Raw genomic sequence first — 230686 nt, 5'->3', positions numbered from 1 at the left:
CCTCCAACCTGCTCAAGCCCATGCTGGCCAACGGCGATCTGCGCTGCATCGGCTCCACGACCTATGAAGAGTTTCGCAACCATTTTGAAAAAGACCGTGCCCTGGCCCGGCGGTTCCAGCGCATAGACCTTACGGAACCGAACATTGAGGAATGCCTCGCCATCCTTCAGGGGCTTGAAAAGCGCTATGCCGACTTCCATAAGGTCAAGTACAGTCCGACGGCCATCAAGGCCATGGTAGATCTGACGGCCCGGCATGTGCGCGATCGCCTGCTGCCTGACAAGGCCATTGACGTGCTGGACGAATCCGGCGCTGCCGTCCGTCTTGGGCGTGGCGTACAGACCGGCGCTCGCAAACAGCCTGCGAGCGGCAAATCCGCTGCGGGCGGCAAAACGGCGCGCCCCACGGTGGGCGTGGCCGACGTGGAACGCATTGTGGCGCGTATGGCGGGCATTCCCGTGCGTACCGTATCCGGCACGGAACGCAACCGTCTTGCGTCGCTTGAAAAAGACCTCAAGGAGCTTGTGTTCGGTCAGGATCCGGCCATCGAGCTTACGGTGCGGGCCATTCTGCGCGCCCGTGCAGGTCTTGGGCAGGAGCAGCGCCCGGCAGGAGCCTTTTTGTTCTACGGCCCCACTGGCGTGGGCAAGACGGAAGTGGCCCGCAGCCTTGCCAAGCTCATGGGCGTGGAATTTTTGCGCTATGACATGAGCGAATATATGGAAAAGCATTCGGTGTCGCGTCTTATCGGCGCGCCTCCAGGCTATGTGGGCTTTGACCAGGGCGGCCTGCTCACCGAGGCCGTGCGCAAGGCTCCGTATTCCGTAGTGTTGCTGGACGAAGTGGAAAAGGCGCACCCCGACATCTTCAACGTGCTGCTGCAGGTGATGGATTACGCCACCCTGACCGACAATACGGGCAGAAAAACGGATTTCTCGCACGTGATCCTGATCATGACCTCCAATGCCGGGGCCTTCGACATGTCGCGTCCGGCCATGGGGTTCGGCGGCGCGTCGCGGCAGGATGCGGCCCACAAGGGCCTCAAGGCTGTGGAAAATACCTTCAGCCCCGAATTCCGCAACAGGCTCGACGCCCTCGTGCCTTTTGGCAGCCTGACCGAGGACATGATGCTGCGCATCGTGGACAAGTTTGTTGGGGAGATCACCCACAGCCTTGAACAGCGGAACGTGCAGCTTGATCTGAGCACGAGCGCCCGGCAATGGCTGGCCCGCAAGGGCTTTGACCCCACCATGGGCGCAAGGCCGCTGCGGCGTCTGCTGCGCACGGAGCTGGAAGACAAACTGGCTCACGAACTGCTGTTCGGTTCGCTCGCCAAGGGGGGCAGCGCGCGGCTTGATGTTGTGAATGACGCGCTTGTGCTCGAAGCGATTGGTGCGGCAGCAAAGACGCCCGCCAGGGCGGCCACTGCCAAAAAGGCCAAAAGCGCCAAATCCGCCGCTGCCGGCACGACTGAAAAGTCCGTCAGCGCCAAGGGCACGACTGGCACATCCGGTAAATCAGGTTTGTCGGCCAAATCGGGACAGTCCGGTAAGCCCGGCAACGCCAAGGGCAAGGCTGGCAAGCCCGGTAAATCCGGCGGCAAGTCCCGCGCCAGGAGTAAAGCAGGCTCTTCGACCACGACGGAAACCCAGGGCAAGACTGAAACCCAGGGCAAGGCTGGCGCTGCAAAAAGTGAAAAAGCAGCCAAAAAGCCGCCCAAGAGCAAGGTTTGATAAGGGGGCGGCCGGCTGTGGAGACCATCTTCGCGGCACTGGCCGCCCAGTTTCCTCCGCTTGAAGCGGCCCGTGAAGACGGCCTGCTCTGCTTTGGGGGCGATCTGCGGCCTGAGCGCTTGCTGGCGGCCTACAGCCGGGGGATTTTTCCCTGGTACGAGACCGGGCAGCCCATACTCTGGTGGTCGCCAAATCCGCGATGCGTGCTGCCGCTGGAGGATTTTCGCCTTCCTGCCCGCAGTGCCCGCGCCTTACGGCAAAAGCCCTTTGAACTCACCCTTGACGCGGCCTTTGGCAGGGTCATACGGGCCTGCGCCCAGGCGCGCACGCCCCACGGCGGCACATGGCTCACGCCTGCCATGATTGAGGCCTATGACCGCCTGCACGCCTTGGGTTTTGCCCACAGCGTGGAGGCCTGGCGCGATGGAGAACTGGCCGGTGGCCTGTACGGCGTGGGCTTTGGCAGGGTGTTTTTTGGCGAATCCATGTTTCATGTTGTTTCCGAGGCCTCGCGCGCGGCCCTGGGCGGTCTTGTGGGCCTGCTGCGCCTGCGCGGCGTGACCTTGCTGGATTGCCAGCAGGAAACCCCGCACATCATGAAGATGGGCGGGGTTCTTCTGCCTCGAGAGGTCTTTATGCAAAGGCTGCGGCAAGCTCTGGCGCCCCCTGCGGATGCGGAACCCGGCGTCGGACTGCCCTCAACGGAGCATGTCATCTGCGGGGATGCACTCCACAAGGTGACTGACGAGCAGGTCTGGCAGCCCTGGCGTGAACGCTATGACTATTCGCTGTCCAGCGGAGCGTGGGCTTCCAGATCGTAATACCCGTGCGCCACGAAGGGCAGAGGGTAGTCGCGCACGGTTTCAAAACGGATGAAGCCCGTGCTCTTGCCTTCGGTAATGCCCGCCAGGGGCGCTACGCCCATGGGAACGGGTATGTCCATCGGACAGACGGTGATTTTTTCGATATGATCGGCGTAGCGCTGCTCAAGGTAGTCCGCCAGGGCGCGGCTTTCTTCGGCAGTGAAGGCTTCGAGAATACAGCGCAGGGCGGCTTCTTCCGTAGCGCCCTGAAGCACTTCGGCCGGAATGGACGGGTCGGGGGGAGCCACCAGGCCAAGGCCGCGCAGGGCTTCCATCTCTTCATCACTGCCGTTGGGCCGAAAAACCTGCACGTCCACATGACGGCGGCCCTTGAAGGTATTAAGCGTAACAGCCACAATGTAGAATCTGTCCAGCGGCAGGTCATACTGCGTGGGCACGATGATCTTTTCCATAGCACTTCCCGTGGTTAGCGTATTATTTCACACCCTCTTACCCCAAAACAGAACATGATGGAAGACAAGTCCTCAACCCCTTTCAGCCTGGAAACATCCTATGTTCCCACAGGCGACCAGCCCACGGCCATTGACGAACTGGTGAGCAATATTCAGGCAGGGGTGCCCGCGCAGGTGCTTCTGGGCGTCACGGGCTCCGGCAAGACCTTTACCATGGCCAATGTCATTGCCCGCTGCAATCGTCCGGCCCTGGTGCTTGCGCCCAACAAGACCCTGGCCGCCCAGCTGTACGGCGAATTCCGCGCGCTTTTTCCGCGCAATGCCGTGGAGTACTTTGTCAGCTATTACGACTATTACCAGCCAGAAGCCTATGTGCCTGCCTCTGACACCTATATTGAAAAAGACTCTGCCATCAACGACAACATCGACAAGCTGCGCCACGCCGCCACCCACGCCCTGCTCACGCGGCGCGACGTCATCATCGTGGCCTCTGTCTCGTGCATCTACGGCCTTGGCTCGCCCGAATACTACGCCAAGATGGTCATTCCCGTTGAGGTGGGCCAGCATTTTCCCATGGACAAACTCATCTCGCGCCTTGTGGAAGTGCATTACGAGCGCAATGACTACGACTTCCACCGCGGCACCTTCCGCGTGCGCGGCGACGCCCTTGAAATCATCCCGGCCTACCATCACGAACGCGCCCTGCGGCTGGATTTTTTTGGTGACGATATCGACGCCATGCGCGAAATTGACCCGCTCACTGGCGAAGTGCTGGCGGATGTGTCCAAAACGGTGCTGTACCCGGCCAGCCACTTTGTGTCCGCGCAGGACAACCTCAAGCGCGCCGCCAGCGACATCCGCGACGAACTGGCGGAGCGGCTTATTCTGTTCAAAGAGCAGGGCAAGCTTGTGGAGGCCCAGCGCCTTGAACAGCGCACCCAGCTTGACCTTGAAATGATTGAAGAGCTTGGCTACTGCAACGGCATCGAAAACTATACACGCCACCTTGACGGCCGTGTGGCGGGCGAACCGCCCTCATGCCTGCTCAACTACTTTCCCAAGGATTTTCTTCTGTTCGTGGACGAGTCGCACATTACCGTCCCGCAGGTGGGGGCCATGTACAAGGGCGACCGCTCGCGCAAGACCACCCTTGTGGACTACGGCTTTCGCCTGCCATCGGCCCTGGACAACAGACCATTGCAGTTCAACGAGTTCACGGCCCTGCTCAATCAGGTGGTCTATGTGTCGGCCACGCCGAGCAAGTACGAACGCGATCAGGCGCAGGGCATTGTGGCCGAGCAGATCATCCGGCCCACAGGGCTTGTTGACCCCGTGGTGGAGGTGCGTCCCACCAAGGGCCAGATGGAAAACCTGCTGGGAGAGTGCCGTGGCTGCGTCAGCCGGGGCGAGCGGGTGCTAGTGACCACCCTGACCAAACGCATGGCCGAAGACCTGACGGAATACTGCTGCAATATGGGGGTGCGCGCGCGCTATCTCCACTCCGACATCGACACCCTCGAGCGCATGCAGATTATCCGCGCCCTGCGCATGGGCGAGTTTGACGTGCTGGTGGGCATCAACCTTTTGCGCGAGGGCCTGGACATCCCCGAAGTGTCTCTGGTCTGCATTCTGGATGCCGACAAGGAAGGCTTTTTGCGTTCCACAGGTTCGCTTATCCAGACATTTGGCCGCGCCGCGCGTAATGCTCAGGGCCGGGTCATTCTGTACGCCGACAAGATGACGGATTCCATGAAGGCCGCCATGGACGAAACAGCGCGCCGCCGCGCCAGACAGACGGCGCATAACGAAGAACACGGCATCACGCCGACCAGCACACGGAAAAGCCTTGAATCTCCGCTGGATAGTTTGTATGTGGAAGATGGCGCTTCACGCGGGCGCGGCAAGGGCCGTGGCAAGGGCAAAGGGCAGGAACCGGACGCCGTTCCTCTTACCGCCGAGGATACGGCCCTGCTGGTGGCCAGGCTTGAAAAAGAAATGCGCCAGGCCGCACGTGACCTGGAGTTTGAGCAGGCCGCCCAGCTGCGTGACCGCATCCGGGTGTTGCGGGCGCGCTTGATTGCTTTGCCCGATTAGAGCATTTAAGAAAACACTAATTAAAGAGCCTTTTGGAAACGCGCAGTTGTTTCGTTTGGCAAGGCGCGAACTTTTTTTGAAGCAGGAGTGGACTCTTCCGTCCTCGACTGTTTTAAAAAAAGTGAAGCAACACAGCCAAACGGAATAAATCAGCGTTTCCTTTGAAATGCTTTGTGGGGGAGGGCCCCTTTTGAAAAAGGGTCTCCTCCCCCACGCCCCCACCCCCTAAAACTTTTACTGGTTTTGGGTTTTAGGCGGTTGGACAGGGCATACGCGTCAGTCAGGCCGTAAATCGCCTGTAATAACGGCGGGGCGCGATGCCCACCGCTTTTCCCCCGTTTATTATGGAACCGCGCGAGCGCTGACGGCGCGGACAAAAAGGCTCTCGCAGCATCAGGCTTGCCAGCAGCCGCACAGGGTTTTTCATGTCGCAGCATACCAACGATCAGGGCGGGCAGTCCCAATACAGCCTCTTTTCCACCGGCCCCACAGCCGAAGAGCGCCGCCGCGTCCAATGGCTCACGGCGGAGCTTGAACGGCACAACTATCTCTATCATACTAAGGACAAACCCGAAATCAGCGACGATCAGTTCGACGCCCTGTTTCGCGAACTGCAGGCCCTGGAAGACCGCTGGCCCGAACTGCGCTCGCCCCATTCGCCCACCTTGCGCGTGGGCGGCAAGCTCATCGACGGGCTTGCCAAAAAGGCGCACAGCCGCCAGATGTACGGTCTGGACAACGTGTTCTCCCTGGAGCAGTGGCAGGATTTTGCCGAGCGCATGCGCCGCGCCTGGGATGCAGATAGTAACGGCCCCCTGCCGTCAGGCTTCTGGTGCGACCCCAAGCTTGATGGGCTGGCTCTGGAAATCATCTACGTTGACGGCACCATGCAGGAGGCCCTCACCCGAGGTGACGGCGAGATAGGCGAAGTGGTCACCGAGGCCGTGCGCACCATCCGCACCGTGCCCCTGCGCCTTGCGGGGCCTGGGCCTTTTCCTTCCCGGCTGGAGGTGCGTGGCGAAGTTGTCATGTACAAAAAGGATTTTGCCGCTCTCAACGAAAAGCAGGAGGCCCTGGGACTGAAAACCTTTGCCAACCCCCGCAATGCCGCCGCCGGAACCCTGCGCCAGCTTGACATTTCCATCACCGCTTCACGGCCCCTGCGCTTTCTGGCGTACAGCCTTGGCGAGGCGAGGTGGCAGCCTGCCCCGGCCTGTACGCTGCAATCTGAAGCCATGGCTCGGCTCAGGGAATACGGGTTTCTTACACCGCCCGACGGCAAATTGTGCGAGAGCGTCCAGGCTGTGGAAGACTATGCCCAATGGGTCAGGGAGCACAGGCCGCAGTTCAGGATGGAGATTGACGGCGCAGTGGCAAAGCTGGACAATCTTGAGGCCCAGCAGGCTCTTGGCTTCACGGCGCGCGCGCCGCGTTTTGCCGTTGCCTTCAAGTTTCCCGCCGAGCAGGCGCAGACCCTTTTGAAGGATATTGAAATCCAGGTGGGCCGCACAGGCGTGCTGACGCCTGTGGCTGTGCTTGAGCCCATAGCCGTGGGCGGCGTTATGGTCTCCCGTGCGACCCTGCACAATGAGGACGAAATACGCAGCCGTGATGTGCGCGTGGGCGATACAGTCATGGTGCGCCGCGCTGGCGACGTGATCCCCGAAGTGGTGGGCCCTGTGCTTGATAAACGCCCGCAAGGCACGGAAGAATATGCCTTCCCGCACAGTTGCCCTGCCTGCGGGCAGCCCGCCTACCGTGAGGAAGGCGAAGCCGCCTGGCGTTGCGAAAATATGGCCTGTCCCGCCATCCGCCTGCGGGCCATCAGCCATTTTGTCTCCAAGGCAGGGCTTGATATTTCCGGCGTCGGGCAAAAGTGGATAGAACAGCTGGTCACCAGCGGTCGCGTAAAATCCCCGGCGGATCTTTTCACCCTGACGGTTGAAGAACTGCTGGGTTTTGAGCGCATGGGCGAGGTGCTGGCGCAAAAATTTGTGGGCGCGCTAGAGGAGGCCAGGCATACCGCCACCTTGCCGCGTCTGATCAGCGCCCTGGGCATCCGCCATGTGGGAGAACAGACCGCCCGCACGCTGGCTGTGCATTTTCACAGTCTGGACGAACTGGAAAAGGCCAATGCCGAGGCATTGCAGGGCCTGCCTGATGTGGGGCCGGAGGTGGCGTCCTCCATCCGCAATTTCTTCGACAGTCCCGCCAACAGGGAGCAACTCGCCCGCTTCAAGGCCCTCGGCCTGTGGCCGCTGGGCGCCCGCGCGGGAATAAACGGCGGGCACGAGGCAGAGGGCGGGGCAGCCGGAGAGGGAGCATCCGTATCTGGCCCGCTGGCCGGAAAAACCGTACTTTTTACCGGGAGCCTGAGCGTGCCGCGCAGCCAGGCCGAAAAGCTCGCCGAGGCTGCCGGGGCCACGCCCCTTGGCGGGGTCAGCAAAAAGCTCAACTATCTTGTGGCTGGCGAAAAAGCTGGCAGTAAACTTGAAAAAGCGCAAACATTGGGCGTAACCGTACTCGATGAAACGGAGTTTATGGGCATGTTGCGTGAAGCCGGTGTGATTTTTGAATAATTTGAATGCAAAGTGAGTGAAGCATGAGCACATCCATCATCGTGGTAGGGGCTAACGGACGCATGGGCAGAACCATCAGCCAACTCGTAGACGCAGAACCGGCGTTCAACCTTGCCGGTATGGTGGACAGCAAAGAGCATGTGGGAAAGCTCGCTGGATCGCCGTGCCCCGTGGGGGACAGCCTGGCGGCCGTGCTGCCTCAGGCTCCGGGGGCGGTAACCATCGACTTTACCGCGCCAGCCGTGAGCCTGCAGTCGGCGCGCACCGTGGCTGAAAGCGGCCGCGCCCTCGTTATCGGCACCACGGGCTTTACGGATGCAGAAAAGGACGAACTGCGGGAACTGGCAAAGCGCGCGCCCATTTTCTGGTCGTCCAACATGAGCATCGGCATTAACGTGCTCTACAAGATTCTGCCGGAACTGACCCGCGCCCTGGGCGATACGTACGACATTGAAATGGTGGAACTGCACCACAACCACAAAAAGGACAGCCCCAGCGGCACGGCTCTGACTCTGGGCGAATGCCTGGCCGACGCGCGCGGCTGGAAGCTTAACGATGTGCGCTGCTCATCCCGCGACGGCATCATCGGCGAAAGGCCCAAGGCGCAGATAGGTATTCAGGCCATTCGCGGCGGTGATGTGGTGGGCGTGCACACAGTGTATTTTATGGGGCCTGGCGAACGCATTGAAGTCACCCATCAGGCCCATTCGCGTGAAAATTTCGCGCAGGGCGCGCTGCGTGCCGCCGCATGGCTGGCCGGGCAAAAGCCGGGGAAACTGTACAGCATGCAGGACACGTTTTAGGGAAACGCTGATGTATTCCGTTTGGCAGCGTTGCTTCATTTTTTTGAAACAGTCGGGGGCGGAAGAGCTTACTTCTGCTTCAAAAAAAGATCCCGCCTTGCCAAGCGAAATACCAGCGCGTTTTCCGGAGGCTCTTTACTCCGCGCTTACCTGGAATTGATCTGTCTGGCGGCCATTGGCGGTTTTTGCAATACGGTTTTGCCAAATGAAAAAGCCCGGCGGGAATATCCGCCGGGCTTTTGTGCGTTGCATGCCGCTGAATCCTGGCTGTCAGCGCCTGTTCAGCACCAGAACCGAGCCAAGAATAAGCACGCCACCCACGATGATGCGCGGGCCGGGCACGTCGCCAAGCACAATCCATGCGGCCACAATGGCGTACACAGGTTCCAGGGTAATGATGAGCGCTGCCTGCCGCGCCTTGAGCACCGTGAGGCTGCCGATAAAAAGAACATAGGCCAATGCGGAACACAAAAGGCCCAGGCAGGCGATCCACAACCAGTCCAGGGCCCGTACCTCGGCGAACTGCCACCATGTGAAAGGCAAAAGAAAAACAACAGTGACCACATTTTGCCACCATGTGGTTTGCAGGCTGGGCAAATGCGCGGCAAAACGGCGGTTGGCAATGGTCACAAGCGCGTAGGCAAGCCCGGACATCACCCCCAGCAAGAGGCCAGCCGTGCCGTCATGGGCCAGGGAAAAAGAGGGCGCGGTACACACAAGCCCCAGTGTAACAAGGGCCAGACATTGCAGTTCCCTTCTGCTCGGGCGCTCCCTGAACGCCATGGACTCAAAAAGCATGGTAAATGCGGGAAAGCAGGCGAAGCCCAAGGTGCCCACCGCGACCCCGCCGACCTGAATGCCCATAAAAAACGTCACATAATGGGCGGCAAGCAGCACACCGGTTATCATGAGGCCCAGCAGTTCGCTTGTATTGAGACCGTGCCAGGGTATCTGCCCTTTTTTCACGCCCACCAGGGCAAGGGCAGCCACGGCAAAACCAGCTCTGCCGCACACGAGCACTGATGCCGAACATTGGCATAACCTGCCAAACAGGCCGGATACGCCAAAAAGCAGCGTGGCCGCATGGGCGCGGAACAGCGCGCGGTGCAAGGCATTGCCGGGCTCTGCTGTTGGTTGTGAAACTGCTGGTAGTGCCTCGGGCGCGGCAGCCTTCTGCGATGTACGTTCTTGAACAGGGGGAGGTGCCATTATTTGTCCTTGCGGATGGGTGTACTCAGGTTGCCTTTACGCCAGTGCAGGCAGATGCGCAAGTTGACTGTCAATAAAGGAAATTGCCTACTCAGGAATACGAATCGGGGGATCGTATTGAACTGCTTGAAAATATTTTTGAAAAATAAGTCTAGATTTTATCTTGAAACTTTGCTGTAACTAGTGTAGCGCAGTAGAGAAGATGGCGTAACACGATGTCCGGCAGCCTGTAGCCGGGCGCATTGCAACAGCACAGCTATTTTCCCGGGGGCATCATGCCGCAGGTCGCAGCACGAATTAATGACGAACAAGAACGTTGGCTCAAAGACTATTTTCGCACAAAAAGTGCCGGAGCGGAGTTTATTCTGCCCTGGGCTGTAGATACGTTTTTTCGGGCTATTACAAGCATTAAGCACATGTTCAGCGGTCCGGAACTCAAGACCATTGTTGAAGCCCACAAGGACATGAAGCTCATGCCCGATCACACGCGGCTTTCCTATCTTATGTTGCGGGTTTCTGACGCCTGCGACGTGGGCGGCGTGCATCTGCGCCATGGGGCCAGCAAGTCGAGCCTTGAGTCCAAGATAAAAAGTCTGGACGATACGCAGGCAACGGCCCTTATGGTTTGGGCTTCGGCCTTTTGGGTCAGCCGCAATTGCTCGGCGGAAAACCTGGATGAGTACATCAAGGCATATTGATCTTTTGGTGTGAAGTTCGTAATTTTCAGGCCGCTTGTGCGGCCTTTTTTATTGGGATAATGCCGACCGCCGCCAAGGCTTCTGTAAGCAGCCCGGCCTGTTTGCGGCCTGCTCACCTTGGCTTGCAGGCAAAAGATCATTGGCGCAGTTTACGAATGGAGTGAGTTGACTGCGCTGCAAGATTTTCCTGAAAATCCTTGCCACGAAATGCGCGCAGGCAGGCTTTTGCCAGCCGCACACGAGCATTTCAGGTGGTAAATGCTCCAGTCGCCGTCGTTGAACGGGGGAAAGAAACATGCTCAAGATTCTACGCGCCAAGCTGCACGGCATTCGGGTTACCCAATGCGCGCTCGACTATCACGGCTCCATTACCCTTGATCCCGAGGTGTGCAAGCTGGCGGGCATCATGCCGCTTGAATTTGTGTACATATGGAACAAAAACAGCGGGCAGCGCATATCCACCTATGTTATTTACGGCGAGGCCGGGTCGCGCTGCTGCATCCTCAACGGCGCCGCAGCCCGCACCTGCCAGATAGGGGATGAGGTCATCATCGGCGCATTCGAGTACGTGGCCGGCCCGCAGGACATCTGCCAGCGCGAACCCATTGTGCTGACCTTTGATGCCCAGAACAATATTGAAGAGCGGCTGCGCTATGTGGTTGCGCAGGATGGCGATGATATGGCCTTCAGCATTGTGCCTGACCCCTTGTAATGGTTTACGACAATTTTATTTTGCAATGCTTTGTGGGGGAAGGACCTTTTTGTAAAAGGATCCTTCCCCACACCCCCTCCCCCTAAAACGTTTATTGTGTTGTGCTAATCGGGGATGGGCAGAGACGGTTTTTTGCGGGCATCACACTTTCTCAGTTTTATCTTTTCCAGCCCGTGCTGAACAAAAGACCCGGCAATGCCGGGTCTTTTGTTTTATGGTTGTGCAACAGGGGTTACTTTATGCCATTACCGCTTGCTGACGTGGTTCTTGTGGCTCATGAAGTAGCCAATGCCAAGAATAATGAACCAAATGGGCGTGGTGAACATGGCCATGCGGGTGTCGGCCTCAAATGTCAGCAGCACGAGCACCACAGCAAAGAATATCCAGCATATCCAGCAGGAGAAGACTCCGCCGGGGAGCTTGAACTTTGAGGTCTCATGACGTTCGGGGTGACGCTTGCGGTACACCACGTAGGAATACAGAATCATGGACCACACGAATATGAAGCAGACCGACGAGATGGTCGTCATGACGGTAAAGGCCGCCATGATGGTGGGCATGATAATGAGCATGGACGCGCCGATCAGCAGGCAGAGGCAGGAGAACAGCAGGCCGTTGGCCGGCACCCTGCTTGAAGAGAGCCGCCCGAAGGCCTTGGGAGCAACGCCCACCAGCGAGAGGCCGTAGAGCATGCGGCTTGTGGAGTAAATGCCGCTGTTGGCCGAGGACGCCGCCGATGTCAGCACCACAAAGTTGACGATGCTCGCCGCAGCAGGAATGCCCACTGCCACAAAGGTGTGCACAAAGGGGCTGGTTTCGGGGTTAATGTCCGACCACGGCGTGATGCACATGATGGCCACCAGGGCGAACACGTAAAAGAACACGATACGGAAGGGGATGGTGTTGATGGCCTTGGGCAGGTTGACTTCGGGGTCTTTGGCCTCGGCGGCCGTGGTACCGATAAGCTCAATGCCCACAAAGGCGAACATTGCTATCTGGAAGCCCGCAAAGAAGCCGAAAGCCCCCTTGGGGAACCATCCTCCATATTCCCAAAGGTTGGACACAGAAGCCGCGTGTCCCGACACCGAGGATGTGAAGCCCGTCATCACCATTGCGATTCCGGCAAGAATGATGGCTACGATGGCCACAATCTTGATGGAAGCGAACCAGAACTCCATTTCGCCGAACAGATTCACCGAAACAAGGTTAAGAATCATGATCAGCAATACAAAGAGGATGGAAGGAATCCATACGGATAGGGTCGGGAACCAGAAATGAAAGTACGAGGCAATGGCGATAACGTCCGCCGTACCTGTGACAATCCAGCAGAACCAGTATGTCCAGCCGACAAAAAATCCTGCCCAGGGGCCTACGATATCCTCCGCCATGTCGGTAAAGGATTTGTATTTAAGGTTGGAGAGTAGCAGTTCGCCCATGGCCCGCATAACGAGATACAGGAATGCCCCGATAATGGCATAGACGAAAATGATTGATGGGCCGGCAAGGTTGATGGTTTTGCCGGAGCCCATGAACAGACCCGTACCAATGGCGCCGCCAATGGCTATGAGCTGAATGTGCCTTTGACTTAGTCCACGCTTGAGAGTGTGCGATTCTTCTTGTCCCACGGGGGGTGTGGGGATCTCGCTCATGATACGTCTCCCTGTTTTGGTTTTAGAGCAATTTCAAGGTGAAATTGCTCTGGCGACTGTGTGAGCAGAAGCCCGCCGTGAAGGTGTAAGCGCAATTTACTTGCGCTGTTAAGCACCGAAGCGAGCGTATCTTTAACTTTGAGAATGTACATTCTCAAAGTTAATCTGCCCTAGTGCGCCGATTTTCGTGACATCAGGCAAGGTTGCTTCACAGGCAGAAGCTTGCCGCTTCAGGCAGAGGTTTCTGCAGTGTCATTGCAAAAGTTCTCCTCCTTGTGCTTCAATGTGTTAATAAACGGCGCTGACAGCCTCATTACGGCCAGTACTGACACAGTAAAGAACAGACTGCTGGCTGTCCGTTTGAGGTGGAACGGCCAGAAAGTCTGTTGCGGCAGGTGAATTATAAAAGATCTTCAACGCGTGACCCACCCGTGCAAAGGGTGGAATGCGCACCAGGGACGTCTCATGCTGCAATGTCGGTGCAGGGGCGAAGCTGGTTCGCCTTGCGGACATTTCACGACGCGTATTTTTATAAAATAACGCGCAGAGCGGATGCCCCTTTATAAGGATAATCCGCGTCAGAAGATGGCGTCCAAGGCCACAAAGCCAATGGCTGAAGCAGGCTGGGCAAGAAGAGAGGTGATGCCAGATTTTGTCGGTACGGCTGGCCGCCCGCAGAACCTGCGGGCGCGATCCGACTTGTGGTCAGTGATGGGTATTGTACCTTAGAGAAGCCACGCACCGAGGCGGAGCCATAGAATAGAACAACGCCATGACAAGTCATCCCGTCAAGAGAGTTAACTTCTGTCATTAGCGTTCGCCAACTTCAGAGTGCGTCCGACCATGATCCTTTTGCCTGAGAGTTTCGATTGCTCTTGCCCCTTCGGCGTGCTGTCAAGCAGCAAGCTCTCTCATGGTCGTCATTCGCGTTGGGCTGGATATTTGCAACATTGTTGCAAACTCTTGTGAATATAATTTCATGCTAATACAAACATGTCAACCAGGTTTTATGATTGACAATGATTATAGCCAAGCCGTTTGGGGCAAAAGAGCGGCGCACTGCATGTAGGATGCGGAATTGTAGAAGAGGGGCGAAAGTTGCCTTGCGGCAAGAGCAAAATAAAAGATAAAAAGCCGGGCAGCGTGAAATCTCACGGCCTGACTGCGTATGACGCTATTCAGTATACAGCGTCAGGTAAAGGTCGCCTTGCCATGGCCCCACGCGCTTGCCCAGACCGCGCAGGCGAACGGGCCTGCCCACAGAAAAATCCGGCGGCAGGGTTATTTCAACAGTTTTGAGCTCTGCCTGGAGCCCCTGGCGGATCTGCAGGCGCACACGGCAACCCGGCGCAAGATTGCTTGCGGGCAGGGTAAGGCTTTGTTCCTCGTCAATCTGGCGGCGCAGCCAGTCCTTGACCATGCCGGTGACGCCACGGGCCATTTCAGAAGACCATGTGGCGGTGCTCCCGGCCAGATTCTCTTTATGCAGCGCGGCGTTTTTCTTTACTTTTGCCGCCTTGGGCTTTGCGCGATTTTGCGGGGCGGATTCCGCCTCCTGCTGTCGCGGTTCTTCCTGCTGCGCTTTCTCTGCCTGCTGCTTGTTCAGTTCGCTGTAAATATCTTCAAAAACACGGCGGGCAAAAGGATCATTGAGCAGATCGCGCAGCACGTCCTGCTCGGCATATGCCGTTCCCGCAGTGTCGGCGCGGGAATTTTCGGCCTGCTCCCCGGCAGCGGCTTTACCCTCTGCGCCGTTCTGACCGCCTTGCGCCGTGTCTGCCTGCCCGGTGTCTTGCTTCTTTTCCTGGCTTCCAGGGGCTTTTGCGGTTTCTTCGCCGGAGGGCGGGGGCTGGGACGTACCTTTGTTTTCCTGTTTGGCATCGGCCGGGTCAGAGTCTTTGGTGCCCGCGCTTTCCTTTTTGTTTTTGCGCGCTTCCTGGCGAGCTTCTTGCCGCGCTTCCTGGCGCGCTTCGCTCTTTTTTCTTACCTCATCCTCATGTGTGAGAATGCCGGAAAGAGCGACATAGGCCTCGTTAAGCAACTGAAAATCCCGGCTGGCCTCGGCGTTTCCGGGGTTCAGGTCGGGGTGCAGTTCAAAGGCGCGCCTGCGGTAAGCCCTTTTTACAGCAGCAAGGTCGGCGTTTTTCTCAAGTTTGAGAATGGCGTAGCATTCCTTGAGCGATATCTGGCGGGTGCGGCGTCGCATGACTTACTTGAGGATAAGGGCGTTGGCTTCGCAACTGCTGTCATTGGCCAGCAGGCCATTTTGCAGCAGATAGTCGCGCCCGGCCTGGGCAAAGTCGGCGTGCCGGGTTTCCGGGCGGATGCCGGGGCAGAACTCCTTGGCCATGGAAAGACTCGCGGAATCTTCAATGTTGCCGCGAAAGAAAGGCCATGCGCGGCATATGGCGGGTTTGCCCCCGTGTACGCCGCAGCCTTGCCCCTGTTTGAAAAAGACGCAGTAGCCGTCGGAACCGCTGCGTATCTTCAGCTTGCCCCCGACATGGTAGCAGTAACGCTCAACAACGCTTTCCGGGCTCTGGCCCATGTGGGCAGCCAGGCGCGCAAGGTCGGTGGGGCTGACCACAATACCGCCGCGGCCTTCGCAGCAATGGCCGCACATGCGGCAATCGAAAACAGTCTCCGGTGCAACAGGCATGAGTTTATCCTTGAGTCTTGGCAGCGTTGGGCAGCAGGCGGGCGTGTTCCACCATGATGCAGGCGTCTTCAACCACGGTGATGTCTGTGGAGTTCAGCAGCGCGCGTGCTTCGGGCGACCGTATGCCCAGTTGCATCCAGAAAAGTGAAGGCCGCCAGGGTAAGGCCAGTACTTCGCGGGCGTGACCCGGGCAATACTCTGGAGCGCGAAAAAGGTTGATGATGTCCACGGGGCAGGGCAGGGCCGCAAGATTGGGGTAGGCCGTGAGGCCCCATACCGTCGCGCGCACGGGGTGCACAGGGTAGACCTCGTAGCCCGCGTCCAGAAGGTAGCGGCCCACGCGGTCAACGGCCTGGCCAGGTTTGTCCTTGGCGCCCACTATGGCAATGCGCCGCGCCTGCTCAAGCAGCCTGCGCAATTCAGTATGATCCTGCATATGGCCCTCAAAAAAAAGATGTCAGACCGCCTGCCCCGTTGCAAAAGGTGGTCTGATATCCTAGACGGCTACGGAAAAATGCGCAAGCTTTCCTGATAAAAGGAATTGAGCCGCTCAAAGTGCCGGTTGGATATGTTCCTTGCCACTGCCCTTGCCTTTTGCCGACGGCCGCACCGGGCCGGAAAACAGCGGCGTGATGGCGATGATCTTGTCCGTTTTGCCAAAAAGGTAAACAACGTCGCCAGGTTCAAACACGTCGTCCGCTCCGGGGGAGGCATGGGTGATCCCTTCGCGCAGGATGGCGATGACCGTGACCGCATGGCGGCGGCGCAACTCGCTCTGGGCAAGGCTCTGCCCGCACAGGGGCGAGGCCGCCCCAAGACGCACGGCCTGCACGCCCATGTCCGGCAGGCGGTTTATGGTGCTGCTCAGCGAGTCTTCAGGGGAGCTCATGCGGCGGATCATACGGTAGTTTTCCTGACGTATGCGGGCCGCAAACGTATCAATATCCTGTCGGGGCACAAGATACTGGGTGAGAACACGGGTGAAAATCTCGATGGAGGTTTCAAATTCTTCGGCAATGACTTCGTCTGCGCCCAGTTGCCGCAATGCCGCCACCTCGGTCACAAACCGCGTGCGGGCAATGATGTGCAGGTTGGGGTTGAAGCGGCGGGCCTCAATGGTAATGGCTCTCACGGCCGAGGGATCGGAAATGACGATCACAAGCACCCGCGCCCTGGTGACGCCAAGGTGTTCCAGCACCACGGGCTGCGAGGCGTCGCCGTGGGCAATGGGTTCTTTGTTGCGGTAGCGGCTGACGGTTTCGGGGTTCATTTCCAGAATGGTGTATTCAATGCCCGATTCCTTGGCCACGTGGGCCAGATGCTTGCCGCTGATGCCGAAGCCCACGATGATAAGGTGATCTTTCAGATGACTCTTGCCGTCGTCGGCTTCCGCCGTCTGCGCGGACGCGCTCTGCTGTCCGGCCAGTTTGTCGGCCAGGCGCGGGGCAATGAGCATGAGGCCTGGGGTAAGCATCATGGTCAGCACGCTGACATCCAGAAAGTTCTGATAGGCCTCCATGTCGAAAAGCCCTGCGGCCAGGCCCGATGCCGCCAGAACAAAGCCAAATTCACCCACCTGCGCCAGCGAAAGAGAGGTAATGATGGCCGCGCGCAGGGGATAGCCCTGCACCAGAACGGCGGGCAGGGTGAGCAGGCTTTTGACCACGATGAACAGAGCCGTGAGCCCGATGATGGAAAAGAAGTGCTGGCCGAAAAAATCCACGTTGAGCATCATGCCCACGGAGATGAAAAAAAGGCTCATGAAAACGTCGCGGTAGGGCAGAATGCCCGAAATGACGCTCATGCTGTATTCGGATCTGGCCAGCAGAAGGCCAGCCATAAACGCGCCCAGCGACAGCGAAAGGCCCAGCGTGTTTGTCAGCAGGGCCATGCCGAGGCACAGGCCCAGGGTGGTGAGCAGCAGGATTTCTCTGGTGCGGGTTCGCACCACCGCTTCCATAAGGCGGTCAAGGCCGAAGCGCGCGAAAAGCAGCACGCCACCCAGCGCCAGAACCACCCACAGGGTGGAAAAAAGGGCGTCTTTGAGCGAGAGGTCGAGGGTGCCGGAAAGCAGGGGCACACACAGCAGCATGGGAGCCACCATGATGTCCTGAAAAACCAGAATGGCGAGAGACAGGCGGCCCGTCGGCGTATTGGTTGAACCGCGCTCCTGCATGATGCGCAGCACAATGGCCGAGGACGAAAGCGCGACCAGGCACCCCATAAAGATGCCCTGCTGATAGGTATAGCCGCCAAAAAGGGCAAGGCCCATGACGGCCAGAACCGTAAGCCCGATTTGCAGGCTGCCGCCCAGAAAAACAGGCCGTTTCAGCCGGTTGAGGGCCTCGCCTGAAAGCTCCATGCCTATGGTGAACAGCAGCATGGCCACGCCGATTTCGGCCACATGGTCAATGGCGTCACGGTCGCTGACTATGCCGAGCAGCGAAGGGCCGCACAAAACGCCCGTAAGCAGAAAACCCACCGTGGCGGGCAGCTTGATTTTATTGCAGGTAACGGTGACGAAGATAGAGAGCAGAAAAATGGTGACTATTTCATAAAGTAAGGGCACGTCCATGGGGCCTCCGTGGCCGAAAAATAGCATTGCACCCACTGGCGTGCAAGTCTCTTCAATGAATACAGCTAAGTAGCTTATTTTTAAAAGGGCAGAGCCTGAGAGGGAGGGCGGTTTCAGATGCGAAAAGCAGAAATTATGGCCCGTGTGCAGGTCTTGCCGCACCTGTCGTGCGCGGGGAATCGGCGTCACAAACAAGCAACCGGGATGCAGCAAATGGTGAGCAGAAACTGGAGCGTCCTAGAATGAAATACGGGAGGGCACCTCTAGCGCGGGTTGAAGCATAATAACTTTGGGCTGGTGTGCTGGAAGGGCCGTCTCTGGTCTCTAGAGCATTTAACACTTGAAATACTCGCGTACGGCAGGCAAAAGCCCGCCTGCTCGCATTTCGTGGCAAGGATTTTTCAGAAAAATCCTTGCAGAGCATTTAACTCATTTCATTCGTAAACTGCTCTAGCTTCGGTACAGAGAACACCTTGCGAGACAAAAAAGAGCGACAGGAGTTTTGGGGGGTGGGGGTGTGGGGGAGGAGACCCTTTTGCAAAAGGGTCCCTCCCCCACAAAGCGTTTCAACGTTAATCTGCTCTGACGCGCTAAATTTTTACAAGATCGTATTTGCGGCTGCCGAGGCCGATTTCTTCGCCGTACTTGAGCTGTACCGGGCCAAGGGTGTGGGGCCAGCGTGCCGTGAATTTGTCCTGCTTGCCTTTTTTATCGCAGCATTCGCCGCTCAGGCTGGGGGCCTTGTTCACGAGGTCGAAGCAGGCCTGATCCAGGGCGACGGGGTCGGTGGAGGCCAGTATGCCGATATTGGGCACCATGGGCATGTCGCTCCAGCCCACGCAGTCACAGTCCGGCGTGACATTGAGTACAAAGTTGATGTAGCAGATGCGCTTTTTTCTGCCCTTGACCACGCCATAGGCGTACTCGGTCAAGCGCTCCATGAAGGGTTCCACTTCCGTATCCCAGTCAACGCTGATGGCAGCGGCGGGACAGACCGTCATGCATTCAAAGCAACCCACGCAACGGGATATGTCCACCTTGCTTTTTTTCTTTTGCATGCTCAGGGCGTCCTGAGGACAGGCGCGCACGCACTTGCCGCAGCCGATACAGGTGTCTTCGTTCACGCTCACATGGGTGGCGTGCTGTTCCCTCTTGCCGCGTACCGAAGCGCCGCCCATGGCAAGATTTTTGATGGCGCCGCCGAATCCGGCCATCTGATGGCCCTTGAAATGGCTCAGCACGACCAGGGCCGGAGCCTTGTTGATTTCGGTAGCGATGTGGACTTCTTTGAAATGCTTGCAGTTGATGCGCACCGGCACGTCGTTGTCGCCAAACAGCCCGTCTGCGATAACCACAGGAGCGGCCACCACGGATGGGGCAAATCCTTGCAGATATGCGGTTTGCAGATGGTCAACCGCATTGTGCCTGCTGCCGGAGTACAGTGTTGTGGTGTCTGTAAGAAAAGGCTTGCCGCCAGCGGCGGTGATTTTGTTGATAACCTGGCGCACCAGGGTGGGGTTCAGGTGCGTATCGTTGCCGTATTCGCCAAAATGCAATTTTACAGCAGTTAACTCATTTTTTTTGATGAACTTTTTGAAGTTAAGGGCATCGCACAGACGAGCCACTTTGGCGAGATTGCTTTCTTCATGGGAGCGGGATTGGCTGTCTGTATAAAAAACTTTGGCGGGCATGGGGTTCCTCCGAATAATTTGCGTTTAGGAAACGCTGATTTATTTTGTTTGGCGGTGTTGCTTCACTTTTTTTGAAACAGTCGAGGACGGAAGAGTCCACTCCTGCTTCAAAAAAAGATCGCGCCTTGCCAAACGAAATAACTGCGCGTTTCCAGAATACTCTTTAATCAGTGCTTTCTTTAACATATTTTGTCACCATCTGCCGCCACACGCAAGAGGAAGTAAACGGCAAGAGGAGCATGGCCTATGGGCACGCATATTGCTTGACAAGCGGCCGTCTCAAGAATAACCTTATTCAGTTTTATATCTCAATAAAACAGCACGTTAGCCAATGCCCATAAGGAGGCTCCATGGCAGTTTATGTTGTAGATCATCCTCTTGTTCGCCACAAGATTGGTATTTTGCGTATGGAGTCCACCTCCACCAGCGAATTTCGCAGCGTATCCAATGAAGTGGCAGGTCTGCTTATTTATGAAGCCACCAAGGGTTTTCGCACTGAAAAGCACACGGTGCAAGGGTGGGCCGGGCCTGTTGAAATTGAGGCCATTTCCGGCAAAAAGGTCACTGTTGTGCCCATCCTGCGCGCGGGTATAGGCCTTATGGACGGCGTGCTGGACATGATTCCCGGCGCCAAGATCAGCGTTGTGGGCCTGTACCGCAATGAAGAAACCCTGCAGCCGGTTGAATACTACGTCAAGCTCGCCAGCGACATGGATCAGCGCCTTGCCATTATTCTTGACCCCATGCTGGCCACGGGCGGCTCACTCATCGCCACCATAGAACTCTTGAAGCGCCACGGGTGCCGCAACATATGCAGCCTCAACCTGGTCTGCGCGCCGGAAGGCATAGCCAAAGTGCAGGCGGCGCACCCTGATGTGGATATCTATACCGCCGCCATTGACGACCACCTCAATGAAAACGGCTATATCATCCCTGGTCTCGGCGATGCCGGGGACCGTATTTTCGGTACCAAGTAAGTCCGCATCCACCCTGTAAAACCATCGAGGCCGCATATGAGCTCAGCCAGCCCACGGCGGGAATATCTGCCCACCGACTATAACCTGCGCTTCAGGGACTGCCTGATCGGCGCGCAGATGCTTTTTGTGGCCTTTGGCGCATTGGTGCTGGTGCCCATTCTTACCGGCCTGGACAGCAATGTGGCCCTGTTTACCGCTGGCGTCGGCACGTTGCTGTTCCAGGTATGCACAAGGGGCAAGGTGCCCATCTTTCTTGCGTCGTCCTTTGCCTTTATTGCGCCCATCATTTACGGGGTACAGACCTGGGGCATGGCCCAGACCCTCGGCGGCCTGGTTTTTTCGGGTTTTGTCTACTTTATCCTGAGCGGCCTCATCCGCTGGCGCGGCATTGATGTGGTGCTGCGCGTGCTGCCGCCAGTGGTTACCGGGCCTGTCATCATGGTTATCGGGCTGATTCTGGCCCCGGTAGCGGTGCACATGGCTCTCGGCAAGACCGGCGACGGCGCGGTGCAGCTTGTGCCCGAAGAAACGGCTCTGTGGGTATCAATGACATCCCTGCTGGTCACGGTGCTGGTGTCCTTGCTGGGCAAGGGCTTTTTGCGCCTCATGCCCATACTGTGCGGCATTGCGGCCGGTTTTGCGGTTTCACTGTATCTTGGCCTCGGCGACTGGACAAAGGTGGCCGCCACCCCGTGGATGAGCCTGCCGCATTTTACCTTTCCCGAATTTGCCTGGGAACCCATCCTTTTCATCATGCCCATAACCCTGGCCCCGGCCATTGAGCATTTTGGCGACGTTGTGGCCATCAGCTCCATTACCGGCAAGGATTACCTCAAGGATCCCGGCGTACACACCACCATGTTTGGCGACGGCGTCGCCACCATGGTAGCGGGCATGGTGGGCGGGCCGCCCTGCACCACCTATGCTGAAGTTATCGGCGCTGTGAGCCTGACCAGGGTGTTCAACCCCGCGGTCATGACCTGGGCGGCGCTGACGGCCATTCTGCTCTCCTTTGTGTCCAAGATCGGCGCGTTTCTGTCGTCCATACCCGTACCGGTCATGGGGGGCATCATGATCTTGCTCTTCGGGGCCATCATGGTGGTGGGCCTGAACACCCTTGTGCGCGCCGGAAAAGACCTGATGGAGCCAAGAAACATGATCATCGTGGCCCTCATCATCATCTTTGGCGTTGGCGGCATGCAGTTCAGCATCGGCAGTTTCAAGCTGGGCGGTATAGGCCTTGCGGCTGTGACGGGCGTGGTGCTCAACCTCTTTTTGCCGCGCAGCCGGTCCTAGAGCATTTTGCTTTTGAAACACTCCTTGTTTCAACGCATCATTCTGGCGAAAAACGTGGTTTGCGCCAGAATCCACGCCACTTCGTGGCGGCTGCCGCCTTCGCGTCAGCAGAGCAATTTCAAAGAGAAATTGCTCTAGACCAGATTACCTTTGAAATGCTTCACATTTCAAAGGTCTCATTCAGCCGTAAATGCGATTTGCGACTGAATCCACGCCACGTTGTGGCGCGCTGCACTTTCGTGCAGCGCTAGAGCATGTATACTTTTTCAAAGTTAAAATGCTCTAGCCAGTACCGGATCGCTTACATCAGCCCGCCCGATGGCTTTTGGCCGTCAGGCGGGCTGTATCTTTTGCAGCAAGTATGGTAGTCTGAATTACCAGTAAGCCGAAAAAGGAGGACTCCTATGGCTGAGAAAAAAAAGACCGACGATTACACCACCTGTCCCGCCTGCTCCGGCACGGGAAAAAATCAGGATAATACCACCTGCTTTGAGTGCAACGGAACCGGCAAACGTCAGGAAGCATGCACCGTGCCCGCCGGGGCGGAGCATGACGGAGTATGCGACTAGAGCATAAGAGCCTGTTGAAAACGCGCAGTTGTTTCGTTTGGCAAGGCGCGATCTTTTTTGAAGCAGGAGTGGACTCTTCCGTCCTCGACTGTTTCAAAAAAAAGTGGAGCAAGTCCGCCAAACGGAATAAATCAGCGTTTCCCCAAGTTTCCCGTTCACTGACAGAAAAACCCCGGCCATGGCCGGGGTTTTTCTTTTGCGCATGAACTTTCGTATTCTGCTACAGATTGCGCTCTTCCAGGCCGCCCTTTACGGGGCCTTTTTTGGGAGGTTCGGTGACGGGCTGCAAACCGGGCACCACATCATGCACCTCGGTGGGCGGCACAAGCGGATTGGACGCCGTGCGCTCAATGATCTTGCTGTCGCGGACAAAGATCGTGCAGGACAGGCCAAAGCATTCATTGATGGCGGCCACGGTGCCCTTGAGTACTTCGCTGCTGTTCTGCGGCGGCGGCACGAGCAGGTAGTAGGTGCGTGTTTTTCCGCCCATGCGTGGTTCCACCAGGCAGGAAACTATCCATTCATCCTGTCCGTCATTATTCCAGTCGGCAATGGCCACCATGTTGACGGTTATGGTCTGCGTGGCGTGCCTGATGCTAAAACCATTGTCCCAGTGCTTGACGCGGCTGTCAGGAAGTATGGTTGCGGCAAAGGTGGCGCCCAGGTACACATCGTGCGCGGTCTCGCCAAACATGAATGAAGGCGAAAGCCGCTGGAAGAGCACATCGCCATAGCTTTTATAGCCTGAAAACGACATGGGGGCTACATAGGAACCCTGGTCGTCAAGCAGGTTGCGAGCCTTGAGTTCCTTGGGCATGGCCCTGGCCATGCGGATAAACTGATCTTTTTCTACCACAACAACGGGGCGGGTGGAGCAGCCAAAAAGCAGGCCGCCCAGACAAAGCAGAACGCAAAAACGCGCGATGGACATGACGGTGTGTTCTCCTGGCGGAGTTTTGACATTGAAGCCGGGAAATGCGGCGTTGCAGCCTTTGTATGCGTAGGCACCGTCCTTGTAAAGTGCGTTTTCCATAAACATGCTGTAAAATCTGGTACGGTATCTGCATATATTTTCTAGGGTCAAATGCCACGCTTCAAGCCAAGGAATCGTCATGTCCGAAGCCCTTTATATCGAAATGCCCGCCCGTAAAAAGGGCAGCCCACGGCCTTTGTGGCTGCGCCTCATTCCTTTGTGGGCGCTTTTATTGTTGCTCGCGGCAGGCGTGCTCTGGTGGCTGGCCCAGGGGCGTGTGGCCAGCGAGCGGGCCATGCTGGACGCCATGGTGCATGTGGTCGCACCGGAATTTTCCGCCCCGGTGGAGGCTTTTTATGTCAAGGAAGGGGACAGGGTGCGGCGCGGGCAGCCCTTGCTGCGCATGAACGCCAGGGCCTATCAGGGCAGACTTGGCGAGGCGGGGCGGGAAGCCGCAGCCTTGCGCGGCATGGCCGGGCCGCCCACCATGGAAGAAACCGCCGCCAGACTGAAAGCCGCGCAGGATGCGGAACAGGATATGGTGCGCCGCCTGGCTCAGGCCAGAAATGAAGAAGACGTCAAGCAGCAGTTGCGTCAGGAGCGCGTGGCCACGCACGTACGGCTGCAATTGCATCTGCGCTCCATTGACAGTCAGGGCGGTGAACGCTCCGTCGGCAAGAGCAGATATGCCGAGGCCAGTCAGGCCGAGGCGCAGGCGCGCAGACATATGGAACAGGCCAAGGTGGAGTTTGAAGAAGCCAGCCGTATGCGCGCCGCCATGGAGCAGGAGCTTGGCCGCATCCGGCAGGAGATGCTGCGCTTCAAGCAGATGGCGTCGCAGCAGCGGTACGCGCCCGTGCCTTCACGTGCCCAGGCGACGCCGCCTGTGGTGGTGGACGCCAATCTGTACGCGCCCGTTGACAGCCGTGTGCTGCGGGTTTTGGGCGTTGCCGGTCAGCCGGCGCAGCGTGGCGAAGCCCTGGTTCTGCTTTTGCCCGAAGGGGCTTCGGTAACGGAAAATTACTGGGTTCAGGCATATTTTATGGGCGAAGGTGCGGATTTCATCCAGCCCGGACAGCCCTGCCGTGTTGAACTTGAGGATGGGCAGAACCTGCGCGGCGTGGTGCAGGATGTTCTAGCGCCGCAGGCGCTCCCCACTGGCCAGCAAGGCGCGCAGGGCTTCAAGCCTGCAGATGGTACGGCCAAGCCCGCAATGTACGTTCCGGTGCGCATCAGCGTTGAGCCTGGGGCCAACCCCTTGCCCGCGCCAGGCACGTCGGCCCGCTGCGTGGTGCTGACGCGCAGTATACTGGGATTTTACGGTTTTTAAGGAAACGCTGATTTATTTGGTTTGGCGGCGTTGCTTCATTTTTTTTGAAACAGTCGAGGACGGAAGAGTCCACTCCTGTTTCAAAAAAAATTCGCGCCTTGCCAAACGAAATAACTGCGCGTTTCCAAGAGGCTCTTTACTCAGTGCTTCCTAAAGGCAGATTGTTGAAGATATGTATCTGCCTGACTAATCTCCTCCCCCACGCTCCCACCCCCTGAAACTTTTATTGTATCTGGGTAGTAGGCGGCGTGCTTTCTGGACTGAAGAAGGGGCAAAAGCAGCGTTTTTTCGGCAGCACGCCAGCGTAACGCCTGCCTGGTTTGGACAGACGGCGGCATGGATTACATACAACGAACAGCGGCGCGGATGTTTAATAATCCGCGCCGCTGTTTTGCTGGCAGAGCATAAAGTTTTTCGGTGGGTATTGAATGAAGCATACTAAAAGTTTTAGGGGGAGGGGGTGTGGGGGAGGAGACCCTTTTTCAAAAGGGTCCCTCCCCCACAAAGCATTCCACGGTGAAATAACTCCAGCTGTGTCAGCCGGGTTATCCCTCCAGCTGGGCCAGATGCTGCCGGGCAAAATCCAGACCGGGATCAAGCTCCAGCGCCGCGGTCAGATGCCGCCGGGCCTCTTCATTCTTGCCCATGAATTTTTCGCACAGGCCAAGGTTGGCAAGATCCATTGCAGAGCCCTTGTCTACGCGCAGCACGGCGGCAAAAGCCTCGGCAGCACTGGCGTAGTTGCCGGTCTTGAAATGGGCCACGCCCAGAAGGTTTCCGTATTCCTTCATTTCCGGGCACAGTTCCACAGCCTTGGCCAGCGCGGGAATGGCTTCGGCCCACTGCCCCTGAAGGGTGTCGGTATAGCCCTGATAAAAGGCCGCAAGAGCCTGGGCGTCCGCATCGGGTTGCAGGGGCATGGCCTCGGCGAACAGATCGCGGGCACCGGCCCAGTCCTCGGCGCGCAGGGCCAGCATTCCCCTGAAAAAGGGCAGAAAATGCGCCTTGGGGTAGCATTCTTCAAGAACCTTGAGGCCGTCCAGGGCGGTGGCGGCATCGGCCTCTTCCACCAGCTTGCGGCCCACAAAAAGGCCCAGGCTCTGATTGCGGTCACGCTCCCTGAAGGCCATGCCGGGCACGATGGTATAATGCGTGGGAATGCCAAGGCGTTGATGGGTCGTTTCCACCGCGTACATGGTCATGGGGCGCAGGCCGTCGAGAGCCGTAAGCAGTTCCTGCCGGATGTCGCTGTCTTCCACCGTGGGCAGGCTGTCCAGGCTGACGGAGGGGCCTTCGAACAGCCACGCAGCCTCCTCAAGGGTGTTGAACTTGGACAGGCCGGACGCCTCGTAGCAGGCATTGGTGCAAAAATCTCCCGCAAGCTGGGCAACTTCGGTGACGGCGCGGATGGCCGCCTTGGCCGGAGAGGCCGCCGTGCCCGCAGTGAACACGATTTCCGAATTCTGACCCAGTGTGGAGGGATCCCAGGCAATGGCCGCCACCGTGGGCAGGGGCATGTTCAGGGAAAAATCCTTGAGCATGATGTGCACGCCTTCTCTGGCAAAAGCTTCGAGCAGCTGGCAGAGCACGGGATCCTGGCAGGTGGCGGGGTCGATAGTGGGGGTGGCGAGGCGTTCTCTGTCCACCAGGCAGCAGACATGGCGCTCGATCAGTTCGCTGAGGCCCTGAAGCAGGGATTCCTCCGCGCTGTTGCCCGCCGAGGTGCCGTTGAATTCGCCCAGCAGCTTGAACCAGTCAAGGGGCAGCCATACCGTGCTTTCATCGGGCAGGCGCGTGGCCGGGTAGAAGTTCCAGCTGATAAGGTCCAGCACCCTGCGCGCTTTTGTGGCGTCCAGCTGTTCGTTGACAGAGCGCAGCATTTCGTCCAGCGGCAGCAGGGCCTCGCCGAAGCGGGCTTCAGCCTCGCTCCACGTGGCGCGCACCATGTGCGGGCGAGCCTGCCAGAAGCTGAAAAAGGCAAAGCGTTCCATCAGTTCCATAAGAGCTGATGCTTCGGCCTGCTCCGGGGATGAACCCTTGCCCATCTGTTTGCGGGTGGGCATGACGCGCCGGGCATCCGCGCCGCACACGCTCAAAAATACGGGAATGCCCAGCCGGTTCACGTCCACCCTTGTGGTACGGGCCAGAATGTCCAGGTCGGCCTCGGCCAGACGCTGCTTCACGCGCGCAATGGTCTGCGGCGGGCTCATGGTCTTGTCGAGGTCGCGGGTATAACCCTTGGGGCAGGGGGCCAGATGAATACAAGGCAGGTGGCTTTTCATGGGCGCTCCAGAATCAGGATGCTGTAAATACGGCGTTGTTCCTCGCCGTTATCATCGTGAGTTTTAACGCCGATGCGGCCTTCGGTCACCTTGAAAGTCTTCGCGGCCAGCTTGGCGAAGTGGGGTTTGGCGCGGGCCATGTCTGTGCAGAACAGGGCCTTGCCGCCTGGGGCCAGATGGCGGTCAACAAACTTTACCAGCGGTCTGTGCAGTTCTTCAAGGTAAAGAATTTCCGAAGCGGCCATGATGTCAAATCCCTGGCTGAAACGCGGGTCGCGGCCGGGGGCGGTCACATCCACGCGAGCGACTTCCACGATGTCCTGAAGGTCGTTGCGCAACACGTTGGCGCGGGCAAAGCGCAGGGCCTCCTCAACCACGTCGCTGAGCACAATGCGGCTGAAGCCGTAGCGGGCCGCCACAAGGCTGAGCACGCCGCAGCCAGCGCCCAGTTCCAGCAGGCTTTTGCCCTGCGGTTCGTATTTGCGCAGCAGGCGACCCAGCACAAAGGAGCCGGGCCAGACCTTGGCCCAGAGGGGCAGGTCTTTCAGTGGATCGCGAATGGCGCGTTTTTGCAGCAGTTTGTCCAGGTGGGACTGCATGTTATGGATGGACAGAATTTGCAGGGGATTTTCATCAACCTGCATGGGCTCGAAATCCACATCAAAATCGGCGCGGATCACGGCGAGAAGGTTTTCCAGTTCTTCCGTGCTTGTGGGCATGTGCTTTCCTTGGAGCAGAGTACCTTTGAAAACGTATATTCCCAAAGTTTTTGACACGCCGCCTCGGCGCGTAACAGCGCAAACAAATAGCGCTTGCGCCTTGCGGCGAGCGCCTGCTCCCGCAGTGTGAGAGCCGTTTCAAGGTGAAATGGCTCCAGAAAAAAAGCGGATTACAGCGGGCTTGCAATCCATTTTTTTACTCGGAATCGCCCTGCATGGCAATACGCCATGTGATTCAACGACAACCAGCCATGCGCGGCCAGAAATGGGGCCAGGAACAGGGCCATGCATTGGGCCATGCATTGGGCCAGCCATGCGCGGCCAGAAATGGGGCCATGCATCAGGCAGGGCGCGTCGCCCGGATTGCGGGCCGCACCGAAAGGACGCACTCGACCGCAAAGGCAAAATCTGGCATGCTAAAAAGGATTTTCGACCTGTCACAGCAAAACAGAGATGGAGCATGAACACTATTTTTCAGCTTGAGATAATTGTGGGCGAAGATGCCTATGACCTTGCCGTGGGCCTTCTGACCCTTGAAGTTTCTTTCGGGTGGGAAGAAGAAAGCCTGCCCACGGGCGAAAGCCGTTTTCGCGTGCATTGCGAGAATGCCGACTTTATTGAGGGCTTGCGCAATGTCATTGAAGGGCGCATTCCCGGCGCAAAATGTACTGTACACAAGCTTGAAGCGCAGGACTGGCTGGCGGCATGGCGGCAGTTTTTCACGCCCGTGCCCTGCGGCAGGCGCTTTGTAGTCTTGCCCCCCTGGCTGGCCGACAGTGAGGAATTTCCTGACCGCACCAAGGTGCTTATTGAGCCCAAAAGCGCTTTCGGGACGGGGCATCATGCGACCACGGCCCTGTGCCTCATGGTGCTGAGCGACCTCATCGATGCCGGGCGCGTGTCACCGGGCGAGACCTTTCTGGACCTGGGCACAGGCTCCGGCGTGCTTGGCATCGCCTGCTGCAAAAGCGGACTCAAGGGCGAAGGGCTCGACATCGATGTTCTCGCGGTAGAAAACGCCCTGGAAAATCGCGTGCTCAACCATGTGGAGGACTTTGAAGTGCGGCAGGGCAGCATAGATGCCGTGCCGGGCAAGACCTATGATCTCGTGCTGGCCAATATTCTGGCCCGGCCGCTGATCGAGCTTGCGCCGCTGATCGTGCGCGCCTGCAAGCCCGGCGCATGCCTTATTCTTTCAGGGTTGCTGGAAATTCAGGCCGACAGCGTGGAAGAAGCCTATACGTCCCAATGCCTGCCCAAGCCCCGTCGCGTTCTGGACGGGGAATGGTGCGCCCTGGTGTGGGAATAATCCATGCCTGTCAGCCCTGTAATGGCGGGTGCCGCTGAAAAACTGCTTCATGGCTGCGGCCAGGGCGCTTCGGCCGCAGGGCAGATTCTGACGGATCAACCTCTGGTTTACTGCGTGATTCCAGATGACGCTTTTTTATGGTCCTGGGGCCTGATGCTGGTTTTTGGAATTGGCGTTCAGGCCCTGGGCCTGTATTTTCGGCGCAGACTTCTTATGGCGGCGGGGGCGGCGCTTGTTTGCGGAGCAGCCGTTATGGACCGTGATCCCACCTTATTTGCGGGGCAGATGTTGCTCACGCTCGGTCTGGCAGTGATGATCGCCCGCAGGCAAAAAACGCAAAGCCCGGGCGCAGCCCGAAAACGGAGCAGAAAAAATACCCGGGCATAGTGCGCCGGGCCGAATTGCTCTGGGCGGAATTGCGCAGACCGCATAACGCCGGACTGAATTGCGCCGGGCCAATTGCTCTGGGCTTAATTGCGCAGACCGAATAGCACCAGGCCGTAATCCCACAGGCAACAAGCGGTTACACAAATGGCTGTCAGCGCCGTTCCTTCCAGAGGGGGATGGGCGGCGGAGTAAAATCTTCAAGCGCCTTGAGATCCTTGAGGCTGCGACCCGCCCGCGCCGGACGGCCGTCAGGCCCCCGCGTCACAGGGCCGCAAGTCTGCGGCGTGAGTTGCTCCGGTATGTCTTCCGGGGCCGGGCGCAAAAGGTCTTCGCCCCTGCTCAGAAAGGGCAGGGGGTCCACAAGCTTGCCCGAAGCGTCCCGCAGGCCGAAGTGCAGGTGAGCGCCGGTTGTGCGGCCTGTGCAGCCCACCAGTCCCACGGGCGTCCCCTGCGTTACCTCCTGCCCCTTGCGCACCAGCGCTTTTCCCATATGGGCGTAACGCGCGGTCATGCCGTCATCCTGGCGGATGTCCACCACAATGCCCCACATTCCCTCATTGCCCGCGAGGATGACCGTGCCGCTGCGAAAGGCCACCACCGGCCAGTTCTGGTGGGCGCGCAGGTCGATGCCTGTGTGATCCCGCACCACCATGCCACGGCGGCTCAGCCATGTGGGCATGCGGCGCGGGCCAAAGCCAGAAGTTATCATTTCTTTGAGCGGCGGCAGTTCTCGCGGGCGCAGCGTGGACGGCAGGGCCTCGGTGGGTGTCTCTGGCGGCGTGGCGCTCTTTGTGCTGTTTGTATCGGCGCCCTCGCTGCTGCCCCCCGCCTGCTCCTGAAGCGTTTTTTCGGCCTGTTCTTCAGCCTGCTTTTCAGTGGAGGCCGGTTCGGATCCGGACGGCGTGGCAAGGGGTTTTGCGGCGGTTTCGGCTGGCGCGTCAGCTTGCTGTTGATCGGGCGTGGAGTGGTTGTCTGCGGCATTATTCGCCGATCCCGTCACGGGGCAGAAAATGGCGAACACGAGCAGCAGAACCGGGAGTGAAAAAGGGGTAGGCATATTTTTGGGCTGGCGATGAACGCCGGGTAGATATTTCAGGAAACGCTGATTTATTCCGTTTGGCGGACTTGCTTCACTTTTTTTGAAACAGTCGAGGACAGAAGAGTCCACTCCTGCTTCAAAAAAAGATCGCGCCTTGCCAAACGTAATACCAGCGCGTTTCCAGGAGGTTCTTTAGTCTGTGCTTCCTTAAGGTTCAGGGCACATGCGTGGCGAAAGCGCCCGCAGCTGCGTGAGCAGGCATTGTCGTGGAGGCCCAGGCGCGGACTGATTGTGCTGTTGCGCTCCATAAGGGGCTGCATAAGCTTTGCGAATATGCTTTTCAAAGACTGATCTGCTCAGGACGCCTGTAAAAGCTATTTTGCGACACAATGCACTGCGGGTGGTTGCCCCCGTCGCTGTTTTCTGCTTTGCTGAAAAAGAGAAGCTGGGCTTGCAGGCCATAAAGGCGGAAGCGTGCCTTTTCAGGTACAGCATTCCATCAGTATCGGCAAGCTTTTCACATCCGCGCAAGCCTGCCCAAAGGAGTTATTATGAAAAAACGATCCATTGCCGAGCTGGTCACGGGCCGAAAGGCCATTGACGGCGCAGGCGTACATTTGGTGCGCGTACTTGGTTCACCCACAGTACGCAAGTTTGATCCTTTTCTTATGCTGGATGCCTTTGATTCTGAAAATCCTGACGATTACACCAAGGGCTTTCCCACCCATCCGCACCGGGGCATTGAAACCTTTACCTACCTCATGCGGGGCCGCATAGACCACGAAGACAGCCTCGGCAATGCCGGAAGCATTGTGGACGGCGGCTGCCAGTGGATGACGGCGGGCAGCGGCATTCTGCACCAGGAAATGCCCCAGGCATCACGCCGCATGCTGGGCCTGCAACTCTGGATAAACCTGCCGCGCGCCCGCAAGATGGTTGATCCCGAATACAGGGACATCCGGTCTGAAATGGTTCCCAGAGTGGAAGACGGCGGGGCGCTGGTGACTGTGGTGGCCGGAGACTATAATGGCGTTGCCGGAGCCACCAGGGGCGATTACGTCGATATAATCTTTCTGGACGTGACGTTGAGACCCGGCGCGCTCTGGAACATAGCCACCAGACCGCAGGATACTGTCTTTGCCTATATGGTTGAAGGGGAATGCGAGCTTGCTGGTGGCGGCGAGATTCCCCATCGCAATGCCTGCCTGTTTACGCCGGGGGACAGCCTGAGCCTTGTGGGCGGGCCTGAAGGCGCGCGTTTTGTCCTGGTTTCCGGTGCGCCCCTGCATGAGCCGGTGGCCTGGGGCGGGCCCATTGTCATGAACACGGATGAAGAGCTGAGACAGGCCTTCTTTGAACTGGAGGACGGCACATTCATTCGCCACGCGCCCCGGGGAAAAGCGGGATAGAGCCGTGTTGCTTTGAAAAGGCCCTGGCGTCTGCCGGAGCAGGCTTTCGCTGTGAGAACCTAACCGCAGTTGATCTGCGCTGTCGCGGGCCGAGGCGGGCGCGTCAATACCTTTGGAATGTATATTCTTCAAGGAAATGCTGATTTATTCCGTTTGCCGGACTTGCTTCACTTTTTTTGAAACAGTTAAGGACGGAAGAGTCCACTCCTGCTTCAATAAAAGATCGCGCCTTGCCAAACGAAATAACTGCGCGTTTCCAGGAGGCTCTTTAATCAGTGCTTCCTTAAGGTAATCTGCGTGTGCGCATTGATTCATGCCGGATATGACGGGAGGCCGCTCTGGAGGGGCTTTCCGTCATGCCTCTGTTTGTCGCTATGCCAGATTTGGCGGCCTTGACAGGGCCATAGTGGAAGCATAACCAAGAATGCTGACTTGGTGAAATGGAGTAATACCATGAAAAAAAAGATATTTACGCTTTTTCGATTCAGTGCTGTCGCCATCGTGATGGCAGCCTGCCTCGCCAGTGCCGGTCTGGTTCTGCCGCAGGCCGCTTCGGCAGCGGCAGGCCAGGGCAAATTGCGCATTCTTGCAACAACATATCCCGTATACCTTCTGGCGCGTAATGTGGTTCAGTCCAATCCCGGCGCGCAGGTTGATCTGCTTATCCCGGCCCAGACAGGCTGCCCGCACGACTACGCCCTGACCCCCAAGGACATGCAGAAGCTGGCCCAGGCAGATGTGCTGCTGCTCAATGGTCTCGGTCTGGACGATTTTATGCTCAAAGCCTTGCCCAACGCCAAACCGGGCCTTGTTGTGGTGGACAGCAGCGCGGGCATCACCCCCCTCAAGGAAGGCAATGCCCACGAGGACGGGGATGCGGATCACGACGGGCACGATCATGCCGCACGGCACGGGCATGAAGAAAGCGCCCACGGCCATGACGGGCATGACGGACATGAACACGGCCACCACCACGACCACGGCGGCGTCAACCCCCATGCCTTTGCAAGCCCCCGTCTGGCGGCCGTTATGGTGAAAAACATGGCTCAGGGCCTGGCCAAGGCCGACCCGCAGAACGCCGCGTCGTATGAATCCAACGCCAGCGCGTACGAAAAGGTGCTGTCAGGCCTGAGCGAACGTCTTGCCACTATGGGCGCCAAGGCCCCCAACAAGGGCATAGCGCTTATGCACGACGCCCTGTCCTATATGGCGAGTGACGGCGGCCTTGAAGTGGTTGCCGTTATTCAGGAGGACGAGGAGGCTCAGCCTTCGGCAGGACGCCTCATCACGGTGGCCAAGATACTGCGGGAGCACAAACCCGCCCTCATAGCCAGCGAACCGCAATACTCGGACAAGGCCGTGCAGACGCTGGCCCGCGAGGTGGGCATACCTGCGGCCCAACTGGATTCCCTGGCTTCTGGCCCGACCAGTCCTTCGCTGGATCACTATGAAAAGACCATGAATAACAACATCAACATTCTTGAGAAGTATTTTGAGCCGCGCTGACACTACCGCTCCTGACCTTGTTTTTGACCATGTCTGCGTGTGCCGTGGTGGAAGGCTCATCCTTGAGGATGTGTGCGCCACGGTGCCCGCAGGCAGCAGCACCGTGCTTGTGGGCCCCAACGGCGCTGGCAAGACCACGCTGCTGCTCTGTCTTATTGGCGAGATGAGCTATTCGGGCCGTATTGAGGCGGCAGGCCAGTCCGGCCTGCCGCGCACGGCCTATGTGCCGCAGTATCTTCATATGGACGCCAGCCTGCCCCTGCGCGTGGGAGAGTTTTTGGCGCTCAACCGCCAGCGCCGCCCCCTGTGGTTCGGCCTCAGCCATTCTGTGCGCGCAGAGGCGCGCAGACTGTTACACATGGTGCAGGCCGAACAGCTTGAGGACAGGCGGGTGAGCGATCTTTCTGGCGGTGAAATGCGCCGGGTGCTGCTGGCTGCGGCCCTTGGCCGCGAACCCCGGCTGCTGGTGCTCGACGAGCCTGCCGCCGGAGTCGATGTGCAGGGTGAACGGCTGTTCTGGGAAGTGCTGGACAAAGTCCGCATGGAGCAGGGCTTTACCCAGATAATTGTCAGCCATAACCTGTCCCTGGCAGCCCACTATGCGACCCACGTCATATGCCTCAACAAGAAGGTCTGCGCCGAGGGCGCGCCCCATGAGGCCCTTAACGCGTCTATTCTCATGCAGCTTTTTGGCGTGCCCATCCATCTGTATCCCGATCAGTGCGACCCTGCTGATCCTGCCTGCCCCCAGTGCGGAGCCGTGTGCGCGCCGGAACGCCTGCTGCCTGCCTATGCCAGCATACAGCGCCGTGGCGGCGTGAAGGCGGCGGCGGAAGGTTTGTTGGCGCAGAAGGGTGGCCCGGACGGGCACGCGGGCAAGGGCACGGGCAAAGGCGCGGGTGACGGTTCAGCCGCCGGGGAGGCCGGGCATGCCTGATCTGACCTTAATCTATGATCTTTTGGGCCGCCTGCCGCTGGACTGCCTGCAAATGCGCTTTATGCAGCAGGCCATGTTAGGCCTGCTTTTGCTGGCCCCCATGGCATCGGTGCTCGGTGTGGAGGTCATCAGCTTTCGCATGGCCTTTTTTTCCGACGCCATCGGGCATTCTGCCTTCGCCGGGGTGGCCCTTGGCCTTATTCTGGCCATAAACCCGCGTATTTCCATGCCGATATTCGGCGTGCTGGTGGGGCTGGGCATCATGGCCGTGCGGCGGCGCAGCAACCTTTCCGGCGACACGGTCATAGGCATTGTGTTTTCTGCTGTGGTGGCCTTTGGTCTGGCTGTGGTCAGCCGTGCCCCAGGAGTGGGGCGCGACATGCAGCGCTTTTTGTACGGCGATATTCTCACCATTACTGAAGGCGAGACGGGCTTTCTGCTGCTGCTCTTTTTCGCCATGCTGCTTTTTCAGGTAGTGGGCTACAACAGGCTGCTGTATATTGCCCTGAACCCCGTCATGGCCCGCGTGCACGGCGTGCGCGTTGCTTTGTGGCAGTATGTTTTTGCGGCGCTGCTGGCCCTTGTGGTCATGTTTTCCGTATGGGCGGTGGGGGTGCTGCTTGTGACGGCCCTGCTCATCGTGCCAGCGGCCACGGCCAGAAATCTGGCCTCCACGGCTGGCGGCATGTTTTGGTGGGCGCTGGTTGTGGGGCTGAGTTCGGCCTTTGTCGGCCTTGTGCTTTCAGCGCAGGAATGGATGTCCACGGCCAGCGGGGCCACCGTGATTCTCGTGTCGTGCTGCTGGTTTGGCGTGAGCGCCCTGGTGGCCGGCCTGCGCGGAGGTCGAAAAAGCGCCTGACGCGGCGGATGCTACGCGCGGCCAAGAGTGTGTTTGCAAGAAAGCCTCCCTGTCACGACAGGGAGGCTTTCACTATGCGCTGGCAAGGAAGGGCAGTGTGCCCGCGCAGTTATGCAAGTTTTTTCACGGCAGCCAGGGCCGCGTCATAATCCGGCTCACTGGCAACTTCAGGAACAAGCTGGGTATAGGCAACCGTGCCGTCAGGGGCCACAACCACGATGGCGCGGGCCAGCAGGCGCAGTTCGTCAATAAGCAGGCCATAGTCCTTGCCGAAGCTTCTTTCTTTGTAGTCAGAGAGGGTTTCGACAGACTGAACGCCCGCAGCGCCGCACCAGCGGGCCTGGGCAAAGGGCAGGTCGCAGCTTACGGCCACGATGCGCACCTTGTCGGAAAGGGCGGCGGCTTCCTTGTTGAAGCGGCGCACTTCCATATCGCATGTAGGAGTATCAAGGGAGGGCACGCTTACCAGCACCAGCACCTTGCCCGCATAGTCCTTGAGGCTGCGGGGGCTGAGGTCGTTGGCGGCCAGGGTAAAGTCCGGGGCTTTTTGCCCGACCGCAGGCCGGTTGCCCATGAGATGGAGAGGTGTGCCCTTGAAAGTGACTGTATTCATACGGAACTCCTTGTGCCTTTGTTTGTGGAACCAGTGTGCTACAAGTGCCCTGGATAGTCAATAATTGTTATCAACAAGTGCGTGCCAAGCCATGCTTCACCAAGGAGACGCCGCCCTTCAGAACTGCATCATTGCAAATACGTGGCATACCGTCGAGGGAATAATGGCGACATTTTTGTGTCATGCGGCAGGCCCGGCCGCGCAAAATTTGCAGTGCACCATTGCCAGATCGGTTGCAGTGCCTATATGGACAGATAGAGCAAACTTATCAGGAGCAATTGATGAGCACCTTGACCCCCCGTGAGATCGTGTCCGAGCTGAATAAATTTGTTGTGGGCCAGGAACAGGCCAAGCGTATGGTTGCCGTAGCCGTGCGCAACCGCTGGCGCAGGCAGCATCTGCCGCTTGACCTGCGCGACGAGGTTTCGCCCAAGAACATCATTATGATGGGGCCGACCGGCGTGGGCAAAACCGAAATAGCGCGCCGCCTGGCCAAACTTTCGGGCGCGCCCTTTATCAAGGTGGAGGCCACCAAGTTCACAGAAGTGGGCTACGTGGGGCGGGATGTGGAATCCATGGTGCGCGATCTGATGGAGATCGGCATAAACCTTGTGCGCGACGAGGAAAACGCCCGCGTGCGCAAAGCCGCCGAAGCCGCTGCGGAATCGCGCCTGATGGATCTTTTGCTGCCCAGCTCCTTTGGTTTGGAAGACCGCTCCTCCACGCGCGAAAAACTGTTGCAGCAGTTCCGCCTCGGTTTTCTGGATACGCGCGAAGTTGAAATGGAAGTGACGGAGATGGGCGGCGGGGTGGATATTTTTGCCATCCCCGGCATGGAGCAGATGGGGGGCCAGGTCAAGGACATGTTCAGCAAGGCCTTTCCGCCCAAGCGCAGCCGCCGCAAGATGAAGGTTCGCGACGCCTTCAACGTGCTTGTGCAGGAAGAGTCCGGCAAGCTGGTTGATCAGGACGCCCTGGTCGAACGCGCCAAGGAAAGGGTGGAGCAGACCGGCATCATCTTTATCGACGAAATAGACAAGATCGCCAGTTCATCACAAAACCGTACCTCGGATATTTCGCGCGAAGGCGTGCAGCGTGACCTGCTGCCCATTGTGGAGGGCAGCTCCGTGAATACCAAGTACGGCATGATCCGCACGGATCATGTGCTGTTTATTGCCGCGGGCGCGTTCCACTTCAGCAAACCCTCGGATATGATTCCTGAATTACAGGGGCGTTTTCCCTTGCGTGTGGAGCTTCAGGCCCTGGGTCGCGAAGAGTTTTTGCGCATTCTTACCGAGCCGGACAACGCCCTTACCAAGCAGTATGAAGCCCTGCTGGGCACAGAGCAGATCCGCTTGAGCTTTACCGAGGACGGCCTGGAAGAAGTTGCCGCCTTTGCTGAAGACATCAATTCCCGCACGGAAAATATCGGCGCGCGCCGTCTGTACACCATCATGGAAAAAATACTGTCCGACATTTCCTTTGACGCCCCGGACATGCCGGGCGCGCAAGTCGTGGTCAACAAAGCCTATGTGGCCGAGCACCTCAAGGACGTGCGCAACGATCAGGACCTGACGCAGTACATCCTTTAGAGCCATTTTACTGGCGATGCTGTCGCCAGCCGTAAGGCTTCCTCGTCGTCTGACGGCTGCCGCCTGAAATTGCTCTGGCGGCAGCAGGAGCGGGCGCAGGCAGGAAAGCCCGCACATTCGTAACCATCTCAATCAGGTGAGCCTCTCTGTTAGAGCATTTAACACTTGAAATGCTCGCGTACGGCGGGCAAAAGCCCGCCTACTCGCATTTCGTGGCAAGGATTTTCAGAAAAAATCCTTGCAGAGCATTTAACTCATTTCATTCGTAAACTGCTCTAGCGGAGAGGCTCATTTTTTTGTGCCATCGCTTTTTTGTAACAAGCCCGGCATGCCGGGCAGTTGTTATTGGGGCACTGCGCTGGTGGTCTGTCTGTCTGTCTGTCTGTCGAGGCAGCAGGCTCTGAAACTGAAGGTTCCGGTTGCCCGTATGGCGCTGGCAGGCATGTAATCAGTGGGGGCGCTCCGCGCAGGGCTCTGGCAGCCATAAAAATACGGTTTTTCGGGACGCCGCCGCGCCGTAAGACGCGGACGTAAAGGAAAGATGGACTTGCTTTTCCAGTAGGGATAAAATCTCACTAATGCTGAGATGCTTAACGTTTTCCCTCTGGGGTCACATGCTGTCTGTTGTTTGTGGGATCGTTCGTGTACTAACGACGGGCAGTACGCTTGTGTCCTGTCGCTACCGTATGTCTGCCAGAAGCAAAAAAACAGCTCCGGTACAGTCTGCGCGTATGCAGCAGTACTGTGGCAGCGTTGTTGCATATGTGGCTTTTGACGCAAGCGTGTCGTATATGGTCGCGGCATGCGCTTATGCGCTGCGTTGCGTCCTTGCAGGTGTTGCGATGCTGTATTGCAAATACAAAAAAAGGTTCGTGGCTTGTAACCACGAACCTTTGATTTTTCTGGTGGGCCATCAGGGACTCGAACCCCGAACCAACTGATTAAGAGTCAGCTGCTCTACCAATTGAGCTAATGACCCGCATTGCGTGAAAAGGGGTTTACGCTGATGGGTACCCACTGTCAAGCGAGTTTGAATAAAAAATTGGAAAGAAAGAGCTAATATAGTGAAAAATAACAATATTTTTTTAAAAAAGCTTTTTAACCCAAAAAACGTCCCCTTGGCCCTGTGGCTGATGCCACTGTGTATGGCCTTGTGTCTTCTTGTTTTTTCAGGTCATGCAAGCGCCAACCCGCTGGGAGCGCGCCTTGAAACGGCTCTGGACGGTGATGCCGTTGTCGGCGCCCTGCGCCTTACGTTGCCCAAGGATGTGCACGCCTACGCCCACGACCCCGGCGACGCGGGACGTCCCACCACCCTGCGCTTCAATGTCGCCGATGGGACGCCGCAGTCCGTGTGGTATCCGCAAGGGGCGGTGCAGCGCGACTTTTATGATCCCTCGGCCACCATTTTCGTTTATGAAGGCGAGGTGACCCTCTATGTGCTTTTGTCCCGTGAGGACCAGGGCAAGCCCTATACGGCGGACATAAGCATGCTTCTGTGTTCCACGCGCAACTGTATGCCCGTCAGCCAGCAGGTGAAGGATGTGGTGCCCCAGGCAACGCAGCCTCTTGAGTCCATGCCCTGGGCAGCCCAATGGCGCAGCCTGAAAAAGCAGCCGCCCCGGTCTGTTGCGGACGACGCGGCCGAGGGCGTGCAGCTTTTTGGCGGGGCTCCGGCCGTAGCTGATACGCAAGACGCAACGGAGGGCGATCCGGGGGCTGGCAAGTCTGCAGGCATAGCCCGCTGGCTTGATGCATCGCAGGGAGAGACTGCGGGGTCTGGTAATGAACCGGCCGTGGCGGAAGGAGGGCAGGTGCAAAAGCCCTTGCCCCCCATGGATGATTTTGTGAACCTGACGCCACGGTATGTAAATGAATCCATGGAGATAACCAGTCTTGGAAAGGCGCTGCTCTTTGGCATACTGGCAGGCTTGCTGCTCAATGCCATGCCCTGCGTACTGCCTGTACTGACATTCAAGGTCAGCGGCCTGCTTATGGTGGGCGGCTGCGGCAAGGAGGGCCTCAGGCATTTCAGGCAGCATAACCTCTGCTTTGCGGCGGGCGTTATGACCCTTTTCAGCGCTCTTGCCCTTGTTCTCGGCCTTGCAGACCTCATGTGGGGGCAATTGTACCAGAATCAGGCCGTGCTGCTGGTCATGCTGCTGCTCGTGTTTTTGATGGGGCTGTCCATGCTTGGAGTTTTCACCCTGCCCGTCATTGACCTCAAAACAGGAGCACACACGAAAAATCCCTGTCTTCAGGCGTATTTTACCGGGCTTGTGTCCACGTTTCTGGCAACGCCCTGCAGTGGGCCGCTCCTGGGCGGCGTGCTTGGCTGGGCCTTTACCCAGCCCCTCATGGTGGTCATGGTCGTTTTTTGGGCCGTGGGACTCGGGATGGCCCTGCCGTACGTGCTTTTCAGCATCTGGCCCGCCCTGGCGAACATCTTGCCCAAACCGGGAGCCTGGATGCACATTTTTGAGCGCGTCGTGGGCTTTTTTCTCATGGGCACGGCGCTGTACCTGCTTTCCATCCTGCCGGTGGAAAAACACATGCAGGTGTTAAGCGTACTGCTGGTTGTGGCCTTGTGCGCCTGGCTCTGGGGGCAGTACTGCGGCATATCCGCACCGCCTTTGCGCCGCAGGCTTGTGGGGTTTGCCTGTCTGGGACTTTTGCTGGCTTCTTTCATGTGGGTGTTGCGCCCTGTGGCCCCCCTGCCGCAATGGCGCGAGTTCAACCCGCAGACCTTTGAGGCCAGCCTGGGCAAAAAACCCATGCTGCTGGAATTCACCGCCGACTGGTGCCCCAACTGCAAATTTATGGAGGCTACCGTTCTGACGGACGAGCGCCTGCGGCGCTTGCAGGCCCGTTACAATATGGAGCTTGTTCGCGTTGACCTCACCAATGCCAATGCCTATGCCGTGCGTCTGCTGGAGGCCCTGGGCAGCAAGAGTATTCCTCTCACGGCGCTTTTTCCGGCTGGCGACATGGCCACAGCCCCTCTGGTGCTGCGTGATGTCTACGGCAGCGAAAGTCTGGAACAGTCCATGCACGACGCATTTGGCAGATAGCGATTTTTTTGGCAGACCTATGGAGCTTTACCAATTTGCCGATAAGCTCTATAGTAAACATCGGCAGGCCCAAGGCTGATGATGCCAGCGGCCCTTACAGGTTGAGCGGCTGGTTGCAACAAGGAGCGCACATGGATGTAAATCAGAGAAAACAGGAAGACGAACTTCTGCAACTGGTGACTTTCAGCATCGGTGAGGAGGAGTTCGGGGTCAATATTCTGAAAGTGCAGGAAATTATCCGCACTATGGAGATCACCAGGGTACCCCGCGCTCCCGAATTTGTTGAAGGTGTCATCAACTTGCGCGGAAAGGTGATCCCCATCATTGATCTGCGCCGCCGCTTTGGCCTTGTGTCAAAAACGCACGACAAGAACACGCGGATCATTGTCATCGAGATCAACAATATCATTGTAGGCTTTGTGGTTGACGCGGTTTCCGAAGTGCTGCGCATTCCCGCCAGCACGGTTGAGCCGCCGCCGCCCGTGGTGGCCGGAGTGGATTCGGACTACATCAGCGGCGTTGGCAAGCTTCAGGATCGCCTGCTCATCATGCTTGATCTGGACAAGCTGCTTTCCAACGACGATATGGAAATGCTCGGCGGCATATAACCGCACCGGGACAACAGGTTTTTCAGGGCGAAGGCTATGAGCTTTCGCCCTTTTTGTATGTAGAAAATCCCCCGCTAGTGCTGTGACCCTCATCATGTTTTCAAAGTTCAAGCCTGGTGGGGCTTTTTTGCTTTGTCTACCTGATGGGGGGCATGGCACTATGCCAGGGGATATTTTTGCAAGACATGATCTATCTGCAAAAGAAGCTGTGAGCTTATTTTTTTGCCATGCCTGCCCGGATTTTCCGGCAGGCCCCGCCTACTTGGCTTCGGGCCGGGTATTTATGCGGCGGCTGGAACGCAGGGTCAATTCTTCCACAATGACTTTCTCATAGTCTGGCGCCAGAGAAAAATCGGCATGCAGTTCCGCACAAATCATGTTTTCGATTTGCTGAGTTTCTTCCCATATTTCAAGCAGTTCGTCATCAGCCAGAGTTTTGACGCGCTGCGCAAAGGGTTCTTCGTCAGCAAAGGGTATACAGGAAGCCATATGTTTTCTCCCGTGGGCAAAGACAAAAAGCCTATATAATGAGCCAGAGGACGTTGGTGTCCCCAAGAGGGGCCGTTCCTATGGATACAGTTTTTCGTCGGCGAATATCTGCGCAGTTTTCACCAGTTTCAGCCTGGGCCGCAAAGTATCAGGCATTCCCACAGGCTGCAATATGGCCATGACGAAAAGCAGGGGCGACAGATAACCACTACTCCAGTCAGCTACAAATGTCACGGCCTCAGGGGCATTTTCGTGCTGCTCTGGCGCAAGGGGTTCCCATTGCCGCAACATGGCCCTGATATTGGCGGTACGGGGGCCTTTTTTGGTGTCGCGCGTAAAATTCAGTTCGGGCAGTGCTGCAAAATCCTCAAAACACTGGACAACCTGCCTGTTTTCTTCAGGGGTTGGCAGAGACAGGCAAAAAGCCTCGGCAATGGCCTGCTCGGTGCGGTGGCTTTTGTCCACGAACTCAACACGCACGACTTCCATGCCCAGCGGCAGAAGAGGGTTCAGGCGGTCGGCGATTTCCTGCGGCGGCAGAACCTTGTGCAGGGTCAGGGCAAACCATTCCGCCCGGCTTTCCACGCCAACCGGCAAGGCCCGGCCAAAGGACATGAGCGGCATGGGGTGGAAACCCTGAGAAAAAGCCATGGGCAGACCGGCCCGGCGCAGGGCGCGGTCAAGGACGGCTTGCAGTTCCAGCTGGCTCAGGTAGGCGCAGCCGCCAGCCTTGCTGTGCCAGATGCGGTATTGCGCCGCCTTGACGGTCAGTTCTGCGGTTATTTTGGGGGGGCGGCTGGCGGGCGGGCGGCACACCAGGCGGCCTTCTTCATCCCGGCTGGGCTGATGGGCGCGCTGGTCGCGCTGCGAAAAAATAAGCCTGTTGCGGTGCTGGTGGCTGTCCGGCAGGGGCGTGTCTTGCAGGGCACTGGCCGACGCGGACTGTTCTTGCGCGTTGTGCGCAAGGGGGCCGCAGTCTGTGGTGGTAGCGATCTGCGCGTCCACCGGAGCCTCGTTGGCGCTGGCCGCGCCATTTGGAGATCCGCTGTGGGGGGCCGCGTCATTTGAAGATTCCATGTGGGGGGCTGCTTCACCCAGAGACCCGTTCAGAGGGGCGATGCAGCCAGGCGAGGGCGTGTGCGGCATGCGCGACGGCCCGGCCTTGGTGTCGCAGGCTCCACATTGGCGGCAGGCCCCGTAGCGGCAGTCGTCGGTAATTTTTTCCCCAAGGGCGCGCTGCCATTCACGCAGCAAAAATTCCTCGGAAATGCCCGCCTCAAGATGTCCCCAGGGCAGGGGGCTGCCCGGTTGGCGTTCCCCCGTGCATTCCTGCGCGCTCAAGCCGCATTCTTCCAGCGCTTCCAGCCAGGGAGCAAGCGCAAAGTGTTCCATCCAGCTGGTGAAGATGGAACCCTTGCGGTAGGCCTTTTCCACCACATCGGCCATGCGGCGGTCCGCGCGGGACAAAATGCCTTCAAGATGGCTCATGGCGGGTTCGTGCCAGCGCAATTTAAGGAATTTTACCCCCTTGAACTGCTGTCGCACAAAATGGACCCGCCGCTGGATCTCTTCCTGGCTGATCTGGGGCACCCACTGAAAGGGCGTAAAGGGTTTGGGCACAAAGGGCGAAAGGGCCGCCGTGACTTGCAGGCGCGGGCTGCCGCGTCCGGCGGCGTCACGAACCTTGAGGCACGTTTCGGTAATGGCGGCCAGGTCTTCGTCCGTTTCGGTAGGCAGGCCGATCATGAAATAGAGCTTCACCTGACGCCAGCCGTGCTCAAGCAGCTTCTGGGCATGCAGCAGCAGGTCTTCTTCAGTGACGCCCTTGTTGATGACGTCGCGCAGGCGCTGGCTGCCGGCCTCAGGGGCCAGCGTGCAGCCGGTGCGGCGCAGATCGGCCATGCGCTCGATGATTTCGTCGTCAATGGAGCCCACCCGCAGCGACGGCAGGGAAAGGCCGATCTGTTCACGGGCGCAACGGTCCAGCGCGTTGAAGCACAGGGTCTTCAGGGCTGAAAAATCGCCTGTGCTGAGCGACAGAAAAGAAATTTCGTCAAAGCCGGTTTCGCTGAGGCAATTGTCCATCAGGGTCTGGATGGTCTCTAGCGAACGCTCGCGCACCGGGCGGTAGACCATGCCCGCGTGGCAAAAGCGGCAGCCGCGCGTACAGCCGCGCGCGATTTCCAGTGACAGCCTGTTGTGAACGGCCCCCACGGGCACCACCTGCTTGGCGGGATAGGGGGTGTTGTTGATATCCGCCACGATGCGGCGGGCGGGCCGCGTATAGTCGTCCATCAGGGGCACGGGCGGGGCGGTGGGGGCTTCAGGCCGGGCAGTGAAGAGAGAGGGCACGTATACGCCAGGAATATGCCTGGCCTCAAGCAGCAGGCGTTCACGAGTCCAGCCGGAATCCAGCGCTTTTTCAAGCAGTTCAAGAACGTCAGGCAGACTTTCTTCGCCATCGCCCAGCACCATGATGTCAATAAAGGGCGTCAGGGGTTCCGCGCTGAGCAGGGCGCCGCCGCCTGCAATAACAAGAGGACAGGCCGTAAGATCCTGCGGCCGGTCAGCCGTGCGCAGGGGAATGCCAGCCAGATCAAGCATGTAGAGGACGTTGGTATAACAAAGCTCATGCGTGATGGAAAAACTCAGGCAATGGGTCTGCCCCAGTGGGGTGTCAGATTCCAGCGTGGCCAGGGGCGTATTGTGGGCGCGCAGGATATCGCCTGCCTCGCGTTCCGGAGCCATGACCCGTTCAGCCCACCAGTGGGGTCGGCTGTTGACGATATTGTACAGAATTTTTTGCCCCAGATAGGACATGCCGACGTCATAGGTATCAGGAAAGGCCAGAGCCACACGCAAACGCACGTTTTGCGGGTCTTTTCGGCAGACGTTGTCTTCAATGCCGGCATAACGGCTGGGTTTGGGCAAAAGCGGCAGAAGGGAACGCATGGTCTTCCTTATGGGGGGCAAAAGGCGGCGGGTACGAAAAGGGCGGCCTTGCGCGCCGCCCTTGAAAAAAGCCAGAAAAGGAAACGGACTTACTTGATCAGGCCGCTGCCGGAACCGCCGAGCGGATCGGAGCTGAACTGCATCCTGCCCAGGCCGCCAGCCACAGTGAGGTTGGTGCAGGCTTCGATGTACTTGTCCTGAAGTTCCTTGGGGGTGCTGGCGTAGCGGTAGAGGAAATTTTTTCCTTCAAGGCTGCCGCTGAACTCGGGTTCAAAGGGGTATCCGTAAGGCAACATCATCATCTGCACGCCCTGTTGCGTGGGAATGCTCTGGATGGCGGCCACATCATTGAGGCAATCTTTTTCGGCATCGTACTTGCCAATGACAAGTTCGCCCGTTACCAGCTTCATCAAACGAATATCGTAAGCCATGCTTTGCTCCTGAGTGTTGATGGCTTTAGGTAGGCACTGGAGCAGCACATGTCAAGGCATTTTCTGTTGCCTTGGCTGTCGAAAACGCTAAAATAACGCCATGCAGAATTTTGACGTTACACCAGAAAAAACTTCGGATACGGCCTTTGAACTTGTCAAAAAACGGCTTGGGCACAGTTTTGCCCGGCGGGAACTGCTGGACCTGGCCCTGACGCACAGTTCGTGGGCCAATGAGTACTCTTGTGGTCAGGAGCACAATGAGCGGCAGGAATTTCTCGGCGATGCTGTGCTGGAACTTTGCGTCTCGTGGGAGATCTACAAGCGCTTTCCCACCGCGCGTGAAGGCGAACTCACCAAGATGCGCTCAAATCTTGTGAGCGCCGTGAGCCTTGCTGAAAGAGCCCGCGACCTTGGCCTTGATGTCCTTCTCAAACTGGGCAGAGGAGAAGAAAATCAGGGAGGGCGCAAGCGCGACGCTGTACTCAGCGATGCCCTGGAGGCTGTATTGGCGGCTGTTTATGAAGATGGCGGCTTTGCGGCGGCCCAAAAAGCCGTGGCGCGTATATTCGCCGGGCAGTGGCCCGACAGGGCCGGGGACGGAAAAGCCTCAAAAGACTATAAAACCCGACTGCAGGAAGCCTCGCAGCAGCGTTTTGGCCAGGCGCCACTGTATACGCGCTTGGCCAGTCACGGCCCCGAGCACTCCAAGGTTTTTGAAGTTTCTCTTCGTCTGCCTGATGGCAGCCAGTTTGTCGCCAGCGGCAGCAGTTGCAAAAAAGCTGAACAGCAAGCTGCACGCGACGCATTGAAAACGCTCGGGCACTCGGAATAAGCCCTGCGGCGGCTGTGTGGGCAAAATCTCTGATTTGGTGGGAGAGCCAGTTATTTGGCCTAGTCCGGGGGCACGGCCCCCGGACTTCCCATATCTTTGGTCTTCCACAACCTAGAGCACTATACCCTAGCCGCCGATGAGCTTCATGGCCATCTGTGGCAGCGAGTTCGCCTGCGAGAGCATGGCCACCGCAGACTGGCTCAGGATCTGGTTGCGCACGAACTGCGTCATTTCGGTGGCGACGTCCACGTCTGAAATGCGCGATTCGGCAGCCTGCAGATTTTCTGCCTGAGTATTCAGGTTGGTAATGGTATTTTCCAGACGGTTCTGCATGGCGCCCAGGTGAGCGCGTATCTTGTCCTTGGAAATAATGGCATTGGTAATGGCGTCCAAGGCCTTCTGTGCGGCCTCCTGCGTGGAGACTGTGCCGCCAGCGCGCAGGTTGCCGCTTTCATCAAGGGCCTGATTGCCGACGCCAAGGGCCGAGGCCGTGCTGGTGCCTATCTTGATGTAGTAATAGTCTTCGGCAGAGTCGTTGCCCGTGCCAAAGTGGATCTTCATCTTGCCCGAGGCACTCATGCCGCTGCCGTCATGCGTGTCGCTGGACAGAGAGCCGTTGAGCAGATGTATGCCGTTAAAGTCAGTGGCATTGGCGATACGGGTAATTTCCGAAGCCATGGCCTGATATTCGGATTCGATCATCAGGCGCTGGGTGGAATCGTACGTGCCCGTGGCCGCCTGTTCGGCCAGTTCCTTCATACGGGTGAGCTTTTCGTCAATAACGCCCAGAGCGCCGTCGGCGGTCTGAATCATTGAGATGGCGTCATTGGCGTTGCGCGCGCCCTGTTGCAAGGTGGCGATGTCGGCCCGTTGCAGTTCGCGAATGGCCAGACCTGCGGCGTCGTCCGCAGCGCTGTTCACGCGCAAACCTGTTGAAAGGCGCTGTACCGACTTGCTCAACTGAGAATAGTGAGCATTCAAATTTCTGGCCGTGTTTGCGGCCATCATGTTGTGGTTGATAACCAAAGACATGGGGCACCTCCTGGTGGTTGCTAAGCTGTTGGGCATTTTGCAATCTGTGTGCCACAAAAAAATATCATTTTATATTAGTGTGTTGTGAGCCTGTTTTGCCCCTGGGAATTTTTTTCCGACCTGCGGTGCGAAAATTTTGACGCTCTGAAGCAGAAAATGTGGCGTCAAAAGGGCAGACTTTGACCGGTGCCAGACTTCCCCTGCCATACGACCCCTTCATCAGTGCAGTCGCGCGACACGGCTGCGGCGGCAAGGTCTCGTGATTCGGCGTTGCCGAATCATGGCTCGACCGTGCATCGGGTGCGGGCCAGCCCGGTCGTGATGGTGGGCAGGCCGGGCAGCAGGAGGCAGTGCATCGGCCACCTGAGCAGCGCGCCATTCTCTGCGCAGTTTGGCCAGGGCAATTTCTCTTTGGAATTGCCCTGCTGGCGCGAAAGCGGCAGTCGCCACGAAGCGGCGTGGATTCTGGCGAAAACCACGTTTTTCGCCAGAAGGATGCGTTGAAACAAGGAGTGTTTCAAAAGCAAAATGCTCTAGGTGTTGCTTGTGAAATTGTTTCTCAGCCAACCCGGTAGCCTGCCAGCACGGCAGTGATTAAGTGCGTCGTGCAGGCCGGGCGCAGAGCGCTTCATCACCCAGGGCGGCAGAATCGCGCAATGCTTCACAATGACAAACGCAGTGCCACCCGTGCCATCGTTACAAGCGGCATGGTGCTAACGACGCAGGCGGGTTGCGCACGCAGGGTTTATACATAAATTGATTTTTAAAAACACGTAGTTAATCTGCATTCGTGCCTTTGTTTCATGTGCTTGCTGTTTGCAGGCGGAAACAACTGGCTGTAATTCTTGTACAAGACAAATGTGTGCAGGGCCGGCATATTCATGCAGGTGAATCTCGCCAAAAGCGGGGAATTTCAGAGTATACTACTGACAGCGTTTGTCAGGTTGCGTGCAAAAAAAATGGATAGCTGCCGCCTTTGCAGCTTTGTAACAGCGAAAGTAAGTTTTGAGCACGAATGCCCCCATAAAATGTACTAAGCTGGTATTGTTTGATGTGTCCCAATACGCATATGTTCTTTTTTGCGCATACGACGCAATTTTGTGGCACCCTGTCCAAGTCTTTTTATGTCTTCAATTGAATTGGATAATTGCCGCAACTTTGTAAAATACACAATTTTGCTTTCAGAATGACAGTTGCATAAAGCCGAAATACATAGAGATTTGGCTATAAGTACGCATTGTTAAACTTTGAACTAAGGCTTGACAATCGCGACCAGACGGGTAACTTAACTCACGGTGTCGCAGGTTTTTTGTAAGGCGGCACCTTTTGGTATTGGTATTCCTCATCCGATGCTACGGCAAATTTTGCCTTTTTTGCGCGATAGTGCCAATTAGCACAAGCTCGCGAAAGGGCATTAGGCATCGGTGGGGAAGGTGTGTCAGTGATTACTTGCATCATTCGCATGGAGGACTATGGGTATGGCATCACCAAAGGCAGCATTTAACGAGGATAAAGTAGCTCTGCTTATAGGCTGCCTTGTCTTCGTTTTAGCGCTCGGAAAAATGGTTGGCCTGGATATCATGGGCTGGGTCGTGGGCGTCGGCATGTGGGTCGACAACCCGCTTAACGCCTGGAAAGCTGCAACTTGGAAGTGGCTGCCCGGTTGGGCCTCGCTGCTGGTAAGCTATGCGGTTATTACAGCCCTGATGGCTATGGGCATCAAGCTTATCAAGGGCAATGTGGCCAACTTCGTGCGTGGCTTCACCATCATTTTCTTTATCGCCATCGCTTGCTATACGCTTGGGGCCAACGCCTATATTGCGGCCAACCCCACGCAGCTTGCCAAGTTGGGCATTCCCTGGGCACTGGGCCTCAGCACTGAGGCTGGCCTTATCGTGGCTCTTGTTGTGGGCATTCTTGTGGGTAACATTACCCCCCAGTTTGCCGAGAGCCTGCGCGAAGCCTGCCGCCCCGAACTTTTCGTTAAAATCGCCATCGTCATCATGGGCGCCGAACTGGGCGTGAAAGCCGCTGATGCCGCCGGTTTTGCCGGTCACATCATTTTCCGCGGTCTTTGCGCCATTGTTGAAGCGTATCTGCTTTACTGGTGCGTTGTTTACTACGTTGCCCGCAGATACTTCAAGTTCAATAAAGAGTGGGCCGCTCCTCTTGCCTCCGGTATCTCCATCTGCGGCGTTTCCGCTGCCATCGCCACGGGCGGCGCTATCCGCGCCCGGCCTGTGGTGCCCATCATGGTTTCTTCGCTGGTCGTGGTGTTCACCTGCATCGAAATGCTCGTGCTGCCTTTCGTGGCGCAGCACTTCCTTTCCAGCGAGCCCCTGGTGGCCGGCGCCTGGATGGGCCTTGCCGTCAAGTCTGACGGCGGCGCCATCGCCAGCGGCGCCATCACCGAATCCCTCATTCTCGCCAAGATGGCCGGTCAGGGCATCAACTGGGAACCGGGCTGGATCGTGATGGTTACCACCACCGTCAAAATCTTCATTGACGTGTTCATCGGCGTGTGGGCCCTGGTGCTCGCTTACGTGTGGACCGCCAAGTTCGACAAGACGCGCGGCGAACGCACCATGACCTGGGGCGACGTTATGGATCGCTTCCCCCGCTTCGTGCTGGGGTACATCGCCACCTTCCTGATCCTGCTGCTCATGTGCCTGTCCTCGCCCGAACTGCACAAGCTCGGCAAGGGGCTGTCCGGCACCATCAACGGATTCCGCGTGCTGTTCTTCCTCATGACCTTCTTCACCATTGGTGTTGTGTCCAACTTCCGCAAGCTGCGTGAAGAAGGCATCGGTCGTCTGGCTGTTGTGTATGTGGTGTGCCTGTTCGGCTTCATCATCTGGGTGGGCCTGTTCATTTCCTACGCCTTCTTCCACGGCATGACCCCGCCTGTTATCGGCGGCTAGCATATACGGAGTGAGATATGGAAAATAGCAATGAAGTAAAACTCCATGAAGAAATTGAAAAAATGGAGTATGAACCCCTGGATCCCGTGGAAATGAAGCTCATCAAGGGCGGCGTGGGTCTTGGCATCTTTCTGCTGGTGGTTCTGTTCCTCGTCAGCAAGTTTGTAATGACCACGCACTAGGCACTGCCATCGCGTAATAGACAACACACCGGGAAGAGCCAGCTCTTCCCGGTGTTCGCGTTAATAAGGATCTGCTATGCCGCGCTATCATCTGCGCTTTATGAAGGGCCCCAACTACACGCTCAATCTCGAATATGAAGCTGTGGTTGAAGCGCCTTCCTTTGAACAGGCACTGGCCCCGCATACTGACTGGCCCATAACTGAAAGTTACGACCACGCCACGGCCACTGCCTGGAATCCCGGTACCTGCGTGTATTATCAGGAAATGTGGGAAGCTGCGCTCTTGCCGGAGAACACGTCGGAATGACGCGACCACGCTATATTGTCAGCGCCTGCCTGGCTGGCATTGCCTGCCGGTATGACGGGCGCGCCAACACGTGTGCCGCTGTTGTGCAACTGGTGGCAGAGGGCAGGGCGGTTGCGGCCTGTCCCGAGTGCCTTGGCGGATTGCCGACCCCCCGCACGCCGAGCGAGATCGTGCACGGCAAGGTTTTGACCAGGGACGGGCATGATGTGACCCGGCATTTCGAGCTTGGGGCACAGGCGGCCACCGAGCTTGCCAGGCAAGAGGGCTGTACGGCGGCCATACTGAAAAGCCGTTCCCCCTCCTGCGGATTAGGGCAGGTTTATGACGGCACCTTCAGCAAATGCCTGTGTGAAGGGGACGGCATGTGGGCGGCGCAGTTGCGTCAGGCGGGGTTTGCCCTGTTCAGCGAAGAGTGTTTGCCGGAAGAGTAAGGTGAAGGAACAACTGAATCCAGAAACTGTGCAGGTACATCAGCATTCCTGACTGGTGACGAAACAGCAGTTTTTTTATGAATAAAAGCCCGGATCAGCGTGAGTCGCCGATCCGGGCTTTTTTGTAAAAATGGGCCAATCGTCAGATTTTTTCAGCGCAAATGCCCTGAAGAGCCAGCTCTGCTACAACTTTTTCACAGAATTCCGGCAGTTTGGCCTGAATTTCGGCAGTGAGGTTCAAGTCCATACTTTTGTAGTCGAGAGGCTGAATGCCAAAGACCACGGCGGCGGGGCGATGGCCCGCCAGTTCGCAGGTCGCCAGGGTGTCAAGCAGGTCGGTCTGGTGCATCGAGTCTCTGAAGCTCAGGCTCTGCCGCAAATTTTCGCCTTCAAGCCTGTAGATGGTGCCTGGCTCCTTGGGGCCGAGCACGACATCCAGCACGACCAGAAAATCGCAGTCCATCAGCTCGCTCATGAGCATGAGACCCTGCGTGCCGCCATCCATAAGGGTCACGTTGTCAGGCCAGTGATAGTGCTCTTCAAGATATGCTGCGGCGCGTACGCCGAAGCCTTCGTCGGTCAACAGGATATTGCCTACCCCAAGGATAAGCACTTTCTGATCGCTCATGTGTCAGCTCTTTTGCTTGAAGAGAAAAAGGGCGGGGGATTTGGCCCCCGCCCTTTTGCGTCATGCTTATTGTATCTTACAGGACCTTGAATTCATTGACTTCGTTGGTTTCGCCGTCAATGACGTGCACCGAACAGGCGATGCAGGGGTCAAAGGAATGGATGGTGCGCAGAATTTCCACCGGGCGCTTGGGGTCGGCCACAGGCGTTCCCACAAGAGCTGCTTCGGCGGCGCTGGGCACGTCCTTGTCATCCCGCGGTCCCAGGTTCCAGGTGGTGGGAACCACAAGCTGGAAGTTGTCGATCTTGCTGTCCTTGATGGTCATCCAATGCGACAGACCGCCACGGGGCGCGTCCACAAAGCCCACGCCACGGCCGGTGACCGGCACGGTGTAATTTTCAACGATCTGCTTGTCCTTGCCGATGTTGTTTTCATACTCGTTGAGCCAGTTTTCCATCTGCTGGGCGATAACCAGGGTCTGGATACCACGGGCGGCAGTACGGCCAAGGGTGGAGAACAGGGCTTCGGGGCCCACGTTCAGCTTGCCGAGCACGGCATCAATGGTAGGCTTGATGGTCTTGTGGTTGTGACCATAGGCCACGAGCATCTGGGCAAGGGGGCCGGTTTCCACGGCATGGTTGTCGTAGCGCGGAGCCTTGTTCCAGGAGTACTTGGCCTTGTCGCCCATGAAGGTGAAGTGAGGATTGGTTTCGCCGTTATAGGGCTCACGGGTCTGGCCTTCGTACCAGCTGTGCTTGACGTGCTCGTTGATCTTGTTGGGATCAAAGGGCTGCACGGAACCGACCTTGCGGTCATAGATGACGCCGGGCTTGTACCAGCGGCTGTTGAGGTCGCGTTCGCCGCCGACAGCGGGGAATTCGCCGAAAGCCATGAAGTTGCTGGTGCCGCCGATGCCGGCCCAATCCTTGTAGTAGCTGGCCACAAGCAGCAGGTCAGGAATGTACACTTCTTCAATGAACGCGCGGGACTTGGCGTAAATGTCGCGGAATTCCTTGATGCGTTTGGGGGTCAGGGCATCGTAGCAGGTCACGCCGCCAGCCACAGTGAACTGGGTGTGCGGGTTTTTGGCGCCGAAAACTGCCATGCCCTTGGCCACTTCAACCTGCGCGCGCAGAGCTTGCAGATAGTGGGCCGTGCATACGAGGTTGGCTTCGGGGTCCATATAGTAACCCTGATGCCCGCCAAGGAAGTAGGCGTTGGTGAAGGGGCCCAGCTGGCCGCTGTTCACGAAGGTCTTCAGTTTGGCCTGCACGGCGGCAAAGTCTTCAGCAGTGGCCTTGCGGGGCGAAATGGAAGAAGCCAGTTTGGCGGCCTTGGCCGGGTCGGCCTGAAGGGCGTTGGCTACATCCACAAAGTCCAGGGCATGCAGGTGATAGAAATGCACCAGATGGTCATGCATGAACTGGTTGGCAAGCACGAGGTTGCGGATATAGGTGGCGTTGGCCGGAATGGGCTTGTTGATGGCGTCTTCAAGGCAGCGCGTGGAGGCCAGGGCGTGGGTGTAGGTACAGACGCCACAGGTGCGCTGGGTGAAATGCTGCGCGTCGCGCGGATCGCGTCCCTTGAGGATGGTTTCAAGACCACGGAAAAGGGTGGCGCTGCTGCGGGCTTCCTTGATCTTGCCGCCTTCAACTTCAACTTCAATGCGCAGATGCCCTTCGATACGGGTCAACGGGTCCACAACAATGGGGCCAGTGTAGCTGCTCTGGGGCGTTTTGGTGACTTGGCTCATTTTTTATCCCCTTAGTTCTGGTAGAACGGCGTCATATCGTCCCAGAAATTGGGCTCACTGCAACCAATGCAGGGGTGCCCCGCGCCAACAGGCCAGTTGGTCTCGTTGAAAAGAACCTTGGGACAGTTGTTGTAGGTCTCCGGTCCTTTGCAGCCCACATCGTACAGGCACCAGCCCTTGCGTGCTTCTTCCGAATTGAAGGAAGGCGCAAATTCGCCAGCGTCGAAGTGTTTGCGGCGTTCGCAAAGGTCATGCACGGTCTGGCCGAAGAACATGACGGGACGGCCCACTTCATCAAGCTCGATCTTCTGACCCTTCAGGAAGGCCACAAGCGCTCCAACCATGTTGATGGGGTTGGGGGGACAGCCAGGCACGTTGATGGCTTTGATGCCGATGTTGCCGTAGCAGTCGTTGACGCCCTTGGCGCCGGTGGGATTGGGCTTGGCGGCCTGGATGCCGCCGTAGCAGGCACAGGTGCCCACGCTGACCACAGCCTTGGCCTTGGGCAGAATGTCCTTGCAGATGTCATACATGGTGTGGCCGGCAATGTAGCCGTACTTGCCGTCCATGCCGGTGGGAATGGCCCCTTCGACAATACAGACAAAACCTTCGGGGCTGTTGACGGCGGCATGAAGCGCTTCTTCAGCGGCTTCACCGGCGGCGGCCATAATGGTTTCGTGGTAGTCGAGAGAAATGGTGTCGAGAATGAGAGTATCGATGAAGGGTTGATAGGTGCGCAGCAGCGCTTCAGAACAGCCCGTGCATTCTGCGGCGTGCAGATAGACCACCGAGGGACGACGCCCGGTAAGCGCGGCTGCCACCTCGGAGGCGAAAGCCGGGCCCATGCCCATGGCTACGGCCACTGCTGTGCAGAATTTCATGAAATCGCGGCGGCTGATGCCCTGGCGCTCCAAACGCTCCAAACGCTCTTCTCCGCCTTCTTTGCCCAGACCCACGGCAATACGCATAATAGCCTCCTGGCAAGAGTGAATGAACAACTGCGGTGCAGTCCCCCTGCCACCGGGGCCTGCTGTGCGGCGCGAAAAAAATCACGCCGTTCCGTGTCAGGACAGCGGCGTAGCAACGTCCGGCTCAAGGCCGTGCGCCCGGCGGCGCTGTCAGTGAATAATTCAGGAATAAACTTGATGCGGGAGACCGTTGACCTTGGCATGTGCGACATTCATGCCCCTCATGTTTTCGCACAATCAACTGGTCATCATTTGCAAAAAATTATACGCCGTAACCTGTGCGCGGTCAATAGGGTTATGGTTTTTTGCGTGCGCATGACCGAGCGACAGCCATGCGAAATATGGTGGGATTTTCTCCCATGCCGCAGCCTGAAAGCACTTGCGGGCTGCGGCCCTTCGCTGCTCGCCTCAATAATAAATTGGCATACGCACAAGGTGCAGCAGATAGTATATACTGAAGAACTGAAAATTGTTGGTTCAATAGAGCATTTTCGCATTGAGAATATCTATTCTCGCGGTAGCCGTTGCCCGCTCCGGCGGGCTTGCCTGAACCGTTGGCGGGAACCGCCTTGCGGGGCAGGACAGCATCGCTATGGATAGCGACAGTGGTTCTTCCACTTAGATGTCTCGTAACCAATTACTGTCTTCAGGCGTATTTTCCTGCGTCACAACGCCTGAAGCAATGCTTCCAGGACGCTCGCTCCGGCGTTTAACCGCGCAGATAAACAGCGCTTACGCCTCCGCAGCGGGCGTCTGCTCCCGCATCCGGCAGAGCAATTTCAAAAAAAATTGCTCTGGATAAACGGCGCAGCGATCCTGCAAAAAGTGCGGTTGCCAGCAGCAAGGGCATGCGCTATTTTTCGAAACCGCGTGGCCTCAGGCCCAGGTAAAACACCTTCTTTACCACCGCATACTTCGAGGATGGCATGAAAACGGAATCCCTTTGTCTGCACGCAGGGTATGAGCCCAAAAACGGCGAACCCCGCGTTGTACCCATAGCACAGAGCACCACATTCAGATACGAATCCACGGCGGCCGTCGCGAGACTTTTTGATCTTGAGGACGCGGGTTTTTTCTATACCCGCCTTGGCAACCCCACCGTGGACGCGGTGGAACGCAAGATTGCTGCTCTTGAAGGCGGGGTAGGCGCGCTGTGCACGTCATCCGGCCAGGCCGCCAGCATGCTCTCCCTGCTCAATGTCGCGCAAAGCGGCGAGCATGTGGTCAGCGCGTCCAGCATCTACGGGGGCACCTTCAATCTTTTTGCCGTCACGCTGAAAAAACTGGGCATTGAAGTCACCTTTGTGGACCAGAACGCCTCGGACGCGGAGCTTGAAAAGGCTTTTCGGCCCAATACCCGTGCGGTTTTTGGCGAAACGCTGACCAATCCGTCCATGGACGTGCTGGATATCGAACGCTTCGCGCGGCTGGCGCACAGCCATCGCCTGCCGCTGATCATCGACAGCACCTTTGCCACGCCCATTTTATGCCGTCCTTTTGAGTACGGAGCGGACATTGTTGTGCATTCCACCACAAAGTATATGGATGGGCACGCCCTGCAGATGGGCGGGGTTATTGTGGACAGCGGCAATTTTGACTGGACCAGCGGCAAATTCCCCGAATTTACCGAGCCAGACCCCTCGTATCACGGGCTTGTGTATACCAAAACCTTTGGAAAAGCGGCCTATATCGTCAAGGCCAGGGTGCAGCTCATGCGCGACATGGGGTGCTGCCAAAGCCCGCAGGGTGCTTTTTACATCAACCAGGGGCTTGAAACACTGCCGCTGCGTATGGAGCGGCACTGCCGCAATGCCGAAAAGGTGGCCGTCTTTCTTCAGGGACACGACAAGGTGGAATCTGTCAATTATCCGCGCCTGCCGGGCAATGCCAACAAGGCGCTGGCCGACAAGTATCTGCCCGAAGGGTGCAGCGGCGTCATTTCCTTTGCGCTCAAGGGCGGGCGGGATACTGGCGCGCGTTTTATCGACAGTCTGAAGATGATTTCTCTTGAGGTGCATGTGGCGGATATCCGTTCCTGCGTGCTGCATCCGGCCAGTTCCACGCACCGGCAGCTGAGCGACGAGCAGTTGCACGATGCCGGCATAGCCCCCGGCACCATCCGTCTGTCAGTGGGGCTTGAGCATGTGGACGACATCCTTGCCGACCTTGCCCAGGCTCTGGAACAGGCATAGCCCAAGGCAAAAATAGGGTTTGAGAACAGACATCCTTGAAGTTAAAAAGACGCCCGCTTCGGCGTTTGACTGCGCTGACAGCGCCTGTGTCTTTATGGCGCGCCCCGTTCATGCAGTCGTCAGCGTCATTGCGTTTTGAAACGGCCCTTGCGCTTGGGCAGAGTAACGCTGAAAAAATGTACATGCTCAACTGTGCTGTTTGCCAAAAAGTAAAGGCGGCGGAAGAAATTCCGCCGCCTTTTATGGTGATGTGGGGTCTGCGTCAGCGCCTTCTTTTGCCCGCAAAAATCTGCTGAACCTTCTGTGGGGACGTGGGATACCGGAATCCGACCTCAATGAGCCTGCGCGCCGCGTTGTCGCGTCCCACCCTGCTGGTGCCGCCCATAACCACGGCCAGCATGCGGGTTTTCCCTCTTTGGGCCGTCACGATAAGATTGTAGCCCGAGGCCACGGTCCATCCTGTTTTGAGTCCGTTGACGCCAGGAACCTGCCCCAGCAAGGCGTTGGTATTGCGCGTCATTCTGCCTCGGTAGGTGAACAGGGGCACGTTGTGATAGCGCAGGGCGGAGGGATGCGCGCGAAGATAGGCGCGCGCCATGGTGGACATGTCCCTGGCCGTGGTTTTTTGACCGGCGGCGGGCAGACCTGTGGGATTTTTGAATGTGGTGCGCTGCATGCCGACGGCCTTGGCCTTTTCATTCATGGCCCGGACAAACTGGCGCTCATTGCCGCCCACACGGCGGCTCACGGCCGTGGCCGCGTCATTGCCCGAAACAACGGCCATGCCGGTAAGCAATTGCGACATTGGCACCCGTTCGCCTGCGCGCAAATACATGGATGAACCGCCAACAGAGGCCATTTCAGGCGTAATCCTGATTTTTTCCTCAACCTTGATTTTTCCGGCCCGTATTTGATCCATGGCAAGGAACATGCTCATGACTTTGGTGAGCGACGCAGGCGGTATGGCCATGTCCGCATTTTTGGCATAGAGCACAGCGCCCGTGTCCATATTGATAAGTATGGCGGCCCGGACGGGCATGGCCGCCAGAGATCGGCAGGGCAGGACACAAAGCAAAATGAAGCAGACCAGAACTGCGCTGGTCATGCGTAAAAAGCTGCGTCGCTGCGTGGCGGAGTCGTGTCCCCCGTCGTCTGTAACATGCCTGATGTCCCGACGAAGCGTGGCGGCAATCGTGGGGATGGCGCAAGAGTCTGTTTTAAACATTATACCTGTATGCGCGGTTGGCTTCCTCCACCGCCTGCATGGCAAAAGCCAGCAACACAGGGCCGACGATAAGTCCCACTGGCCCAAAGCTGGAAAGTCCACAGAGGATGGAGATAATCAGTACAAAGAACGGGGCCTTGATGCCCTGCCGCAAAAACAGCGGGCGCAGTACGTTGTCCACGCCAGCAACAGCCAGTAAGCCCCACAGCGCCAGGGCGACAGCAGCCATGGTCTTGCCTGTGAACCAGAGTGAAATGCAAAGGGGAACCCACACAAGCGCCGTGCCCACCATGGGGATGGGAGCCACAAGAGTGGCAAGCAATCCCCAGAACGCGGGCTGGTTGACGCCAGCCACGGCAAAGGCGATGCCGCACATAAGCCCCTGGGCAAGAGCCACCAGAACAATGCCGAGCATGATGCCGCGCAGCGCTCTGTGAATGGCGGCAATAAAGCGCCGGAGCAGGGGCTGGGAAATGTGGAGAGTCCTGCCGGTAATCTTGCGGATGTGGCGGGAATAAACCGTGAAGATCACAGTGAGGCTTATGAAAAGAAAGCTGGTCCAGAGCACGGTCATGGTGCCGCCCAGAAAATCCACGCCGCGCGACAGCAGCACGCTCATGGCGCTGTCAAAAAAACTGTCCAGTTTCAGCAGCAGGTCGTTGAAAATGCGCTCCAGGCGGGGATATTCCGTCAGGCTTTGCCGCCACTCCTGTATGTAGGCTACCCATTCCAGCGGCAACTGAAAGTTGTTGGCCTGCAGTTCACGCAGGCGCGTAAACCCGGCCGCCGCCTGAGGCGACACCAGAAGTACCAGTACGGCCACAGGCACCACCAGTGACGCCACCAGCATGCTGATATATGCGTACAGCGGCGTGGAGTGCGAAAGGGCAAGCAAGGTGCGACGTTTGCGGGAGTCTGGCGTGTTTCTTTCAATCTGCATGCGCCAGTACCGCGCTTTTTGGCGAAGTCTGTGGTACTGCGGCAGGGTCAGGCAGGACAGGCAGGCAGCCATGAAAATAGTGACGGGATTGGGCATCAGCAACAGATAGCAGGCCAGTACAGCTAGCAGATAGAGCAAACGGGGCAGTGTCTGTGTCATGCAATAAGCCTTGAGTTGCGTGCGCCATGGCAGATATGGCCGAAAACTGGCCAAGCGGCGTAAGCCTAGCAAATAGATGTAGGGTCTGCCAAGTCTTGCTGGCAAATAAAAGCGTCCCGGTTGTTGCATTGCGCCGCTTGAGGGGCTGGTATATAGACAAAACATGTCTAGCCCTCCTTCAGATCGTCCATGGTTGACCGTGCTTCTAACCTGCCTGCCGGAATTTTCGGCCCGGCCCGCTCTGGATGCCCTGATCAGATCTGGCGGTCGGGGGCAGGTGGTTTTGCTGCTTTGCGAAGAAGCCGAGCGCGAGTCAATGACCGCCCTGGGGCGGGATATGGTGCGTTGTGGCAATCTGCGCGCCTTTCGCTGCCAGTGTCCGCAGGCTGGCCAGAATCTTTGGCATGTGCGCAATGCCGCGTCAGCCCTGGTTCGTACGCCATGGCTCCTGCTGCTTTCATCTTCGGTTCTGCTGCAAGAAAATGCCTTGCCGCCACTACGGCGCGCGCTGGAAACCCACAGGGATCTGGCAGGCGTTAATCCCTTTTTTCTGTATCCTGCCGGAACTGGCCAGCCGCCTGCGGGATCGGACAAACCTCTCCATATCGGGGCCGCAGTGCCGCGAATTGCCCACATGGGCACAGTGGTCGATTACCTTGGCCAGATGCACTATCTGTATGAAGGGCTGCCCCTGGGCCATACGCTTGCGCGGCGTGAGCGGCGGTTCCAGCTGGCGCATACGGCGGCGCTGCTGTTGCGCACGGCCGATGTGGCGGCTGCTGGCGGTTTCAATCCATCTCTGGACAGCCTTGCCGATGCGGACTTTTGTCTGCGCCTTGGGGCCTTGTTGCACCAAACGGCTGGAGGCGGCGCGGCGGGCGCTTTTGGCAGTATCCCCGGATCGGTGGCCCGCCTGGGGCATTATTTCGATTCATGGCAAACCTGCGGCCTGTGGAACAGCCTGCTCCAGCGGGAGCGCATCGAGCCGGGTGTGCTGCACCCGGACTATGCGGCCCATGTGGCGGCCGACGGGCTGGACTATGGCTGCACTGACTGGCTCTGGCAGGGGCCATGTCCGCAACCGGGAGCGTGGCTTGACGGAGGGAAGGAGCCGGAGTCGAGCGAAGCAGGGGAGCGGGATACGGATTTTCCGCTTGAGGCATGGCTCCGCTGGCGGTGGCGGCCACAGCCCGACACCCTCCTGGGTTTTTTACACGCCCTGACGCCCCATCGGCGCGTCCAGGCCGTGCAGATGTGCCGCGATCTGCCGGTGAGCCTGCCCTACGCGCATTCCTGGTATGTCTCCACGGCCAGAAATCTTCTGAATTGCGGCCGCCGCGATAAAGTGTCTCCGCTGGTACGGGATGCAAGGCGGTGGCTGGACTTGGCGGAAGGGTTTCAGCGTAAGCATCTGCAGCCGGGCATGCGGGCATTGCAGGCGGAGGGCATTTACGACAGCGGCCTCGATGACTGCCCGGCCTCTTTTGACGCCTGGGTGGAACTGGCTGAACCCGCACTGCAAAAAGGACAGGACTGCACGCCCGACGGCACCCAGTTCGATCGGCTGCACGCGGGAGCCGACTGGCCCGCCATAGCTGTGGTCATGCCTGTTTATAATCCCCGGCCAGAACACCTGCGCGCGGCTTTGGACTCGGTGCTGGCGCAGGAATATCCTCACTGGCACCTCTGCATTGCTGATGATGCTTCTACCAAAAGTGAAATTCCTGAAATTTTGCGTAGCTACGCTGCTGATGACAAAAGGCTGCGCCTCGTGCTGCGGGAAAAAAACGGGCACATCTCCCGTGCCTCCAATTCCGCACTGGAACTGGTTGATGCCCCCTGGACCGGCTTTCTTGACCATGATGATCTGCTGACGAGCCACGCCTTGAGCGAGGTGGCGTCGCTTGTACGGCAAAGGCCTGATCTGGGGCTGATGTATTCTGACGAAGACAAGCTGGACAGCCGTGGGGTTCGCCGCACGCCGGTCTTTCGTGCGGATTTTGATCCCTGGACCTGTTTTACAGGGCATTTTTCCGTTTACGCCACAAAGGAACTGCGGGCGGCGGGGGGCTTCAGGACAGGTTTTGAGGGATCGCAGGACTTTGACCTCAGCCTGCGCGTCATCGAAAGACTGGCTCCTGGGCGCATCGCCCACATACCGCGTATTCTCTATCATTGGCGCGTACATGACGGAAGCACCAGCGGTTCGCTCGGGGCCAAGCCCTATGTGCTGGAGGTCACTCGCAAAGCCCTTGAAGAAAGCGCGCGTCGCCGGGGCTTCAAGGCTGTGGCCGAGGCAACGGCGCTCAACAATTTTTTTGTGCTGCGGCATGAGATTGATCCCGGCATGCGGTGCAGCGTGGTACTTCTGGCTGGGGACGCCACGCCTGTGCCAGCGCCCCTGTGGGATGATCTGCTGCGGTTGTCGCGCCTGGTTTGCCTGGAGGTTCTCTGTCAGCCCCTGAACGTGGCGGCAGCCGAAGCTTTTAAATATTCATCCCCGCCCCCTTCCCTGAACGCGCGCCTTCTGCTTCCTCCAGGGGGAAAGGAAGAAGGGGACTGGCATGCAGCCAGCAATGCGGCCGCCAGGGCTGCTTCAGGGCAGGTGCTGCTGTTTCTTGATGCGCGCCTGTTCCCTCTGCCGGGCAACCAGCCCGAACAGCTTGCCGTTCTGGCACGGCTGGAAAATGTGGGCGCTGTGGGCGGAACCCTGTGGCGCGGCAACCGCCTCTGGCACGCCGGGCTTATGCCGGATGTCACAGGGCTGCCTTTTGCCCTGCACAGGGGTGCCGACAAAGATCTGTTTTCGTCCATTTGCTGGGGACAGCTTTTGCTGACACGGCGTGCGCTGGCCGCGTCGGAGCAGGCCATGGCCGTGCGGCGTGCCGTTTTTCTTGAGCATGGGGGGTATGATACTGCCATGGGGCCCTGGGCCGGAGCCGACCTGGGGTTGCGGCTGGCCGCAGCAGGAATGCATTGCCTGAGTTGCCCGTGGGGACAATGGCATGTTCCGTCAAAGCCAGGGCGCGCCCTTGAAAATGTGGTGTGCGCGGAAGACGTGCTTTGGCAGCAACGCAGTACGCCCCAGACGCGGGAAAGTTTCCTCGCGCGCTGGGGCGGGATTGTGCGCGGGAGCGGCCTGCGCAATGCGCTGGTGCATGCGGCCCCCGATCAGGGCTGGGCCCTGATGCTGAAAAGAAATTTCTAGGGAAGCAAAAAGCCTCCTGGAAACGCGCCGTTATTTCGCTTGGCAAGGCGCGATCTTTTTTTGAAGCAGGAGTGGACTCTTCCGTCCTCGACTGCTTCGAAAAAGTGAAGCAAAACCGCCAAACGGAATAAATCAGCGTTTCCCCAGCTCGATGGCTATTTGAGGGCCTTGCTGCCTTTAAAGGTGATGCCAGTGATTTCATAGGTGACGCGACCGCGCGGAATTTCCACGGAAACTTCATCGCCCACTTCCCTGCTCAGCAGGGCTTGCCCCACAGGCGAAAGAAAAGAGATGGAACCCTTGGTGGGGTCGGCCTCGTCGGGGCCCAGAATGGTGTAGGTCTTGGTTTCGCCGTTGTCCACATTTTCCATTTCAACGGTTGCGCCAAAAATGACCTTGTCGCCACGAAGCGTGTCGAGGTCGATAACCTGGTAGAGAGCCATGCGCGATTCAATGTACTTGATGCGCGCTTCGGCCATGCCCTGGCGCTCGCGCGCGGCGTCATAGCCGGCGTTTTCGCGCAGGTCGCCTTCTTCTCTGGCTTCTTTGATGGCCTGAATAATGGCCGGGCGCTCGCTCTTCAGGCGGGCCAGTTCGTCTTCCAGAGCCTTGTAGCCTTGTACGGAAATGGGGATGCTAGTCATGATGAACCTCACAACGCAAAAAAAGCGCCGCTGCCCAGGCAGCGGAGCATGCGTTATCCAAAAAGTGTTTTTTACGAGTAAAATCTGGCTGCCCGGCAAAAACCCAGCTGTGCCCGCAGGAACGTCTAGAGCGCTTGAGCTGCCGCCTTGAGGCAAAATATCTGGCCTTGCGACAATCTCGCGGCGTGAATTTTGCCGGAAAATACACGCCGAGCAGCTACCGTATATAGCGAAACCACTCTGGCCAAGGCTGGAAGGGAGTAAAATCCCTTACCAGGCTTCCACATTACCCTCTGCTCAGATTTCGGTCAAGCCCTGCAAAAAAATTCCAGCCCTGTAAGTAAGATAACGATGTTAATGGGATGCAGTTGACACTTGCGTGGTGCTGGCACAGCGTATATGGTTAAAAAATGTTTTCAGAACGCTCCGGGCATCAGCCGCATTTATGCAATAGCAGGTTATGAAAAAATACTTACGATATATCGGGCCGTTATTGATCTCCGCCGTTTTTCTGCTGGCGGTATATCTTTTGTATCACAAGCTCAAGAGTTACAGCGTCGCCCAGATCCGCGAAAGTCTCAACCAGATATCCAGTGGGCGCATCGCCCTGTCGCTGGCGCTGATGGTGGTAAACTACATAATTCTGGTGGGATATGACTGGCTGGCCCTCAAGGCCATCCACAAAAGTCTGCCCCTGCCGCGCGTGGGCCTTGTGTCCTTTGTGGGGCAGGCCGTGAGCTACAACTTTGGCGCCCTGTTGGGCGGCACCAGCGTGCGCTACCGGTTTTATTCGGCATGGGGCTTTTCGCTGTCGGATATTGTGCGCCTTGTGCTCATGCTGGCCGTGACATTCTGGGTAGGGGCGCTGGGGCTGTGCGGCGTCATCTTTATGGTTTCGCCCCCCATTATCCCCGATGAACTGCTGGTCAGGATGCCCCTGAAAGACGTGCGCATCCTGGGCGTGATTCTTTTTGCCTTTGCCTGTTCCTATCTGGCCCTCTGTTTCTTCATCCGCAAGCCTGTGCATATTTTCGGCAAGGAATTCGTTTTTCCGCAGCCACGCATAGCCATTGCGCAGGCTCTGGTGGCCGGCGTTGACATTGTGGCAGCCGCCGCCTGCATGTATGTGCTTTTGCCCAGCGATATGGGCATAAGCTTTATAGACTTTTTGCCAAGCTATCTCATGGCGCAGGTGGCTGTGGTGCTGACGCACATTCCTGGCGGGGTGGGCGTTTTTGAACTGGTTATCCTGCATCTTACCCACACATCGCACGAGCAGATGGTTTTTGCCGCCGTGCTGCTGTTCCGGCTCATTTATTTCATCATTCCCCTGCTGGCAGCGGCCCTGCTGCTGGCTGTCTACGAAGTGCGCCAGCGGCGCGACATGCTGCGCAGCACGGGGCGCTGGCTTTCGCTGCTTTCACACACCATTTCTGCCTATATGTGTTTTTCGGCAGGTGTCATTCTGCTCATATCGTCCACATTGCCCCTGGGGCGTCATGCCCTTGCCATGCTGCATATGATGGGCCCCTATCATGTGACGACCATAGGACATTTTGTCAGTTGTCTGTCGGGCGCGGCTCTGCTGTTCGTCTCCTACGGACTGGAACGCAGACAGGCGCGTGCTTTTCGCATGGCTGTAGTCTTTTTGTGCCTGGGTATTGTGGGCGCGTTGCTCAACGGTTTTTCCTGGCTGACGGCCTCAATGGTGTGCGTGGTTCTGTTGGCACTGTGCGTGGCCAAGAGGCGCTTTTACAGGACGTCCTTTTTCTGGCAGGAACCCATCCCCCTGTTCTGGCTGGGAGGAGCTTTTGCCGTACTTGTTCTGGTTGGCGCTCTGGGGTGGACCTTATACCATACGGCATGGAGCCATTCGGCCAACTGGTGGGCCAATGCCGCTCCCAACGCCACGCGCAACACCTATGCCTTTATTGGCATTGCGGTGGGGCTGGTGCTTTCATGGATGTGGCGCTCGGCTTTACGCGCTCGCGCGCGGCGGCATAAAAAAACGTGATCAGCAGGCGTCTTGGTTGAGTGATACGAAAAGGCCCGTGGCTGTTGCCACGGGCCTTTTCGTTTTTATGATGGGGGCTGGAGCAAATAGGCTCGAGATGGTGTGATGCCCGGAAGTCGCGGCCTCTGGAACCTCCGCTCCAATTCAGAAGGCCTTAGAGCATTCACCGCTTGAAATGCGCGCGTAGAGCGGGAAAAAGCCTGCCTGCCCGCATTTCGTGGCAAGGATTTCCAGGAAAATCCTTGCAGAGCAGTTAAATCATTTCATTCGTAAACTGCTCTAGTGTGATGCGTAGATACACTAAGATTTTTAGGGGGTGGGGGTGTGGGGGAGGAGACCCTTTTGCAAAAGGGTCCCTCCCCCACAAAGTATTTCACAGTAAAATTAGGCTATTGCGTCACCGATGGAGCCGCTGGCGCGTCATTCTTCCCTGGCGTCGCCATCTGAGCCGGAAGCATTGACGCAGAGCAGCCTGGCTCCAACCTGCGCAAAAGGCTGACAAAGATCTTCATCCGCGTCCGTGACAAGGGTCCAGTCCAGCGGCAGTTGCGCCCAGATCGGCTGCGACGCGCAGCCCAGTTTGGAGGAGTCAACCAAGACGAATGTTTCCTTGGCCTGACGCATCATGAGAAGCTTGAGCGATATTTGTTCCAGCGTGGCTTCACACAGGCCACGGTCGGCGACGAGGCCATTGCCGCTGGTAAAAGCCCTGTCGGCCGTAAGGCAGCGCAGGGCGCTTTCGGCAAAAGGCCCGTACGCGCTCATGCTGATTGGCCTGATGGAGCCGCCCAGAAAGATGGTTTTTATGTTGGGCGCATCCGCAAGAATGGCAGTGAGCTTAATATTGTTGGTAATGACGGTAAGCTCTTTGTCATACAGAAAGCGGGCCATGGAGGTAATGGTGGAACCACCGTCCAGGATGATGGTTTCTCCGTCCCCAACTTGAGCCGCCGCAGCCTCGGCAATGGTCTGTTTAGCCGCGCGGTGCTGCCATTCGCGGACGGGATAGTTTTCTTCCTGAATACAAGGCGCAAGCATTGCGCCGCCATAGGTACGGGCCACGGCTTTTTCTTTGGAGAGCCTTTGCAAATCGCGCCGTACAGTGGAAAATGAAACTCCAAATTTTTCAGCCAATAATTTTATGTCGTTGGCTCCACTCGCGATGGCTTCGAGCATGGCCGTACGCCGTTCTCTGCTTCGCCGCATAGTTATCCTTCCTGTACGTGGTTATATCAAAACATACCTTGAAGCGGGAATAAATGTAAGACTTCCAGAAGTAAATAATATGCGTGAATTGCGCAAAAAAGTAATTAAAAAGTGTGTCATTCCACGGAAAATAAAAATTCTTGCGCATTCTGCTTAATCTGCTATGAATTTTTGTGGGGGCCAGAAAACCGCATGCTTCGCGTTTTCTGCGTGTTCCGTTTGGTTTTTTGTGTCGTTTTATTGCGCAGATCAATCATTTTTTTTCTTCCCCCGATATGCGGGATGCGGTGACGCAGCTGGAGGGTTCAGTCATGCAGATCAAAAAGACTATGGAACGGGTTCCTGGTGGGCTTATGGTCATTCCGCTGTTGCTTGGCGCGCTTTGCAACACCTTTTTTCCCAATACGCCCAAAATCTTTGGTTCTTTTACTGGCGGCCTTTTTACCGGAGCCACAAGTATTCTGGCCGTTTACTATGTCTGCATGGGTGCGACCATCAGTTTTAAAACAACCCCCTACATTATCAAGAAGGGGGGAGTTCTCTTTATGGCCAAGGTGGGCGTGGCCGCGATCATCGGCATTGTCGTTGGGCAGTTTCTTGGCGAGGCCCCGGTGGAAGAAGGCTTTTTTGCGGGCATTTCCACTCTGGCCATAGTGGCCGCCCTTAATGACACCAACGGCGGGCTGTATATGGCCCTCATGGGGCAATACGGCAGACCCAAGGATGTTGCCGCATACTCCATCATGTGTCTTGAGTCCGGCCCATTTCTTACCATGGTAACACTGGGCGTAGCCGGGCTTTCGGCCTTTCCCTGGCAGATGATGGTTGGCGCTATCTTCCCCCTGGTTCTGGGCATGATTCTTGGCAACCTTGACAAGGACATGAGGGATTTTCTCAAAGCTGCTCCTGCGGTGCTCATCCCGTTTTTCGCCTTTGCGCTCGGCACCGGGCTTGATCTTTCCAAGGTCTGGAATGCGGGTCTGCTTGGCATTGGCCTTGGCGTCTGCGTTGTGCTGCTCACCGGCATAGTTCTTTTTATCGGGGATCGCCTGACCGGAGGCACTGGTGTTGCCGGACTGGCCGCCTCCTCAACCGCTGGCAACGCCGCTGCCGTGCCTATGATCATTGCCCAGGCCAATCCCGTCTATGCGCCTGCCGCGCAGCAGGCGACAGTGCTTGTGGCGTCCTGCGTGGTGGTCACGGCCATTCTCACCCCCATTGTCACCGCGTGGGGAGTCAAAGTTTTTGGAGCTCCCAAGGATTTGCCGGATGAAAATGAGGCTTAGCCGAGGATGCCTGCGAGCGGTCGCAAGGGCGCATCCGTCGCAGGTTCGTAACAGGGGAACGCTATGAATCCATCTTGGTTTATTGTCGCGGATGATCTCACAGGCGCGGCAGATTGCGCCATCGCCTTTGCCAAAAGCGGCATGCCCGCGTCAGTGATTTTTGAGGGCGGCGAGGCTGCGGACGTGCCCGGCGGAGTCGTGGCCGTGGATGTGGCAAGCCGGGCCCTTTCGGCCGCGCAGGCGGCAAAGGCGCATGTTTGCCTGCTGGAAAAGCGGTTTGTCCGGCCCATGCGGCTTTACAAAAAGCTCGATTCCCTCATGCGCGGGCAGCCCATGGCGGAAACCGCAGCCACCATTGAAGTGCTGCGCAAGCTCGGCGGCCCTGCGTTTCTGATTATGGCTCCCGCCTTTCCGGCCACGGGCAGAACAACGGTCAATGGCTGCGTTCTGGTCAACGGCGAGCCCCTTGAAGCCACTGAGGTTTGGGCAAGAGATCACACCTACCCCAGCGGCAATCTGGTGGAAAACCTTGGTGCGGTCGGCGTAAAAACGTATGGCATTACCCTGGATGTGGTGCGGAGCGGCGCTGACGGAATCATGAATCTGGTGCGTGACTGCATGGATAAAGGCTTTGACGGCGTTGTTTGTGATGCGCAAACGCCCGATGATCTTGCAATCATTGCCGAGGCTACCTATCCTTTGGCAGAGAGGGTTTTCTTCGCGGGAACAGGGGGCCTTGCCGTGCCGCTGGCGCGTATGTCCGCTCCGGGTCGGGGTGGCGTGACCATTTCCGTTCCACCAACGGAGCGCGGCATCCTTATGGTGGTGGGCAGTCTGGTAAAGGTTTCGCGCCAGGCCTTGCGGTTTGTGCTGGATACGAAACCCGCGCTCCACGTGCCCTTTACGCCCGCCGAACTGGCAACCGCCAGTGATGCGGCACTTGAAGCGCGCGGGCAGGTAATCCGGGAGGCATTGCTTGCTGGTCGTGACGTTGTGGCGGAAATTGTCGAGGTTGACGATCCTGACCTCTCCAAGGGCGGCGGCCTCGCCAGCCGTCTTGCGGCAGCCCTGCATGGCGTTCTTGAGGCTTCAGGCGGTCTTGTGGCCACCGGAGGCGAAACGGCCGCCATGCTCATGGCCCGCGCCGGCATTCACGGCATACAGCTTGTGACCGAGGTTGAAAGCGGCGTGCCCGTTGGTCTGACCCTGGGCAGGCACGCCTTGCCCGTTATCACCAAGGCCGGTTCGTTCGGTTCCGAGCATACCCTGGCCAGATGCCTGGAATATATACGCGCTGCTAATTATAAAGGAGAACTGGCTTGAATCTTCCAATTGTGGCCATTACCATGGGCGACGCCTCCGGTATCGGGCCTGAAATCATAGTCAAGGCCATGACCCGGCCCGAGATGGCCGCATGGACCAGGATACTTGTGGTTGGCGACGCGGAACGACTGCGTGAAGCTGCGGAAATCACGGGCAGCGCGGTTACTGTCAATGCGCTTGCCGACCCGGATGCGGCGCGGTATGTCGCTGGCGTCATTGATTGTATTGATGTGCCGGTTATTCCCAAGGGGCATCCTTTCGGCGTGGTGTCGCCCATATCCGGCGAAGGAGCCTACCAGTTCATCAAGAAGGCGGTGGAACTTGTGCAGGCGGGCAAGGCCCAGGCCATCTGCACCGCCCCCTTGAACAAGGAAGCCCTGCACGCGGCAGGGCGCATGTTTCCTGGGCATACGGAAATGCTGGCCCACCTGACGGGCACGCCCGAAGTCTCGATGATGCTCATGACGCCCACGTTGCGGGTCGTGCACGTGACCACCCATCTGGGGCTCATTGACGCCATCAACAAGATAGAGCCCGCCCTTGTGGAGCGTACCATAGCAAGGGCGCACGACACGCTTGTGCGTACGGGTATTGCCAATCCGCGTATCGCGGTTTGCGCCATTAATCCCCATGCCGGAGAAAACGGCCTGTTTGGCAATGGCGAAGAAGAAACAAAGATCCTTCCTGCTGTGAAAGCCACGCAGGCCAAGGGCTGGGATGTGGAAGGCCCGCTGCCGTCGGATACGCTCTTCTTCCGAGCCGGAAGAGGCGATTTTGACATTGTCATTGCCATGTACCACGATCAGGGCCACGGGCCCATCAAGGTGATGGGCATTGCCGATGGCGTGAACATCACCATAGGCCTTCCCGTGATCCGGACTTCCGTGGACCACGGAACTGCCTTTGACATTGCCGGAAAGGGCATAGCCAGTGAAGACAGCCTCATTGAGGCCGTGCGCCAGGCGGCCTTGCTGAGCGCCAGGTAAAAGCCGCCGCCCGCCATGACGGCAGGCGAAATAATACCCCGATTTCGGCCAGCGCCGGATTCGGGGTATTATTTTGTATGGAGGTGTCTGTTGCCGCAGACCTCAGGCAAGTTGACGTTAAAACTTCTTCAGCCCGTAAGAAGCGCCTGCACCGGGCGGATGCCTTCATCTGCCGTAATGCCAAGCTTTTTGTTGCATGCGGGGTCAAAGACAAAATGAACGGGCTTGTCCCATGTCTGGTCGCAATAGAGGTACAGCGCTTTGACGAAAAGCTTGTCGGCCCCGCAACGGGCCTCCACCCATTGTCCGCACGTAAAGAGCGTTGCTTCATCAGCCGGGGGAACAAATTCGTCCGTTGTGCCCAGAAGGTGGCTGGTGGCATCATTGTACGGAAGAATGTTTTCTTCTGTCCACAGCGCGCGCCTGTCCAGCGTTACATGACCGTTGCGCTCGGCATGCGAATAAAATGTTGCTGTCCACGGTTCGGTCTTGGCAGGGCGTACCAGCACCTTGTTGAAAGGCTTCAGCTTCATCATCGTGCCCTTTGTCAAAAGAGTGTCTGTGGGCAATCCATCGCGCATGCAACCGCAAAAGCGGACTGTCGTTAAGAATGGACATGCACGACGGTTTTGACAGGCCCGCTTGAGCGCATAAGTGCTCAGATGCCTGCGCTTCGCCTTCACGGCGAAGCCCTTTGCGAACGTCTTTCGCGCAGTGGCCAGAGCATTTTTACGGTGAGAGTGCTCAGGTGCGCAAAGAATCTGCCCGGTTATGAGCAGTCGCGTCAAAAAAAGCAGCCAATTGTGCGCAGCTTCATCAAAAGCCCTGCCCATGTTCTCGCAACAACGCTGGTTAACGATAGCTTTCTTGCAAAGTTGTGGCAGTGGCTGCAACTGTGATGCTTTCTATCAGGCCGCAAAAAAACATACAACTGATTAGCATTATTTATAAACGATTCGAAGATGTGATGCTGGCCCAGCAATTTGGGGAGTGACAATCCGTAACACTTGGTGGCCATGCCAACGGGGCGAACCGGATGTTTGGCACATTGCATTGCCGATCAACAAGCGCAGTGGTCACAGTGTGGGCATTGAACGAGCCGCACAGAGCGCAAAAAGTCCTTGGCCGCATGAACCTGAGAACAACGGAAATATCCCTTCACAACCTTGGGGTTGATACCGAAGCCGTGGTTCTTTTTGAGTCTATCACACAAGAAATCACACATAGTGACGCGCATGGCCAAAAAGAAAAGGGCTACTGTTTCCAGTAGCCCTTGAAATCTGGCGGAGAGGGAGAGATTCGAACTCTCGGTACGCGATTAACGTACACACGATTTCCAATCGTGCTCCTTAGACCAGCTCGGACACCTCTCCGCATTGCTTCGTCGTGCAAAGCCGAACCTGTATATGGCATATGCACAAAGAAGGCAAGAAAAAAATGCTAAAAATTATGGGCTACTGCCGTTCAACCCTATGCCAGCCGCCTAGGGTTTGTTCTCGGGCGGCGTTTTTTCGCTCTCAGGCTTTTTGTCGCTTTCAGCCGTTTTTTCATCCCTCCGCCGGAGGGGTGGCGGGCGAAATCCCATTCAGCAGAGGCCGCCGCCAGTCTTGGTCAGCATCCAGAACAGGCCCCCCACAATGGCCACAGTAAGCAGAATTTTTATAAACATTGCTTACTCCAGCCCCGGAGTCTTTTTCTTTTTGCGTTCTTCATCCGCCCGTTTTTTTTCAATCTTGGCCGAGCGGTAGAAAACCCACAGCGCCAGGGCAGACAGCAGCGTAATGGCTAAGGCGTTGAGCGTCAGAGTGCCCATAGTCTTTATCCTCAGGCGGTCGCGCCCACCTTGCTGAAGCCGCTGTCCACGTAAATGACCTGCCCCGTAACGGCATGGGCCAGGTCTGAAGCCAGAAAAGCCGCCACACCGCCCACATCGGCGGTAGTCACATTGCGGCGCAGGGGGGAGTTGCTCTCCACCATGTTGAAAATATCCTTGAGACTGGACACGGCCGAAGCGGCCAGCGTCTTGATGGGCCCGGCGCTGATGGCGTTGACGCGCACGCCCTTGGGGCCGAGATCATACGCCAGATAGCGCACGGATGCCTCAAGAGCGGCCTTGGCGACGCCCATGACGTTGTAGCCGGGGATGACCTGTGTGGACCCGTGGTAGGTCATGCTGAGCACAGAGGCGTTTTCAGTCAGGAGCGGTTCAAAAGCACGGCAAAGCGCGGTAAGGGAATAGGCCGAAACTTCGAGCGCAAGTTTGAAACCGTCACGCGACGTGTCCACAAAGCGGCCGCTGAGGTCTTCCCGGTTGGCAAAAGCCACGGAATGCACCAAAATGTCCAGATCGCCCCATTTCTCTTTTACAATGGCCGCAGCTTCGTCGATTTGCGTATCGTCGCACACGTCACACTGGAAGGTAAATTCGCCTCCCAATTCTTCACTCAGAGGTTCCACACGCTTTTTAATGGCGTCGCCCACATAGTTGAAAGCAAGGCGCGCGCCCTGAGCCTTGAGGGCGGCGGCGATGCCGTATGCGATGCTTCTATTGTTGGCCAGTCCCAGTATAAGGGCTTTCTTTCCTTGCAGCAGCATGAGTCCTCCTAAGAGAATACAGTCCGGCCATGGCCGGCAATGGTTGTTTTCACCGCCTGCCATCTGTCACGGCGCGGCTGTAATAAAAATCTGTCGGAAGCGCCAGCGGCGCTGTTGTCCGCTACGCCCCACGTGGGACGGCCTGGCCTGCCCATGGCAAACCGCTACGGCGGGCCTGAAGGGCCTGATACGGCACAGGCACGCCTGAAGCGTGTCTGCGCAGGATCGTGTTACGGCAAGAGCCGACGTGTACTCCCGGTTTTTGCCCGTGCTCGATGCAATATGCAGGTGCACACAGGCAAAGGCCGGGTCAGCCAATGCGCCGCAACAGGGCGGCGCGTTGGCTGAAGGAATTATTTTGTAAGAATTTCGTAAGCTTCTTTGTACTTATTGGCAGTAGCCGTAATGACTTCTTCAGGCAGCGGCGGCGGCGGCGGCTGCATGTTCCAGGGCTGCTTTTTCAGCCAGTCGCGCAGGTACTGCTTGTCAAAACTGGGCTGCCCCTGTCCGGGCTTGTACTGGTCAGCGGGCCAGAAGCGCGAAGAGTCGGGCGTGAGCACTTCATCAATAAGATGCAGCTTGCCGTCAATCATGCCGAATTCAAATTTGGTGTCAGCCACGATGATTCCACGGCCAGCGGCATACGCGCGGCCTGCCTCATAGATGGCCAAGGATGTTTTTTCAACCTGGCGGGCCAGGTCTTCACCCAGAAGCTGCGCAGCCTGGGCCACGCTGATGTTTTCGTCATGCTGCCCCAGTTCCGCCTTGGTGGAAGGGGTGAAGACGGCGGACTCCAGCTTGTCGGATTCGCGCAGGTTGGCAGGCTGGGCGTGCCCGCACAAAGAGCCGGTGGCCTGGTAATCCTTCCAGCCGGACCCGGTGATGTAGCCCCGCACGATACACTCCACGGGCAATGGGCTGGCTTTGCGCACCAGCACCGAGCGGCCTTCAAGCTCGTCTTTCCACGGGGCCAGTTCCGCCGGGAAGCGGTTGACGTCGCTTTCAAGCAGGTGGTTGGGGATGATGTGCTTGAATTTTTCCATCCAGAACAGGGTAATCTGATTCAGGATCACGCCCTTGTACGGGATGGGCTCGTTCATGATCACGTCAAAGGCCGACATGCGGTCTGTGGTGACGATGAGCAGGGTTTTTTCGTCCACGTTGTAGATATCGCGAACCTTCCCACGGGAGAGCAGGGGATAGGCGCTGATGTTTGTCTTGACAACAACTTTCATGAGGGCTCCTGATACTTGTCAGCCGGATTATTTTTTTGCGCGCGCTTCCACGCTGCGGGCGTGCGCTTCAAGCCCTTCCATGCGGGCGAGAGCGGCGATGGCCTGCATATTTTGCTGAATAAATGTCGATGACGTGGCCACGATGCTGGTCTTTTTGCAGAATGTCTGCACCGAAAGGGCAGAAGAAAAGCGTGCCGTGCCCAGGGTGGGCAGCACGTGGTTGGGCCCTGCAAAGTAGTCGCCCACGGCTTCGGGGCTGTGCTGTCCCATAAAGACGGCCCCTGCATGGCGGATATGCGGCAACACGCCCCAGGGGTCGCGCGTGCATATTTCCAGATGTTCCGGTGCCACCATATTGGCAACAGCCACGGCCACGCTCAGATTGGGCGTAACCACAATGGCTCCCCATTCTTCAAGCGACCGGGCGGCGGTGGTGGCTCTGGGCAGGGCCATGCACTGCTTGTCCAGTTCCAGCCGGATGCTTTCGGCCAGACGCGGGTCGTCAGTGACGCAGATGGCGGAGGCAAGGGCGTCGTGCTCTGCCTGCGAAAGCATGTCCGCCGCCACCCATGCAGGATTGGCGGAGGAATCTGCCAAAATGAGAACCTCGCTCGGGCCAGCTATCATGTCGATGCCGACCATGCCCTGCACCAGGCGCTTGGCTGTGGTGACAAAAATATTGCCCGGCCCGGCAATGACGTCAACGGGCGCGATGCTTTCCGTGCCGTAGGCCAGGGCCGCAATGGACCACGCCCCGCCCACGCGGTAGACTTCTTCAATATCCAGTAAATGGGCGGCGGCGAGAATGTGCGGGTTGACGCTGCCGTCTTTGCGCGGCGGCGTGCAGATGGCAAGGCGCGGAACCCCGGCCACCTGCGCGGGGATGGCGCACATGAGCAGACTGGACACAAGCGGCGTATTGCCGCCCTGTCCGCCGGGCACGTAAAGCCCTGCGGCGTCCATAGGCAAAACGTGCTGCCCGAGAATGCTGCCGTCAGGCCGCGTGGTAAACCACGATTTTTCCAGCTGTGCTTCGTGAAAAGCACGGATGTGGATGGCAGCCTGACTGATGACTTCCCTGTCTTCGGCAGGAACGGCAGCGGCGGCGCGCGCTATTTCCTGCTCGCTCACACGAAGCGGCGGTGCGAAATCCGGGCAATCAAAGTTGCGGGTATATTCCACCAGCGCTTCATCGCCTTTTGCGCGTACCGTCGCGACAATATCACGTACGGCGCTTTCCACCCCGTCACCGGGGTTGTGACGCCCTTGCAGCCATTGGGCGAGCTTGGGCCATTCCTGCTCGCTATGCAGTGTCAATGTCCGGCATGTCATAAGTATTTTCCTCACCTCAGTTGGGGGGAATATACAGAAGGGCCGGAGGAATGTCGAGGCTCCCCTGATCCGGCGCAGCAGCGACAGAGCGGGGTCGGTGGGCGAGCGAAAACGGGTGAGGGCCTGCGCGCAGGGGCAGACTGTCGGCTATCTGCTTATGGAAGAAGCGGGTGTGGCGAATCGAGACATGCCTGTGGTGGTGACGTATCCGTCATGGGGGGCGCCTTTTCCGATGGGGGGGTCCGGCAGGGTGGCAAGGTAGTCAAGGGCTGTAAGGCATCGCTCACGCAAGCGGGCCGTGAGCACGCCCCTGCGGGATCGCTCGGCGGCCATGTCCGTTTCTTTACGCTTCTGGAAGTTCCGCAGCCATGCAACGGCGCGGATGGTGGCCTCAGATTGATCCTGAACATCAAGCTTGCGTAATCCTTTGGCAAATTTTGCTATCTGGCTAAACTGCTTTTCTGTGTTGCTCAATGGGGAATGTGGGGGCATGAGCACGTACCGGGCATACCCAAGCACATCGTCAAGGGTTACAGGTTTAACGGTGGGCAGGGGCCTGCCGACCAGCAAAAGCCCGTTGTCCGACTCTTCAAGGGCACGGCCAATCTGTGTGTACATGTAGGCTTCTTTCAGGCGGGCCTGGGCATCTTCCGAAGCAAGTATCTCATACGTGGCGTCGCCGAAGGCGCGGGCATATCCTTGGTTCATGGCAATGACGAGGTACTTGTGTGCCAGGGCCTGGTCAGGAGAATTGGGCAGGGCATAACCGCACCTTTCTCCCCCAAAGCGGTACCAGCGCGATATTTCATGCGCGGCAGGGGCATAGCCGGCATCGGCCGCCAAAAGCAGCCATTGCAGGTTTGACCCCGTGTTCCAGCGCGTCGCGTAAGCGTGCATGGATTTGGGATCGCCAAGAAAGGCTCCCTTGGTAAAGGCGCTGCGTGTATGGCCGATGCCTTCGTCATACAGAGCCAGTCGCGTGTAGACCCAGCCTGGCGAAGTATATTGGGCAGCCCAGTCAAGCCAGAAAGCCGTGGAATGCATGAAGTCGGGAATGTTGGGATAGGTAAGGGACAGGGCGGACGATGTGCACTGTATGCGTATGATGAGGTCAGCCATGGCAACAGGATTGCCCTGCAAGGCTTCCTTGAGAACGAAAAGGTACTGTGCTTCCGCCCAGCAGCCCACATAGCGGGGTTTGAGTTTGTTGCTGCCTGGAGGCGCAACATACCAGTCCGGGTCTTCAAGAACGGGCGCAGTTACCTGAAGCGGTTGCGTCAAGGTCTGTTCGCAGCACTTGGAATTTTTGTCTACACAAATGAGCTCGGGAAGAAATTGAATTCCAATTTTTGGTGTGAACCCAGGCTCTTCAGCCTGGGCGGGTAGAGAGAACAGTAGAAAACAGAAAGTACAAATGTTGCGCCACGACATAATATTAGCCTCCAGGGGCAGAAGAAAGACAGATTTTGGAGTGTGCTAACTCAGGAACATGTCGGCACTGAATTTTCAATAGTAACTAATAGCATGGCAAGGAGCGACATTGCGTAGCTGAGGGGTAAAATCAAGCAGCAGGCTTGGTACAGAATTGGCGTGAAGGTGGTCGCGAATTTATTGATCTTTTAAATAACAAAACATCTATCTATTATCTTATATTTTAAAATGCAAAAAGGTCAAGTGCCTTTGCAGCCTTGACAGCCAGGGAGGGGGAACTTAGTTACATCTGATGAACGCGCCGCTGCTGGCGGAGCGACTTTGGGAGGAATCATGCAGCGTCACAAAATGCAGAAACCCTATGGAGAGACAGTGCCGACAGAAGACCAGTTTTCTGAGGACTGCCTGAACGTTAACAATCCTGGAGAATTTCAGGATCTGGATGGCGTGGTGGAGCCTGTCTCGCTGGACGATATGCCTGAGGTCCATTTTGGCCAGTCAGCCGAGCCTTCCGCCGCTGAAATAGAAGCGCGTTGCAAGGCTGAACAGGAAGAAATGCGCTTGCGCATGGCCGCTGAAATGGACAATTATCAAAAGCGCCTCAAGCGGGAACATGAAGAACAGGTGCGCTACGCCTCTGAAAGCGTTTTGAGCGATCTGCTGCCGAGCCTTGATAATCTCGATCTGGCGTTGCAGTATGGCAGCACCAATGAGGTCTGTAAGGATATGATGCAGGGTATTGCCATGACGCGCAAGCTCCTGCTTGAAGCCACAGGCAAGCATGGCCTGTGCCCCACAGGCCAAGAAGGGGAGGAGTTCAACCCTGCCCTGCACGAAGCCGTGGGGTTTGACGCGCGGCCCGACCTGGCCCCCGGCTCTGTCACACGTGTGTTGCAGCGCGGGTATAAATTGGGCGATCGCTTGCTGCGCCCGGCAAAGGTTATGGTCAATCCCTGACCTCACTGAACTGCGCGCGTTTTTTCGCATGTAATCCGCAGGTTGCGCAGATTTTTTTGTAGGGCAGGCATGCCCGTTCAGATGCAGACAGACATAAAATGTGCCCGCCGGACATATCCGGCGGGCATTTTTTATGTACTGCTGAAGCGAACCCGTTCAGTTTTGCACTGCCTGCAAGACTCTGTCTTCTTTGAAACCCCCGCTCCAGATCGGAAAAATCTTTAGTGTTGGCCAGATCAGACTACCGTTGAAATGCTGCACATTTCATCGGTAACATGCTCTCGACACCGCAAAAGTTTTAGGGGGTGGGGGCGTGGGGGAGGAGACCCTTTTTAGAGCATGTACCTTTGAAAAAAAGGTACATGCTCTAACGCAGCACGAGAGTGCAGCGCGCCACAGCGTGGCGTGGATTCAGCAGAAAATCGCATTTTCGGCTGAATGATAACTTTGGAATGTAAAACATTTCAAAGTTGATCTGGTCTAAAGAGGGTCCCTCCCCCACAAAGCACTTCAACGCGACATTCCCCTAATCGCTGTACCGTTCGGCAATGGCCTTGAATTCATCCTGAATTGCCAGAAACGCTTCCACCACTTCAGGGTCGAACTGTGTTCCCTTGCCGTCAAGAATGATATAGGCCGAAGTTTCGTGCGGCATGGCGGGCTTGTATACCCGCTGGCTGCGCAGGGCGTCGTAGACGTCGGCCAGGCTCATGAGCCGGGCCGACAAGGGGATGTCATCTTTCCCGAGGCCACGGGGGTAGCCCCGTCCGTCCCACCGTTCGTGGTGGCAGTAGGCAATGTCGCTGGCGACCTTCAAAAAGGAGTCTTCGCCCAAAAATTTGTCCGCGGCGGCAAGAACGGCCCTACCATAGGTGGTATGCTCCTTCATTGCGTCGTATTCTTCTTCGGTCAGCGGCCCGGGTTTGTGCAAAACCGTGTCGGCGATGGCGACCTTGCCCACGTCGTGCAGCGGAGCGGAAAGGTACAGCCATGAAATGACGTCGGCATTCAGCGTTTCGCGGTACTGGGGCAGGTTGGCCATGTGCAGGGCAAGCGCCTTGACGTAGTTTTGGGTACGTTTGATGTGCGCCCCGGTTTCAGTGTCGCGCCATTCCGCCAGTGTGGCCATGGCGTGAATGGTGGCTTCCTGCGTAAGGACAAGCTGGCGGGTGCGTTCGTGTACCAGATCGTTGAGGTGGTCGCGGTAGCGCTTGTACGTGAGCTGGTTTGCGACGCGGTTGCGAACAAGGGATACGCGGAAGGGTTTGACGATATAATCCTGCGCCCCGAGTGAGAGTCCGGTGGCCTCGTCTGTCTCTTCATTCTGCGCTGTAATGAACATGACGGGAATGTCGCGCGTGGACGGATCTTCCTTGAGGCGGCGGCAGACTTCATAGCCATCCATGCCGGGCATGATGACGTCCAGCAGGATGAGGTCGGGCTGCGGCGTGCCGATGGCCAGACGCAAAGCGTCCGGGCCGTTTTTGGCAAACATGATGGTATAGTCCGCGCGCAGGCTTTCGCTCAGGATGCGCAGATTCTCCGGCGCATCGTCAACCAGCAGTATGCGGCTGCGGTGTGCTGCCGCAGACATGTTCATCGTTTGCCGCCCGTGAGGGCGGGAAGCCGTCCGGCCAGGTGTTCAGCCATTTTCTGCACCAGGCGGCTCTCTGTGGCGGTCAACACGTCATAGCTCTTGCCAGCCACAGGCTCCTGGTCAACAAAAATGCCGCGCGCCAGCACGTCATTGAATTTGTTGCGCAGTGTCCAGCGCACGTCCAGCACGGCTTGTTGGTCAAAATTGCCGTCAAGGCGCTGCACATCAAGGTACAGAACATAGTCGGCGGTGGATTCGTCACCGGTGGGCAAAACATTGATTCCGGCTTCCAGCATGGGCCTGGTCAGCACTTCGCGTGTAACGCGGCGTATGCCGTGGCTCAGGGGTTCGCCCCAGTTGTGAAACTGGGCCACGATAAGCTGTGTTGACTCGCCCACCCGGCTCACTATGCCCTCGCGCTCCAGATACTCCGGTACGCTCACAGCGGCCACGCGCAGGCTTTTGGCGGGCAGGCTGTCTGTGGAGACGGGAGTGAGGCGACTTTCGAGCAGGTAAAAGTTGGTGGGCGTGCTGCGCGCGCAAGCGGCCAGCAAAACCGTGAGCGCCAGAAAAATAAACAGGGCTTGGCGTTGCATCAGCGTTTTCCTTGTCTGCCCATGAGCAGGGCTTCAGGGTTGCGTTCAAGCATTTGCGAAACATTGCGGATGGCCCGCAAGGTTTCTATGCTGTCCTTGATCAGCCGGCGAACGTCGTTGACGGTGGGTGAATCCCGGCCGAGCAGGCCCTGGGCCGAGGCCGTGACCACGCGCAACTGGTCCGCCGCAAGGCTCATGCTTTCAAGGGCGGAACGCAGCGTGGCAAGGGTAGCGGGCAGTTGACTGTCCACAGTGCCCACAGTCTTGTTAAGCTTTTTCAGAATGGTCTCGGCATTTTGGCGCAGTTCACTGTTCTTGAGAATATTGTCAAGTTCTTCAAACGACTGCGTAAAGGCTCTGAGCCCCCGGCCAAGACTGTCGTCGGCAAGGCCCTGAACCAGATTTTGCAGAATTTTGTCGAGGGATCTGACCATGGACTCCAGCGGCAACTGCGCGAGCGTGGTCTGCAAGGTGTCGATGGGGGAAGGTATGGTGGGAATTTCCGAATCCGGCGTACCGGAACGGAAGACCGCCGGAGTGCCGGGGAAAAAGTCCAGCTCGATGCGGTACTGCCCCGTGATAAGACTTTGCAGTTGCAGGCGGGCGCGCAGGCCGCGCTGCACCATCCTGCGCACGATTTCTTCGCGCACGGATTCTGAAATGGGGGCCGAGCCCCTGGCGCGCACAAAGCTTTGCTCGTCAATGCGGATATAGACGGGGATGGTGACGTTGGAATCACGCGTGTTGGCCACAAGGTTGATGCGTGTCACGCTGCCCATGGGAACCCCGCGAAACACCACCGGAGCGCCTGTGGAAAGACCGCTCACAGAGCCGTCGAAGTAGAGCACGTACTGCATGTCGTTGCTGAACAGACGGCCTCCGCCCAGCACGATGAATCCCAGTGCCAGAAGGGCCAGTCCTCCCAGCACAAAGGCGCCAACCGTGGTTTTGTATTTTTGAGAACTCATAGGGCCGTTCCTTTGCCCGGCTCGGAGTCGCCGGAGGTTTCCGTCTGATCGGTTTCGGCGTGACTGCGCTCGCCCCTGGTCAGAAAAAGCATGGCGCTGGGCGCTGTGCCGGGGTCGTGCAGCAACTGGTGCGGATTACCGCAGGCACCCACCTGGCGGGTCTGGGCATCCAGAAAGATAAGATTGCTGGCAATGGCGTAAATGCTGGCCAGTTCGTGTGAAACAATAACAAAGGTCGTGCCGAGGCTTGCGCGCAGTTCAAGGATGAGATCGTCCAGAAGACGTGAACTGACGGGGTCAAGCCCGGCCGAGGGTTCGTCAAGAAAAAGAATCTTGGGGTCAAGGGCCAGAGCGCGTGCCAGTCCGGCGCGTTTGCACATGCCGCCGCTGATTTCAGACGGGTAGTAGTCTTCAAAACCGGCAAGGCCAGCCAGAGCCAGCTTGAGTTTGGCCTGTTCGCGTATGGCCTCGTCGTTGAGGTCGGTATACTGCTGCAGGGGCAGGCCCACGTTTTCCGCCAGGGTCATTGAACTCCACAGCGCGCCGCTTTGAAAAAGTACGCCTGTTTCACGCACCAACTGGTGGCGCTCATCTTCATTGCTGCCCCAGAAGTCGGTTTTGCCGTACAGCACGTTGCCGGACTGCGGCGGCTTCAGGCCCATGAGTACGCGCAAAAGCGTACTTTTGCCGCATCCGGAGCCGCCCGTGATAAAAAAGATGTCTCCTGCATGCACGTCAAATGTCACATCGTGCATGAGAACGTAGGAACCATAGCCGACCTGCAACTGGTTTACGCTGATGCGCACTTCCCCCTGATTTCCCTGATTTGGCTGCCCAGGCTGCCCGGCCTGCCCTTGTTCCGCGTCCGGGGCGGAGCGGGCTTTTTCGGCAATCCCGGCTGGCAGGGGGGATGAGGATGATGTAATGGAGGTGCTGCTGGGCATGTCAGATGTCCATCACGTTGCAGATGACGGTTATTATGGCTGTGGACACGATAATGCCCACAATGGCCTGCACCACGGCAGTGGTGGTGGCCTGTCCCACAGCCTGGGCGCTGCGCCCGCAGCGCATGCCCTGAAAGCAGCCCGTCAAGGCGATGATAACGCCGAAAACCGTGCCATAGGTGAGGCCGATGAAGACGTGCTTGTAGGGAACCATCTGCATGGTGGCGTTGACGTATTCCATAGGATTGATTTTCAGCATGGTGATGGCCACAACATAGCCGCCGATAACGCCCATAAGGTCGGCGTACAACGTCAGCAGGGGGATCATGGCCGTCAGCGCCACCACACGGGGCAGCACCAGAAAATCGACGGGAGAAATGCCCAATGTGGCCAGGGCGTCCACTTCTTCATTAACCTGCATGGTGCCGATGAGGGCGGCATAGGCGGCACCGACCCTGCCCGCCATGACCACGCCCACCATGATGGCGCCCATAACACGCAGCATGCCAATGCCCACAAGCCCCGCCACATAGATTTGCGCGCCGAACTGCGTGAGCTGCACCGCGCCCACAAAGGCCAGAATAAGGCCAAAAAGCATGCTGGTTATGGAGATGATGGGCAGCGCCTGCACGCCGCATTCCTGCATGGCTGCCAGCAGGTCTTGCGGGCGCATCTGCGACCGGCCCACTATAAGACGGCCCACAGACAGCGTCACCTCACCCACAAAGCTCACAAAATCGGTTATGCGCGGCGGCAGGTCCAGGGTGGCCTGGCCCACACGCTGCACGAAACTGAGGCTTTCTTTTTTGCGGTCAGACCCTGCCTTGGCAGGCACGGCAAAAGCCAGTTTGAGAAGACGCTCAAGACCTTCGGGCAAATGGTTCTGGATGCGCAGTTTGCGATCCTCGGCCGCCTTGGTAAGCTGCACAAGAAAGACCAGCAGGCTGCTGTCCCAGGCTTTGAGACCATCGCTCTCCAGGCAAAGTTCGTGAATGCTCTGATTGGCCAGAGCCTTGAGGGCGGCTTCGGCTTCAGGGGGCCAGGCCGTATCTATATTCCAGCCGCCCCCCACGCTCACGTGCAGGAGCGGACCCTGAATGGAAGCTGTCACTTGCGGACTTGTTTCCATCACTATAGTATACGCATGGCTTGATTTATCTGCAAGGGCCGCGTGCGCAAAAAGCGTGCGGGCTTTTTCTCACCTTCAACCCACGGTCTGTCATGTCTTTAAAAAATCGCCTTGACCTTGCCGCCGACCCCGTTTTTCTGATGGATGGCTCCGCCTTTATTTACCGGGGATTTTTCGCCAACAGAAACATGCAGCGTTCCGACGGTTTTCCCACCAACGCCCTGGTGGTGGTGACCCGTGTGCTTCTGCGTATTCTGCGTGAAGAAAGGCCGCAGTATTTTTTGTTCGTCAAGGATGGCAGGGGCAAGAACTTCCGGCATGACATCTATCCCCTGTACAAGGCCAACCGTGACGCCACCCCCGAAGACCTGATCCGGCAGATGGAACCCATCGAACGCATGGTCACTGCCCTTGGCATGAGCCTTGAGGTTTCCGACGGCTGCGAGGCCGACGATTGCATAGCCTCCCTGGCAGCGCGCCTCTCAAAAGAGCGCCCCGTGGTCATTGTCAGCGGCGACAAGGACCTCAAGCAATGCCTTGGCCCCAATATTTTCATGTGGGACCCAGCTTTCAAGGAAGAAAAACTGCTTACTTCCGAACAGTTTACAAAAGAAAGCGGCCTGACCCCTGCCCAATGGGCCGATGTGCAGGCCCTTGTGGGCGACACCAGCGACAACATTCCCGGCGTGCCCGGCATTGGCCCCAAAACCGCCGCCAAGATTTTTGAGATATGCCCAACCCTTGAGGATATCCGCGACCATTTCGCCCTGCTGCCCCCCAAACTTCAGGACAAACTGCGCGACCATCTGGACGACATGTTCACCTGGCGCAGGCTGACCAGACTGTCGCTGGATGTCTGCACCGGCCTTGAACTGAGCGACCTTCAGGTGCGTCCCATCGACGCGGCCCATTGCGCGGCCCTGGCCGAAGAATTCGAACTGCACGCCCTGCGCCGCGAAATGGCGTCGCTGGAGCGCATGCAGCTTTCCGGACAGTCCGGCGCTGCCGCAGAAGGGGCAAAGCCCCGCACGCAAAACGGCGCTTCATCCGCGCCATCTGGCGCGTCCGCCGTATCCGCTGCATCCATTGCATCGGGCGCGTCCGCCACGCTTTTGGCAGAAAAAAACAACGGGGCCGACCCTGCCCCCGCGCGGCAGGGGTCGCAGTCCCAGCCGCCCAAGGGTGCTGGCGCGCAGATGAGTCTTCTTGAAGTGGCCGAAGAAAAGGCGGCCCCGCAAGTGCTTATTGCCGCAGATCTGCCAAACTGCAGTGGCCTTGACCTGGCCCTGGTATGGCCCAGAGGCGCGAGCGCCGCGCCCCATGCCGCTGTGACGGGCGGCGAGGATGTCTGCTGGATGGGCGGCGCGGACGAGCTTTGCGCCTGGGCCTCCCACGCGCGGCGTATCATTACGCCTGACCTCAAAGTCTTGCTGACCGCGGCTCCTTGCTGGCGAGAACTGGCGCGAAAAAAATCCCCGGATTTTTTTATGGATCTTGGCCTGGCCGCCTACCTTATAAATCCTGAAGAAAGTGATTACGGCTGGCCGCGCCTTGCCGTGCACTGGGGCGCGCCCCTGCGCGACGACGGCCCCGGCCCGGCGCTGCTGGCCCTGCGCATGGCGGCGGTGCTTGAAGCACGCATGCAGCAGGATGATCTGTTGCGGCTCTATAATGATCTTGAGCTGCCCCTCACCCCGGTGCTGGCGGATATGGAAGGCCGAGGCATAGCCATTGACGTTCCCGCGTTCGAGGCCTTTCTTGCCGATGTGCAGGCCGAACTCGACAAACTGACGGCCGCAGTTTACGCGGCGGCGGGCAAGGAATTCAATATCCGCTCGGCCCAGCAGCTTGGCGACGTGCTTTTCAGCACCCTTGACCTTCCCTCGCCGCGCAAAACCAGGGGCGGGCAGGCCTCCACCAGTCAGGAAACCCTTGAAAAACTGGCAAGCCGCCATCCTGTGGTGGAAAGTATCCTTCAATTCCGCAAGCTTGAAAAGATGCGCTCCACCTATCTTGATCCCCTGCCGCGCCTGATGGACAGCCAGGGCCGCGTCCACACGACCTTTAACCAGAAGGCCACCGCCACAGGACGCCTTTCATCCAGCAACCCTAATTTGCAGAATATTCCCGTGCGTGGCGAACTCGGCAAGCGCATGCGCTCCTGCTTCATCGCCAGGGCCGATCACTCCCTGGTATCCGCCGACTACTCGCAGGTGGAACTGCGCGTTCTGGCCCACATGTCGCAAGATGCCGCCCTGCTTGAAGCTTTTCGTAATGGCGAGGACATCCACGCCCGCACTGCCGCCCTGGTCTATGACCTGCCCCCTGACCAGGTGAGCCCCGACCAGCGCCGGAATGCCAAGACCATCAACTTTGGCCTCATTTACGGGATGGGCGCGCAAAAACTGGCCCAGGAACTTAAAATCACCACCAATGAAGCCAAAGAGTTCATTGCCCGCTACTTCGCGCGCCTCACGGGCCTCAAGGAATTTTACGAATCAATTGAAGCCACGGCCAAGCGCCAGGGCTACGTGGTCACGCTTGGCGGCCGCCGCCGCCTTCTGCCCGACATCCATTCGGCCAACGGACAGGCCTATGCCCTGGCCAGACGTCAGGCCATCAACACTGTGATTCAAGGCTCAGCCGCCGACATCATCAAGCTGGCCATGCTGGCCGTGGCCCGGGATGCGCAACTGCGGGACTGCAAAGCCAGCCTGCTGCTTCAGGTGCACGACGAACTGCTGCTGGAAGTGCCGCAGGACGCCGCCAAGGCCGCCGGGGCGCGCGTGGCCGAGCTTATGAGCGCGGTCATGCCCGGCAACGAACCCCTCTCCGTACCGCTGGTGGTCGACTGGGGCGTGGGCAATGACTGGGGTTCCGCGCATTAGTTTGGTGGGAAGAAAGGTTTTGTGGGGAGAAATGATCTGTGGGGGAAAAGGCTTTGTGGGGGAGGGACCCTTTTGAAAAAGGGTCTCCTCCCCCACGCCCCCACCCCCTAAAACTTTTATTGTGGGTTAACAGGGTGCTTAGGGTGTTTTGGCCCGAAGCGGGGTTCCTGAGAGAGTATCTTCAGGCGTCGCACCAACTTAAAGGTAGTCTGCCTACAGTGCCACAATTTGTGTTGAAGTAGCCGTTTCCGACTTTTCGGCTGCGGGGTCGCGCTTTTCTGCTATTTGGCACAGCCGTTTCGGGCGTCAGCGTCTGACCGCAAGCGTCCGCAATGGACGTTGGAGCTTGACGGGGCGTTTCAGCAAAAAATTGGTCAGTTTTTCTTTATTGTTGGTGCAATCATGCCGCATGAATCCCATTCTGCCGTACAGACGTTTGCCGCTCCGCAAGCCTTGCCCTTTGTGGAGGTGCGGACAACCCTGGACAGCGTGCAACCCTACGCAGAACACTTTCATTCCAGCTGGTCACTTGGGGCCATTCTTGAAGGGCGCACTCGGTTTCGGCTCCACGGCCACACCCACGGCCAGACCCACGGCCAGATGCACGGCCAGATGTACGAGGCGCAGAAGGGCGACCTTGTGCTTATCGGGCCGGGCGTCGCCCATAGCTGCAACCCCGTGGACGGGCAGTCCAGAAGTTACCACATGGCGCACGTGGATTGCCGCTGGTTCGCGCAGCGCGTCTGCCCGGTTTTGGGCCTGCCGGAAAACTGCGTGGCGGTGCTTCCCCTGATTCGGGACAACGCGCTCTATGCGAGTGCCCTTGAAGTCATACAGGCAATGCTGGCTGGTCAGGCAGGCAGCGAGCAGGCGCTGCTTGATCTGCTGGTTCAGTTGCAGCGTGGCTATGGCTGCTTCAGGCCCGCCGACGAGGACTGCGACAGCGCCGTGCGGTTTTTGCCAGCCGGGGAGGAGGGCAGCCTGTGCACGGAGCGTCACGCGGTGTCCCAACTGGCGGAAATATCCGGTCTGCGCCGCGAAAGCTATTCCCGCGCCTTCAGGCGTGGCACCGGGCTGCCCCCGGCAAGCTATCTGCACTGCCTGCGCCTTGAAAAGGCCCGCCGTTTGCTGCGCCAGGGCAAAAGCATCGCGGAAGCCGCCGCTGCTGCCGGGTACGCGGATCAGAGCCACCTGCACCGCATGTTTGTGAAGTTCTATTCTGTGACGCCAGGCTGCTATCGCAAGGGCGCGTCACATTCGTACAAGAAATAATCCGGCAGGGGGGTAGGGTCTGTGCAGGAGGCATCATCTCATGACACAGATTCTCGCGGAGTTCATAGCACCCACATTTCCCGCACTGGCGCTGGCGCACTTCATGGCTTTGCTCAGTCCCGGCCCGGATTTTTTTCTGGTAGTAGGGCACGCGGCACGGCGTGGTTTGCGCGGGGCCGCGTTCATCTGTCTTGGCATCGCGCTGGGCAATGCCCTGTATATTGCCCTGGCTGTTTCGGGCTGGTCGTTCATCCGGCAGTGGCCGTGGCTTTATCGCTGTATGGAACTGGCGGGCGCGGGGTATCTGCTGTGGGTGGGCTGGGCGCTTGTGCGTTCAGGGCGGCAGCCGGCGAATTTTCACCTTAATGCAGCCACACCTCTTGCGGCGGGCAAGCAGTTGCTTACCGGGCTGGCGTCGGCCCTGCTCAATCCCAAGAATGCCATTTTCTATCTCACGCTCATGACCACCATAATGGGATCAGCCGCCAGCCTGAAACAGCAGCTTTTTGCGGGCGCGTGGATGGCGGGACTCGTTTTTGCGTGGGACGCCGGGCTGGCCGCCGCCACTGGGCATCCGGCGGTGCGGAGCCTTTTGAGCAGGCGTCTTACGCTCATTGAAACCCTGGCCGGGGCCTGCCTCATGGGCATGGCGGGTCTGCTTGTGGCCGTGCCCCTGCTGTGAACGGACGTATGCTTGAAAGCTCTGGCAACCATGCCAATCAGGCATGCGCTTGTAGTAGGGACTCCACCACGCCATATGACGATAGCCCGCGTAGAACGGTATGACGCATGAGTCAGGAAGGGGAATCTATGCTGGTCAGGGCGGCAAGCGCGAGAGCAGATAATTTTGAGATGGTGTGATGTCAGAAAGACGTTATTTCTGAAACCCCTGCTCCAGATCAGAAAACCCTTGGCGCGTCACGTAATTACACCAAGAGTTTTAGGGGGTGGGGGTGTGGGGGAGGAGACCCTTTTGCAAAAGGGTCCCTCCCCCACAAAGCATTCCTCCCCCACAGAGCATTTTCCCCCCAACTCTTACTCTATTTCCGCAAAATGGTTCGCAGGGTCTCGGCCCTTGGGCCGGAAAGTCCCTTGAGTCTTTGCTGCACGCGTTCCTGGACGCCTTCGTGGCGCGGGCTCATTTCGTACAGTGAGGCGGCGGCCGTCTGGCTTACGGAAAAAGCCGGATCATTCTGCCTGCCGCTGGAGTTGAGGTCGGCGTAGCGAAGGGCCGCGTCAATGATGGCGTCCAGATAGGCCACATTGCCCGAAGCTGTATATGCGGCCCAGTACATTTGCAAAACGGTTTTTTCGCTGGTGATGTCCCATTGCAGCAGGGGCGTGGGATTCTGGTGGATCTGCTGCAGGAGTATGGCGTCCTGTTTGTCCAGCAACTGGTTCATGAGGGCGGCTTCGTCCGTCAGTTGTGCCAGGTGCACGGCCCAGGCCAGGGTGCGCTTGCCGTCCCTGCTCAGTGTGGGAAGCTGCGCCAGCAGGGTCTGGCGGGCCGTGGGCTCCGACTTGAGGGCCTCGGCAAGAAAAGCGGCCAGGGTGAGCTGTTTTTGCCTGTCATAGAGGACGTTCTGCGCGTCAAAGGTGCGGAGGATGCCCGGCAGTGTTTCGGGGCGTTTTTCCTTGTAATAGTACTCCATATCCCGGGCGTAAAAAGAAAGACCCTTGGAGGCGGTGAGGGCCAATGCCTCTGTGGAGGGCGCAAGCCATGCCGCCAGCGAGAGAAACAGGGCGAACAAAACGGCCCTGCCGGGCGACGCAGCGCCGGGTAGCGGGGTGGGCAGAGCGGTAGAAAGGCGTGTGCTGGTATGCATGGCGGTGGTGTGCCTGGCGGCTAGTCAAAGTCTGCCAGAAGGGAATCCAGCTTGAGGCAGGCGAGGGGGCTTTGGCGCAGCAGGGTCAGCAGGCGGACGCGGGCTTCGAGCAGGTGCGGTGATGAAACGCCGTTGCGGATGGAACTGTGGGCCTCAAGAAAGGCCGCGAGGTTGTCGCAATCCTTGATGAGGCGGCCGTCCTTGGGATCCAGCGTATCCAAGTTGCAGTCGTGCTGCAATGCGCCGAAGTCATATATTTTTTCAATCTTGCCGTTGCGCCGAACGCACTCCTGAAACTCCGACTGTACCTCAAGCCCAAGATAATAGGATATGCGTTCCACCAGCGCGGTGAAGCCCTGCTGGCGAAGCGGGGCAAAAATGCGTCGCTCCAGTTCTTTTTCTTCATATTCTTTAATAATCTTGGGCAGGTCTGCCACGGATCGCTTGACCGGCGAGATAATGTCTCGGGTGAGCACTTCGGGCAGGTCATGAAAAAGACCGCAGAAAAAATTATTGTTGGCTCGTGCAGGGCAGGCGTTTACAGACAGGCTGAAAAAATAGGCGAAGCTGGCCACGATGAACATGTGTCCAAGAACGGAGGTGGCCGGAATGCGCGGCGCTTGCGTCCAGCGTATCTGAAAGCGCAACTGTCCGCAAAGGTTGGCCAGGCGGATAAGCGCCGTACCCTGTTGGCGCATCTGGTCAAGGCCGCTCAAGTCGCTGAAGCTGTCCAGCCTGTCCACAAAGGACTGGCCGATATCGTCCATCTCTTCGTCAAAAGGGCTGTTGAGCGGCTTGATGAGGTTGAATTCCCATTGCGAGGCATAGAGGTGGGCGGCGGTGAGTATGCGGCGGGGCAGGCTGCCTTCGTCGGGGCTGCGGTGCCAGCGGCACATGCGCTGCCAGAAGTCGCCAAGGGGCGCGAGGGCCGGTTGCAGCCGTTCCAGTACGTGCTCGGTCAACTGTTGGTGCTGGTCGGGGTTTTCTTTGATTTTATAAAAGATGGGGGGCTTGATGTCGGTGATGATGAGGCGGTAAAAATAGTCAAACAGCCCGCCTTCAATGATGTCATTGGCAAGGCTCACCCTTTTTTCTTCAGACATGCCGAGAGAATTTTCATGCCACAGCACGCAGGCCAGCAGCATCTTGTGTGCCTGCTTGTCGATTTCAAGCAGTTCCACTGGACGGAGCTTATCGTTCCAGCGCAAAAGATATGCGCCTGAAAAAATTAGTTGAAGCAAGCTCTTGCGAATATCCGCCATACTTTCTCCGGGTACGGGTCGGAAAAACAGTTGGCAGTATATGGGCAGATGGGGTAAAGCTCAAGGGCTTCATGTCACTGCCCTTGGGTTATGGCCCGTGGGTGGATATTGGTGCGGCTGCTCTTGACAGTTTCTGGGGTTTGCCGTATTGAAGCCATCTTTACTGCGATAAATGTCGTCACCCCCGTTCGACGGCGCATCGCGCAATGAACTTTTTTGCAGCCTGAGGGCTGCTGATATTTGCAGATGTGAGGAGTCACTCCGATGAAGACGTTCAGCCCCACCCCCAAAGACATCAATCGCGAATGGTTCGTGGTTGACGCTCAGGATCAGGTGCTCGGTCGTCTGGCCAGCCAGATCGCCCACCGCCTGCGCGGCAAGCACAAGCCTGAATTCGCCCCGCATATGGATAACGGGGACTTTATCGTGGTAGTTAACTGCGAAAAGATCAAAGTTACCGGCAAAAAATTGACCGATAAAAAATACTACCGGCACTCCGGCTGGGTCGGCGGCCTCAAGACCTCCGTTCTCGGCGACGTGCTGGCTGACAAGCCCTCCCGCGTCCTGATGACTGCCGTGAAGGGCATGCTGCCCAAGAATCGCCTGGGCCGCGCCATGCTGAAGAAACTCAAGATTTACGCCGGGACCGAACATCCCCATACGGCCCAGAATCCCCAGCCGCTGACGCTGCCGCATTAAGGAGTAGAATGCCATGAGCGAGAAATTTGAATACGGCACCGGCCGTCGCAAGACCGCCACGGCGCGTACCCGCATCTATGCCGGTTCCGGCGGCATCACGGTCAACGGGCGTTCTTTCGAGGAATATTTTCCCCGTAAGACCCTGCAGATGATCATTCGTCAGCCTCTGGTGCTCTCCAAGCTTGCCGACAAGCTTGATGTGCGCATCAACGTGGCTGGCGGCGGCGTGACCGGTCAGGCCGAAGCTGTGCGTCACGGTATTTCCCGTGCCCTGCTGATGGTTGACCCGGCCCTGCGCCCCATGCTCAAGAAAGCCGGCTTCCTCACACGGGATGCCCGCAAGAAAGAACGTAAAAAGTACGGCCTGCGCGCTGCCCGCGCACGGTACCAGTACTCCAAGCGTTAATCGCTTTGCGAAAGCCCTGCACGTCAGGGCTTTCGTTTTTTTTATTGGCGGGCCGCTTGCGGCCCGCTTTTTTGTGCATTGCTGCGGCACTGCTTTTGGTCTGGCGTTTTCCCAGTAAAAGTGTAGGTTGGTCTGGGCATATTCTGTCCAACCACACTGGAGCAAGTTCTTTTTGAAATTGCTCTGGCGGATCGGGAGCAGACGCCCGCCCCGGAGGCGTAAGCGCAGTTTATCTGCGCGGTTAAACGCCGGAGCTGGCGTCTTTGGAAGCATTGCGAATAGATATTCTCAATGCGAAAAAACTTTGAGAGAGTTGACATGATCAGGGACGATGCTCCTTCTACCGACCACTTGCCAATACTCGACTACGCTTACACGCATGAAGAGACCCAGGCCACCACGGGATATTTTTCCTGTGTGCCGCCGTCTGATCTCGATTTTGCCGCTGCTCTGGTGCGTCTTGAAGCCGCGCCTATGGACGATTTTTTACACCAGCATCTTTTGCGTTTGCTGAGCGCTGAAAAAACTGAAGAGCTGGCCCGTCTGGCGGCTACCTGCTATGATGCGGCCAACGACGCCTTCACACGGCCGGTTCTGGCGGCCTTGCTGCTGGAGTGCGGCATTTTGCTGCCCCAACATGCGCAGGCTTGCGCCGATTTTCCCGCTGATGCGGGCATCCGTCTGGCTCATGCCAGCCCTGCGCTGTACCTTCGCGCGGCAAGCCAGCCGGACGCTGAAGCCAGCGCCGCCTGGAGCGAACTTTTTTGTACCAATATTTGTGAGCATCATGCCTTGCCGCGTCCGTCTGAAGCTGGCATTGTACCGCTGTTCCCGGATGAAGACATTGAAGCAGCAGCCATGGCCATGGCCGCCCATGCGGGCAGTATCGCGGACCAGCATGCGCGGCTGCGCGCTGACCCCGCGCCCGCCTGGGAACGTCCCGCAGCGCAGAAGACCTTTTTGCGCGCGCTGGACGCCCTGATGGAGTCGGGAACCATAGCCGGGCCAGAAATGCGGCACGAAGCTTCGCTTTCGCCCATAGCCCTGCTCAGGCCCTGGCAGGTGGATATTGAAGTGCGCAGCGGCGCTGTGCGCCACCGGCTGCGCGGGCAGGCCACGGCCTACGGGCGGGGGATGTCTCTGGCAGCCGCCAGGGCTTCCTATGCGATGGAAATTGTTGAAAGGGCCAGTGCCTACGTGAGCGTCGGCCCGGCGGAGGCTGGCGCAAAGGGCGAAGCAGGGCAGGTAGTTGGCCGCAAGCATGCCATGCCCCTCTGCAAGGCCCGGTTTTCTGAGCTGCAGGCGCAGGGCAGGGCGGCCCTTGCCCCCAATCTTTTGCCGGTTGAAGCGCCCTATATGGATGCGCCCCTGCACTGGCTCACCGCTGTGGGGGCCGATGGCCGCCCAATGCTGGTTCCGGCCCAGGCTGTTTTTCTGTTCTGCAATCTGGACGAACCGGCGCTCTTTCTGGCTGGCGGTTCAACGGGGCTCGCTTCTGGCAACACTCTGGATGAGGCCAGGCAGGCGGCACTGACGGAGATTTTTGAGCGCGACGCTGAAGCCACCACGCCCTTCAGCCGTTTGCGGTGTTTTCGCCTTAAAAGCCGTGACGAGCGCATACAGTCCTTGCTGGATGACTATGCGGCCTGCGGCATCAGCGTGCAGTTTCAGGATATTACCACCGAGTTTGGCTTACCCGTGTACCAGTGCTTTGTCATGGGGCGCGACGGCAGCATTGCCCGTGCCACGGGAGCCAACCTTAATGGACAGCGGGCGGCTCTGGCGGCGCTTACCGAGACGCCCTGGCCGTATTCAACGTCTCAAAGCACGCGGCCCCGGCCTTCCGGCCCCGGCCTTGCGGGACTGCCTGTGCGCTTTCTTGAGGATTTGCCGGACTACAGCCTCGCATCGCCCGAAGACAACTGCCGTCTGCTTGAAGCCGTGCTGGCTGACCATGGCAGAAATCCGCTTTACGTGGATATCAGCCGAAAGGATTTTGACCTGCCTGTGGTGCGGGCCATTGTTCCCGGTCTGGCGCTTACGGGCGAATGGGATCGTTTTTCGCGCCCCGGCAAGCGGCTTTTTGCGCGCTATGCCAGTCTTTTTGCCTGATTTTTATGAGTTCATGGGATTTCTGAATTGCAGGCTTCGTCCAAATTGTTTAGTATTCGGGTCTAGTGGCCCGCCCTTTGGCGCAGCCCTGCGAACACAAAAAAACCTGGAGGGAAAGGATGAAACTGGGAAAACTTTTTGCAGCGCTGGCCGGGCTGGCGCTCACCCTTGGTTTTGCCGGCCAGGCGCCTGCCGCTGATGCCGCTCCTGTTAAAATCGGTGTTTACCTTCCCCTGACCGGGCAGAATGCCTTTGGCGGTCAGCTTGAACTTGAAGGCGTCCGCCTGGCCCACAAAGAAATGCCCACCGTTCTCGGCCGCCCCGTTGAACTGGTTGTTGTGGACAACAAGTCCGACAAGGTTGAAGCGGCCAATGCCGTGAAGCGCCTTGTGGAACGTGACAAGGTCGTGGCCCTTATCGGCACCTACGGCTCTTCCCTTGCCATGGCTGGCGCTGAAGTCGCCGAAAAAGCCAAGGTCCCCGGCGTGGGTACCTCCTGCACCAATCCCCTTGTGACCCAGGGCAAGAAGTACTACTTCCGCGCCTGCTTCATCGACCCCTATCAGGGCGCCGCTGCGGCCACCTATGCCCGTGAAAACCTGGGCTTCAAGAAAGCCGCCGTTCTTATGGACATGACCAACGACTATGCCGTGGGCCTGTCCAGCTTCTTCTCCAAGTCCTTCAAAAAGCAGGGCGGCGATGTGGTCGCTACCCTCAAGTACAGCTCCGGCGACCAGGACTTCACTGCCCAGCTGACCGAACTGATTTCCAAAAACCCCGACATCGTGTTCATGCCCGCCTACTTTGCTGAAGGCGCCATCATCATGAAGCAGGCCCGCGAACTGGGCGCCAAGTTCCGCCTTATGGGCGCGGACGCCATGGATAACCCCGACACGCTCAAGCTCGGCGGCAAGGCTGCTGAAGGCTTCCTGCACACCACCTTCCCTTACGACCCCGCCATGCCCAACATGAGCGAAGTTGCCAAGCGCTTCACCGAAGCCTGGAAGGCCACCTATCCTGACAAGGAAACCAACGTTAACGGCGCTCTTGGCTACAACACCTACTTCCTCATTCTTGACGCCATCAAGCGCGCCAAGTCTGCCGAGCCCCAGGCCATTGCCAAGGCTCTGGCCGAAACCAAGGATCTGCCCACCGCTCTCGGCCTGCTTTCCATCAATGCCACCCACGACGCTGAAATGCCCGTGGGCATCATTGAATACAAAGATGGCAAGCGCGTTTACGTGGGTGAAGTGACGCCCAAGTAAGCTGGTTGTTTTTTTCGGCCCCGCAGCGCAAACGCTGCGGGGCGCTTTTCCTCTTTTTTGCTGCCGTCCGCGGAGGGGGCTTTGCGGCCTTTGATCCGCCGCTACCGTGAACGGCTGCCGAGGTGGCTACATGAGCCTTGACATGTTTTTGCAGCATTGTTTCAACGCCCTTACCCTGGGATCGCTCTATGCGTTGATAGCCATCGGCTACACCATGGTATACGGCATTTTACGACTTATTAACTTTGCCCACGGCGACATTCTGATGGTTGGCGCCTATTTTGTGTTTTTTGGCACCTTTGCCTTCGGCTGGCCCTGGGCTGTGGCCGCTGTGGTTTCCGTTGCAGGTGCAAGCCTGCTGGGTGTCATCATTGAAAGGGTGGCCTATCGGCCCCTGCGTGACGCACCACGAATTTCTGCGCTTATCAGCGCCATTGCCGTGTCCTTTTTTATCGAAAGCCTGGCTGTGGTGATTTTTACCGGCCAACCGCGTCCCGTGCTGCAACCCGACTGGCTCGTGTCTGAATGGCTGATCGGCGGTTTGCGCATCCTGCCGCTCACCGCGTTTGTGCCCTGTATGACCATCGTGCTTGTGGGCATTCTGCTGTATGTGGTCTACCGCACCAAGCCGGGCCTGGCCATGCGCGCCATATCAAAGGACATCGAAACCACGCGTCTGCTCGGGGTCAAGGTGGACAACATCATTGCCCTGACATTCTGCATCGGCTCGGCGCTGGCTGCTGCTTCGGGCATCATGTGGGCCTTGCGGTATCCCCAGGTGCATCCCTACATGGGCATCATGCCCGGCCTCAAAGCCTTTATAGCCGCCGTTTTCGGGGGCATCGGCTCCATCCAGGGGGCGGTTATCGGCGGCGTGGCCCTGGGCTTTGTGGAAATCATGACCGTGGCTTTCATGCCGGAGCTTTCTGGGTACCGTGACGCCTTTGCCTTTGTGCTGCTTGTGCTTGTGCTCTTTTACAAGCCCACGGGCCTGCTAGGCGATCGCACGGAGGAGAAAATCTGATGCGCCTGAACAGCAGCACGATCTTGAGCATACTGGCCATGGCCCTGGTGGGCTGTGCGGTATGGCAGGCGGAATTTTTTCTTGGCGACTACCAGATTTACATCGCCAAGCTCATTTTCATCAATGCCATTCTGGCGCTTTCGCTCAACCTCATCTATGGGTTCACAGGTCTTTTCTCCCTTGGGCATGCCGGTTTCATTGCCGTGGGGGCCTATGTTTCGGCTTTGTGCATTCTGCCGCCGGAACAAAAGGAAATGATGTGGATTCTTGAACCCATAATCTGGCCCTTCTCCGAGCTGTTCACGCCCTTCTGGGCGTCGGTGCTGGCCGGCGGAGTGGTCGCCACCATATTTGCCTTTTTTATCGCCGTCCCCGTGCTGCGGCTTGGGGATGACTACCTCGGCATTGCCACGCTTGGCTTTGCCGAGATCATCCGGGTGCTCATCGTCAACGCCACCCCCGTCACCAACGGCTCCCTGGGCATCAAGGGCATACCCTCGCATGCCACGCTGTTGGTGTGCTACGGATGGATGCTCCTCACGCTCATTGTGCTGGTGCGGCTTGTTTTCAGCAATTACGGCAACGTACTGCGCTGTATACGCGACAATGAAATCGCCGCCAGCGTCATGGGTATCAACGTGTTCTGGAACAAGGTGCTTTCGTTCTGCATCGGCGCGTTTTTTGCCGGAGTGGGCGGGGCGCTTCTGGGCAGCCATCTTTCCACCATTGACCCCAAGATGTTCAACTTTCTGCTGACATTCAACGTGCTCATGTTCGTGGTTGCTGGCGGCCTCGGCTCGCTGACGGGCAGCCTCCTTGGCGCGACAATCATCACCATTCTTCTGGAATGGCTACGCGCCATTGAAGAACCCATAGACATCTTTGGCCTGTTTGAAATACCGGGCATCCCCGGCATGCGCATGGTGGTCTTTTCGCTTGTGTTGCTGGGCATCATTCTGTTCAGGCGGGAAGGCATCATGGGCACAAGGGAATTGACCTGGAAGCGCATAGGCGCATTTTTGAGGAGGCAAAAGGCATGAGCGAATTCCATCTGCCCCGTCCCCCTCATTATGAAGGAGCGCTGCTGATCGCCAAGGGCATGACCATGCGTTTTGGCGGCGTCACTGCGGTGAGCGAGCTTTCTCTGGCCCTGCCCAAGGGGGGCATTGCGGGAATCATCGGCCCCAACGGCGCGGGAAAAACCACCGCGTTCAACGTGCTGAGCGGTTTTTACACACCCCAGGAAGGTGAAGTCATCCTTGACGGACAGAGCATCAAGGGATTGAAGCCCTATGATATCTGTCGGCGCGGCATGGCCCGTACCTTCCAGAATATCCGTCTCTCCCAGCATATGACCGTGCTCGAAAACATCATGGTCGGCTGCCACGTGCGGCGGCATTGCCCCTGGTGGATGGCCCCTCTGGGACTGCCGTCCTTTTACCGCGAAGAAGCTGAAATCAGGGAAAAAAGCCGTCAACTGGCCGAAAGGGTCAACCTTGGCGCGCACCTTGATGATCTTGCGGGCAGCCTGCCCTACGGCGCGCAACGCCGTCTTGAAATAGCGCGAGCCCTGGCCACCCAACCACGCCTTTTGCTGCTGGACGAACCCGCCGCAGGCATGAACCCCCAGGAAAGCCTCGATCTCATGCACTTTATTGGTCATATTCGTGACGAATTTGACCTGACCATTCTGCTTATCGAGCACGACATGAAGGTTGTCATGGGCGTGTGCCAGTATATCTGGGTTATGGAATACGGTGCCCTTATCGCTGAAGGCGGCCCGGATGAAATTCGCAACAATCCGGTGGTGGTTCGCGCCTATCTTGGCGAGGACATGGGCGCGGGCGGCATGTTCTGATGTGCGGCGCAAAAATTGCCACACGGGTTGGAGATATAATGGATATGGTGCAGTATGCTTGAAATTCGTGACCTTCATGTGCGCTATGGCGGCATTCAGGCCGTGCAGGGTGTGAGCCTCAAGATTCCGCGCGGCAGTATAGTGACGCTCATCGGAGCCAACGGCGCGGGCAAGAGCAGTATTATCCGTTCCATCGCAGGGCTGAACAAAAACGTGACCGGCGAGATTCTGCTCACCAGGCACGAAGGCGAAGCCCCGGCGTCCCTTATGGGCCTCAAGCCCGAAGATATGGTACGGCGGGGTATCTCGCTCTCACCCGAAGGGCGGCGCATCCTGCCGCATTTGACGGTGGAGGAAAACCTGATGCTCGGCGCGTACTCCCGCAGCGACCGCAAGGAAATCGCGGACGACATCGAGTGGGTGTACACGCTCTTTCCCCGGCTTAAAGAACGCAGCTGGCAGAAGGGCGGCACCCTTTCCGGCGGCGAACAGCAGATGCTGGCAGTGGGGCGGGCGCTCATGAGCCGTCCTGACCTGCTGATGCTTGACGAGCCGTCTCTTGGCCTGGCTCCTCTACTGGTGCGCGAGATTTTTCAAATCATCAAGCGCATCAATGCTGATGGCAAAACCGTGCTTTTGGTCGAACAGAATGCCTATGCGGCACTTTCCGTAGCGCACTATGCCTACATTCTTGAAGTGGGCCGGGTGGTACTGGAAGGGCCGGGCAAGGAACTGCTGGAAAACCCCAAGGTCAAGGACGCCTACCTCGGCGGCTAGAACAACGCACCTTGAAATGTTTTGTGGAGGAGCCTTTTGCAAAAGGGCTCCTCCCGCTCCCCTCACAAAAACCTTTATGGTCTTTCAGTTTAGCTCAAAAAGTTTCCAGATTTGACGCGGGAATTTTTGGAGCCGAGCTTCCTGACACCGCGCCATCCCGGAGGTTATCTGCACCGGATGGGGCAGGCTACGTCCCTCTAATCTTGCGCAGAACCTGGGGTCGGCCGTGATATACACGCTCATTGCCTTATGCGGCATTGCGGCCGGAGCCGTGAGCGGGGTTGTGGGCACTGGTTCATCCATAATTTTGCTGCCAATACTGAGTCTGGCCTTTGGCCCCAAGGCTGCCATCCCCATCATGGCCGTTGCTTCAATTGTGGGCAATGCCTCGAGGGTGGTCGCCTGGCGACGCCAGATAAACCTCAAGGCCTTTGCCTGTTATTCGCTGACGGCCGTGCCTGCTGCGGTGCTGGGTGTGCGTACGCTTTGGATTATGCCTGCGGACATTTCCAACCTGTGCATCGGCCTTTTCTTTTTTGCACTCATCGGGTTGCGGCGGGCCAGCCGTACGCACGGTATGCGCCTGGGGCCTTGGCAAGTGGCGTTGGCGGGGGGCATTGTGGGCTATCTCACGGGAGTTGTGTATTCCACAGGACCGCTGACCGTGCCCATTTTTGCCGGATTCGGGCTGGTAAAGGGCGCGCTGCTTGCCACTGAGGCGGCCGCCTCCATAGCCGTGTACCTTGCCAAGGCTCTGGCTTTTGGGGCTGTGGGTGGGTTGCCTCTGTCCGTACTGGGCAATGGCCTTGCGGTGGGGGCGGCGCTGGCGGTGGGTACTTTTCTGGGTAAACGCTTTGTGCTTGGCCTGTCTGAAGCGACCTTTCGGCTTCTTATTGATATCATGCTGGCCTGCGCGGGCCTTGTGATGACGGGTAACGCGCTGTTTGCGTAGCGCTGATGCCGCCGGAACCGGACTTTTGCCGCTTCACAAAACTCTGCATGAGGCATAACAATTCCAGAGCGAACTGCGTGATGGCAGAATCATCCCGAACAAGCCACGCGCTGTATTTGCGTACAGCAACTAACAGGACACGACTCATGGCACAGCATTACATGAAATATGGCGACAGGGAATTTTTAGTGGAGCTTGGCAACGGCCTTATAGCGGCTGAACTGCATTCCAATGCAGTTGCGCTGCCTAAAAAGAGCGCGCTGGAGCATATTAACGATGCTCTGGACAACCCCATTGGTTCACCCAGGCTTGAAGAAATGCTCAAACCCGGTCAGACCGTATGCATTATCGTGCCTGATTCCACGCGTTTGTGGCAGTCGCCCAATGTCTACGTTCCTGCCGTGGTGGCCCGCCTGAACAAGTGCGGCATCCGTGATGCGGACATCCGCATCCTCACGGCCACAGGCTCGCACCGTCCCATGTCACGTGAGGAACACATCGCCATTGTGTCCGAGGATATTTACAACCGCATTGGCGTTGTTGACCACAAATGCAGGGAATCGGCGGATATGGTCAAGGCTGGCGTCACCAGCCATGGCACCGAGGTATGGTTCAACCGCATTGCTATGGAATGCGACCATATCATTCTGACTGGCGGCGTGGTGTACCACTTTCTGGCCGGATACGGCGGCGGCCCCAAATACCTGCTGCCCGGCATAGCCAGTTATGAGACCATCCAGAGGCACCACAATCTGGCCCTGAACAAGGGCTTTGGCAGCGGCTCCAATGCCGCCGTGCGCAGCGCCAATATGGAAAACAGCAATATTTTCCATACTGATCTTGAAGAAGCCGCGCTGCTGGCCAAGCCCAGTTTTCTGCTCAACGTGGTGGTGGACGACAATTACAACATCATCAAGGCCGTGGCTGGCGACATGGTGCAGGCCCACCGCGAGGCCTGCGCCCTGGTTGACGCCATCGACGGCGTCAATGTGGCCGAGCGCACGCCTCTGGTCATTGCCAGCGCTGGCGGCGCACCCAAGGACATCAATTTTTACCAGACCATCAAAACCCTGGCCAACGCCCTTGCGGTGGTGAGTGAGGGCGGCACCATCATCATCCTGTCAGCCTGCACCGAAGGTTTCGGCAGCCCGGATACCGAGCGCCAGATTCGCGATTTTGACACTATGGAGGCGCGCGAAAAAGACCTGCGCGAGAATTTTTCCATCGGCAGCTATGTGGGTTTTCTGTTCGCGGAATCGGCGGAAAAGCACAATCTCATCATGGTCTGCTCCATGGCTTCGGCGGATTTTGCCAAAACAAAGATCCACACTGTCACAACCCTGGACGAAGCCCTTGCGCTGGCAAAAAAACTTAACGGCGGCATTGATATGCGCGCGACTCTGCTGCCCCACGGGGCCAATACCCTGCCCAAACTTCAGGCTGCCAGTCGCTAGCGCGGTTTTATTTTGAAATGCTTAGTGGGGGAGGGTCTTTTTGTGAAGCAGAAATACTTTGTGGGGGAGGGACCCTTTTGTAAAAGGGTCTCCTCCCCCACGCCCCCACCCCCTAAAACTTTTATTGTAACTTTTTGTGGTTCAAAGATATTTTTGTGTGAGGGGCGGGCAGCGCCTTCCGAGTATCACGTCATGTAACAACCACCCCAATGCGTCTTTGCTCGCCGCAGGCCTTTGTAAATACTCATCGCAACGGAATGTGGTTGGCCCGGTACGTGTTGGCGTGGGCTTTTACGGCGGGTGCAACAGGCCCCAGTGGCCGGTTGGCCTGGCAGCGTGGAGGGGTATAGTACCGTCCTTCCAGAAACGAGCCGATGGCCTGATACGCGCGTGAGGACCTTGGCGCTTGCTTCATGGCGCGTTGAGAACTAGTATAAAAAACGGGGCTGTGAAGTCCCGTTTTTTTTCATCCCTGCAAGGTTGTTCCTTCATGCCGCCCACAATGGGCAGCATGATGCTGAAAAGCCTGACATCAACAAGCGGCTGCGGCCGCAGCGCAGGAGGTTTCATGCGGCGCTTTTTCTCATTGGTGGTTCTGGCTCTCGTGCTGGTTCTGTCATCAACGGCCCAGGCGGCCAGTGGCGAGGCGGTTCGCAAGGACGACCGCATGCTCACACGCCTGCCCAACGGGCTTACAGTCTATATTGTCAAGGATGCGCGTTTCCCTCTGGTGGCCACGCGCCTTTATGTCCGCACCGGATCAGCCAATGAAAAGCCGGAGCAGGCGGGCATAAGCCATATGCTGGAGCATATGGTTTTCAAGGGAACCGAGCACAGGCCCAAAGGCCAGGTTGCCCGCGATGTGGAGGCCCTTGGCGGTTACCTCAACGCTGCGACCAGCTTTGACAAGACCTGGTACATGACCGACATGCCCGCCGCGCACTGGCGCACAGGCATGGACGTGGTCAAGGAAATGGCCTTCCAGCCCTCCCTTGATCCCAAGGAACTGGAATCGGAAAAAGAGGTGGTCGTTTCCGAACTGGAGCGCGATCAGGATTCACCCATGAGCAGGCTGTTTGAAAGCCTGCAAACGTCGGCTCTGCAGAACACGGTTTACGGTCGCCCCATCATCGGTTTCAAGGACACCATCCGCGCCATAACGGCGGACGACCTGCGCGCCTATGTGCGGCACTGGTATCAGCCGCAGAACATGCTGCTCCTTGTGGCGGGCGATATTGAGCCGGAAGCCGTGCTGGCCTACAGTCAGAAACTTTTTGGCGGGCTGACCAACAGCGGCGAACTTGCCGAAACACAGCCCATAAGCCTGGCCGATGCTTCGGGCGGCCCCCGCGTGGAGGTTGTCCACGGCCCCTGGAACAAGGTGTATATGGGAATGGCCTTTCCCGCGCCCGGACTGCGCGACCTGCGGTCTGTCGATCTTGACGTGCTTTGCTATCTTTTGGGCGGCGACGGCACTTCAGAGCTGTACCGCAAGTTCAAGTATGAAAAGCAGATGGTGGACAGCATCGGCATGGGCAACATGAGTCTGGCGCGGGCCGGGCTTGTGTACCTGAGCGCGCAGCTTGATGTGGAAAAGGTGGAACCTTTCTGGCGTGAATTGACCAGGGATATGGCGACGCTCAAGGCTGAAAGCTTCAAGCCAGAAGCCATCGCGCGCGCCAGGTTCAACCTTGAAGACAACATGGACCGCGCCGGTGAAACGCTTAACGGCCTCGCTTCGTGGCTGGGCACCGTGCAGTTTGAACTGGGCGGCGAACAGGCCGAAATGAACCTGCGTTTTGCCCAGCGCAATGTGGATACGGCCCAGTTGGCGCAAGCGCTGCAGCAGTGGATCAATCCCCGGCAGGCCCGAGTGCGCGTGTTGGCCCCAGAGGGCGCCAAGCTGCCTGACCTTGAGGCCATATTGCAGCAAAACTGGCCAGGAACCGATGGCGACCATGCGCAAAAGGCCCGCGCCATGAAGGCGGGCGAGCGCGAAGTGGTGCAACTGGGCGAAGGCCGCACCCTTATTCTCTTACCTGACGCAACCGTGCCCTATGTGGCCATGGATATGATGTTGCCCGGCGGAAACGCCCTCCTCAAGCCCAACCAGCAAGGGCTCGCCGGTCTCACTGCCCGCGCCCTGACAACGGGCAGCGGCAAGCTGGATGCCCAGGCAATGGAACGGTTTTTTGCTGACCGCGCGGCAGCCATCGACGCCAGCGCCGGACTGCAAAGCTTCACCCTGTCCGTCACCGGCCCGGCGCGCTTCAATGCGGACTATTTTTCCATGCTGACAGAAGTGCTGCGTAGCCCGCGCTTTGAAGAAAAAGAAATACGCCGTGAGGCCGACAGCATGAAGGCCGCCATCCGGCAACGTGCCGACAGGCCCACGGCATACCTGTTTTCCCGGCTCAACGGCTTTCTTTTCCCGGGGGGGCAGCCCTACGGTTATGACGGCCTCGGCAGCACGGAAATTCTGGATCGTCTGACAGGCAAGGAAGTACGCGCGTTCTGGCAGGAACAGCTGGGACAGCCGTGGGTTCTTTCCGTCTCTGGCGATTTTGACCGCGAAGCTGTGCTGGCCTTTGCACGTTCCCTGCCCGTGCCCAAAACGCACATTGCCGCGCCCGGCGCTCCAGTATGGGGGCAGGACAAAAAGCTTGATCTGCATTTGCCCGGCCGTAACCAGGCCCACGTGCTGCAGACATTCAAGGCCGTGCCGCCGACTCATGAGGACGCGCCTGCCCTCATGCTGCTCCAGTCTGTCCTTTCGGGCCAGAGCGGGCTGCTGTTCAGCCAGTTGCGTGATGTGGAAGGGCTTGGCTACACGGTGACGGCGTTTTACCGCAGCATGCCCGAAGCGGGTATGATGGCTTTTTATATTGGCACCACACCGGACAAGGTGGAGCAGGCCCAAAAAGGCTTTGCCAAGATAATTGGCGACATCAGGGAAAAGCCTTTGCCCGCCACGCTGCTGGAAGCCGGGGCCAACCGGCTGCTGGGCGCGTACTACCGTGACCGGCAGAGCCTTGGATCCCGGGCGGCGGATGCCGCCAGCGACGCCTTGCTGGGGCGGCCCTATGATTTTGAGCGGCAGCTCATAGAAAAGGCCGCAAAGCTGACTCCGGCCCAGGTGCAGGCAGTGGCGAAAAAGTATCTGGACGAGGCCAATGCCTACAACCTTGTGCTCTTGCCCTGACAGCATCCCCTGCAGGGTTGAGCGTACACGCGAACCCTGACACGCACACTGACAAAAAACCTCCGGCCCCAGGCCGGAGGTTTTTTGTCTGATGGCTAAGAGCGACCGTTTGAAGTTTTTTTGTGGGGGAGGGACCCTTTTGCAAAAGGGTCTCCTCCCCCACGCCCCCACCCCCCAAAACTCTTATTGCATGTTGGTATGGTGGAAAAGGGTATTTGGGAAGCACTGATTAAAGAGCCTCCTGGAAACGCGCAGTTGTTTCGTTTTGGCAAGGCATGCGGGTTTCTCCACGCGGGGCAGGCAAATCGGCGGGCAAGGCATGGGAGGGGGGACGCCTGATTGCCAGCCGCGCTGCACAGCGCATATCGGCGGGCAAGGCATGGGCGGAAAGCCCGGCCATCTCCGATACGTGCGGCAGACCGATGTTACACGGCTGGAGTAAGATCATTTTACCAGTTATTTACGCATAATTAGCTTAATTAATTAAATTTTGTGCGTTGCCTTGCCGCTTTTTGGTAATATTTATTGAAAAAATATGCCCCGGCAATAATGGCAAATGGTGCGGTTTTCCAGAGGCCGTATCTGCAAAGCCGCAGTTGCCAAGGGTTTGATCAGCCTTGAAATCGTCAGGGCAGTGCGCTAGATTGTTGCTCGCACCTAGGGAGTAATCAGCCAACCATATAAAAGGCTGCGGAACTTTCAATGGCGGTTCCGGCAGTGTATTTTCGGGCAGGGTATAGCTCGCGCCCAGCACTTTTTTGCGGCCTTTTTTTGGGTTTGAGTGGACGCTTTATAATAAAATTTATCATTAAAAACTGCACTGTTCCCACGAGACTAGGAAGCCTTTTTTGCTTGCCCCAATTGACATGATGCAGTTCTTTTGAGATTTTCTAGACATTGAAAGCGCCCTATGGGCTTAATAGAGAATCCCGTGAAAAACGGGAGCGGACCCGCCGCCGTAAGCCGCACAAACGCCGCCTTTCTTCATGCGCCACTGGGGCAATGCCCTGGGAAGGCCGAAAGGTGGTCGGCAAGCCGGAAGACCTGCTTTCAACAATACCCCAACGGCTGTCGGGTATAATCCCTAACAGTCATACTATGGATTGTCGGCACGGGGCCTTTGCCGGCCAATCCTTTGCGGGAACGACCTGTTCCCGGCTACAGGCTTGCCCCTGGGTTTACTTTACCGCCCCATACGTTACTGGTGTCCCCTTCGTTCGTTTTGCGAACGAACTTTTTTCACAGTTGTTTTCACAGTTGTTATGGGAGTCTTCCTCCATGCCCGCCAGCATCACTAAGCGCGATGGCACGGCAGTGCCTTTTGATTCTGTCAAGATTCTCAACGCCATTACCAAGGCCAATCAGGCCGTTGGCGGTGAGGATATGTCCCCTACAGACCTTTTGTTTGTCACCGAAAAAGTGTGCAAAAAACTGGATGCCCGCAGCCTCAAGCACGTTGAAGAAATTCAGGATCTTGTTGAAGAAACGCTGATCCAGTACGACTACGCCAAGACGGCCAAGGCATACATACTGTACCGCGCCGAGCATACGAAAATCCGTAATGCGGAATCGTATCTCATGGATATCTATAAAAAACTTACTTATTCCCCGGCCCTTCACGAAGACATCAAGCGCGAGAACGCCAATATTGACGGCGATACCGCCATGGGCACCATGCTCAAGTACGGATCCGAGGGTTCCAAGTACTTTATCGACAACTACATTCTGCCCAAGGATGCCTCGGCCGCGCACATCAATGGCGACATCCATATTCATGACAAAGATTTCTACATGCTCACGGAAACGTGCTGCCAGATAGACCTTATCCCGCTGTTTAAAAACGGGTTTTCCACCGGGCACGGCTATCTGCGCGAACCCAACGCCATTGAAAGCTATTCGGCTCTGGCCTGCATAGCCATCCAGGCCAACCAGAATGAAATGCACGGCGGTCAGAGTGTGCCGCATTTTGACTTTGCCATGAGCGAAGGCGTCATTAAAACGTATCGCAAGGAATACGAAAGGGCCTTTAGCTCCTTTGTACGTATTGCCATGCATATGAAAGCCCAGGACGCGGCGGCTTTTACCGAAAAACTGCTGGCCAGCGTTGATCTGTGCCCGCGCCTTGGCAATATGGAAGAATTTGGCCGCAAGCTTGATCAGGTCGTCGCAGCGGACCAGAAGGCCATGATGGGCGAAGCCCATGCCTATGCCGCTGAAGAAGCCCTGAAATATACCGAGCGGCGCACCTATCAGGCCATGGAAGCTCTTATCCACAACCTGAACACCATGAACTCGCGCGCAGGAGCCCAGGTGCCTTTCAGTTCCATCAACTATGGCACTGACACCTCCGCCGAAGGGCGCATGGTGACGAAAAACCTGCTCAAGGCCACCAAGGCGGGCCTCGGCAACGGGGAAACATCCATCTTTCCCGTGCAGATTTTCAAGGTGAAGTCCGGGGTCAATTACAATAAAGAAGATCCCAACTACGACCTTTTTCAATTGGCCATTGATGTTTCAGCCATGCGGCTGTTCCCGAACTTCAGTTTTCTGGATGCTCCGTTCAACCTGCAGTACTACAAGCCGGGCGACTACAACAGCGAAGTGGCCTATATGGGCTGCCGCACAAGGGTTCTCGGCAACGTCTATGACAAGGACAGGCAGGTGACCTGCGGACGCGGCAACCTGAGCTTTACCTCGATCAATCTGCCCCGGCTGGGCCTTGAGGCCCAAGGCGATGTCCAAAAGTTCTTTGCTCTGCTGGACGACAGGATTGATCTTGTTTTTCGGCAGCTTATGCACAGGCTCAAAATCCAGAGCTCCAAAAAGGTGCGCAACTATCCCTTCCTCATGGGCGAGGGCATCTGGCTTGACTCCGAAAAGCTGGGCTGGGACGACAGCATTGAAGAGGTACTGAAGCACGGTACGCTCAGCATGGGCTTCATCGGCCTGGCTGAAGCCCTCATGTCCCTGCTCGGCAAGCACCATGGCGAAAGTGAAGAATCACAGAAGCTCGGCCTTGAAATCATCGGCCATATGCGCAAGCGCTGCGATGACGAGTCGGAAAAGACAGGTCTGAACTTCTCGCTCATCGCCACCCCGGCGGAAAGCCTCAGCGGCCGCTTTGTCTCTCTGGACAAGGGCAAGTTCGGCAGCATTCCCGGTATTACGGACAGGGATTACTACACCAATTCCTTCCATGTGCCCGTGTACTGCCATATCAAGGCATTTAAAAAAATCGAGATTGAGGCTCCATACCATGAGCTGACCAACGCAGGCCATATCACCTATGTGGAGCTTGATGGCGATACCTGCAAAAATCCTGAAGCCTTTGAGCGCATTATCCGTTTCATGCACGACCATGGCGTGGGCTACGGCTCGGTCAACCATCCGCTTGATCGTGACCCCCTGTGCGGATATGTGGGCGTGATCAATGACTGCTGCCCACGGTGCGGCCGCAAGGAAGGCGAGGGCGTCAGCGCCGAACTTCTTGACGAACTGCGCAAAAAGTATCCCCATATTCCCCAATGGAGCTAGGGCTGTTCGCCCTGGAACCGCGCAGTCGCCTGCGCGGGTGAGCGCCCGCAGCTGGAATGCCGGTGCGGCGCGGTGGTAAAAAATTTGAGAGTGCAAATTCTCAAAACGAAAAATTCATGTTGCTTGCTGTTGTGGCGGCCGCTCCGGCGGCCTGCCTGAACCCCATACTTATTATTTATTACGTGCAAGGAGAAAGTCTATGTTGATGAAATCGCGTTTGTTTGACGAAGTGAAGCCCGCGCAGAAGCTGGTGGGCCAGGGCATGACCTTTGAACGTACCCGCCGCATCACCGGCTACCTTGTGGGTACGCTGGATCGCTTTAACAATGCCAAGCGCGCTGAGGAACATGACCGGGTCAAGCATGCCTAATGAGGCGTCTTCGCAACCCATGCGCCTGTCCGGCATTGTGGATGAATCCATAGTGGACGGCCCGGGGTTGCGATACGTTTTGTTTACTCAGGGTTGCCCGCACCGCTGCAAGGGGTGCCACAATCCGCAGACGCACAGCTTTGAGGGCGGCTTTCTCTTTACAGTGGAAGAGGCGCTCAAGCAGTTTGACGAAAATCCTTTGCTTGCGGGAGTGACCCTTTCCGGAGGCGAACCATTTGCCCAGGCGGCCCCCTTGTGCTCAGTGGCACAGGGGGTGCGCGGCAAGGGCAAGACCGTGATAACCTACACGGGCTATACTTTTGAAGATTTGTGGCGGCGCGCCCATGATGATATCTGGACAGCACGCCTGCTGGATCTCACTGACCTTTTGATTGACGGCCCGTATATGGAAGAATTGCGCGATCTGGAGTTGCACTTTCGGGGAAGCTCCAATCAGCGTCTTTTGAGTAAAAAAGACCGTGAACATATTGCGGCCGAGCTTGAAAAGCCTGATAAACCTCCCCTGTAGCACCAGAGAGTAGCAGCGTTTCGTTTCAATATTTGACCATGAATAAAGCCCGCCATTGGCGGGCTTTATTCGTGATTTTTAGTGCGTTTCAACTTTTTCAAAGCTAATCCGTTCCAGATGCTCCGGCAGATGTGGCAATGTTCAGTCCTTGCGCTCTGCGCCCTCTGCTGCGCTGTCGTCCGTTTTCAGCGCTATGCCGTGATGCTTCGCCACATAAGGGGCAAAGGGCACATCCATGCCCTGGATGTGCTCAATGAGCCATGTCTTTAAAAAATCCAGCAGGGTCTGATCCACATCAGCGCTGCCTTGCAGCAGCGCTTCGCGAAAGAGCATGATTTTATTTTTAAAAGACTGATGTTCCTCAAGATGTTTATTGCACAATGGGTAGTCGGTGTAGGTAAAGAAGACTTCTTCGGTAGTAAAGTGGGTAAAGGCGTACCCGGCCAGTGCATCGAGAATTTCCAGAAGAAGGGCGGAATCGCTGCCTTGCCGAAGGCCATTGTGCAGCCTGTTTACGTATGAAAGCAGCAGTTTGTGTTGACCGTCAATAACGGGAACCCCGGTGGAATAGCTGGGCGTCCACTGAAAGAACTCTTCTTCCCGCGCCGTTTCGTTCTGAACGGAGGAGGCAGGCGTATCACCAAGAAAGGCGTTCATCTGGGCCAGGTAGTTTTCGCAATATTCCAGTTCTGCCGCAACCTTGTTCAGCCATTGGGTGGTGAGTCCGCCAAAGAAAGTCGTTTCCGCAAGTTCCGGGCAAATACCGGCAAGCTTGCGTTCCTGCTCTGCCTGATCGGCCGACAGCAGGCGCAGTTTGCGTGCAGCTTCGCGCAGGCTGTCCTTGGTCATGACCTGGCCGGACATGGCAAGCGTGTATTTCTCATGGCATTCGGCGGCATCCTGCCGCATTTTGTCCAGGTCGCGCCTGGCAGAGGCGAGCTCCCTTGTATGGGCCTCGCCCTGTGCGGCCATAAGCTCGGCCATGTGGCACAGAGCCCCGCAATCTGTGGCAGGGGGTAGGCGGAGTGCACCGGGCTTTCTGAGGCTGCTGCAAATGGTCTTAAAAGGCTTGAGCAGGTTCTGGTAGAGTAGAAAAAGCCCGCCAAAACCGCAGGCAAGCCCTGCCGTGCCCGCAGCATAGGACAGGGGAGGGGAGAGGAGCAGCCCCAGTGCGCTGATGGCTGGCGAAACAGCTAAAAGAATAAAAAAAGCAGGCATGCTCGATCCTTGAGTCATGGCGGTTTTTGGCTGCGGAGGAATTTCAGAAGGCATTTCTGACAATGGTTCCAATAAAGCAGCCAGCCCGTTGGTGTAGCGGCCGGAATGCCCTGTTGTTCCAGGCTTTGGCGTGGGGACTGCCCGCCGTGACCGGTGAAACCTCACTGGCCACGGCGGGTGTGGAAAGGAACCTGCCGGGCGAACGGCTGGTACAGTCTTTGACAGAGCACCATTGAGAGTCTGCTTGCGGTAGAATCCACGCTATGTTGTGCCGCGCCGCCTCTTGTGCCAATTTTAGAGCATTTTAACTTTGAAAAAGTGTAAATGCTCTAACGCTGCACTTTCGTGCAGCGCGCCACAACGTGGCGTGGATTCAGCCGAGCTTTGGCCGTTGCGACGAAGGAAGCTACGGCCAAAGACAGCAATTGGTTAATAGAATGCGCAGCCTGCTGCTGGCTGTCGCAAATCGCATTTTTCGGCTGAATGAACACTATGAAATGTTAAGCATTTCAAAGTTAATCTGCTTTAGAGCAGTGTACCCTTTTTCAAGGGTAGCACGCTCTAATTCTTGAAGGGTGAAATGGCTCTGAGCGTTTCAATGACCTGCGGAAAATGCTCAATCACAAAATTCACATCGTCTTCGGTGGTGTAGCGTGACAGAGAGAGGCGGATTGAGCCGTGCGCATAGTTGAAGGGAACGCCCATGGCGCGCAGCACATGTGAGGGTTCCAGGCTGCCCGACGTGCAGGCCGATCCGGAACTGGCACAAATGCCCAGCCTGTCCAGCATGAGCAGGATGGCCTCGCCCTCCACATTCTTGAAGGAAATGTTGGAAGTGTTGGGCAGGCGGTTTTCCACATCGCCATTGACCATACAGTCGGAGATGCGCTCAAGCAGGCCTGCTTCCAGCTTGTCGCGCAGCATGGCCACCTGTACGCGTTCTTCCTGCATATGATCCAGCGCCAGTTGCGCGGCAACGCCCATGCCTACAATGTAGGGCACGTTTTCCGTACCGGCCCGGCGTCCCCGTTCCTGATGACCGCCGCGCAGGAAGGGACGAAAGCGCACGCCCTTGCGGATGTACAGGGCGCCTATGCCCTTGGGCGCGTGCAGCTTGTGCCCGGAAAGCGACAGCATGTCTGCGGGCAGATGGCTGAGGTCAATGGGGGTCTTGCCCACTGCCTGCACTGCGTCGGTATGGAAAAGCACGCCTTTTTCGCGTGCCATCTCGGCCATGCGCTGGATGGGATAGATATTGCCCACTTCATTGTTGGCAAACATGATGGAGACCAGCGCCGTGTCTTCAGACAGGGCCTGCGCATACTCGTCCATATCAAGCCTGCCCTTGTGGTCAACGGCAAGATAGGTGACGTGATAGCCGTGACGCTCCCAGTGCTGCATGACGTTGAGCACGGCAGGGTGTTCCACGCGGGTGGTGATGAGGTGGCGTTTTTCCGGCTGCGTCTGAATGGCCGACCAGATGGCGGAGTTGTCGCTTTCAGAGCCGCAGGACGTGAACAGGATTTCGTCCGCGCTGGCACCCAGAAGTCCGGCCAGGCTCTCTCTGGCGGCGTCCACGGCATCGGCCACCTGCCCGCCGAAGGTGTGCATGCTGGAGGGGTTGCCATAGAGGTCAGTGAGGTAGGGCAGCATGGCGTCCCGAACTTCGGGCGCCACCGCCGTAGTGGCATTGTTGTCCAGATATATGGTTCTCATGGCCTTATGCCTCCTCAACCACTAGGTCGGGTTCCACATGTTCACGCAAGAGGCGCTGCACCAGGTCGCGGATGGTCACATCGCTGGAGCGGCATTGAGCGCAACGTCCGCGCAGCGAGACCACCACGCGCAGGCCGTCTACATCGACGAGTTCAATATCGCCGCCGTCGGCCGCAAGAAGAGGCTTGATTTCTTCTTCAATGGTCTTGAGCACCAGTTGCATGCGCTGCACATTGGTCATCCGCGGCTTGGGCTTCAGCTCCACCAGGGGCTTCTGCTTGAGCTCGGCCGCGAGAATCTCGCCGATTTCATCCAGGCATTCGCCGCACGCGCCGCCAGCCTTGGTGTAGTTTGTGACCTCTTCAACTGTCTTGAGCCCGTTTTCCCGGATGGCGCGGATGATCTGGGCATCGGTCACGCCGAAACACTTACAGACGAGCTTGCCTTCCTCATGGGCGTGCGGCACGGGCGGTTCGCCCTTCCACTGCCGGATGGCGGCCTCAAGCGCCTCCTGTCCCATGACCGAGCAGTGCATCTTTTGCTTGGGCAGCCCGCCAAGAGCATTGGCAATATCTTTATTGCTGATCTTGAGGGCGTCTTCCACAGACATGCCCTTGATCATGTCAGTCAGTACGGAACTGGAGGCAATGGCGCTGGCGCAACCAAAGGTTTCAAAGGTTGCGTCCTCGATGATGCCCTGTTCGCTGATCTTGAGATAGAGCTTAAGAGCGTCGCCGCAGGCCAGACTGCCTACTTCGCCGACGGCATTGGCCCCTTCCAGAGGACCCACATTGTGGGGCCGCAGGAAATGGTCATGTACGGCTTCAGTGTAATTCCACATAATTACCTCCCGACGCGGAGTGTTTCTCTGTGTCTATGATTTCTTGCAGCGTTCGCTGTTGCAGAAAGCTGCGGATGTGTGCGTCCAGTTCACTCCAGAAGCCGCGTGTGGAGCAGTGCTTTTCCCGCTGGCAGGAACGGCCCTTGCTCAGGCAGCGTACTGGAGATATTTCGCCTTCAAGATGCTGAAAAACTTCTTCCATATTAATATCAGTGGGAGCTTTGGCCAAAGCGTAGCCGCCGCCGGAACCGCGTACGGCCCGCAGTACGCCCATGGGGCGTAATGCCCGGACAATCTGTTCCAGGTAGCCCGAAGAAATGTTTTCTTCGCGGGCTACCTGCCCCAGTTGCAAAAGACTGCCCTGGGGTTGGGCTGCCAGTCGCAATAGAAAACGCAGTCCGTAACGGGTTCTGGTAGAAAATCGCATAGGCTCCTCGTCTCCGGCAAGCGGTCGGTTTGGGTATTACAGAGACCGCGATTCGCGGTTCTGGGCAATGGCTGTAAGACTGAACGGAGTTTCCTGATACACGTAATAGTTGAGCCAGTTACAATAGAACAAATGCGCGTGCGCCCGCCAGTTCATGTGCGGCAAGGCGGCAGAATCGTCATTGGGGTAGTAGTGCTGCGGCACATCAGGGCTGAGGCCCCTGTCAACATCGCGGCGATACTCTGCATCAAGTGTTCCCCTATCGTACTCCAGATGCCCGGTCATGAAAACTTGGGAGTGATCCTTGCTTTCCGCAAGAGTGACTCCCGCTTCATCCGACTGGGCCAAAAGGCGCAGACGCGGTTCGTCAAGGATGTTCTGCGCCCGCACTTCGGTATTGCGCGAATGCGGCGCGGTAAAAGTATCGTCAAAACCCCTGAAAAGACGGCAGCCCGGATGCAATATGTCGTGATTGAAAATACCCGAAAGTTTGCTCGGAAGATTGAATTTGGGTATGCCGTAAAAATGGTACAGGGCCGCCTGGGCCGCCCAGCAAATATACAGGGTCGAGTACACGTGGCTGGAGGCATAGTTCATGATGTCAAGCAGTTCATGCCAGTAGTCCACATCCTCAAAGGGCAGGTGTTCCACTGGCGCTCCGGTGACTATCATGCCGTCAAAGCTGCCGTGCCGTATTTCGCTGAACGTCTTGTAAAAACGTTCGAGATGCTGGGCCGGGGTGTTCTTGGATTCGTGAGCCTCAGTGCGCAACAGGGTGATATTGACCTGAAGAGGTGAGTTGCTCAAAAGCCGCAGCATCTGTGTTTCTGTGGCAATCTTGGTGGGCATCAGATTGACGATGGCTATTTCAAGCGGGCGGATGTCCTGCGCCACGGCGCGGTCTTCGGTCATGACGAAAATATTTTCGTTTTCGAGATCTGCGCAGGCGGGTAAATCCGCGGGAATCTTGATGGGCATGGCCTCTTCCTTGACCCTGAAGTTATTATAAAGGCAGTGATTCTCTTACCTGGTTGTGTGCATTTTCAGCGTCTGGTCCCCGCTTTGTGCTCTCGCGGGGACCGTGGTTAAAACATAGCAATTTGCTATGTTTTGTCAAGACGCTATAAAGGCTATTTGTTTGTACAGACAGAAAGAGAGTCGCTGTTCATGTTACACCGCAACTATCTGGCACTCCACAGGAATATCGCTTTGAGCATCTTTCAGGGCTTGCTCCACCAGTCGCTCAAGCCCGCCACAGCACGGCACGCTCATGCGCAACACCGTGAGCTTGGCTATTTGCCCAGATTGTATAATGGCCGTGAGTTTTTCCAGCAAAGCCGCATTGTCTTCAAGCTTGGGACAGGCGATGATGGGAATGCGGCCCGCTATCCAGTCCTTGTGCAAATTGGGCAGGGCAAACCCCGCACAATGGGCGGCCAGCAGCACATGCGCGCCCTTGAGAAAGGCGGCAGTGGGCGGTACAAGGCGCAATTGTATGGGCCACGAGGGCAAATCTGTGACAAGGCCGGGATTGGCTGCCACAGCGGCGGGGCTCAAGGGCTTGAGGGCGCGCGCCATGCTTCCGGGGCACCCGCCGGGTTTATGCGGCATGCCGTGTGCAGGCCCGTGCGGGCCGTGTCCGGCAGGTTTGCCAGGCAGCCCATCGCGTTCAGCCTTGGCGGCCAGGGCTTCTTCCTCGTCAAAATCATCGGCCTCACGCTCTATAAGCTGTAAAGCGCCCTCGGGGCAGTTCAGACAGGCGCCCAGACCATCGCAGTATGAATCTTTTATAAGTTTGGCCTTGCCGTCAACAATGGCCAGCGCGCCCTCGGCGCAGTCCAGTATACACTGGCCGCAGCCAGTGCACTTTTCTTCATCAATCTGAATAATAAGACGCTTCATATGCTATTCCTCGTCTGCCAGTGTAGGCAGTTGGGAAGGACTGTCAATAATATGGTCGGCTCCGGCACTACGCAGTTCTTCTGCGCCACGGAATCCCCAGGCCACGCCTACAGAAACCACGCCCGCATTGTGTGCGGTCAGCACATCTACATCGCTGTCGCCCACATACAGAGTTTGTGGGACAGAAATATGCATTGATTCCATCATGTCCAGAAGGGCACGGGGATGTGGCTTCAGGGGCGCGTCCTTTCGGGCGCCGCGAACCAGGGCAAAGGGAATGCCGGAAAAGTAGTGCCGGACGATTTCCTGGGTATGTTCATCGGGTTTATTGGAAAGAACCGCCAGAGGGTGCCCTGCGGCCTGCAGGTTTTCCAGGGCTGCCATAACGCCGTCGTAGGGGCGGCTGTGTTCGCACATATGCTGCGCGTAGTAGTGGCGGGCTTCTTCCTCGATCTGCGTCATGGTCTGTTCGTCAAGGTTGGCGTCTGCGGGCAGGGTACTGCGCACAAGTTTGCCAAAGCCGTTCCCCACAAACTGCCTGTAGCTTGACAGTGGATGCGCGGGGTAGCCGTATTTCTCGAGGATGGCGTTGCAAGCGCCGCCTATGTCAGCAAGAGAATTGAGCAGGGTTCCGTCAAGGTCAAAGAAAAAGGCTTTCATCAAAACTCCCGTTGGTCCTTGGTAACAGTAGAAGTCCCACAATGGCGTTGTAAAACATTGTAGCGGAAAAGCAGTACAAATCACAAGTCTGCACCCATGCAAAAAAGCATCAAGGTGAATTTTACACACAGGATTGACTGCTGGCCCCACAGTGTCGGGCTGTTTTTTGTACAAAGGCTTTGCGTATGGTGTCAAATGCTTGCGCGACGCTTCTGGACAGAGGCACGACGCCTTGTTAGAGTCTTAGCACCAGGCTGAATTAACGTATGTGACCCTCGTCACGGAGGATTTATGGCACGACATATTTTAACTATCAAGAATCTGGGCGAAAAGGCATCCTGGCTCCTTGTGCAACAGGCCATGGGCATGCCGGACGCCAAAACCCGTACCAATTTTATGAATGAACGTGTGGCGATGCTCATGTTTGCCGACTATTCCCTGCCGGAACGGCTCTGCGTTTCGGCGGCGGTGCGGCAAATGGGCGGAGCTGTGGTGTATGAAGGCAACCGTAGTGTCTGGCGAAGAGAGCTGGCTGCCTTTCGTGAACAGCTTATGCCTATCTTCAGCTATTATGTGGATTGCCTTTATACGTACGGCTTGTCGGTGGGTTCCTGGGATCCTGATCGGCTTGCCTTGCGCTTTCCCATCATCAACGCGGGCAGCCCCGACGCCCACCCCGCGCACGCCCTGGCTGATATTGCCTGCATGCTCCGCAATTCCAAGGACCTTCGCAATGTGACCTGCGCCTGGATCGGCTGCCTCAATGGCACCCTGCATTCACTGGTGACGGCCACGGAGTGGTTCCGCTTCAACCTGCGTATTGCCCTGCCGCCACATGTAAACGGAACTTCCCTCAAGGAAGAAGCGGCGCGGCTTGGAAGCAAGATCGAATTTGTAGATACGCCTGAAGATGCCGTGCAAGGTGCTGATTACATCTCGGTCGGCAGCCGGGGCGGTCTTACCGCTGAAGAATATGATGACTGGAGCGTGAGCGACGATCTGTTGGCCAAGGCAAAGCCGCACGCCAGGGTCATGCTTGGCGCGGCGCCGGCCGATGCCATCATGGTGAGCAGCAACATCATGCGGAACGGCAAAACGTCCATGCTGGCGCAACAGTCCGAATACCGGCTGCGCATGCACAAGCGCATGCTGCACTGGGCGTTCCTGGATAATGACGACGATGCGTAAAAAGAACCGCCCGTTTTACGGGCGGTTCTTTTTACGTAGCGAACGTGTCAGTCCGCCAGGATTTCATATTGCTCCAGCTTGTCCCACACGGCGCTGATCAGCATGGCCATGATGGCCGCCAGGCGGGCCATGGACTGATTGTCCAGAGGCGTGGCTTCGCCACGAATCCGCGCCGTTTCCACAGCAAGGCGCTGGCAGAAAAGTTCGGGGCACTGTGACTGCTGCCCCTGGGCCAGCAAGGGCATATATTGGGCAAAGGGGCCATCCACAAAGGCTTCCAGCTTCGCGCCTGCGTCCTCTGTGCATTTGCCGGAGCCTTCGGCCTTGTCTGCGCCCTGGCCGTGCTGCGCAGCCTGACTCTGGTCAGCGTGCTGCAACAGGTTGCCTGTCTGGCGCAGATAGCCCATGAGCACGCTGTTGGGGGCGTACTGCATAAGGCCCGACGTGACCACAGCATGGGTAAAGGCGCGCCATTCCGAGCAAAAGCTGATGGCACCCGGGCCATCAAGATAGCTGGATGGCAACTGGGCGCTGTGCGCCAGCCGCACCATGCCTTCCACATCCGAATTGATGGCAAAAAGAATGCAGGCCGCTTCAATGCCCTGTGCGGCAGTCAGCTGTTTTTTGGACATACTCTTTCACCTTCGGCCCGGCAGGCGGCCACGTACTCGGCATAGCCCGCTGCCCGCAATTTGCAGGCCGGGCACTGGCCGCAGCCATAGCCCCAGTCGTGGCGGCTGCCGCGCTGGCCCGCGTAGCATGTGTGGCTTTCCTCCACAATCAGGTCAACCAGGGCGGAGCCGCCCAGACTGCGCGCCAGGGTCCAGGCGTCTTTTTTGCTGCGCCACATGAGCGGCGTGTGCAAGGCGTAGTTCGCGCCCATGCCCGTGTTCAGGGCCACCTGCATGGCCTTGATGCTGTCGTCGCGACAATCGGGATAGCCGGAATAGTCGCTCTGGCACACGCCCAGCACCATGTGGCGTATGCCCAGGCCGTACGCCCAGGCAGCCGCATGCAGAATAAAAATAAGGTTCCGGCCCGGAACAAAGGTGGTGGGCAGGCCGTCAGGGCCGTGCTCTTCAATGGGCGCGGATGATGTGAGGGCCGTATTGGCCAACTGGCGAAAGAGATCAATATCCAGAAGGCAATCGGGGCCAAGGCGCTGTTCCCATTGGGGCTTCAGAGCGGCCATGCCCTGCCGCAGGTTCTGGCGGCAGCCCAGTTCTACGGAATGGCGCTGCCCGTAATCAAAGCCAAGGGTGCGGACATGGCCGAATCGTTCCAAAGCCCAGGCCAGGCAGGTGGCGGAATCCTGACCGCCGGAAAAAATGACCAGAGCGGTTTGATCCGCCAGCGGCCCGTGAGCTGTGGTATTTTGTCCGAGGCTTTCGTTCATGGCGTCACCGGCCAGAAGGGGCAAATCCGCGCAGGGGCGTAGCCCGCCATGAAGGCGTCCATCAGATTGCCGAAATAGACGCGGTTTCTAGGGCGTATTTTTTGCGCTTCGGCACAGTCTGAGGGGAAGAAACGCAGGGACTCCTTGTTGCCAAGGTAGGTGTTTTTGGCCACAGGCTGCGAAAGCAAAAAGCCCCACATGCCCCGGCGTTCGGCAATGGCTTCGTGCTGCAGGTTGCGCAGGCGTTCCTGCAACTGCGGGCTCAGGTCGCGGTGCGGATAGAAATAGGCCGCGCCATTGCGCACCATGATTTCATTGAGGGATCTGCCGTCAGGCAACAGAACTTCGGCCAGGATGCGGCCATACAGGTCGCGGTGTTTGACGCCCGCCTGAAGGAGCTTTACCTGCTGGCCCTGGGTCAGCGTTGTGAGCTGGACCCTTGCTTCCCGCGCAAAAAGCTGGCCCTTGCGGTCGCCCTTGGCCAGTTCGGGCGCGTCAATGCCCGCCAGACGCACGATGCGCCTGTCCGTAAGCTTGAGGGTGTCGCCGTCAAAACAGGTAGCCACAAAACCAAGCGGCTGGGGCAGAGGCGGAGCATCGGGGCCTGGGCTGGGAATCGTCTGAGTCGAGGGCACCGCCTGCGTTGTGGGGGCTATCTGGGGAGCAGGGGCGGCTTGGGGCGCGGGGGTTGCCTGAGGGGCAGGCACGGCTTGGGGCGTGGGGGCTGCCTGGGGCGTGGGGCTTGCCTGAGGGGCAGGCACGGCATCGCTGGCGGCGGGAGCAGTGCTCACAGGCACTGCGGCGGCAGCCGGTTCAACGGGCGGAACTTCAACTTCAGCGGCGTTCGTGACCGTTGCTGTGGCGTCCCGGGGACTGTCGGCGATGTTCGGGATGGTGCTGCCAGCAGTGTCCGCAGTATCCAAAGCCGCATCTGCGGGCGTGGTGGTGGCGGTCTGCTGTTGCGTCTGAGCCCAGGCGCAGGCCACTGGTGAAAGGCTCAACAGGGGCAGGAGAGCCAGCAGACAAAGAAGGCCAAAAAATCTGGGCGCGCTGTACAGCCGCCCGAACCTGCGCAAAGCTGACACAATCACTATGGTATCCTGCTGCATGTGTGAAAAAGTGGCGGGATCATGCCGCCCTTTCAAAGTTGTGAGCACCGTAAACCCTGCTGTTCTGCGCGGCCATGAAGCCGGGGCGGCCTGACGCTTACTGCCAGACCGCCCCGCATGAATCAGTTTTCGTAGTATGAGCGCAGAGGCTGGCTGCGAACCGGGTGGCGCAGTTTGCGCAGAGCCTTGGCTTCGATCTGCCGGATGCGTTCACGTGTGACGTTAAAGAGCTTGCCCACTTCTTCAAGGGTATGGTCGCTCTTTTCAGCAATGCCGAAGCGCTTGCGCAGCACCTGCTCCTCACGCGGGGTGAGGTCGGCCAATACGGCGGCCAGCTGCTCGGACAGCTTGGTGTTGATGACTTCTTCAGCCGGGGCCACAGCCTTTTTGTCTTCAATGAAGTCGCCGAGGCTCGAATCTTCTTCATCACCAATGGGCGTTTCCAGCGAAATGGGTTCCTTGGCGATCTTGAGCACCTTTTTGACCTTTTCCACCGGATATTCCATACGTTCGGCGATTTCTTCCGGGGTGGGGTCGCGTCCCAGTTCCTGCACAAGGTAGCGCGACGTGCGGATGAGCTTGTTGATGGTCTCAATCATGTGCACGGGTATGCGTATGGTGCGGGCCTGGTCGGCTATGGCGCGGGTGATGGCCTGACGGATCCACCACGTGGCGTAGGTGGAGAACTTGTAGCCGCGCTGGTATTCAAACTTGTCCACAGCCTTCATGAGGCCGATGTTGCCTTCCTGGATGAGGTCAAGGAACTGAAGCCCGCGGTTGGTGTATTTTTTGGCAATGGACACCACAAGCCGCAGGTTTGAGCGGATAAGCTCCTGCTTGGCGCGCATGGCGGCGGTGTTGCCGCGCTTGATGCGCCACAGCACTTCTTCAAGATCCGTCACGTTGTGGCAGCATTTTTCCTGAAGGCGGCTGAGAATTTCTATCTTGCCGATGATCATTTCCTTGAAGGAAAAAAGCTCGTCCACGCTGAGCTTGAGATCGCGCGCAGCGTCAACGGGGTTCACTTCACGCTTTTCAAGCCCGTCAAACATGGCCTGGATTTCTGCCTGGGTGCGGCCGGTGGAAAGAATGTAGGCCGAAAGGTCGCGCTGGCAGTTGTGCATCTGGCGCACGTAGTCTTCAACCGTTTCAATGATGCGGTCGATGAGGGTCTTTTCCAGCTTGATGTCGCGCAGGCGCGTGACGATTTCTTCCTTGAAGCAGATGATTTCTTTCTGCACGGCAGTGACGCGGCGATCCATGCAGGCACATGTATCCAGCTTTTTGTAAATCTTGCGCTTTTTCTTGAAGGTCTGCTTGATTTCGTCAAGCAGCAGAATAACGCGTGAACGCTGGTTCATTTCGTCTTCGCTGGGGTCGTCCTCTTCAATGGTTTTGACCACATCCTTAAGCTTGATGCGGTTCTGGCGCAGGTCTTCGCCAACATTGATGAGTTCTTCAACCGCCACAGGAACTTCAACCAGGGCGTAGAGCACGTCCTGCTCGCCCATTTCGATTTTTTTGGCAATAACCACTTCGCCGTCACGGTCCAGCAGGGGAACGGCGCCCATTTCGCGCAAATACATGCGCACGGGGTCGGTGCTGCGCGACGAATAGTCGGCGGACTCTTCGTCTTCGGACAGATCCAGCGAGCTGTCGGTAATTTCTTCATCCGACTCGGTGGCAGCGGCGGAAATCTTTTTGCCGTCCTTTTCCGAGTCCACAATAACGATTTCCAGCTGTTCAAAAATGCCGATAATTTCTTCAAATTGCTCGGGCGTGCTCATTTCAACGGGCAGAGCCTTGTTGACCTCTTCAAAAGTCAAAAAGCCCGCGCCCTTGCCTTTAGCAATAAGCGATTGAATCTGCTGGATATCTTTAAGATTGCTCATGCCCTTTCTCCAAGGTTTCCTTAAGTGCGCGAAGATAGTCCAAATCAGCCTCAAAGTCACCTGTGCCGGTATTGGCTCTCAAGGCTGCGGATAGAGATGATTTTTGCGCTGAGGCGTAGTAATTGTTCAGATAATGCCGCAGTGATTCCAGTTCCCTGTCGCCGTTGTCACGCGGTGCGGCCTCCGGGCCGCAACATTTGCACCAGAAATTTTTTTCTCTCTGGTCCAGTTGATGAAAAACCGCTTCCGGGCCGTGCGTTTCGATCTTGTCCCACAACTGTCGGGCCACGGGGGATTGGAGAACCAGGTCGGCCCCCATTTCCTGCATGTCCGTCAGCCGGTGCGGGTAGCGCACGGCGAACATCATGACTTCACGATCGCGTATGTTCTGTCGCGCGCGCCCGGTCGAAGTTCCGCCAGTTTCGGCGCGCGTTCTGTCTGACCGTGAACCGCGCGACTGGACAAGCCCTTCGCGCAGGTCGGTCTCTGACAGTTGAAGATGATTGGCCAGCCGTGAAACGTAGGGGCTGACCAGTTCGGGAATCTCCACCTGACGCAGAAAGTTTCGCGCCCATTCCACGGTTTCCCGTGGGGCAAGCGCCTTGAGCACATCGACGCAAAACCTGAGGCCGTCCGGGGCCTGGGCCTGCAGTTCCTCAAACGCTTCCGGGCCAGCGCCGCGCAGCAGGCTGTCGATGTCTTCACCATCGGGCATCAGCACAACCGAGCAGGACAAGCCGCGCGTAAGCAGCATTTCGCACGACCGCAGGGCCGCCTTGCGCCCGGCGCGGTCGCCGTCAAAAAGCAGGGTCATCTGCGAAACAAAACCAGAAAGCCGTTTGATCTGCTCTGGCGTCAGCGCCGTGCCAAGCACCCCAACGGCATTGTCATAGCCGAACTGGTGCAGGGTCAGCACGTCCATATACCCTTCGGTCAGCAGTACCCGCCCCTTGGTGACCAGACCCTTGCGGGCCTGCGCCAGACCGTAAAGATGTTCGCCTTTTTTATAGATGGGCGTGTCGGCGCTGTTTATGTACTTTGCTTCGTCCTCATCGCCGATGATGCGGCCGCCAAAGGCTATGATCTGGTTGGACAGGCTCTTGATGGGAAAGATGAGCCGCCCCCTGAAGCGGTCATAGGCCCGCCCGTTGCCGGACTGCCCCAACAGACCGGACTCAACCGCCATACGCCCGTCAAAACCCGCGCGCCGCAGCGCATCCGCCAGGGACTGCCACTCTCTCTTGGCCCAGCCAAGGCCAAAGCGCTGCACTATTTCCTGGCTCAGGCCGCGCTTGTCTATGTAGGCCCGGCATTCTTGGCCGTCAGGGCTGTTGAGCGTGGCGGCAAAGTGCCCGGCGGCCAGCTCATACATGCGCAGCATCTGCTGCCGCGAGGAGCGGCGTTCACGTTCCTCACCCTGCTGGCGGGCGCTGCCAGGGCCGCGCTCAATGGTTATGCCGGCCTCAGCGGCCAGCTGTTCAAGTGTTTCCTTAAAATCAAGGCCATTAATGCGGCTGTAAAAATCAAAGATGTCGCCCGAGGCGTGGCACCCGAAACAGTAAAACAATCCCTGGTCTTCATTGACGGAAAAGGAAGGCTTGGTTTCCTGGTGAAAGGGGCAGGGCGCTACCCAGCGTGGGCCGTTGCGCCTGAGTTCCACATAGCGGCGCACGATGTCCACAATATTCATGCGCTCCTTGATGGCGCGTATGGCGTCCTTGGACTGCATTGCAGATTCTTTTCCTTGGCCAGAGAGCGGTGTGCGCGTGTTTCGGCACTGTTGCCGTCAGCGGTGGCAGCCCGTTACGCAAAAAAACTGTTCTCTCGCGGTAACAAAACATGTTTCGTCAGAATGCTGCACGGCTGCTTCCAACGCAAATTTTTGCAGCCCCAATCACGTGATCCGGGCGTATCGGCTACCGCAGGGTTACAATGGTCATGCCGTCACCCCCCTGATCTTCGGGGGCAAGACTGAAAGTCTCCACTGCCGGAAAGGCCCGCAAAAATTCGTGAACCTGTTTGCGCAAGGCTCCCGTGCCGCGCCCGTGCACAACTTCCACTTCCCTGAAGCCCGCCAGCAGCGCTTTGTCCATAAAACGCTCCAACTCCGCAAGCGCTACATCGGCACGATGGCCCCGCATGTCAAGACGTAGTGACGCTCCATCGGCCGCTCCGGCAGGCCGGGCTGATCCGCCGCTTTCAGGCACAAGGGGCTGTCGGGGCGTGCTGTCCAGAATGGAGGATTTGCCCGTGGGGCTTGGGGCAGCCTGACGCCCCGGAATGCGCAAGGCCTTCATGTCGGCCCAGAGGTTCACGCCGTTCATGTCCAGACGCACGCGGCTGCGGCGCTCGTCCACATCGGTGACGACGCCGCGCTTGTTGAAAATGGTGTGCAACACTTGCTGGCCCACAACAAAATGTTCCGGGCTGGGCAATATGGATCGGCTTTGCGTGGCTTCGCTTTCCGTTGCCAGCGACGCGCGCAACCGGGACATTTCTTTCAGGGCCTGCTTGTGTGTGGCGCGGCCTTCTTTCCAGGCGCGCATAAGCTCGGTGGCCTTGGCGCGTACTTCGTCATGCAGACGCAGACGCTCTTTTTCCATTTTTTCGCGCTCGAGCTTTGTGGCCGTGCGCGCCTTGTCCTGCTCCTGCCTGAGGGTAACAAGCTCTTCCTCACGCTGGGCGGCAAGATCATTCAGGCGGCCAAGCAGGGTCGTGGCGTCCTGGCCGTCTTGCAGCAAATAGTGTTCGGCCCGGCGCACGATGCTTTCCGGCAGGCCGTGTTCGCGCGCCACATCCAGAGCCTGACTGGCTCCAACTTGGTCGTAAGCCAGCTTGAACAAAGGCTTTTTACTCTGGGGATCAAAGAGCATCGAAGCCGCCCTGGCTCCTTCCCTGGTGAGGGCGTAGCTCTTGAGCGCGGGAAAATGTGTGGCCGCCAGAACAAAGGTATGTTTGTCCAGCAATTCGTCAAGTACCGCCTGCGCCAATGCCGCGCCCTGGGCCGGATCGGTTCCTGCGCCAAACTCGTCCAGCAGCACAATGCCGCTGGCGTCAAGATGCTTCCAGGCTTTGGCCAGGTGTTCTATCTGGGCCGTGAAGGTGGACACGTTGCCCTCAAGGCTCTGTTCGTCGCCGATAAAAGCGTCCATGCGGCTGAACCACGGCACATGCGAGCCAGCCCCCACAGGCACGGGCAGTCCGCTCAGCGTCATGGCAGCAATAAGGCCGAGGGTTTTCAGGCAGACGGTCTTGCCGCCCGCGTTGCCGCCGGTAATAACCAGGGCGCGCTCGCCGGGGCGCAGGATGATGTCCAGAGGGCGCACGGACGCAGCAGACGGGGCCGCGCCTTTTGCACCCTGAGCAGCGGCGCTGCTGGCCGCCTTTGCCCTGTTGAGCATAAGCAGGGGGTGCCGGGCCTCAAGCAGCTGTATGCCCTCGGCCACGGGAGTGAGCGGCAGGCAGCGCCCGTCCAGCAATGCGGCCAGACGGCGTTTGGCCTGCAACAGGTCAAGCTGGGCAAGAAGCTCAAGCGCCGCCAGGGCTCCCGGCAGTTCGGCTTCCAGCAGGCCGCGCAGGTAGAGCAGCACCTTGCGCTCTTCTTCGCGCTCCTCACGCTTGAGTTCCTGAAGGCGGTTGTTGATTTCCACCAGAAACATGGGTTCGAAATAGCAGGTTTCGCCGGTCTGCGACCAGTCGTGGATAATGCCCTGCATGCGGCCCTTGAAATTGGCCTTGAGGGGCAGCACGTAGCGGTCTGACGAAAGGGTCATGAACTCGTCCTGCAGGTAGGTCAGCATGTTGTACTGCAGGGCAAAGTCCTTGACCTTGCGCATACAGTTCTGGTGCAGGCGGCGCAGTTCGCCGCGCAGGCGATAGAGTTCGGGGGAGCTTTCGTCCTTCAGAAGGCCGTCATCGGAAATGCAGCGCAAAAGGGCGGCCGTAAGCTGCACCGGCAGGGGAGCGCCGTCGGCCATGGCCAGAAGGTGCGGCCACTGCCGCGGCGCGTCGGGCACCGCGATGGCGGCATGGGCGTCGCGCGCCAGGCGCAGCACTTCCCGCAGCGCCCAGAAGGCGTCCACGTCGGGCTGAAAGGCGTGGGCGCGCGAGGTTTGCGCCGCGTGCAGAAAGCCCGATACGTCGGGAAAGGCGTTAAGCGTAAAGACCGCGCCGCCAGGAGTCGGGCGCGAGGACCAGTCCGCGGCTTCCTCATAAACGCGCGCGGCAAGGTTCACGTCCTCCGCCGAGTCCAGCGGGGTCAGGTTCAGGGCACGTTCACGTCCGACGCCTGAAATGCACAGCGAGGAGAGATGGCTGGTAATGTGGTGATATTCAAGGGCCTGGAGCGTGCGGGTATGGATCATGCTGATGCCTCAAAAGCGCTGGTACGGCGAACCGCAGAAAAAAGGGCGCACGAAATGTCAGGCCTTGCAGCCCGGATAGTATGGAGGGCGCTTCTTCGCCAGGCACACAGTCTTTCCATTTGCGAGGCAACTCCCGGCTGGACGGTATATCTGGCCATGGCGATTGACGCTGGAATGCTGCGGCATGCCCACTTGCGGGAATGCGGCGTGAAAATGGCGCGCGACGCTGTGCGCCGGAGGATGTCGCAAAATATCCTTCGGCCGTGCGGTATGCTCAGGACTGCAGGCGCTTCTTGACGGCTTCGGACAAAACCTTGCCGTCCACCTGCCCCTTGTGTCCGGCCATGATGGCGGAAATAACCCGGCCCATGTCCTTGGGGGAGGTTGCGCCAAGTTCAGCCACCGTGGACTCGATAAGAGCCTGCAGTTCTTCCTGGCCGAGGGCCTTGGGCAGGTATTCCTTGAGAACGACCAGCTCTGCCGCTTCTTTGTCCGCCAGATCAGGGCGCTGCGCCGCAGTATACTGTTCAATGGAGTCCTGGCGCTGCTTGCCTTCCTTGACGATGACGTCAAGCATCTCTTCATCGGTAAGGCTGCCGCCAGGCCGCCGCATGTCCACCAGGCGGTTTTTGACCGCCGTTTTCAGCAGGCGCAGCACAGTGAGCCGCACGCTGTCTTTAGCTTTGTAGGCCAGGATGTAGTCTTTTTCGATCTGCTCAAAAAGCGTGGTGGTGACGGTCATAACAGTAGTGGGGTGGAGTGTGGAGTAATGCAGAAAATGCGGGAAACCCCAAGGGGCTTCCCGCATGACTGGCCGGATGAAGGCCCCGGGCGCATATATGCGCGGCCGGTTAAGCCATGTTCATCTTCCTGATTTTTTTCATCAGCCGCTTCCGGGCGGCGGCCTTTTTCTTTTTGCGCATAACGCTGGGCTTTTCGTAGTGCTGGCGCTTTTTCATTTCTGAAAGAACACCGGCCTTTTCTACCTGCTTCTTAAAGCGACGCAGCGCAATGTCAAAGTTATAATCGTCTTCGTTAAGAAAAACTCCGGGCAAGAAAATCACCCCCTTCGGCGGCAGGGCTGGCTCTTGGCAGCCCCAAAAATAACCGTCAACGGTCTTACCCGTACACGGACAGCGACAGAGTCGCCAAATGAGTGGGTTATATAGCCCGCAAACTGTAAAAGGGCAAGTTTTTTTTCAGGGAGACGGTGTGGTCAGAAAGCGGGTTGCGTCAATGCATCGCAGAAGAGGGGCTGAAAACCCAAGATAACATGTATGTTTTCGGCTCCCAGTGGCCTATGGCATACATGTTATCTGAGTTTTTTCCGAACGTGCCTTGCATCGGCCACTGCCGTGACGGGCATGTTCGGTTTTGGCTGCTTTGCCGTGCGGCAGAGCAGCGGAAGATCAATTCAAAGAATCTTTGAGCATCTTGCCGGGGCGAAATTTGAGAATTTTGCACGCTGGAATGGTAAGCGTATCACCGGTACGGGGGTTGCGGCCCTGCCGTGCTTTACGGTGCTCGACCGCAAAGGTGCCAAAGCCAGTAAGAGTGAGTTTTGATTCCTTGACGAGAGCGTCTTCGACGGAAGCAAGAAAAGCATTGAGGGCCCGCTCAGCAGCAGCCTTGGTCAGATTGGCCTTGGCAGCGATTTTTTCAACCAGATCAGCCTTAGTCATCAGCATGTCCTCCTGAAAAGTTCCCCGGCATTGTTTTCAAGTGGCCTTTTGCAGGTCCACTTGCTTGAAATACGCTAAAGTCGCACATTGCAGCAAGATAATGAATAGACAGAAAACTTTTTATGCCATGTTGTCAAGCTGTGACGCCCAAAAAGCGGAAATACGCTGAAAATCGTGATGAGAAAGCACTTCTGGACGCAAATCAGGTGCAATTTGGGTACTTTTGAATGCATCTTCAAGACCAGGTTGGGCCGCTCGGCGAAATATTCCGCCGAGTTGCTTGCGCCTTTGCTGAAAACAGATGCGCAACAGACGGGATAAAAGCGCCGGGTGCGCAGGGCGCTCACTGAGAGGCAAGGGGGTGAAACTCAGGACTGCGGAGTCCACCTTGGGAGGCGGACTGAAGGCTCCAGGGCCCACCACAAACTCCATGCGCGGGCGGGCATAGCTCTGCACCCATACGGAAAGCGCCCCGTAATGCCCGGTGTCCGGCTGTGCCGCAAGACGCTGGCCCACTTCTTTCTGCACCATAAACGCCGCCATCTGCCAGCCTTCGGAAAGGGATACGATGTCCCAGATAAGCGGAGAAGCCACATTGTAGGGCAAATTGCCTATGACCTTCCACGGCTCCTGCGGGCTGATGCGCCGCCAGTCAAACCGCAGGGCATCGGCGAGCACCGCCTGCGTGTTCGCGCCGCCCAGGCGCTGGCGCTCGGCGGCCCAGTGGCGGTCTTTTTCGATCAGCAGCAGCCGGGCATGCGGGGCAGCCTCAATGGCGCGGGTCAGCGCGCCGGGGCCAGGGCCGATTTCAACGATACGGTCATGGGCGCACGGGGCGATAAGGGCAGCAATGCGGTGGCAGATATCTTCACGGCGCAGAAAATGCTGGCCAAGACTTTTTTTGGCGCGGGGGGCATGCCCTTTGCCGCTGGTTTCTGTAGTGCGGTTCGTCACGGGTTCACAGCCTCAGGGCAGGTCAAAGCGGTCAAAGGTCAATACCAGCCCGGCCCGGCCCTGTGTGGCCGAGCGAAGGGAGGTGGAAAAACCGAACAGGCGGCGTAGCGGGGCGGTGCCGCTCAGGATTTTGCGTGCCCCGTTGTCTTCAAGGTTTTCAACCTTGCCGCCGCAGGTGTTGAACAGGCTGATTGAAGAACCCAGAAAATCGTCAGGAACAACTATTTCCACGCGCATGACAGGTTCCATGACCACGGGAGAAGCCGCGGCCAAAGCCTCGCGCAGGGCCTGGCCCGCTGCCATGCGGCTGCCGGGCAGGGTGGTCATGCCTTCGCGCCGTTCTACATTGGTGAGAACCACCTCCACATCTTCCACGGGATAGCCTGTGACTTCGCCGCTCTGCATGGCGTCGCGCACGCCCTCAAGGGCCGCGTCAAGATATATCTGGGGCAGCAGTTTGCGGGCCTCGGCGGGATCCGCAGGCAGAAAATCGCCCACAGTCACGAGGTTTCCGCTGCCGCGCGGGCGCGGCGACACACGAAGCTCAACCGCCCCCTGGTGATGCTCCTTGCCCAGTTCGCGGTCAAAAACCACGCTGGCGTCAGCGGACTTGCGTATGGTTTCACGCAGAACCACCTGGGGATTTCCCGCACGGGGACTGATGCCGTATTCACGCCGCATGCGTTCCAGCAGCACGTCCAGGTGCAGTTCGCCCATGCCGGAAACCATGCGCGCCCCCGTATCGTCATCCAGTTGTGCCCTGAGCGTCGGGTCTTCCTCAACGTAACGGGCCAGGGCCTCGTCAAGAACCTTGCCTTCATCGGCATTGCGCGGTTCAAGGGCAAGCGTGATGACAGGCGCGTTGGCCTCAATGCTTTCGAGGATCAGAGGCCGCTCGCGCGCGGTATAGGTTTCTCCCGTATGGGCTGATCGCAGGCCCACGGCGACAACTATTTCGCCCGCGCCAGCCTCTTCAAGCTGTTCGCGCCTGTCGGCATGGGGCCGGTACAGACGGCCCAGGCGGTCGTCCTTGTTCAGCGTTGCATTGCGCAAATTGTCCCCTTCATGAATGCGCCCCGCATACATGCGGATAAAGGAGTGCTTGCGGTTTTCTTCGAGCAGGACTTTAAAAACCAGAGCAACGGCCGGGGCATCTGGATCAGGGGCAACGGTGATTTCTTTTCCCTGGGGGTCAATGCCCACAGGGGCGGGCACGTCCAGTGGCGAGGGCAGCCAGCGGCACACGGCGTCCAGCACGGGCTGCACGCCCGCGTTGCGCAGGGCTGAGCCGCAGAGAACAGGAGTGATGTGACGCGCCAGGGTGGCCCGCCGAAGGGCCGCGTGGATGTCATTGATGCCGTAAGTAGCTTCAAGGTATGGCTCAAGAAAATCTTCATCGGCTTCGGCCAGTTTTTCCAGCAGCAGTTCACGCCAGGGAGCGGCCAGCGCGGCCTGCTCCGCTGTGAAGGGAGTGCGGCCTATGGTCAGGCCCTGATCGTTTTCATCAAAGGTCAGGCACTCTTCATGAATAAGGTCAAGGACAGCGCTGAAGTCCTCACCCTGCCCGAGGGGGACTGTAACGGCCAGGGCGTTGGCCTGGAGCCGCTGGCGCATGGCTTCAAGAACGGATTCAAAGTTCGCTCCCAGCCTGTCCATCTTGTTGATAAAGGCTATCTTGGGCACGCCGAAGTCTTCGGATTGCCGCCACACGGTTTCAGACTGCGGCTCCACGCCGCCCACGGCGCAAAACACGCCCACGGCTCCGTCCAGCACGCGCAGAGAGCGCTCGACCTCAATGGTGAAGTCCACGTGGCCGGGAGTGTCTATGAGGTTGATGGTGTGGTCGTTCCACTGACAGGTGGTGCAGGCCGACATGATGGTAATGCCGCGTTCCTGTTCTTCGGGCATGTAGTCCATGGTGGCGGCGCCGTCGTGTACTTCGCCCATGCGGTGGATTTTGCGGCTGTAGAAAAGCATGCGCTCAGACAGTGTGGTCTTGCCAGCGTCAATATGGGCAATAATGCCAATGTTGCGAATGCGGTTGATGTGGGACATGACGGCTCCAGAACACAGGGTTTATCACAGCATGCCAAAGGTCAGGCAATGCACGCGGAAAAAATCCGGCGTAAGGCCGGGGTGCAGCCAAAAGCCCTCGCAGCCCGGCGTCAGAATCAAACCGGGGCCGCCGGTGGAAAAGGCTTTGCCATGCAGCAAATCTGCCTGCTCCTGGTCGCCGGAAGTGAGATAAAGAGCGTCCGGCGGCTGCGCATCCCGTGCAAGCGGCGTGGTCGCGCCGCTGGGGCCGTCAGTGGACATTGGGGCCGTGACGCTTGTGGCCGTGACGCTTGTGGCCGTGTCCAGAGCTTCTGCCTGGGCAAAATACAATGCCTCAAGATCAATGCGGTTGCCGTCGTCCGCAGGGTTCTGCCCATTGACGGGGGGATCTGCTTCAACCAGGGCAAGCGTCGGTGAATGATGTTCCTGCCAGCAGGGCAGGCCCATGCTCCGGGCCAGTTCCACGGTGGGGGCCAGTTCCACGTTGGGGGCCAGCCCGCCCGCGTGCAGCAGCACCAGCCTTCCGCCGGGGGGGCTTTCTTCAAGCAATCTGTGAAGACCGGGGGAGTCCAGCACAAAGATGTCTTCAACGCCGCCCAGTTCAAGGCTGACCAGGGCGGAGCGGTGGGGCTGCCCGCCCACACAGACGGCTCCTGTCAGCGGAACCCCGGCCAGAATGGCCGGAATGCAGGCGGCGGCCAGCCTTGCGGCGGCCGCGTAGGCCGGGGTAAAGGCAACGATGGCCCACGGGGCGGCATGGCTTTCGCCGCGCCGCCAGAACCCCAGATGCCCGTCGCTTCGCATGTCCCACATCCGGCCGGGATCAGAACCAAAGTGCATATGGGCCAGGGCAAGCCCTGTCTTGATGGCCGCCCGCCATTGCGCAGGGGTGTCCTCATAGGCCTGGGCCGCAAGGCCGTCATCCAGACGGGCCTCTTCAACCCACTGGGGCCAGGAAGCGCCCTGCGGGGCTTCGGGGTTCTGATCCGTAAAAAAGGGCATGGCAGTCTGTCCCGGTTTAAATGGCCGTGCCGTTCATGCCGGCAAGCCACGTCCTGAGTTGGGCCACCTGCGCGGCAATGGACTGCGGGCCAGTGCCGCCGGGCGTCTCGCGCCGGCGAACAGCGGCCGCATAGTCCAGTATGGCGTACACATCTTTCTCAATGCGTGGCTCAAGCGCCTGCATTTCAGCCAGGGTGAGGTCTTCAAGCCCCTTGCACTGGCTTTCGGCCGCCGCCACGCATTGGCCGGTAACGTGATGGGCCTCGCGGAAGGGCAGGCCCTTGCCCACCAGATAATCGGCCAGTTCCGTGGCGTTAAGAAAACCGGCCTTGCAGGCTTCGCGCATGCGATCCGTGCGAAAGGTCAGCTCTTCCATCATGCCCGCCATGAGGCGCAGCGAGGCTTCAACCGTGTTGTCGGCGTCAAGAAAGCCTTCCTTGTCTTCCTGCATGTCGCGGTTATAGGCCAGGGGCAAGCCTTTCATGATGGTGAGCAGGCTCATGAGCGAGCCGTACACGCGCCCTGTCTTGCCGCGCATAAGTTCGGCCACGTCGGGATTCTTTTTTTGCGGCATGATGGAGGAGCCGGTGGAGTAGCTGTCTGGCAGGCGCACAAAGCCAAAGCCCGGATTGGCCCACAGGATGATTTCTTCACACAGGCGCGAGAGATGCATCATGATGGTGGAACCGCAAAAAAGCGCTTCCAGCACGAAATCCCTGTCGGAGACCGCGTCCATAGAATTACTGTAAACGCCGGAAAAGCCCACGTCCTCTGCCACGCTTTGCGGGTCAAGAGGGTAGGTTGTGCCCGCCAGGGCGGCCGCGCCCAGGGGGGATATGCGAACACGGTCAAGGCAGTCGGCCATGCGCATGGCATCACGCCTGAACATCCATGCGTAGGCAAGCAGATGGTGCGCAAGGCTTACGGGCTGTGCGGGTTGCAGGTGGGTACAACCGGGCAGGATGTCGGCGGTGTGTTCCGTGGCGCGTTGCACCAGCACGGAGCACAGGCCAGCGGCGCGCTGACGCCATGTCTCAAGCCTGTCCGCCACAAAGAGGCGAAAACTCAACCCGACCTGGTCATTGCGGCTGCGGCCTGTGTGCAGTTTTTTGCCCACATTGCCCATAATTTCTGTAAGACGCGCCTCAATGTTCATGTGCACGTCTTCAAGTTCCGGTTTCCAGACAAAGTTGCCGGAGCGGATTTCTTCGCGAACGCGGTCAAGCCCTTCAACCAGTAACTGAGCTTCACCTGGCGGAATAATGCCCTGACGGCCCAGCATGCGCGCATGGGCTTGCGAGGCGCGGATATCCTGGGCATACAGGGCCCTGTCGTAAGATTGGGAGTCCGTATACTGGGCCACGGCTTCTTTGGGGCCTTCGGCAAAACGCCCGCCCCAGCTCTGGTTGGTTTTCATGACAGTGTCCATTGCTTTTTAAAGTAATGATTCGGGGGCAGGGGCGCTTCATAAAACGCCTCTGCCCCCGAAATTCCAGTACGCTTGAGCGGTACAGGGTGGAGCCGTGCTCCACTGCGGGAGGCTTTGCCGGGCAGGCTGGTCCGATGACCGCCGCCTGCCCGGCGGAGGCTTTTGCTGGCCAGCCGGGGGCTTAGGGCATGTTACCTTTGAAAGGCCTGCACGCCCTACTACTGCACAAGAATGCAGTGCGCCACAACATGGCGTGAATTCTACTGACGATCACATTTTTCGGCTGAATGACAAAGCGAAATGCAAAGCATTTCAAAAATAGTCCGGTCTAGTCCTTCAGCTTGCTTTTAACGGCCGCATGCAGGCGCAGGCGCAGGCTGTTAAGGCGGATAAAGCCCGCTGCGTCCTTGTGGTCATAGTCGCCGCCTTCAAAGGTGGCCAGGTCTTCGGAAAAGAGCGAGTTGGGAGAGGTGCGGGCCAGGGGCCAGACGCCGCCCTTGTAAAGTTTGGCGCGCACAGTGCCGGTGACGGTTTCCTGCGACTTGTCCATAAAAGCCTGCATGGCTTCGCGTTCGGGCGAATACCAGAAGCCGTTGTACACGCACTGGGCGTAGCGCACGGCCAGCATGTCGCGGATGCCGAGCAGCTCGCGGTCAAGGCAGATGCCCTCAAGGTCGCGGTGCAGTTTGTAGAGCAGGGTGCCGGCGGGGTTTTCGTACACGCCGCGGCACTTCATGCCGACAAAGCGGTTTTCTACCATGTCGTCGCGGCCAATGCCGTTGCGTCCGGCGATTTCGGCCAGGGTGCTGATGATGGTGGCGGGCGAAAGGGCCTTGCCGTTGACGGCAACGGGATTGCCACGCTCAAAGTCCACACTGACGATTTCCGGCGTGTCCGGGGCCAGTTCCACGGGCACGCAGCGCTCGTGGCAGGATTCGTGCGGCTCGCTGCCGGGGTTTTCAAGTTCGCTGCCTTCAAAGCTTGTGTGCAGCATGTTGGCGTCCATGCTGTAACGCTTTGCGGCGCTGGAAATGGGAATGCCGTGCTTTTCGGCAAAAGCGGTGAGCGCTGTGCGGGACATGAGTTCCCATTCGCGCCAGGGCGCGATGACCTTGATCTCGGGCGCCAGAGCGGCGGCGGCGAGTTCAAAGCGCACCTGATCGTTGCCCTTGCCGGTGGCGCCGTGCGAGATGGCGTCGGCGCCTTCCTTGCGGGCGATGTCCACCAGGGCCTTGGCAATGAGGGGCCGGGCGATGGACGTGCCGAGCAGATAGCGGCCTTCGTAGATGGCCGCGCCGCGCATCATGGGAAATACGAAGTCTTTGGCCATTTCTTCGCGCAGATCAAGCACATAGGCCTTGGAAGCGCCGGTCTTGAGCGCTTTTTCTTCCACGCCCGAAAGGTCTTCAGGCTGGCCGAGATTGGCGGTGACGGCGATGACCTCGCACTTGTACGTCTCGATAAGCCATTTCAGGATGACGGATGTATCAAGCCCGCCGGAGTAGGCGAGAACAACTTTTTTGATGTCTTGCATTATCAATGCCCCCTTGTGTATTCAGAACCCGAAGTATTGCGTAAATCTGGATGGTGCGCAAGGGCTTAGTGTGGTGCGGCCCAGTTTGCCTTGTGAGAGAAAATGTTGACCTTGCCGTTAAGTGCGTATATTGTTCCTCAGTTTGAGCAAACGGTGGCCCTCAGAGCCGCCCCTTTCGTACCGATCTCCAAAGCCGCAGGAATGTCCAATGCCTAAGCGTACGGATTTACACAAGATTCTTGTCATCGGCGCGGGACCCATCATCATAGGCCAGGGCTGCGAGTTTGACTACTCCGGTTCACAGGCCGTCAAAGCCCTCAAGGAAGAAGGCTATGAAGTGGTGCTGGTCAACTCCAATCCCGCTACCATCATGACCGACCCACAACTGGCGGACGCCACGTATGTGGAACCCATCGAACTCGACACCCTGACTGCCATTATTCGCAAAGAGCGCCCTGATGCGCTGTTGCCGACCCTTGGCGGACAGACGGCTTTGAACGCCGCTCTTGGACTTGCCAAGGGCGGCGTTTTGGCGGAGTACGGCGTTGAACTCATCGGCGCACGGGCCGAAGTTATCGAGAAGGCCGAAAGCCGGGAGCTTTTCCGTGAGGCCATGGAACGCATCGGCCTCAAGATGCCTGCCAGCGGTATTGCCCGCAACCTTGACGAAGTGCGCCAGCTTGGCAACGTGCTGCCGTTCCCGCTGATTGTGCGCCCGGCCTTTACCCTTGGCGGTACGGGCGGCGGCGTGGCCTATAATCTTGCCGACCTTGAAGAGGTGGCAAGCAACGGTCTGGCCGCAAGCCCCACTACCGAGGTCATGATAGAGCAGAGCGTGCTCGGCTGGAAAGAAATTGAAATGGAAGTGATGCGCGACACCAAGGATAACTGTGTCATCATCTGCTCCATTGAAAATCTTGATCCCATGGGCGTACACACGGGCGACTCCATAACCGTGGCCCCGGTGCAGACGCTTACGGATTCCGAGTACCAGCAGATTCGCGATTTCTCCATTGCCATCATGCGTGAAATCGGCGTTGAAACCGGCGGCAGTAATGTGCAGTTCGGCATCAACCCCGCCAATGGCGAAGTTGTGGTCATTGAAATGAATCCGCGCGTGTCGCGCTCTTCAGCGCTGGCTTCCAAGGCGACGGGCTTTCCCATTGCAAAGATTGCGGCCAAGCTGGCGGTCGGCTACACGCTGGACGAACTGCGCAACGACATCACGCGCGAGACCGTGGCCAGCTTTGAACCTGCCATCGACTATTGCGTGGTGAAGATTCCGCGCTTTACCTTTGAAAAGTTCCCCGGAGCCAAGGACGAGCTGACCACCTCCATGAAGAGCGTTGGCGAAGCCATGAGCATCGGCCGTACTTTCAAGGAAGCCCTGCAAAAGGGCTTGCGCTCAATGGAAATCGGGGCCACGGGCCTTGGTTTCAACTTCAACGCCGAGCTGCCCGCCCGTGAGGACATCCTTGAGTCTTTGCAACGGCCCAATTCGCGCCGCATTTTTGCGCTGCGTCAGGCCTTGCTCGCAGGCATCACGGAAGAAGAAATCTTTGCCGTGTCCGCCATTGATCCCTGGTTTGTGCGCCAGTTGCAGGACATTGTGGAGATGGAGCAGCACATCCGCAACTTTGGCATGGCCAATGACATGACCGCCACGAACGCCGACCTGGCGGTAATCTTGCGCGAAGCCAAGGAATACGGCTTTTCCGACAGGCAGCTTGCCGAAATGTGGAAGCGCCCCGAAGCGGACATTCGCCGCTTGCGCCAGGAAATGAACATCCTGCCCACATATTATCTTGTGGACACCTGCGCTGGCGAGTTTGAGGCCTATACTCCCTATTTTTACTCGACCTATGAAAAGGGCGAGGAGCTCAAGGTTGAAAACCGCCGCAAGGTGCTCATCCTTGGTGGTGGCCCCAACCGCATCGGTCAGGGCATCGAGTTTGACTACTGCTGCTGCCACGCCTCCTTCGCCCTGCGCGATGCCGGGGTCATGGCCATCATGGCCAACTCCAACCCTGAAACTGTCTCCACGGACTATGACACTTCGGATCGGCTTTACTTTGAACCGCTGACCTTCGAAGACGTCATGAACATTGTGGAAAAAGAAAAGCCCGAAGGCGTCATCGTGCAGTTTGGCGGGCAGACGCCCCTGAACCTGGCCGTGCCCCTCATGCGCGCCGGGGTGCCGATTCTCGGAACCAGCCCCGATGCCATTGACCGTGCCGAAGACCGTGAACGCTTCCAGGCGCTCATCCAGAAGCTGGGCCTGCTGCAGCCGCCCAACGGCACGGCCATGAGCCTTGAAGACGCTCTGGAAGTGGCCGAGCGCATCACCTACCCTGTGGTTGTGCGGCCAAGCTACGTGCTTGGCGGCCGCGCCATGGCCGTGGTGTATGACGCCGCTGAGCTGACGGCGTACTTTCACTCCCAGGTGCCCGAAAAGCCGGAGCATCCCATCCTCGTGGACAAGTTCCTCGAGCATGCGGTGGAAGTGGACGTGGACGCCCTGTCTGACGGCAAGGACGTCTATGTTGCTGGCATCATGGAGCATATCGAAGAAGCTGGCATCCACTCCGGCGACTCGGCCTGCGTGCTGCCTTCCTATTCCCTGTCCTACGACCATGTGGCCCTTATCGCTTCCCAGGCAGAGGCTCTGGCCCGCGAACTCAAGGTGGTGGGCCTCATGAACATCCAGTTCGCCATCAAGGGTGACGATCTTTATATCCTTGAAGTCAACCCGCGCGCCTCGCGCACCGCGCCCTTTGTGTCCAAGGCCACAGGGGTTCCCCTGCCGTACCTGGCCACCCAGGTCATGCTGGGCAAAAAACTGGACGAACTGGACCCCTGGAGCATGCGCAAGGGCGGCTTTACCTGCGTGAAGGAAGCGGTCATGCCCTTCCAGCGCTTCCCCGGAGTGGACGTGATACTCGGCCCTGAGATGCACTCCACCGGCGAAGTTATGGGCATGGGCTCCAGCTTTGGCGAAGCCTTCCTTAAAAGCCAGCTCGGCGCTGGACAGGTGTTGCCGCAGGGGGGCAAGCTTTTTCTCTCCGTTAATGACCGCGACAAACCCTTCCTGCCAGAAGTGGCCGAAAAGTTTGCCAATATGGGCTTTGATCTGCTGGCCACCAAGGGCACTGCGGCCATACTGCGCGACCACGGGCTCAAGGTTGAAGAAGTGCGCAAGGTCTATGAAGGACGTCCCAACATTGTGGACCTGCTCATCAATCACGAGGTGGCCCTGGTCGTGAATACGGCTTCGGGCAAGCATACGGCCAAGGACTCCAAGGCCATCCGCCATGCGGCCCTGAACTACAAGGTGCCGTATTGCACCACCATTGCCGCGGCGCGCGCCACTGCCACAGCCATAGGCTCGCGGCGGGACGAAATCCATGTGGAAAGTTTGCAGGAATACTATGCGCGGGACGCGCAGGGGTAAGCTATGAAAGCATTACTGGTGCTGGAAGATGGATTTACGCTGGAAGGCAAGTCCTTTACCGGCGAATTTGAAACCGGCGGCGAAGTTATTTTCACCACCGGCATGACCGGATATCAGGAGGTTCTTACAGATCCCTCCTACTACGGGCAGATGGTCTGCATGACCTATCCCCTCATCGGCAACTACGGCACCAGCCGTGAAGATATGGAATCCGCGGGCGTGCATTGCTCGGCCCTGCTGGTCAAGGAGTGCTGCAAAAAGCCCTCCAACTGGCGCTCCGTAATGTCTTTGCCTGCCTTTCTGAAGCGCTACGAAACGCCTGGCATGGAAGGGCTTGATACGCGTGCCCTGACCCTGCATTTGCGCGTCAACGGGGCCATGCGCGGCATCATTTCCACCAAGGAAATGGACCCGCGTGTGCTTCAGGAACGCGCCAGGGCTCTGCCCACCATGAAGGGGCGCAACCTTGTATCCTTTGTGGCGCCTTCGAAGCCCTATGCCTGGTATGACAACGCTGTGCAGGAGGCTCCTTTGGCCGAAGACGGCAGCTATGCCTGGCGTGGGACGGGGCTGCCCCTGCTGGTTTATGACTTCGGCATCAAGTGGAATATCCTGCGCCGTCTGTGTGAAGCGGGTTTTGAACCCCTGGCGGTGCCGCCCAGTTTCAGCGCGGCTCAGGCCAAGGCCAGCGGCGCGAGGGGGGTGTTTTTGGCCAACGGCCCCGGCGACCCGGCCACGCTGACCAACGAGATAGCCCTGGTGCGTGAGCTTATCGGATTGTTTCCGGTTACGGGCATCTGCCTTGGCCACCAGCTTATCGGGCATGCGCTCGGCGGCACCACCGACAAGCTCAAGTTCGGTCATCACGGCTGCAACCATCCGGTCAAGGACCTGACCACGGGCCGTATCGAAATCTCTTCACAGAACCACGGGTTCCACGTTGTTCTTGACGGAGTGGAGGATGTGGAGGCGACCCACATCAATCTTAACGACAATACGCTCGAGGGTTTGCGTCACAAGACGCTGCCTGTCATGAGCCTGCAGTATCACCCTGAAGCCGCCGCCGGGCCGCACGACGGCGAATACCTGTTCAACCGGTTCCGGCAGGTCATCGGCGAGTCCGCCGGAGCCTGATAAGGCGGAAAAGACTTGATATGAGAGTCTTCTTGTGACTAGACTGGAACAAACACTGATAGCGATTAGCGCTTTTAGTCTATTGGTATGAGTGTTCCCCCGGCGGTTCATCCGCCTGTTCTGTAAACTGCAAGGAGCTTCGAGTGAAAAAGTCAGTTTTGAGCCTTGGGCTGGTTCTGGCTCTGGTTTTGGCCTGCGCGCCCGTTCGTGCGGCTGAAACCACCGCCAGCGCTGTGCCTCATAATAATCCCGTTGAACAGCTTACAGGTGCCGTATGGCAAAAAACGACTGAAACCGATAAAGCCGCTTTTCTGCTTGGGGTGGAATCGGCCATTACGGTGGAGTACTTTGTTAACGGCAAGATAATGGAAAAAGCTGCCAAAACGGGCAAAAAGCCTACCAGCACCCTGTCACCCTTTGAAAAGGGCTGGATGAAGGCATTTGATAATGTCAACCGCGCTGACATCATCAAGCTGGTGGACAGCTGGTATGCTGCCAACCCCGACAAGCTTGACCGTCCGGTTATGGGTGTTATCTGGTATGAACTGATCACCCCGCGTCTTGCCGCGAAATAGGGTCAATGCCTTTCAAGCCTCGACTGGACTTTTCAGGAGAATTGCCATGAAAAAAGTTTTAATTATAGGTCTGCTGGCCGCCATGCTTGCCAGTGGCGTTGGCTGCACCAATATGAACAAGACCCAGCAGGGTGTTGCCAGCGGCGCGGCTCTTGGCGCCCTTGGCGGTGCCGGTATTGCCGCCATTTCCGGCGGCGCGGCCGGTTGGGGTGCCCTTGCCGGCGCTGGCGTAGGCGCTCTGGCTGGCGGTATTGTGGGTCATGAGCAGAGCAAGGGTAAAAGCTGGTAAACAGTAACGCCTCAAGCTTTTCGCAACACTTTAAAAGGGCCGGATACGCATATTCCGGCCCTTTTGCCATGGGCAGTCCAGCGCGGACTGCCCTGAGAATTTATTTCCGTTTACCTTTGGGATATCCATATGCACTCCAAAGGCTGAAGACGCCCGCTCCGGAGTTTACCGGCGCAAGACGCTGCGCCGCTCTGCACTGCGGACGCCTGCCCACGCAGTCGCCAGAGCAGTCTGAACATGAATTGCTCCATCTTCTCTGTCATGCAACCCAAAAGAGGCACACATGAGCGGAATACTGCACGCTGTTTTTTTCAGCCCCACGCACAGCAGCAAAAACCTTGCCCTGGCCGTGGCATGGCCCCTGGCGCAAGCGCTGGGCAAGGAACTTTGCGAGCATGACCTGACCTATCCGCCAGGGCGCGCCAAAAAATTGCGCTGTGGGCCGGATGATGTGCTGCTTCTGGCTTTTCCTGTGTATGCCGGGCGTGTACCCCGGCTGCTTGACGGTTTTTTGTCTGCACTTGACGGCGGTGGAGCGCGGGCTGCGGTTCTGGCCGTATACGGCAACCGCCACTACGACGACGCCCTTCTGGAGGCTGTGGATACGCTGCAGAAACACAACTGCGTCGTGGTCGCGGCCTCGGCCTTTATCGCGGAACACAGCCTGACGCCTGCCATTGGCACGGGCAGACCCGACAGCCGGGATATGCAACTCGTCGGGGAATTCGCCCGCCATACGGCCCAGGCCATACTTTCGGGCCGTGACGGGCCGGTCGCTGTTCCGGGCAACCACCCCTACAAGGATCTGCCCCCTGTCGTGGACATCCGCCCGAAAACGTCTGAGGCATGTACCCAATGCATGCTCTGCGCAAGCCAGTGCCCTGTGCAGGTCATCAGTGAGGACGATGCCACCCTTGTGGATCAGGGCTGTATACGCTGCTGCGCCTGCGTGAAGGCCTGCCCGGAGCAGGCCAAGTTTTTCGACCAGGAGCCAGTATTGAAGGTTATCGCCATGCTCGAAGAAAAATGCAGGGACAGGAGAGAACCGGAAATTTTTACGGTGTAGCCCAGGTTGATGAAGTGCTTGGTGGGGGAGGGACCCTTTTGTAAAAGGGTCCCTCCCCCACGCCCCCACCCCCTAAAACTCTTACTGTATTTTACTGTAGTACAATAGGTTTTCGGAACGAAGGGGCCGAGTCAGCTTTTTTCAGGCATCATGCCACTATAAAGTTTATCTGCCGCAAAGTTTATCTGCCGCAAAGTTTATTTGGCGCAAAGTTTATCTACTCTGAATCGGAGCATCTTTGAAATATGAAGAATTTTAAAGATGCTCCGTCAGCTGAAAATGCGATTTGCGGCTGAATCCACGGCACGTTGCAGTATCAGCCTGTCTATCTGTTTTCAACATTACATTGTTCTGGCTCTTTGCCGCGAACGCCTGCGCGGCCAGCAGTGCCGGAACGGTTTTGCCTGGGCATTTAGCTATTCTTTGCAGAGACCGTACAGCTGTTCCAGCAGCGGGTCTGGCAAAGCAACCGATTCTTTGGCCCGCGCAGATGCCTCCAGCGACAACCGCCTGTCGCCGGGCAGGCGCACGCCTTCCTGTTCTGTGATGACACGCAGCAGAGCGTCAATGCGGTCAGTAAAGCCGTCTCCCGCTGTGGCCACCGGATCCATGACCAAAAAGCTTTGCCCGATGCGCGGCGAAGGCCCTTCGGGTGCAAACAGCGAGCTTGCCTCCACCGCCAGAGCAGCGCCCGGCAACACAGCAGCCATGATTTCCACCATCAGCGCCAGCGCGTAGCCCTTGGGGCCGCCAAAGGGCAGCAGCGAGCCAGCAAAAGCCTTGGCCGCATCGCGTGTGGGCTTGCCCTCCGCATCAACAGCCACGCCTTCAGGCAGGAGTTCTCCTTTTTCGGCCGCCTGCAAAACCTTGCCGCGCGCCATGACACCCATGGACATGTCAATGACCAGTGGCGGCGCGTTTCTTCTGGGACATCCCATGGCCATGGGATTGGTGCCAAAAACGGCCTTGCTGCCCCCATAAGGCGCGAGCGCGGCGGGGCTGTTGGCAAATGCCATGGCCAGAAGCCCCTGTTCCGCAAAATCAGCGACAGGAAGGCCCAGTACGCCCGCGTGGTGTGAATTCTTTATTGCCAGCAGGGCAATGCCGTTTTCTCTGGCCGCCTGGGCCGCCACGGGCAGGCTGTCGGCCATGGCCCGAAAGGCAAAGCCGCACCGGGCGTCCGTGAGAATGGCGCCCGGTCTTGGACGCGATATCTGCGGTTTTGCAAAACCGTCTATCTTGCCCGTGGCTGCCTGGCCAGCATAATAGGGAATCCGTGAAAAGCCGTGTGAGGGAATCCCCTGCATCTCCGCCCGGAGCAGGGCGTCAATGGTCACCGCGGCGTTTTCAGAGCTGACCTTGTGCCTCATGAGGGCACGCTGACCGAGGTCGCGTGCTTCATCCAGTGAAATGGAGCCCATATTTCCACCTGCAAAAGTTGGGTCGTTGTCGCCATGCCGGGTGAGGCATCACAGCCTCATGTGCATCAGAACAAATCACCTTTGATAAGCTTTCCAAGGCGCGGCACGTTCGCATTGTCTCTTGTCAGCGCTGATACGCTGCGCATGCGCCTTCACGGCGGACGCCCGCTCGTGGGGCTGTCAGAACAGTTTCATCAGGAAACGTTATTCAGGCCACGCAGGCAGATATCAGTTTATGCAACGAACAGGAAGCTCGCACGGCCCGGCCGCGCGCCGGGCGTTTAGAAAGAAATAGACTGAAACGTGAAAGACCGCGCCATGCGGCGCGGTCTTCAGTCATGCTGGCCTGCAAGTGGCCGGGATGGAGCAGATAAGCTTCGCGGTAGGTGATGCCTGGAAGCCGCTTTGTCTGAAACCCCCGCGTAAAATCAGAAACACCTTAACGCTCTACGCAGACATAACAAGAGTTTTGGTGGGTGGGGGCGTGGGGGAGGGACTTTTTTGCAAAAAAGTCCCTCCCCCACAAAGCTTTCCCCACAAAACACTTCAAAGTGAAACTGCTCTAAAGCGGGGTATCCACGGCCTGGTCCATATCCACCATTTGTCCAATATTGCCAGAAGCAAAACCCGAGAAGAGCAAGTTCGAGAACTCCCCGTCATACCGGGCATCGCCAGCCAGCTCTTTGGCGGCGGCAAGAGGCTCCTTGGCTTCGCTGTACGACCTGTGACTGATCATGGCCGAAAAGGAGTCCGCAATGGCCGTGATGCGTCCCACCCGGCTGATCTGATTTCCCTTAAGATGCTGGGGGTATCCAGAGCCGTCCATGCGTTCATGGTGTTCATAGCAGGCCCGCACCAGTTCTTCAAAGCTTACATCCATTTTGTGCATGAGTTTGATGCCCACAAGCGGGTGGGGCAAAATTTTTTCCCGCTCTTCGGCCTTGAGCGGGCCGGGCTTGTTGAGCAGAAAGGCTGGAACCTTGCTCATGCCCACATCATGCAGCAAAAGGGCAAGCGTCATGCGGTCAAGGTCTTTGCGCCTGTATTCTCCGCCAACCTGCAGCCACAGCCAGAGCCCGACGCTCATGGTGTTTATGGCATGGCGGGCGGGCTGATGCCTGCGGAACAGCCGCCGCATGAAGGTGTTGATGCGGTGTCTGTCTGCCCACAGGTATTCCGTGACGACCATGGCGTCACGGTACAGAGGCTCAAAAAGGGTCTTTATGGGCTGGCTGTCGAATTCGGTATAGCGAAGAAACAGCGCACGGATGCAGATGTCGGCGATTTCGGCTTCTTTGAGGTTCTTGTCCTGCAAAACAAGGTCGAGCTGTTTGACGATGTGGCGCGAATAGATGTGATGGTCTGAGCGGGCCACAAAAAGATCGCCCTTGTCGCAAAGACGGGCCACCTCTTCAACCTGTTCATTGGTCAGGCGCGTTTCTTTTTTGCAATAGGGCGCCAGCACCATGATGTCTTCACGAAAGCTGAAAAGATCCACCGGTGGGCGGTATTTGGGAAAGCTCGAAAGAATTTCGCCGCTTATCTGGTAGTACTCCTCGTTGATATTCTGGGGAACCTCTTTTGCAATCCGTGCGCTTTCGGCCATGGCCTACTTCCAGTAGATTTTGACGAGGTTGGTGCCTCTTGGGGTGGAGGAGGAACCCTTGACCTGACCGGCGGTGATGACAATGCAGTCGTCCGACGCAAAATCATCGCTGCTATGGATGAAATGCTCGGCCCGGATAAGATGGCTCTCCTCATCCTGCGGCCTGGCCACGAAGGCGGGCTTGACGCCCCAGACGAAGTTCAGGGCCTTGACGGTCACCGGATCGGGCGTGAGGGCGTAAATCTGCTGCGGAGGACGCCTGGCAGAAACCTGACGGGCAGAACTGCCGGAAAGACTGTGCGAAACAATGGCCTTGGCCTTGGCCTTGTCAGCCAGCAGGCAGGCAGAATATGCCAGAAATTCAGGAATTCCCTTGTCGGCATCAGGTTCTTCAAGCCTGTGATTGAGCAAAAGCAGCTTTTCAGCCTCGTCGGTAATGCGCCGCATGTAACGCACTGTTTCAACAGGAAAGTTCCCCATGGCCGTTTCTTCCGAGAGCATGACGCAGTCGGCTCCGTCCAGCACGGCGTTGGCCACGTCAGTGGTTTCAGCGCGTGTGGGGGCGGGGCTGTTCACCATGGAAAGCAGCATTTGCGTGGCCACAATAACGGGCTTGGATGCCTTGTTGCAGGCGCTGATGATGCGCTTTTGCAGGGCGGGCAGCAGGGGCAGCGGGCATTCAACGCCAAGGTCGCCGCGCGCCACCATGACCACATCCGTTTCAGCCAGAATTTCGGCCAGATTGTCCACGGCGCTCTGACGTTCGAGCTTGACCACAACGGGCAGTTTCTGCCCGGCGGCGGCTATGAGTTCCTTGGCTTCGCGCACATCGTCAGCTGTCTGTACGTATGAAATGGCTACCGCGTCCACGCCAAGCTTGAGGCCGTCCGCAAGGTCTTTTTTGTCCTTGTCGGTCAGGGCGCGCACCTTGGTGGCCTTGCCGGGCAGGGCCAGACCCTTGCGGGATGTGACGATGCCGGCATTGTCGGCTTCAAGCAGCACGAGCCCGTCGGGGCGGCGCTCCTGCACGATGAACTGAAGACCGCCGTCGGCCAGCACAAGGCGGTCGCCGGGGTCGAGGCTTTCAAGAATGACCTGATGATCAAAAGGCAGGTAGGGCATTTCATCGGTGCGGCTGGCGCTTGGGCCCAGCAGAAGGCGCATGCCCTTGTCAACATCGATGGTTCCTTCAGGCACTATGCCGAGGCGGATTTTCGGGCCGGAAAGATCCTGCATGATGGTGATGGGGCGCCCGAGGGTACGCTCCACTTCACGTATATTTTGTATGATGGTGACGAAATCCGCTGCCGAACCGTGTGAAAAGTTGAGGCGAAAAACACTGACGCCAGCTTCAGCCAGTTGATGCAGTTTTTCTTTGCTGTTTGAAGCGGGGCCTATGGTTGCGACAATTTTTGTTCTCATAATGTATCCTTGCTTTAGATGCCAGAAAAAGCTGGTTAGGCGCATGGGCGCAGATTGAAGAAGAGTATAAAACCAGCACCATAAATCATCCTGATTTTACCACATATTGTCAAGGCTTCCAGTCTTTCGCACAGAAGGCGTGCACTATGGACTTGCTGCCCTGCGCGACTGCGCATGAAAGATTTTAGGAAACGCTGATTTATTCCGTTTGGCATCGTTGCTTCACTTTTTTTGAAACAGTCGAGGACGGAAGAGTCCACTCCTGCTTCAAAAAAAGATCGCGCCTTGCCAAACGAAATAACTGCGCGTTTCCAGGAGGCTCTTTAATCAGTGCTTCCTTTATTCAAAACTCCGCCGCCGGAGTCCCGCATCCCTTTTGCGTGGTAAAAACCACTTTTTCCCACCGAAGCCGCTGGGTTGAAGAAGCTTTTCTTCTGCCCACAATAATCCGTCAAACTGGCTTCAGACATAAATAATACACTTTTTGCCCAGTTAGCTTGACACCCCCATTGCCTTGGGGCATAAGTGGGAAAAAGTGGTAATTAATGGTAATAAAGTGGTAAAAGAAGTGCCAAAACTCTTCACAAAAAGCCTTTCCCGCAGCCTCGACCCCAAGGGTCGCCTTATGCTGCCGCCGGAATACCGGGACGGGCTTTATGCTGAAGGGGGCACGGGCGCTTTCTGGCTTACCGCTTACTATGGCCGCCTTGTGGCCTATCTGCCTGAAAATTGGGAAAAAATCACTGAACAGTTGAGCAGTATTCCCATGCCCTCTCCCCGTCTTTCGCACTTTAAAACCAAGGTCATGGGTCTTGCGCAGGAAATGCTGCCCGACGCCCAGGGCCGGGTGCGCATTCCGCAATCCCTCATGCGTGAAGCAGGCCTTCAGAAGGACGTCATGCTGGTGGGTATGCTCAGTAAGTTTGAAATTTGGGATCAGACCCGCTTTGACGCCCTGACGCTTGAAGACGTCTCTGACGAGCTTGCAGCCAGTGGTGTGACAATCAGCCTCTAGGTTTATCATGATGCAGACCATGCACGAAAATGCGGAACAGGAACGTCATGTTCCTGTCCTGCCTGTGGAAACGCTGGCCGCGCTCGACCCGCGCGCCGGGGGGCGCTATCTTGACGGCACCCTGGGAATGGGCGGGCATGCCAGCGCCGTGCTGTCGTCAGCTTCTGACATAGAATTGTGCGGCCTTGACCGCGATGAAGACGCCCTGAATTTTGCAAGGCAGCGCCTGGCCCCCTTTGGCCCACGGGCGCATTTGTTCCACTGCCGGTACAGCGATTTTGCCGACGCTCTTGGTGAACTAGGCTGGAGCAAGGTGGACGGAGCCCTGCTGGATATCGGCGTTTCTTCTTTTCAATTGGACGAAGCCGGGCGCGGATTCAGTTTTTATGGCGATGGGCCGCTGGATATGCGTATGGATCAGAGTTCTGGGCAGCCTTCGGCCTGGCATTGGGTAAATCGCGAAAGCTTCGACAGGCTCAAGGACTGCATCGCCACCCTTGGCGAAGAGCCGCAGGCGGGGCGTATCGCCCGCACCATTGTGGACGCCAGGCAAAAAGACCCCATAGACACCACCGCGCAGTTGGCCGCCCTTGTGGAAAGGGCCTATCCCGCAGCCTGGCGGGCCAAGGCCCGCCGCCATCCGGCCACGCGTACGTTTCAGGCTTTGCGCATGGCCGTCAACGACGAACTTGGCGAACTGCAACGCTTTCTGGATCAAATTCTGGCCTATTTGCCTATCGGCGGGCGTCTGGCCGTTATTACCTTTCACTCGCTTGAAGACCGCATGGTCAAGCAGGTCATGCGTCATTGGGCTGAAGGCTGCCGCTGTGCGAGGCATATCCCGCGCTGTGTGTGCGGTCACCAGCCTGAAGTGCGCATTCTGCATAAAAAACCTGTGCAGGCCGGGCCGGACGAACTGGCCGTCAATCCCCGCGCCAGCAGCGCCAAGCTGCGGGCAGTGGAAAAAATAGCCGAGGCGTCAGGCTCGTGAAGCGGAACCTCTCGGCAAAACCTGCAGGCGGCAGAGGGTGGCTGTTGTTTCTTGTACTCGGTCTGCTGGCCTGTATGGTCATGGGGCTTGTGCTCGTCTGGAGCAACATTGAGCGCATGGACACCACCTATTTTATCAATATCGCGCAGAATACCCTGCGTGAACGCCGCGCGCTGCGCGCCAAGCTTGAAGTTGAAAGGGAACGCCTGCTTTCGCCCTATGAGCTGCGCCGCAGGGCAGAAGAGTTTTCCATGCGCGAACCCAAGCCCGGCCAGATTCGCCGCATGGAAGCGCGCTAGCCTCAGGAGCCGGATCCGCTCCCGCAACCGGAACGTCCGTCAGGACAGCCCGAACCACACCATTGTGATAACCCGAAAGTATTTGGGATAAGCCATGTTCAAATTCTCTTCCCGCAAGGGCAATAGGCACACGGATGCCCCAAGAGCAGAAAAAACAGCCCGTCCCGTCAACCGCGCGCGGGCCAATGTTTCTGAGGGCAAGGCGCGTTTTGCCTGGGCGGAAAAGGTAGATTGGGGTCGCGTACGCATCAGGCTCGTCGTGGTCATTTTTTGCCTGCTGTGGACTGGCCTGTGGGGCCGTGCCTGGTATCTTCAGATGATTGAAGGGCCACGTCTGGCCGAACGCGCGCGTCGGCAGCACATGGCCTCTGAACTGGTCACCGGACGCCGTGGCATGATCCTCGACCGCAACGGCCAGGTTCTTGCCCGCAGCATTGAAGCGCGTTCCGTGTATGCGCGTCCGCAGGAAATTGAAGACTTTCAGGCCATGGCCAATACCCTTGGCCCCATTCTGGGTATTGAACCCAAAAAGTTGTATGACGAACTTTCGCAGACCAAGCGCCGCTTTGTCTGGATAAAGCGCAAGGTGGACGACTACACCGCCGAGGCGGTGCACAAGACCAATCTTGCAGGCATTGGCCTGTCAAAAGAGTATGACCGCGTGTACCCCTTCAAGCACATGGCCGGGCAGGTGCTTGGCTTTGTCGGCCTGGACGACAAGGGACTTGAAGGCATTGAGCGCTCTATGGAGTCCCGCCTGGGGTGCATCCCCACCAGACAGATTGTGCAGCGTGACGCCATGGGCCGTCGTTTTTACCTGCATGAAGAAGGGCAGAGCGAACCGCGCGGCGAAGATCTTACCCTGACCATTGACGTGCAGATGCAGTTCATCGTGGAAGAAGCCGTGGCCCGCGCCGTTCGTGAATATGACGCGCGCTGGGGCGGAGCCATCGTGGTGGACGTGCCCTCCGGCGAAATAATGGCCTGGGCGCAGTATCCTTTCTTTAACCCCAACACCTACAAGGACGCGAGTCCGCTTGTCTACCGCAACCGCATGGCGGCTGACGCGCTGGAGCCTGGCTCCACGTTCAAACCCTTTGTCATGGCCACAGCCATCCAGGAAAAAAAGATCAGTGCCAGCACGGCCATTGATTGCGAAAGCGGCAGGTGGGAAACAAAGAATTTCACCATCCGTGACACTTCGCGGCAGGGCGTGCTGCCCGCCAGCAAGGTGCTGCGCTATTCGTCAAACATCGGTATGGCGAAAATCGGTCTCATGATCGGCGTGCCTACCTTTCACAAATATTTGCAGGCGCTCGGCTTTGGTCAGCGCACCAGCGTGCCTGTGTCCGACAGCCGGGGCATTTTGCGCATCCCGCGTGACTGGAGTGAAGTGGACATCATGTCCACATCATTTGGGCAGAGTATTTCGGTCACGGGCCTGCAAATGGCTCAGGCCTATCTTACCCTGCTGAATAATGGCTTGTACAAGCAGCTGACGCTTACCCGCGACGAAAATAATGTGGAAGAAACGCACCAGCGGGTCTTTTCGCAATCCACGGCGCGCGAAGTCATGCGCATGATGCGCGACGTGGTGGAAGAAAACGACGGCACAGGCAAGCGCGCCCGCATTGAAGGCGTTGAGGTGGGGGGCAAGACCGGCACGGCGCAAAAGGCCGACCATCGCGCCGGAACCTACGGCAGCAAGCGTCTGGCCTCATTTGTGGGCTTCTTCCCTGCGGACAAGCCCAAATACCTTATTCTTGTCATGGTGGACGAACCCACGCGCAACCAGTACGGCGGCGTGGTGGCGGCCCCTGTGTTCAAGGAAATCGCCAGCCGCACCCTGACCTTCACGGGCCTCGGAAACGATTCCAAGGTCGCTGCGGCTGAGGAAAGTCCCGCAGCCACTCCTGTTTCTGGACGCAGGCGCGGGCTCAAACTGGCCAGTCTCGACATTCCCTACGTGGCCGACGCCTTCAAAAAAGAAGATGCGCCCGCCCAGGATCAGGGCATGCGCCTGCCCGGCCATCTGGCCAAGGCGGGCAGCCGGGTGCCCGATGTTATGGGCAAGTCCGTGCGCAACGCTGTGGAACTGTTTGCCAGGGCCGGGGTCGTGCCCGAACTCAAGGGAACGGGCAGCCGCGTCGTCAAGCAGACGCCAGCCCCTGGTTCGGTCTGGCCCGAAGAAGAAAACAAGGTTGAATACATCCTGTGGCTTTCGGAACGGTAGTAAGCCAGTTGCAATGAATTTTCGGCGGGTATGGCATTGTACGCGCAGTTGTGGAGCTGATTGGTCGCCTGCCCGCTGAAACTTTGGCCGATAAAAAATGGAATTCGGCAACTCAATGAGGTTAGTTATGAATCGGGAATTTGCGGCCCTTTTGGATGAGTGCGGGCGCGGCGGCATTGAAGTGCGCGCTGATTCACGTCAGGTCGGTTCTGGCGATATCTTTGTGGCCGTGCCCGGTGTCAAGGAAGACGGGGCCCGTTTTATTCCTGCCGCAGTGGAGGCGGGAGCCGGGGTTATCGTTTGCGCGGCCCGCAGCGAAGAGGCCGCAGCGGCGGTCAGCGCCGGTCGCAGGGTCATTTATCACGCTGATCCGCGTGAAGCCCTCTGGCGTCTGGCGCAAGCCCGCTGGCATACTGATACCTTGCCCATCCGCATTGTTGGTGTTACAGGCACCAACGGAAAAACCACCTGCACCTATCTGCTGGAGCGTCTTTTCGCCCAGGCCGGGCACAAGCTCGGCGTGATGGGTACGGTGAGCTATCGCTGGCCGGGGCACAATGAGGCCGCCCCCCTGACCACTCCTGACGTTTTGAGCGTACACGCCATGCTGGCGGCCATGGCCAGGGACGGCGTGGATGTGGCGGTTATGGAAGTATCCTCGCATGCCATTGATCAGCAGCGCGTGTGCGGCGTGCCTTTTTCCGGCGCGGCGTTCACCAACCTGACCCAGGATCATCTTGACTATCATCAGGGGATGGAAAGCTATTTTCAGGCCAAGGCCCGTCTTTTTCTTGAACTGCCCCGCGCTGACAAGGCCATGGCCGTGAACGCCGACGATGCCTGGGGCCGACGCCTGCTGGAACTCTGCCCCACGGCCCTTTCCTTCGGGCTGCAAAAAGGAGCGCCCAACAGGCGGCACCTGTGGGGTGAACTGCTGTCTTCCACGACAGAAGGCTGTCATTTGCGTATGAGTCTTGAGGATATGCGCTGGGATCTGCGGTCTCCGCTGGTAGGCGCGTTTAATGCTTCCAATCTGCTTGCCGTTCAGGCTGTGGCGCTGGAAATGGGTATTGACCCCGACGCCTTCAAGGCTCTGGAAAGTTTTACCGGAGTGAGCGGGAGGCTGGAAAGGGTGGACAACCCCCAGGGCCTCAGCGTCTTTGTGGACTATGCCCATACCCCCGATGCGCTTGAGAACGTGCTCAAGGCTTTGCGCGAAGCAGGGTTCAAGCGCATTGTCACCGTCTTTGGCTGCGGCGGAAACCGCGACCGCACCAAGCGCCCCATAATGGGTGAGGCTGTGGCCCGCTGGTCGGACGTGGCCGTGCTGACCTCGGACAATCCCCGCTTTGAAGACCCGGAGGCCATCCTCGAGGATGTGCTGCCCGGCCTCGCCACAGCCAAGGAAGTTGTGGTCGAGGTGGATCGTCGCGCGGCTACCTCCAAGGCCCTTTCGATGCTTGGCAAAGATGACGCTCTGCTTATTGCCGGCAAAGGGCATGAGGATTATCAGATCATCCAGGGCGTAAAGCACCACTACAGCGACCAGGAGGTGGTGCGGGAGATACTCCGGTGCGCCTGACACTGAATGAAATGGCGTCCTGCCTGGGCTTGCCCCTGTTTTCAGGGCCCGAGGGGCATATTGTCCTGACTTCTGTCGCCACTGACAGCAGGGAGGTTGTGCCGGGTTCCCTCTTTGTATGTGTTTCCGGCAGCCGGGTGGACGGACACGATTTCGCCGCCAGGGCGGTAGAGCAGGGGGCCGGAGCCATGTTGGCCTCGCGTCCTTTGCCCCATATAGCCGTGCCTGTTTTTGTCGTGCCTGACACGGTCAGGGCGCTGGGCAGTCTGGCCGCGCTGTGGCGCGACCGCACCAGGGCCCGTGTTGTGGGCGTGACCGGCTCTGCGGGCAAGACAACCGTCAAGGAAACCCTGGCCAGGGTACTGTCCCTGGCGGGTAAAACCGCGCGCAACGCCCTGAACAACAATAATCAGATCGGCATGCCCAGGGCCGTCCTGAATACAGATGGCGATGAAGATTTCTGGGTTATGGAAGCAGGCATCAGCCAACCCGGCGACATGGACGATCTGGGCGCGGTGCTGCGGCCCGACCTTGCGCTCATTCTCAATGCGGGCGCGGCCCATACCGAGGGCCTTGGCGATAAAGGCGTGGCCTGGCACAAGGCCCGGCTGCTCAGTTATCTTGCAGAGGGCGGCAAAGGGCTGGTCAGCGCCGACTATCCCGATCTGGCGCGCGAGGCGCGCGCCACCGGCGCGGACATCCGCTTTTTCAGCGCCACCGGGCAGGATGCCGCGTTTCGCGCGTCCTATCTGGGGGCCGCCCCGGTCGCGGCTGGCGCGGGTGCTACTGACGAGGGCACGGCTGGCGCGGGCGCGGGCATGGCCGCATCGCGCGGCAAGTACCGCCTCTGGCTTGACGGCACGGAACTTGACGTCATCGCTCCCTTCAGAGGGGAGTATGGAGCCGAAAATGTAGCGGCCGTGGCCGCTGCTGCGCATATGCTTGGCGTTGATGCCAGCACCATCGCGCAGGGATTGGCCGATGCCCGGATGCCGGCGCAACGGTTCAATCAGGTTCAGGTCGGATCATGGCTGCTCATAGACGATACCTACAACGCCAATCCCCTTTCCATGCGGCGCATGCTGGAAGCCGCCGCAGAACAGGCCGGATCCCGCCCCTTTGTGGCCGTGCTGGGCGCCATGCTGGAACTGGGCGCGCAGGCCGCGGCAGAACATGAGGAACTGGGCAGACATTTGGCACGATTGAAGCCCGCTGCCGTTATCTGGAAAGGCTCCTGCGCGGAGGACGTTCGCAGGGGGCTCGACATGGCTGGATATGCTGGCGTGTGGCAAGCAGTGGCTGATGCCGAAGATTTTGTAAAAGTGTGGCGCGATTTGCAGAGCCACGGTCTTGAGGCCAGTGCCAGTGCTTGCGGTGGCGTGGCTTTGTTTAAAGGCTCCCGCAGCAACAAGCTTGAGACGCTTGTGTCCGTTCTGACCAACGGGCGCGAGGTATAGAGCAATTTCACTTTGAAATTGCTCTGGCGACTGCGTGAGCAGACGCCCGCTGCGGAGGCGCAAGCGCAATTTATTTGCGCGGTTACGCGCCGAAACGAGCGGCTTGAAAGCATTGAGAATGGATATTCTCAATGCGTAAATGCTATAGTGTTTTTCAGGCGGCGCAAGCGGTTCGCTAGCCCGGCATGGGGGGCGGATCGTCACAGGGGACGTCCCTGCCGCTGACAGCAACGGTCGTAGTGTGGCCAAACGAACGGATTCACGTGCATGTTTTATAATTTCCTTTCCCCCCTCGCCTCCGAATGGACATTTTTCAATGTCTTTCGCTACATCACCTTCCGTTCTATGGCCGCGCTCATGACGGCACTGCTTGTTTCCATCATTCTCGGCCCACGGTTTATCGGCTGGCTTCGCCGCCTGAAATGCGGCCAGTATATTCATGAAGATGTCGCCGCTCACGCCTGCAAGGCGGGAACGCCCACCATGGGCGGCCTGCTCATGCTGTTCAGTCTTTCCGTGAGCCTGCTCTTGTGGTCTGATCTGACAAATATCTACATCTGGCAGGCGTTCTTTGTGTTCGTCGGTTTTGGGGCCGTAGGACTTTGGGACGATATGACCAAACTGCGCCACCACAAAAACCGGGGCATTTCCGGCAGGGCCAAAATGGCCGGACAACTGGCTGTCGCCTGCGTGGCCATGCTGCTGCTTTTTGTGAATCCCGACTACAGCAGCAAGCTCACCATTCCTTTTTTCAAGGAAGTGACCTTTGACCTCGGCTGGTTTTATCTGCCTTTCGGCGTTTTTGTCATGGTGGCAGCCTCAAATGCCGTCAATCTTACCGACGGGCTTGACGGCCTTGCCATCGGGCCCGCCATTGTCGCCTGCATCGTCTTTTCCATCTTTATCTACATTACAGGCAACGCCCGTTTTGCGAGCTATCTGCTGGTTCCCTATATGCCCGGCGTTGGTGAAGTGACCATTTTTTGCGCCGCGCTTGTGGGATCCGGGCTGGGTTTTCTCTGGTTTAACGCCTATCCCGCCCAGGTGTTCATGGGGGATGTGGGTTCGCTCTCCATCGGCGGCGTGCTCGGCTATCTGGCGTTGCTGTGCAAGCAGGAACTGGTACTTGCCGTTGTGGGCGGCCTTTTTGTGGCCGAGACCCTTTCAGTCATTGTGCAGGTCGGGTATTTTCGCTGGACAGGCGGCAAGCGCTTTTTTCGTATGGCGCCCTTGCACCATCACTTTGAACTCAAGGGCGTTCCTGAATCCAAGATCATTATCCGCTTCTGGATTACATCAATACTTTTGGGCCTCATGGCGCTCTCAGTCCTGAAGCTGCGTTGAGGAGAACTGCTATGGCATTGGAAAAAATGCGCGGTAGACGCATCAGCGTTGGCGAAACGGCCGTAGTGATCGGCGCGGGACGTTCCGGTCTTGCGGCTGCGCGGCTTTTGAACCGTGAGGGCGCGCGCGTGCGCCTTCTGGACAGCAATACCCAGGCTTTTTCCGGTCGTGAAGACCTGGTCAGCGAGCTGGGGCAGCTTGGCATTGTTGTGGAACTGGGGCCGCACAGTGCGGCGCAGTTTGAAAACGCCGCCTTTGTGGTGCCGAGCCCCGGCATGCCCGTGGCCCGCCTTGATGGGCTGGTGGACGTGGAACACACGGAAATTCTGGCGGAAATGGAACTGGCCTGGCGCTATCTGGACAATGAACCCGTTCTGGCCATAACCGGCACCAGCGGCAAGACGACCACAGCCTCGCTGGCGGCGGCCATGCTGCATGAGCAGGGATATTCCGTTTTTCTTGGCGGCAACATTGGCACGCCTTTGTCCGAGTACATACTGTCGGGCCGCAGGGCTGACGTTCTGGTGCTGGAGATTTCGAGCTTCCAGTTGCAGACCTGCACCACGTTTTGCCCGCGAGTGGGCATCTTGCTCAATATTACGCCCAACCACCTGGATTATCACAAAGATATGGAAGAATACACGGAAGCCAAGTTCCGTCTGTTCCGCTGCCAGGATGAGGGCGATCTGGCCGTGCTTGGCGAAAGCCTGAAGGATCAGGCCGCCCGGCACAAGCTCAAGGCCCGCCAGGTGTACGTGACGGCTACGGAGCGTTTTGCCGGGAGCAGCCTCATGGGCCTGCACAACCGTATCAATGAAGAGGCCGCCTGGCAGGCATGCCGTTTCTTCGGCGTCAGCGAGGAAAGCGCGGCACGGGCCGTGGCCCGTTTTGCGCCGCTGCCGCACCGTCTTGAACGTGTGCGTGAACTCAACGGCGTTCTTTATGTCAATGACTCCAAATGCACGACGGTTTCTTCTATGAAGGTGGCCCTTGAAGCATTTGACCGCCCGGTACGCCTCTTGTGCGGCGGCAAATTCAAGGGTGGCGATCTGGCCGGGCTGGCGGATCTCATAAAAACGCGCGTTGCCGAGATAGCATTGTTCGGCGCCAGTCGGGAATATTTTGAAAAAGCCTGGCAGGGCATTGTGCCCATGACCTGGCATGCGACGCTTGAGCCTGCCATAAAGCACCTTGCCGCAGCGGCACAGGCGGGCGATGTGGTTCTTATGGCTCCGGCAACCTCAAGCTTTGACCTTTACGCCAACTATGAAGAGCGCGGCAAGGATTTCAAGCGGATAGTGGGCAGGTTGGCATGAAAAACGTCTTTAGAGCCAAGGCAAAGCCCGGCAAGGCGCACAGCGCCATGGCCAGGGCAACGGAAAGCGGCCCCTTTGCGCCCTTTGACTGGTGGCTGTTCACCATTATGCTTATCATTCTGGCCATTGGGCTTGTTATGGTGCTTTCGGCCAGCGGCATTGTGGCGGAGCAGGTAAACGGCGACAAGTACTTTTTCTTCAAGCGCCAGGTGTTCTTTGCGCTGTTGGGGGGCATCCTTTTGTGGGGCGCAGCCCTGCTGCCACGCGACTGGCTCTATAAAATGCAGTATCCGGCGCTTTTTTTTGCCCTGCTGCTCCTGCTGCTGACGCTTTCGCCGCTGGCGCCCTCGATCAACGGCGCAAAACGCTGGATTCGCCTGGGGCCGGTAGGCATTCAGCCGATGGAACTCGTCAAGGTGGCTCTGGTTCTGTATCTCGCGTATTTCATGAGCGCCAAACAGGACATCATCAAGACCTTCAGTCGCGGCGTCATTCCGCCTTTCGCGGTGACGGCGCTTTTCTGTTTTCTTTTGCTGTTGCAGCCGGACTTCGGCAGCGCCGTCGTTTTGGCCAGTATCCTGTTCTTCATGTGCGTGGCCGGGGGAACCAGGTTTGTCTATCTCTTTTTCTCCATAGCCCTGGCCTGCGGGGGCGCCATGGCCCTGGCCATTTCGTCTCCCTACCGACTCCGCCGTCTGCTGGCCTTTCTTGATCCTTTTGAGGATGCTCACAACACGGGCTATCAGCTCGTGCAGTCCTTGCTGGCCATTGGTTCGGGCAGCTTTTTTGGCGTTGGCGTCGGCGCAAGCAAGCAGAAGATGTTCTATCTGCCTGAAGCGCACAACGACTTCATTATGGCTGTTCTGGCTGAAGAAATGGGTTTTGTGGGCATGAGCGTGGTCATGATACTCTTTGGCCTTTTGTTCTGGCGCTGCTACAAAATCATACAGGGGCAGCGCAACCTGCGTGACCGCTTCACCGCCTTTGGCATTACCACCATTCTCGCCATGGGCGCGGTCATGAACCTCGCCGTGGTCATGGGGGTAGCGCCGCCCAAGGGCGTGCCCATGCCGCTCATGAGCTACGGCGGCAGTAACCTGATGGCTACCATGCTCTGCGTGGGTCTGCTTTTGAACTTTTCACGAACGGCGGACACATGGACCTCAACATCCTCCTGACCACGGGCGGCACTGGCGGTCATATCTTTCCGGCTCTGGCCGTGGCTGAAGAAGTGCGCCGGCGGCATCCTCAGGCCAGGCTGCTTTTTGTGGGCTCCCTGTACGGGCCGGAAGCACGTCTGGTTCGCATGGCGGGCATACCCTTTGAGGGGCTGCCTGTGCGTGGCTTTCTGGGACGCGGTCTGCGCTCTGTGGAAGCCGGTTTTCGCATGACCTGGTCAGTTGGCAAGGCGCTCGGCATTGTACGGCGCTTTAATCCGGATGTTGTGGCCGGTTTTGGCAGTTATGCGGCCTTTGCCCCCATGCTTGCCGCGCGTTTGCTTGGCCTGCCGACCATGCTGCATGAGCAGAACGCCATAGCCGGGGCCAGCAACCGCGTGCTGGCAAAGCTGGCGCGGCGTATCTGCCTGTCACTGCCGGACACCGAGGGCTTTGATCCCGCCAAGTGCGTGCTTACGGGCAATCCCGTGCGCGCCGGGGTCAATGAGGCCGGGCGGCTGCCGCGAGCCAGAGGGGCCAGACGTCTGCTGGTTATGGGCGGGTCGCAGGGAGCGCACGCTCTCAACACGTTCATCATGGAGCACCTTGCCGCTTTGCGCGAAGCCGGGGTGGACATTCGCCACCAGACAGGCAGCGCGGATGAGGCGTCTGTACGTGCTGCCTATACGGCGGCAGGCTATGATCCTTCTTGCGTGACGGCCTTTATTGACGACATGGCGGCGGCCTACGCCTGGGCCGATGTGGCCTTGTGCCGCTCCGGAGCCACCACCGTGGCGGAACTGTGCGCTGCGGGCCTGCCTTCCGTATTGGTGCCTTTTCCATATGCCATACACGACCACCAGACCCGCAATGCCGAAGTGCTGGCCAAAACAGGGGCAGCCATTTTGGTGCCGGAATCGCGCATGATTGAAGACGGTCTGGCGCAAACTCTTATCCGCCTGCTGAATGACAGCGGCGAACGCACGCGCATGTCCTCGGCTGCCCTGGTCTCTGCCTGGCCCGATGCCGCTGCGCGTGTGACGACTGTTCTGGAAGAAATTGCCCGTTCCCGGTAATTGCCGGAGAAGGACGCATTCTATAACAAACTGTTTTTATTTTATTATCTAGACTTTCTTTAAAGGTGCTACATGAACAGCAAGATTCGTCATATCCATATGGTGGGCATCGGCGGTGCAGGCATGAGCGGTATTGCCGAAGTTCTTCTTAATCTCAAATACGAGATATCTGGTTCGGACATGAGCGATTCCGCCGTGGTGCGCCATCTGCGCAAGCTTGGCGCGCATATAGCCATTGGTCATGCCGCGGAAAACGTGGGGGATGTGCAGGTATTGGTCAAATCCACCGCCATCAGTGACGACAATCCCGAACTGGTTGAAGCACGCAAGCGCAATATCGCCATCATTCCCCGTGCCGAGATGCTGGCCGAGCTCATGCGCCTGCGGCAGGGCATAGCCATCGCGGGCACCCACGGCAAGACCACGACCACCTCGCTCACGGCCTCCATTTTTGACACAGCCGGGCTTGATCCCACCGTCATCATCGGCGGACGGCTCAATGTTTATGGCGCCAACGCGCATCTTGGACACGGCGAGTACCTTATTGCCGAAGCCGACGAGTCTGACGGCTCCTTTCTCTGCCTGCTGCCAATTATCAATGTTGTCACCAATGTGGATGAGGATCATCTGGATCACTATAAGAGCCGCGAGGCCATTGACAGCGCTTTTGTGCAGTTCATGAACAATGTGCCCTTTTACGGCCTGAATATTGTTTGTGGTGATGACCCCGGCGTTCTGGCCTTGCTGCCAAAGGTGAAGCGCCCTGTGCTCACGTATGGCTTCGCCGAGGATAACGCGCTTCGGGCCATCCCGCTGGAAAGCGGGCGCATCAACCGCTTTGAGGTTTTGTTGCACGGCAATCTCCTGGGCGAGGTCAGTCTGCCGCAACCGGGCCGCCATAACATTCTTAACGCCCTTGCATCCATTGGTGCTGCCATGGAAGTGGACATTCCTTTTGACAAATGTGCGGAAGGTCTGGCGGGATTCAAGGGAGTGGGGCGGCGTTTCGAGTTCAAGGGCGAAATGAATGGCATTACAGTGGTGGACGATTACGGTCACCACCCGGCGGAGATTGCCGCAACCCTGGCCACAGCACGGCAGGTTTTTGCGGGCAGGCGTATTGTGGCGGCCTTTCAGCCCCACAGGTTCAGCCGTACCCAGGCCCATTTTGGCGAATTTTGCAAAGTTTTTGATGCCGTTGACCAATTGCTGCTGACCGAGATTTACGCAGCCTCCGAAAAGCCCATCCCCGGCGTTTCCGGGCAAAGTCTGGCACAGGGCATACGGCAGGTTTCCGATACTCCTGTGGAGTATTTTCAGACTCTGGATGAACTGGTACTGGCTTTGCCGCAGATTCTGCACGAAGGGGATGTTCTGCTCACATTGGGGGCAGGCAGCATCACCCGGCTGGGCCCGGCCTGGCTGGAAGGACGCGATCATGCGTGAAATAGCTTCGCCGCTGCTGTCCCAGCGCACGACGCTGCGCCTGGGCGGTACAGCTATCGCAGAGCTGATTCTTGAAAACCCCGAAGATGTGGCGCGGTTGCCGGAACGCCTGCGCGCTCTTGGCGGCGCGTCCGTGATTATGGGAGCGGGCAGCAACATTCTGGCCCAGGACGGTGATTTGCCGCTGGTGCTGGTGCGCCCGGACTTTAGTCAGGGGCCTGAAGTTGTCGGCGAAGACGCGGGCAAGGTGTTTGTGCGTGCCGGGGCTGCTGTACCCCTGCCGAGGCTTTTGCGCTTTTGCGCAAGCCACGGTTTTGCAGGGCTTGAAGGCCTCGTTGGCATACCTGGCACTGTTGGCGGCGCAGTGGCCATGAATGCGGGTTCATTCGGCGTTGAAACGTGCAGAAAGATTGAAAATATTCGAATAGTCTATAATGGTGAAGAGCGTGTTGTTGTTGCGCAAGCACTGCACTATTCGTATCGCAAGCTGTGCATTGATGATAAAAAGAATGATTTTATCGTCTTGGAAGCCACATTTGGCTTGACCAGAACTGCAAGGGATGGCATCTGTAGTTGCATGCGTCACAACTTTTTTGAGAAAAAGTCTAAACAACCTGTGACGGCCTGGAGCGCTGGCTGCGTATTCAAAAACCCCTCCCCAGAAATGCCTGCAGGTAAACTTCTGGATCAAGCGGGATTCAAAGGTAAAAAAATGGGCGGCATGGCCTTTTCAACCTTGCACGCCAACTTCATGATCAATGAGGGCAAGGGTAGTGCTACGGCGGCTCTGGCTCTTATGCAGGAGGCCAAAGAGGCTGTGCTGGAAAGGTTCGGCATTGCGCTGGAACCGGAAGTCAGGATAATCCCATGCCTCTTTCCCTGAAAAAAAATGCCCGTAAGGCCCGTAACTCGTATACAAGAGCCAGCAGTGTATCGGGCAGAAAGGGGCCGAAGACCGCAAAGCTGCGTATGCCGGCTTTTTTGGCAGCATGCTTTGGCAGGATCAAAAGCCTGAGTGGATTGAAAAGTCTTGCAGCCATTGTGACGTTGTTAGTGGGCATGGGGCTGGTGCTCGCCGGGGTGTGTTTTACATCCCTGTGGCTCTATAACACAGCCATCACCAGCGATTTTTTTACGACCCGGCACATTGACGTGGCAGGGAATGTTCGCCTCTCCCGTGACATGGTTTTGCAGTATGGCGGCTTGCAGGAAGGCGATAACAGCCTGGCCGTAAGCATAGCCAAGGTGGAGCACAACCTGAGACAGACCCCCTGGGTGGAAGAGGTCTCGGTAAAGCGCCTTCTGCCTGACAGGTTTGTGATAAAATTGAAGGAGCGCATGCCCTCCTTCTGGGTACACAAGGACGGCGCCCTTTATTACGCCAATGAACGCGGGGTGGTCATCGCCCCGGTAGAAAGCAAAAATTTTTTGTCCCTTCCCACGCTGCGGGTAGAATCGGGGGCTGAAGATGCCATCCCCTTTCTCACCCGCCTGATGAAGGACATACAAAGCGGGGTGCTGCCTGTTGAGGCTGGAGCCATAGCCTCCATCACCCTGAGCCCCGGACGGGGCATTGAAGTATACCTTGAGGACAGGGAAATGCGCCTCTCCATCGCTACAGATGATTGGGAGGGCAACCTGGCCCGGCTGGGAGTTACCCTCGGAGATCTGGCCCGAAGACACGAACTGCGTAATGTGCGCGAAGTGCGGGCCGTAAATGGCAATGTATGGGTTTTGCTTAATCAGGCTGTATCAAACTGATATGGAATGGTTGTTGCTCGTGAAGAACAGGCGTCTTAGGAGAATGGCATGAATAAGTCCGAGCTCATCGTTGGTCTCGACATCGGCACCACAAAGATTTGCGCTGTGGTGGGTGAACTTACGGAGTCGGGCCTTGTTGATGTGGTGGGCATCGGCACCAGCGTTTCCACCGGCCTGCGCAAGGGCGTGGTGGTCAATATCGAGCAGACCGTACAGTCCATCCGCAAGGCGGTTGAAGACGCCGAACTGATGGCAGGCTGCGAAATCCACTCTGTTTATGTGGGGATTGCGGGCAGCCATATAATGGGCATCAACAGCCACGGCGTCATTGCCGTCAAAGGCGGCGAGGTGGCTCAGCGCGACGTTGAGCGCGCCCTGGACGCCGCGCGGGCCGTGGCCATTCCTGCTGACCGCGAGGTCATCCATATTTTGCCGCAGGAATATATCGTCGATAACCAGCGTGGCATTGCCGACCCTCTCGGCATGGCTGGCGTGCGGCTTGAGGTGAAGGTGCACATTGTCACCGGAGCCGTTTCTTCAGCGCAAAACATCGTGCGCTCCTGCCATCGCAGTCAGCTTGAAGTTTCTGATATCGCCCTTGAATCGCTGGCTTCGGCCAAGGCCGTGCTCACAGAAGAAGAGCGCGAAATTGGCGTGGCCCTTGTGGACCTTGGCGGCGGCACCACTGATATTGCCGTTTTTGCCAATGATGCCATAAAGCACACGGCGGTGCTCGCCCTGGGCGGCCAAAACCTCTCCAACGACATAGCCTTTGGCTTGCGTACCCCCATTGCCTCGGCCGAAAAAATCAAGCTCAAATACGGTTGCGCGCTGGCTGATCTGGTGCGCCATGACGAATTTATCGAGGTGCCCAGCGTCGGCGGCCGCGAACCGCGCCGCCTTTCGCGTCAGGTACTTGCTGAAATCTGCGAGCCGCGCATGGAAGAAATCCTCTTCCTTGTGGATCAAACCCTTGTACGCTCCGGCTACAAGGACATGATCGGCGCTGGCGTCGTGCTTACTGGCGGCACCGCCCTTATGGAAGGCTGCCAGGAACTGGGTGAGCAAATCTTCAACCTCCCCACGCGTATTGGATACCCCAGGAACGTGGGCGGCCTCAAAGACGTTGTAAACAGCCCCAAGTTTTCTACTGCTGTGGGCTTGCTGCGCTATGGGGCTGAAAAAGAACTTTCCGGACAAAAAAAGTTTACCACAAGAAGTGAGAGCGGCGTCTTTGATGGCGTTTTGGCTCGCATGAAAAAGTGGTTTGCTGATATTTCATAAACAAAGCAACCTCAAGCGGGCATTTTGAGGGTAGTTTAAACAGGAGAGGAACCATGTCTCAGTCAATCGTCGATGATATCGACACCTCGTTGGCAAGTAACGCTAAAATCAAGGTTATCGGGGTTGGCGGCGGCGGCGGCAACGCGGTGCAGAATATGATAGCCTCTGGCTTGCGCGGCGTGCAGTTTGTCTGCGCCAATACGGACGTGCAGGCTCTGGCCAAAAACGGCGCATCCGTTAAAGTGCAGATGGGCGAAAAGCTCACCAAGGGGCTTGGCGCTGGGGCCAATCCTTCTGTGGGGCGTGAAGCCGCTGTGGAAAGCGTGAATGCCATTCGTGAAGCCATCGGCGATGCGGACATGGTGTTTGTTACCGCTGGTATGGGCGGCGGTACCGGAACGGGCGCGGCCCCTGTTGTGGCGCAGGCTGCAAAGGAAATGGGCGCGCTTACCGTGGGCGTGGTGACCAAGCCCTTCAGCTTTGAAGGCGCAAAGCGCAAACGCGCTGCCGAGGCCGGGCTTGAAGAATTCAAGCAGCATGTGGACTGCCTTATCACCATTCCCAATGACCGCCTGCTTGCTTTTGCTCCCAAAAAAGCTCCCTTTGCTGAAATGCTCCAGAAAGCCAATGACGTGCTGTACTACGCCGTGAAGGGCATTTCTGACGTGATTGTGGGTGACGGCCTCATCAATCTTGACTTCGCCGACGTGCGCACCACCATGGCTGAAGCTGGCCTGGCCCTTATGGGCACCGGCATCGCCTCGGGTGAAAACCGCGCCCGTGAGGCCGCCCAGCGTGCCATCATGAGCCCGCTGCTGGAAGACGTCTCTCTCGAAAGCGCCAAGGCTGTTCTTTACAACATCACTGCGCCTGACGACATTACCGCTGAAGAAATTGCCGAAATCGGCGATATCATCGGCGATGCTACTCCTGAAGATTCCAACATCATCTTTGGTGTTGTTTTTGATGACAATATTGGTGATGAAATTCGCCTGACCGTCATTGCCACGGGTATTGAAGCTCCTCAGGCCATCCAGAGCGCCCAGCCCCAGGCTGCCGCCACTGTGACCAACTTCCGCAAGCCTGGCCCCGATGCCGTTATGGCCGAACCGCGCCGCATGGGTCGCATGGTTCCCCAGTCCGGCATGATGCAGGGCAATATGGATGAGCACGAAATGGGCGAAAGCCGCCTGCCGCGCACGTCGCGCCGCTCTGAAGTGGAGCGCTGGTACGATGAAAACAGCAGCCGTCCGCCGTATCTGCTCAAGCGTGAAACCATGACCCAGGGCCGTCATCGTACGCACAACCCCGGTCAGGAAGATTTCACCTACGATGAGGACGATTTCGAAATTCCGACCTTTATCCGCACCCAGGCCGACTAAATCAGGCTGGGAAGCGTATGGAACAAATTTTCAGGGCTTGCCTCTTCGGCCCTGAAATGCCCGCCGGGAGGCCCATTGGGGGCCTCCCAGTGTGGGGCGTTACGCTCCGCTGATGTCCGTGAATCCTAAGGATTCGCGGATTTTTTGTTTATGAAGAGGCCGCTGGATTCCGTGTGGTTCCGTTGACAGCCGCAATCATTTGGGGGCATTCTTGGGGGCATCTGAAACGCATAAAAATATGGATGCCCCCAAATGTCTCTGACAGTCAATCAAATTAAAGCATTACAACCAGAAAGCAAGCCAAGACGCTATGTAGACGGGCATGGTCTATATCTGGAGGTGTCACCTCAGGGTGGCAAGCTGTGGCGACTCAAGTATCGGTTTCTGGGCAAAGAGAAGCGGCTTAGCATCGGGATTTTCCCTGATGTTTCTCTGAAAGAAGCTCGAGACGCAGCCCAAGCTGCTAAACAACTTTTGTCGAAAGGCATAGATCCTTCCGCTGCAAAGCGCGTCTCTGTCGAGAGTGTGGCACATGTCTTCCGAGTGGTGGCACTTGAATGGTTCGACAAATATCATATATTGTGGACAGGAGCCCATGCCACAAAAATTAAAGCGCGCCTAACTGACAAAATCTTTCCAGCCATTGGCGATCTGCCTATAGATTCAATTTCAACTGGTGCGGTACTATCTTTTTGTCGTGAAATCGAGACAGAAATATCGCCATACATGGCGCATGTCCTGCACGGGGTGATCAGTCGTATTTTCCGGTTTGCTATCGCATGCGACTATGTTGCCTCAGATCCATGTCGTGATTTGCGTGGTGCGCTTACTCCACACAAAGAAGTAAAGATGCCAGCCATAACGGAGCCTGTCAGAGTAGGGGAGCTTGCAATAAAAATTGACGGCTATGATGGGCTTATCACAACGCGCTGCGCCATGCAGATGCTGTTGCTGTGTATGTGCCGGACTCAGGAAATTCGGGGTATGCGGTGGGCTGAGATCGGTGAAGATGGAGTGTGGCGTATTCCAGCAGAGCGAATGAAGATGCAACGCGAACACCTTGTCCCTCTGTCGCGTCAAGCCCTGGGGATATTGGCACAGTTGAGTCCTGTAACTGGTGAGCATGAACTGGTTTTTCCCTCATATTGCCGGGGAAGGAAGGATTCACCTCTGGGCAAGAACACCATTAACAACGCCTTGAGGGTGATGGGGTATAAGAGCGGTGAAATTGTGGGGCACGGCTTTAGGTCGGCTGCTTCTACAATTCTAAATGAACTTGGCTGGAATCCTGACGCCGTTGAGATGCAGCTTTCACATGCGCCCAGTGACAAGGTGAGGGGCGCCTACAACCGCGCCGCCTATTTAGACGAGAGGCGGCGCATGTTGCAAGCTTGGGCAGATCATCTGGACACCCTCAAAGAGAAAGCTGGCCGGATTTAATATCTTCTATTACGCGCGTCACTTCGGAAGAGGGCCACGCTTTTGATCTTTTTGTAAGCGCGAGTGCAGGAGGAATTTTCCCTTCTTTTTTGGCGGCGTAAAATTTTGATTTCTTGATGCCCAACAGTTCCATGAACTCCGGGGCTCGAATCAGGCGTTCCTGTTTTTGTGTCTCTTGATGCATATATACTTCTCCGATCCTTGATTGAGGTCAGGGCGTTTCTGTGCTGATGGGGCGGAATTCGTCCAGCTTTGCGTCCAGTCGAGCGGCAGAGGCCGCAATCATTTCCAGCGAGGCGTAAATAAGCCTTCCCCGTGGAACGTCGATACTCACCATGCCGCGCACCTCTTCGGCCAATTCCTGGATGTTGGCCACCAGTTGCGAGACATCAAACAGCGTCAATTCCAGGGCAGAGGGAGTGGGTCTACTCATAGCTGGCCCCCGCTTCGATAATCGCCTTGTTCACAGTTGGCCTGTTGCATTCGGCCAGTGTGAACAGTTTGCGCACAAGATTATCCAATTGCATTTTTACATGGTCGGTATCACCGTCTTCCAATGCTTCAAGGGCTGAAAGGGCCTTTGCCCCAAGCCCAAGGAATTCTAGAGCTTGATCATGCGTGTCGGAATTTTCCAAGGCTGCCTTGAGGGATTCGGGGCGGGGCTGGAATGCAAAAAGTATTTGTCCGGACTCCGCGTAGGCTTGAATGAGGCCAGGCAGGGTGGCAGTTGAGAAGGTCAGGCGGGCGCGTGGGTTCGTGTTAGGGCTATTCATGATTGGCCCCTTTGCCGTGCTTCTGTGCCAGGCGCTCAAATACACCAAGTTCAGTTTGGCATTGCTCCACATACTCGCTCAAATTCTTTGCAGCAAAAGCAATCATGTTCAGTCCGGCATAAAGGGAATGTTCGGCAGTATCGTCGCCAGACTTCAAGCCGTGGTCGAGGTAGGTTTCCCTTAATCCTTGCGCCATGAGTTCAATGGATTCGGACAGCATGATTGCATTGCCGTGGTCTTTGATGGTCAGGGGAGTGTTAGTCATGGCTGACCTCCTTCCTCCTGATCGGTGCAAGTCCTATGGCGTCAATGGTGATCTGTTCGCAGTGTCTGAGAATTCGGCCAAGGCCTTGGCGACCGCTATCACTCATTTCTATTTCAACGTCACGGCCATTGCTGTGCTGGAAAAGATCGCTGAGGCAGGCAAGCACTTCGTGAGCTTCCCAGAGAAGGTCGTTAAGGTCGGGCTGTGCCTCCTCAAACTGGTATCCGGTGAGGGCGGGATATTTACTCATGGCATTCACCGTCCTGCGCGTTATCGTTAACAAGAGGTTCACGCCATTCGCGCGGAACATCCTTCGCGCTGTTTAAAGTTTGAAGTTCCATAGCGATGTGAGGATAGAGCGCCCCGTTATGAACGAGACCGTGTCCGCGCGAGGTGTTTTCGCACCAGCGAAGAGCGTGGCGCATGACGGATAAAACATGTGATGTAAGGTGATGGCAGGGGAAGTTTTCAATTAAGGCCAGCAACTGGCGAAGGGGGGCGCGCGAGCGGACGTATGCAGGGTTTGCTGGCCCGTGTTCGCCATAAACAATCCACCCCTCGTTCTCGAGTGCTTCCTTCGCAGCAGCAAAAACTTCTCCAGGGTGCTCAGCGGTTCTGGCATCGAAAACAGCGGACAACACGGCAAAAAGGGTAGCGGCGGGTATTGCGAAAGATTCTCTAATTATCGCTTCTTTCTTCTGTCGCTCAGCTTCACTCCGTAGAACATCTTGGGCATCTTCATACGCGACTGCCAATGTTCTTCGGGCGTCGTTAAGCTTTTTTTGTTCGGCGTAACTGACGGGACAGGCATCCATGTCTGGATCAAGGTTATTCAATATGTCGAATAGATAGCCAAATTCTTTGGCCAGTCCTGAGGGGGAACGCACTACTCTTTCAAGCTCTTCCAACCCTTCACGAAGATCAGACACGGCACCAGATATATACGGCAAAGTGGCGTATCCGCCGGCCTTGGAAACATAACTGGCGCTTGCTGATTCTGGTCGACCGTCGTCTCGTCGGGGGACATTGTTTTCTGTGGACATTTCACACTCCCAAAAGTTTGCTGCAAATAATTACTGCCAGAAAAGCCACTCCGCCCAGAAAAAGAGCGCGAAGCCAGTCACCAAGGTAAAACATTGAATTTCTCCAGTGTTGGAACCTGGCTGCTTTCACGGGTCTCGTTCGTGCGCACTACTGCTCCGACTTAGCATTGAGGTTCGTCGTGGTTCGTTTGCTTCCTGCCACCCAAGCAGCCGCCATGTTGGATTCCAGCTTGTTGCTACTTTTTGCCCGTGGGCTAAGTTCGCTACCTTCTTCCTCGTTGGCAAAACCAAATTAACAAAACGCAATTTATAAATCAAGAAAAATAAATTAATAGCAATATAGTTGGAAATAAAAAAGCACCCCTTGATGAGGTGCTTTTATTTCGGATGGTTATATGAGTTTATTTGTTGCTTATGTCTGACCAAGCCCAAACAACACGCCCAACGATTGCATTGCCGAACTCTCCGTCAAAATCTTTTCTAAGGCTATATATTTCTGGAGGGTTGTCGAGGGCATTGTCAGAGTAGTATATTACTGAATAGTCTCGATCTTTTTCTTGTACATCTACGCGCTTAACTTTCCCGCATCCATCTGGGTCTCTAACCAGCATTATATGTCCAGGGCGATCCACATTTCTATCGGCCCTATCAACGAGCACAATATCCCCTGGCCGAAGAGTGGGCTGCATGGACGTGGAATTTTTGCCAATTTCCACTGCGATCAGATCATTTCTATTGCGCACTGCAGGTTGATATTTCCATACTAAAAACCATGATTTAATCCCATCTTCTGGAAAATACCCTGGGCCGGCACCAACTTCACCAACAACGGGTACAGCTAAATACGCCTCTGCACTCGGCGGGGAGGCTTGTCCGCCCGCGTCCACCTTCCGGGCATTAACAAAGCAGACTTCCCGTGAGGCATCGTCACCAGGTGAGACAGCCTTCACGCCAAGCGAATCAAGGATGACAGATATCTCTGCTAGACGTGGAGTTCTTTTCCCTGAAAGCCAATAGCTTATGTTCGCAGGAGACACACCAGTTGCCGCCGACAAGGCTGCGGCGCTCCCGTACTCTTCTACGGCGTTCCGGAGAATATCCAAGACAGATTGGTGGAATGTCTTTTTCATGGGGACAGTATTAACCAAACGCAATTTTAAATCAAGATTGCGTTTAGTTTATTTTTTGTTGATTTTTATATTGCGCTTTGTTAATAAAGGGACATGTCAAACGTAACTATCGCCACCGAGGTCAGCCGTTTTTTGGACCAGTACTCTTTATCCGCGGCAGTTCTTGCCAGGGAGTCTGGAGTCAGCCCCGTCATTCTGTCTCGTATGAAGAAAGGAAAACAGAAAGATGTGTTGGCTGCAACCGCAGACGCATTACGAGATGCGATGAAGCGCTTAGCCGAAAACCATAGGCCGCCGGAAGAAGAGGGATAGCAACATGACGTTCAGCAGATTTTTGGAACCCTGCATGTGGCTTGCCTGCGCGCTGTGCCTTGTGAGCCTGGCAGGAACTGGCAAATGGCTTTTCACCCAATGGAGACGACACAATGAACGCGAACGTTGAAAGTCTCGTCGCCGAATACGCGACAAATAAAACTGAGGCCGACCGATTGACCGCACGAAATGCGGAAATTGCTGATGCCCTTCTTGAGAAGGCTACCTTCAAACCGGGTTCTGAATCCGGGCATCTGACCGCTGCCGGATTCAAAGTCACAGTGACCAGGCGCATCAATGAAAAATGGGACCAGGGCAAGCTGGAGGCTGCACGCGCGGCCATGACCGACACGCTCTTTTTCTCCATTTTCAAGAGCAAGTATGAGCCTGACCGCCGCGCTCTCAAGACGTTCATGGTCGGGCAGCACGATGGCGCTTTCCGTCGCATGCTGCTTGAAGCTTGCACCGCAAGCGCCGGAAAGCCCGGCGTGAAACTGGAACCAGCCAAGGAGGCAGCGGCGTGAGCGGGCTTAAAATTATCAGCGCTGACCAGCGTATGGCGGAGCAGGGCGGCATCAAGGGTGTGATCTTTGGTCCGGCCAAGATAGGCAAAACCTCCCTGCTTTGGACCCTGGACCCGGCGACTACCTTGTTCGTTGACCTTGAGGCTGGCGGGTTATCCGTTCAGGGCTGGAGCGGCGACTCCCTTGAAGTGCGCGACTGGGACGCTGCCCGCGACATCGCATGCTATCTCGGCGGGCCGAACCCGGCCATGCGGGCAGATCAGGCATACAGCAACGAACACTATTCCTATGTCTGCGACCAGTACGGCGACCCTGCCGCGCTCCAGAAATATCAGACTATCTTTGTTGACTCCATCACCGTGGCCAGTCGCTTGGCCTTCCAGTGGGCATCCGGTCAGCCGCAGGCATTCAGCGAAAAAACCGGCAAGCCTGACACGCGCGGCGCTTACGGCCTTCTTGGCAAGGAAATGATCGGTTGGGTGACGCAACTGCAACACGTAGGTAGCCGCAACGTCTGGTTTGTGGGGCTGCTGGATACCAAGCGCGACGACTTTAACCGCGAATATTTCGAACCGCAGATTGAAGGCAGCAAGACCGGGCTGGAGTTGCCTGGCATCGTTGACGAGGTCGTCACCATGACCGAACTGCGCCCAGAGCAGGGAGAACCATACCGGGCCTTCGTTTGCCGCCGTCCCAATCAGTGGGAATTTCCGGCGGGTGACCGCAGCGGCAAGCTGGACCTGGTGGAGCCGCCGCACCTGGGCAAGCTTATGCAAAAGATACGTGACAGCCGCCGCCCGGAAGCTGCCAGCTACAACTACGACATCGCTACCGATTAAAGGAGAGGAACCATGTCTTACGATTTCAACAATGCTGATCACCAGCAGAACGGTTTTGACCTTATCCCTGCTGGCACCATCGTCCCTCTGGTTATGACCATTCGCCCCGGTGGTTCCGGTGAAGGCGGCTGGCTCAAGGCCTCCAACAATTCTGACGCGGAAATGCTCGACTGCGAGTTTGTCGTCGAATCCGGCCCCTACGCCAAGCGCAAACTCTGGCAGTTCATGGTGCTGTCCGGCGGCAAGCTCAACGACAAGGGTGATTCCGTTGCCGGAAACATCAGCCGATCCACCTTGCGCGCCATTCTGGAAAGTGCGCGCACAATTATGCCCGACGATATGAGCGACGCTGCCATACGCGCCCGCATCATCAACGGCTGGCAAGACTTCTGTGGCATTGTCTTCCTGGCCAAGATCGGCGTGGAAAAGGACAAGACCGGGCTATACAGCGACAAGAACAAGATCGCCACGGTCATTACTCCGGATATGAAGGACTACAGCGACGGCGGGCAGAGCGCCAACGCCAAACTTACTACAACCGCCACCAGTGGTTCTCCTCAGGACGCGGCACCTGCCCCCAAATGGGGCGGCACACCGTCCTCTTCTTCTAGTGCTCCAGCGGCTGCTCCCACAGCAGCCATGCCCCCGGCCCAATCACAGCCGCAATCCTCTCCCACGCCCGCGTGGGCAAGATAAAATCCTCTCCTCAAACCGTATAACCCCCTGCCCGCTGAAAGGTGGGCAGGGGCACAGGAGCCATGTCCATGCTTGAACTTAATGTCTCCACGCTGTCCCAGGGCGGAGCCGTGGAACGGTTTCAGGACGAACTGACCAAGGTCATTGCCAATATCACCGATCCCAATACTCCGGCAAAGAAGACACGCACGGTCACGCTCAAAATGACCATCAAGCCCAATGAACAGCGCAACATGGCGGAAGTGCTTGTGGCCACTTCTTCCACTATCTGCCCGGCAAGCCCCATTGAAACCAGCATCTACATTGGGGCCAACCCCAAGACTGGCGAAATTGGTGCTTCTGAAATGGCCAGCGGAGAGAACCCCATGCAGAACATCCTGCCCGGCGCTGAATCCGCCATGCCTGGCAAGATCACGAAGTTTGCAAACAACTAACCGCTTGAAGGAAACAACATGCTGAAAGCACTCTACAATGCCATCCGTGGCGACGCTGCTCCTACCGTTATTGAAATCAAGGGCCGCAACTACACCAGTAAGAACGTTGTGCCTGTGTCCACCCCGACGCCCGCAAAACTAACTGTGTCCACTCTCACCGGGCTTGTCGACTATATCAAGTCCAATGTGGACGAATTGAACGTGTCCAGCCTGCTCTGCCATGTTGAAAGCCCGTCGAAGGTCACGCTCAATTCAAATTTGCTTGGTGATTTTGCTGACCGCGCCGCCTTCCTCGCAGCAGAGCTTCACCAACTCCAAATCCCGCTCAACAAGTACTTGGACGCCGAAGCGTTCAACATCCTGCTGCAATCCTGCTTTGTGGAGCCTGAAGACTCCATGCAGGGCACTGACCGTGGGCTTGTCCTCAAGTATGTATCCAATGTGAAGAAGACTCTTGAAGCTGGATATGAAGATGATGGTGTTTCTCAGGGCGTTACCGTCAAAAAAGGTATATCTGGCTCTGAAAACGTGGTGCTTCCGAATCCTGTCACGCTACGCCCATACCGCACCTTCGTTGAAGTTGAACAGCCTGCAAGCAAATTCGTCTTTCGCGCCCGCGACGACGACGGCATGCAATTCATGCTGGTTGAAGCCGATGGCGGCGCTTGGCGTGGCGAAGCCATGAAGAACATCAAGGCATTCCTCGAAACGGCTGTCCCCGGTCTGAACGTTATTGCGTAACCAGCAGTCAACAGTACCCCCGTCGGGTTCCGGCTCGGCGGGTAAATGGAGAAAAAGCATGATCAAACTTCAAGCTGGTCAGCATCGGTTCACGATTGTTCATGTCCTCGACGAACCCGGCGCAGGGGGCGCGTACCATGAATACGAGGTCAAAAATGTTGCCCCCAACGACACCGCCACATCCAAGGAAGCCCCCTACGCCGTGGTCAAATTTCAAAAAGGCCCGGTGACCGAGAGCGGCGTAAACGGCATCTTCATGGAAGATTTGCTGCAAATTTGCCGTCACCGTTTGCAGTGCTTCCAGGCGGGCAGTTTCGCTTGCAGAGAAAACGCTCTGGCCCTGACCAAAATTGAAGAGGCTTTGCACTGGCTCGACCACCGCACCAAAGACCGCCAGGCGCGCAACGTTGAAGGCACAATGGAGAAATAATCATGCCCAACGCAGATTATCCCGCTCTGGTGATGTTCATCGAAGACAACTGGGACGCCTTTGTCCAGTACTGCGATGAAGAAAAGGACGCTGAAGAAACGCTGGCAACGCTCAAGCGTGAAGCCGGTATGTCTTAACCCTTCCCCTCACACCGCGCCCGTCTTCGGACGGGAGCGGAACCGAGCGGGAGAGTTGCAAAGGAGGTTTAGCATGGGTGGAGGCGGATATGCCGGATATCATATCCCTGAGCCGTACAGCACTCTTGTTCGCGCAGGTAAAATTACTGTCAGGCCACAGGCCAACAAACAGAATGCGCGGCAAGGTTGGTTACACTCTTGGGGCATTGTGCTGGTTGCCTTGGTTTTATGTGGAGGATTTCTTTTTATGTGGATGTGCGCAGAAAAACAGCCTGCCCCACATAACCCTCCAACTAAGCCGCCAATAGCAAAGCAGGAAAAAAACCAACCTGCCCCCGTGCCAAGGCCTGGACATCTCAACAATATGTTTGGTTTTCCATCAAAAAGATCGTTCTTTTTCGGTCTGCCATTCTGAAAGGTATTTTATGATCCTTCGCCCGTATCAAAAAACAATGGTTGACCGCGCGCAAGCGGCCCTGAAAAAGCACGGTAATACCCTGGCTGTAGCCCCCACGGGCGCGGGCAAAACCATTATTCTTGCTGCTTTGGCCGGACGCCTGGGCGGCAAACAGTGTGTACTCCAGCACCGTGACGAATTGGTGGGGCAGAATCTGCGCAAATTCCGGGCCGTGAACCCCGGGCGCGGCACAGGCTTGTACACAGCCGACTGCAAAGACTGGCGCATGGATACAACCTTCGCAATGGTGCAGACGCTGTCCCGTAACCTCAAGAGTATTCCTGAACTCGACACCCTCATTATTGATGAAGCCCACCACGCCGTGGCCAACAGCTACCGCAACGTGGTCAGTGCCGTGCTGGACAAAAACCCCGACTGTAAAATTTTTGGCGTCACTGCCACCCCGGCGCGCGGCGACGGCAAGGGGCTGCGCCCCATATTTTCCAATTGCTGCGACCAGATTTCCCTGCACAGCCTTATTGCCCAGGGTTTTCTTGTCCGCCCGCGTACCTATGTCTGCACCTTGGACGGCACGGACGCCAAGCTGGCGGCACTGCGAAAGACCGCAAGCGGCGAGTACGACATGCAGGAAGCTGCCGAAGTTCTTGACCTCGCCGTACACAACGAAGCTGTGGTGCGCGAATGGAAAAAACTGGCAGGTGAGCGCAAGACCATCGTTTTTTGCTCCACCGTAGAACACGCCGCGCACGTTGCCGGGGCATTTCGCACTGGCGGCGTGAGTGCTGCCGTTATCTCCGGAGATCTCCAAGCTGCCGAGCGCAGGGCTCTGCTTGACCGTTTCGACCGTGGCGATCTGCAAGTCATCGTCAATGTGGCCGTGCTTACCGAAGGATATGACAGTCAGCCCGTAAGCTGCGTTGTGTTGCTGCGTCCCTGCTCTTGCAAATCCACTATGCTGCAAATGATCGGGCGCGGACTGCGCACAGTTGACCCGCAGGCATACCCCGGCGTGGTCAAAAGCGACTGCGTTGTTATGGATTTCGGGCGCTCGCTCGTCACCCACCGCGACCTGGAAAGCAAGGTGCGCATGGATGACAAGCAGAAGCAATGCCCGGAATGCGGGGCAGAAATTCCGCTTGGTGTTATGGAATGCCCCATTTGCGGGCATGAATTTAAGGCCCCTGAGCGGACGCCGGGCGGCATGGACGGCGAAGACGGCCCGGAAATTGTCAGCAATGTGGCTATGGAGGAAGTGAACCTGCTGGATTCTTCGCCCTTCCGCTGGTGCGACCTCTTCGGCAGCGGCAAAGTCATGATCGCCAGCGGCTTTGAAGCTTGGGCCAGTGTGTGCAGCGCTGATGGCGAACACTGGGTGGCCTTGGGGAAAGTGAAAAATGAGCGCGAAATACGCCGTTTGTCCGTTGGCGAGCGGGTGCAGAGTTTAGCGGCGGCTGATGACTTTCTGCGCATGAACGAGAGCGACGACGCGGCCAAAAAAAATCGCCGCTGGCTCAACGACCCGGCCACAGCAAAACAATGGGAACTGTTGCAGCGCCTTGGCTATGGCGACGGAACCATGTTGGCTTTCACCAAATACAGCGCAGCCTGCACTCTGAATTTTTTCTGGAACCGTGGGCTTATCGAAAGAGAGGTGTTGCATGGTTAATCTAAAACTGCTGGGCACGTCGCTGGCGGAAGCCGGGCTTATGCAAAAAAGCTTTGCAGATATGGGCGAAAAAGAAGTGCTCCATGTTGCACGGCTCGTGGACATATGCAGCAAGAAGCGTTGTGTGCATTGCGACCAGTGGGAAAAAGTGCCGGAAGCGCCGTGGTGGATAGGGACGTGCCGCATGGATGGGCACAGTCTGGAAAAGACATCATATTGCACCATCACTACTGACGAACCGCCATTCTAATGGTTTTACGGCGAAAGCTTTCGAGTCGTGAGCGCAAGGCGCTGTATCAGGAATACCTGAAGACGCCGCACTGGAAGGAACGGCGCTCCCGGGCGCTCAATCTGGCTGGCAACCGCTGCCAGAAATGTGGAAAGGGCGGACGGCTAGAGGTCCACCACCTCACATATGCCCACCTGTTTGCTGAACTGGATGAGGATTTGCTTGTGCTGTGCCGTGGCTGTCACGGTCGCCAGCATGAACATTACGGAGAGGATGATATGCTTGATCTCAATACACGCAATTCCGGCGGCAGGGTTGCCCACCTTATAGATACTGCCATGCTGGCGGACGCGGCTAAAAAAGATGCGGAACGTCTGGCGACACGCAGCCCGCGCATCGGCGCTTCAAGACTTGGCGAAACCTGCCTGCGCAAGCTCCAGTACGAATATTTCAAAACTCCAAAAGATAAGGGGTTCAGCGGCAAGACGTTGCGCATTTTTCGCCGCGGGCATGAGGGCGAAGAATGGATGGCGCAATGGCTACGTCTGGCCGGGTTTCAGCTTTTTACCGCCGACGCCGAAGGCAACCAGAAATGTTTTCGTGCTTTGCAGGGCCGCGTCCTCGGTTATGCCGATGGAGTGGTTATAGCTGGCCCGGACGAGTGCGGCCCGTACCCGCGCCTGTGGGAAAACAAGGTGCTAGGGGCCAAAGGGTGGAACAAGCTGGACAAGGAAGGAGTACGCCGCGCCTATCCTGTGTATTATGGTCAGGTGCAACTCTACATGGCCTATTTTGACCTGACCGATGCCCCGGCCCTATTCACTGCGCTCAACGGTGACACGATGGAGATATTTGCCGAAGATGTGCGGTTTGACGCACAGGCCGCTCAGGAACTTTCCGACAAGGCGGTAAACCTGGTGTCTGCCTGCGAGGCGGGTGAACTGCTGCCCCGTTGCACAGACCGTGAAGACTGGTTCGAATGCAAGTTTTGCGACTGGCATAACCGCTGTTGGGCCTAGCCATGAGCGCGGCCATATTCAATTTCAATGATGCCGGCGCGCAGCCAGAGGCAAAGCCAAGGTCGGCGCCTGTGGCGTCAGCCAACAGGGCGGCGGAAGATTTTCGCGCGTGGCTTTTGTCCATCGGGCTCAAGCCGGATGGCGTAGAGCCCACAGGCGACCGCGTGGCGCGTTGTCCTACGCTGGACGACAAGCCAGGACGCACGTCCGGCTGGTATGTATTTTACGCTGACGGGCTGCCTGCAGGCGAGGCCGGAAACTGGAAAACCGGAGAATGTTTTACCTGGTGCGCAAAAGAAAAAGACTCCATGACGTCTGCGGAGTTGAAAATCGCACACGCACATCAGGAACGCGCCCGCACAGCGCGGGAACAGGAGCGCGCGCGACTCGCCACAGCGGCGGCGCAGCGTGCAGAAAAGAACTGGGCTAAAGCCACAGCGTGCGAAGCCCATCCATATCTGAGCAAAAAGGGCGTTACGTCATTAGGGCTCAGAGTTCTGGCCGGGAAACTGCTTGTCCCGGTGACGACAGTCGATGGTGCACTGCGCTCCATTCAGGAGATCGACGCCACAGGCGAGAAGAAATTCTACTTTGGCGGCGAGGTTGGCGGAGGCTTCTTCCATATTCCTGGCAACACTGTAACCGCTGTCGCCGAAGGCTACGCCACGGCGGCCAGCATCCATATGGCTACCGGGTGGAGTGTATTGGTGACATTCAACGCGGGGAATCTGCAACCTGTGGCAGAAGCCTGGCGCACTACACACCCGCAAGACCGCATGGTCATCTGTGGCGACGATGACAGGTGGCTTCCTGATCCTCTCCCGCCAAATCATCCTGGCAACGTCGGGCGCATTAAGGCAGAGGCCTGCGCTGCGGCTCTGGGAGTCAGGGCGATGTTTCCTGTCTTTAAGGATTCTACAGGGCAGCCCACGGATTTTAATGATCTGCACGCAATGGAGGGGATTGCGGTAGTGCGCACCCAGCTGTTGGCAGAGCAGCCCCTGAAGCGCGATATACGGCAATGGGGTCTTGAGCAGTTCGCTGGCGAAGCTCCAGAGCGACATTGGGTTGTTGAAAACATTATGCCAAGCGGGGCTGTATTTATTCTTGCTGCTATGGGCGACGCGGGCAAAGGCATGCTTACCCTGGACCTGGGCCTTAAGGTTGCGGGCAAAGTTCGTCTGCCTGAGGCCGGGTCAGGAGGAATGGACTTCAATAGCCTGACGGCCTTTGGCAACCGTATCATGCGGCAAGGGCCAGTGGTGATCTTGTCTGCCGAAGACGACAAGAGCGAGATACACCGCAGACTGCAAAACATCGGCTCCGGGCACGCCAAGGATATGTACGTTGTGCCCTTGTCCAATGCCGGTGGTCCATTGCCAATTATCGTACCTGGCAAACACGGACCGCAACTGTCAGCCGAATGGCTGGAAGTGCGGGACCAAATTGTGGCTATGCGTCCAGCCTTGGTAGTTATTGACCCTCTGGCCAGCTTTGTCATGGCTGACATCAACACCGATCCGGCCGTGGGGGCGTTCACCATGGGGCATATGTCGCAGTTTGCTCAAGAGGCCGACGCTGCCGTGGTGCTGGTGCATCACCTGGCCAAGACAAAAACCAATATCAGTACCCCAGAAGAAGCGCGTTCTCTCATCAGGGGTACGTCCGCTATCGTAGACAATGCCCGTGCGGCCTATGTGCTGTGGGGCGTGGAAGAAAAAGCGGGGAAGGCTACCTGTGGGGCTTTAGGGGTTGAATGGCGGCGTAACCGCGTCATGCGCGGCTGCCTGGTTAAAAGTAATGGCCCGGGCGACCGTGAAGTTAAAACTTGGGTTCGTAATGACACAGGTCTTTTGGAAGTGCGCAACGAGCAATTAAAAAGCGCGGCGCGTGAAAAGGTGCCTGCGCTTATGGACAGCCTGCTGGCCTGCGTGGCTGAGGCAGCGGAGAAGGGGCAGCCCTTCACCAAAACGGGTAGCAGTGGGTTATTTGCACGGCGTCAGGAACTTCCGCCTGAAGTTATGGAAATGGCGCGTCATAAGATTGAAAACATGGCTCAAGAGTTGCTGGAAAAAGGCTCTCTGGTGCTGTGCATTGCCAAGGGGAGCACCACTAAAAAATGGCTGGATGTGCCTGAAGGCGATTTTGCATTGGGCATAGGTGAGTTTGCGGTTGGTTCTACCGTTTCCAACGGTTTCCAGAAAAACATTTCCAGCGCAGGCCAATGAAAACAATGTGTTATGATACATTTCCAAGCGTTTCCAAAAATCCGTTTCCAAGAAAATTTGCTGTGAAAAATTTCATAACTGATTTCCAAGATGCCCTTGGAAATTGGAAAGGGTTTGGAAATGGACCTGGAAAAGATAATAAAAACAAAACATTATCGTTCCCATCGAGAAAGCTTAGCATTAGTAAATAACGTTTTGATATATTTAATCTTTCCACGTTTCCAAAAAATTCCCCTACTACGTAGGGGGTCGTAGACCGGGAACGGAGGCTTTCGCCCCGTATCCCTACGACCCTACGACGGGGTCTAGGAAAGGGGACGCTCGACTGGAAAGAAAATAATAATATGGAGCAAAAGAGTATGAAAAGCGTAATTGATATCCTCGGTTGGAATGTCGTTTTTAAACAACCTATGCATGGTGGCGAATGGACGAACATTGATTGTAAGTTAGTGGCAGAAGTCTGTGCTGTGACTAATGATGGCAAGCTCGCAAGGATTCGTAAAAAATATTCTCTTGGCTGGAATGGTAAGCGGTTCGCCAGCGGTGTGCATTTTGATGATATTAAGGCGAAGAATCCAAAACTTTTTGCCGCGATATGCAAGGCTATTGGGATCGCGGCAAAAACGCAAAAATAACACGGAGAAAAAAATGTACGATTACGAATACCCCGTGATGATGGTGGTCGAGGCAGAGCCACGGCCAGTAAAGCTCGTCGGCGTTGGCGTCGGCTTTGAGCGGACCCGCAGGATCACCGGGTACCTTGTTGGGACGCTGGATCGGTTTAACAACGCCAAGCGCGCTGAAGAGCGAGATCGGGTAAAACACGGTCTTTTTTAAAAACCTGTCAAGCCCCCTCTTTTAAACAACAATGAACCTTAATGGCATTCAACGGAGTGGTTTAAAAGGCTCTTAAAAAAAACGTATGGTACAACTTTTGGCAAACGCCGGGGGATGTATCATGGCCGACAATTTCAGCATTGCACACAAATTTACTGCCAAAGCGGAAGGTGGAGAATCTGATCATCCTGCCGACGGCGGCGGCCTAACCAAATACGGCGCCAGCCTTGCATTTCTGAAGGGCGTCGCTGCCGAATCCCAAGCCAACCGCGACGTGCTTGAACGTATGGGCATCCGGCTGCCCATCACGCGCCAGGTTATTATCGACCTGACCGAAACCCAAGCTGCCAGCCTTTTCCGTTGGCAGTTCTGGGACCGCCTCAAGCTAGATCTCCTTCCGCTGCGCCCTGCCGTGGTGCTCTATGACGCCGCAGTCAACAGCGGCCCCGCTCAATCCGTCAAACTTGCCCAACGCGGCTACAACCGCTGCGTGACCTACGGCCAGCCTTTGGTAGTGGATGGCATCATGGGCCCGGCCACCCGCGCCGCCATGCAGCTCGCCGACACCGAAAAATGCCTCACGGCCATGCTCGATGAGCGCGAAAAATTCTTCCAAACCATCGTCGACAAGAATCCCAGCCAGCAAGTTTTCTTGAAGGGCTGGATTAATCGCGTGGACGATCTGCGGCGATACGTGCGGGGGCTGTGATGCGGGCGCTGGCCGCTCTCGCCATCTTCTGCACGGTATCTTTGTTCGCCAATGCTTTTCTGGCCTGGCGGCTGTCGAGCGCTGTCGATGAGGTCGAGCGGCTGGAATCCACGGTCACAAATCTCCGCGCCGCCCGTCAGGCTGACAGCTTGGCGCAATCACTTCGGGACAAGCTTTACCGGGAGGCTGAAGACAATGCCCAAGCAAAATACAACGCGCTCGAAAGTATTCCGGATGGTCTGTCCGACGCTGATTGGCTTGATGCTGTGCGTTACGGGCTGCGCTCCAAAGGTGGAGACGGTGGTACTGACACCGCCGGAAAGCCTGATGCAGCCAACGCCACACCCGGAACTGCCGGAAGCGCTCATGCGAACTGACAACCTGCGTGAATATTCCAAGGCCGCCACATTGGCCATCGCTCGATACAGTGAGGCTTTGGACAAAAGCAACGCTGACAAAGCGGCGGCATTGGCCTGGAAGCAGACGGTCAATTCGGAGATGTCCCGATGATACAGCATAACGTCGGGCCAGTGGATGGCCTCGCTTACTACACGCAGAGCCTGCTTGCGTGGTGGCCGCAAAAGGTCGCTATCAGCGCCGTGGTTGGTGGTTGTACCCAGTTTTTCGGTGGGGACGTTGTGTTGGTGTGGCTGGTCTGCGCCATGTGGGCAGCAGATTTTGCTTTTGGGTTGACGGAAGCCCTGCGGCGTGGGCGCTTTAGCTGCCGCCTGTTCGGGCGTGGTGTCCTCAAGCTGCCTACATACTGCCTCTACCTTGCATTGGTTGGTGCAGTCAGCGTCAGTCTTTCCCGCGCTATGGGCATCAGTCTTCCCCTCCTTGATATGTTCTGCGCCTACCTCCTTGCTACCGATGCCGTTTCTGTCATGGGGCACATGATCCGCCTGGGGCTGCCTGTGCCGCGTACTTTGCGGCGCGTCATTCTTCGGGGGCAAGCGAAAATACAGCGCAGTGTGGAAACACTGTTTGACGATCATGGCGGTCAGTGATGGCTAAGCTCACTCCCAAGCAAGAAGCATTCTGTCTTCACTTTCATGAATTTGGAAATGCCAGTGATGCCTATCGCCACGCTTACAACGCCCAAAACATGAAGCCCGAGACAGTCAACAGGAAGGCGAAGGAGCTTCTTGATAACGGCAAGATCACGGCAAGACTAAAAGAGCTTTATGCTCCTGCATTGGAAAAAGCGGAAGTTACGTCCGAGCGCATTGTTACCGAGCTTGCGCGCATAGCTTTCGGCAGTGCCCGCGATGTCATGGAATGGGGGCCGAACGGTGTCATTCTCAAGAACAGTGATGATCTCACGGACGATCAGGCCGCTGGAATAGCTGAGGTAAGCGAGAGCACTACCAAGGATGGTGGAAGCTTGAAGCTTAAGCGGCACGACAAGGTCAAGGCGCTGGAACTGCTGGGGCGACACCTCGGTATGTTCACCGACAAGGTGAAGAATGAAATTTCAGGCGGGATTGCAATTACATGGCAGGAATAAAAGTCACTATTCCTTATCGCCCGCGTTATCCGCAGGTACACGAAAGGCTTGAGGCCCACCGCTTTGCCGTGCTGGTTGCTCACCGACGCTTTGGTAAGACAGTGCTGGCTGTCAACCACCTGCTCAAAGCCGCTGTACGCTGCCCTTTAGAGCGCGGTTCCTACGGATATGTCGCTCCATTCCGCACACAGGCCAAACAAATAGCCTGGGCCTACCTCAAGCACTATAGCGCCCCCATTCCCGGCGTGACGGTCAATGAGTCTGAGTTATCCGTAACTCTGCCCAATGGCGCGCGCATTCGCCTTTTTGGAGCAGACAACCCCGACGCCCTGCGCGGGCTCTATTTTGACGGCGTAGTGTTGGACGAAGTGGCCCAGATGCGGCGCGAGGTCTGGCAGGAGATCATCCGGCCCGAACTGGCTGACCGTAACGGCTGGGCCGTGTTCATCGGCACGCCCAAGGGCGTCAACCTGTTTCATGAGCTTTTTGTGCAGGCCCAGAAGGATACCAGCGGGCAATGGCTCGCTCTGGTCTACCGCGTGGGCGACACAGATGCGCTGTCTGCCGCTGAAGTTGAACAGATGCGGGTAGAGATGAGCGAAGGCGCGTTCCGGCAGGAATTTCTTTGCGATTTTTCCGCTTCATCTGACGACGTACTCATCACCATTGACGAAGCCACAGAGTCCAGCCAGCGGATTTATCTGCCTACGGCCTACCAGTCTATGCCCCTGGTGATGGGGGTAGACGTGGCGCGCTTTGGCGATGACAGGACCGTGATTTTCCCCCGGCGCGGGCTGGTGTCCTCTGATCCGATCATCGTGTCCAAGCTGGACAATGTGGAAGTAGCGAACAGGGTTATCAGCCTTTACCACCAGATGCGCCCGCACAGCATTTTTGTTGATGCCGGACAGGGACAGGGGGTTATCGACATCCTGCGCCAGGCATTGCCCTGCGTGTATGAGATACCATTTGGCGGCTCTGCCCTTGATGCGGCCAAGTATTATAACCGCCGCTCAGAAATGTGGTTCCTCATGCGTGAGTGGATCAGAGCTGGCGGCGCTACTCCCAAAGTTGACGGCTTGGTGGGCGAACTGTCTTCCCCGCTCTACAGCTACGACGCCAAGGGTCGCATATCTCTTGAAAAGAAAGAGGACATCAAGGAAAGGCTCGGACGCTCGCCTGACCTTGCCGATGCTCTGGCGTTGACATTTGCCATGCCTGTACTGCCGGAATCCCAAGGCAGGCAGGAATACGCAGACCGGCAAACCAATGTCCTCATGGAATACAACGATCTTTCTAACGGTGGAGGTTATGCGGATGGGATTCCACAGTCTCTCATCTGATTTCTACTGCCGCTGGTACACGGGCGACGACAGCGGACTTGACGACGACAGCCTGCTGTTTGCCCTGGAGTTGATGGAGGCATCCGGCTACACGCGCACCGTGCTGTATGACCGCGATAGCGCGCCGGAGCCTGCGGAATGGCTGGATTTCGTCAAGCAGCCAAAGTTTCTGTTTTTCCTGCTCTACGACGCGGCCCGGCATGTGCCCATTGCCGCCGTCTGGCTTGAGATGTGTACAAGCACGGGTGCGCAGCGTTTTGTCCATTTCTGTTCCTTCAAGACAGGCAGCCGCGAGCAGTTTGTGGCGGCAGGGCGGGCGCTGTTTGCATGGGTGGGTGAGACGGCTGGCATCAGGCAATTCATCGGCGTTACCCCGGCCTGTTACCGCCATGCGTTGGCGCTGGTGTATGACATCGGTTTTTCAAAGGTGGCGCGACTGGAAAAGGCAGTTTTTTGCCTTGGAAAGAACCGGGACGCCATTTTGACAATCAGTAATCTTTCGACCTTGCGAGGATAGACATATGGGCGGTGGAGGCGGCGGCGGTAAAGGCGGCGGAAGTGACAACAGCGCGGCTTTGTACGCGCAGCAACAGGCGGACCTGGCACGGCAAAAGGCCGAACAGGAAGCCAAGGAAAAGGCAATAGCGGACGCTGAACAGAAAAGGCGCGATGAACTGCGCAAGCAGATGCTGGGGCAGCGCGACGTACTGGCAGATGAAGACAAGGACGCAGCCGTACAGCAGAACCAGTTGGGGTAAGTTATGGGCGCTTTTGATGAAGGCCTAACCATGAAATACCGACCGGGAAAATTCGGTCAGGAAACGAAAGAATCCTACCTTCAAAATTACAACAGGTCTGTACTCTCTCCGAATAGCGACACAGGTAATGCTATGTTCAGTCAGAAATACTACAACTCGCTGCCCACCAATGCCGAAATACAGGAGCGCACTGCACGCGAGACAGAGGCACAACAAAGACAGGCTCTTCAGGAACAGATGCGCCTGGGGCGCACGGAATATCAGGCAGGCGACAAATGGGTACGCAAACAGGTTTTGGGGTGATGTATGGGAACTGAAATAGCCATCGGCGCAGCGGCCATGCTGGCTTCGAGCCTGATCTCCTACGCGGTGACGCCCAAGTCGCCGTCTATGGACACGACCAATTACGATCTGTTGCGCCAGACCCAGGAGCAGGCGGACACGGAAAGCGAAGCTGCCAAGGCCCGCATTGAAGAGGCCCGCAAGCGCGAGGAGCTGCGCACGCAGCAGATGTACGGCAAGGACATCATGACCTCAGAAGTAGGGGCGGACGTGGACAAGGTCGGCACCAAGAATCAGGTGCTCGGCAATAAGGACGATACGGAAGAGGAATCTTCCGGGGTGGTGTAGTCATGGCAGGGAAGCGCGCCAGCGATTTTGTACAGCAGTTGAATACGCAGTTCGGGCAATTCAAGTCCGAGCGTGCGCCCTTTGACGACATCTGGCGCAAGGTGGCCGTGTTCGAGTCCGAGCGCATGACGCTGTTTGACGGGCAGCTTGGTAACAATCCGGCCCAGGCCATGCGCCGCGACGTGCGCGACGTTGATAACACCTGCCGCCAGGCCATTACGGTGTTTTCGTCGGGTATGCTCTCTGGCGTGTCGCCGCCGTCTGATCAGTGGTTCACCCTGCGCATTGCTGACAAATCCGGCGGGGACGATCTCAAGAAGTATCGCCCTGTGGCCAACTGGCTGGAGCAGATTGAAAGACTGTTCCTTAAGGACTTCACGGCCAAGAATTTCTACACACAGCAGGTCAGCAGCTACAAGCATATCGGCCTGTACGGCATGCAGGCCATGTTGGTGGGCGAAAGTCCGCAGATGGGCACCTACTACCGTGACGTACCTGTGGATGAAATTTACATCGCCAATGACTACGCAGGCCGCGTCAATGTTGTGTACCGCGAAATGCGGATCACATTGCAGCAGGCTCTGACCATGTTTGGCAAGGAGAACCTTTCGCCTTGCCTGCAAGCCTTGGCAGAAGACAGAAATGCCAACCCGCAGGAACATGTGACCATTGTCCATGCAGTCATGGAAAAGGCTCCCGGCTACGAGAACATCATTGGCGACAACAAACTGGCTTACGCCAGCTACTACTTTGAACCGGGCGAGGATCACCTGATTTCAGAAGGCGGCTTTGACAGCCTGCCCTACATCGTTACCCGCGCCTATTCTGATGGGCGCTCTCCATATTCCATCAGCCCCGGAACTATAGCCCTGGCCGACGTGCTCATGATCAACGAGATCAAGCGGCTCATGCTTCAGGCCGGGCAGCTTTCCGTGGCTCCTCCCATGCTCTTGCCGGACCGTGGCCTTGTGGGGCGGCTCAATTACACCTCCGGCGCGCTGAATACCTATCGCAAAGACGGATCAGGCATAGACGTGAACGACTTCCAGCCCTTGAAACTGGTGGGCGAGTTCAAGCTTGGCATGGAACTTATGCAGCAGGCGCAGAAGGACGTGAATGCCGCCTTCTTCGTTGACCTGTTTCTTATGATCCACAACCGCACACAAGCGGGCAAGGGAACACCCACTGCAATGGAGATTGAGCAGCTTGCCACGGAAAAATCCTTTCTGCTGGCTCCAATCCTCATCAATCAGCAGCAGGAAAATTTCAATCGGCTGTTTGAGCGCGTCTTTGAGATCAAGAAAAAAGAGCATGGCGCAATCCCCGAACCGCCCAAGGAACTGCTCAATGCAGACATTGAGATTGAATACATCTCGCCTCTGGTGCGCGCGCAGCAAGGCGTGAGGACGCAGCAGATGTTGCAGGGGCTGCAAGAGCTTGGCGGCATAGCCAATCTTTTTCCTGACGTCATGGACATCGTGGACAGCGACGCCATCACGCGCCGGATCATTGAAAGCCGGGGCATACCGCAATCCTGCATCCGCACGGTTGAGGAAGTCATGGGGTTGCGTCAGCAGAAGATGCAGGCTCAGGAGGCCGCGCAGAAGGAAATGCAGCAACAGCAGATGCTGGCTGGCATGATGCAGGGCTACGAAGGCCTTTCCAAGGCTCCTGAGGCTGGCAGCCCTGTGCAGTCAATCATGCAGCAAACAGCCGGGGGCATGTAATGAGCGCTGAACATCGGGACTACCTCATGCTGGCGTCACGCATTCGCGCGGCGCTGTCCACTGAATCCGGGGTTATCCTGAAAGAATGGCTACGACATGCCTGCTTTATGGATACCCCCATGAACAATATGGAATTCGAATCACAGGCGCAGACGCAGCGCATCGGCGCCAGGCGTGACCTCTTTATCGCGCTGGAACAAATTGAAAAGGACGGAGCACATGTCACAAGCGATTGATGGGGCACAACCCCCTGCACAGGTTACGCCGCCCGAGGCTGCGGCTGGTGGCAATACTATTTTGGAAGGTAACGGCGCTGGCGCAACGGACAACAAGGACACGCTACTTGGCAGTGCCGCCCAGCATGGAGCAGATGGTCAGGAAGGCACTGACGGCAAGGGTGCGGCTGATAACGCTGGTGATCGTCAGGCCCAGCCTGGTGCATCCCAGCAGCAAACTGAGCCTGTGCAGGGCCTGGCCCCGCTTCCCGATGATGCCAGCGACGACCAGCGCGCCGACTTTGACAAGAAGATGCGCGCGTTGGCTGGCGTGCCGCAGGACGCCAATGCCTATGGCGACTTTGGCTTTGGTGAAGATGTCAAAATCGACACAGCCAGCGCTGACTATAAATACTACACCGAGCTTTTCCACGAAGCCGGAATTTCCAAAACCCAGGCCAAGAAGCTGCTGGAAGGGCATCACAAGTTTGCTCTGGAGCAGGTGGAACACCATAAGCGCACGGAAAACGACACCATTGCTGAATACCGCGCCCAGGTGAAGCGGGATTTCGTCAAGGAATGTGGCGGCGACGCTGCCTTCAAGGAATTCAACGACACCGCTGTACGCGGCTTCAAGGCTTCGGCTCAGGGGGCCGGGCTGACGGACAAGGATGTGAGCGGGCTTTTGTCCGTCATGGGCGACGACCCGCGCTTTGTGAAGATATTCAACGCAATTGGCAAGATGCACCGCGAGGACGTGCTTATCACTGGCGCGGCTCCGCGAGCCCAGGAAAAAACTTTTGATGACATGTTCTCGGGCATGTTCAAGGGAGCGTAAGTTATGCCTTTCGGTAATTCTCTCAATCAGCTTTCCATCGGGAAGGCCAAGACCTTTGTCAATCAGGTGGACAACATCACCGAAAATGCGCCGGTGGTGAAGGCCATGCCCTTTGTGGTCAGTTCTGACCAGCTTTGGGACGTGTCCAGCGAAATCAGGATGATCGGCAGCGGCATGAACAGCGTTGATCTCAACGCGCCCTTGCAGGAAATCCAGATCGCCGACGCGCTCAAGCAGACCCAACTCAACATCTTCGGCGCGAAAATGTTCGTGCCCGAAGACACGGCCAAGCTGGAAGGTGGACCGGACAAGTATTTCGGCAAGAACCGTCCGGCCTTCGAGCGTCAGACTGGCATGGATGTGGAGCGTAACTACATCTACAACGCCTTTTTGCCCTTTGCCTTGTCGCAGTATGCGGCGGGCAAGACCGACTGCGTGCAGAGCGCGGGCGGCACTGGCAACACCAACTACAGTTTGCTGGCTCTGCGCTTCGATGAAGTCAACATGTCCGGCCTGTATTCGCCCCTGTGCTTCAAGCGTGACACCTTCCTGGACATGCAGGCCATTAATGGCGGCACCCTTTACGAAAACCCTGACACCAACAGCAAGTATTACAAGGTGCTGGGCTACGGCATGCGCATGAAAACCTACATGGGCGTGCGTATGCAGAGCTACCGCAATATCGGGGCCATTGTGAACATCAATCTGGCCGCGCCCACGCCGCTTACCCGCATGATGGTGGAAAAGGCTCTGCTGTCGGCGCGCACGGGCGAAGCGGGCAAGACCATCCTCATCTGCCACCCCAAGGTCAAGCTGCACCTGGCCGAAATCGGCAAGACCGAGTTTGTCCAGTCCAGCTACAGCGACAAGAATCCCGACTTCCGCGTGGATACCTGGAGCGGCGTGCCCATCATCACTTCGTACAACTTCATGGATGGCGCTGAATCCGCCATCAGCCTGTAGGAGGCAGCATGTACAACGTCAATCTTCGCCCTTACGGCGAATACTTTGCGCAGGCGCAAGCCATTACCACTGCTCCTGTCGTGGGCAACCAGGCCGCCAACAACCCCACGCGGCTTGATGCCTCTCAGGGCGGCACGGCCATTCGCGTGGCTACCCCAAAGGCCTCCGGCAGCCTGACTGTGGCCAGCGCTGCCACTATCACCCTGACCGTGCAGGGGGCCAAAACGGAGGCAGGTACGCCTGTTACCCTGGGCACTGCCGTCTACACCAACGATACCGGGGCGACCAGGTATTTCGGTCCTGACGCCGTGGTGTGCGATTTCGTGCTGCCCGAAGCCGCGTTCAAGTATCCCTTTATCAAAGTGCAGATCAGCGGGTCAGGCGCGTTCCCTGGCAGCGTGGATATCTTCCCGCACTACATCAGCCACCCCCGGCGCGGTTAGGAGTCACCAATGGCAAGAGCAATCAAACCCTTTGCAGTTATCAGCGCTTCCGGCTCCATGCTCTTCATGGAGGGGCAGGAGGTCCCTGAACACGTTGCAAAACAATACCCTGAGCACATAGAAGGCACGGCGGCGATCACCGCCCCTACGGTGCACAATCCGAACCTCAAGGCCAAAATGACCAAGGCAGAAGTGGGCAAGATGCCCGAAGATGACCTTATGCAGTGGCTGCGCCAGTTCCACCCGGCCAGCGTGCCTGCTGAAGCGATGGAAAAGAAAGAACTGGTGGAACTCGTACTCACTCTTAGCTAATGGGGGCCGTCATGGATCAGGGGCGCACAGGCATTATCAATCAAGCTCTGCTCTATATGGGGCAGGACACCATTCTCGATCCTGAAGGAGAGAGCAAGAACACCAAGCTGTGCGCCGCTGTCTATGACGAAACCCTTGCGGAAGTGCTGAGCGGTCATCCGTGGTCATTCGCGATTATGGCCGCTCGCCTTCAGCAACTGGAAGAGAAGCCCAGGGACATCAGATTTTCCTATGCCTATCAGTTGCCGGAAGACTGCGGGCGCATCCTGTCGGTGGAAGCCACGCAGTTACAGTCACTGTGGGGCGAAAATGCCGCCAGTAACACGCAGCCAGTTGCTGAATACATGGTGCAGGGGAAGAGCCTCGTGTCCAACCACCAGGGCTTGCAGATCGTTTATATCCGCACCAGCGTGCGCCCTCATGAAATGACGCCGCAGTTCAGAAACTACTTTTCGGCTATGATTGCCAACCGGCTGCATTTCAAGATCAACGGCTCAACTCAGGGAGAACAGTCCATGTACAAGCGTGCAATATCCCTGCGCATCGAGGCCATGCACACGGACAGCGAGCAGACGGACACCATGCCCGTGAATCGCCCCAACCTTTTTGTAAACGCCAGGCTGTTCTGACATGAAAATTTATCCTGACGTGCATTCATTTGTGGGCGGGCTGCTTACAGCCAAGCTTGAAGGCCGCGTTGACTACTCCAAGTATGGCGTGGGCTGTCGCGTGCTGGAAAACTTCATTGTTACGCCCACGGGCGGCATCTACAAGCGGCCCGGCCTGCGCTTTGTAGCCAAGGCCAAGGCAAACGGGTGCAGGCTCATACCCTTCGACTTCAACGGCACGGACAAGCAGAGTTACGTCCTTGAAATAGGCAGCGGATACATTCGTTTTTTTACGCGCGGCGGCCAGCTTATGAGCGGGAGCGCCCCCCTGGAACTGGCTGTCAGTGCGCTTAACGGCGTGGATGTGACAAAACTGCGCTATGTGCAGTCTGCCGACGTGATCTATTTTGCCCACCCGGACATGCAGCCTTGGCGGCTTGAACGCCTGAGCGCGACTAGTTGGGCCTACCAGGGGCTTTCATTCATCACCAACAGCAGCGAACCGCTGCCTTTTGAGGCAGGCAATTATCCCTCGCTGGTGCGCATTTACGAAGACAGGCTGGTATACGCGGCCACGCCCAAGCAGCCGCTAAACATATGGATGTCCAAGCTTGCGGACTTTACCAATTTCAATATCAACACCAACGCGGATCAGACCAAGGAACCTCTGCCCGAAGACGCCATTTTTCTCAGAATCAACGGCTCACGGGTGAACCCTATCAAGTGGATGCTGGATATGGAGCAGTTGGTGGTGGGCACCAATGCCTCAGAGATCCGCATTCAGGGTTCTGACATTGACAGCCCGCTCACTCCAAGCACAACCGGGCACAAGCGCCAGTCCAGCTATGGCAGTTGCGATGTGCAGGCCATCCTGCTGGGCAGTTCGGCCATGTTCGTGAGCCGCACCGGCACCAACGTGTACACGCTGGACTACCAGGATTTTGGATACCGCTTCAAGGCCGCGCCGCTCAACCTGCTTTGTCCCGAAGCTACCAGTCCCGACGTGGTGGAAATGCACAGCATGAGCGAGCCCGAGCCTATTGCATGGTGCATTCTTTCAGACGGCACGTTCTCCGGCTGCACCTATATCCGCGATCAGCAGATATTTGCCTGGCACAAGCACAGCACGCAGGGAGCGGTTAAATCCGGCGCCATCATTCCCTACCTTGAAGGCGACCAGTTCTGGATGGCCGTTGAGCGCAATGGGGAAACCTTCGTCGAATACCTTGAGACGCCCTTTGATGTTTATGCCGAAGACGCCACCTACAGCGTGTTCATGGACGCCATGCTGACCGGAACCACGGATGAGGCGGGCGTTATCAAGGGTATGCCTTATCTGGCCGGGCGCAGCGTGCAGGTCATGCAGGACGGATCATATCTCGGGGATATTGAGGTAGATGATGACGGATGCGTGCGTGACACCAAGATACGCAAGAACGCCTATGTGGCGGCTGGCCTTGGCTACACGGCGGAAGTGCAGCCCATGCGCGTGAACTATCCTTTGAAGAACGGTCAGGGCGTGAATTTCAAGAAACGCATTGTGTCGGTAATGCTGCGGGTTCTGGGGTCCATCAAAGGCGACATACGCGCCGAATATGAGCAGCCAGTGCCAGCCCTGAACAGGCCCGGCGAATACGGCCAGTGGCAGGAAGTATTGGCGTTCAGCGACGGCGCTATCGGCGGCAAGCCGCCCCCATGTCTGACCAAGACCATAGAAGTGCCCCTTTCTGGCAACACCACTTATGACGGACTGATTCGCGTGCGTCAGGATTTGCCCTTTCCAATGTTCATAACCTCTATCGCCTTCGGCATAGAGCAAGGCGGGTAAGCATATGGGCGGCATGGGAAGTTTTTTTGCATCCTCAAGCGCGCAGTCTGCTGGCAAGGGAGCCGTAACCGGCTACCAGACCGGCAGTTCCATTGCCAATGCACAGTACAACGCTGCGGCCATGCGCATGCAGGCAGACGCACAGGACGAGCAGACAAGGCTTACTGGCTACCTCATCCGCAAGCAATACGAGAGCGATTACCGCACGCTGGTGGAAAAGCAGGAACAACAGCAGAGCATGAACCGGGTTGTAGCCATGAAGCGCGGCATTACAGGTGCTTCGGCCACTGCGGTATTAAGCGCACACACTGCCAAGGGACAGCAGAATTTGGAGCAGCTTTACTATAACGCGGCCATGAAGACAGGCACCATGAGCCTGCAAAACAGTGCCCGTGCCTCTGGTCTGCGCGAAAGGGCCAATCAGTACGACTGGCAGGCCACCAGTTCCGCCGTGGCCGGGCTTGTGGGCTTTGGCGCGGGCGTGCTGTCGCTGGAGTCCAAATATGGAACGAAAACTGAAAGCCCCGAGGATTCTGTAATGAGCGAAGAAAAAATCAGCAGCGAATTTTACGGTAGCAGCGGTTCTTACAACGGACTTTACAGCAGAGGCGACACGTCCGGCATGTCCAGCATGTCCAGCCTGCCTTCTCTTAGATCGTGAGGTGTAACACATGGCACTCAGAATAGAAGGGCCCGGCGATCTCCGGGCCATTGACGCAACAGCCTTTGCCCCATCCGGCGGCGGCAGCGGCGCGCATGCGCCCACCTGGGGCGTAAGCAATCCTGCGGCCGTAGCCATGTCTGGACTGCAAAAGGCTTCAGAGCAATTCGCCGATGTCTATGACGATGTGCAGGTCAACAACTACCTGATGAAAAAGACCAAAGAATTTGAAGATCGCTACTATAATCCTGACACAGGTCTCTTTAATACCCGTAAGCGCGGCGACGCCCAAGGTCTGTACCAGGAAGAAAGGGAGTATCGGTCAAAAATATGGGATGAGGACGCGCCCAAGTATCTTTCTGAGCGCCAGTTGCGCATGGCGTCCAAGCCCTTTGGAGCCCTGTTCAGAAATCAGGCCCGTCTTGTTGCCAGTCACGAAACGTCTGAGCTTATGAGCCACCAGGTGGACATGGCGGAGAATTCAATTTTTGCAGCGCAGAATCTTGTGGCCTCCGGCAATCTTACCGAGGACAAGCTTGACGTAGCCAAAGCCAGCATCAATATCGCTACGCAAAATCTTGGCCGCATGCAGGGCTGGGACGCCGAAACCACGGAGCGGAAAAAGCAGGAGGCCTGGGGGCAGGCGGTGCTGAAAGGCACCGTAGCTCTTGCAGCAACAAACCCTATGGCGGCGCTTGAGTTCCTTAAAGAGCATCAGGATTCAATACCAGCCGAAGAGTTTGCCGGGGTACTGGCGGCGGTTGATGGCAAGGCACAGGATAAGCATATTGCAGACATAAAAGAGCGTGTGCTTACTGGTGACATGCGCGGGGCACAAGAGCTTATGTTTACTGCTGGTGCCAGTGGCGGGACAATCGCAGAGCGTTTTCATAACCCTCTGAACCTGAAGAAGGTCGGTGCAAACACAGGCACGAGTGCCGATTTCCGGCAGTTCAATTCTGATGCCGAAGGTTTCTTGGCTGCCCGTGATCAGCTTTTGATTTATCAAGATAAACACGGACTGACTACACCAAGACAGATGAATGAACGGTGGGCACCAGCGTTTGAGAACAATACTAGTCAATATAGCAAGACGTTCGCACAGGCTAGCGGGCTTAATGTAGATAAACCTGTTAATATGCGTGACCCTGCAGTCGCGGCCAAAGTCCTTTATGGTATGGCTGTCGCTGAATCCCCTCTCGCGAAAAAATACACGGCGAAGAGCATCGAGGACATGCTGACGGGAAAGGCTGTGCAGCAGCCCCCAGTGTACTTGGCAGGCAATACACAACCTGCGGGCTTGATAGAAACTGGGAACGTCAACCTCAACAGCCGTCCGCGTGTCAAAAATGCTGACGGTTCAATAAGCACAGTGCGCAGCATGTCATTCAATGATGGCAATGGTGAGGTGCTTGTTCCCACCGTTTCGGACGACGGCCGCATCATGTCGGATGATGATGCCGTTGAGCAGTACAAAAAAACCGGAAAACACCTCGGCAAATTTGACACACCAGAACATGCAACCGCCTATGCCGAAAAGCTCCATACCGAGCAAGAGCGCCAGTATGTGGGGACTGAGGGCGATAGCAGTGCTGGCTACATTCCCGGCACTGGCATGCTTTCTCCAGCAAAGAAAGTGGCATTGCAAGAGTGGATGAGCGTACACGAAAAGCGCGCGCAAGAGGCAAGGATTCAAGCTGAGATTGATGGCTTTACCGACGACACGCGTGACCTCTCGTCCGCTCAACGGCTCGGCGAAGCAAAAGCCCGCTTTGGCGACAATGCCAAGAAATACGAATTAGCTGTGAAAACCATTCATTTTGAGGAGGGCCTAAAGCAAGAAACAAAAAAACGTGAACAGGAAATACGCCTAAACGAGCAAAAGGGCACAATAGAACAAATTGCCAAGCAACCCATCACCGAAGGATGGCCAGCTTATCAGGAGTTTCAAAAAACTCTTGATCCTGAAGATCGCGATAAAGCTATGTCCATGTACAAAAACCTTGTGGCGGCCTATGGCCCTGAAAACGCGACAACATCAGCGCCAGGTGTCTACAACGCCGTGCTAGACCGCCTTGCCTCTGATGAGGATTTTGACATCGATGCGGAATACGGTGCGGCGCTTTCGGCTAGAGATCGAGATAAGCTGAAAAAAAAGCAATCCTTGGCCGTGCTGAAGGATGTAAAAACCTCTTTCTTGATAATGGCTCAATCATACCTTGGCGAGCATGGCAAAGACATAAAGAAGTTCCTAGGCACGGCAAGCGCTGAAAGCCTTTTTGCCCGCTTTGTTGACGGTCTTTCACCGGAAGAGATTCAGTCTGAATCAATGGTTAACAAAAAAGCTGGAGAATTCTGGAAAGAAACCATTCTTAATCCTGGAATTTTCCGCAGCAATAAGGCAATCCCTCAAGGCTTGCTGCCAGCTTATCTTGATAAAAACCCTGATGCGCTCCCAGAAAGAGGATCAGTAGAGTTTGGTATGGTGAAGGAGTTTCTTAAAGGACTGGGCATTAAACCTGATGGTTCATTTGGGCACTTCTCCGATAAGCAGATGGCAGACGGATACCGGGCTATCCTTAACGCGCCAAGGATTAATGGGGGGAGCAAATGACCATGCTGAACGACATTAACATTGAGGCTGCCCGCAAACTGTACGACGGATATAGCGGAGAAAAGAAAGAACCGTCCGAAGTCGGCACCTCTCTTGATATTGCTCCTGGGGTTTTTGTCGGCCCTGCCATTACCGGGCGTCAGCCTGGCGGTGAAAATGGGACTGCCTTTCTGGACAAGCCCGTAGTGAATCTTGCCGATGCTGACAATGACTTTATGGAGCCAGAGCCGTCCGCACCTTTTGTTGACATCATGCCCGCCGATGAGGCCATGCGCGTTTTTGGCGAGAGGAACAAGGCGGTGGACCAGAACTTTGAGGCCGAGTTGGGCGGTCTTGGACAGACACTGCACGCGCTCAGGAACAGCCTGAACATGCGCAGTCCCGCAGAACTTAAAGCTCTTGCAGAGCAATCAGGCTTACAGCCATCTATCGTGGACAACGATCCCGCTTTTGCCCGTAAAAAGGTGGAGTCTGACAGCTACGCCCAGAATGTCAGCCTATCCCTTGGAAGATTCACAGACCCGTCGATGGTCACACTTACATACCTCAAGGACGCCGACGCTCTTGACCAGCTTGCTCTGGCCGCTGACACAAATCTGATGGCGCTTGAGAAGGAAATCGCGGCAAAGCATCAGGGATTCCTTGATACAGGTTTGATTGGTTCGGCACGGCATGGCTTTGATTATGGTATGGCTAGTCGTGAACTATACGAGTTGCAGGCGCAAAAGCTTGAAGGCAAGGTTTTTGATACAGTAACAGAGCAGCGCATACGCACTTTAAAAGACGTTACAGCCTACGGCGCAAAAATCTACGGCAGTATGCCCTTGGGGCAACAGATATCATGGGCAGGCGTTGGGAGCGTTGGCGTGCCGGGCCTTGGCATGCTCTATGGCGGTGCTAAAAATGTTTTTTCCCCTGCCGGGGCTGCGATGATTGGCTCAGGCGCTGCTATGGGCGGCATGGCTGGCGGTGGTGTTCTCTCCATCCCCGGCGCGATCTCTGGTGGTTTGGCTGGCACAGGCGCTGCCATGACGGCTGGTGCGTATCTGGATATTGCCCGTCAGGAAGCTGGCAGCATGCGTACCACGCTTGAGGATATGACTGATGATGCCGGAAATGAGATCGACCCCGACATTGTTCGCTTTCTGTCAGTAGCATACGGCGGTTTTGCCGGTGCGGCTGAAATGTACGGGCTGGCCAGTGTTGCAAAGATTTTTCCCGGTGCTGCAAAGCTGTTGAGTCCGAAGGTTGCCGAAGCCTCCCTAGTCTTTCTGCAAAAGAATCCCACCCTGAGCGCCAAACTGGGCGATACTGTCATACACACGGCAAAAGGGCTTGCAGGCGAAATCGCCACAGAAAATATACAGGAAGTAGGCGCTGTTATTACAGAAAACATCGCTCTTTCGACATCAAACGTGAATCAGGCTTATACCGGAGTTGGTGGCACATTTGAAAGAATGTGGGACACCACCAAGGAAACGGCCAAGGGCATGGCTCTTTTTGCTGGCGCTGGCGGTGGGGCACGGCTTGTCCGCAACATGCGCGCCCAGGGCAAGTTTGATAGCGCCATGAGTCAGCTAGCGGACTACCAGGCCTCCATGATGGATTCCATAGCCAAGACAGCCCAGCAGTCTACCGTGTTCAAGGACATGCCCGAAACGGCGCAGTCTCTTGTGCAGGCTTTGGCCGACGGTGGTAAAGTGCCGGAAAACGTCTACCTCAAACCCGAGGCCGCACAAGCTTATTTTTATCAGGAGGGCAATCCCGACCTGATGCAAGCCGCCGAGGCGATGGGCATCACGCCGGAGGTGTTGGAGGAAAGCCTTACTCTGGGCACAGACCTAGTTGTTCCCACACAGCTTGCGGCAACCCATATCATGCAGGACGCGGCCCGCTACGAAGCCCTCAAGCCGGACATGCGCTTTGATCCGGCCATGCCCACCATAACAGATGCCGCAGCACTGACGGAAATGGTGGAAGATGCCGGACAGCGCAACGCCTACCTTGAAAGCCTTATTGCTCCCTATGTTGAAGAAGAAAACAAGGCATTGAACCGCCATGAAGAACGCATGGCGGTTGCCGCGCCCTATGTGGAGCAGTTGCAGCAGGCGGGCTATTCGCAGGCCAAGGCGCAGGCCTACGGTACGGTCATTGCGGCCAATGCCGAACGCATGGCTCCTGTATTCGGCATGACTCCGGCGGAATATCTTGAGAAGCGGCTGGCCGGGTTCATGACCATGACGCCCCAGGAGTTCATGGAACTTGGGCGAGGCGGGCTTGAAAACCTGGAGGCTGACCGCGCTTACAGTCAGCTTATGGAGGATATGGGCGTCAAGAAGGGCATGGGCCGTGTACAGAAGCGGCGCGCCTTGCAGCCGGAATTTGCCTATGCCTGGGGCAAGGTCAATCCAGAGAATTTTGCTAACACCTACGGCAAGGATGCCTACCTTGAAATGCGGCAGCAGTTCGGCCCCGGCTTTTTTGCCAGAAAGGGGCAAGGCGTCGGTATTGACGTGTTGGCGCAGGATTTCAGCAGTGAACAGCGCGGCGGGCATGGCCTGAACCGTAATGACATTGACGTGGACGGCTTTGCCGAAAAGGTGATGATGCCACACGACGAGTTTGAAAGCTCACTGCGCCAGAGTCTTGGGCAGGGCATGCTGTGGCAGCCCAAAAATGCGGACGTTGATCTGGACACGCCCGTAAGGGTGGTGGCGGTACAGCCGCGCTTTGCGGGACAAAATGCCAAGGTGCTGCGCAAGCGCTTTCCTAAAGACGTCAGGGCCGCAGTTCTGAATGAATTCAAGGCCGGGGTCGTCAATGAGGATACCGGGATGGCGGTTGGCATGACTGCCAAAGATTTTCATGAACACATGAAATTTGGAGATGCCGATGTTATTGACGGAGTGCAGCAGCTTGAGGCAGTCGCTGCCCTCCCCAATCTCATGCGTGAAGCCATACTAGTTGAGAGCTATGAGGACAAGAAAAATAGAGACAGCAACCTTAAGCAGTTGCATCGTTTTCAGGCTGCTTTGCGCATAGGAGAGAAAGACTATTCGGTAAAACTGACAGTAAAAGAATTTAAGGATGGGACTCTACACTTTGCAGATGACAACCCTATTAAGCTTTACCACCACAGGCTTGAAAAAGAGATGCCTGCTGGTAACTCCGATACCCTCCGGAAATCCGGTGTCAATCGGCCCTCAGCAGGCATTCATGAGTATAGTTTAAGATCGCTGCTTGAGGATGTCAACGACAGCGAGGGGAATCTTTTCTTTCAGCCAGAAGCCCTCTTCCACGCAGATTCCGCCAAGCCGCGCGGCGGCATCAGGCAGATGGCTGACGGTAAATATATTGTCGGTCTGTTCAAGAAGGCTGACGCCTCCACCATTCTGCACGAAACGGCCCACTTCTGGTTGGAGGAGTTGCGCGAGGGCTCCAAGCTGGAAACCGCGCCGGGATGGGTAGGTGAGGCCTGGGGCAAGTTGCAGAAGGCCTATGGCTTTGAAGGGTTGGTGGACGGCAAGGACGCCAATTCTGTCACCGCGTGGACAGCAATTCAGGAGCGTTTTGCCCGCGAGTTCGAAGCCTACGCCCGCGAAGGCAAAGCCCCCTCGTGGGAATTGCAGGCAGCCTTCAACAAGTTCCGCAACTGGCTGACGGAAATCTACAGAACCGTACGCAACCTGTTGGGCAATGACGGCGTTTCGGAGCAGGCGCGAGAAGTGTTCGACACACTTCTGGCCACGCAGGAAGAAATAGAACTTTCGCAGCGCCGGGCCTCCGATGATTCCGTCATGGATCTGCTCGGCGATACCGTGAAGCCGGAACTGCGCGACAGATACGCCCAGGCCGCCCAGCGCGCCTATGACAACGCCAGCGCCCTTATTGCCAACCGCAGGCTTGTGGAACAACGCAAGGCAGAGCGTGAATTCAGCGAGCAGGCCACCGCCCTGGTGGATAGCAATCCTACCTATCAGATGCTGAAAGCCCTGCGTGAAGGCGGCATTGACTTTGAGGTGTTGAAACAGACCGTGTCTGAAGACATGGCGTACAGACTGCGCGAGAAATGGAAGGGATCTCGCGGCGAGGGTAAAGGGCTTATCCGCAAGGGCGGCAAGCTTGATCTGCTGGATGTGGCCGCGCAATTCAATGAAGACAGCGTAACCGGGCTTGCCGCCGTACTGACCGACATCCCCACCAGGCGCGAGGCTATTGACGCCGAAGTGCAGCGCAACCTTGCGCAGTGGAACAGCGAGTACGACGCCGAAGTCGATTACAGCAATGCCATGGATGAAGCATTGTCCATTGAGCTTGAAGCCTTGACCGGACGCAAGCAGACCAGCCCCGCTTCGCTACGGCGTGAGTTTGACCTGCTGGTGGACGCCAAAAAGCTCTCCGAGCTTGACCCTCAGTATAAATCTCTCAAGGCCCGCCTGCGTCAGGACGCGCGCGTGGCCCGTGAGGCTTTCAGGGCTGGCAAGAAGGAAGCCAATGAGAAAGGCAAATCCAACATGGACAAGCTGCGCGCCAAGCTGGCCGAAGTGCGCGAAACGGAACGCCTGCGCCGTGCGGCTCTGGGTGCGGCCTACCGTGCCCGCATGGAGCGCGACCATATTATCAGGCAGTTGCGTAGGGACGCGTCCAGCAAGAGCGTCAACGATGCCTATAAACAGCAGGTTTTGCGCATCCTGTCTAACTGGAAAGGGCTAGGCACGGAGAGCATGGTTCCGCGTGACCCAGTAGGTATGCAGATCTTCAAGGATTTTGTGGCAAGCAGCGTGTCGCTTTTTGATGATCCGGCCACTTTCGCACCAGCTTTCATTGAAAACGGCTCTGAGGGGCGCGCCGGAGACCTGACGCTTGAACAGTTGCGGGAAATACGCCGGGTTGTGAAAGAGCTTACCCACCAGGGCCGCGTGCATAACCGCATGTTGGCGAACCGGGAAAAGACGGAAATTGCCGTTGTGGCCGGAAAGTGCGCCAAGCAGATGGACACGCTTTCAGCAAAGAAATTCCTGTCCGACCGGGAAGGTATCTTGGGGACCATCCAGGGGGCGCTGCGCAAGGGACTTTCATCCCTTACCAGCGTGCGCTTTATGGCCCGCGCTCTGGATGGCTTTACGGATAACGGCCCCAACCATGACGCATGGTTGTTTCCTTTGCAGGAAGCCAGAAGCCTTGAAATGCTGCACACCCGCAATGTGGACGAAATACTGAAAGACGCCATGCAGCCAATTGTACAGGCCGGGAAGCTCACAACGGCTTTTACCATTGATGGCGTAACTCTGCCCAGAGACGTGGCCCGGCTGTGGAAAGGTCTGTGGGATATGGACAAGGTATATTCTGTAGCCCTGAACATGGGCAATGCTGGCAACCTCAAGGCCCTCATGCGCGGTTACGGCTGGAGCGAACAAGATTTGCACACCATTACCGCCAGACTTACTGAGGTCGAGTGGCGGGCCATTGAAAAAACATGGGACGCCATAGACAGCATATATCCACTGCTGAGTGAAACGGTAACGGCTCTCAAAGGCTCCCCGCTTGCCAAGGTGGAGGCGCAGCCTTTTGAAGTAGCCACGGCTGACGGAAAGGTGATCACGGTCAAGGGTGGATACTACCCCCTGATATTTGATCATAGACTGAGTAGTCGGGCTGCGGAACAAATAACTACGGACGAACTGCTCAACGGTATGGAGGCCGTGTTACGTCACCCCAATCCGCAAAGCGGCATGACCAATGAGCGCAAGGGCGGCACACTGCCTCCCAGTCTGACCCTGAACGTCATAGATAAGCATGTTCGAGAGTCTATCCACTACGCCACACATGCCCTGCCGCTGCGGGATACCATGCGGCTTTTCAATAACGCGGATTTTGAAGCGGCTTTTACCAGAGCTGCCGGAGTGGAAAACTATAAACAGCTTCAGCCCTGGCTGCGCGGCATCGCCCGGCCCGACAGCGAACGGCTGGAAGGTATGACAGCGGCCATGGACTGGCTGGCCCGGCGCGGCACCATGTACGCCCTTGGAGCAAACATGAAAACGGCGCTCTTGCAGTTGACCAGCATAGGCAACTCATGGAGCGAAGTAGGCACGGGCAACTTCTTTACTGCGGCCAGCACCATTCTGTCTTCCCCCATGCTGTCTATGCAGACCATCCGTGAAAAATCGGCCTACATGCATGAACGCGCCAAGCTTATGGACGACACTCTGCGCCGGGAATATGAGCGTATGCGCGCTAGCGGCGTAGCTGGAGTGCGCTTCATGAACGTCAATTACGCTCTGGACACAGTGCAGCGGGCGCAGTTTGCGTTGATCGCCTCGCTTGACGCCACGGTGTCCTTTCCCACATGGCTGGCAGCCTATGACAAGGCTATCGCTCAGGGCGTCGAGGAAAGCAGAGCCGTAGCCATTGCCGACGGTGCCGTAGTGGCTGCCCAGGGTGGCGGCGGGCCCATTGATACTCCTGCCGTCATGCGTCAGGCCGGACTGATACGCATGCTTTGCCCCTTCATGAGTTTTGCCTTGGCGGACTTTAATAGAAAAATGGAGACGGTGCGCGGACTGGAGGAATGGCGGCAGACGGGCAACAGCGCCGTAACGCCCGGTGTGGCCATGCGTGATTTTGCCTTTCAGTGGGTGATGCCTGTGGCCTTGACGGCACTTATGATTTCCCTGGGACGTGATGGTGAATTGCCAGAGGCCGAGGATTACGTATGGGAGGCATTAGGCTTTTACAGCATGGGCGTGCCCATAGCGCGGGACGTGGCTCGTATGGCTGAGAGCGCCTACTCAAACGATGGCATCAAGGGGGGCCGCACACCGTTGATGTTCGCTGGCGTGGGCAATGCAATCAAAGGTTTTGGCCATGCCGCCAAGGCCATTGGCAATGACGACGAACGTGCAACCTACCTTGCGATCAAGGAAACGACCAATGCCATTGGCTTTGCTCTGGGGTTGGGCACACCACAAATATGGCGAACCATAGAAGGTTCACAGGCGTATTTTGTGGATGGCGAAGGCGGTGTGTTAGCGCCTCTGCTGGGTAAACCGCATCCGCGCAAAGATTAATTTCACCCGTTCATTAAAAATCGCATAGGGCTGAGGGGGGGGATGGGGACAGGTATTTTACTGCACTAGACTCTTAATCGTGTCTTCATACACTTTTATTTTCTTGTCTTTATCCGCGATGTTAGATTCTTCTGCAATACTTCCAAGAGCATTTAGGCTGTTATCGAGCTGATCAGAATTTATAATTTTTGTAATATACATTAGAACAAGCTGAATCATACCGTCTATCTGTATATGCTTATAGTCCTTGTTTCTATATAAAGTGTCAAGAAACTCCGGCACGACAGCATATTGCCCATCACTTGCCCTTGAGCCAAGGCAAAAAACGCTTGAACGATTCGCGCCGCTGTCCATTGTACATACAAAATTAACGCCAAGCCTATATCCAGAGACAACAAGCGTTTTTTCTACCGGCGTAAGCTCGAACCAATTTTCAGCCCAGTTTGTTGCCAATGAACTAGAGGGAATGATTAGCGCCAGAATAATAACAAGCATGCTAAATTTTTTCATGTCCGCCCCTTCCTTTCCTGCAAGCATGCCCTAGCGATACGTTTTTATCAACAAAGGAGCAACCATGTCAGTTGACAACACGCCTACGGGCATTGTGTACACCGTGACAAACGGCGCGGCCGGGCAGCAATACCCGCTGACCTTCCCGTACATAAAAGACGACGACGTCCGCGCCTATTATGTACATGGAGGAACGCAGGTCACTATGTCCCTCGGGTCTGGATACTCCGTATCCGGCCAGACATTCACGGCAAGCATCGCTCTGCCTGTGGGGGCCAAGCTGGCCATTTACCGAGAAACGGACATCACCCAGGAAATTCTGTGGGTCGATGGCCAGGCTGTGTACACGCCAGACATTATGCAGGCCGACGACAAGCTTACCTTCATTGTTCAGGAAATTGCCGGGGAGGTGAAGCGCGCGGTAAAAGTCTCGCGTGAAGAAGAGGCGGGCGGTAGCACGCCGGAGGCGTTGCTGAAAAGTATTTATACCGCGCGGGATGATGCAGCGAACGCTGCTGTGAATTCAGAGGGCTCGGCTCAACGGTCTGCTGCCCAGGCGGATAGATCGCAGTTCGAAGCGGATCGAGCAGAATCTGAGGCGGACAGAGCCAATACTGAAGCCAATCGTTCCAAGGTCGAGGCCGACCGGGCGGAAAGCGCTGCGGAGGTCGCTGCGGATGATGCTCACGCGGCTGTCGCGGTTGAGGTTGACCGTGCCACCGCCCAAGCAGACCGCGCAAAGGATGAAGCTGACAGGGCACAGAGCTTGTCCAACATTGGTCCGGCCACGGTTGACAAGCTTGGCTTTGTCAAGATTGGCGATGGTATTGCCGTGGAGGCAGATGGGACGATTTCGGTTACGCCCGTAGACTTCGCCTCTTCCGAAAAGCCCGGCACCGTCAAACCGGGCCTGGGTTTAACCATTGCCGATGGCGGAGCGCTGAACGTCTCATGCTGGGACGCTTTTCCGCCATATGTGCCCATACCTGTCTGGGGCGTAACTTTTGGGGGCAGTGACGGAAGGCGGGCCATCATGCCCGGCGAGGCGACAGCGAGAGAGAATTGGATGGTTTGTGATGGGGGCTCTGATGATAAAGGCGGCACGCTGCCCAACCTGAAAGGCAGAGTGTTTTTGGGTGCAGACGCTTCTCATAATGCCGGAACGCTCGGTGGCAGTGCCAGCCATTCACACACTGTCAGCGGAAGTGTGGACGCTACCACTATATCGACGGCACAGATGCCAAGTCATGGGCATGCTTATACAAGCACAAACAATCAAAATTCTCAGGGTGTACGCGGTGAGGCAACGTACATTAACAACGGCGTAAATGGCGCCACAACGGGTGCCCAAGGCGGCAGCGCGGGTCATGCACATTCTTTTAGTGCCACAAGCTCGGCCACGGCCAGTTACATGCCCTATTGTGCAATAAACTTCGTTATGAAGGTCGCGTAGGAGAACACAATGGTTGCAGTTACAGTAGTTCCCAACGATAAGCTTATTTCCGTGGGTGGAGTCCCACTTGTTTTTGACTTTCCTGCCCCACAAAATTTACACGCCCTGCAATGGGACGGACAGCAGGGGCATATGGAATGGATTGACGACTTCAACTGGCCGTTAATGGCCTCTGACGCCACAGCCTACACGGATGAGGTGGCCCCCTATGTAGCCCTGTGGCAGACAGAAAAAGAACGATTGGAGCAAGAAGCCGCCACTCGTGCCGCTGAAAATGCCGCAACCGAGGCCGCCCGCCTTGCAGAGTACAACAAGCCTGAAAACGCGGCAGCCCGTAAAATCGCCGCCATCGACGCAGAGACTTCCGCCACCATTGTCGCAGGCTTTGACAACGAAATCGGTGGAGAAACCCTTCATTTCTCCTATGACAGCTTCGACCAACAGAATTTTGCCGACAGTGCCAACGTGGCTCAGTTGGTTATAGCTGGTGGCGAAGGCTTGCCCACTGATGTTGTGTGGAACGCATACCGCAATTTCTCCCCGGAATCCAAAGGTGAACTTGTGCGCCTGAAGCTTGGCCCGGCTGTTTTCATTGCCCTCTACATGAGCGCTCTGGCCCACAAGGCTGCCTGCATGGAACGTGGTGGGCAGCGAAAAGTTGCTGTTGCCGAAGCTTTGGAGCGTGGCGCCACGGCAGAGGAGATTGAAGCCATATGACCCGCGCCGCCACCTTCCTGCACAATGCAAAGCAGTTGCTGATTGCCATTGACCAGGGCTTAAACGCCCTGGCGGGATTCATTGTGTCCATGATCTGCCTGCTGCCTGGTGCGCGAAAGGCCGGCCTGTGGTGGGCGGATGAAACCATATCCAGCCACTGCTGGCGCTGGCACATCAACGGTGTTCGCTCGTGGCCCTGTAAAATTGTAGACGCGGTGTTCTGGTGTTTGGGTGACAAAGGGCACTGCGAGGATTCGTACTGGTCTGAGGTAGAGGGGCGGCAGTTGCCGCCGGAGATGCGCGACAAGATGAGGAGATGAAAAGAGGGCCGCTCAGAAATGGGCGGCTTTTTGCATCATTTGGCCTTATTGCTCTGGTGCATCAAGACGTGTTCTCATATCATTAATAACCTCTCGCAGTCTGATATTAAAGCTGTCTTTTCTGACTATAGACGTATTCATCCCGAGCAATTTATGTAATTTTAGGTCATCAGACGCTGGTGGAACACTTTCAAGGTATTTATTCCAATTGGATAAAAGGCGCTTCATCTCGACACGTTGATTTGGACTTATGTACATTATAATTCTCCTTTCTCCTTCCAGGTTGGGATAACCCACGTACAAGAAAGAGGCTGTCAATCCGTATATCACACGGTATCATACGACTTGTAACTTACTGAATGTTAACAGGGTATTTATTCTCATCATCTTTATGGGGCTCTTCCTGCTGAACATCGCCAAATTGTTCATACATTGAAAGCACCTGATAAATATCGTCTTGGCCCTCTTTAGCTTCATCCCACCAAGCAACTCCTCTGTTTTTTAATATTTTTTCAATCTGTTCAATAAAACTGTCCACTCCTCTTGTTTTGTACGACGCCCCATCTTCAATACTTATTTCCATAGTCTTTTCCATAGTCTTGCCATCGCCTATAGGTGAAATCGTCATAACGTGACCATCTTCAAGTGTGAATCTTTTTGCACCGTCACTTTGTAATGCCATTCCAGCTAACTTGAATAAATAATGCATAAAACCTCCTGTCTATCTCTAGACTACTTACACATTAACATCATAGTTAGAACATGTCTGTATAATTTAAAAAAATAATAAACTTGTGTAGCAAAGTGCCCGGACGGGCATGCACCCCACGGGTGATGCTTTCAACCTAGCGTTTGAATAGAAAATGATATGTTATAGGCATAAAAAAATACCTTCTTGAGAGCCATTGCTTGTTGATAACTAAGAGCATATTCTGATTTGGACACGACGCCTCTCTTTTACCTCTCTCAATCTCCCTCCATAATCCCTCCCCCTTTTTAGGGCCGGTACCCCCATCCGGCCCTATCTGCTGATAAAGCGTAGTGCGACGCTTGGAGATGGGCGGCTTTTTTGTTGCCTTATGCCAAGCGTGGTTTCCGAGTTATCGGGTAATGATTGAATATTAGTTGCGTCGATATTGGGAGGTTGGTAGTTGTTGAGAAACTACACATCAAGGGAGCCTCATGAAAATATCAACGCGACAGGATATGGTTTTTGCGGCCTCAGCTATTATTTCTGGCAACATATCTCCTGATGATTTGGAGTTCTCAGACTATATTACTGACTCTATAAAAATATTTTCTGATAATTTTGAAAATGCAAATATACTTGACTATAGAACTGCACAGATCATTAATGCAGTTCAAAAAGATATAATAGGCATCTACAATATAATTTTTTGCACAGATGTTACGTTAAAGAATCTTGACAAGCATGAATTCTTAATTGTAAAATTTTCCATAGAAGACGGGTGTATTAAATTTATTAGTCGCATTGCAAAGAAGCTTTTTGACCTTGTATTTGAAGACAGTGGAAACCCACTTGGGAACGAGGAGCTATTCAGAGATATGACCGCAAAGCAAAAAATTGCCACCGTGCTGCTCTTGCTAGCTCTCGCTGGTGTTTGGAAGCTACCGGATGTTATTAGAGCAATAAGAGAAAATCCTGAAATTAGCGTTCTAATTGACGGAAACTCTAAAATCACAGAAGGGTTGTCTAAAAATCAAGAAACGTCGCTGGTCATTATCAATAATCTTGGTGATGGGCATGTTGAATATAACGGAGTCCCTTCTGGAAAAGATGATTATAAAGATAATTTATTTAAGTCAGAGAAGAAGGATATAGTCCCTGTACAGTTGGATGATGATTTTTTTATACTACAGTATGATTTTAAAAATCAGAAAATATTTCTTTTCCAGACAGGGCAAGAGCCATTCTGGGCCTCAACTGCATGGCTTGGTCAAGAGGCGCGTGACAGGCTAAGGGAGATAACGTCTTCAGCTATTGCCAACCAAACGGTTGCCCGTCAGTTCGTAAACATGGCCTGCAAGATAAAAGACAATAAAATAGTAGGTGCTGTGGTAGAAGGGGTTGGACTGCCAATCCGTCCCGAAGCAAAGGGCTTTATAGACACGATGCAAATTAAGAGGACGCAAAAAGGAACACAAGAACAGCGCAATCTCTTCGAATAAATCAAGGCCGGGGCTATCCCCGGCCTTTTCCTTTTCCTCCTTCCTACCCCCGCCACCTCACCACCCTGGACAGCCAATGGAGTAGGGGGGGAGGGAAAATAAACTTGGGGGCATTTAAGGGGGCATTTTGAGATTTTTTTTTAAATAAAAATATTTATTTAAAATAGTTATATTTTGATGGTGCGGCCCATTGGGGGCCTCCCAGTGCGGGGCGTTATGCTCCGCTGATGTCCGTGAATCCTAAGGATTTGCGGCTTTTTTGTTTTTGAAAGGCCGTTGGATTCCGTGTGGTTCCGTATTGCGAGTGCCCCGGCCTGGCCGCGGGCATGAGGAATGGCAGCGGGGTGACGCGCGCCGTCACGATGTGCCTTAACGGTAACTTTGAACCGTTTCATATTTCAAAACTCATCTGATCCAGACAAATGCCTTTGACGGCGGCATTTTCATTGGCTACTGTCTGCTTATGGAAAAAGAAAATTCTCCGATTGGCATTCGTCCCTGCATCAAGTGCGGCAAACTTTCAACCACAATTGAAACGTCGCGCCCGCTTGGCCGCACCCGTGATCTTTATCGCGTGATCTGTGAGTGCGGGAACGGCCCTTTACGCTGGTCGCTCAGCGTATCCGCAGCCATTCGGTTGTGGAATTCGCATGACGCCTCTTGAAGGCGCGTCTTGATTTTTAGAGCAATGTACTTTGAAATTGCTCTGGCGGATGCGTGAGCAGACGGCCGCCGCAGAAGCGCAAGCGCAAACAAAGAGTGGTACGACATCGTCTGTCGTGATGCTGCCCTGCCCCGTAAGACGGTTCCGTCTACGGTTCCGGCAAAGCCTATGGACAAGGCCTGAAGCTGCGTTTACGCCTTGGTTGCCGGTGACTGCACACGCAGTTGACAGAACACTTCAGGCTGAAAATGCACGAGCCTGCTCCTGACACAGGGGCGGGCTTTTTATTGCCTTTCGGGGCAGAAGCTCCTGAGCGCGGAGCCGTGCAGGCCGCGAGCGGTGCACAGGCCCGCGCGGTGCTGCACAACCACACGTTATACGCAGGCAAGCAGGCCGGTTTTGAAACCGCAGTGCCCGTAGTGGAGCGTCTGGTTGCACTGACGTTTGTGCGGCGAGCCGCTTGCTGTCAGTCACACATACCCGCGCATATATGGCCGTTTGAACAAATACTCGTGCTGATTTTCAGGCAGGACAGCCTGTGTGTCGGACTGCGGCGAGCCGCAGGTGAGCTTCTGGTGGCAGCAGGTGAGGTTTTGCTGCGCAGCGCTGCGGCGGCATGAAGGTAATGAATAGTGCTAAACCTGTTCGCCTAGAATCTGTTGGTATTTGAATTTATTCTTGTACAGATACATGTTCGCATCGGCACGGTTGAGAGCGGAATGCACAGTGTCATCAATATCAGGGTCAAAGACGGCCATCCCGTAGGAAAATGTCAATTGAAAACCCTTGATTTTTATCTTTTCTGCAATGGAACAGAGCTTGAGCATCCGTTCTTCAAGGGATTCAATGGTAATATCGCGTAACAGGGTAGTGAATTCGTCTCCACCGATGCGGTATGTTTTGCCCAAATCCTTAAATTGATTGCGCAGCAGGTGGGCAAGAACGCGGATATGGGCATCTCCGGCTGCGTGTCCGGAGCGGTCGTTGATGGTCTTGAGCCTGTTAACGTCACAAACGAGTATCACCAGTCCTTCTGCCTCGCCAGCGGCCATGTGGCGAAGGTCCAATTCAAATGCGTTTCTGTTGAACACTCCCGTCAGCAGGTCTGTATAGGCCAGTTTGCGATACAGTGGGCCGGAAACTTTTTTCAGCAGCAATGCGGTCACCGCTGCCACCAGTATGGCCACGCCAAACGAAAAACCAAGACATATCAGTGCGGTACGCCGCGTATTATTGACAAAAGACTGCACGTCAAACTCAACCACCAGTGCGCCTATGGTGCTGCCATCCTGCTTGATAGGCTCACAGGCGGGTATGATTATCCCCCATGAGGTGTCCATTGTATTTTTACCGCGCATGGACTGGCCATCAAGGCAACGCGTCACAATGGGAATGATTTCACTTTCAACGGGATCGCCGATGGAGCGGAAATCTTCCGAGTCAGGGGAAAGGCCGTCAACAACGTATATGGGCTCGCCCCCGGCAGCGCGCTTTACTGTGTACAGGTAGCGCACATTGGTGGTTTTGCGAAGGTCTTCAAGAAGGACATGGGTTCTTTTGTAGGTCTCGGTATCAGCATCGCCCGGGACATTAAGATTGGTGATGCTCTGTGGGGGAATGCGGCTTAACAGCATGGAAAATATGGCATCGGATCGGCCTAATAGTCTGTCGTCAAGATCGAAAAACAAAGAACGGTAAAAGATGAAAACTGTAACCAGAGCTGTGAAAAACGTAGAGCCTATAACAAGCAGTAAAATTTTCCTTTCAGTCCCGGATATGGGCTTTTCTGTGATTATCTTGCGTATGTTTGGTGCAGTTTCTGTCGGCATGAGAGTGGCCCCACGATGTGACATGTCGGGATAGTCAGCGACTATGGAACGGGTTGGCGGGATGAAATATTTATTATTGCGTATGATGGTGCGCGTGGTAATGCGCGGCACTATTGCCATGAACTGATGGTTTTATGCGGCAATGAATACATTATGCAGATTCCATTAATGCAGTTCTTCCCTGTATTCACTGTGCGTAGTATGGTTATAGCAATGGTTATTGTTTGTAAACATCATTGATGCTGAACGGATTGGCCAATGCGTCGTCTGCAGGTTTTATGCGCTTAGACATATTATTTATTAGCATTTTTATAATATAAGTCTACCATGATGTTTTCACGGGATAAATATGCCGAGAATGTTTCTGGCGCGCCCCTCGAAAACAAATACGCGCCAATAATTCCAGCTGTGAGTAACACTTTTTGGCTTTTTCATGCCGCCGCATGGGCAGAACCCGGTTTGTGGTGTACGCGCCTCTGCGTCCGTTGCGACAAGGCCGAGCCATTGTTTGCAGGCGCAAGTGCTGCTACTGGTCTGGCACAATCTGTGGATTTTGCGTTCGCAGCGGCAAACTTCACCGCATGTTGTCAAGGCAGGTTTTCGCCTTCCACCCCACACTCCAGGCATCCGGGGGGCTGCGTTCAGCCTGCGCTGCCTGGCTCTCTGGCACGAAAAATCGCCCACCGGCTGGCCCGCTGCGGTTGCTCTTGCCCTTGCCCGGCGGGCACGCTATTTTGCGCGCATGAAGATTTCACCCGCGCATCTGGAAATTCTTGGCGTAGCTGACAGCCCCGCAGAAAGGGAAGGTCTGCCCCTCTATCTTTCACCGGTCGAAGCCGGATTTCCTTCTCCTGCCGACGACTTTCTTGACCGCCGTCTTGATCTGCACAGATTTCTGGTTCGCAATGAGAGCGCCACGTTTTTTTTGCGGGCGCATGGTGAATCCATGATCAATGCAGGCATCCACGATGGCGACCTTCTGGTGGTGGATCGTTCGGAATCCGCCGGTCACAATCGCATCGTCATCGCTGCGGTAGACGGCGAATTGACCGTCAAGCGGCTCATCCGCCGCCGTAACAGGGTGCTGCTTGCGCCGGAGAATCCCGATTATCCTGAAATTGACATAACAGAGCATGAGTATGTTCATATATGGGGAGTGGTGACCTATGTCGTCCACAAACTGTAGTCAGCCCTTATGGGCGCTTGTGGACTGCAACAATTTCTATGCCTCATGCGAAAAATTGTTCCGTCCAGATCTGGCAACCAGGCCGGTGGTGGTTCTTTCCAACAACGACGGCTGTATCGTTGCGCGTTCGGCCGAGGCCAAGGCCCTGGGCATTCCCATGGGAGAGCCGGAGTTCAAGGCCCGGCCGCTGCTCCAGCGGCATAAGGTGGAGGTTTTTTCTTCCAACTATGCCTTGTACGGTGATATTTCGGCCCGCGTCATGGCCACGCTCGAGCAGCTTTGCCCCCATGTGGAGCAGTATTCCATCGACGAGGCTTTTGTGCGCCTTGAGGGCCCCATGGCTGCCAATGCCAGCGACATTGCCGAACAGCTGCGGCAGACAGTGCGCCAATGGACGGGTATGACGGTGTCCGTAGGGGTTGCGCCCACGCGGACGCTGGCCAAGGTCGCCAACCATCTGGCAAAAAAATCTTCTGGCGTCTGTGTATGGAATTCCGCTTTACCCGATGCCGCAGCGGTCTTGCGCGCCTTTCCTGTGCGCGAGGTGTGGGGCATAGGCTGGCGGCAGAGCAAAAAACTGCTCGAAATTGGCGTGACATCGGCATGGGGGCTGCGCGAGGCCAATGATGTGTGGCTGCGCAAGTTTTTAACCATTTCAGGCTGGAAAACGGCCATGGAGCTGCGGGGAGTTCCGTGCATCAACGAGGAAGAAGGCCCGGTTCCACGCCGCACCCTGGTGTCGTCCCGTTCTTTTGGCGAAAAAGTGTACGACCTGGCTTCTCTGGAGCAGGCCGTGGGAACCTTTACGGTTCGGGCCGCCGAGCGCTTGCGCCGTCAGGAGCTTGTGGCGGGCGGCATTGCTGTGCATATACGCACCTCCCGGCACGGCAGCCGACCAGCCTTTGATGCAACGGCGCAGCAGCCTTTTTTTCCGCCCACGGCAGATACTGTCACCATGCTGCAAGCCGCCAGAAAAACACTGGACGCCATATACAAAAAAGGGCCCGCGTATGCCAAGGCTGGCATCATGCTTTATGATCTGTGCCCCGTGGACTGCCAGCAGGGCAACCTGCTCGCTCAGGCGACACCGGGCAAGGATGCGCGTAACGACGCCCTGATGTCGGCGCTGGATACTATTAACGGCAAATTCGGAAGGGGATCTGTCCGGTTTGGCGCTGAAGGGCCCAAAGAAGCCAAATGGCATTTGCGGTGCAAGAACTGTTCACCGTCTGTGACGACCAACTGGAAGGAACTGGCAACAGCTTTTTGCCGGTAACCTAGTCGTTTGCAGCCAGGATGCCTTATCAGGGCGGCGTCGTTCGTAAGTTTTTTGTGGGGGAGGGACCCTTTTGCAAAAGGGGCTTCTCCCCCACGCCCCCTCGACAGTGTCATCACGAGCGCCTTTCCAGGTATCTCTGCGTCGAACTTCGCCTTTTATTCCGGTCGAGTACCATCAGAGTACACTCCCTGCATAAAAGGCTTATTCTCCTTGATATGACTGGAAATTCATCTTGCGACGACACTGTCTAAAATCTTATCATACTTTGCTATAATCAGGGCTGCGTGCAGACGTTCGCTGAGCAAGCGCCAACGCGGCTTATTTGTGTGGATAAATGTCGTAAAGGGCGTGGCGTAAACGTTGAGAATCTACATTCTCAACGTTTGTTTTCTCTGGCATGTGCATGTTGAAGCTGCAGGGGCGGCATTTTTGTGCCAGCTATGGCGTGATGTCGAGGGGGTAGCCTGATTCCCGATGTGTGCTGCCGCTCCTGCTCCAAAGAAAGAAAAGCCGCCCTGTGGAGGGCGGCAATATCTGTGGTGGGTGAAAATATTTATGAAAGCGCCGGCGGTTCATGGACGTGCTGTCATGCTGGCTGCCAGTCCTTGATGCCCACGTCCACCGATGTGATACCGTTGTAGGTGTCAAGACGGGGGGTATAGGCCACACGGATGCGCTTGCCCGCGATGCCCGGCGGCAGGGCCTGCCCCATGCGCCATGCCTTGGCCGTGAGTATCAGGCCGCTGTGCTCGTCCTGAAGACGCAGACGCACATGCTCGCCGCCCCGGCCCAGGGGGGAGCGATCCTTGACCAGCAAGGGCGGTGAGGCGAAAACAGGCTCGGCATTGCCGGGGCCAAAGGGCTGCAGCATTTCAAGTTCTTTGAGGAACATCTGATCGCTGGCCTGGGCAAAATCCAGCTGGCATTCCAGTGTCAGGCTTGGACTCAGGGGGCTTGTACCAAGGTTTTGAGCCACTACAGCCTCAAACGCGTTACGGAAGCGGCCCAGGTTTTCCGGCAACAGGCGCACGCCCGCCGCCAGTCTGTGCCCGCCAAATCCCAGAAGGGCCTCGGCGGTCTGGTTCAGCCCGGCATGCAGATCAAATTCCCGCACCGAGCGCCCTGAACCCTTGAGGCTGCCCTGATCGTGACAAAGTATGATGGTGGGCCTGTAAAATTCTTCCACAATGCGCGAGGCCACAATGCCCACAATACCGGGATGCCAGTCCTGACCGTACAGGACAAGACTGGCCAGAGGTTCGCGTGAAAGCATGTCCAGAGCCTGGATTCGGGCTTCATTATGGATTTCGCTTTCCGCGTTCTTGCGTTCTGTATTGAGCCCGTCAAGCTGTTGGGCCAGCGGCAGGGCTGAAGAAAAATCTTTTTGCCGTAAAAGGCGCAGGGCCAGTTCGCCGCTGCCTATGCGACCGGCGGCATTTATGCGGGGCACAAGCTGAAAGCTCACCTGGCCGCTGGTAAGCCTGGTTTTGGCATCCATGCCGCTGGCGACCTTGAGGGCGGCAATGCCCGGCCGCGCGGCCATGGCCAGATGTGCGAGGCCAGCGTGTACCAGAATACGGTTTTCGCCCGTCAGCGGCATAACGTCGGCCAGGGTTCCCAGCGCCACAAGGTCAAGGCAATGATCCATTTTATGGCGTTGGCCCGTGTGCGGGGCAAGTGCCGCGTTGACGGCCCCCATAAGATAGAAGGCCACGCCCACTCCGGCCAGATGCGGGCAGGGCAGGGTGTCGGCAGGGCAGATCCGGGGGTTACAGATAGCGTGGGCCGGGGGCAGATGTTCCTGGGGCAGATGGTGGTCGGAAACAACGACAGTCATGCCCAGTTGGCGCGCGCGCTGTACGGCTTCGGTATCGGCAATGCCGCAATCCACGGTGAGCAGTATGCCGCAGCCCTGTTCCGCCAGAGCTTCCACCTGGGCGACATTGAGTCCATAGCCTTCGCTGCGGCGATCAGGGATATGCCAACCCGCTTCCAGACCATGGCTTTCCAGCACATCCAGCACCAGAGTCGCGGCGGTGATGCCGTCAACATCATAGTCGCCCCAGACCACCAGTTTTTTGCCCGCCAGCAGTTCGTGCGCCAGCAGTTGGGCAGCCTCGGGAATCTGGGGCCACTTGTGCGGCGGCGTCAGCGAGCCGGGCCGCGCGTCGAGAAAGGCATTGATGACTTGCTTGTGGGTAAAACCCCGACGCCAAAGGATTTCCAGCAGCAGGGGCGAAATGGAAAGGTCTTCGGCCCACGCTGAAGGCGGGGAAGGGGAAACGCCCTCAGGAAGCGTACGGAAAAGCCAGTTTTTCACAGAACCTCAGAGGCCGCAGGCCGGTTTCAGGATGCGGTGTTCGCGCTTTTGGCCGCAGCCTGCAAGGCGGAACGGACGCCGTCTATCCTGTCGGCAGGAACAAGTTTATTTTGTATGAGCCACGCAAGAAATTTGAGCGAAGTTTCATGTCGTGGAGAAATTTCAAGCGCCTTGAGCAGGTGATCCACGCATCCGTTGATGTCCTTGGTCTCCAGCAGTACCCGCGCCATGTTCATATGGAGATTTTCGTCATTCTGGGTAAGTTCCAGCGCGCGCCTGTAGTATTCCAGCGACTGTTCCAGCATCTTGTTCTTGCGCAGGCTGATGCCGAACTCGTTGAAAAGGTGCTTGTGCTCGGGCTCAAAAGCACCGTCCAGCTTTACGAGGCGCTCAAAGATATCCTGCGCCCTGTCGGCATCTCCACGCTCAAGGTAGGTAAGGCCAATACCAAAGTTGGCGCGTACGTTGTCATCATCAATCTTGAGGGCGCGGGAATACTCGAATTCGGCCGCAAAAGTTTCGCCTTTTTCCCTGCGCTCATCGCCCTGTTCAATGGCGCGCTGCATTTCCTGCATTTTGGGGTAGACCGAGTTGAGGTAAAACTCCGGTTCGGGCGCAAATTTGGCGAGGAGTTCGTCCATGGTGATTTTGCGCTTGGGGCCGCTTGGCACGTAGTTGGTGTTGAGCGGCTGGCACTCGATGACTTTGCCGTGCTGCTCAATGAACCAGAAGCTTTTTTGCACTGTTTTGCGGGTCGTGGTGCCAGTGCCTACCCGGCGGACTTCCTGCGTGGAGAACACGCCGCGCACATCGGTTTTATGCCCCGCCGCATGGCCCGCACCCGAAGAGGGTGACGCCTGTGTAACCTTTGTCGTTTCCTGGCCAGACATCTGAATCCCCGTTGCTATGTGGCAGACGCCATGTCTGCCAGAATCTGTTCCGCTGCCGCTCGCGGGTCTGAAGCGGCGATGATGGGCCTGCCCACCACCAGATAGTCCGCCCCTGCCGCCACGGCCTGGGCCGGAGTCATTGTGCGGCGCTGATCGTCCGCCACAGAGCCGGACGGGCGGATGCCGGGGCACAGGCAGCTGAAGCCGGGGCAGGCTGCCTTGATGCCGGCAACTTCGTGCCCGGAGCAGACCACGCCGTCCAGCCCCCAATTCTGTGCGCCCCTGGCAAGAGCAAGGGCGAAGTCGGACGTGTTTTCACGTATGCCCGGCATTTCACCCTGAGCAAAGCTTGTCAGCACCGTGACGCCAAAGAGCAGGGGCTTTTTTCCGTTTAAGCTGGCGACGGCTTCACAGGCAGTGCGGCACATGCGTTCGCCGCCCTGACAGTGCAGGGTGAGCATGTCCACGCCCACGCCAGCGGCGGATTTGACAGCCTGGCCCACAGTGTTGGGGATGTCATAAAATTTAAGGTCCAGAAAGACCTTGTAGCCCATGCCGACCAGTTCCTCCAGAAAGGCAGGGCCGGCATGAGTGAACATCTCCATGCCTACCTTGCACCAGGGCGCGGTGCCCTTGAGCTTACGGGCCATGGTCAGGGCATCGGCCCTGCTGGGCACGTCCAGGGCTACCACCAGTTGCGGACTGGAAAGTGTGTTTGTCATCAGCGCGTTTCCAATGATTTCGCTTTGCATAAAGGCCCGTGCGCACGCCAGTGGCACGGGTTCATTACTGTAACCGCCGCACGTATGCGGCTCAGTGGGTCAGCAGGTAGTCCGGCAGGTCGGGATTGCGGCACGGAGCAAGGCCAGCGGCCACAAAGACGGCGCGCAGGGCGTCGTATGCCGCGTCCAGTTCGTCGTTGACCACCAGGGCATCATACCAGCGGGATTCACGAATTTCTTGCCGTGCATTGGTCAGGCGCCGTTCGATGGTGGCCTCGTCATCCAGCCCCCGGCTGCGCAGGCGTCGCTCCAGCTCTTCCATGCTGGGGGGGAGGATGAACACGAAAACCGCTTCGGCCAGGGAGAGTTTCATCTGGGCCGCGCCCTGCACGTCAATGTCAAAAAGCACGTCCTGCCCGTTTTGCAGGCTGCTTTTCACTGGCGCAAGGGGCGTGCCGTAAAGGTTGCCATGCACCTCGGCCCATTCGGCAAAATAACCCTGTGCGCGGCGTTGCTCGAATTCTTCACGGCTGAGAAAGATATAGTCCTTGCCATCCACTTCACCCTGTCGCGGTTGACGGGTGGTGCACGAAACTGAATAGCCGAATTGGGGAAATTCCTGCATGAGGCGTTGGACCAATGTCGTCTTTCCGGCCCCTGAGGGCGCGCTTATAACCAGTGCAATGCCTTTTCGGGGCATCAGATCCCTTCCTCTTGCGCAAAACGTTGACTGATGGTTTCAGGCTGTATGGACGACAGAATGACGTGATTGGAATCCGTCACCAGGATTGAGCGTGTTTTGCGCCCTTGCGTTGCGTCAATAAGACGCCCCTGAGTTCGTGCGTCTTCACGCAAGCGCTTCATGGGCGAAGACGCCGGGCTGACAATGCTCACAACCCGGCCAGCCAGAACGTAGTTGCCAAAGCCAATATTGATTAACCGTTCACGAGACATGGCTTATTCCAGGTTTTGAACCTGCTCGCGGCATTTTTCCAACTCATTTTTAAAGTCCACCACAAGGCGCGAAAGCTGCACGTCCGGCAATTTGTTGCCGCAGGTGTTTATTTCGCGGAAGCATTCCTGGAGCGTAAAGTCCAGGCGTCGCCCCGCGTCGCCGGCAGACTGCAAAAGATCGTGCAGGCGTTCCAGGTGGGTTGTAAGGCGTGTCAGCTCTTCACTTACATCCAGACGGTCGGCAAGAACCACAATTTCTTGCAGAAAGCGGTTTTCTTCGAGTTCCTGGCCGTGTTGGGCCAGAGCCTCGCCGAGGCGCTCGTGCAGGATGGCGGCGCGTTCTTCCTTGATGGCCGGGGCGCGTTCAGCAATAAGACCTGTCCATTCTTCCATGCGCAGAATACGCGAATGCATGTCTGTGGCCAGGGCGCGCCCTTCAGTGGCGCGGGCCTCGTTCCAGTCTTCCAGGGCGAGCGCCAGGCCTTCTTCAAGGCTGGTGGTCAGCTCTTCATCCATTTCTTCGCCGTTGTCACCCCACAGAGAAGATATCTGCATAAGGGCGTTGTAGTCAGGCGTAAAATTTTCGTTCCGGGCCTGGGCAAGGGCCTGCAGGCTGTCCAGAATGGCGTTGGCCTGGCTGGCGTCAAAGCGCATGGCAGGGGCATCGCCGGGGGCGTACTGCAGTATGAGGCTGATGTCCACCCGACCGCGCGAGGCAAAGCGCCGGACGACCTTTTCAAGGCGTGGTTCAAGACTGCGCACAGCAAGGGGAAGACGCCACTTGAGATCAAGATGGCGGCTGTTGACGCTTTTGATTTCCCATTGCTGGATGGTGTGGGTATTTTCAACAAGGCAGCGGCCAAAGCCGGTCATGCTGCGTAGCATAGGTTCCTTCCCGGGTAAGAGTATCTGCGCAAGTGTAGAGCAAGCCCCTTACGAATGCAAGAAAGCCCTTGTCGCGGGAAGCGCAAGGGCTGAAATCTTTGAGGTAATCGGCTGAAATAGCCAGCCTGACCCCGTCAGGAAAGGCCGCCGCCCGCTCCGCTGTTTGTTCCGCAGCCGCCGGAAGGGCAGCCGCCAGCGGCGCATGGAGGTTTGGTCTTGCTCATGGGGCGCACCGGGCCGGGCTTGAAGGGAAAAGCGCCCGTCTTGAGCGGGCTAGGAACGCTCATCTGCCTTTGGGTAGCTGCACCGCACTTGGGGCAGGCCGGGGCTTCATCGCCAAAGACCAGCTCTTCAAAGACAGTGCCGCAACCAGTGCAGGTAAAGTCAAACATGGGCATACTGAATCTCCTGAAATGCGCTGCTATGCAGGATTTGTGGCGGTCTGCCAGCTTCGGTGCGGTTCTGCCGCAGATGCGGAGCGCGCCGTCTGGCACCCGCATCAACCATGCCGCCGCGTCAACCGGAACAACCGGATCAACTGCAGCAACCGCGTCAAACGGGGCACCTGCGCCAACCGGGCCAATAGGGCGGTGTGCGTATGGGGGCTTGCCCACAGGCTATCTCTGCTTATATAAACACATATACGCGTAAAGCAAGGGCGGCATCATGCTGTCCGGCAAGCGCAAACCGGCCCCTGGCTGTTAAACGGCCCGGAGCCGCAGGAGGATGATTATGAAAAAAATTCTGGTACTGGCCGGTGATTATGTGGAAGACTACGAAGTGATGGTGCCTTTCCAGATGCTGCTCATGCTGGGGTATGACGTGCATGCCGTCTGCCCCGGCAAAAAACCCGGTGATGTTGTGCGAACCGCCATACATGACTTTGAGGGCGACCAGACATATTCTGAAAAGCGCGGCCATAATTTTTCCATCAATCATGACTTTGACAAGGTGAATACCGCCGACTACGTGGGGCTGGTCATTCCCGGCGGGCGCGCGCCCGAATATCTGCGTCTGAATCCGCGCATTCTTGAAATTGTGCGCGAGTTTGACGCCGCCAAAAAGCCCATTGCAGCAGTGTGCCACGGCCCGCAGATACTGGTTTCTGCCGGGGTGTTGAAAAACCGTACCTGCACGGCATACCCCGCCGTGAAGCCCGATGTGGTGGATGCTGGAGCCATGTGGGGCGAGCTTAATGAAACCCTCACCAATGCGGTTGTGGATGGCCATATTGTTACCGCTCCGGCCTGGCCCGCCCATCCCGCCTGGATTGCGGCCTTTGCCAAGCTGCTTGGTGCAAAGATCAGCATCTAAGGAAACGCTGATTTATTTCGTTTGGCGGTGTTGCTTCACTTTTTTTGAAACAGTCGAGGACGGAAGAGTCCACTCCTGTTTCAAAAAAAGATCGCGTCTTGCCCAACAAAATAACTGCGCGTTTCCAGGAAGCTCTTGAATCAGTGCTTCCCTAATTCACGGCACGTTGCAGCGCACTGCATTCCTGTGCAGTGCAAAAGCTGGTAACTTTATCAAAAGTAAAATGCTCTAACGGCATAATCAGATCATAGTCTTTGCGGTTGACGGCCCATAAAGCAAGCGCCCCGTGAGTCTGTCACAGGGCGCTTGCTGGTCTGCAGCAGGCTGACATAAAGTTTTTCATGAAGGTTTTTGCCGGGGCCGTGTTGTCGGCCCCGCTGAAGCGCCAGAACCTTGGGCAGAACCTTAGCGCCAGAACCTTTGGCCGCCCGTATGGGTCTTGTTGCACAGCCGTGCGGCAAGGCAAAACATGAGTAAAGCGCCGCTGTTCCGGCGCATCACAGCCACGTGAAATTGGGAGACGCCATGTCTGGGGAATATGTCGCTACGCTCACTTCCGGGCACAAGAGCTTTCTTGTGGACCTGTTCGGGGACGGGGTCGCTTTTGATCCGGAAGTGCTGCGGGTTTACGCTTCTGACGCCAGCCTGAAGGTTGGCACTGTCCTGGCCATGGTGCGCCCTGTAAGCGTTGCGCAGGTGTGCGAGTTCATGCGCTGGGCCGAAGCAGAAAATATTGCGGTTCACCCTCGTGGTCGTGGAACCAGCCTGTCTGGCGGATGTGTGCCTACTGTGCCTGGAATTGTGCTTTCCACACTTGGCATGGACAGGATTCTGGACATTTCCGCAGAAGATTTTGTGGCCGTCATTGAGCCTGGCGTCAATACGGCCCGGCTTCAGGCAGAATGCGAAAAGCTGGGGCTGTTTTACCCACCGGACCCCGCCAGCGGCAAGGCCACCAGTGTGGGCGGCAATGTGGCGACCTGCGCGGGCGGTCTGCGCGCCGTGAAATACGGCGTCACCAGGGACTACGTGATCGGCGTTGAAGTCGTGCTGCCGGGGGGCAAACTGCTCAAGTTCGGCGGGCGTTCGCACAAGGATGTCATCGGACTTGATCTGGGCCGCCTGTTCGTGGGCAGTGAAGGAACGCTTGGCATAATCACCAAGCTTGTTCTCAAGCTCATTCCCAGGCCCGAGGCATCGGCATCCGTGCTTGTGGGTTATCCCTCGCTGGATGCGGCCCTTGCCTCCATGAGCAAGGTGTTTGCCGCCGGTATTTTGCCCAGCGCCGTTGAATTCATGAATGAGACGGTGCTGGAAATTTTAAGCAGAACCGGCGACGCGCCCTGGCCAGATACGGTCAAATCCCTGCTGCTTTTTCAGGTTGATGGAAGCAAGGATACTGTTCCGCTGGAAAATGCCCGCCTTTCGCGGCAGTTGAGCGACGCGCTGTGGCGCATGGAAGGTGTGGGCAAGGAAGAGGAGGATGCCCTATGGGCCTGCCGCCGCAGGGTGTCGGCAGCGTCCTATGTGCTGGGGCCGGATCGCATCGGCGGCGACATGGCTGTGCCCCGTGGGTCTATCCTCAAGGCCGTGCGTCGCTTTGAAGAAATCGCGGCTTCCAACGGAAAGCGGCTCATTGCCTTTGGCCATGCGGGCGACGGCAATATCCATGCGAATCTGCACTATGACGCCTCCGACCCTGACGATGCCCGTCGCACGGAAAAAACCCATCACGAACTGGACGCGGCCGTCCTTGAGTTCGGCGGCAGCCTTTCCGGCGAGCACGGTGCGGGATTTCTCAAAGATGTGGGCAGGCAGATAGGCAAGGAGGAACACGCCCTGATGCGCGGCGTCCGCCGGATTTTTGATCCCAAGGGGATACTCAACCCCGGCAAGGGCTATTAAGATGAAAAGAGGCTGCACGCAATGTGGCGAATGCCTGAACGTTTGCCCGGTATATGAAATTTTCAAGCGTGAAGAATACGCGCCCAAGGCCAAGCGGCTGCTCATGGAGCCGCTGGACGCAGAATACGGCAGCGGGGCAGAAGAGGCTCTTTCGTGGGACACCATACGGGAACTGTCGCGCCTGTGTGCGGGCTGTGGCCGCTGCCAGCGTGCCTGCGCGCGCAAGCTTTCCACCGCCGACCTTCTGGCGGATGCGCGCGCGCGAAACCCCCACTGGTCGCAAGCTCTCTGGGAACTCTGGATACAAAGGCTCGGCCCTCTCTGGCCCATGGCTGGCAAGATCGCCATGCTTGCTCCTGATGGTATCATTCCCGGCAGTCTGCATTCCTTGCTGGGAACCGCCCGTGCGCTGGTCGACCTGCCGCCTTGCGAACTCTGGATGCTGCTGCAACCACAAGAGCGCGTTCAGGGGACGCCCGTAATTCTGTTCAGTGGGTGTACCGCCAACAACGTCCGGCCACGATGGACGGAAAAGGCGGAGACGCTGCTGCGGGCCTGGGGCTATGACGTTCTTGACGCTTCAGGCTTCACGTGTTGCGGCGGAACCCTGCACCATGCCGGACAGTACAAAGCGCAAAAAAGCGCACGCGACCAGAATGTGGACGTCTGGCGCTCGCTGGGTCGCCCGCTGGTGGCCAGCTTTTGCGCTTCGTGCAAGCACAGCCTTGAGCAATACGCCGCAACCTTGCCCGAAGATGAAGGCAGGGAGTGGAAGCAAAAATGCCAGGGGCTGTCCGCCCTGCTGACCAGTCCGCGCGTATGGGCCACAGGGCATGCCCCGGCGGTGGTGGCCTATCACCAGCCCTGCCACTGGAATGCGGCAGACCCTGACCTGCCCCTGCTCAAGCCCGGTCTGCCCGGACTCAAGAAGGGCACTGGCCTGTGCTGCGGCATGGGGGGCATCCTCAAGATGAGCAACCCCGGCCTTTCAATGGACATGGCCCGACGGTGCTTCGAGGGTTTTGCCCCTGAAGCGCGCGCGGTCATTACCGGATGCAGCGGCTGCGTCATGCAGCTTGCCTCCGCCGCTCCAAAAGGGGTGGAAGTGCGCCACTGGCTGGATATTGTGGATGCAAAAAGCGCGTGAACGGGATTGAACAGTCTGAACCGGGTGGGCGCGGCGTGTGGTGCGTCAACGCTGGGCAAATCTGAATAAGAAAGAATGAGAGTGGAACAGGCGGTAAGCCCCAGCCCGGTTTTTTGCCGGGGCTTACCGCTGTGAAACTGTTTGTTACGCCTTGACCATGGCGGCGTAGTCGCTGCCGCTCATGCATGCGTTTTCATCGTAAGGGGTCGCGGTGACGCGCACCAGCCAGCCCTGACCGTAGGCATCGTCATTCAGCAGTTCCGGCGTATCGGCAAGCGCGCTGTTGGCTTCCGTCACGGTGCCCGAAATCGGCATGATGGCATCGCTGGTAACTTTGACGGACTCGATGGAAGCGCAGGATTGCCCCTGCTCGAAACTGGCTCCTTTTTCCGGCAGATCCACAAATATGACGCTGCCAAGCTGTTCCTGGGCGTAGTCAGTGATGCCGATGAGCCAGGAACCGTCATCCTGCTTTTGCGCCCACAAATGGTCAGCGTGGTACAGTCTGTCGTCAGGAAAGTGCATTGTCTTCTCCTTATGCGCCTGTGATGGAAGATTTTGGCGCCCGTATGGCCGCTGGGATAATTTCATCCAGAGTGGGGTGGGCGAACATGACTTCGTCCAGCCTGGATTCTGTATACGCATCCTTTATGAGCAACTGGGCCACCGTCACCAGATGCGACACTCCGTGCCCCACAGCGGCGATGCCAACCATGCGGCCCTCATGCCATACCACTTTGACAAAGCCTGCGGTTCCGCCGCTGGCCTGCGCAATGGGGTTCGCCGTCAGGGGAGCCTGGGAAACTTCCACTGTTTTGCCTTCACGGAGCAGCGCGCCTGCGGTCTGGCCCACTCGCATGATTTCCGTGCCGCCGTAAACGCAGGAGGGAACAGGCCCTGGCTCATAATCGCCCTGGGTTTCGCCCAGGATATGCCTGGCCACGTAGGCGGCCTGATGTTCCGCCGCATGGGCCAGAAGGGTAAGGCCGTTGATGTCCCCTATGGCGTACAGGTCGGGGCCGCTTTGCAGCTTGGCGTCCACCTGTACGTATCCACGTGGCGTAAGGCTGCCGCCAGCGCTCTCCACACCAAGGCCCGCGCTCTTGGGCTTGCGGCCCACGGCCACCAATGCCTTGGCTGCCGTGATAATTGTGCCGTCTTCAAGTTCAAGCCGCGCTTTGCCGTCAACAGATTCCAGGTTTTTGGCCTTGGCGCCTTCATGACAGACAAGGCCCTTCTTGGTCAGAGCGCGGAGCATTTCTTTTGCAATGTCAGCGTCTTCCGTAGGCGCGATGTGTGGTGCGGCTTCAACTATGGTCACCGTACTGCCCATGGCTGAAAAAAAGTCCGCCATTTCAAGGCCGATGGCGCCCGCGCCCACCACGATCAGACTTTCGGGGATGGCGGCGATGCGCAAAAGATCGGTGCTGTCCAGCACATTCTGGTGATCAGGCACAAGCCCAGGAAATGACGCGGATGCTGTCCCGCAGGCAAGGATTATCTTTGTTCCCGCCAGTGAGACAGGGCCCTGGGCAGTGGTGACCTGTACCTGCGTCTGTCCTTCATTCTGGCCGGTGCAAACGCCACGTCCTTCAAAAAGGTCTATGCCAAGAGCGGCCAGACTTTTTGCCAGAGTCTGGCTTGTTCCCTTGGTAAAGCGCGTGACGCGGTTTTGCAGGGCCGTGAAGTCTACCTGTATGCTGCCCTTGGCAATGCGCACACGCTCCTGGGCGTGCAAAAGGCCTTGCGGGGCCGTGGCGCCAAGCAGCATTTTTGTGGGGATGCAGCCAGCGTTAAGGCAGGTGCCGCCCCAATGGCTGTCCTCAATCAGCGCGATTTTTTTGCCAGCCTGAGCCAGGATGCGGGCCGCAGTGGTTCCACCAGGGCCGCCTCCAATTACAATGACGTCATATATCTGCACGAAATCATCCTCCTATTTTGCGACGTCAGCTTTGAACAGAAACTGGCGTGAAGCGGACCGGTAAACGAGCAGCGTCTGTTCAGGCAAAGCCTCCAGTCCGTGCATGTCCCAGGCCATATCCGGCGTAACGGCCTCGATGACATAGGGCAGGGTGGGCACATTGCAGGCCTCGGAGACCATCTTGGCTGCGGCAAGCGCCTCGGCCCTGTCAGGCCATGCCCAGGTTCCGTCCTGGCCCGGCTGGGGAACCGCGAAAAAGCGTATGATCCCATCAGGCGTTGCACGCACAAGTTCTATGGTTTCAGCAAGCGCTTCCTTGGAGGGCGCGCCGCCAAAAATGCTTTCCGTTGTGGCGCTTGTGCCCACAACATTAAGAATGACGTGCACGTCCTTGATGGCCAGGAGTTTGCGCAGCAGTTCGGGCTTGCGTCCGTCCACCTGCAGCCATACCTGAAGACCGCCCTTTGCCAGCCGGTCCACAAGGGTGAGCATATTTTCTTCCTGTCCCTCGGGGCATTGGGACGGATAGATGCCCGCGATCTTGCCGTGGAGCATATCGCTTCTGGTCACGCAGCACTCAAGAACGCGGCCGGAAAGCAGGTAGGCCAGTATTTCGCCGGAGCCCTGCTTGATGACCTCGCCGTCATCAAAGAGCGGAAACTCCACGCCTTCGGGATTGCGATAGATGGCCTTGCGGTTGGTGCGGTAAAATGTGTTGAAGGTCTGCGCATCGGCCTTGAAATCGACGGTGCCATAATCCAGCCCGCGTTCGGCAAGAAAACTTTTGACAATCTTGCAGCGTATACATTCGGGCGCTGTGTAAAGGGTGATGCTCATGGCGCTCTCCTTGAAATTACGTAAGCCGGGCAGGCAGAAAGTTTTGGCCGATCTGTCCCGCCCGGCAAGCAGAAAAAAGGTTAGTAGCCGGAATGGTTAGGCGATGTCTTCCAGCGACTTGCCTCCGGTGCGCGCGCCCCACAGGGCAAGCACAATGGCGGGCACTACGCAGAGTGCGCTGAAAATATAGAATACACCGTCAAAGCTGTATGCAGCGTACACTACAGGAATGAGAGGTTGTGAAAAAGCTACCGCAAGACGGCCTATGGAAGAATGAAAGCCGGTAGCCGTGTTGCGCAGGTGCGTGGGGTAGGATTCTGCCGTGTACGAAAAAATGGTGAATCCCAGGCCCATGACAAAGGCCGTAAGCAGCGCGCCTACGCCAACAACGACCCAGTAGGAACTGACATTGCCGAATATGGGCGCCAGCACCGACATGACAACCAGCATGATGACCAGGGGTATCTTACGCCCGCCCATATCGGTAAAGGCGCTGGAAGCGAAAAGGCCCAGAGGCACGCCGATTGAAATGAGCGTGGTGGCCATCAGGCATTCTTCAAGGGTAAAGCCGTGCGCTTTGAGCAGCGTGGCCGTCCAGTTGGTAACCACAAAGGTGGCGGGGTTGGTGCAGAGCACCAGCACAAGAATGACCAGCGTGCGTTTAACGTATTTCTGGCTGATCATGCCCAGCAGCACTTCACGCAGTGGCGGTTTGTGGGTGGAGCCTTTGCTGGCAGCCTCTGAAAGATCAATATTCATGTGCGTCAGGTCAAGCATGACGGCTTCCGCTTCCTTGATGCGGCCACGGCTCACCAGCCAGCGGGGGGATTCGTCCAGGTACTTCCAGGCAATAAACAGGGCAATGTACCCCATGCCGCCAAGATAGAAAATGTAGCGCCATGCTTCTTCATGCAGAGGGATGATGGCCCTGCAGAGCATGCCGATGACGGGCACGGCGCAAAATCCCACCCCTGCCACAAGGTTTTGCCATTTCCCCCGGCTTTCTGCCGGTGCCATTTCTGCAATATAGGCTTGTGAACAAACCATCAGGCAAAAGACGCCGAAGCCTGTCAGGGCGCGTGAGGCCACAAAGACATGGAAGTCGTCCGTCATGCCGTTGATGATGGACGCTGTAGAAAACAGGGTGATGGCAATAAGAAATGTTTTACGACGGCCAATAAGATCGGATATGAACCCGCCCACAAAACCGCCGCATGTCATGGCTGCAAAATACCAGAAGGTGACCGTGCCTATATCGCGCATGGTCAGCCCCCAGTGTTGCATCAGGGCCGGGGCAATGAACCCGAAGTTCCAGTTGTCCATCTGTTCGCAAAAATACGCCACCATAATGATGAAAAAAACGGCTTTGTGGCGCCCTGTGACTTGAAGTCCGTCGAAGTAGTTATTGCTGATTCTCTCTTGGCCTGGCATGGATTTTTCCTTTTGGCGCTAGGAGTTGAGCGTGATTTTTTATTGTGTGTCGAAACTGCCGACTTCAACGGGAGCAGGAGGTTGTGCTTTTAATAACTGGATGAGCTTTTTTAGTTGTAGACTGCGCTACGTTTTTAGAAGTTTTTTTAGATGTCATAGTAGTTCAGACAGTTATATATATTCTGCCAAGATCATTAGATATATTTGATGTGAAAAAAAGATTTATTTAAAAAAAATGTCGCTGGGACTACAAAATTGCATCAAAGAACACGTCATTGTCCTGTGCAGGAAGCGGGAGGTGCAGGAGGTTGCACCTATTTTCACAGGAGGATTTATGAGAACTTTGGGCAAAAAGTTGTTTTGCTTGCTGTTCTGCGGCGTATCCATTCTGCTTCCCATCCGGGGTAACGCCGTGGACTTTAAGGTCAAGGGGGCCTTTGACATCAGCTTTCAAACATCCAATGTCATGCCGCTGGGGGTGAGTGGCAAAGACACGTTTCAGGCATTGCAGCGTCTGCGGTCGCAGTTTGACGCTATTGCCAGCGAAGATCTTTCTGGCAGTCTGATTCTTACTGTTGGTACAAACGGGCAGTCCTGGGGCACCGCCAAGGACGGAGCAGCCCTTGGCAGTGACGGCAACAATATAGTAGGGCTTCGTTCCGCCTACATTGACTGGCGTGTGCCCAAAACCGAAGCCAAGGTGCGCATGGGCATACAGCCCCTTCTGCTGCCCGGTTTCGTGACTGACTGGAGTGCCGTGTACGGACAGATTACAGCGGGTGTTACAGTCAGCGCCCCTGTATATCAAAACAACGGGACGAGCGTGGGGGCCACGTTTTTTTGGGGACGCCCGTATAATGACAACTCCCAGAATACCCAGAACGGACGTTTGGAAGCAAACTACCTGGACAATCTGGATGTTTTCGCCCTCGTTCTGCCCATCAAGGCTGAGGGGCTAAAGATTTCGCCCTGGGGCATGTACGCCCTTATTGGTGAAAACAGCCTGCGGGGCATAAACGACAACACTTCACAGCGCGAACCCGCCATTTATGCGCCGCGCGGCGGCCTCATGCCCATACTCGGCAGCGGCATGAACTATTACCAGGCGTTTGAAAAAACGTACCGCAATGCCAACAATACCTGGGGCAACGGCTGGTGGGGTGGTCTGACGGTCAACCTGACCCAGTGGGAACCGTGGGATATTGCCCTTGAAGGCACCTATGGCCGTGTAGATATGGGTGAACTCAAGGATTATACCCAGTTTGATCCCAACGGGCGGGGCAAAACCTTTCAGCTTGTGCGCGAGGGCTGGTATGCGGCCATGCGCGCGGACTACAAATTCAGCTGGGGCACGCCCGGAGTGCTGGCCTGGTATGGTGGCGGCGATGACGACAACCCCTATAACGGTTCTGAGCGTCTGCCTGTTTTCAACACGCCGTGGCCGGTAACGCCGCTGGGCTTTGGCGGAGGCTTTTTTGACCTGGATACCTGGAAGGTGCTTGGGCACAACCCCAGCGGCATGATGGGCGTTGTAGGCAGCATCAAGGACGTGAGCTTTATTAATGATCTGAAGCACACGCTCAAGTTCGCCTATTTTCACGGCACCAACAGCTCGGAAATGCCGAAAAAAGCCAACATGACCTCGTATCCCACACGCGCGGACGGACCCATGGCCTATCTTACCACTACCGACCATGCGTGGGAAACAAGCCTTTCCAGCACTTACAAAATCTATGAAAACCTTCAGGTCAACCTTGAAGGCGCCTTTGTCAAACTGTATCTGGATCCTGACACCTGGCACGGTGTACAGGATTCACAGTACGAGGACAACTGGCGGGTATCTTTGACATTCCGCTACACGTTTTAATTTTTCTTCAGTCTTGATATTACGGCTCTGAGCGGGAATGCCTGCCGCTCAGGGCCGTTTTTTCGTTTTTAGAGCACCTGACTTTTTCAAGGGTAAGATGCTCTGGACCGTGCCATCATGAGATGAATTTTCCGTCATATCAGGGAGAATGAGCCTGCTATGCAGAGTGTACTCTGCTGGTGCTTGATCGGAATAAAAGGCGAAGTCGACGCAGAAATACCAGGAAAGGCACTCGCGACGGCACTGTCTAAACCCTGCGGATGAGATACACCAACAGCAGGGGATCAAAGCATTTATCCCATATTACGGATATGCCGTCAAAAAAAGATGAGACCCCGGCGGCAGATCCGGGGTCTCATCGCAAACGGAGGAGGGTAATGGAGTCGGATTATTCGGTTGCGGCCACGCAGTGTCCTGCGCCGCTATAGTAACCTATGGTACCTTCCACCTTGACGGTGGACATGGCTCCAAAGGGGGCGGCCCCAGGAACACGGAATTCCTTGACAGTCAAAGGCTCGATGGCTTTTTCTTCGGGAACTTCGGCCTGCGGCACCCAGGAATACGGCACGCGGTACGCGCGGTACACCCAGTTCATGGGCAGGCTGATGTGTCCCTTGTACGGGCAAACATATTCCCACACGATTTCATGTTCAGCGGTCACTTCAAACACGCGGCCGTCGGAACCTTCGCAGATGAGCGTGTTGCCATTGGGCAGACGCTGCGCGGAGCTGATGAAGGGGCTGTAGAAACGGTAGGCGTCGAGCGGGATAAGGAAGCCCGCTTCATGCGGCGTATACTGCCACACGATTTTCATGGCCACGGGGTCAATTTCAAGTATCCGCGAGTAGTCGCGCTGCGCGGCCTTGACGCCATGGGGCGCGCCAGGGTTGGGGTTGCCGTAACCGCCCCAGCCGCCGTTGTCATACACAAGAATATTGCCTTCGCCAGGCAGACCGCGGGGGATCATGTGGGCGTGGTGCTGGCCGATGATCCAGCCAATGGCTTTTTCTTCGGGCGTGCGGTCATAATCCGGGCCGAGCTGCCACACGATCTTTCCTGTCTTTTTGTCCAGAATCAGGATAATGTTGGTTTCACGGCCGTCAATGATGATGTTGTCTGGATGGAAACGGGCGTCGCCCGCGTCAAACCACTTGTTGGGTCCAAGCGTGGACATGGAGTTGACATGCATCCAGTCACCCACGCCAGGCGCGTTTTCCATGATGGTTCCGCCACGGAAGTTGGGGTCGCGGCACATGGCGTTGCGTGCGGCCTCGCCAAAGCCCATTTCTTCCGCATGGTCGGCACAGTTCCATTCCCAAACAATGTCGCCGTCCCAGGTTACTTCATAAATGACGTCATCCACCAGCATCTTGTCGCTGATATAGGGATTAACGGTGTTTTTGTGGCAAAGGACAAGCGTATTGCCTGAGTCTATTTTGGGCTCCTGTCCGGGAGCGTAATATCCGGTGGAGCTGCCTTCGCGCTGGAAGTCATGATGCTGGCGCGCCATCCAGCGGCCTTCCATGCCTGGATCTTCGATGAATTCCGCTCTGTCGAACTTCCAAACAATATTGCCGTCCCAGTCTACCTGAACGAGGTCAAGCTGGTCTTGCAGGCCATGCTTGGGGTGACGGGTACCAGTGCTGCCCATGAGCATGCCACCAGGGAACATTTTATTGGGAAAGCCATGCAGATCCTTCCACATACGAACTTCGTGTCCGTTCATGCCAATCAGCAATGCGCCGTTGTCGGGAGCCTGCAGAATGGTAAAGCCGCTCCATGCCTTTTCCGGTTTGTAAACTGTGACGCCAGTGGGATAAATAGTCGGGTGACCCATGAAGACCTCCAAACATGCGGGTTATTTTTTGCACAACAGGGTTGACTGTAAGTAGTTTCCTCAACCTCTTCGTACGATAACCGCATGATAGTCCTGGCTGACAGTGAAAATTGTAGTTCATGCAACAATATTCACAAAAAAAGGGCGCTAGGATTATTTCATCAACAAGTACCTGCCTTGGGCCACTGCCGTTGTGGCCCTTTTTAGCATACCCCGGCAGCGGGATATATTTCCCACTAATACTCTAAGTGATGGAAGCTGTGCTGCTTTTTTGCTATGGCTATCACGTGTGGACTATTCAGTTGGTCTAACCTCTTTATCGGGAGGGACTAATGTCTTTCATCGAACTGTTCAACCAGAATGAATGCTGGGGAAAGGTTGTCAGAGACAAGGCCCGTAAATGGGAAAAGGGCTGGAAGTTTAGCGATGACGCGCCGACAATGTACTATGTTCTCAGCGGCAGAGTGCGCCTGATGGCTCTGGATGTCTGTGGCAATGAGAAAACGCTGTGGTATCTCAGCAAGGGGTGCTGTTTTAATGAAACCATAATGTTCGGCACAACCCCTGGAGAGACCCATTCTTCCACCCGAAGAATGAGATTTTACCATGAATGCACAAAAAATTGCTATCTGCACGTATTCTCGCAACGGGATGTAGTGGAACTGGGAAAAAAGAATCCCGAGCTTTTACTTAATCTTTGCCAAAGTTATGCAAAAAAGGTCGGTCTGCTGGCAGAGTCTCTTGTGTCGCTCAGCCTTGAATCGCCCTTGACCAGAGTGTGCAAGTATCTGGCCTCGCGCATTGTGCCGGGGTCATCGCCACTTTGCGCCCGGCGCGATATTTCCTATCGCGAAATGGCAGATCTGCTGGGCATGCACCGCACTTCAATCCACAAGGTCATGCGCCAGTGGCAGGTTGAAGGCGTGTGGGATTTTGAAAGAAACAGCTCTGAAGTTATTATTTTGCAGCCAGATGTTTTTTTTGAAGAAGCCAGCATGTGTCAGGAAGATGCGCCGCCGCAGCACCAGGTCTGAGAGTGTAAGAAAAATATGGACGCCATAGCCCTGCATGTCAATATATAGTTCATCCTCTTGGGCGCTACAGATGGGCTTTTTCTTGGACATATGGGCGCGAGGCGCGCGAGGCGCACGAGGCTGGCACAACTAGAAGCTTGTGCAGGCCCCTTTGTTATTTGGAGCGGGTGTACGCGTGTGCGTATCCCGCTCTTTCATGTTTTTCGGGCACGGCGGGCACTACGCGCTTTTTCTGCTGAAAGCCATGGGGCGAATATTCCGGTTCGATCTGGCCGGTTCAATCTGGCCAGTTCAATCTGGCCGATTCGATCTGCCAGTCCGATCTGGCCAGTCCGATCTGGCAGTGTGATCATTCCGGTGTGTACAAACTGGTATGATCTTTGGGGACGCATCCTGGTAAGGTGGGGTGGTTACGACAGGGTTCCAGGCAATTCCGTATGCCAGGGAGATCTGCCACGTGTTCACACCCCGCTATCAGGTACTCGTTGCCGGGCCCCGGGCTCGCAACAAAACAAGATATTACATTTGACGATAAATGTTTTTATTTTTTATTGTTGGAACAGCTTGTTGCGACGGTTGTTTTGCGCGTTGGCTTTGCGACTGTTTTGTCAAAGTGGCGAAGCTTGTTTGCGACAGATACATCTGCCTCGCTGCCGTCCGCTTTTTATTCTATCACCAACATCTGCTCACAGGAGCGTTCTATGATTTATACCCCAAAAGTATTCAGGTGGGTTTCGCCCGTGGTCAGCTTGCTTCTGGTCGCGGCAATAGCGTGCGAACCGGTGCTGGCCTGCACAAGGACGCTGTACGTCTCTGCTGACGGCACTGCCGTCATTACAGGGCGGAATATGGACTGGAAAGAAGACATGGGCACCAACCTGTGGGCTTTTCCGGCAGGGATGGAAAAAGATGGAGCAGCGGGGAGCCGATCTGTACGCTGGGTGTCCAAGTACGGCAGTGTCACTGCCGCCGGGTATGACGCGGGCACGACGGATGGAATGAATGAAAAGGGGCTTGTGACCAGCATCCTGTATCTGGCGGAGTCAGACTATGGCCCGCGTGATCCTGAAAAGCCCGTCATTTCCATAGCGACATGGGCTCAGTACGTTCTGGACAATTTCGCCACTGTTGCGGAAACAGTGGCCGCGCTCAAGAGTGAACCCTTTCAGATCGCGGCCCCGACACTGCCCAACGGGGCCGCAAGTACAATGCATCTGGCCATTTCAGATGTTACGGGCGACTCGGCCATTTTTGAGTATATCAAGGGCAAACTGGTCATACATCACGGTAAGGACTACACCGTAATGACCAACTCGCCGAGCTATGATCAGCAGCTTGCCCTGAACGCCTACTGGAAGGAGATAGGAGGGCTGGTTTTTTTGCCGGGAACCAACCGCGCGGCTGACCGCTTTGCCCGAGCCGCGTTTTTTCTTGATGCCATTCCCAAGGCTATGGACAAAAACTACATTGCTGCCGTCCCCGGAAAAAGCTTCAATAATCAGGCCATTGCAAGCATGCTCAGTCTTCAGCGCGCGGTCAGCGTGCCTCTTGGCATAACCACCCCCGGCCAGCCCAACATCTCATCAACAATCTGGCGCTCCATAGCTGACCAGAAAAATTTGACCTATTATTTTGATTCTGCCACCAGCCCCAATACCTTCTGGGTTTCTTTGGACAAGCTGGATCTGAGACCGGGAGCCCCAGTGAAAAAGCTGACGCTCCAGAACGGCGCAATCTTTTCCGGAGAAGCTTCGGCGCATTTCAAGGAAACAGCGCCTTTTGCCTTTCTTCCCGCCGGGCAATAATGACAGCCTCTTGCCCTGGCCACTGCAGAAACGTGTTGCATGACAGAATATAAAAGCTGCGGAGAATTTTTTTGCAAAATTCTCCGCAGCTTTCTTGCGTCAGTATATTACGTGATATTACATGCGAAT

General features: G+C 57.0%; 204 protein-coding genes, 2 tRNA genes and 2 riboswitches (2 of these 208 only partly in view). Of the genes, 118 read left to right on the top strand and 88 right to left on the bottom strand.

The genetic code is table 11. From position 1 onward, the window contains the following. Both clpA and aat read left to right on the top strand, forming a co-directional pair. Window positions 1-1733 carry the 3' portion of an ATP-dependent Clp protease ATP-binding subunit ClpA gene (clpA, locus tag RBR41_RS03975; RefSeq protein WP_320351253.1) on the top strand. It extends 898 nt beyond the left edge of the window, so 1733 of the gene's 2631 nt are visible here — the last part of the coding sequence; its start codon lies off the left edge, out of view; the stop codon is at window positions 1731-1733. A 17-nt stretch (window positions 1734-1750) separates the two neighbouring features. Further along, a complete protein-coding gene (aat, locus tag RBR41_RS03970; RefSeq protein ID WP_320351251.1) occupies window positions 1751-2554 on the top strand; it encodes a leucyl/phenylalanyl-tRNA--protein transferase in 804 nt (267 codons plus the stop codon). On the opposite strand, the gene RBR41_RS03965 is transcribed toward aat, so the two are convergent. Continuing rightward, window positions 2515-3009, bottom strand: coding sequence for a hypothetical protein (locus RBR41_RS03965; RefSeq protein WP_320351250.1), 495 nt, complete (start codon window positions 3007-3009; stop codon window positions 2515-2517). The two genes, aat and RBR41_RS03965, sit on opposite strands and share 40 nt — an antisense overlap. A 57-nt stretch (window positions 3010-3066) precedes the next feature. On the opposite strand from RBR41_RS03965, the gene uvrB reads away from it, so the two are divergent. The 3 genes from uvrB (at window position 3067) to dapB (ending at window position 8485) form a co-directional block, all read left to right on the top strand. Further along, window positions 3067-5103: an excinuclease ABC subunit UvrB gene (gene uvrB, locus RBR41_RS03960; protein ID WP_320351459.1), complete on the top strand. Its 2037-nt coding sequence runs from the start codon at window positions 3067-3069 to the stop codon at window positions 5101-5103. A gap of 425 nt (window positions 5104-5528) precedes the next feature. After that, the gene (ligA, locus tag RBR41_RS03955; protein WP_320351248.1) at window positions 5529-7682 is read left to right on the top strand and encodes an NAD-dependent DNA ligase LigA; all 2154 of its coding nucleotides are present in this window, start codon (window positions 5529-5531) and stop codon (window positions 7680-7682) included. Window positions 7683-7705: 23 nt separating this feature from the next. Next, entirely contained in the window at window positions 7706-8485 is a 780-nt protein-coding gene (gene dapB / locus RBR41_RS03950; protein WP_320351245.1) for a 4-hydroxy-tetrahydrodipicolinate reductase, read from the top strand. A gap of 270 nt (window positions 8486-8755) precedes the next feature. On the opposite strand, the gene RBR41_RS03945 is transcribed toward dapB, so the two are convergent. Beyond that, on the bottom strand, window positions 8756-9694 hold the full coding sequence (locus RBR41_RS03945) for a DMT family transporter (protein WP_320351243.1): 939 nt from the start codon (window positions 9692-9694) through the stop codon (window positions 8756-8758). A gap of 275 nt (window positions 9695-9969) precedes the next feature. Here RBR41_RS03945 and RBR41_RS03940 point away from each other — a divergent pair, with 275 nt between their 5' ends. Then, on the top strand, window positions 9970-10392 hold the full coding sequence (locus tag RBR41_RS03940; protein WP_179979434.1) for a hypothetical protein: 423 nt from the start codon (window positions 9970-9972) through the stop codon (window positions 10390-10392). Window positions 10393-10687: 295 nt separating this feature from the next. Beyond that, window positions 10688-11104, top strand: a complete 417-nt coding sequence (gene panD / locus RBR41_RS03935; RefSeq protein WP_320351241.1) for an aspartate 1-decarboxylase — start codon at window positions 10688-10690, stop codon at window positions 11102-11104. Window positions 11105-11349: 245 nt separating this feature from the next. Here the strand turns inward: panD and cycA are convergent, their stop codons facing one another. The 6 genes from cycA to RBR41_RS03905 form a co-directional block, all read right to left on the bottom strand. Continuing rightward, window positions 11350-12753 carry a D-serine/D-alanine/glycine transporter gene (cycA, locus tag RBR41_RS03930; protein ID WP_320351239.1) on the bottom strand — a complete coding sequence of 468 codons (1404 nt, stop codon included), beginning with the start codon at window positions 12751-12753 and terminating at the stop codon, window positions 11350-11352. A gap of 834 nt (window positions 12754-13587) precedes the next feature. Continuing rightward, window positions 13588-13677: riboswitch (glycine riboswitch) on the bottom strand. A 250-nt stretch (window positions 13678-13927) separates the two neighbouring features. After that, entirely contained in the window at window positions 13928-14959 is a 1032-nt protein-coding gene (locus tag RBR41_RS03925; RefSeq protein WP_320351237.1) for a J domain-containing protein, read from the bottom strand. A gap of 3 nt (window positions 14960-14962) precedes the next feature. Beyond that, window positions 14963-15412 (bottom strand): YkgJ family cysteine cluster protein, encoded by a 450-nt coding sequence (locus RBR41_RS03920; RefSeq protein WP_320351235.1) that lies wholly within the window; start codon window positions 15410-15412, stop codon window positions 14963-14965. A gap of 4 nt (window positions 15413-15416) precedes the next feature. Then, complete coding sequence (locus tag RBR41_RS03915) at window positions 15417-15848, bottom strand: CoA-binding protein (protein WP_320351233.1); 432 nt, start codon at window positions 15846-15848, stop codon at window positions 15417-15419. A gap of 114 nt (window positions 15849-15962) precedes the next feature. Next, complete coding sequence (locus RBR41_RS03910; protein WP_320351232.1) at window positions 15963-17987, bottom strand: cation:proton antiporter; 2025 nt, start codon at window positions 17985-17987, stop codon at window positions 15963-15965. Window positions 17988-18577: 590 nt separating this feature from the next. After that, a complete protein-coding gene (locus RBR41_RS03905) occupies window positions 18578-19678 on the bottom strand; it encodes a DUF362 domain-containing protein (RefSeq protein ID WP_320351231.1) in 1101 nt (366 codons plus the stop codon). A gap of 350 nt (window positions 19679-20028) precedes the next feature. Here RBR41_RS03905 and upp point away from each other — a divergent pair, with 350 nt between their 5' ends. From upp to RBR41_RS03890, 3 genes are all read left to right on the top strand, one after another. After that, entirely contained in the window at window positions 20029-20655 is a 627-nt protein-coding gene (upp, locus tag RBR41_RS03900) for a uracil phosphoribosyltransferase (protein WP_320351229.1), read from the top strand. A gap of 36 nt (window positions 20656-20691) precedes the next feature. Beyond that, window positions 20692-21951 (top strand): uracil-xanthine permease family protein, encoded by a 1260-nt coding sequence (locus RBR41_RS03895; RefSeq protein WP_320351227.1) that lies wholly within the window; start codon window positions 20692-20694, stop codon window positions 21949-21951. A gap of 404 nt (window positions 21952-22355) precedes the next feature. Continuing rightward, on the top strand, window positions 22356-22520 hold the full coding sequence (locus tag RBR41_RS03890; protein WP_320351225.1) for a chaperone protein: 165 nt from the start codon (window positions 22356-22358) through the stop codon (window positions 22518-22520). Between the two features lie 220 nt (window positions 22521-22740). Here RBR41_RS03890 and RBR41_RS03885 read toward each other — a convergent pair whose 3' ends face one another. Then, complete coding sequence (locus tag RBR41_RS03885) at window positions 22741-23553, bottom strand: hypothetical protein (protein WP_320351223.1); 813 nt, start codon at window positions 23551-23553, stop codon at window positions 22741-22743. A gap of 79 nt (window positions 23554-23632) precedes the next feature. On the opposite strand from RBR41_RS03885, the gene RBR41_RS03880 reads away from it, so the two are divergent. Continuing rightward, the gene (locus RBR41_RS03880) at window positions 23633-24823 is read left to right on the top strand and encodes an HlyD family secretion protein (RefSeq protein WP_320351221.1); all 1191 of its coding nucleotides are present in this window, start codon (window positions 23633-23635) and stop codon (window positions 24821-24823) included. Window positions 24824-25368: 545 nt separating this feature from the next. Here the strand turns inward: RBR41_RS03880 and RBR41_RS03875 are convergent. Both RBR41_RS03875 and RBR41_RS03870 read right to left on the bottom strand, forming a co-directional pair. After that, window positions 25369-27105, bottom strand: a complete 1737-nt coding sequence (locus tag RBR41_RS03875) for a YcaO-like family protein (RefSeq protein WP_320351219.1) — start codon at window positions 27103-27105, stop codon at window positions 25369-25371. Then, complete coding sequence (locus RBR41_RS03870; RefSeq protein ID WP_320351217.1) at window positions 27102-27824, bottom strand: class I SAM-dependent methyltransferase; 723 nt, start codon at window positions 27822-27824, stop codon at window positions 27102-27104. The genes RBR41_RS03875 and RBR41_RS03870 overlap by 4 nt, the downstream gene beginning before the upstream one ends. A gap of 460 nt (window positions 27825-28284) precedes the next feature. On the opposite strand from RBR41_RS03870, the gene RBR41_RS03865 reads away from it, so the two are divergent. Further along, window positions 28285-29133, top strand: coding sequence for a 50S ribosomal protein L11 methyltransferase (locus RBR41_RS03865; protein ID WP_320351215.1), 849 nt, complete (start codon window positions 28285-28287; stop codon window positions 29131-29133). A gap of 3 nt (window positions 29134-29136) precedes the next feature. Then, a complete protein-coding gene (locus tag RBR41_RS03860; protein WP_320351214.1) occupies window positions 29137-29520 on the top strand; it encodes a hypothetical protein in 384 nt (127 codons plus the stop codon). Between the two features lie 151 nt (window positions 29521-29671). Here the strand turns inward: RBR41_RS03860 and RBR41_RS03855 are convergent, their stop codons facing one another. Further along, the gene (locus RBR41_RS03855; RefSeq protein ID WP_320351213.1) at window positions 29672-30577 is read right to left on the bottom strand and encodes a M23 family metallopeptidase; all 906 of its coding nucleotides are present in this window, start codon (window positions 30575-30577) and stop codon (window positions 29672-29674) included. A 533-nt stretch (window positions 30578-31110) separates the two neighbouring features. Between RBR41_RS03855 and RBR41_RS03850 the strand changes: the two genes are divergently transcribed. From RBR41_RS03850 to RBR41_RS03835, 4 genes are all read left to right on the top strand, one after another. Beyond that, a complete protein-coding gene (locus tag RBR41_RS03850) occupies window positions 31111-31968 on the top strand; it encodes a pirin family protein (RefSeq protein WP_320351211.1) in 858 nt (285 codons plus the stop codon). A 453-nt stretch (window positions 31969-32421) separates the two neighbouring features. Continuing rightward, a complete protein-coding gene (locus RBR41_RS03845) occupies window positions 32422-33474 on the top strand; it encodes a metal ABC transporter substrate-binding protein (RefSeq protein ID WP_320351209.1) in 1053 nt (350 codons plus the stop codon). Further along, window positions 33461-34411 carry a metal ABC transporter ATP-binding protein gene (locus RBR41_RS03840; protein ID WP_320351207.1) on the top strand — a complete coding sequence of 317 codons (951 nt, stop codon included), beginning with the start codon at window positions 33461-33463 and terminating at the stop codon, window positions 34409-34411. The genes RBR41_RS03845 and RBR41_RS03840 overlap by 14 nt, the downstream gene beginning before the upstream one ends. Then, entirely contained in the window at window positions 34404-35270 is an 867-nt protein-coding gene (locus tag RBR41_RS03835) for a metal ABC transporter permease (protein WP_320351205.1), read from the top strand. Before RBR41_RS03840 ends, RBR41_RS03835 begins: the two co-directional genes overlap by 8 nt. Window positions 35271-35379: 109 nt before the next feature. On the opposite strand, the gene tpx is transcribed toward RBR41_RS03835, so the two are convergent. Beyond that, window positions 35380-35883, bottom strand: coding sequence for a thiol peroxidase (gene tpx / locus RBR41_RS03830; RefSeq protein WP_179979413.1), 504 nt, complete (start codon window positions 35881-35883; stop codon window positions 35380-35382). A 281-nt stretch (window positions 35884-36164) separates the two neighbouring features. On the opposite strand from tpx, the gene hslU reads away from it, so the two are divergent. Further along, window positions 36165-37475 carry an ATP-dependent protease ATPase subunit HslU gene (hslU, locus tag RBR41_RS03825; protein ID WP_320351203.1) on the top strand — a complete coding sequence of 437 codons (1311 nt, stop codon included), beginning with the start codon at window positions 36165-36167 and terminating at the stop codon, window positions 37473-37475. A gap of 903 nt (window positions 37476-38378) precedes the next feature. Here the strand turns inward: hslU and RBR41_RS03820 are convergent. Further along, window positions 38379-38454 (bottom strand) — tRNA-Lys (locus RBR41_RS03820). Between the two features lie 166 nt (window positions 38455-38620). Here RBR41_RS03820 and RBR41_RS03815 point away from each other — a divergent pair. Together RBR41_RS03815 and RBR41_RS03810 are read left to right on the top strand one after the other, a co-directional pair. Continuing rightward, window positions 38621-40546, top strand: a complete 1926-nt coding sequence (locus tag RBR41_RS03815; RefSeq protein ID WP_320351201.1) for a protein-disulfide reductase DsbD family protein — start codon at window positions 38621-38623, stop codon at window positions 40544-40546. Between the two features lie 131 nt (window positions 40547-40677). Next, window positions 40678-41154 (top strand): chemotaxis protein CheW, encoded by a 477-nt coding sequence (locus tag RBR41_RS03810; protein WP_320351199.1) that lies wholly within the window; start codon window positions 40678-40680, stop codon window positions 41152-41154. 258 nt (window positions 41155-41412) lie between these two features. On the opposite strand, the gene RBR41_RS03805 is transcribed toward RBR41_RS03810, so the two are convergent. The 3 genes from RBR41_RS03805 to RBR41_RS03795 all read right to left on the bottom strand — a co-directional run bounded on the left by RBR41_RS03805 (window position 41413) and on the right by RBR41_RS03795 (window position 45026). Continuing rightward, window positions 41413-41643 (bottom strand): hypothetical protein, encoded by a 231-nt coding sequence (locus tag RBR41_RS03805; protein ID WP_320351197.1) that lies wholly within the window; start codon window positions 41641-41643, stop codon window positions 41413-41415. A gap of 78 nt (window positions 41644-41721) precedes the next feature. Continuing rightward, window positions 41722-44595: a TIGR03960 family B12-binding radical SAM protein gene (locus tag RBR41_RS03800; protein ID WP_320351196.1), complete on the bottom strand. Its 2874-nt coding sequence runs from the start codon at window positions 44593-44595 to the stop codon at window positions 41722-41724. Window positions 44596-44684: 89 nt separating this feature from the next. Further along, the gene (locus RBR41_RS03795; protein ID WP_179979407.1) at window positions 44685-45026 is read right to left on the bottom strand and encodes a hypothetical protein; all 342 of its coding nucleotides are present in this window, start codon (window positions 45024-45026) and stop codon (window positions 44685-44687) included. Between the two features lie 100 nt (window positions 45027-45126). Here RBR41_RS03795 and rnc point away from each other — a divergent pair, with 100 nt between their 5' ends. After that, window positions 45127-45858, top strand: coding sequence for a ribonuclease III (gene rnc / locus RBR41_RS03790; RefSeq protein ID WP_320351193.1), 732 nt, complete (start codon window positions 45127-45129; stop codon window positions 45856-45858). A 126-nt stretch (window positions 45859-45984) separates the two neighbouring features. On the opposite strand, the gene RBR41_RS03785 is transcribed toward rnc, so the two are convergent. Further along, the gene (locus tag RBR41_RS03785) at window positions 45985-46890 is read right to left on the bottom strand and encodes a flagellin (protein ID WP_320351191.1); all 906 of its coding nucleotides are present in this window, start codon (window positions 46888-46890) and stop codon (window positions 45985-45987) included. Between the two features lie 1478 nt (window positions 46891-48368). On the opposite strand from RBR41_RS03785, the gene RBR41_RS03780 reads away from it, so the two are divergent. The 4 genes from RBR41_RS03780 (at window position 48369) to RBR41_RS03765 (ending at window position 50731) form a co-directional block, all read left to right on the top strand. Continuing rightward, window positions 48369-49811: a putative sulfate exporter family transporter gene (locus tag RBR41_RS03780; RefSeq protein WP_179981669.1), complete on the top strand. Its 1443-nt coding sequence runs from the start codon at window positions 48369-48371 to the stop codon at window positions 49809-49811. 17 nt (window positions 49812-49828) lie between these two features. After that, the gene (locus RBR41_RS03775) at window positions 49829-49993 is read left to right on the top strand and encodes a bacteriocin-type signal sequence (RefSeq protein WP_320351188.1); all 165 of its coding nucleotides are present in this window, start codon (window positions 49829-49831) and stop codon (window positions 49991-49993) included. A 76-nt stretch (window positions 49994-50069) separates the two neighbouring features. Continuing rightward, complete coding sequence (locus RBR41_RS03770) at window positions 50070-50300, top strand: hypothetical protein (protein WP_320351186.1); 231 nt, start codon at window positions 50070-50072, stop codon at window positions 50298-50300. After that, window positions 50297-50731 (top strand): DUF523 domain-containing protein, encoded by a 435-nt coding sequence (locus tag RBR41_RS03765; RefSeq protein WP_320351184.1) that lies wholly within the window; start codon window positions 50297-50299, stop codon window positions 50729-50731. Before RBR41_RS03770 ends, RBR41_RS03765 begins: the two co-directional genes overlap by 4 nt. 142 nt (window positions 50732-50873) lie before the next feature. On the opposite strand, the gene RBR41_RS03760 is transcribed toward RBR41_RS03765, so the two are convergent. From RBR41_RS03760 to RBR41_RS03750, 3 genes are all read right to left on the bottom strand, one after another. Further along, on the bottom strand, window positions 50874-51359 hold the full coding sequence (locus tag RBR41_RS03760; protein WP_320351182.1) for a HyaD/HybD family hydrogenase maturation endopeptidase: 486 nt from the start codon (window positions 51357-51359) through the stop codon (window positions 50874-50876). A 76-nt stretch (window positions 51360-51435) separates the two neighbouring features. Beyond that, window positions 51436-53112 carry a nickel-dependent hydrogenase large subunit gene (locus RBR41_RS03755; RefSeq protein WP_320351180.1) on the bottom strand — a complete coding sequence of 559 codons (1677 nt, stop codon included), beginning with the start codon at window positions 53110-53112 and terminating at the stop codon, window positions 51436-51438. 11 nt (window positions 53113-53123) lie between these two features. Further along, entirely contained in the window at window positions 53124-54080 is a 957-nt protein-coding gene (locus RBR41_RS03750) for a hydrogenase small subunit (RefSeq protein ID WP_320351178.1), read from the bottom strand. A gap of 926 nt (window positions 54081-55006) precedes the next feature. On the opposite strand from RBR41_RS03750, the gene RBR41_RS03745 reads away from it, so the two are divergent. Continuing rightward, a complete protein-coding gene (locus tag RBR41_RS03745; protein WP_320351177.1) occupies window positions 55007-56272 on the top strand; it encodes an O-acetylhomoserine aminocarboxypropyltransferase/cysteine synthase family protein in 1266 nt (421 codons plus the stop codon). Window positions 56273-56534: 262 nt separating this feature from the next. Here RBR41_RS03745 and RBR41_RS03740 read toward each other — a convergent pair whose 3' ends face one another. Both RBR41_RS03740 and RBR41_RS03735 read right to left on the bottom strand, forming a co-directional pair. After that, on the bottom strand, window positions 56535-57377 hold the full coding sequence (locus RBR41_RS03740; protein ID WP_320351175.1) for a D-alanyl-D-alanine carboxypeptidase family protein: 843 nt from the start codon (window positions 57375-57377) through the stop codon (window positions 56535-56537). A gap of 112 nt (window positions 57378-57489) precedes the next feature. After that, entirely contained in the window at window positions 57490-58596 is a 1107-nt protein-coding gene (locus tag RBR41_RS03735; protein ID WP_320351173.1) for an AI-2E family transporter, read from the bottom strand. A 199-nt stretch (window positions 58597-58795) separates the two neighbouring features. On the opposite strand from RBR41_RS03735, the gene RBR41_RS03730 reads away from it, so the two are divergent. Then, window positions 58796-61804: a glycosyltransferase gene (locus tag RBR41_RS03730; protein WP_320351171.1), complete on the top strand. Its 3009-nt coding sequence runs from the start codon at window positions 58796-58798 to the stop codon at window positions 61802-61804. Window positions 61805-61959: 155 nt separating this feature from the next. Here the strand turns inward: RBR41_RS03730 and greA are convergent, their stop codons facing one another. Beyond that, window positions 61960-62448: a transcription elongation factor GreA gene (gene greA / locus RBR41_RS03725; protein ID WP_320351169.1), complete on the bottom strand. Its 489-nt coding sequence runs from the start codon at window positions 62446-62448 to the stop codon at window positions 61960-61962. 460 nt (window positions 62449-62908) lie between these two features. Here greA and RBR41_RS03720 point away from each other — a divergent pair, with 460 nt between their 5' ends. Further along, complete coding sequence (locus RBR41_RS03720; protein WP_320351168.1) at window positions 62909-64462, top strand: lysylphosphatidylglycerol synthetase family protein; 1554 nt, start codon at window positions 62909-62911, stop codon at window positions 64460-64462. Window positions 64463-64882: 420 nt separating this feature from the next. Here RBR41_RS03720 and RBR41_RS03715 read toward each other — a convergent pair whose 3' ends face one another. Next, window positions 64883-65668 carry a DeoR/GlpR family DNA-binding transcription regulator gene (locus tag RBR41_RS03715; RefSeq protein WP_320351166.1) on the bottom strand — a complete coding sequence of 262 codons (786 nt, stop codon included), beginning with the start codon at window positions 65666-65668 and terminating at the stop codon, window positions 64883-64885. 311 nt (window positions 65669-65979) lie between these two features. On the opposite strand from RBR41_RS03715, the gene RBR41_RS03710 reads away from it, so the two are divergent. From RBR41_RS03710 to pdxA, 3 genes are all read left to right on the top strand, one after another. Further along, window positions 65980-66954 carry a 2-keto-3-deoxygluconate permease gene (locus tag RBR41_RS03710; RefSeq protein ID WP_320351165.1) on the top strand — a complete coding sequence of 325 codons (975 nt, stop codon included), beginning with the start codon at window positions 65980-65982 and terminating at the stop codon, window positions 66952-66954. Window positions 66955-67017: 63 nt separating this feature from the next. Further along, window positions 67018-68277 carry a four-carbon acid sugar kinase family protein gene (locus RBR41_RS03705; RefSeq protein WP_320351163.1) on the top strand — a complete coding sequence of 420 codons (1260 nt, stop codon included), beginning with the start codon at window positions 67018-67020 and terminating at the stop codon, window positions 68275-68277. Continuing rightward, window positions 68274-69263, top strand: coding sequence for a 4-hydroxythreonine-4-phosphate dehydrogenase PdxA (pdxA, locus tag RBR41_RS03700; protein ID WP_320351160.1), 990 nt, complete (start codon window positions 68274-68276; stop codon window positions 69261-69263). The genes RBR41_RS03705 and pdxA overlap by 4 nt, the downstream gene beginning before the upstream one ends. Window positions 69264-69391: 128 nt before the next feature. Here the strand turns inward: pdxA and RBR41_RS03695 are convergent, their stop codons facing one another. The 7 genes from RBR41_RS03695 to RBR41_RS03665 form a co-directional block, all read right to left on the bottom strand. Continuing rightward, window positions 69392-69844 carry a hypothetical protein gene (locus RBR41_RS03695; protein WP_320351159.1) on the bottom strand — a complete coding sequence of 151 codons (453 nt, stop codon included), beginning with the start codon at window positions 69842-69844 and terminating at the stop codon, window positions 69392-69394. A 700-nt stretch (window positions 69845-70544) separates the two neighbouring features. Beyond that, window positions 70545-70636 (bottom strand) — tRNA-Ser (locus tag RBR41_RS03690). Between the two features lie 299 nt (window positions 70637-70935). Continuing rightward, window positions 70936-71076 (bottom strand): hypothetical protein, encoded by a 141-nt coding sequence (locus RBR41_RS03685; protein WP_320351157.1) that lies wholly within the window; start codon window positions 71074-71076, stop codon window positions 70936-70938. Window positions 71077-71087: 11 nt separating this feature from the next. Beyond that, on the bottom strand, window positions 71088-71858 hold the full coding sequence (locus RBR41_RS03680; RefSeq protein ID WP_320351155.1) for an enoyl-ACP reductase: 771 nt from the start codon (window positions 71856-71858) through the stop codon (window positions 71088-71090). A 353-nt stretch (window positions 71859-72211) separates the two neighbouring features. Next, complete coding sequence (locus tag RBR41_RS03675) at window positions 72212-73093, bottom strand: phosphoribosylaminoimidazolesuccinocarboxamide synthase (RefSeq protein WP_320351153.1); 882 nt, start codon at window positions 73091-73093, stop codon at window positions 72212-72214. A gap of 27 nt (window positions 73094-73120) precedes the next feature. Then, window positions 73121-74425 (bottom strand): histidinol dehydrogenase, encoded by a 1305-nt coding sequence (gene hisD / locus RBR41_RS03670; protein WP_320351152.1) that lies wholly within the window; start codon window positions 74423-74425, stop codon window positions 73121-73123. A gap of 147 nt (window positions 74426-74572) precedes the next feature. Continuing rightward, window positions 74573-75706: a hypothetical protein gene (locus tag RBR41_RS03665; protein ID WP_320351150.1), complete on the bottom strand. Its 1134-nt coding sequence runs from the start codon at window positions 75704-75706 to the stop codon at window positions 74573-74575. Window positions 75707-76189: 483 nt separating this feature from the next. Between RBR41_RS03665 and grpE the strand changes: the two genes are divergently transcribed. Then, window positions 76190-76813 (top strand): nucleotide exchange factor GrpE, encoded by a 624-nt coding sequence (gene grpE, locus RBR41_RS03660; protein WP_320351149.1) that lies wholly within the window; start codon window positions 76190-76192, stop codon window positions 76811-76813. Window positions 76814-77339: 526 nt separating this feature from the next. Here grpE and RBR41_RS03655 read toward each other — a convergent pair. From RBR41_RS03655 to RBR41_RS03635, 5 genes are all read right to left on the bottom strand, one after another. After that, window positions 77340-78407 (bottom strand): two-component system response regulator, encoded by a 1068-nt coding sequence (locus RBR41_RS03655; protein WP_320351148.1) that lies wholly within the window; start codon window positions 78405-78407, stop codon window positions 77340-77342. A gap of 2 nt (window positions 78408-78409) precedes the next feature. Next, a complete protein-coding gene (locus RBR41_RS03650; RefSeq protein ID WP_320351146.1) occupies window positions 78410-79006 on the bottom strand; it encodes a PqiC family protein in 597 nt (198 codons plus the stop codon). Continuing rightward, a complete protein-coding gene (locus tag RBR41_RS03645; RefSeq protein WP_320351144.1) occupies window positions 79006-79974 on the bottom strand; it encodes an MlaD family protein in 969 nt (322 codons plus the stop codon). The genes RBR41_RS03650 and RBR41_RS03645 overlap by 1 nt, the downstream gene beginning before the upstream one ends. Continuing rightward, a complete protein-coding gene (locus tag RBR41_RS03640; protein ID WP_320351458.1) occupies window positions 79971-80729 on the bottom strand; it encodes an ABC transporter ATP-binding protein in 759 nt (252 codons plus the stop codon). The genes RBR41_RS03645 and RBR41_RS03640 overlap by 4 nt, the downstream gene beginning before the upstream one ends. Before the next feature lie 190 nt (window positions 80730-80919). After that, window positions 80920-82029, bottom strand: a complete 1110-nt coding sequence (locus RBR41_RS03635; protein WP_320351142.1) for an ABC transporter permease — start codon at window positions 82027-82029, stop codon at window positions 80920-80922. A 110-nt stretch (window positions 82030-82139) separates the two neighbouring features. On the opposite strand from RBR41_RS03635, the gene RBR41_RS03630 reads away from it, so the two are divergent. From RBR41_RS03630 to RBR41_RS03620, 3 genes are all read left to right on the top strand, one after another. After that, window positions 82140-84935 (top strand): DNA polymerase I, encoded by a 2796-nt coding sequence (locus tag RBR41_RS03630; RefSeq protein ID WP_320351140.1) that lies wholly within the window; start codon window positions 82140-82142, stop codon window positions 84933-84935. Between the two features lie 402 nt (window positions 84936-85337). After that, window positions 85338-86207 (top strand): AraC family transcriptional regulator, encoded by an 870-nt coding sequence (locus RBR41_RS03625; protein WP_320351138.1) that lies wholly within the window; start codon window positions 85338-85340, stop codon window positions 86205-86207. A 40-nt stretch (window positions 86208-86247) separates the two neighbouring features. Continuing rightward, the gene (locus tag RBR41_RS03620; protein WP_320351136.1) at window positions 86248-86889 is read left to right on the top strand and encodes a LysE family translocator; all 642 of its coding nucleotides are present in this window, start codon (window positions 86248-86250) and stop codon (window positions 86887-86889) included. Between the two features lie 358 nt (window positions 86890-87247). Here the strand turns inward: RBR41_RS03620 and RBR41_RS03615 are convergent, their stop codons facing one another. Together RBR41_RS03615 and RBR41_RS03610 are read right to left on the bottom strand one after the other, a co-directional pair. Beyond that, window positions 87248-88033: a translation initiation factor 2 gene (locus RBR41_RS03615; RefSeq protein ID WP_320351134.1), complete on the bottom strand. Its 786-nt coding sequence runs from the start codon at window positions 88031-88033 to the stop codon at window positions 87248-87250. Between the two features lie 20 nt (window positions 88034-88053). Beyond that, complete coding sequence (locus RBR41_RS03610) at window positions 88054-89295, bottom strand: HD domain-containing protein (RefSeq protein ID WP_320351132.1); 1242 nt, start codon at window positions 89293-89295, stop codon at window positions 88054-88056. 264 nt (window positions 89296-89559) lie between these two features. Here RBR41_RS03610 and rplM point away from each other — a divergent pair, with 264 nt between their 5' ends. The 11 genes from rplM (at window position 89560) to RBR41_RS03555 (ending at window position 103044) form a co-directional block, all read left to right on the top strand. After that, on the top strand, window positions 89560-89994 hold the full coding sequence (gene rplM, locus RBR41_RS03605) for a 50S ribosomal protein L13 (protein WP_320351130.1): 435 nt from the start codon (window positions 89560-89562) through the stop codon (window positions 89992-89994). A gap of 13 nt (window positions 89995-90007) precedes the next feature. After that, window positions 90008-90400 (top strand): 30S ribosomal protein S9, encoded by a 393-nt coding sequence (gene rpsI, locus RBR41_RS03600; RefSeq protein ID WP_179979369.1) that lies wholly within the window; start codon window positions 90008-90010, stop codon window positions 90398-90400. Window positions 90401-90718: 318 nt separating this feature from the next. Next, on the top strand, window positions 90719-92512 hold the full coding sequence (locus RBR41_RS03595; protein WP_320351126.1) for a YcaO-like family protein: 1794 nt from the start codon (window positions 90719-90721) through the stop codon (window positions 92510-92512). A gap of 119 nt (window positions 92513-92631) precedes the next feature. Further along, complete coding sequence (locus RBR41_RS03590) at window positions 92632-93777, top strand: ABC transporter substrate-binding protein (protein WP_320351124.1); 1146 nt, start codon at window positions 92632-92634, stop codon at window positions 93775-93777. Window positions 93778-93907: 130 nt separating this feature from the next. Then, on the top strand, window positions 93908-94801 hold the full coding sequence (locus RBR41_RS03585) for a branched-chain amino acid ABC transporter permease (protein WP_320351122.1): 894 nt from the start codon (window positions 93908-93910) through the stop codon (window positions 94799-94801). Continuing rightward, a complete protein-coding gene (locus RBR41_RS03580) occupies window positions 94801-95841 on the top strand; it encodes a branched-chain amino acid ABC transporter permease (RefSeq protein ID WP_320351120.1) in 1041 nt (346 codons plus the stop codon). The genes RBR41_RS03585 and RBR41_RS03580 overlap by 1 nt, the downstream gene beginning before the upstream one ends. Further along, the gene (locus RBR41_RS03575; protein ID WP_320351119.1) at window positions 95838-96659 is read left to right on the top strand and encodes an ABC transporter ATP-binding protein; all 822 of its coding nucleotides are present in this window, start codon (window positions 95838-95840) and stop codon (window positions 96657-96659) included. Before RBR41_RS03580 ends, RBR41_RS03575 begins: the two co-directional genes overlap by 4 nt. 54 nt (window positions 96660-96713) lie before the next feature. Next, window positions 96714-97436 carry an ABC transporter ATP-binding protein gene (locus tag RBR41_RS03570; protein WP_320351117.1) on the top strand — a complete coding sequence of 241 codons (723 nt, stop codon included), beginning with the start codon at window positions 96714-96716 and terminating at the stop codon, window positions 97434-97436. A 226-nt stretch (window positions 97437-97662) separates the two neighbouring features. Continuing rightward, entirely contained in the window at window positions 97663-98388 is a 726-nt protein-coding gene (locus RBR41_RS03565) for a sulfite exporter TauE/SafE family protein (RefSeq protein ID WP_320351116.1), read from the top strand. 146 nt (window positions 98389-98534) lie between these two features. Further along, complete coding sequence (gene larA, locus RBR41_RS03560; protein WP_320351114.1) at window positions 98535-99842, top strand: nickel-dependent lactate racemase; 1308 nt, start codon at window positions 98535-98537, stop codon at window positions 99840-99842. Window positions 99843-100410: 568 nt separating this feature from the next. Next, a complete protein-coding gene (locus RBR41_RS03555) occupies window positions 100411-103044 on the top strand; it encodes a pitrilysin family protein (RefSeq protein WP_320351112.1) in 2634 nt (877 codons plus the stop codon). Between the two features lie 475 nt (window positions 103045-103519). On the opposite strand, the gene RBR41_RS03550 is transcribed toward RBR41_RS03555, so the two are convergent. Further along, window positions 103520-103798 carry a hypothetical protein gene (locus tag RBR41_RS03550; protein ID WP_320351111.1) on the bottom strand — a complete coding sequence of 93 codons (279 nt, stop codon included), beginning with the start codon at window positions 103796-103798 and terminating at the stop codon, window positions 103520-103522. 130 nt (window positions 103799-103928) lie between these two features. Next, window positions 103929-104111: riboswitch (cobalamin riboswitch) on the top strand. Window positions 104112-104322: 211 nt separating this feature from the next. On the opposite strand from RBR41_RS03550, the gene RBR41_RS03545 reads away from it, so the two are divergent. From RBR41_RS03545 to nrdG, 3 genes are all read left to right on the top strand, one after another. Beyond that, the gene (locus RBR41_RS03545; RefSeq protein ID WP_320351109.1) at window positions 104323-106578 is read left to right on the top strand and encodes an anaerobic ribonucleoside triphosphate reductase; all 2256 of its coding nucleotides are present in this window, start codon (window positions 104323-104325) and stop codon (window positions 106576-106578) included. A gap of 199 nt (window positions 106579-106777) precedes the next feature. Continuing rightward, a complete protein-coding gene (nrdD, locus tag RBR41_RS03540) occupies window positions 106778-106948 on the top strand; it encodes an anaerobic ribonucleoside-triphosphate reductase (protein ID WP_179979357.1) in 171 nt (56 codons plus the stop codon). Beyond that, entirely contained in the window at window positions 106941-107477 is a 537-nt protein-coding gene (gene nrdG / locus RBR41_RS03535) for an anaerobic ribonucleoside-triphosphate reductase activating protein (protein WP_320351107.1), read from the top strand. Before nrdD (RBR41_RS03540) ends, nrdG begins: the two co-directional genes overlap by 8 nt. A gap of 141 nt (window positions 107478-107618) precedes the next feature. Here the strand turns inward: nrdG and RBR41_RS03530 are convergent, their stop codons facing one another. From RBR41_RS03530 to RBR41_RS03500, 7 genes are all read right to left on the bottom strand, one after another. Then, window positions 107619-108695: a bacteriohemerythrin gene (locus tag RBR41_RS03530; RefSeq protein WP_320351105.1), complete on the bottom strand. Its 1077-nt coding sequence runs from the start codon at window positions 108693-108695 to the stop codon at window positions 107619-107621. A gap of 561 nt (window positions 108696-109256) precedes the next feature. Continuing rightward, entirely contained in the window at window positions 109257-110411 is a 1155-nt protein-coding gene (nifS, locus tag RBR41_RS03525; protein WP_320351104.1) for a cysteine desulfurase NifS, read from the bottom strand. A gap of 4 nt (window positions 110412-110415) precedes the next feature. Beyond that, on the bottom strand, window positions 110416-111252 hold the full coding sequence (nifU, locus tag RBR41_RS03520; protein ID WP_320351102.1) for a Fe-S cluster assembly protein NifU: 837 nt from the start codon (window positions 111250-111252) through the stop codon (window positions 110416-110418). Continuing rightward, a complete protein-coding gene (locus RBR41_RS03515; protein ID WP_320351101.1) occupies window positions 111236-111679 on the bottom strand; it encodes an Rrf2 family transcriptional regulator in 444 nt (147 codons plus the stop codon). Before RBR41_RS03515 ends, nifU begins: the two co-directional genes overlap by 17 nt. A 36-nt stretch (window positions 111680-111715) precedes the next feature. Further along, window positions 111716-112657, bottom strand: a complete 942-nt coding sequence (metA, locus tag RBR41_RS03510) for a homoserine O-acetyltransferase MetA (RefSeq protein ID WP_320351098.1) — start codon at window positions 112655-112657, stop codon at window positions 111716-111718. A 192-nt stretch (window positions 112658-112849) separates the two neighbouring features. Beyond that, window positions 112850-113581, bottom strand: coding sequence for an ATP-binding protein (locus RBR41_RS03505; protein ID WP_320351096.1), 732 nt, complete (start codon window positions 113579-113581; stop codon window positions 112850-112852). Window positions 113582-113584: 3 nt separating this feature from the next. Beyond that, window positions 113585-114241, bottom strand: coding sequence for an HAD-IIIA family hydrolase (locus tag RBR41_RS03500; protein ID WP_320351095.1), 657 nt, complete (start codon window positions 114239-114241; stop codon window positions 113585-113587). A 291-nt stretch (window positions 114242-114532) separates the two neighbouring features. On the opposite strand from RBR41_RS03500, the gene RBR41_RS03495 reads away from it, so the two are divergent. After that, the gene (locus RBR41_RS03495; protein WP_320351094.1) at window positions 114533-115429 is read left to right on the top strand and encodes an ornithine carbamoyltransferase; all 897 of its coding nucleotides are present in this window, start codon (window positions 114533-114535) and stop codon (window positions 115427-115429) included. 47 nt (window positions 115430-115476) lie between these two features. Here the strand turns inward: RBR41_RS03495 and RBR41_RS03490 are convergent, their stop codons facing one another. From RBR41_RS03490 to RBR41_RS03425, 14 genes are all read right to left on the bottom strand, one after another. After that, window positions 115477-116061, bottom strand: a complete 585-nt coding sequence (locus tag RBR41_RS03490) for a serine/threonine protein kinase (protein WP_320351092.1) — start codon at window positions 116059-116061, stop codon at window positions 115477-115479. Then, window positions 116043-116825 (bottom strand): 7-cyano-7-deazaguanine synthase QueC, encoded by a 783-nt coding sequence (queC, locus tag RBR41_RS03485; RefSeq protein WP_320351090.1) that lies wholly within the window; start codon window positions 116823-116825, stop codon window positions 116043-116045. The genes RBR41_RS03490 and queC overlap by 19 nt, the downstream gene beginning before the upstream one ends. Continuing rightward, window positions 116822-117916: a thermonuclease family protein gene (locus RBR41_RS03480; protein WP_320351088.1), complete on the bottom strand. Its 1095-nt coding sequence runs from the start codon at window positions 117914-117916 to the stop codon at window positions 116822-116824. The genes queC and RBR41_RS03480 overlap by 4 nt, the downstream gene beginning before the upstream one ends. Before the next feature lie 140 nt (window positions 117917-118056). Further along, on the bottom strand, window positions 118057-119826 hold the full coding sequence (gene rpoD, locus RBR41_RS03475) for an RNA polymerase sigma factor RpoD (RefSeq protein WP_179979344.1): 1770 nt from the start codon (window positions 119824-119826) through the stop codon (window positions 118057-118059). Then, window positions 119813-121555 carry a DNA primase gene (dnaG, locus tag RBR41_RS03470; protein ID WP_320351085.1) on the bottom strand — a complete coding sequence of 581 codons (1743 nt, stop codon included), beginning with the start codon at window positions 121553-121555 and terminating at the stop codon, window positions 119813-119815. The genes rpoD and dnaG overlap by 14 nt, the downstream gene beginning before the upstream one ends. Window positions 121556-121742: 187 nt before the next feature. Then, window positions 121743-124190: an endonuclease MutS2 gene (locus RBR41_RS03465; protein ID WP_320351083.1), complete on the bottom strand. Its 2448-nt coding sequence runs from the start codon at window positions 124188-124190 to the stop codon at window positions 121743-121745. Between the two features lie 274 nt (window positions 124191-124464). Further along, complete coding sequence (locus RBR41_RS03460; RefSeq protein WP_320351457.1) at window positions 124465-124932, bottom strand: GatB/YqeY domain-containing protein; 468 nt, start codon at window positions 124930-124932, stop codon at window positions 124465-124467. Window positions 124933-125041: 109 nt separating this feature from the next. Next, a complete protein-coding gene (gene rpsU / locus RBR41_RS03455; protein ID WP_040368982.1) occupies window positions 125042-125245 on the bottom strand; it encodes a 30S ribosomal protein S21 in 204 nt (67 codons plus the stop codon). Window positions 125246-125599: 354 nt separating this feature from the next. After that, window positions 125600-125872 carry an HU family DNA-binding protein gene (locus RBR41_RS03450; protein WP_179981664.1) on the bottom strand — a complete coding sequence of 91 codons (273 nt, stop codon included), beginning with the start codon at window positions 125870-125872 and terminating at the stop codon, window positions 125600-125602. Window positions 125873-125992: 120 nt separating this feature from the next. Beyond that, window positions 125993-126826, bottom strand: coding sequence for a 16S rRNA (adenine(1518)-N(6)/adenine(1519)-N(6))-dimethyltransferase RsmA (gene rsmA, locus RBR41_RS03445; RefSeq protein ID WP_320351080.1), 834 nt, complete (start codon window positions 126824-126826; stop codon window positions 125993-125995). Between the two features lie 12 nt (window positions 126827-126838). Next, window positions 126839-128881, bottom strand: a complete 2043-nt coding sequence (gene fusA, locus RBR41_RS03440) for an elongation factor G (protein WP_320351079.1) — start codon at window positions 128879-128881, stop codon at window positions 126839-126841. Between the two features lie 24 nt (window positions 128882-128905). Then, entirely contained in the window at window positions 128906-129883 is a 978-nt protein-coding gene (locus tag RBR41_RS03435) for a hypothetical protein (RefSeq protein ID WP_320351078.1), read from the bottom strand. A 16-nt stretch (window positions 129884-129899) separates the two neighbouring features. Next, window positions 129900-131300 carry an argininosuccinate lyase gene (gene argH, locus RBR41_RS03430; RefSeq protein WP_320351076.1) on the bottom strand — a complete coding sequence of 467 codons (1401 nt, stop codon included), beginning with the start codon at window positions 131298-131300 and terminating at the stop codon, window positions 129900-129902. A 340-nt stretch (window positions 131301-131640) separates the two neighbouring features. Then, window positions 131641-132846, bottom strand: a complete 1206-nt coding sequence (locus tag RBR41_RS03425; RefSeq protein WP_320351074.1) for an argininosuccinate synthase — start codon at window positions 132844-132846, stop codon at window positions 131641-131643. 208 nt (window positions 132847-133054) lie between these two features. Between RBR41_RS03425 and carB the strand changes: the two genes are divergently transcribed. From carB to RBR41_RS03400, 5 genes are all read left to right on the top strand, one after another. Then, window positions 133055-136297: a carbamoyl-phosphate synthase large subunit gene (gene carB / locus RBR41_RS03420; protein WP_320351072.1), complete on the top strand. Its 3243-nt coding sequence runs from the start codon at window positions 133055-133057 to the stop codon at window positions 136295-136297. 3 nt (window positions 136298-136300) lie between these two features. Beyond that, a complete protein-coding gene (gene carA, locus RBR41_RS03415) occupies window positions 136301-137431 on the top strand; it encodes a glutamine-hydrolyzing carbamoyl-phosphate synthase small subunit (protein WP_320351071.1) in 1131 nt (376 codons plus the stop codon). A 143-nt stretch (window positions 137432-137574) separates the two neighbouring features. After that, window positions 137575-138006, top strand: coding sequence for a hypothetical protein (locus tag RBR41_RS03410; protein ID WP_320351069.1), 432 nt, complete (start codon window positions 137575-137577; stop codon window positions 138004-138006). Between the two features lie 46 nt (window positions 138007-138052). Next, the gene (locus RBR41_RS03405; protein WP_320351067.1) at window positions 138053-138295 is read left to right on the top strand and encodes a cell envelope biogenesis protein OmpA; all 243 of its coding nucleotides are present in this window, start codon (window positions 138053-138055) and stop codon (window positions 138293-138295) included. Window positions 138296-138578: 283 nt separating this feature from the next. Further along, complete coding sequence (locus tag RBR41_RS03400) at window positions 138579-139361, top strand: 4Fe-4S binding protein (RefSeq protein WP_320351065.1); 783 nt, start codon at window positions 138579-138581, stop codon at window positions 139359-139361. Window positions 139362-139777: 416 nt separating this feature from the next. Here RBR41_RS03400 and RBR41_RS03395 read toward each other — a convergent pair whose 3' ends face one another. From RBR41_RS03395 to RBR41_RS03380, 4 genes are all read right to left on the bottom strand, one after another. Beyond that, complete coding sequence (locus RBR41_RS03395) at window positions 139778-140782, bottom strand: Ldh family oxidoreductase (protein WP_320351063.1); 1005 nt, start codon at window positions 140780-140782, stop codon at window positions 139778-139780. 562 nt (window positions 140783-141344) lie between these two features. Further along, window positions 141345-142388 (bottom strand): HD-GYP domain-containing protein, encoded by a 1044-nt coding sequence (locus tag RBR41_RS03390; RefSeq protein WP_320351061.1) that lies wholly within the window; start codon window positions 142386-142388, stop codon window positions 141345-141347. Between the two features lie 3 nt (window positions 142389-142391). Continuing rightward, window positions 142392-143810, bottom strand: a complete 1419-nt coding sequence (pyk, locus tag RBR41_RS03385) for a pyruvate kinase (protein WP_320351059.1) — start codon at window positions 143808-143810, stop codon at window positions 142392-142394. 323 nt (window positions 143811-144133) lie between these two features. Further along, a complete protein-coding gene (locus RBR41_RS03380; protein WP_320351057.1) occupies window positions 144134-144280 on the bottom strand; it encodes a hypothetical protein in 147 nt (48 codons plus the stop codon). Between the two features lie 98 nt (window positions 144281-144378). On the opposite strand from RBR41_RS03380, the gene RBR41_RS03375 reads away from it, so the two are divergent. From RBR41_RS03375 to RBR41_RS03300, 16 genes are all read left to right on the top strand, one after another. Beyond that, window positions 144379-144825: a division/cell wall cluster transcriptional repressor MraZ gene (locus RBR41_RS03375; RefSeq protein ID WP_320351055.1), complete on the top strand. Its 447-nt coding sequence runs from the start codon at window positions 144379-144381 to the stop codon at window positions 144823-144825. A 7-nt stretch (window positions 144826-144832) separates the two neighbouring features. Continuing rightward, window positions 144833-145816 carry a 16S rRNA (cytosine(1402)-N(4))-methyltransferase RsmH gene (rsmH, locus tag RBR41_RS03370; protein ID WP_320351053.1) on the top strand — a complete coding sequence of 328 codons (984 nt, stop codon included), beginning with the start codon at window positions 144833-144835 and terminating at the stop codon, window positions 145814-145816. 74 nt (window positions 145817-145890) lie between these two features. Beyond that, window positions 145891-146115 carry a hypothetical protein gene (locus tag RBR41_RS03365; protein ID WP_320351456.1) on the top strand — a complete coding sequence of 75 codons (225 nt, stop codon included), beginning with the start codon at window positions 145891-145893 and terminating at the stop codon, window positions 146113-146115. 94 nt (window positions 146116-146209) lie between these two features. Beyond that, entirely contained in the window at window positions 146210-148348 is a 2139-nt protein-coding gene (locus tag RBR41_RS03360) for a penicillin-binding transpeptidase domain-containing protein (RefSeq protein ID WP_320351051.1), read from the top strand. A 127-nt stretch (window positions 148349-148475) separates the two neighbouring features. Then, window positions 148476-149930, top strand: coding sequence for a UDP-N-acetylmuramoyl-L-alanyl-D-glutamate--2,6-diaminopimelate ligase (locus tag RBR41_RS03355; RefSeq protein ID WP_320351050.1), 1455 nt, complete (start codon window positions 148476-148478; stop codon window positions 149928-149930). Then, window positions 149921-151387, top strand: a complete 1467-nt coding sequence (locus tag RBR41_RS03350; protein WP_320351048.1) for a UDP-N-acetylmuramoyl-tripeptide--D-alanyl-D-alanine ligase — start codon at window positions 149921-149923, stop codon at window positions 151385-151387. The genes RBR41_RS03355 and RBR41_RS03350 overlap by 10 nt, the downstream gene beginning before the upstream one ends. A gap of 267 nt (window positions 151388-151654) precedes the next feature. Then, window positions 151655-152731, top strand: coding sequence for a phospho-N-acetylmuramoyl-pentapeptide-transferase (gene mraY / locus RBR41_RS03345; protein ID WP_320351047.1), 1077 nt, complete (start codon window positions 151655-151657; stop codon window positions 152729-152731). Between the two features lie 11 nt (window positions 152732-152742). Then, complete coding sequence (gene murD, locus RBR41_RS03340; RefSeq protein WP_320351045.1) at window positions 152743-154047, top strand: UDP-N-acetylmuramoyl-L-alanine--D-glutamate ligase; 1305 nt, start codon at window positions 152743-152745, stop codon at window positions 154045-154047. Between the two features lie 47 nt (window positions 154048-154094). Next, a complete protein-coding gene (ftsW, locus tag RBR41_RS03335; protein WP_413785128.1) occupies window positions 154095-155225 on the top strand; it encodes a putative lipid II flippase FtsW in 1131 nt (376 codons plus the stop codon). Beyond that, entirely contained in the window at window positions 155204-156280 is a 1077-nt protein-coding gene (gene murG / locus RBR41_RS03330; protein ID WP_320351043.1) for an undecaprenyldiphospho-muramoylpentapeptide beta-N-acetylglucosaminyltransferase, read from the top strand. The genes ftsW and murG overlap by 22 nt, the downstream gene beginning before the upstream one ends. Before the next feature lie 72 nt (window positions 156281-156352). Beyond that, window positions 156353-157726, top strand: a complete 1374-nt coding sequence (gene murC, locus RBR41_RS03325; protein WP_320351041.1) for a UDP-N-acetylmuramate--L-alanine ligase — start codon at window positions 156353-156355, stop codon at window positions 157724-157726. Further along, window positions 157719-158609, top strand: coding sequence for a UDP-N-acetylmuramate dehydrogenase (gene murB, locus RBR41_RS03320; protein WP_320351039.1), 891 nt, complete (start codon window positions 157719-157721; stop codon window positions 158607-158609). The genes murC and murB overlap by 8 nt, the downstream gene beginning before the upstream one ends. Window positions 158610-158746: 137 nt before the next feature. Continuing rightward, window positions 158747-159487: a cell division protein FtsQ/DivIB gene (locus RBR41_RS03315; protein ID WP_320351037.1), complete on the top strand. Its 741-nt coding sequence runs from the start codon at window positions 158747-158749 to the stop codon at window positions 159485-159487. Between the two features lie 48 nt (window positions 159488-159535). Further along, entirely contained in the window at window positions 159536-160771 is a 1236-nt protein-coding gene (ftsA, locus tag RBR41_RS03310) for a cell division protein FtsA (RefSeq protein ID WP_179981402.1), read from the top strand. Between the two features lie 53 nt (window positions 160772-160824). After that, on the top strand, window positions 160825-162153 hold the full coding sequence (ftsZ, locus tag RBR41_RS03305) for a cell division protein FtsZ (protein WP_320351035.1): 1329 nt from the start codon (window positions 160825-160827) through the stop codon (window positions 162151-162153). A 252-nt stretch (window positions 162154-162405) separates the two neighbouring features. After that, window positions 162406-163593 carry a tyrosine-type recombinase/integrase gene (locus RBR41_RS03300; RefSeq protein ID WP_320351034.1) on the top strand — a complete coding sequence of 396 codons (1188 nt, stop codon included), beginning with the start codon at window positions 162406-162408 and terminating at the stop codon, window positions 163591-163593. Here the strand turns inward: RBR41_RS03300 and RBR41_RS03295 are convergent. The 7 genes from RBR41_RS03295 to RBR41_RS03265 all read right to left on the bottom strand — a co-directional run bounded on the left by RBR41_RS03295 (window position 163568) and on the right by RBR41_RS03265 (window position 166804). After that, on the bottom strand, window positions 163568-163777 hold the full coding sequence (locus RBR41_RS03295) for a helix-turn-helix transcriptional regulator (protein ID WP_320351032.1): 210 nt from the start codon (window positions 163775-163777) through the stop codon (window positions 163568-163570). The genes RBR41_RS03300 and RBR41_RS03295 overlap by 26 nt on opposite strands. A gap of 27 nt (window positions 163778-163804) precedes the next feature. After that, on the bottom strand, window positions 163805-164026 hold the full coding sequence (locus RBR41_RS03290; RefSeq protein ID WP_320351030.1) for a hypothetical protein: 222 nt from the start codon (window positions 164024-164026) through the stop codon (window positions 163805-163807). Beyond that, the gene (locus RBR41_RS03285) at window positions 164019-164366 is read right to left on the bottom strand and encodes a hypothetical protein (protein WP_320351028.1); all 348 of its coding nucleotides are present in this window, start codon (window positions 164364-164366) and stop codon (window positions 164019-164021) included. The genes RBR41_RS03290 and RBR41_RS03285 overlap by 8 nt, the downstream gene beginning before the upstream one ends. Continuing rightward, window positions 164359-164631: a hypothetical protein gene (locus tag RBR41_RS03280; protein ID WP_320351027.1), complete on the bottom strand. Its 273-nt coding sequence runs from the start codon at window positions 164629-164631 to the stop codon at window positions 164359-164361. Before RBR41_RS03280 ends, RBR41_RS03285 begins: the two co-directional genes overlap by 8 nt. Continuing rightward, complete coding sequence (locus RBR41_RS03275; RefSeq protein WP_320351025.1) at window positions 164624-164881, bottom strand: hypothetical protein; 258 nt, start codon at window positions 164879-164881, stop codon at window positions 164624-164626. Before RBR41_RS03275 ends, RBR41_RS03280 begins: the two co-directional genes overlap by 8 nt. Then, window positions 164874-165674 carry a hypothetical protein gene (locus RBR41_RS03270; protein WP_320351024.1) on the bottom strand — a complete coding sequence of 267 codons (801 nt, stop codon included), beginning with the start codon at window positions 165672-165674 and terminating at the stop codon, window positions 164874-164876. Before RBR41_RS03270 ends, RBR41_RS03275 begins: the two co-directional genes overlap by 8 nt. Window positions 165675-166075: 401 nt before the next feature. Next, a complete protein-coding gene (locus tag RBR41_RS03265; RefSeq protein WP_320351022.1) occupies window positions 166076-166804 on the bottom strand; it encodes a helix-turn-helix transcriptional regulator in 729 nt (242 codons plus the stop codon). Window positions 166805-167229: 425 nt separating this feature from the next. Between RBR41_RS03265 and RBR41_RS03260 the strand changes: the two genes are divergently transcribed. The 35 genes from RBR41_RS03260 to RBR41_RS03090 all read left to right on the top strand — a co-directional run bounded on the left by RBR41_RS03260 (window position 167230) and on the right by RBR41_RS03090 (window position 199540). Then, window positions 167230-167640 (top strand): hypothetical protein, encoded by a 411-nt coding sequence (locus tag RBR41_RS03260; RefSeq protein ID WP_320351020.1) that lies wholly within the window; start codon window positions 167230-167232, stop codon window positions 167638-167640. Further along, window positions 167637-168479, top strand: a complete 843-nt coding sequence (locus RBR41_RS03255; RefSeq protein WP_320351019.1) for an ATP-binding protein — start codon at window positions 167637-167639, stop codon at window positions 168477-168479. The genes RBR41_RS03260 and RBR41_RS03255 overlap by 4 nt, the downstream gene beginning before the upstream one ends. A gap of 12 nt (window positions 168480-168491) precedes the next feature. Continuing rightward, complete coding sequence (locus RBR41_RS03250; RefSeq protein ID WP_320351018.1) at window positions 168492-169175, top strand: hypothetical protein; 684 nt, start codon at window positions 168492-168494, stop codon at window positions 169173-169175. 68 nt (window positions 169176-169243) lie between these two features. After that, window positions 169244-169609, top strand: coding sequence for a hypothetical protein (locus tag RBR41_RS03245; protein WP_320351016.1), 366 nt, complete (start codon window positions 169244-169246; stop codon window positions 169607-169609). An 18-nt stretch (window positions 169610-169627) separates the two neighbouring features. Then, window positions 169628-170350, top strand: a complete 723-nt coding sequence (locus RBR41_RS03240) for a hypothetical protein (RefSeq protein WP_320351014.1) — start codon at window positions 169628-169630, stop codon at window positions 170348-170350. Between the two features lie 58 nt (window positions 170351-170408). Next, window positions 170409-170780, top strand: coding sequence for a hypothetical protein (locus RBR41_RS03235; RefSeq protein ID WP_320351012.1), 372 nt, complete (start codon window positions 170409-170411; stop codon window positions 170778-170780). Between the two features lie 2 nt (window positions 170781-170782). Next, entirely contained in the window at window positions 170783-170917 is a 135-nt protein-coding gene (locus tag RBR41_RS03230; protein WP_320351010.1) for a hypothetical protein, read from the top strand. Between the two features lie 73 nt (window positions 170918-170990). Next, window positions 170991-171332 carry a hypothetical protein gene (locus RBR41_RS03225; protein ID WP_320351008.1) on the top strand — a complete coding sequence of 114 codons (342 nt, stop codon included), beginning with the start codon at window positions 170991-170993 and terminating at the stop codon, window positions 171330-171332. Window positions 171333-171342: 10 nt separating this feature from the next. Beyond that, a complete protein-coding gene (locus tag RBR41_RS03220; protein WP_320351007.1) occupies window positions 171343-173001 on the top strand; it encodes a DEAD/DEAH box helicase in 1659 nt (552 codons plus the stop codon). After that, a complete protein-coding gene (locus RBR41_RS03215) occupies window positions 172994-173251 on the top strand; it encodes a hypothetical protein (RefSeq protein ID WP_320351005.1) in 258 nt (85 codons plus the stop codon). Before RBR41_RS03220 ends, RBR41_RS03215 begins: the two co-directional genes overlap by 8 nt. Next, entirely contained in the window at window positions 173251-174249 is a 999-nt protein-coding gene (locus RBR41_RS03210) for an HNH endonuclease (protein WP_320351003.1), read from the top strand. The genes RBR41_RS03215 and RBR41_RS03210 overlap by 1 nt, the downstream gene beginning before the upstream one ends. Before the next feature lie 2 nt (window positions 174250-174251). Next, on the top strand, window positions 174252-176477 hold the full coding sequence (locus RBR41_RS03205) for an AAA family ATPase (RefSeq protein WP_320351001.1): 2226 nt from the start codon (window positions 174252-174254) through the stop codon (window positions 176475-176477). A 359-nt stretch (window positions 176478-176836) separates the two neighbouring features. Then, window positions 176837-177112 carry a hypothetical protein gene (locus tag RBR41_RS03200; RefSeq protein ID WP_320351000.1) on the top strand — a complete coding sequence of 92 codons (276 nt, stop codon included), beginning with the start codon at window positions 176837-176839 and terminating at the stop codon, window positions 177110-177112. A gap of 37 nt (window positions 177113-177149) precedes the next feature. Then, the gene (gene nrdD / locus RBR41_RS03195; protein WP_413785127.1) at window positions 177150-177314 is read left to right on the top strand and encodes an anaerobic ribonucleoside-triphosphate reductase; all 165 of its coding nucleotides are present in this window, start codon (window positions 177150-177152) and stop codon (window positions 177312-177314) included. A gap of 121 nt (window positions 177315-177435) precedes the next feature. Further along, complete coding sequence (locus RBR41_RS03190; protein ID WP_320350998.1) at window positions 177436-178023, top strand: glycoside hydrolase family 108 protein; 588 nt, start codon at window positions 177436-177438, stop codon at window positions 178021-178023. Further along, entirely contained in the window at window positions 178023-178400 is a 378-nt protein-coding gene (locus RBR41_RS03185; protein WP_320350997.1) for a hypothetical protein, read from the top strand. Before RBR41_RS03190 ends, RBR41_RS03185 begins: the two co-directional genes overlap by 1 nt. Next, window positions 178390-178533 (top strand): hypothetical protein, encoded by a 144-nt coding sequence (locus tag RBR41_RS03180; RefSeq protein ID WP_320350995.1) that lies wholly within the window; start codon window positions 178390-178392, stop codon window positions 178531-178533. Before RBR41_RS03185 ends, RBR41_RS03180 begins: the two co-directional genes overlap by 11 nt. Beyond that, window positions 178530-179030, top strand: a complete 501-nt coding sequence (locus RBR41_RS03175) for a phage holin family protein (protein WP_320350993.1) — start codon at window positions 178530-178532, stop codon at window positions 179028-179030. Before RBR41_RS03180 ends, RBR41_RS03175 begins: the two co-directional genes overlap by 4 nt. Then, window positions 179030-179530 (top strand): terminase small subunit, encoded by a 501-nt coding sequence (locus tag RBR41_RS03170; protein ID WP_320350991.1) that lies wholly within the window; start codon window positions 179030-179032, stop codon window positions 179528-179530. The genes RBR41_RS03175 and RBR41_RS03170 overlap by 1 nt, the downstream gene beginning before the upstream one ends. Then, window positions 179518-180873: a terminase large subunit domain-containing protein gene (locus RBR41_RS03165; protein ID WP_320350989.1), complete on the top strand. Its 1356-nt coding sequence runs from the start codon at window positions 179518-179520 to the stop codon at window positions 180871-180873. Before RBR41_RS03170 ends, RBR41_RS03165 begins: the two co-directional genes overlap by 13 nt. Next, a complete protein-coding gene (locus RBR41_RS03160) occupies window positions 180848-181390 on the top strand; it encodes a hypothetical protein (protein ID WP_320350988.1) in 543 nt (180 codons plus the stop codon). Before RBR41_RS03165 ends, RBR41_RS03160 begins: the two co-directional genes overlap by 26 nt. A 4-nt stretch (window positions 181391-181394) precedes the next feature. Further along, complete coding sequence (locus RBR41_RS03155) at window positions 181395-181631, top strand: hypothetical protein (protein ID WP_320350986.1); 237 nt, start codon at window positions 181395-181397, stop codon at window positions 181629-181631. 3 nt (window positions 181632-181634) lie between these two features. Next, complete coding sequence (locus tag RBR41_RS03150) at window positions 181635-181934, top strand: hypothetical protein (RefSeq protein ID WP_320350985.1); 300 nt, start codon at window positions 181635-181637, stop codon at window positions 181932-181934. Window positions 181935-181937: 3 nt separating this feature from the next. Continuing rightward, a complete protein-coding gene (locus RBR41_RS03145; RefSeq protein WP_320350983.1) occupies window positions 181938-182261 on the top strand; it encodes a hypothetical protein in 324 nt (107 codons plus the stop codon). 2 nt (window positions 182262-182263) lie between these two features. After that, on the top strand, window positions 182264-183988 hold the full coding sequence (locus RBR41_RS03140) for a portal protein (RefSeq protein ID WP_320350981.1): 1725 nt from the start codon (window positions 182264-182266) through the stop codon (window positions 183986-183988). Further along, entirely contained in the window at window positions 183988-184224 is a 237-nt protein-coding gene (locus RBR41_RS03135; RefSeq protein ID WP_320350979.1) for a hypothetical protein, read from the top strand. The genes RBR41_RS03140 and RBR41_RS03135 overlap by 1 nt, the downstream gene beginning before the upstream one ends. After that, on the top strand, window positions 184208-185041 hold the full coding sequence (locus RBR41_RS03130) for a hypothetical protein (protein ID WP_320350977.1): 834 nt from the start codon (window positions 184208-184210) through the stop codon (window positions 185039-185041). Before RBR41_RS03135 ends, RBR41_RS03130 begins: the two co-directional genes overlap by 17 nt. A 3-nt stretch (window positions 185042-185044) precedes the next feature. Next, on the top strand, window positions 185045-186004 hold the full coding sequence (locus RBR41_RS03125) for a major capsid protein (RefSeq protein ID WP_320350975.1): 960 nt from the start codon (window positions 185045-185047) through the stop codon (window positions 186002-186004). Between the two features lie 8 nt (window positions 186005-186012). Continuing rightward, window positions 186013-186447, top strand: coding sequence for a hypothetical protein (locus tag RBR41_RS03120; RefSeq protein WP_320350973.1), 435 nt, complete (start codon window positions 186013-186015; stop codon window positions 186445-186447). A gap of 9 nt (window positions 186448-186456) precedes the next feature. Beyond that, window positions 186457-186759, top strand: coding sequence for a hypothetical protein (locus tag RBR41_RS03115; RefSeq protein WP_320350971.1), 303 nt, complete (start codon window positions 186457-186459; stop codon window positions 186757-186759). A gap of 11 nt (window positions 186760-186770) precedes the next feature. Continuing rightward, window positions 186771-187388 (top strand): hypothetical protein, encoded by a 618-nt coding sequence (locus RBR41_RS03110; RefSeq protein ID WP_320350969.1) that lies wholly within the window; start codon window positions 186771-186773, stop codon window positions 187386-187388. Window position 187389: 1 nt separating this feature from the next. Continuing rightward, window positions 187390-189195, top strand: a complete 1806-nt coding sequence (locus tag RBR41_RS03105) for a hypothetical protein (protein ID WP_320350967.1) — start codon at window positions 187390-187392, stop codon at window positions 189193-189195. Between the two features lie 13 nt (window positions 189196-189208). After that, complete coding sequence (locus RBR41_RS03100; RefSeq protein WP_320350965.1) at window positions 189209-189856, top strand: hypothetical protein; 648 nt, start codon at window positions 189209-189211, stop codon at window positions 189854-189856. 10 nt (window positions 189857-189866) lie between these two features. Continuing rightward, the gene (locus tag RBR41_RS03095; RefSeq protein WP_320350964.1) at window positions 189867-192470 is read left to right on the top strand and encodes a hypothetical protein; all 2604 of its coding nucleotides are present in this window, start codon (window positions 189867-189869) and stop codon (window positions 192468-192470) included. A gap of 2 nt (window positions 192471-192472) precedes the next feature. Then, window positions 192473-199540 (top strand): hypothetical protein, encoded by a 7068-nt coding sequence (locus RBR41_RS03090; RefSeq protein ID WP_320350962.1) that lies wholly within the window; start codon window positions 192473-192475, stop codon window positions 199538-199540. 57 nt (window positions 199541-199597) lie between these two features. On the opposite strand, the gene RBR41_RS03085 is transcribed toward RBR41_RS03090, so the two are convergent. Next, entirely contained in the window at window positions 199598-200050 is a 453-nt protein-coding gene (locus tag RBR41_RS03085) for a hypothetical protein (protein ID WP_320350961.1), read from the bottom strand. 64 nt (window positions 200051-200114) lie between these two features. Here RBR41_RS03085 and RBR41_RS03080 point away from each other — a divergent pair, with 64 nt between their 5' ends. Genes RBR41_RS03080 through RBR41_RS03070 form a run of 3 tightly spaced genes read left to right on the top strand, consistent with a single transcriptional unit; the run spans window position 200115 to window position 202540 of the window. After that, the gene (locus tag RBR41_RS03080) at window positions 200115-201503 is read left to right on the top strand and encodes a hypothetical protein (RefSeq protein WP_320350959.1); all 1389 of its coding nucleotides are present in this window, start codon (window positions 200115-200117) and stop codon (window positions 201501-201503) included. A gap of 9 nt (window positions 201504-201512) precedes the next feature. Continuing rightward, complete coding sequence (locus tag RBR41_RS03075) at window positions 201513-202220, top strand: hypothetical protein (protein WP_320350957.1); 708 nt, start codon at window positions 201513-201515, stop codon at window positions 202218-202220. Continuing rightward, on the top strand, window positions 202217-202540 hold the full coding sequence (locus tag RBR41_RS03070) for a hypothetical protein (protein WP_320350955.1): 324 nt from the start codon (window positions 202217-202219) through the stop codon (window positions 202538-202540). The genes RBR41_RS03075 and RBR41_RS03070 overlap by 4 nt, the downstream gene beginning before the upstream one ends. Window positions 202541-202892: 352 nt before the next feature. Here RBR41_RS03070 and RBR41_RS03065 read toward each other — a convergent pair whose 3' ends face one another. Beyond that, on the bottom strand, window positions 202893-203249 hold the full coding sequence (locus RBR41_RS03065) for a hypothetical protein (protein ID WP_320350953.1): 357 nt from the start codon (window positions 203247-203249) through the stop codon (window positions 202893-202895). A 473-nt stretch (window positions 203250-203722) separates the two neighbouring features. Here RBR41_RS03065 and RBR41_RS03060 point away from each other — a divergent pair, with 473 nt between their 5' ends. Continuing rightward, window positions 203723-204730: a hypothetical protein gene (locus RBR41_RS03060; RefSeq protein ID WP_320350952.1), complete on the top strand. Its 1008-nt coding sequence runs from the start codon at window positions 203723-203725 to the stop codon at window positions 204728-204730. Window positions 204731-206029: 1299 nt separating this feature from the next. Here the strand turns inward: RBR41_RS03060 and RBR41_RS03055 are convergent. Beyond that, on the bottom strand, window positions 206030-207223 hold the full coding sequence (locus RBR41_RS03055; protein WP_320350950.1) for a GGDEF domain-containing protein: 1194 nt from the start codon (window positions 207221-207223) through the stop codon (window positions 206030-206032). Window positions 207224-207743: 520 nt separating this feature from the next. On the opposite strand from RBR41_RS03055, the gene RBR41_RS03050 reads away from it, so the two are divergent. Further along, window positions 207744-208409: a translesion error-prone DNA polymerase V autoproteolytic subunit gene (locus tag RBR41_RS03050; RefSeq protein ID WP_320350948.1), complete on the top strand. Its 666-nt coding sequence runs from the start codon at window positions 207744-207746 to the stop codon at window positions 208407-208409. After that, window positions 208390-209685 (top strand): Y-family DNA polymerase, encoded by a 1296-nt coding sequence (locus RBR41_RS03045; RefSeq protein ID WP_320350946.1) that lies wholly within the window; start codon window positions 208390-208392, stop codon window positions 209683-209685. Before RBR41_RS03050 ends, RBR41_RS03045 begins: the two co-directional genes overlap by 20 nt. Window positions 209686-210274: 589 nt before the next feature. Here RBR41_RS03045 and recJ read toward each other — a convergent pair. The 7 genes from recJ to RBR41_RS03010 form a co-directional block, all read right to left on the bottom strand. Then, complete coding sequence (gene recJ / locus RBR41_RS03040) at window positions 210275-212008, bottom strand: single-stranded-DNA-specific exonuclease RecJ (protein WP_320350945.1); 1734 nt, start codon at window positions 212006-212008, stop codon at window positions 210275-210277. A 26-nt stretch (window positions 212009-212034) separates the two neighbouring features. Then, a complete protein-coding gene (locus RBR41_RS03035) occupies window positions 212035-212898 on the bottom strand; it encodes a tetratricopeptide repeat protein (RefSeq protein WP_320350943.1) in 864 nt (287 codons plus the stop codon). A 14-nt stretch (window positions 212899-212912) separates the two neighbouring features. Further along, window positions 212913-213620: an orotidine-5'-phosphate decarboxylase gene (gene pyrF, locus RBR41_RS03030; protein WP_320350941.1), complete on the bottom strand. Its 708-nt coding sequence runs from the start codon at window positions 213618-213620 to the stop codon at window positions 212913-212915. 91 nt (window positions 213621-213711) lie between these two features. Further along, window positions 213712-214320, bottom strand: coding sequence for a guanylate kinase (gmk, locus tag RBR41_RS03025; protein WP_320350939.1), 609 nt, complete (start codon window positions 214318-214320; stop codon window positions 213712-213714). Further along, a complete protein-coding gene (locus RBR41_RS03020) occupies window positions 214320-214574 on the bottom strand; it encodes a DUF370 domain-containing protein (RefSeq protein WP_179981411.1) in 255 nt (84 codons plus the stop codon). Before RBR41_RS03020 ends, gmk begins: the two co-directional genes overlap by 1 nt. A gap of 3 nt (window positions 214575-214577) precedes the next feature. Beyond that, window positions 214578-215459 (bottom strand): YicC/YloC family endoribonuclease, encoded by an 882-nt coding sequence (locus RBR41_RS03015; protein ID WP_320350936.1) that lies wholly within the window; start codon window positions 215457-215459, stop codon window positions 214578-214580. A gap of 134 nt (window positions 215460-215593) precedes the next feature. After that, the gene (locus tag RBR41_RS03010) at window positions 215594-215857 is read right to left on the bottom strand and encodes a zinc ribbon domain-containing protein (RefSeq protein ID WP_320350933.1); all 264 of its coding nucleotides are present in this window, start codon (window positions 215855-215857) and stop codon (window positions 215594-215596) included. Window positions 215858-216185: 328 nt separating this feature from the next. Between RBR41_RS03010 and RBR41_RS03005 the strand changes: the two genes are divergently transcribed. The 3 genes from RBR41_RS03005 to RBR41_RS02995 all read left to right on the top strand — a co-directional run bounded on the left by RBR41_RS03005 (window position 216186) and on the right by RBR41_RS02995 (window position 219825). After that, window positions 216186-216773, top strand: coding sequence for a DJ-1/PfpI family protein (locus RBR41_RS03005; protein ID WP_179981414.1), 588 nt, complete (start codon window positions 216186-216188; stop codon window positions 216771-216773). Window positions 216774-217298: 525 nt separating this feature from the next. Continuing rightward, window positions 217299-218678 carry an FAD-binding oxidoreductase gene (locus tag RBR41_RS03000; RefSeq protein WP_320350932.1) on the top strand — a complete coding sequence of 460 codons (1380 nt, stop codon included), beginning with the start codon at window positions 217299-217301 and terminating at the stop codon, window positions 218676-218678. A 1-nt stretch (window position 218679) separates the two neighbouring features. Continuing rightward, window positions 218680-219825 (top strand): (Fe-S)-binding protein, encoded by a 1146-nt coding sequence (locus tag RBR41_RS02995; RefSeq protein WP_320350930.1) that lies wholly within the window; start codon window positions 218680-218682, stop codon window positions 219823-219825. 144 nt (window positions 219826-219969) lie between these two features. On the opposite strand, the gene gcvH is transcribed toward RBR41_RS02995, so the two are convergent. The 4 genes from gcvH to RBR41_RS02975 all read right to left on the bottom strand — a co-directional run bounded on the left by gcvH (window position 219970) and on the right by RBR41_RS02975 (window position 224014). After that, window positions 219970-220350, bottom strand: coding sequence for a glycine cleavage system protein GcvH (gene gcvH / locus RBR41_RS02990; RefSeq protein ID WP_320350928.1), 381 nt, complete (start codon window positions 220348-220350; stop codon window positions 219970-219972). Between the two features lie 10 nt (window positions 220351-220360). Further along, on the bottom strand, window positions 220361-221746 hold the full coding sequence (locus RBR41_RS02985) for a dihydrolipoyl dehydrogenase family protein (RefSeq protein WP_320350926.1): 1386 nt from the start codon (window positions 221744-221746) through the stop codon (window positions 220361-220363). Window positions 221747-221758: 12 nt separating this feature from the next. Continuing rightward, window positions 221759-222583 (bottom strand): hypothetical protein, encoded by an 825-nt coding sequence (locus RBR41_RS02980; protein ID WP_320350925.1) that lies wholly within the window; start codon window positions 222581-222583, stop codon window positions 221759-221761. Window positions 222584-222679: 96 nt separating this feature from the next. Continuing rightward, window positions 222680-224014 (bottom strand): MFS transporter, encoded by a 1335-nt coding sequence (locus tag RBR41_RS02975; RefSeq protein WP_320350923.1) that lies wholly within the window; start codon window positions 224012-224014, stop codon window positions 222680-222682. A 334-nt stretch (window positions 224015-224348) separates the two neighbouring features. Here RBR41_RS02975 and RBR41_RS02970 point away from each other — a divergent pair, with 334 nt between their 5' ends. Then, entirely contained in the window at window positions 224349-225881 is a 1533-nt protein-coding gene (locus RBR41_RS02970; protein ID WP_320350922.1) for an outer membrane homotrimeric porin, read from the top strand. 388 nt (window positions 225882-226269) lie between these two features. Here the strand turns inward: RBR41_RS02970 and RBR41_RS02965 are convergent, their stop codons facing one another. Further along, window positions 226270-227718, bottom strand: coding sequence for an aryl-sulfate sulfotransferase (locus RBR41_RS02965; protein WP_320350920.1), 1449 nt, complete (start codon window positions 227716-227718; stop codon window positions 226270-226272). 332 nt (window positions 227719-228050) lie between these two features. On the opposite strand from RBR41_RS02965, the gene RBR41_RS02960 reads away from it, so the two are divergent. Both RBR41_RS02960 and RBR41_RS02955 read left to right on the top strand, forming a co-directional pair. Next, on the top strand, window positions 228051-228752 hold the full coding sequence (locus tag RBR41_RS02960; RefSeq protein WP_320350918.1) for a Crp/Fnr family transcriptional regulator: 702 nt from the start codon (window positions 228051-228053) through the stop codon (window positions 228750-228752). Between the two features lie 701 nt (window positions 228753-229453). Next, window positions 229454-230557 (top strand): linear amide C-N hydrolase, encoded by a 1104-nt coding sequence (locus tag RBR41_RS02955; RefSeq protein WP_320350916.1) that lies wholly within the window; start codon window positions 229454-229456, stop codon window positions 230555-230557. A gap of 117 nt (window positions 230558-230674) precedes the next feature. Here the strand turns inward: RBR41_RS02955 and RBR41_RS02950 are convergent, their stop codons facing one another. Beyond that, on the bottom strand, window positions 230675-230686 hold the end of the coding sequence (locus RBR41_RS02950; RefSeq protein WP_320350914.1) for a DUF2333 family protein. 909 nt of this gene lie beyond the right edge of the window; 12 of the gene's 921 nt are visible here — the last part of the coding sequence; its start codon lies beyond the right edge, outside the window — the gene reads right to left on this strand; it ends in the stop codon at window positions 230675-230677.

The sequence above is a fragment of the Desulfovibrio sp. genome, from assembly GCF_034006445.1.
Classification (GTDB): domain Bacteria; phylum Desulfobacterota; class Desulfovibrionia; order Desulfovibrionales; family Desulfovibrionaceae; genus Desulfovibrio.
Note: the sequence above shows the minus strand (reverse complement) of the source record. Positions and strands in the feature narration are given on the sequence as shown.

Coding starts and splice junctions, on each gene's coding strand:
- RBR41_RS03965 (WP_320351250.1), bottom strand. CDS start 3,009: ATGGAAAAGATCATCGTGCCCACGCAGTATGACCTGCCGCTGGACAGA.
- uvrB (WP_320351459.1), top strand. CDS start 3,067: ATGGAAGACAAGTCCTCAACCCCTTTCAGCCTGGAAACATCCTATGTT.
- ligA (WP_320351248.1), top strand. CDS start 5,529: ATGTCGCAGCATACCAACGATCAGGGCGGGCAGTCCCAATACAGCCTC.
- dapB (WP_320351245.1), top strand. CDS start 7,706: ATGAGCACATCCATCATCGTGGTAGGGGCTAACGGACGCATGGGCAGA.
- RBR41_RS03945 (WP_320351243.1), bottom strand. CDS start 9,694: ATGGCACCTCCCCCTGTTCAAGAACGTACATCGCAGAAGGCTGCCGCG.
- RBR41_RS03940 (WP_179979434.1), top strand. CDS start 9,970: ATGCCGCAGGTCGCAGCACGAATTAATGACGAACAAGAACGTTGGCTC.
- panD (WP_320351241.1), top strand. CDS start 10,688: ATGCTCAAGATTCTACGCGCCAAGCTGCACGGCATTCGGGTTACCCAA.
- cycA (WP_320351239.1), bottom strand. CDS start 12,753: ATGAGCGAGATCCCCACACCCCCCGTGGGACAAGAAGAATCGCACACT.
- RBR41_RS03925 (WP_320351237.1), bottom strand. CDS start 14,959: ATGCGACGCCGCACCCGCCAGATATCGCTCAAGGAATGCTACGCCATT.
- RBR41_RS03920 (WP_320351235.1), bottom strand. CDS start 15,412: ATGCCTGTTGCACCGGAGACTGTTTTCGATTGCCGCATGTGCGGCCAT.
- RBR41_RS03915 (WP_320351233.1), bottom strand. CDS start 15,848: ATGCAGGATCATACTGAATTGCGCAGGCTGCTTGAGCAGGCGCGGCGC.
- RBR41_RS03910 (WP_320351232.1), bottom strand. CDS start 17,987: ATGGACGTGCCCTTACTTTATGAAATAGTCACCATTTTTCTGCTCTCT.
- RBR41_RS03905 (WP_320351231.1), bottom strand. CDS start 19,678: ATGCCCGCCAAAGTTTTTTATACAGACAGCCAATCCCGCTCCCATGAA.
- upp (WP_320351229.1), top strand. CDS start 20,029: ATGGCAGTTTATGTTGTAGATCATCCTCTTGTTCGCCACAAGATTGGT.
- RBR41_RS03895 (WP_320351227.1), top strand. CDS start 20,692: ATGAGCTCAGCCAGCCCACGGCGGGAATATCTGCCCACCGACTATAAC.
- RBR41_RS03890 (WP_320351225.1), top strand. CDS start 22,356: ATGGCTGAGAAAAAAAAGACCGACGATTACACCACCTGTCCCGCCTGC.
- RBR41_RS03885 (WP_320351223.1), bottom strand. CDS start 23,553: ATGGAAAACGCACTTTACAAGGACGGTGCCTACGCATACAAAGGCTGC.
- RBR41_RS03880 (WP_320351221.1), top strand. CDS start 23,633: ATGTCCGAAGCCCTTTATATCGAAATGCCCGCCCGTAAAAAGGGCAGC.
- RBR41_RS03875 (WP_320351219.1), bottom strand. CDS start 27,105: ATGAAAAGCCACCTGCCTTGTATTCATCTGGCCCCCTGCCCCAAGGGT.
- RBR41_RS03870 (WP_320351217.1), bottom strand. CDS start 27,824: ATGCCCACAAGCACGGAAGAACTGGAAAACCTTCTCGCCGTGATCCGC.
- RBR41_RS03865 (WP_320351215.1), top strand. CDS start 28,285: ATGAACACTATTTTTCAGCTTGAGATAATTGTGGGCGAAGATGCCTAT.
- RBR41_RS03860 (WP_320351214.1), top strand. CDS start 29,137: ATGCCTGTCAGCCCTGTAATGGCGGGTGCCGCTGAAAAACTGCTTCAT.
- RBR41_RS03855 (WP_320351213.1), bottom strand. CDS start 30,577: ATGCCTACCCCTTTTTCACTCCCGGTTCTGCTGCTCGTGTTCGCCATT.
- RBR41_RS03850 (WP_320351211.1), top strand. CDS start 31,111: ATGAAAAAACGATCCATTGCCGAGCTGGTCACGGGCCGAAAGGCCATT.
- RBR41_RS03845 (WP_320351209.1), top strand. CDS start 32,422: ATGAAAAAAAAGATATTTACGCTTTTTCGATTCAGTGCTGTCGCCATC.
- RBR41_RS03835 (WP_320351205.1), top strand. CDS start 34,404: ATGCCTGATCTGACCTTAATCTATGATCTTTTGGGCCGCCTGCCGCTG.
- tpx (WP_179979413.1), bottom strand. CDS start 35,883: ATGAATACAGTCACTTTCAAGGGCACACCTCTCCATCTCATGGGCAAC.
- hslU (WP_320351203.1), top strand. CDS start 36,165: ATGAGCACCTTGACCCCCCGTGAGATCGTGTCCGAGCTGAATAAATTT.
- RBR41_RS03815 (WP_320351201.1), top strand. CDS start 38,621: ATGGCCTTGTGTCTTCTTGTTTTTTCAGGTCATGCAAGCGCCAACCCG.
- RBR41_RS03810 (WP_320351199.1), top strand. CDS start 40,678: ATGGATGTAAATCAGAGAAAACAGGAAGACGAACTTCTGCAACTGGTG.
- RBR41_RS03805 (WP_320351197.1), bottom strand. CDS start 41,643: ATGGCTTCCTGTATACCCTTTGCTGACGAAGAACCCTTTGCGCAGCGC.
- RBR41_RS03800 (WP_320351196.1), bottom strand. CDS start 44,595: ATGCGTTCCCTTCTGCCGCTTTTGCCCAAACCCAGCCGTTATGCCGGC.
- RBR41_RS03795 (WP_179979407.1), bottom strand. CDS start 45,026: ATGGCTTACGATATTCGTTTGATGAAGCTGGTAACGGGCGAACTTGTC.
- rnc (WP_320351193.1), top strand. CDS start 45,127: ATGCAGAATTTTGACGTTACACCAGAAAAAACTTCGGATACGGCCTTT.
- RBR41_RS03785 (WP_320351191.1), bottom strand. CDS start 46,890: ATGTCTTTGGTTATCAACCACAACATGATGGCCGCAAACACGGCCAGA.
- RBR41_RS03780 (WP_179981669.1), top strand. CDS start 48,369: ATGGCATCACCAAAGGCAGCATTTAACGAGGATAAAGTAGCTCTGCTT.
- RBR41_RS03775 (WP_320351188.1), top strand. CDS start 49,829: ATGGAAAATAGCAATGAAGTAAAACTCCATGAAGAAATTGAAAAAATG.
- RBR41_RS03770 (WP_320351186.1), top strand. CDS start 50,070: ATGCCGCGCTATCATCTGCGCTTTATGAAGGGCCCCAACTACACGCTC.
- RBR41_RS03765 (WP_320351184.1), top strand. CDS start 50,297: ATGACGCGACCACGCTATATTGTCAGCGCCTGCCTGGCTGGCATTGCC.
- RBR41_RS03760 (WP_320351182.1), bottom strand. CDS start 51,359: ATGAGCGATCAGAAAGTGCTTATCCTTGGGGTAGGCAATATCCTGTTG.
- RBR41_RS03755 (WP_320351180.1), bottom strand. CDS start 53,112: ATGAGCCAAGTCACCAAAACGCCCCAGAGCAGCTACACTGGCCCCATT.
- RBR41_RS03750 (WP_320351178.1), bottom strand. CDS start 54,080: ATGCGTATTGCCGTGGGTCTGGGCAAAGAAGGCGGAGAAGAGCGTTTG.
- RBR41_RS03745 (WP_320351177.1), top strand. CDS start 55,007: ATGAAAACGGAATCCCTTTGTCTGCACGCAGGGTATGAGCCCAAAAAC.
- RBR41_RS03740 (WP_320351175.1), bottom strand. CDS start 57,377: ATGACCAGCGCAGTTCTGGTCTGCTTCATTTTGCTTTGTGTCCTGCCC.
- RBR41_RS03735 (WP_320351173.1), bottom strand. CDS start 58,596: ATGACACAGACACTGCCCCGTTTGCTCTATCTGCTAGCTGTACTGGCC.
- greA (WP_320351169.1), bottom strand. CDS start 62,448: ATGACTAGCATCCCCATTTCCGTACAAGGCTACAAGGCTCTGGAAGAC.
- RBR41_RS03720 (WP_320351168.1), top strand. CDS start 62,909: ATGAAAAAATACTTACGATATATCGGGCCGTTATTGATCTCCGCCGTT.
- RBR41_RS03715 (WP_320351166.1), bottom strand. CDS start 65,668: ATGCGGCGAAGCAGAGAACGGCGTACGGCCATGCTCGAAGCCATCGCG.
- RBR41_RS03710 (WP_320351165.1), top strand. CDS start 65,980: ATGCAGATCAAAAAGACTATGGAACGGGTTCCTGGTGGGCTTATGGTC.
- RBR41_RS03705 (WP_320351163.1), top strand. CDS start 67,018: ATGAATCCATCTTGGTTTATTGTCGCGGATGATCTCACAGGCGCGGCA.
- RBR41_RS03695 (WP_320351159.1), bottom strand. CDS start 69,844: ATGCGCGATGGATTGCCCACAGACACTCTTTTGACAAAGGGCACGATG.
- RBR41_RS03685 (WP_320351157.1), bottom strand. CDS start 71,076: ATGGGCACTCTGACGCTCAACGCCTTAGCCATTACGCTGCTGTCTGCC.
- RBR41_RS03680 (WP_320351155.1), bottom strand. CDS start 71,858: ATGCTGCTGCAAGGAAAGAAAGCCCTTATACTGGGACTGGCCAACAAT.
- RBR41_RS03675 (WP_320351153.1), bottom strand. CDS start 73,093: ATGAAAGTTGTTGTCAAGACAAACATCAGCGCCTATCCCCTGCTCTCC.
- hisD (WP_320351152.1), bottom strand. CDS start 74,425: ATGACATGCCGGACATTGACACTGCATAGCGAGCAGGAATGGCCCAAG.
- grpE (WP_320351149.1), top strand. CDS start 76,190: ATGCAGCGTCACAAAATGCAGAAACCCTATGGAGAGACAGTGCCGACA.
- RBR41_RS03655 (WP_320351148.1), bottom strand. CDS start 78,407: ATGTCTGCGGCAGCACACCGCAGCCGCATACTGCTGGTTGACGATGCG.
- RBR41_RS03650 (WP_320351146.1), bottom strand. CDS start 79,006: ATGCAACGCCAAGCCCTGTTTATTTTTCTGGCGCTCACGGTTTTGCTG.
- RBR41_RS03645 (WP_320351144.1), bottom strand. CDS start 79,974: ATGAGTTCTCAAAAATACAAAACCACGGTTGGCGCCTTTGTGCTGGGA.
- RBR41_RS03640 (WP_320351458.1), bottom strand. CDS start 80,729: ATGCACGATGTGACATTTGACGTGCATGCAGGAGACATCTTTTTTATC.
- RBR41_RS03630 (WP_320351140.1), top strand. CDS start 82,140: ATGTCTTTAAAAAATCGCCTTGACCTTGCCGCCGACCCCGTTTTTCTG.
- RBR41_RS03625 (WP_320351138.1), top strand. CDS start 85,338: ATGCCGCATGAATCCCATTCTGCCGTACAGACGTTTGCCGCTCCGCAA.
- RBR41_RS03620 (WP_320351136.1), top strand. CDS start 86,248: ATGACACAGATTCTCGCGGAGTTCATAGCACCCACATTTCCCGCACTG.
- RBR41_RS03615 (WP_320351134.1), bottom strand. CDS start 88,033: ATGCATACCAGCACACGCCTTTCTACCGCTCTGCCCACCCCGCTACCC.
- RBR41_RS03610 (WP_320351132.1), bottom strand. CDS start 89,295: ATGGCGGATATTCGCAAGAGCTTGCTTCAACTAATTTTTTCAGGCGCA.
- rplM (WP_320351130.1), top strand. CDS start 89,560: ATGAAGACGTTCAGCCCCACCCCCAAAGACATCAATCGCGAATGGTTC.
- rpsI (WP_179979369.1), top strand. CDS start 90,008: ATGAGCGAGAAATTTGAATACGGCACCGGCCGTCGCAAGACCGCCACG.
- RBR41_RS03595 (WP_320351126.1), top strand. CDS start 90,719: ATGATCAGGGACGATGCTCCTTCTACCGACCACTTGCCAATACTCGAC.
- RBR41_RS03590 (WP_320351124.1), top strand. CDS start 92,632: ATGAAACTGGGAAAACTTTTTGCAGCGCTGGCCGGGCTGGCGCTCACC.
- RBR41_RS03585 (WP_320351122.1), top strand. CDS start 93,908: ATGAGCCTTGACATGTTTTTGCAGCATTGTTTCAACGCCCTTACCCTG.
- RBR41_RS03580 (WP_320351120.1), top strand. CDS start 94,801: ATGCGCCTGAACAGCAGCACGATCTTGAGCATACTGGCCATGGCCCTG.
- RBR41_RS03575 (WP_320351119.1), top strand. CDS start 95,838: ATGAGCGAATTCCATCTGCCCCGTCCCCCTCATTATGAAGGAGCGCTG.
- RBR41_RS03570 (WP_320351117.1), top strand. CDS start 96,714: ATGCTTGAAATTCGTGACCTTCATGTGCGCTATGGCGGCATTCAGGCC.
- larA (WP_320351114.1), top strand. CDS start 98,535: ATGGCACAGCATTACATGAAATATGGCGACAGGGAATTTTTAGTGGAG.
- RBR41_RS03555 (WP_320351112.1), top strand. CDS start 100,411: ATGCGGCGCTTTTTCTCATTGGTGGTTCTGGCTCTCGTGCTGGTTCTG.
- RBR41_RS03545 (WP_320351109.1), top strand. CDS start 104,323: ATGCCCGCCAGCATCACTAAGCGCGATGGCACGGCAGTGCCTTTTGAT.
- nrdD (WP_179979357.1), top strand. CDS start 106,778: ATGTTGATGAAATCGCGTTTGTTTGACGAAGTGAAGCCCGCGCAGAAG.
- nrdG (WP_320351107.1), top strand. CDS start 106,941: ATGCCTAATGAGGCGTCTTCGCAACCCATGCGCCTGTCCGGCATTGTG.
- RBR41_RS03530 (WP_320351105.1), bottom strand. CDS start 108,695: ATGCCTGCTTTTTTTATTCTTTTAGCTGTTTCGCCAGCCATCAGCGCA.
- nifS (WP_320351104.1), bottom strand. CDS start 110,411: ATGAGAACCATATATCTGGACAACAATGCCACTACGGCGGTGGCGCCC.
- nifU (WP_320351102.1), bottom strand. CDS start 111,252: ATGTGGAATTACACTGAAGCCGTACATGACCATTTCCTGCGGCCCCAC.
- RBR41_RS03515 (WP_320351101.1), bottom strand. CDS start 111,679: ATGCGATTTTCTACCAGAACCCGTTACGGACTGCGTTTTCTATTGCGA.
- metA (WP_320351098.1), bottom strand. CDS start 112,657: ATGCCCATCAAGATTCCCGCGGATTTACCCGCCTGCGCAGATCTCGAA.
- RBR41_RS03505 (WP_320351096.1), bottom strand. CDS start 113,581: ATGAAGCGTCTTATTATTCAGATTGATGAAGAAAAGTGCACTGGCTGC.
- RBR41_RS03500 (WP_320351095.1), bottom strand. CDS start 114,241: ATGAAAGCCTTTTTCTTTGACCTTGACGGAACCCTGCTCAATTCTCTT.
- RBR41_RS03495 (WP_320351094.1), top strand. CDS start 114,533: ATGGCACGACATATTTTAACTATCAAGAATCTGGGCGAAAAGGCATCC.
- RBR41_RS03490 (WP_320351092.1), bottom strand. CDS start 116,061: ATGTCCAAAAAACAGCTGACTGCCGCACAGGGCATTGAAGCGGCCTGC.
- queC (WP_320351090.1), bottom strand. CDS start 116,825: ATGAACGAAAGCCTCGGACAAAATACCACAGCTCACGGGCCGCTGGCG.
- rpoD (WP_179979344.1), bottom strand. CDS start 119,826: ATGAGCAATCTTAAAGATATCCAGCAGATTCAATCGCTTATTGCTAAA.
- dnaG (WP_320351085.1), bottom strand. CDS start 121,555: ATGCAGTCCAAGGACGCCATACGCGCCATCAAGGAGCGCATGAATATT.
- RBR41_RS03465 (WP_320351083.1), bottom strand. CDS start 124,190: ATGATCCATACCCGCACGCTCCAGGCCCTTGAATATCACCACATTACC.
- RBR41_RS03460 (WP_320351457.1), bottom strand. CDS start 124,932: ATGACCGTCACCACCACGCTTTTTGAGCAGATCGAAAAAGACTACATC.
- RBR41_RS03450 (WP_179981664.1), bottom strand. CDS start 125,872: ATGACTAAGGCTGATCTGGTTGAAAAAATCGCTGCCAAGGCCAATCTG.
- fusA (WP_320351079.1), bottom strand. CDS start 128,881: ATGTCCCACATCAACCGCATTCGCAACATTGGCATTATTGCCCATATT.
- RBR41_RS03435 (WP_320351078.1), bottom strand. CDS start 129,883: ATGCCCTTTTTTACGGATCAGAACCCCGAAGCCCCGCAGGGCGCTTCC.
- argH (WP_320351076.1), bottom strand. CDS start 131,300: ATGAAAACCAACCAGAGCTGGGGCGGGCGTTTTGCCGAAGGCCCCAAA.
- RBR41_RS03425 (WP_320351074.1), bottom strand. CDS start 132,846: ATGCAAGACATCAAAAAAGTTGTTCTCGCCTACTCCGGCGGGCTTGAT.
- carB (WP_320351072.1), top strand. CDS start 133,055: ATGCCTAAGCGTACGGATTTACACAAGATTCTTGTCATCGGCGCGGGA.
- carA (WP_320351071.1), top strand. CDS start 136,301: ATGAAAGCATTACTGGTGCTGGAAGATGGATTTACGCTGGAAGGCAAG.
- RBR41_RS03405 (WP_320351067.1), top strand. CDS start 138,053: ATGAAAAAAGTTTTAATTATAGGTCTGCTGGCCGCCATGCTTGCCAGT.
- RBR41_RS03400 (WP_320351065.1), top strand. CDS start 138,579: ATGAGCGGAATACTGCACGCTGTTTTTTTCAGCCCCACGCACAGCAGC.
- RBR41_RS03395 (WP_320351063.1), bottom strand. CDS start 140,782: ATGGGCTCCATTTCACTGGATGAAGCACGCGACCTCGGTCAGCGTGCC.
- RBR41_RS03390 (WP_320351061.1), bottom strand. CDS start 142,388: ATGGCCGAAAGCGCACGGATTGCAAAAGAGGTTCCCCAGAATATCAAC.
- pyk (WP_320351059.1), bottom strand. CDS start 143,810: ATGAGAACAAAAATTGTCGCAACCATAGGCCCCGCTTCAAACAGCAAA.
- RBR41_RS03380 (WP_320351057.1), bottom strand. CDS start 144,280: ATGTCTGAAGCCAGTTTGACGGATTATTGTGGGCAGAAGAAAAGCTTC.
- rsmH (WP_320351053.1), top strand. CDS start 144,833: ATGATGCAGACCATGCACGAAAATGCGGAACAGGAACGTCATGTTCCT.
- RBR41_RS03365 (WP_320351456.1), top strand. CDS start 145,891: ATGGTCATGGGGCTTGTGCTCGTCTGGAGCAACATTGAGCGCATGGAC.
- RBR41_RS03360 (WP_320351051.1), top strand. CDS start 146,210: ATGTTCAAATTCTCTTCCCGCAAGGGCAATAGGCACACGGATGCCCCA.
- RBR41_RS03355 (WP_320351050.1), top strand. CDS start 148,476: ATGAATCGGGAATTTGCGGCCCTTTTGGATGAGTGCGGGCGCGGCGGC.
- mraY (WP_320351047.1), top strand. CDS start 151,655: ATGTTTTATAATTTCCTTTCCCCCCTCGCCTCCGAATGGACATTTTTC.
- murD (WP_320351045.1), top strand. CDS start 152,743: ATGGCATTGGAAAAAATGCGCGGTAGACGCATCAGCGTTGGCGAAACG.
- ftsW (WP_413785128.1), top strand. CDS start 154,095: ATGGCCAGGGCAACGGAAAGCGGCCCCTTTGCGCCCTTTGACTGGTGG.
- murG (WP_320351043.1), top strand. CDS start 155,204: ATGGACCTCAACATCCTCCTGACCACGGGCGGCACTGGCGGTCATATC.
- murC (WP_320351041.1), top strand. CDS start 156,353: ATGAACAGCAAGATTCGTCATATCCATATGGTGGGCATCGGCGGTGCA.
- murB (WP_320351039.1), top strand. CDS start 157,719: ATGCGTGAAATAGCTTCGCCGCTGCTGTCCCAGCGCACGACGCTGCGC.
- ftsA (WP_179981402.1), top strand. CDS start 159,536: ATGAATAAGTCCGAGCTCATCGTTGGTCTCGACATCGGCACCACAAAG.
- ftsZ (WP_320351035.1), top strand. CDS start 160,825: ATGTCTCAGTCAATCGTCGATGATATCGACACCTCGTTGGCAAGTAAC.
- RBR41_RS03300 (WP_320351034.1), top strand. CDS start 162,406: ATGTCTCTGACAGTCAATCAAATTAAAGCATTACAACCAGAAAGCAAG.
- RBR41_RS03295 (WP_320351032.1), bottom strand. CDS start 163,777: ATGCATCAAGAGACACAAAAACAGGAACGCCTGATTCGAGCCCCGGAG.
- RBR41_RS03290 (WP_320351030.1), bottom strand. CDS start 164,026: ATGAGTAGACCCACTCCCTCTGCCCTGGAATTGACGCTGTTTGATGTC.
- RBR41_RS03285 (WP_320351028.1), bottom strand. CDS start 164,366: ATGAATAGCCCTAACACGAACCCACGCGCCCGCCTGACCTTCTCAACT.
- RBR41_RS03280 (WP_320351027.1), bottom strand. CDS start 164,631: ATGACTAACACTCCCCTGACCATCAAAGACCACGGCAATGCAATCATG.
- RBR41_RS03275 (WP_320351025.1), bottom strand. CDS start 164,881: ATGAGTAAATATCCCGCCCTCACCGGATACCAGTTTGAGGAGGCACAG.
- RBR41_RS03270 (WP_320351024.1), bottom strand. CDS start 165,674: ATGTCCACAGAAAACAATGTCCCCCGACGAGACGACGGTCGACCAGAA.
- RBR41_RS03265 (WP_320351022.1), bottom strand. CDS start 166,804: ATGAAAAAGACATTCCACCAATCTGTCTTGGATATTCTCCGGAACGCC.
- RBR41_RS03260 (WP_320351020.1), top strand. CDS start 167,230: ATGAACGCGAACGTTGAAAGTCTCGTCGCCGAATACGCGACAAATAAA.
- RBR41_RS03250 (WP_320351018.1), top strand. CDS start 168,492: ATGTCTTACGATTTCAACAATGCTGATCACCAGCAGAACGGTTTTGAC.
- RBR41_RS03245 (WP_320351016.1), top strand. CDS start 169,244: ATGCTTGAACTTAATGTCTCCACGCTGTCCCAGGGCGGAGCCGTGGAA.
- RBR41_RS03240 (WP_320351014.1), top strand. CDS start 169,628: ATGCTGAAAGCACTCTACAATGCCATCCGTGGCGACGCTGCTCCTACC.
- RBR41_RS03235 (WP_320351012.1), top strand. CDS start 170,409: ATGATCAAACTTCAAGCTGGTCAGCATCGGTTCACGATTGTTCATGTC.
- RBR41_RS03230 (WP_320351010.1), top strand. CDS start 170,783: ATGCCCAACGCAGATTATCCCGCTCTGGTGATGTTCATCGAAGACAAC.
- RBR41_RS03225 (WP_320351008.1), top strand. CDS start 170,991: ATGGGTGGAGGCGGATATGCCGGATATCATATCCCTGAGCCGTACAGC.
- RBR41_RS03220 (WP_320351007.1), top strand. CDS start 171,343: ATGATCCTTCGCCCGTATCAAAAAACAATGGTTGACCGCGCGCAAGCG.
- RBR41_RS03215 (WP_320351005.1), top strand. CDS start 172,994: ATGGTTAATCTAAAACTGCTGGGCACGTCGCTGGCGGAAGCCGGGCTT.
- RBR41_RS03210 (WP_320351003.1), top strand. CDS start 173,251: ATGGTTTTACGGCGAAAGCTTTCGAGTCGTGAGCGCAAGGCGCTGTAT.
- RBR41_RS03205 (WP_320351001.1), top strand. CDS start 174,252: ATGAGCGCGGCCATATTCAATTTCAATGATGCCGGCGCGCAGCCAGAG.
- RBR41_RS03200 (WP_320351000.1), top strand. CDS start 176,837: ATGAAAAGCGTAATTGATATCCTCGGTTGGAATGTCGTTTTTAAACAA.
- nrdD (WP_413785127.1), top strand. CDS start 177,150: ATGATGGTGGTCGAGGCAGAGCCACGGCCAGTAAAGCTCGTCGGCGTT.
- RBR41_RS03190 (WP_320350998.1), top strand. CDS start 177,436: ATGGCCGACAATTTCAGCATTGCACACAAATTTACTGCCAAAGCGGAA.
- RBR41_RS03185 (WP_320350997.1), top strand. CDS start 178,023: ATGCGGGCGCTGGCCGCTCTCGCCATCTTCTGCACGGTATCTTTGTTC.
- RBR41_RS03180 (WP_320350995.1), top strand. CDS start 178,390: ATGCGAACTGACAACCTGCGTGAATATTCCAAGGCCGCCACATTGGCC.
- RBR41_RS03175 (WP_320350993.1), top strand. CDS start 178,530: ATGATACAGCATAACGTCGGGCCAGTGGATGGCCTCGCTTACTACACG.
- RBR41_RS03170 (WP_320350991.1), top strand. CDS start 179,030: ATGGCTAAGCTCACTCCCAAGCAAGAAGCATTCTGTCTTCACTTTCAT.
- RBR41_RS03165 (WP_320350989.1), top strand. CDS start 179,518: ATGGCAGGAATAAAAGTCACTATTCCTTATCGCCCGCGTTATCCGCAG.
- RBR41_RS03160 (WP_320350988.1), top strand. CDS start 180,848: ATGGGATTCCACAGTCTCTCATCTGATTTCTACTGCCGCTGGTACACG.
- RBR41_RS03155 (WP_320350986.1), top strand. CDS start 181,395: ATGGGCGGTGGAGGCGGCGGCGGTAAAGGCGGCGGAAGTGACAACAGC.
- RBR41_RS03150 (WP_320350985.1), top strand. CDS start 181,635: ATGGGCGCTTTTGATGAAGGCCTAACCATGAAATACCGACCGGGAAAA.
- RBR41_RS03145 (WP_320350983.1), top strand. CDS start 181,938: ATGGGAACTGAAATAGCCATCGGCGCAGCGGCCATGCTGGCTTCGAGC.
- RBR41_RS03140 (WP_320350981.1), top strand. CDS start 182,264: ATGGCAGGGAAGCGCGCCAGCGATTTTGTACAGCAGTTGAATACGCAG.
- RBR41_RS03135 (WP_320350979.1), top strand. CDS start 183,988: ATGAGCGCTGAACATCGGGACTACCTCATGCTGGCGTCACGCATTCGC.
- RBR41_RS03130 (WP_320350977.1), top strand. CDS start 184,208: ATGTCACAAGCGATTGATGGGGCACAACCCCCTGCACAGGTTACGCCG.
- RBR41_RS03125 (WP_320350975.1), top strand. CDS start 185,045: ATGCCTTTCGGTAATTCTCTCAATCAGCTTTCCATCGGGAAGGCCAAG.
- RBR41_RS03120 (WP_320350973.1), top strand. CDS start 186,013: ATGTACAACGTCAATCTTCGCCCTTACGGCGAATACTTTGCGCAGGCG.
- RBR41_RS03115 (WP_320350971.1), top strand. CDS start 186,457: ATGGCAAGAGCAATCAAACCCTTTGCAGTTATCAGCGCTTCCGGCTCC.
- RBR41_RS03110 (WP_320350969.1), top strand. CDS start 186,771: ATGGATCAGGGGCGCACAGGCATTATCAATCAAGCTCTGCTCTATATG.
- RBR41_RS03105 (WP_320350967.1), top strand. CDS start 187,390: ATGAAAATTTATCCTGACGTGCATTCATTTGTGGGCGGGCTGCTTACA.
- RBR41_RS03100 (WP_320350965.1), top strand. CDS start 189,209: ATGGGAAGTTTTTTTGCATCCTCAAGCGCGCAGTCTGCTGGCAAGGGA.
- RBR41_RS03095 (WP_320350964.1), top strand. CDS start 189,867: ATGGCACTCAGAATAGAAGGGCCCGGCGATCTCCGGGCCATTGACGCA.
- RBR41_RS03090 (WP_320350962.1), top strand. CDS start 192,473: ATGCTGAACGACATTAACATTGAGGCTGCCCGCAAACTGTACGACGGA.
- RBR41_RS03085 (WP_320350961.1), bottom strand. CDS start 200,050: ATGAAAAAATTTAGCATGCTTGTTATTATTCTGGCGCTAATCATTCCC.
- RBR41_RS03080 (WP_320350959.1), top strand. CDS start 200,115: ATGTCAGTTGACAACACGCCTACGGGCATTGTGTACACCGTGACAAAC.
- RBR41_RS03075 (WP_320350957.1), top strand. CDS start 201,513: ATGGTTGCAGTTACAGTAGTTCCCAACGATAAGCTTATTTCCGTGGGT.
- RBR41_RS03070 (WP_320350955.1), top strand. CDS start 202,217: ATGACCCGCGCCGCCACCTTCCTGCACAATGCAAAGCAGTTGCTGATT.
- RBR41_RS03065 (WP_320350953.1), bottom strand. CDS start 203,249: ATGCATTATTTATTCAAGTTAGCTGGAATGGCATTACAAAGTGACGGT.
- RBR41_RS03060 (WP_320350952.1), top strand. CDS start 203,723: ATGAAAATATCAACGCGACAGGATATGGTTTTTGCGGCCTCAGCTATT.
- RBR41_RS03055 (WP_320350950.1), bottom strand. CDS start 207,223: ATGCCGACAGAAACTGCACCAAACATACGCAAGATAATCACAGAAAAG.
- RBR41_RS03045 (WP_320350946.1), top strand. CDS start 208,390: ATGTCGTCCACAAACTGTAGTCAGCCCTTATGGGCGCTTGTGGACTGC.
- RBR41_RS03035 (WP_320350943.1), bottom strand. CDS start 212,898: ATGTCTGGCCAGGAAACGACAAAGGTTACACAGGCGTCACCCTCTTCG.
- pyrF (WP_320350941.1), bottom strand. CDS start 213,620: ATGACAAACACACTTTCCAGTCCGCAACTGGTGGTAGCCCTGGACGTG.
- gmk (WP_320350939.1), bottom strand. CDS start 214,320: ATGCCCCGAAAAGGCATTGCACTGGTTATAAGCGCGCCCTCAGGGGCC.
- RBR41_RS03020 (WP_179981411.1), bottom strand. CDS start 214,574: ATGTCTCGTGAACGGTTAATCAATATTGGCTTTGGCAACTACGTTCTG.
- RBR41_RS03015 (WP_320350936.1), bottom strand. CDS start 215,459: ATGCTACGCAGCATGACCGGCTTTGGCCGCTGCCTTGTTGAAAATACC.
- RBR41_RS03010 (WP_320350933.1), bottom strand. CDS start 215,857: ATGCCCATGTTTGACTTTACCTGCACTGGTTGCGGCACTGTCTTTGAA.
- RBR41_RS03005 (WP_179981414.1), top strand. CDS start 216,186: ATGATTATGAAAAAAATTCTGGTACTGGCCGGTGATTATGTGGAAGAC.
- RBR41_RS03000 (WP_320350932.1), top strand. CDS start 217,299: ATGTCTGGGGAATATGTCGCTACGCTCACTTCCGGGCACAAGAGCTTT.
- RBR41_RS02995 (WP_320350930.1), top strand. CDS start 218,680: ATGAAAAGAGGCTGCACGCAATGTGGCGAATGCCTGAACGTTTGCCCG.
- gcvH (WP_320350928.1), bottom strand. CDS start 220,350: ATGCACTTTCCTGACGACAGACTGTACCACGCTGACCATTTGTGGGCG.
- RBR41_RS02980 (WP_320350925.1), bottom strand. CDS start 222,583: ATGAGCATCACCCTTTACACAGCGCCCGAATGTATACGCTGCAAGATT.
- RBR41_RS02975 (WP_320350923.1), bottom strand. CDS start 224,014: ATGCCAGGCCAAGAGAGAATCAGCAATAACTACTTCGACGGACTTCAA.
- RBR41_RS02970 (WP_320350922.1), top strand. CDS start 224,349: ATGAGAACTTTGGGCAAAAAGTTGTTTTGCTTGCTGTTCTGCGGCGTA.
- RBR41_RS02965 (WP_320350920.1), bottom strand. CDS start 227,718: ATGGGTCACCCGACTATTTATCCCACTGGCGTCACAGTTTACAAACCG.
- RBR41_RS02960 (WP_320350918.1), top strand. CDS start 228,051: ATGTCTTTCATCGAACTGTTCAACCAGAATGAATGCTGGGGAAAGGTT.
- RBR41_RS02955 (WP_320350916.1), top strand. CDS start 229,454: ATGATTTATACCCCAAAAGTATTCAGGTGGGTTTCGCCCGTGGTCAGC.